The organism is Haloarcula sp. CBA1131 (assembly GCF_008728975.1).
GTDB lineage: Archaea > Halobacteriota > Halobacteria > Halobacteriales > Haloarculaceae > Haloarcula > Haloarcula hispanica.
In genome coordinates this window covers 1-221,114 of the sequence record NZ_RPCY01000001.1, presented here as the reverse complement: position 1 = coordinate 221,114, position 221,114 = coordinate 1, and the positions used below count along the sequence as shown (strand labels likewise).

The 221,114-nt window shown below is 64.0% G+C and carries 229 protein-coding genes, 1 tRNA gene, 1 other RNA gene and 6 pseudogenes (1 of these 237 running past the window's edge); 125 read left to right on the top strand and 112 right to left on the bottom strand.

Translation table 11 applies throughout. From position 1 onward, the window contains the following. Positions 1-1,040, bottom strand: partial view of a signal peptidase I gene (locus tag Har1131_RS01155; RefSeq protein WP_014039248.1) — the 5' portion only. 106 nt of this gene lie to the left of the window's left edge; the window shows 1,040 of its 1,146 coding nt (coding positions 1-1,040); its start codon is at positions 1,038-1,040; the stop codon falls past the left edge of the window. A gap of 175 nt (positions 1,041-1,215) precedes the next feature. Then, the gene (locus tag Har1131_RS01150) at positions 1,216-1,629 is read right to left on the bottom strand and encodes a hypothetical protein (RefSeq protein WP_014039249.1); all 414 of its coding nucleotides are present in this window, start codon (positions 1,627-1,629) and stop codon (positions 1,216-1,218) included. Between the two features lie 79 nt (positions 1,630-1,708). On the opposite strand from Har1131_RS01150, the gene Har1131_RS01145 reads away from it, so the two are divergent. The 4 genes from Har1131_RS01145 to Har1131_RS01130 all read left to right on the top strand — a co-directional run bounded on the left by Har1131_RS01145 (position 1,709) and on the right by Har1131_RS01130 (position 3,671). Beyond that, positions 1,709-2,017 (top strand): hypothetical protein, encoded by a 309-nt coding sequence (locus Har1131_RS01145; protein ID WP_050037417.1) that lies wholly within the window; start codon positions 1,709-1,711, stop codon positions 2,015-2,017. Positions 2,018-2,128: 111 nt separating this feature from the next. Beyond that, a complete protein-coding gene (locus tag Har1131_RS01140; protein ID WP_014039251.1) occupies positions 2,129-2,308 on the top strand; it encodes a hypothetical protein in 180 nt (59 codons plus the stop codon). Between the two features lie 49 nt (positions 2,309-2,357). Next, positions 2,358-2,690, top strand: coding sequence for a hypothetical protein (locus Har1131_RS01135; protein ID WP_014039252.1), 333 nt, complete (start codon positions 2,358-2,360; stop codon positions 2,688-2,690). A gap of 111 nt (positions 2,691-2,801) precedes the next feature. Next, positions 2,802-3,671 carry a hypothetical protein gene (locus tag Har1131_RS01130; RefSeq protein WP_151144693.1) on the top strand — a complete coding sequence of 290 codons (870 nt, stop codon included), beginning with the start codon at positions 2,802-2,804 and terminating at the stop codon, positions 3,669-3,671. A 38-nt stretch (positions 3,672-3,709) separates the two neighbouring features. Here Har1131_RS01130 and Har1131_RS01125 read toward each other — a convergent pair whose 3' ends face one another. From Har1131_RS01125 to Har1131_RS21545, 4 genes are all read right to left on the bottom strand, one after another. Then, positions 3,710-3,937 (bottom strand): hypothetical protein, encoded by a 228-nt coding sequence (locus Har1131_RS01125; protein ID WP_023843081.1) that lies wholly within the window; start codon positions 3,935-3,937, stop codon positions 3,710-3,712. Positions 3,938-4,135: 198 nt separating this feature from the next. Further along, positions 4,136-4,209 (bottom strand) — tRNA-Lys (locus Har1131_RS01120). 34 nt (positions 4,210-4,243) lie between these two features. Continuing rightward, positions 4,244-4,921 carry a hypothetical protein gene (locus Har1131_RS01115; RefSeq protein ID WP_014039255.1) on the bottom strand — a complete coding sequence of 226 codons (678 nt, stop codon included), beginning with the start codon at positions 4,919-4,921 and terminating at the stop codon, positions 4,244-4,246. Positions 4,922-5,049: 128 nt separating this feature from the next. Further along, positions 5,050-5,196: a hypothetical protein gene (locus Har1131_RS21545; protein ID WP_008311379.1), complete on the bottom strand. Its 147-nt coding sequence runs from the start codon at positions 5,194-5,196 to the stop codon at positions 5,050-5,052. 271 nt (positions 5,197-5,467) lie between these two features. On the opposite strand from Har1131_RS21545, the gene Har1131_RS01110 reads away from it, so the two are divergent. The 18 genes from Har1131_RS01110 to Har1131_RS01025 all read left to right on the top strand — a co-directional run bounded on the left by Har1131_RS01110 (position 5,468) and on the right by Har1131_RS01025 (position 22,847). Further along, on the top strand, positions 5,468-5,809 hold the full coding sequence (locus tag Har1131_RS01110) for a hypothetical protein (RefSeq protein ID WP_014039256.1): 342 nt from the start codon (positions 5,468-5,470) through the stop codon (positions 5,807-5,809). Positions 5,810-5,901: 92 nt separating this feature from the next. Beyond that, complete coding sequence (locus Har1131_RS01105; protein WP_151144690.1) at positions 5,902-7,665, top strand: nitrite/sulfite reductase; 1,764 nt, start codon at positions 5,902-5,904, stop codon at positions 7,663-7,665. A gap of 327 nt (positions 7,666-7,992) precedes the next feature. Next, positions 7,993-8,467, top strand: an RNA gene (rnpB, locus tag Har1131_RS01100) — RNase P RNA component. Between the two features lie 61 nt (positions 8,468-8,528). Beyond that, positions 8,529-9,140 (top strand): rubrerythrin family protein, encoded by a 612-nt coding sequence (locus Har1131_RS01095; RefSeq protein ID WP_151144687.1) that lies wholly within the window; start codon positions 8,529-8,531, stop codon positions 9,138-9,140. 49 nt (positions 9,141-9,189) lie between these two features. Beyond that, positions 9,190-11,250, top strand: a complete 2,061-nt coding sequence (gene uvrB, locus Har1131_RS01090) for an excinuclease ABC subunit UvrB (RefSeq protein ID WP_050037421.1) — start codon at positions 9,190-9,192, stop codon at positions 11,248-11,250. Positions 11,251-11,427: 177 nt separating this feature from the next. Continuing rightward, positions 11,428-12,033 carry a precorrin-6Y C5,15-methyltransferase (decarboxylating) subunit CbiT gene (cbiT, locus tag Har1131_RS01085; RefSeq protein ID WP_050037422.1) on the top strand — a complete coding sequence of 202 codons (606 nt, stop codon included), beginning with the start codon at positions 11,428-11,430 and terminating at the stop codon, positions 12,031-12,033. Beyond that, on the top strand, positions 12,030-12,827 hold the full coding sequence (locus tag Har1131_RS01080; protein WP_050037423.1) for a cobalt-factor II C(20)-methyltransferase: 798 nt from the start codon (positions 12,030-12,032) through the stop codon (positions 12,825-12,827). Before cbiT ends, Har1131_RS01080 begins: the two co-directional genes overlap by 4 nt. Next, the gene (locus tag Har1131_RS01075) at positions 12,820-13,713 is read left to right on the top strand and encodes a cobalt-precorrin-4/precorrin-4 C(11)-methyltransferase (protein ID WP_050037424.1); all 894 of its coding nucleotides are present in this window, start codon (positions 12,820-12,822) and stop codon (positions 13,711-13,713) included. The genes Har1131_RS01080 and Har1131_RS01075 overlap by 8 nt, the downstream gene beginning before the upstream one ends. A gap of 363 nt (positions 13,714-14,076) precedes the next feature. Further along, positions 14,077-15,048 carry a cobalt-precorrin 5A hydrolase gene (gene cbiG / locus Har1131_RS01070; RefSeq protein ID WP_129755905.1) on the top strand — a complete coding sequence of 324 codons (972 nt, stop codon included), beginning with the start codon at positions 14,077-14,079 and terminating at the stop codon, positions 15,046-15,048. Positions 15,049-15,205: 157 nt separating this feature from the next. Further along, positions 15,206-15,970: an SDR family oxidoreductase gene (locus tag Har1131_RS01065; RefSeq protein WP_050037425.1), complete on the top strand. Its 765-nt coding sequence runs from the start codon at positions 15,206-15,208 to the stop codon at positions 15,968-15,970. A 222-nt stretch (positions 15,971-16,192) separates the two neighbouring features. Then, positions 16,193-17,119, top strand: a complete 927-nt coding sequence (locus Har1131_RS01060; protein ID WP_050007644.1) for a precorrin-3B C(17)-methyltransferase — start codon at positions 16,193-16,195, stop codon at positions 17,117-17,119. Positions 17,120-17,121: 2 nt separating this feature from the next. Further along, positions 17,122-18,201 (top strand): precorrin-3B C(17)-methyltransferase, encoded by a 1,080-nt coding sequence (gene cobJ / locus Har1131_RS01055; protein ID WP_058990867.1) that lies wholly within the window; start codon positions 17,122-17,124, stop codon positions 18,199-18,201. Further along, entirely contained in the window at positions 18,201-18,476 is a 276-nt protein-coding gene (locus Har1131_RS01050) for a ferredoxin (RefSeq protein WP_050007643.1), read from the top strand. The genes cobJ and Har1131_RS01050 overlap by 1 nt, the downstream gene beginning before the upstream one ends. Beyond that, entirely contained in the window at positions 18,473-19,132 is a 660-nt protein-coding gene (locus Har1131_RS01045) for a cobalamin biosynthesis protein (RefSeq protein ID WP_151144684.1), read from the top strand. Before Har1131_RS01050 ends, Har1131_RS01045 begins: the two co-directional genes overlap by 4 nt. Next, positions 19,129-20,352 (top strand): CbiX/SirB N-terminal domain-containing protein, encoded by a 1,224-nt coding sequence (locus Har1131_RS01040; protein WP_014039268.1) that lies wholly within the window; start codon positions 19,129-19,131, stop codon positions 20,350-20,352. The genes Har1131_RS01045 and Har1131_RS01040 overlap by 4 nt, the downstream gene beginning before the upstream one ends. Before the next feature lie 26 nt (positions 20,353-20,378). Next, positions 20,379-20,750 (top strand): DUF3209 family protein, encoded by a 372-nt coding sequence (locus tag Har1131_RS01035; protein ID WP_014039269.1) that lies wholly within the window; start codon positions 20,379-20,381, stop codon positions 20,748-20,750. Further along, entirely contained in the window at positions 20,743-22,014 is a 1,272-nt protein-coding gene (locus Har1131_RS01030) for a PQQ-binding-like beta-propeller repeat protein (protein ID WP_050037430.1), read from the top strand. Before Har1131_RS01035 ends, Har1131_RS01030 begins: the two co-directional genes overlap by 8 nt. Before the next feature lie 149 nt (positions 22,015-22,163). Continuing rightward, positions 22,164-22,847 (top strand): Rnase Y domain-containing protein, encoded by a 684-nt coding sequence (locus Har1131_RS01025; protein ID WP_050007852.1) that lies wholly within the window; start codon positions 22,164-22,166, stop codon positions 22,845-22,847. A 12-nt stretch (positions 22,848-22,859) separates the two neighbouring features. Here the strand turns inward: Har1131_RS01025 and Har1131_RS01020 are convergent, their stop codons facing one another. The 3 genes from Har1131_RS01020 to Har1131_RS01010 form a co-directional block, all read right to left on the bottom strand. After that, complete coding sequence (locus Har1131_RS01020; protein ID WP_050037432.1) at positions 22,860-23,573, bottom strand: CbtA family protein; 714 nt, start codon at positions 23,571-23,573, stop codon at positions 22,860-22,862. Further along, the gene (locus tag Har1131_RS01015; RefSeq protein ID WP_014039273.1) at positions 23,573-23,779 is read right to left on the bottom strand and encodes a CbtB domain-containing protein; all 207 of its coding nucleotides are present in this window, start codon (positions 23,777-23,779) and stop codon (positions 23,573-23,575) included. The genes Har1131_RS01020 and Har1131_RS01015 overlap by 1 nt, the downstream gene beginning before the upstream one ends. Before the next feature lie 69 nt (positions 23,780-23,848). Then, on the bottom strand, positions 23,849-26,011 hold the full coding sequence (locus tag Har1131_RS01010; RefSeq protein WP_151144680.1) for a VWA domain-containing protein: 2,163 nt from the start codon (positions 26,009-26,011) through the stop codon (positions 23,849-23,851). A 35-nt stretch (positions 26,012-26,046) separates the two neighbouring features. Between Har1131_RS01010 and cobN the strand changes: the two genes are divergently transcribed. Genes cobN through Har1131_RS00995 form a run of 3 tightly spaced genes read left to right on the top strand, consistent with a single transcriptional unit; the run spans position 26,047 to position 31,418 of the window. Next, the gene (cobN, locus tag Har1131_RS01005; RefSeq protein ID WP_151144677.1) at positions 26,047-29,943 is read left to right on the top strand and encodes a cobaltochelatase subunit CobN; all 3,897 of its coding nucleotides are present in this window, start codon (positions 26,047-26,049) and stop codon (positions 29,941-29,943) included. Beyond that, positions 29,933-30,664 (top strand): precorrin-8X methylmutase, encoded by a 732-nt coding sequence (locus Har1131_RS01000; protein WP_151144674.1) that lies wholly within the window; start codon positions 29,933-29,935, stop codon positions 30,662-30,664. Before cobN ends, Har1131_RS01000 begins: the two co-directional genes overlap by 11 nt. After that, positions 30,657-31,418: a cobalt-precorrin-7 (C(5))-methyltransferase gene (locus Har1131_RS00995; protein WP_146418039.1), complete on the top strand. Its 762-nt coding sequence runs from the start codon at positions 30,657-30,659 to the stop codon at positions 31,416-31,418. The genes Har1131_RS01000 and Har1131_RS00995 overlap by 8 nt, the downstream gene beginning before the upstream one ends. Positions 31,419-31,434: 16 nt before the next feature. On the opposite strand, the gene Har1131_RS00990 is transcribed toward Har1131_RS00995, so the two are convergent. Together Har1131_RS00990 and Har1131_RS00985 are read right to left on the bottom strand one after the other, a co-directional pair. Continuing rightward, positions 31,435-31,902, bottom strand: coding sequence for a DUF2062 domain-containing protein (locus tag Har1131_RS00990; RefSeq protein WP_014039278.1), 468 nt, complete (start codon positions 31,900-31,902; stop codon positions 31,435-31,437). A gap of 77 nt (positions 31,903-31,979) precedes the next feature. After that, positions 31,980-32,753, bottom strand: a complete 774-nt coding sequence (locus Har1131_RS00985; protein ID WP_014039279.1) for a CbiX/SirB N-terminal domain-containing protein — start codon at positions 32,751-32,753, stop codon at positions 31,980-31,982. 174 nt (positions 32,754-32,927) lie between these two features. Here Har1131_RS00985 and Har1131_RS00980 point away from each other — a divergent pair, with 174 nt between their 5' ends. Together Har1131_RS00980 and Har1131_RS00975 are read left to right on the top strand one after the other, a co-directional pair. After that, positions 32,928-33,416 carry a cation:proton antiporter regulatory subunit gene (locus Har1131_RS00980; protein WP_014039280.1) on the top strand — a complete coding sequence of 163 codons (489 nt, stop codon included), beginning with the start codon at positions 32,928-32,930 and terminating at the stop codon, positions 33,414-33,416. Positions 33,417-33,454: 38 nt separating this feature from the next. Beyond that, positions 33,455-34,666 (top strand): cation:proton antiporter, encoded by a 1,212-nt coding sequence (locus Har1131_RS00975; protein WP_151144667.1) that lies wholly within the window; start codon positions 33,455-33,457, stop codon positions 34,664-34,666. A gap of 22 nt (positions 34,667-34,688) precedes the next feature. Here the strand turns inward: Har1131_RS00975 and Har1131_RS00970 are convergent, their stop codons facing one another. Then, complete coding sequence (locus Har1131_RS00970; protein ID WP_151144657.1) at positions 34,689-35,729, bottom strand: zinc-binding dehydrogenase; 1,041 nt, start codon at positions 35,727-35,729, stop codon at positions 34,689-34,691. Positions 35,730-36,203: 474 nt separating this feature from the next. On the opposite strand from Har1131_RS00970, the gene Har1131_RS00965 reads away from it, so the two are divergent. Continuing rightward, positions 36,204-36,398, top strand: coding sequence for a XapX domain-containing protein (locus tag Har1131_RS00965; RefSeq protein ID WP_004518274.1), 195 nt, complete (start codon positions 36,204-36,206; stop codon positions 36,396-36,398). 84 nt (positions 36,399-36,482) lie between these two features. On the opposite strand, the gene Har1131_RS00960 is transcribed toward Har1131_RS00965, so the two are convergent. Both Har1131_RS00960 and Har1131_RS00955 read right to left on the bottom strand, forming a co-directional pair. Next, positions 36,483-37,202 carry a hypothetical protein gene (locus Har1131_RS00960; RefSeq protein ID WP_014039283.1) on the bottom strand — a complete coding sequence of 240 codons (720 nt, stop codon included), beginning with the start codon at positions 37,200-37,202 and terminating at the stop codon, positions 36,483-36,485. Between the two features lie 3 nt (positions 37,203-37,205). Further along, entirely contained in the window at positions 37,206-40,661 is a 3,456-nt protein-coding gene (locus Har1131_RS00955) for a CehA/McbA family metallohydrolase (RefSeq protein WP_151144654.1), read from the bottom strand. A 342-nt stretch (positions 40,662-41,003) separates the two neighbouring features. Between Har1131_RS00955 and Har1131_RS00950 the strand changes: the two genes are divergently transcribed. Continuing rightward, positions 41,004-41,930: a nucleoside hydrolase gene (locus tag Har1131_RS00950; protein WP_044951612.1), complete on the top strand. Its 927-nt coding sequence runs from the start codon at positions 41,004-41,006 to the stop codon at positions 41,928-41,930. A 313-nt stretch (positions 41,931-42,243) separates the two neighbouring features. Further along, on the top strand, positions 42,244-43,932 hold the full coding sequence (locus Har1131_RS00945) for a bifunctional UDP-sugar hydrolase/5'-nucleotidase (RefSeq protein ID WP_151144651.1): 1,689 nt from the start codon (positions 42,244-42,246) through the stop codon (positions 43,930-43,932). 293 nt (positions 43,933-44,225) lie between these two features. Here Har1131_RS00945 and Har1131_RS00940 read toward each other — a convergent pair whose 3' ends face one another. The 8 genes and pseudogenes from Har1131_RS00940 to Har1131_RS00905 form a co-directional block, all read right to left on the bottom strand. Beyond that, on the bottom strand, positions 44,226-45,383 hold the full coding sequence (locus tag Har1131_RS00940) for an iron transporter (protein ID WP_225308067.1): 1,158 nt from the start codon (positions 45,381-45,383) through the stop codon (positions 44,226-44,228). An 87-nt stretch (positions 45,384-45,470) separates the two neighbouring features. Next, positions 45,471-46,778, bottom strand: coding sequence for a Tat pathway signal protein (locus Har1131_RS00935; protein ID WP_151144648.1), 1,308 nt, complete (start codon positions 46,776-46,778; stop codon positions 45,471-45,473). Between the two features lie 152 nt (positions 46,779-46,930). Beyond that, a pseudogene (locus Har1131_RS00930) lies at positions 46,931-48,105 on the bottom strand (mandelate racemase family protein). Between the two features lie 102 nt (positions 48,106-48,207). Further along, positions 48,208-49,067 (bottom strand): annotated as a pseudogene (locus Har1131_RS00925) (MBL fold metallo-hydrolase). Between the two features lie 44 nt (positions 49,068-49,111). Then, a complete protein-coding gene (gene gfo6, locus Har1131_RS00920) occupies positions 49,112-50,194 on the bottom strand; it encodes a D-xylose 1-dehydrogenase Gfo6 (protein WP_014039291.1) in 1,083 nt (360 codons plus the stop codon). A 730-nt stretch (positions 50,195-50,924) separates the two neighbouring features. Continuing rightward, complete coding sequence (locus tag Har1131_RS00915) at positions 50,925-52,370, bottom strand: aldehyde dehydrogenase family protein (protein WP_014039292.1); 1,446 nt, start codon at positions 52,368-52,370, stop codon at positions 50,925-50,927. A gap of 734 nt (positions 52,371-53,104) precedes the next feature. Further along, positions 53,105-53,293 (bottom strand): hypothetical protein, encoded by a 189-nt coding sequence (locus tag Har1131_RS00910; RefSeq protein ID WP_014039293.1) that lies wholly within the window; start codon positions 53,291-53,293, stop codon positions 53,105-53,107. A 385-nt stretch (positions 53,294-53,678) separates the two neighbouring features. Then, positions 53,679-54,581 carry a M48 family metallopeptidase gene (locus Har1131_RS00905; protein WP_225308065.1) on the bottom strand — a complete coding sequence of 301 codons (903 nt, stop codon included), beginning with the start codon at positions 54,579-54,581 and terminating at the stop codon, positions 53,679-53,681. 261 nt (positions 54,582-54,842) lie between these two features. On the opposite strand from Har1131_RS00905, the gene Har1131_RS00900 reads away from it, so the two are divergent. Beyond that, the gene (locus Har1131_RS00900) at positions 54,843-55,559 is read left to right on the top strand and encodes a fumarylacetoacetate hydrolase family protein (RefSeq protein WP_151144645.1); all 717 of its coding nucleotides are present in this window, start codon (positions 54,843-54,845) and stop codon (positions 55,557-55,559) included. 109 nt (positions 55,560-55,668) lie between these two features. Here the strand turns inward: Har1131_RS00900 and Har1131_RS00895 are convergent, their stop codons facing one another. After that, the gene (locus tag Har1131_RS00895) at positions 55,669-57,414 is read right to left on the bottom strand and encodes an excinuclease ABC subunit C (RefSeq protein WP_151144642.1); all 1,746 of its coding nucleotides are present in this window, start codon (positions 57,412-57,414) and stop codon (positions 55,669-55,671) included. Positions 57,415-57,447: 33 nt separating this feature from the next. Next, positions 57,448-58,074 (bottom strand): hypothetical protein, encoded by a 627-nt coding sequence (locus tag Har1131_RS00890; RefSeq protein WP_050037444.1) that lies wholly within the window; start codon positions 58,072-58,074, stop codon positions 57,448-57,450. Positions 58,075-58,211: 137 nt separating this feature from the next. Between Har1131_RS00890 and Har1131_RS00885 the strand changes: the two genes are divergently transcribed. Next, the gene (locus Har1131_RS00885; RefSeq protein WP_050007531.1) at positions 58,212-58,685 is read left to right on the top strand and encodes a hypothetical protein; all 474 of its coding nucleotides are present in this window, start codon (positions 58,212-58,214) and stop codon (positions 58,683-58,685) included. Here Har1131_RS00885 and Har1131_RS21540 read toward each other — a convergent pair. Beyond that, a complete protein-coding gene (locus tag Har1131_RS21540; RefSeq protein ID WP_154020793.1) occupies positions 58,651-58,809 on the bottom strand; it encodes a hypothetical protein in 159 nt (52 codons plus the stop codon). The two genes, Har1131_RS00885 and Har1131_RS21540, sit on opposite strands and share 35 nt — an antisense overlap. 172 nt (positions 58,810-58,981) lie before the next feature. Between Har1131_RS21540 and Har1131_RS00880 the strand changes: the two genes are divergently transcribed. The 5 genes from Har1131_RS00880 to ligA all read left to right on the top strand — a co-directional run bounded on the left by Har1131_RS00880 (position 58,982) and on the right by ligA (position 65,197). Beyond that, positions 58,982-60,085, top strand: coding sequence for an alanine--glyoxylate aminotransferase family protein (locus Har1131_RS00880; RefSeq protein ID WP_014039299.1), 1,104 nt, complete (start codon positions 58,982-58,984; stop codon positions 60,083-60,085). Positions 60,086-60,272: 187 nt separating this feature from the next. Further along, positions 60,273-60,542: a HalOD1 output domain-containing protein gene (locus Har1131_RS00875; protein ID WP_008311299.1), complete on the top strand. Its 270-nt coding sequence runs from the start codon at positions 60,273-60,275 to the stop codon at positions 60,540-60,542. A gap of 186 nt (positions 60,543-60,728) precedes the next feature. After that, complete coding sequence (locus Har1131_RS00870; protein ID WP_014039302.1) at positions 60,729-62,330, top strand: methyl-accepting chemotaxis protein; 1,602 nt, start codon at positions 60,729-60,731, stop codon at positions 62,328-62,330. After that, positions 62,323-63,033, top strand: a complete 711-nt coding sequence (locus tag Har1131_RS00865; protein ID WP_050038265.1) for a bacteriorhodopsin — start codon at positions 62,323-62,325, stop codon at positions 63,031-63,033. Before Har1131_RS00870 ends, Har1131_RS00865 begins: the two co-directional genes overlap by 8 nt. A 79-nt stretch (positions 63,034-63,112) precedes the next feature. Beyond that, on the top strand, positions 63,113-65,197 hold the full coding sequence (gene ligA / locus Har1131_RS00860; RefSeq protein ID WP_151144639.1) for an NAD-dependent DNA ligase LigA: 2,085 nt from the start codon (positions 63,113-63,115) through the stop codon (positions 65,195-65,197). On the opposite strand, the gene Har1131_RS00855 is transcribed toward ligA, so the two are convergent. The 4 genes from Har1131_RS00855 to Har1131_RS00840 form a co-directional block, all read right to left on the bottom strand. Then, a complete protein-coding gene (locus Har1131_RS00855) occupies positions 65,192-66,172 on the bottom strand; it encodes an ABC transporter permease (RefSeq protein ID WP_050037446.1) in 981 nt (326 codons plus the stop codon). The genes ligA and Har1131_RS00855 overlap by 6 nt on opposite strands. Further along, entirely contained in the window at positions 66,169-67,104 is a 936-nt protein-coding gene (locus Har1131_RS00850; RefSeq protein WP_050037447.1) for an ABC transporter ATP-binding protein, read from the bottom strand. Before Har1131_RS00850 ends, Har1131_RS00855 begins: the two co-directional genes overlap by 4 nt. Before the next feature lie 94 nt (positions 67,105-67,198). After that, positions 67,199-67,474, bottom strand: coding sequence for a hypothetical protein (locus tag Har1131_RS00845; RefSeq protein ID WP_008311289.1), 276 nt, complete (start codon positions 67,472-67,474; stop codon positions 67,199-67,201). 54 nt (positions 67,475-67,528) lie between these two features. Further along, positions 67,529-68,857 (bottom strand): right-handed parallel beta-helix repeat-containing protein, encoded by a 1,329-nt coding sequence (locus Har1131_RS00840; protein ID WP_151144636.1) that lies wholly within the window; start codon positions 68,855-68,857, stop codon positions 67,529-67,531. A 235-nt stretch (positions 68,858-69,092) separates the two neighbouring features. Here Har1131_RS00840 and Har1131_RS00835 point away from each other — a divergent pair, with 235 nt between their 5' ends. From Har1131_RS00835 to Har1131_RS00815, 5 genes are read left to right on the top strand one after another with little or no spacing between them, the layout of a single operon-like run. Next, entirely contained in the window at positions 69,093-71,879 is a 2,787-nt protein-coding gene (locus Har1131_RS00835) for a transglutaminaseTgpA domain-containing protein (RefSeq protein WP_151144633.1), read from the top strand. Next, positions 71,879-72,478, top strand: a complete 600-nt coding sequence (locus Har1131_RS00830) for a hypothetical protein (RefSeq protein ID WP_151144630.1) — start codon at positions 71,879-71,881, stop codon at positions 72,476-72,478. The genes Har1131_RS00835 and Har1131_RS00830 overlap by 1 nt, the downstream gene beginning before the upstream one ends. A gap of 2 nt (positions 72,479-72,480) precedes the next feature. After that, on the top strand, positions 72,481-73,869 hold the full coding sequence (locus Har1131_RS00825; protein WP_151144627.1) for a DUF58 domain-containing protein: 1,389 nt from the start codon (positions 72,481-72,483) through the stop codon (positions 73,867-73,869). A gap of 2 nt (positions 73,870-73,871) precedes the next feature. Further along, a complete protein-coding gene (locus tag Har1131_RS00820) occupies positions 73,872-75,485 on the top strand; it encodes a hypothetical protein (protein ID WP_151144623.1) in 1,614 nt (537 codons plus the stop codon). A 44-nt stretch (positions 75,486-75,529) separates the two neighbouring features. Then, positions 75,530-75,925, top strand: a complete 396-nt coding sequence (locus tag Har1131_RS00815) for a hypothetical protein (RefSeq protein ID WP_014039314.1) — start codon at positions 75,530-75,532, stop codon at positions 75,923-75,925. A 96-nt stretch (positions 75,926-76,021) separates the two neighbouring features. Here the strand turns inward: Har1131_RS00815 and Har1131_RS00810 are convergent, their stop codons facing one another. After that, positions 76,022-76,354: a multidrug efflux SMR transporter gene (locus Har1131_RS00810; protein WP_050037452.1), complete on the bottom strand. Its 333-nt coding sequence runs from the start codon at positions 76,352-76,354 to the stop codon at positions 76,022-76,024. 196 nt (positions 76,355-76,550) lie between these two features. Between Har1131_RS00810 and Har1131_RS00805 the strand changes: the two genes are divergently transcribed. Next, positions 76,551-77,336, top strand: coding sequence for a TrmB family transcriptional regulator (locus Har1131_RS00805; RefSeq protein ID WP_050037453.1), 786 nt, complete (start codon positions 76,551-76,553; stop codon positions 77,334-77,336). A 27-nt stretch (positions 77,337-77,363) separates the two neighbouring features. Here Har1131_RS00805 and Har1131_RS00800 read toward each other — a convergent pair whose 3' ends face one another. Continuing rightward, positions 77,364-78,323, bottom strand: coding sequence for a MoxR family ATPase (locus Har1131_RS00800; protein WP_050037454.1), 960 nt, complete (start codon positions 78,321-78,323; stop codon positions 77,364-77,366). 143 nt (positions 78,324-78,466) lie between these two features. Between Har1131_RS00800 and Har1131_RS00795 the strand changes: the two genes are divergently transcribed. The 3 genes from Har1131_RS00795 (at position 78,467) to Har1131_RS00785 (ending at position 81,377) form a co-directional block, all read left to right on the top strand. Continuing rightward, positions 78,467-79,753 (top strand): O-acetylhomoserine aminocarboxypropyltransferase/cysteine synthase family protein, encoded by a 1,287-nt coding sequence (locus Har1131_RS00795; protein ID WP_050037455.1) that lies wholly within the window; start codon positions 78,467-78,469, stop codon positions 79,751-79,753. Next, complete coding sequence (gene metX, locus Har1131_RS00790) at positions 79,750-80,958, top strand: homoserine O-acetyltransferase (protein WP_050037456.1); 1,209 nt, start codon at positions 79,750-79,752, stop codon at positions 80,956-80,958. Before Har1131_RS00795 ends, metX begins: the two co-directional genes overlap by 4 nt. A 116-nt stretch (positions 80,959-81,074) precedes the next feature. Continuing rightward, positions 81,075-81,377: a rubredoxin-like domain-containing protein gene (locus tag Har1131_RS00785; RefSeq protein WP_008311270.1), complete on the top strand. Its 303-nt coding sequence runs from the start codon at positions 81,075-81,077 to the stop codon at positions 81,375-81,377. 26 nt (positions 81,378-81,403) lie between these two features. On the opposite strand, the gene Har1131_RS00780 is transcribed toward Har1131_RS00785, so the two are convergent. After that, entirely contained in the window at positions 81,404-81,961 is a 558-nt protein-coding gene (locus Har1131_RS00780) for a hypothetical protein (RefSeq protein ID WP_129755935.1), read from the bottom strand. 88 nt (positions 81,962-82,049) lie between these two features. Here Har1131_RS00780 and Har1131_RS00775 point away from each other — a divergent pair, with 88 nt between their 5' ends. The 3 genes from Har1131_RS00775 to Har1131_RS00765 all read left to right on the top strand — a co-directional run bounded on the left by Har1131_RS00775 (position 82,050) and on the right by Har1131_RS00765 (position 85,035). Beyond that, entirely contained in the window at positions 82,050-82,934 is an 885-nt protein-coding gene (locus tag Har1131_RS00775) for a ketopantoate reductase family protein (RefSeq protein ID WP_151147183.1), read from the top strand. 142 nt (positions 82,935-83,076) lie between these two features. Beyond that, a complete protein-coding gene (dgoD, locus tag Har1131_RS00770; protein WP_151144620.1) occupies positions 83,077-84,252 on the top strand; it encodes a galactonate dehydratase in 1,176 nt (391 codons plus the stop codon). A gap of 123 nt (positions 84,253-84,375) precedes the next feature. Then, positions 84,376-85,035, top strand: coding sequence for a DUF502 domain-containing protein (locus tag Har1131_RS00765; RefSeq protein WP_151144616.1), 660 nt, complete (start codon positions 84,376-84,378; stop codon positions 85,033-85,035). A 20-nt stretch (positions 85,036-85,055) separates the two neighbouring features. Here the strand turns inward: Har1131_RS00765 and Har1131_RS00760 are convergent, their stop codons facing one another. Beyond that, a complete protein-coding gene (locus tag Har1131_RS00760) occupies positions 85,056-85,988 on the bottom strand; it encodes a branched-chain amino acid transaminase (protein ID WP_175055153.1) in 933 nt (310 codons plus the stop codon). 214 nt (positions 85,989-86,202) lie between these two features. Between Har1131_RS00760 and Har1131_RS00755 the strand changes: the two genes are divergently transcribed. After that, the gene (locus Har1131_RS00755) at positions 86,203-86,433 is read left to right on the top strand and encodes a hypothetical protein (protein ID WP_151102828.1); all 231 of its coding nucleotides are present in this window, start codon (positions 86,203-86,205) and stop codon (positions 86,431-86,433) included. A gap of 136 nt (positions 86,434-86,569) precedes the next feature. Here the strand turns inward: Har1131_RS00755 and ribB are convergent, their stop codons facing one another. The 5 genes from ribB to Har1131_RS21535 all read right to left on the bottom strand — a co-directional run bounded on the left by ribB (position 86,570) and on the right by Har1131_RS21535 (position 90,114). Further along, on the bottom strand, positions 86,570-87,244 hold the full coding sequence (gene ribB / locus Har1131_RS00750) for a 3,4-dihydroxy-2-butanone-4-phosphate synthase (RefSeq protein WP_014039325.1): 675 nt from the start codon (positions 87,242-87,244) through the stop codon (positions 86,570-86,572). Continuing rightward, on the bottom strand, positions 87,231-87,929 hold the full coding sequence (locus Har1131_RS00745) for a DUF120 domain-containing protein (protein ID WP_008311261.1): 699 nt from the start codon (positions 87,927-87,929) through the stop codon (positions 87,231-87,233). The genes ribB and Har1131_RS00745 overlap by 14 nt, the downstream gene beginning before the upstream one ends. A 265-nt stretch (positions 87,930-88,194) precedes the next feature. Continuing rightward, positions 88,195-88,599 (bottom strand): hypothetical protein, encoded by a 405-nt coding sequence (locus Har1131_RS00740; protein WP_023843095.1) that lies wholly within the window; start codon positions 88,597-88,599, stop codon positions 88,195-88,197. Positions 88,600-88,913: 314 nt separating this feature from the next. Continuing rightward, positions 88,914-89,894 (bottom strand): 4-demethylwyosine synthase TYW1, encoded by a 981-nt coding sequence (twy1, locus tag Har1131_RS00735; RefSeq protein ID WP_044951627.1) that lies wholly within the window; start codon positions 89,892-89,894, stop codon positions 88,914-88,916. 82 nt (positions 89,895-89,976) lie between these two features. Then, the gene (locus Har1131_RS21535) at positions 89,977-90,114 is read right to left on the bottom strand and encodes a hypothetical protein (protein WP_004964745.1); all 138 of its coding nucleotides are present in this window, start codon (positions 90,112-90,114) and stop codon (positions 89,977-89,979) included. A 144-nt stretch (positions 90,115-90,258) separates the two neighbouring features. On the opposite strand from Har1131_RS21535, the gene Har1131_RS00730 reads away from it, so the two are divergent. Beyond that, positions 90,259-90,426, top strand: a complete 168-nt coding sequence (locus tag Har1131_RS00730; RefSeq protein ID WP_014039328.1) for a zinc ribbon domain-containing protein — start codon at positions 90,259-90,261, stop codon at positions 90,424-90,426. 25 nt (positions 90,427-90,451) lie between these two features. On the opposite strand, the gene Har1131_RS00725 is transcribed toward Har1131_RS00730, so the two are convergent. Next, positions 90,452-91,024, bottom strand: a complete 573-nt coding sequence (locus Har1131_RS00725; RefSeq protein ID WP_014039329.1) for a peroxidase-related enzyme — start codon at positions 91,022-91,024, stop codon at positions 90,452-90,454. Positions 91,025-91,172: 148 nt separating this feature from the next. Here Har1131_RS00725 and Har1131_RS00720 point away from each other — a divergent pair, with 148 nt between their 5' ends. After that, the gene (locus Har1131_RS00720) at positions 91,173-91,646 is read left to right on the top strand and encodes a DUF6789 family protein (RefSeq protein ID WP_014039330.1); all 474 of its coding nucleotides are present in this window, start codon (positions 91,173-91,175) and stop codon (positions 91,644-91,646) included. A gap of 28 nt (positions 91,647-91,674) precedes the next feature. Here the strand turns inward: Har1131_RS00720 and Har1131_RS00715 are convergent, their stop codons facing one another. Further along, positions 91,675-92,199, bottom strand: coding sequence for a helix-turn-helix domain-containing protein (locus Har1131_RS00715; RefSeq protein ID WP_014039331.1), 525 nt, complete (start codon positions 92,197-92,199; stop codon positions 91,675-91,677). Positions 92,200-92,344: 145 nt separating this feature from the next. On the opposite strand from Har1131_RS00715, the gene Har1131_RS00710 reads away from it, so the two are divergent. From Har1131_RS00710 to Har1131_RS00685, 6 genes are all read left to right on the top strand, one after another. Further along, positions 92,345-92,719 carry a NifU family protein gene (locus tag Har1131_RS00710; protein WP_151144613.1) on the top strand — a complete coding sequence of 125 codons (375 nt, stop codon included), beginning with the start codon at positions 92,345-92,347 and terminating at the stop codon, positions 92,717-92,719. A gap of 203 nt (positions 92,720-92,922) precedes the next feature. Continuing rightward, a complete protein-coding gene (locus tag Har1131_RS00705; RefSeq protein WP_151102831.1) occupies positions 92,923-93,468 on the top strand; it encodes a CDP-2,3-bis-(O-geranylgeranyl)-sn-glycerol synthase in 546 nt (181 codons plus the stop codon). A gap of 63 nt (positions 93,469-93,531) precedes the next feature. Next, entirely contained in the window at positions 93,532-93,804 is a 273-nt protein-coding gene (locus tag Har1131_RS00700; RefSeq protein WP_151144610.1) for a hypothetical protein, read from the top strand. Positions 93,805-93,860: 56 nt separating this feature from the next. Then, a complete protein-coding gene (hemC, locus tag Har1131_RS00695) occupies positions 93,861-95,051 on the top strand; it encodes a hydroxymethylbilane synthase (RefSeq protein WP_151144607.1) in 1,191 nt (396 codons plus the stop codon). After that, the gene (gene cobA, locus Har1131_RS00690) at positions 95,048-95,809 is read left to right on the top strand and encodes a uroporphyrinogen-III C-methyltransferase (protein ID WP_014039336.1); all 762 of its coding nucleotides are present in this window, start codon (positions 95,048-95,050) and stop codon (positions 95,807-95,809) included. The genes hemC and cobA overlap by 4 nt, the downstream gene beginning before the upstream one ends. Next, complete coding sequence (locus Har1131_RS00685; protein WP_014039337.1) at positions 95,809-96,597, top strand: uroporphyrinogen-III synthase; 789 nt, start codon at positions 95,809-95,811, stop codon at positions 96,595-96,597. The genes cobA and Har1131_RS00685 overlap by 1 nt, the downstream gene beginning before the upstream one ends. A gap of 36 nt (positions 96,598-96,633) precedes the next feature. Here Har1131_RS00685 and Har1131_RS00680 read toward each other — a convergent pair whose 3' ends face one another. Beyond that, entirely contained in the window at positions 96,634-97,359 is a 726-nt protein-coding gene (locus Har1131_RS00680) for a PspA/IM30 family protein (RefSeq protein WP_050037463.1), read from the bottom strand. Between the two features lie 216 nt (positions 97,360-97,575). On the opposite strand from Har1131_RS00680, the gene Har1131_RS00675 reads away from it, so the two are divergent. From Har1131_RS00675 to Har1131_RS00655, 5 genes are all read left to right on the top strand, one after another. Beyond that, positions 97,576-97,830: a hypothetical protein gene (locus Har1131_RS00675; RefSeq protein ID WP_023843099.1), complete on the top strand. Its 255-nt coding sequence runs from the start codon at positions 97,576-97,578 to the stop codon at positions 97,828-97,830. Between the two features lie 4 nt (positions 97,831-97,834). Then, positions 97,835-98,380 (top strand): hypothetical protein, encoded by a 546-nt coding sequence (locus tag Har1131_RS00670; protein ID WP_014039340.1) that lies wholly within the window; start codon positions 97,835-97,837, stop codon positions 98,378-98,380. 75 nt (positions 98,381-98,455) lie between these two features. Continuing rightward, complete coding sequence (locus Har1131_RS00665; RefSeq protein ID WP_014039341.1) at positions 98,456-99,919, top strand: DHH family phosphoesterase; 1,464 nt, start codon at positions 98,456-98,458, stop codon at positions 99,917-99,919. Between the two features lie 95 nt (positions 99,920-100,014). Beyond that, positions 100,015-100,248, top strand: coding sequence for a hypothetical protein (locus tag Har1131_RS00660; protein WP_014039342.1), 234 nt, complete (start codon positions 100,015-100,017; stop codon positions 100,246-100,248). A 123-nt stretch (positions 100,249-100,371) separates the two neighbouring features. Further along, positions 100,372-100,689: a DUF5783 family protein gene (locus Har1131_RS00655; RefSeq protein WP_014039343.1), complete on the top strand. Its 318-nt coding sequence runs from the start codon at positions 100,372-100,374 to the stop codon at positions 100,687-100,689. A gap of 78 nt (positions 100,690-100,767) precedes the next feature. On the opposite strand, the gene Har1131_RS00650 is transcribed toward Har1131_RS00655, so the two are convergent. Beyond that, positions 100,768-101,844 (bottom strand): DUF4350 domain-containing protein, encoded by a 1,077-nt coding sequence (locus tag Har1131_RS00650; protein WP_050037465.1) that lies wholly within the window; start codon positions 101,842-101,844, stop codon positions 100,768-100,770. Position 101,845: 1 nt separating this feature from the next. Further along, positions 101,846-102,772, bottom strand: a complete 927-nt coding sequence (locus Har1131_RS00645; RefSeq protein ID WP_014039345.1) for a S49 family peptidase — start codon at positions 102,770-102,772, stop codon at positions 101,846-101,848. Between the two features lie 123 nt (positions 102,773-102,895). Between Har1131_RS00645 and Har1131_RS00640 the strand changes: the two are divergent. After that, positions 102,896-104,904: pseudogene (locus tag Har1131_RS00640) on the top strand (heme-binding protein). Positions 104,905-104,923: 19 nt separating this feature from the next. On the opposite strand, the gene Har1131_RS00635 reads toward Har1131_RS00640, so the two are convergent. Then, positions 104,924-105,685, bottom strand: a complete 762-nt coding sequence (locus tag Har1131_RS00635; RefSeq protein WP_050037467.1) for a trans-aconitate 2-methyltransferase — start codon at positions 105,683-105,685, stop codon at positions 104,924-104,926. A 57-nt stretch (positions 105,686-105,742) separates the two neighbouring features. Beyond that, positions 105,743-106,171, bottom strand: coding sequence for an iron-sulfur cluster assembly scaffold protein (locus tag Har1131_RS00630; protein WP_014039348.1), 429 nt, complete (start codon positions 106,169-106,171; stop codon positions 105,743-105,745). A gap of 159 nt (positions 106,172-106,330) precedes the next feature. Between Har1131_RS00630 and Har1131_RS00625 the strand changes: the two genes are divergently transcribed. Then, a complete protein-coding gene (locus Har1131_RS00625) occupies positions 106,331-106,807 on the top strand; it encodes a dual specificity protein phosphatase family protein (protein ID WP_023843100.1) in 477 nt (158 codons plus the stop codon). A gap of 24 nt (positions 106,808-106,831) precedes the next feature. On the opposite strand, the gene Har1131_RS00620 is transcribed toward Har1131_RS00625, so the two are convergent. The 14 genes and pseudogenes from Har1131_RS00620 to Har1131_RS00560 all read right to left on the bottom strand — a co-directional run bounded on the left by Har1131_RS00620 (position 106,832) and on the right by Har1131_RS00560 (position 121,590). After that, a complete protein-coding gene (locus Har1131_RS00620) occupies positions 106,832-107,371 on the bottom strand; it encodes a cupin domain-containing protein (protein ID WP_050037468.1) in 540 nt (179 codons plus the stop codon). A 110-nt stretch (positions 107,372-107,481) separates the two neighbouring features. Continuing rightward, positions 107,482-108,729, bottom strand: a complete 1,248-nt coding sequence (locus Har1131_RS00615; RefSeq protein ID WP_014039351.1) for an aminotransferase class V-fold PLP-dependent enzyme — start codon at positions 108,727-108,729, stop codon at positions 107,482-107,484. A gap of 216 nt (positions 108,730-108,945) precedes the next feature. After that, the gene (locus Har1131_RS00610; RefSeq protein WP_023843101.1) at positions 108,946-110,325 is read right to left on the bottom strand and encodes a nucleotide sugar dehydrogenase; all 1,380 of its coding nucleotides are present in this window, start codon (positions 110,323-110,325) and stop codon (positions 108,946-108,948) included. Further along, positions 110,309-111,301: a Gfo/Idh/MocA family protein gene (locus Har1131_RS00605; RefSeq protein WP_014039353.1), complete on the bottom strand. Its 993-nt coding sequence runs from the start codon at positions 111,299-111,301 to the stop codon at positions 110,309-110,311. The genes Har1131_RS00610 and Har1131_RS00605 overlap by 17 nt, the downstream gene beginning before the upstream one ends. Then, a complete protein-coding gene (locus tag Har1131_RS00600) occupies positions 111,294-112,367 on the bottom strand; it encodes a DegT/DnrJ/EryC1/StrS aminotransferase family protein (RefSeq protein ID WP_014039354.1) in 1,074 nt (357 codons plus the stop codon). Before Har1131_RS00600 ends, Har1131_RS00605 begins: the two co-directional genes overlap by 8 nt. Continuing rightward, complete coding sequence (locus tag Har1131_RS00595; protein ID WP_014039355.1) at positions 112,364-112,948, bottom strand: acyltransferase; 585 nt, start codon at positions 112,946-112,948, stop codon at positions 112,364-112,366. Before Har1131_RS00595 ends, Har1131_RS00600 begins: the two co-directional genes overlap by 4 nt. A gap of 246 nt (positions 112,949-113,194) precedes the next feature. Beyond that, the gene (locus tag Har1131_RS00590; RefSeq protein ID WP_014039356.1) at positions 113,195-114,220 is read right to left on the bottom strand and encodes a GNAT family N-acetyltransferase; all 1,026 of its coding nucleotides are present in this window, start codon (positions 114,218-114,220) and stop codon (positions 113,195-113,197) included. Positions 114,221-114,247: 27 nt separating this feature from the next. Continuing rightward, positions 114,248-115,327, bottom strand: coding sequence for a GNAT family N-acetyltransferase (locus Har1131_RS00585; protein WP_014039357.1), 1,080 nt, complete (start codon positions 115,325-115,327; stop codon positions 114,248-114,250). Beyond that, positions 115,324-116,247, bottom strand: coding sequence for a glycosyltransferase (locus Har1131_RS00580; protein ID WP_050037471.1), 924 nt, complete (start codon positions 116,245-116,247; stop codon positions 115,324-115,326). The genes Har1131_RS00585 and Har1131_RS00580 overlap by 4 nt, the downstream gene beginning before the upstream one ends. A gap of 55 nt (positions 116,248-116,302) precedes the next feature. Further along, positions 116,303-117,295 (bottom strand): glycosyltransferase family 2 protein, encoded by a 993-nt coding sequence (locus tag Har1131_RS00575; RefSeq protein ID WP_044951633.1) that lies wholly within the window; start codon positions 117,293-117,295, stop codon positions 116,303-116,305. A gap of 161 nt (positions 117,296-117,456) precedes the next feature. Beyond that, complete coding sequence (locus tag Har1131_RS22085) at positions 117,457-117,846, bottom strand: hypothetical protein (RefSeq protein ID WP_014039360.1); 390 nt, start codon at positions 117,844-117,846, stop codon at positions 117,457-117,459. Between the two features lie 102 nt (positions 117,847-117,948). Next, positions 117,949-118,290, bottom strand: a pseudogene (locus Har1131_RS22665) (polysaccharide deacetylase family protein); the annotation flags it as partial. Positions 118,291-118,441: 151 nt separating this feature from the next. After that, on the bottom strand, positions 118,442-119,944 hold the full coding sequence (locus Har1131_RS00565; protein WP_023843104.1) for a right-handed parallel beta-helix repeat-containing protein: 1,503 nt from the start codon (positions 119,942-119,944) through the stop codon (positions 118,442-118,444). Between the two features lie 323 nt (positions 119,945-120,267). Continuing rightward, complete coding sequence (locus Har1131_RS00560) at positions 120,268-121,590, bottom strand: twin-arginine translocation signal domain-containing protein (protein WP_014039362.1); 1,323 nt, start codon at positions 121,588-121,590, stop codon at positions 120,268-120,270. Positions 121,591-122,199: 609 nt separating this feature from the next. On the opposite strand from Har1131_RS00560, the gene Har1131_RS00555 reads away from it, so the two are divergent. After that, positions 122,200-123,012, top strand: coding sequence for a glycosyltransferase family 4 protein (locus tag Har1131_RS00555; protein ID WP_369802616.1), 813 nt, complete (start codon positions 122,200-122,202; stop codon positions 123,010-123,012). Here Har1131_RS00555 and Har1131_RS00550 read toward each other — a convergent pair. From Har1131_RS00550 to Har1131_RS00520, 7 genes are all read right to left on the bottom strand, one after another. Next, positions 122,987-124,405 (bottom strand): oligosaccharide flippase family protein, encoded by a 1,419-nt coding sequence (locus Har1131_RS00550; RefSeq protein WP_023843105.1) that lies wholly within the window; start codon positions 124,403-124,405, stop codon positions 122,987-122,989. The two genes, Har1131_RS00555 and Har1131_RS00550, sit on opposite strands and share 26 nt — an antisense overlap. 128 nt (positions 124,406-124,533) lie before the next feature. Further along, positions 124,534-125,589 carry a DUF354 domain-containing protein gene (locus Har1131_RS00545; protein WP_014039365.1) on the bottom strand — a complete coding sequence of 352 codons (1,056 nt, stop codon included), beginning with the start codon at positions 125,587-125,589 and terminating at the stop codon, positions 124,534-124,536. 151 nt (positions 125,590-125,740) lie between these two features. Then, entirely contained in the window at positions 125,741-126,721 is a 981-nt protein-coding gene (locus Har1131_RS00540) for a DUF1616 domain-containing protein (protein ID WP_225308064.1), read from the bottom strand. 6 nt (positions 126,722-126,727) lie between these two features. Further along, the gene (locus Har1131_RS00535) at positions 126,728-128,686 is read right to left on the bottom strand and encodes a hypothetical protein (RefSeq protein WP_014039367.1); all 1,959 of its coding nucleotides are present in this window, start codon (positions 128,684-128,686) and stop codon (positions 126,728-126,730) included. 324 nt (positions 128,687-129,010) lie between these two features. Next, positions 129,011-129,457: a hypothetical protein gene (locus Har1131_RS00530; RefSeq protein ID WP_151144603.1), complete on the bottom strand. Its 447-nt coding sequence runs from the start codon at positions 129,455-129,457 to the stop codon at positions 129,011-129,013. 64 nt (positions 129,458-129,521) lie between these two features. After that, complete coding sequence (locus Har1131_RS00525) at positions 129,522-129,812, bottom strand: DUF424 domain-containing protein (RefSeq protein WP_151144593.1); 291 nt, start codon at positions 129,810-129,812, stop codon at positions 129,522-129,524. Continuing rightward, positions 129,809-130,537, bottom strand: coding sequence for a tetratricopeptide repeat protein (locus Har1131_RS00520; protein WP_014039369.1), 729 nt, complete (start codon positions 130,535-130,537; stop codon positions 129,809-129,811). Before Har1131_RS00520 ends, Har1131_RS00525 begins: the two co-directional genes overlap by 4 nt. Before the next feature lie 84 nt (positions 130,538-130,621). Between Har1131_RS00520 and Har1131_RS00515 the strand changes: the two genes are divergently transcribed. From Har1131_RS00515 to Har1131_RS00505, 3 genes are all read left to right on the top strand, one after another. Then, positions 130,622-131,020: a hypothetical protein gene (locus Har1131_RS00515; protein ID WP_023843107.1), complete on the top strand. Its 399-nt coding sequence runs from the start codon at positions 130,622-130,624 to the stop codon at positions 131,018-131,020. A 43-nt stretch (positions 131,021-131,063) separates the two neighbouring features. Next, a complete protein-coding gene (gene thpR / locus Har1131_RS00510; RefSeq protein ID WP_151144590.1) occupies positions 131,064-131,627 on the top strand; it encodes an RNA 2',3'-cyclic phosphodiesterase in 564 nt (187 codons plus the stop codon). 258 nt (positions 131,628-131,885) lie between these two features. Beyond that, positions 131,886-132,698: a ZIP family metal transporter gene (locus tag Har1131_RS00505; RefSeq protein ID WP_014039371.1), complete on the top strand. Its 813-nt coding sequence runs from the start codon at positions 131,886-131,888 to the stop codon at positions 132,696-132,698. Here the strand turns inward: Har1131_RS00505 and Har1131_RS00500 are convergent. Then, entirely contained in the window at positions 132,695-133,147 is a 453-nt protein-coding gene (locus tag Har1131_RS00500; RefSeq protein ID WP_014039372.1) for a hypothetical protein, read from the bottom strand. The two genes, Har1131_RS00505 and Har1131_RS00500, sit on opposite strands and share 4 nt — an antisense overlap. A gap of 186 nt (positions 133,148-133,333) precedes the next feature. Here Har1131_RS00500 and Har1131_RS00495 point away from each other — a divergent pair, with 186 nt between their 5' ends. From Har1131_RS00495 to Har1131_RS00485, 3 genes are read left to right on the top strand one after another with little or no spacing between them, the layout of a single operon-like run. Then, positions 133,334-133,486: a 50S ribosomal protein L39e gene (locus Har1131_RS00495; protein ID WP_004518346.1), complete on the top strand. Its 153-nt coding sequence runs from the start codon at positions 133,334-133,336 to the stop codon at positions 133,484-133,486. Next, positions 133,486-133,764, top strand: a complete 279-nt coding sequence (locus Har1131_RS00490; protein ID WP_004518347.1) for a 50S ribosomal protein L31e — start codon at positions 133,486-133,488, stop codon at positions 133,762-133,764. Before Har1131_RS00495 ends, Har1131_RS00490 begins: the two co-directional genes overlap by 1 nt. Positions 133,765-133,766: 2 nt before the next feature. Beyond that, entirely contained in the window at positions 133,767-134,432 is a 666-nt protein-coding gene (locus tag Har1131_RS00485) for a translation initiation factor IF-6 (RefSeq protein ID WP_064287345.1), read from the top strand. Positions 134,433-134,456: 24 nt separating this feature from the next. Here the strand turns inward: Har1131_RS00485 and Har1131_RS21530 are convergent, their stop codons facing one another. Continuing rightward, positions 134,457-134,621 carry a hypothetical protein gene (locus Har1131_RS21530; RefSeq protein WP_023843110.1) on the bottom strand — a complete coding sequence of 55 codons (165 nt, stop codon included), beginning with the start codon at positions 134,619-134,621 and terminating at the stop codon, positions 134,457-134,459. 96 nt (positions 134,622-134,717) lie between these two features. Between Har1131_RS21530 and Har1131_RS21525 the strand changes: the two genes are divergently transcribed. The 6 genes from Har1131_RS21525 to Har1131_RS00460 all read left to right on the top strand — a co-directional run bounded on the left by Har1131_RS21525 (position 134,718) and on the right by Har1131_RS00460 (position 138,348). Further along, entirely contained in the window at positions 134,718-134,855 is a 138-nt protein-coding gene (locus Har1131_RS21525; RefSeq protein ID WP_014039374.1) for a hypothetical protein, read from the top strand. Between the two features lie 122 nt (positions 134,856-134,977). Beyond that, complete coding sequence (gene rpl18a, locus Har1131_RS00480; protein WP_004594032.1) at positions 134,978-135,151, top strand: 50S ribosomal protein L18Ae; 174 nt, start codon at positions 134,978-134,980, stop codon at positions 135,149-135,151. Next, positions 135,148-135,609, top strand: a complete 462-nt coding sequence (pfdA, locus tag Har1131_RS00475) for a prefoldin subunit alpha (protein ID WP_014039375.1) — start codon at positions 135,148-135,150, stop codon at positions 135,607-135,609. Before rpl18a ends, pfdA begins: the two co-directional genes overlap by 4 nt. Before the next feature lie 7 nt (positions 135,610-135,616). Continuing rightward, positions 135,617-136,903 carry a signal recognition particle-docking protein FtsY gene (gene ftsY / locus Har1131_RS00470; protein WP_151144587.1) on the top strand — a complete coding sequence of 429 codons (1,287 nt, stop codon included), beginning with the start codon at positions 135,617-135,619 and terminating at the stop codon, positions 136,901-136,903. 309 nt (positions 136,904-137,212) lie between these two features. Next, a complete protein-coding gene (locus tag Har1131_RS00465; protein WP_079980820.1) occupies positions 137,213-137,452 on the top strand; it encodes a hypothetical protein in 240 nt (79 codons plus the stop codon). A gap of 350 nt (positions 137,453-137,802) precedes the next feature. Beyond that, positions 137,803-138,348 carry a hypothetical protein gene (locus Har1131_RS00460; RefSeq protein ID WP_044951645.1) on the top strand — a complete coding sequence of 182 codons (546 nt, stop codon included), beginning with the start codon at positions 137,803-137,805 and terminating at the stop codon, positions 138,346-138,348. Positions 138,349-138,399: 51 nt separating this feature from the next. Here the strand turns inward: Har1131_RS00460 and Har1131_RS00455 are convergent, their stop codons facing one another. From Har1131_RS00455 to Har1131_RS00445, 3 genes are read right to left on the bottom strand one after another with little or no spacing between them, the layout of a single operon-like run. After that, the gene (locus tag Har1131_RS00455; RefSeq protein WP_004964639.1) at positions 138,400-139,050 is read right to left on the bottom strand and encodes a bifunctional 4-hydroxy-2-oxoglutarate aldolase/2-dehydro-3-deoxy-phosphogluconate aldolase; all 651 of its coding nucleotides are present in this window, start codon (positions 139,048-139,050) and stop codon (positions 138,400-138,402) included. 56 nt (positions 139,051-139,106) lie between these two features. Beyond that, positions 139,107-139,481, bottom strand: coding sequence for a cupin domain-containing protein (locus Har1131_RS00450; protein WP_151144583.1), 375 nt, complete (start codon positions 139,479-139,481; stop codon positions 139,107-139,109). 48 nt (positions 139,482-139,529) lie between these two features. Beyond that, the gene (locus Har1131_RS00445) at positions 139,530-140,438 is read right to left on the bottom strand and encodes an AEC family transporter (RefSeq protein ID WP_151144580.1); all 909 of its coding nucleotides are present in this window, start codon (positions 140,436-140,438) and stop codon (positions 139,530-139,532) included. A 262-nt stretch (positions 140,439-140,700) separates the two neighbouring features. Here Har1131_RS00445 and Har1131_RS00440 point away from each other — a divergent pair, with 262 nt between their 5' ends. Together Har1131_RS00440 and Har1131_RS00435 are read left to right on the top strand one after the other, a co-directional pair. Further along, positions 140,701-142,104, top strand: coding sequence for a signal recognition particle protein Srp54 (locus Har1131_RS00440; protein ID WP_151144578.1), 1,404 nt, complete (start codon positions 140,701-140,703; stop codon positions 142,102-142,104). Between the two features lie 109 nt (positions 142,105-142,213). Continuing rightward, positions 142,214-142,612: a universal stress protein gene (locus tag Har1131_RS00435; RefSeq protein ID WP_014039383.1), complete on the top strand. Its 399-nt coding sequence runs from the start codon at positions 142,214-142,216 to the stop codon at positions 142,610-142,612. 8 nt (positions 142,613-142,620) lie between these two features. Here the strand turns inward: Har1131_RS00435 and Har1131_RS00430 are convergent, their stop codons facing one another. From Har1131_RS00430 to Har1131_RS00405, 6 genes are all read right to left on the bottom strand, one after another. Then, the gene (locus Har1131_RS00430) at positions 142,621-143,304 is read right to left on the bottom strand and encodes a co-chaperone YbbN (RefSeq protein ID WP_050037480.1); all 684 of its coding nucleotides are present in this window, start codon (positions 143,302-143,304) and stop codon (positions 142,621-142,623) included. After that, positions 143,305-144,048 carry an ABC transporter ATP-binding protein gene (locus tag Har1131_RS00425; RefSeq protein ID WP_014039385.1) on the bottom strand — a complete coding sequence of 248 codons (744 nt, stop codon included), beginning with the start codon at positions 144,046-144,048 and terminating at the stop codon, positions 143,305-143,307. After that, positions 144,045-144,803, bottom strand: a complete 759-nt coding sequence (locus Har1131_RS00420; RefSeq protein WP_014039386.1) for an ABC transporter ATP-binding protein — start codon at positions 144,801-144,803, stop codon at positions 144,045-144,047. Before Har1131_RS00420 ends, Har1131_RS00425 begins: the two co-directional genes overlap by 4 nt. Then, the gene (locus Har1131_RS00415; protein WP_014039387.1) at positions 144,800-145,891 is read right to left on the bottom strand and encodes a branched-chain amino acid ABC transporter permease; all 1,092 of its coding nucleotides are present in this window, start codon (positions 145,889-145,891) and stop codon (positions 144,800-144,802) included. The genes Har1131_RS00420 and Har1131_RS00415 overlap by 4 nt, the downstream gene beginning before the upstream one ends. Beyond that, positions 145,888-146,826 (bottom strand): branched-chain amino acid ABC transporter permease, encoded by a 939-nt coding sequence (locus tag Har1131_RS00410; protein WP_014039388.1) that lies wholly within the window; start codon positions 146,824-146,826, stop codon positions 145,888-145,890. The genes Har1131_RS00415 and Har1131_RS00410 overlap by 4 nt, the downstream gene beginning before the upstream one ends. Positions 146,827-146,958: 132 nt before the next feature. Then, the gene (locus Har1131_RS00405; protein ID WP_014039389.1) at positions 146,959-148,350 is read right to left on the bottom strand and encodes a substrate-binding protein; all 1,392 of its coding nucleotides are present in this window, start codon (positions 148,348-148,350) and stop codon (positions 146,959-146,961) included. Between the two features lie 131 nt (positions 148,351-148,481). Here Har1131_RS00405 and Har1131_RS00400 point away from each other — a divergent pair, with 131 nt between their 5' ends. The 4 genes from Har1131_RS00400 to Har1131_RS00385 all read left to right on the top strand — a co-directional run bounded on the left by Har1131_RS00400 (position 148,482) and on the right by Har1131_RS00385 (position 151,678). After that, a complete protein-coding gene (locus Har1131_RS00400) occupies positions 148,482-149,330 on the top strand; it encodes a hypothetical protein (protein ID WP_014039390.1) in 849 nt (282 codons plus the stop codon). A 55-nt stretch (positions 149,331-149,385) separates the two neighbouring features. Beyond that, a complete protein-coding gene (locus tag Har1131_RS00395) occupies positions 149,386-149,964 on the top strand; it encodes a magnesium transporter (protein WP_151102852.1) in 579 nt (192 codons plus the stop codon). Then, complete coding sequence (locus Har1131_RS00390; protein WP_008311141.1) at positions 149,965-150,531, top strand: magnesium transporter; 567 nt, start codon at positions 149,965-149,967, stop codon at positions 150,529-150,531. A gap of 100 nt (positions 150,532-150,631) precedes the next feature. Beyond that, positions 150,632-151,678, top strand: a complete 1,047-nt coding sequence (locus Har1131_RS00385; protein WP_151144575.1) for a nucleoside recognition protein — start codon at positions 150,632-150,634, stop codon at positions 151,676-151,678. A 21-nt stretch (positions 151,679-151,699) separates the two neighbouring features. Here the strand turns inward: Har1131_RS00385 and Har1131_RS00380 are convergent, their stop codons facing one another. After that, on the bottom strand, positions 151,700-152,434 hold the full coding sequence (locus Har1131_RS00380; protein WP_050037484.1) for a GNAT family N-acetyltransferase: 735 nt from the start codon (positions 152,432-152,434) through the stop codon (positions 151,700-151,702). A gap of 123 nt (positions 152,435-152,557) precedes the next feature. Next, positions 152,558-153,451, bottom strand: a complete 894-nt coding sequence (locus Har1131_RS00375; protein WP_014039395.1) for a CBS domain-containing protein — start codon at positions 153,449-153,451, stop codon at positions 152,558-152,560. Positions 153,452-153,538: 87 nt separating this feature from the next. Between Har1131_RS00375 and Har1131_RS00370 the strand changes: the two genes are divergently transcribed. From Har1131_RS00370 to Har1131_RS00360, 3 genes are all read left to right on the top strand, one after another. Beyond that, the gene (locus tag Har1131_RS00370) at positions 153,539-154,495 is read left to right on the top strand and encodes a lamin tail domain-containing protein (protein WP_050038268.1); all 957 of its coding nucleotides are present in this window, start codon (positions 153,539-153,541) and stop codon (positions 154,493-154,495) included. Between the two features lie 51 nt (positions 154,496-154,546). Then, positions 154,547-155,602, top strand: a complete 1,056-nt coding sequence (locus Har1131_RS00365) for a molybdopterin-dependent oxidoreductase (protein ID WP_050037485.1) — start codon at positions 154,547-154,549, stop codon at positions 155,600-155,602. Positions 155,603-155,844: 242 nt separating this feature from the next. Further along, positions 155,845-156,189, top strand: a complete 345-nt coding sequence (locus Har1131_RS00360; protein WP_014039398.1) for a hypothetical protein — start codon at positions 155,845-155,847, stop codon at positions 156,187-156,189. A gap of 57 nt (positions 156,190-156,246) precedes the next feature. On the opposite strand, the gene Har1131_RS00355 is transcribed toward Har1131_RS00360, so the two are convergent. From Har1131_RS00355 to Har1131_RS00325, 7 genes are all read right to left on the bottom strand, one after another. Further along, positions 156,247-156,870, bottom strand: a complete 624-nt coding sequence (locus tag Har1131_RS00355) for an HAD family hydrolase (RefSeq protein ID WP_014039399.1) — start codon at positions 156,868-156,870, stop codon at positions 156,247-156,249. Next, complete coding sequence (locus Har1131_RS00350; protein ID WP_014039400.1) at positions 156,867-157,289, bottom strand: RNA-binding domain-containing protein; 423 nt, start codon at positions 157,287-157,289, stop codon at positions 156,867-156,869. The genes Har1131_RS00355 and Har1131_RS00350 overlap by 4 nt, the downstream gene beginning before the upstream one ends. Then, a complete protein-coding gene (locus tag Har1131_RS00345) occupies positions 157,286-157,849 on the bottom strand; it encodes an AAA family ATPase (protein WP_050037486.1) in 564 nt (187 codons plus the stop codon). The genes Har1131_RS00350 and Har1131_RS00345 overlap by 4 nt, the downstream gene beginning before the upstream one ends. Positions 157,850-157,900: 51 nt before the next feature. Then, on the bottom strand, positions 157,901-158,743 hold the full coding sequence (locus Har1131_RS00340) for a polyprenyl synthetase family protein (RefSeq protein ID WP_004594002.1): 843 nt from the start codon (positions 158,741-158,743) through the stop codon (positions 157,901-157,903). Positions 158,744-158,804: 61 nt separating this feature from the next. After that, positions 158,805-159,755, bottom strand: a complete 951-nt coding sequence (locus Har1131_RS00335) for an electron transfer flavoprotein subunit alpha/FixB family protein (RefSeq protein WP_050037487.1) — start codon at positions 159,753-159,755, stop codon at positions 158,805-158,807. Next, the gene (locus tag Har1131_RS00330) at positions 159,755-160,546 is read right to left on the bottom strand and encodes an electron transfer flavoprotein subunit beta/FixA family protein (protein WP_008311121.1); all 792 of its coding nucleotides are present in this window, start codon (positions 160,544-160,546) and stop codon (positions 159,755-159,757) included. Before Har1131_RS00330 ends, Har1131_RS00335 begins: the two co-directional genes overlap by 1 nt. A gap of 85 nt (positions 160,547-160,631) precedes the next feature. Further along, the gene (locus tag Har1131_RS00325) at positions 160,632-161,729 is read right to left on the bottom strand and encodes a hypothetical protein (RefSeq protein ID WP_014039403.1); all 1,098 of its coding nucleotides are present in this window, start codon (positions 161,727-161,729) and stop codon (positions 160,632-160,634) included. 154 nt (positions 161,730-161,883) lie between these two features. On the opposite strand from Har1131_RS00325, the gene Har1131_RS00320 reads away from it, so the two are divergent. Continuing rightward, positions 161,884-163,116: a hypothetical protein gene (locus tag Har1131_RS00320; protein ID WP_050037488.1), complete on the top strand. Its 1,233-nt coding sequence runs from the start codon at positions 161,884-161,886 to the stop codon at positions 163,114-163,116. A gap of 185 nt (positions 163,117-163,301) precedes the next feature. Here Har1131_RS00320 and Har1131_RS00315 read toward each other — a convergent pair whose 3' ends face one another. Further along, the gene (locus Har1131_RS00315) at positions 163,302-163,922 is read right to left on the bottom strand and encodes a methyltransferase domain-containing protein (protein ID WP_008311118.1); all 621 of its coding nucleotides are present in this window, start codon (positions 163,920-163,922) and stop codon (positions 163,302-163,304) included. Between the two features lie 115 nt (positions 163,923-164,037). Here Har1131_RS00315 and ahaH point away from each other — a divergent pair, with 115 nt between their 5' ends. The 11 genes from ahaH to Har1131_RS00260 all read left to right on the top strand — a co-directional run bounded on the left by ahaH (position 164,038) and on the right by Har1131_RS00260 (position 174,368). Further along, the gene (ahaH, locus tag Har1131_RS00310) at positions 164,038-164,370 is read left to right on the top strand and encodes an ATP synthase archaeal subunit H (RefSeq protein ID WP_151144572.1); all 333 of its coding nucleotides are present in this window, start codon (positions 164,038-164,040) and stop codon (positions 164,368-164,370) included. After that, positions 164,357-166,609, top strand: a complete 2,253-nt coding sequence (locus Har1131_RS00305; RefSeq protein WP_151102859.1) for a V-type ATP synthase subunit I — start codon at positions 164,357-164,359, stop codon at positions 166,607-166,609. The genes ahaH and Har1131_RS00305 overlap by 14 nt, the downstream gene beginning before the upstream one ends. Before the next feature lie 218 nt (positions 166,610-166,827). Then, positions 166,828-167,091 (top strand): F0F1 ATP synthase subunit C, encoded by a 264-nt coding sequence (locus Har1131_RS00300; protein ID WP_008311113.1) that lies wholly within the window; start codon positions 166,828-166,830, stop codon positions 167,089-167,091. 22 nt (positions 167,092-167,113) lie between these two features. Then, positions 167,114-167,698, top strand: coding sequence for a V-type ATP synthase subunit E (locus Har1131_RS00295; protein WP_008311110.1), 585 nt, complete (start codon positions 167,114-167,116; stop codon positions 167,696-167,698). Beyond that, positions 167,695-168,768, top strand: a complete 1,074-nt coding sequence (locus tag Har1131_RS00290) for a V-type ATP synthase subunit C (protein WP_014039407.1) — start codon at positions 167,695-167,697, stop codon at positions 168,766-168,768. The genes Har1131_RS00295 and Har1131_RS00290 overlap by 4 nt, the downstream gene beginning before the upstream one ends. Next, entirely contained in the window at positions 168,765-169,088 is a 324-nt protein-coding gene (locus tag Har1131_RS00285) for a V-type ATP synthase subunit F (RefSeq protein ID WP_014039408.1), read from the top strand. Before Har1131_RS00290 ends, Har1131_RS00285 begins: the two co-directional genes overlap by 4 nt. Before the next feature lie 2 nt (positions 169,089-169,090). Continuing rightward, positions 169,091-170,851 carry an ATP synthase subunit A gene (locus tag Har1131_RS00280; protein ID WP_151144569.1) on the top strand — a complete coding sequence of 587 codons (1,761 nt, stop codon included), beginning with the start codon at positions 169,091-169,093 and terminating at the stop codon, positions 170,849-170,851. A gap of 2 nt (positions 170,852-170,853) precedes the next feature. Continuing rightward, entirely contained in the window at positions 170,854-172,272 is a 1,419-nt protein-coding gene (locus Har1131_RS00275; RefSeq protein ID WP_151144566.1) for an ATP synthase subunit B, read from the top strand. Positions 172,273-172,365: 93 nt separating this feature from the next. Next, positions 172,366-173,118, top strand: coding sequence for a bacteriorhodopsin (locus Har1131_RS00270; protein WP_023843114.1), 753 nt, complete (start codon positions 172,366-172,368; stop codon positions 173,116-173,118). A 108-nt stretch (positions 173,119-173,226) separates the two neighbouring features. After that, the gene (locus tag Har1131_RS00265; protein WP_004593983.1) at positions 173,227-173,919 is read left to right on the top strand and encodes a V-type ATP synthase subunit D; all 693 of its coding nucleotides are present in this window, start codon (positions 173,227-173,229) and stop codon (positions 173,917-173,919) included. Positions 173,920-173,975: 56 nt separating this feature from the next. Next, positions 173,976-174,368, top strand: a complete 393-nt coding sequence (locus Har1131_RS00260; protein WP_129755964.1) for a DUF6276 family protein — start codon at positions 173,976-173,978, stop codon at positions 174,366-174,368. 27 nt (positions 174,369-174,395) lie between these two features. Here the strand turns inward: Har1131_RS00260 and prf1 are convergent, their stop codons facing one another. Continuing rightward, positions 174,396-175,652, bottom strand: coding sequence for a peptide chain release factor aRF-1 (prf1, locus tag Har1131_RS00255; RefSeq protein ID WP_151102862.1), 1,257 nt, complete (start codon positions 175,650-175,652; stop codon positions 174,396-174,398). A 405-nt stretch (positions 175,653-176,057) separates the two neighbouring features. Between prf1 and Har1131_RS00250 the strand changes: the two genes are divergently transcribed. Next, on the top strand, positions 176,058-176,876 hold the full coding sequence (locus tag Har1131_RS00250; protein WP_008311088.1) for a cell division ATPase MinD: 819 nt from the start codon (positions 176,058-176,060) through the stop codon (positions 176,874-176,876). A 67-nt stretch (positions 176,877-176,943) separates the two neighbouring features. Here the strand turns inward: Har1131_RS00250 and Har1131_RS00245 are convergent, their stop codons facing one another. Beyond that, on the bottom strand, positions 176,944-177,630 hold the full coding sequence (locus Har1131_RS00245; RefSeq protein ID WP_050007566.1) for a helix-turn-helix domain-containing protein: 687 nt from the start codon (positions 177,628-177,630) through the stop codon (positions 176,944-176,946). A 142-nt stretch (positions 177,631-177,772) separates the two neighbouring features. Between Har1131_RS00245 and Har1131_RS00240 the strand changes: the two genes are divergently transcribed. Then, positions 177,773-178,564: an alpha/beta fold hydrolase gene (locus Har1131_RS00240; RefSeq protein WP_151144563.1), complete on the top strand. Its 792-nt coding sequence runs from the start codon at positions 177,773-177,775 to the stop codon at positions 178,562-178,564. A 65-nt stretch (positions 178,565-178,629) separates the two neighbouring features. Here the strand turns inward: Har1131_RS00240 and argS are convergent, their stop codons facing one another. After that, the gene (gene argS / locus Har1131_RS00235) at positions 178,630-180,369 is read right to left on the bottom strand and encodes an arginine--tRNA ligase (RefSeq protein ID WP_151144560.1); all 1,740 of its coding nucleotides are present in this window, start codon (positions 180,367-180,369) and stop codon (positions 178,630-178,632) included. Between the two features lie 72 nt (positions 180,370-180,441). Then, positions 180,442-182,208 carry a site-2 protease family protein gene (locus tag Har1131_RS00230; protein ID WP_064287371.1) on the bottom strand — a complete coding sequence of 589 codons (1,767 nt, stop codon included), beginning with the start codon at positions 182,206-182,208 and terminating at the stop codon, positions 180,442-180,444. A gap of 96 nt (positions 182,209-182,304) precedes the next feature. On the opposite strand from Har1131_RS00230, the gene Har1131_RS00225 reads away from it, so the two are divergent. After that, a complete protein-coding gene (locus Har1131_RS00225; protein WP_050037497.1) occupies positions 182,305-183,201 on the top strand; it encodes a universal stress protein in 897 nt (298 codons plus the stop codon). A 62-nt stretch (positions 183,202-183,263) separates the two neighbouring features. Next, positions 183,264-183,440: a hypothetical protein gene (locus tag Har1131_RS21520; protein ID WP_008311078.1), complete on the top strand. Its 177-nt coding sequence runs from the start codon at positions 183,264-183,266 to the stop codon at positions 183,438-183,440. Positions 183,441-183,493: 53 nt separating this feature from the next. Here the strand turns inward: Har1131_RS21520 and lysS are convergent, their stop codons facing one another. Both lysS and pyrH read right to left on the bottom strand, forming a co-directional pair. Next, on the bottom strand, positions 183,494-185,131 hold the full coding sequence (lysS, locus tag Har1131_RS00220; protein WP_151144557.1) for a lysine--tRNA ligase: 1,638 nt from the start codon (positions 185,129-185,131) through the stop codon (positions 183,494-183,496). Further along, positions 185,132-185,818: a UMP kinase gene (gene pyrH, locus Har1131_RS00215; protein WP_014039421.1), complete on the bottom strand. Its 687-nt coding sequence runs from the start codon at positions 185,816-185,818 to the stop codon at positions 185,132-185,134. It lies immediately after the preceding gene. A gap of 419 nt (positions 185,819-186,237) precedes the next feature. Here pyrH and Har1131_RS00210 point away from each other — a divergent pair, with 419 nt between their 5' ends. After that, positions 186,238-186,486, top strand: coding sequence for a hypothetical protein (locus Har1131_RS00210; protein WP_004518404.1), 249 nt, complete (start codon positions 186,238-186,240; stop codon positions 186,484-186,486). Between the two features lie 178 nt (positions 186,487-186,664). Further along, positions 186,665-187,912: a site-2 protease family protein gene (locus Har1131_RS00200; RefSeq protein WP_064287372.1), complete on the top strand. Its 1,248-nt coding sequence runs from the start codon at positions 186,665-186,667 to the stop codon at positions 187,910-187,912. Positions 187,913-187,942: 30 nt separating this feature from the next. Here Har1131_RS00200 and thiL read toward each other — a convergent pair whose 3' ends face one another. Continuing rightward, positions 187,943-188,809, bottom strand: coding sequence for a thiamine-phosphate kinase (thiL, locus tag Har1131_RS00195; RefSeq protein ID WP_064287373.1), 867 nt, complete (start codon positions 188,807-188,809; stop codon positions 187,943-187,945). Between the two features lie 95 nt (positions 188,810-188,904). Between thiL and Har1131_RS00190 the strand changes: the two genes are divergently transcribed. From Har1131_RS00190 to Har1131_RS00175, 4 genes and pseudogenes are all read left to right on the top strand, one after another. Further along, positions 188,905-189,936 (top strand): lysylphosphatidylglycerol synthase transmembrane domain-containing protein, encoded by a 1,032-nt coding sequence (locus Har1131_RS00190; RefSeq protein ID WP_151144554.1) that lies wholly within the window; start codon positions 188,905-188,907, stop codon positions 189,934-189,936. 113 nt (positions 189,937-190,049) lie between these two features. Continuing rightward, a pseudogene (locus tag Har1131_RS00185) lies at positions 190,050-190,510 on the top strand (30S ribosomal protein S19e). Positions 190,511-190,597: 87 nt separating this feature from the next. Beyond that, positions 190,598-190,942, top strand: a complete 345-nt coding sequence (locus Har1131_RS00180) for a DNA-binding protein (RefSeq protein ID WP_050037501.1) — start codon at positions 190,598-190,600, stop codon at positions 190,940-190,942. Continuing rightward, on the top strand, positions 190,943-191,560 hold the full coding sequence (locus Har1131_RS00175; protein WP_050037502.1) for a tRNA (5-methylaminomethyl-2-thiouridylate)-methyltransferase: 618 nt from the start codon (positions 190,943-190,945) through the stop codon (positions 191,558-191,560). It begins immediately after the preceding gene. A gap of 38 nt (positions 191,561-191,598) precedes the next feature. Here the strand turns inward: Har1131_RS00175 and Har1131_RS00170 are convergent, their stop codons facing one another. Beyond that, the gene (locus Har1131_RS00170; RefSeq protein WP_050037503.1) at positions 191,599-192,264 is read right to left on the bottom strand and encodes a transcriptional regulator; all 666 of its coding nucleotides are present in this window, start codon (positions 192,262-192,264) and stop codon (positions 191,599-191,601) included. Between the two features lie 246 nt (positions 192,265-192,510). Here Har1131_RS00170 and hisS point away from each other — a divergent pair, with 246 nt between their 5' ends. Continuing rightward, a complete protein-coding gene (gene hisS / locus Har1131_RS00165) occupies positions 192,511-193,818 on the top strand; it encodes a histidine--tRNA ligase (protein WP_014039429.1) in 1,308 nt (435 codons plus the stop codon). A gap of 61 nt (positions 193,819-193,879) precedes the next feature. Further along, on the top strand, positions 193,880-194,302 hold the full coding sequence (locus tag Har1131_RS00160) for an SHOCT domain-containing protein (RefSeq protein WP_151144551.1): 423 nt from the start codon (positions 193,880-193,882) through the stop codon (positions 194,300-194,302). A 62-nt stretch (positions 194,303-194,364) separates the two neighbouring features. Here Har1131_RS00160 and Har1131_RS22445 read toward each other — a convergent pair whose 3' ends face one another. Together Har1131_RS22445 and Har1131_RS00150 are read right to left on the bottom strand one after the other, a co-directional pair. Next, the gene (locus tag Har1131_RS22445) at positions 194,365-194,496 is read right to left on the bottom strand and encodes a hypothetical protein (protein ID WP_255355510.1); all 132 of its coding nucleotides are present in this window, start codon (positions 194,494-194,496) and stop codon (positions 194,365-194,367) included. A 195-nt stretch (positions 194,497-194,691) separates the two neighbouring features. Then, positions 194,692-195,198 (bottom strand): GNAT family N-acetyltransferase, encoded by a 507-nt coding sequence (locus Har1131_RS00150; protein WP_014039432.1) that lies wholly within the window; start codon positions 195,196-195,198, stop codon positions 194,692-194,694. Positions 195,199-195,293: 95 nt separating this feature from the next. On the opposite strand from Har1131_RS00150, the gene truA reads away from it, so the two are divergent. The 6 genes and pseudogenes from truA to Har1131_RS00120 all read left to right on the top strand — a co-directional run bounded on the left by truA (position 195,294) and on the right by Har1131_RS00120 (position 201,758). Next, on the top strand, positions 195,294-196,121 hold the full coding sequence (gene truA, locus Har1131_RS00145) for a tRNA pseudouridine(38-40) synthase TruA (RefSeq protein WP_050037505.1): 828 nt from the start codon (positions 195,294-195,296) through the stop codon (positions 196,119-196,121). A 52-nt stretch (positions 196,122-196,173) separates the two neighbouring features. Beyond that, on the top strand, positions 196,174-197,964 hold the full coding sequence (pepF, locus tag Har1131_RS00140; RefSeq protein WP_151144548.1) for an oligoendopeptidase F: 1,791 nt from the start codon (positions 196,174-196,176) through the stop codon (positions 197,962-197,964). A gap of 148 nt (positions 197,965-198,112) precedes the next feature. After that, on the top strand, positions 198,113-199,333 hold the full coding sequence (locus Har1131_RS00135; protein WP_050037507.1) for a proteasome-activating nucleotidase: 1,221 nt from the start codon (positions 198,113-198,115) through the stop codon (positions 199,331-199,333). Positions 199,334-199,593: 260 nt separating this feature from the next. Continuing rightward, positions 199,594-200,805, top strand: a pseudogene (locus Har1131_RS00130) (PQQ-binding-like beta-propeller repeat protein); the annotation flags it as partial. 45 nt (positions 200,806-200,850) lie between these two features. After that, a complete protein-coding gene (locus Har1131_RS00125) occupies positions 200,851-201,321 on the top strand; it encodes a pyruvoyl-dependent arginine decarboxylase (protein WP_050037509.1) in 471 nt (156 codons plus the stop codon). Positions 201,322-201,404: 83 nt separating this feature from the next. Then, the gene (locus Har1131_RS00120; RefSeq protein WP_004518427.1) at positions 201,405-201,758 is read left to right on the top strand and encodes a DUF5811 family protein; all 354 of its coding nucleotides are present in this window, start codon (positions 201,405-201,407) and stop codon (positions 201,756-201,758) included. A gap of 56 nt (positions 201,759-201,814) precedes the next feature. On the opposite strand, the gene Har1131_RS00115 is transcribed toward Har1131_RS00120, so the two are convergent. The 3 genes from Har1131_RS00115 to Har1131_RS00105 form a co-directional block, all read right to left on the bottom strand. Next, positions 201,815-202,009, bottom strand: a complete 195-nt coding sequence (locus Har1131_RS00115; RefSeq protein WP_050037510.1) for a hypothetical protein — start codon at positions 202,007-202,009, stop codon at positions 201,815-201,817. A gap of 70 nt (positions 202,010-202,079) precedes the next feature. Further along, positions 202,080-203,885, bottom strand: a complete 1,806-nt coding sequence (gene infB / locus Har1131_RS00110; RefSeq protein WP_058990875.1) for a translation initiation factor IF-2 — start codon at positions 203,883-203,885, stop codon at positions 202,080-202,082. A gap of 94 nt (positions 203,886-203,979) precedes the next feature. Beyond that, entirely contained in the window at positions 203,980-204,507 is a 528-nt protein-coding gene (locus tag Har1131_RS00105; RefSeq protein WP_050037511.1) for a plastocyanin/azurin family copper-binding protein, read from the bottom strand. 176 nt (positions 204,508-204,683) lie between these two features. Here Har1131_RS00105 and Har1131_RS00100 point away from each other — a divergent pair, with 176 nt between their 5' ends. Together Har1131_RS00100 and Har1131_RS00095 are read left to right on the top strand one after the other, a co-directional pair. Further along, positions 204,684-204,923, top strand: a complete 240-nt coding sequence (locus tag Har1131_RS00100) for a PRC-barrel domain-containing protein (RefSeq protein ID WP_004518435.1) — start codon at positions 204,684-204,686, stop codon at positions 204,921-204,923. After that, positions 204,924-205,382: an NOB1 family endonuclease gene (locus Har1131_RS00095; protein WP_014039441.1), complete on the top strand. Its 459-nt coding sequence runs from the start codon at positions 204,924-204,926 to the stop codon at positions 205,380-205,382. It abuts the gene before it with no gap. Here the strand turns inward: Har1131_RS00095 and Har1131_RS00090 are convergent. The 3 genes from Har1131_RS00090 to Har1131_RS00080 are packed head-to-tail and all read right to left on the bottom strand — an operon-like array spanning position 205,379 to position 208,058. Continuing rightward, complete coding sequence (locus Har1131_RS00090; protein ID WP_050007795.1) at positions 205,379-205,525, bottom strand: CopG family transcriptional regulator; 147 nt, start codon at positions 205,523-205,525, stop codon at positions 205,379-205,381. The two genes, Har1131_RS00095 and Har1131_RS00090, sit on opposite strands and share 4 nt — an antisense overlap. A gap of 56 nt (positions 205,526-205,581) precedes the next feature. Then, positions 205,582-206,724: a CPBP family intramembrane glutamic endopeptidase gene (locus Har1131_RS00085; RefSeq protein ID WP_050037512.1), complete on the bottom strand. Its 1,143-nt coding sequence runs from the start codon at positions 206,722-206,724 to the stop codon at positions 205,582-205,584. A gap of 23 nt (positions 206,725-206,747) precedes the next feature. After that, positions 206,748-208,058 (bottom strand): hypothetical protein, encoded by a 1,311-nt coding sequence (locus Har1131_RS00080; RefSeq protein ID WP_050037513.1) that lies wholly within the window; start codon positions 208,056-208,058, stop codon positions 206,748-206,750. A gap of 126 nt (positions 208,059-208,184) precedes the next feature. Here Har1131_RS00080 and Har1131_RS00075 point away from each other — a divergent pair, with 126 nt between their 5' ends. Then, on the top strand, positions 208,185-208,733 hold the full coding sequence (locus Har1131_RS00075; RefSeq protein WP_151144544.1) for a hypothetical protein: 549 nt from the start codon (positions 208,185-208,187) through the stop codon (positions 208,731-208,733). Between the two features lie 94 nt (positions 208,734-208,827). After that, on the top strand, positions 208,828-209,295 hold the full coding sequence (locus tag Har1131_RS00070; RefSeq protein WP_064287503.1) for a DUF5812 family protein: 468 nt from the start codon (positions 208,828-208,830) through the stop codon (positions 209,293-209,295). Between the two features lie 26 nt (positions 209,296-209,321). Here the strand turns inward: Har1131_RS00070 and Har1131_RS00065 are convergent, their stop codons facing one another. Beyond that, positions 209,322-209,636: a hypothetical protein gene (locus tag Har1131_RS00065; protein ID WP_129755984.1), complete on the bottom strand. Its 315-nt coding sequence runs from the start codon at positions 209,634-209,636 to the stop codon at positions 209,322-209,324. A 101-nt stretch (positions 209,637-209,737) separates the two neighbouring features. Between Har1131_RS00065 and secF the strand changes: the two genes are divergently transcribed. Together secF and Har1131_RS00055 are read left to right on the top strand one after the other, a co-directional pair. Continuing rightward, positions 209,738-210,625 (top strand): protein translocase subunit SecF, encoded by an 888-nt coding sequence (gene secF, locus Har1131_RS00060; RefSeq protein WP_014039448.1) that lies wholly within the window; start codon positions 209,738-209,740, stop codon positions 210,623-210,625. Further along, a complete protein-coding gene (locus tag Har1131_RS00055; RefSeq protein ID WP_014039449.1) occupies positions 210,622-212,256 on the top strand; it encodes a preprotein translocase subunit SecD in 1,635 nt (544 codons plus the stop codon). Before secF ends, Har1131_RS00055 begins: the two co-directional genes overlap by 4 nt. A gap of 55 nt (positions 212,257-212,311) precedes the next feature. On the opposite strand, the gene rnhB is transcribed toward Har1131_RS00055, so the two are convergent. From rnhB to Har1131_RS00040, 3 genes are all read right to left on the bottom strand, one after another. After that, on the bottom strand, positions 212,312-212,947 hold the full coding sequence (rnhB, locus tag Har1131_RS00050) for a ribonuclease HII (RefSeq protein WP_151144541.1): 636 nt from the start codon (positions 212,945-212,947) through the stop codon (positions 212,312-212,314). A gap of 58 nt (positions 212,948-213,005) precedes the next feature. Further along, positions 213,006-214,283 (bottom strand): tRNA pseudouridine(54/55) synthase Pus10, encoded by a 1,278-nt coding sequence (locus Har1131_RS00045; protein ID WP_151144538.1) that lies wholly within the window; start codon positions 214,281-214,283, stop codon positions 213,006-213,008. Between the two features lie 84 nt (positions 214,284-214,367). Next, positions 214,368-215,483, bottom strand: a complete 1,116-nt coding sequence (locus Har1131_RS00040; protein ID WP_050037517.1) for a mechanosensitive ion channel family protein — start codon at positions 215,481-215,483, stop codon at positions 214,368-214,370. A gap of 89 nt (positions 215,484-215,572) precedes the next feature. On the opposite strand from Har1131_RS00040, the gene Har1131_RS00035 reads away from it, so the two are divergent. Beyond that, on the top strand, positions 215,573-216,385 hold the full coding sequence (locus tag Har1131_RS00035; RefSeq protein ID WP_151144535.1) for an undecaprenyl-diphosphate phosphatase: 813 nt from the start codon (positions 215,573-215,575) through the stop codon (positions 216,383-216,385). Between the two features lie 15 nt (positions 216,386-216,400). Here the strand turns inward: Har1131_RS00035 and Har1131_RS00030 are convergent, their stop codons facing one another. After that, the gene (locus Har1131_RS00030; protein ID WP_014039454.1) at positions 216,401-217,006 is read right to left on the bottom strand and encodes a DUF4382 domain-containing protein; all 606 of its coding nucleotides are present in this window, start codon (positions 217,004-217,006) and stop codon (positions 216,401-216,403) included. Between the two features lie 190 nt (positions 217,007-217,196). Between Har1131_RS00030 and Har1131_RS00025 the strand changes: the two genes are divergently transcribed. After that, entirely contained in the window at positions 217,197-218,063 is an 867-nt protein-coding gene (locus tag Har1131_RS00025) for a CheF family chemotaxis protein (RefSeq protein ID WP_008311015.1), read from the top strand. 192 nt (positions 218,064-218,255) lie between these two features. Here the strand turns inward: Har1131_RS00025 and Har1131_RS00020 are convergent, their stop codons facing one another. The 4 genes from Har1131_RS00020 to Har1131_RS00005 form a co-directional block, all read right to left on the bottom strand. Continuing rightward, a complete protein-coding gene (locus Har1131_RS00020; protein ID WP_008311012.1) occupies positions 218,256-218,480 on the bottom strand; it encodes a hypothetical protein in 225 nt (74 codons plus the stop codon). 215 nt (positions 218,481-218,695) lie between these two features. Further along, positions 218,696-218,911 carry a hypothetical protein gene (locus tag Har1131_RS00015; RefSeq protein ID WP_008311011.1) on the bottom strand — a complete coding sequence of 72 codons (216 nt, stop codon included), beginning with the start codon at positions 218,909-218,911 and terminating at the stop codon, positions 218,696-218,698. A 54-nt stretch (positions 218,912-218,965) separates the two neighbouring features. Then, complete coding sequence (locus Har1131_RS00010; RefSeq protein WP_151144532.1) at positions 218,966-219,439, bottom strand: universal stress protein; 474 nt, start codon at positions 219,437-219,439, stop codon at positions 218,966-218,968. Positions 219,440-219,443: 4 nt separating this feature from the next. After that, the gene (locus tag Har1131_RS00005; protein WP_151144529.1) at positions 219,444-221,114 is read right to left on the bottom strand and encodes a cation acetate symporter; all 1,671 of its coding nucleotides are present in this window, start codon (positions 221,112-221,114) and stop codon (positions 219,444-219,446) included.

Sequence of the window (221,114 nt, the reverse complement as noted above, 5' to 3'; positions counted from 1 at the left end):
GTGAGGCTTCCTAACACCAGGAGATTGAACGCCCCGATTGCCACCAGCGGGTGGACTCGGTGCAGTCCCGCGATGACGCCCGGCGGTGCTAGCAGGAAGTATCGATGCTCTTCGACGGTCACGACCGCCTGTTCGCCCGGTGGTGGGGCGGGCACCGACAGCGTTGCCGTCGCGGACCCGCCGCGCTGGACGACAAGCCGGTTACGGTCCATCGCCGCGTCCGGGTGCGATGATTCGAGGATAATGAGCATCGTTACCAGTCCGCCGTTTTCGGCAGTGAACTCGCTTTCGACGGTCTCCCCGGGCGTGACATCCTCGCTAGTGCTGTCGATGGTGACGCTGTGAGTGCCGCTCGGAGCGACCATCGCCGCGTTGGCTGGGACGAGAATCAACACTGCCAGTGCGAGTATAACCGTCCAGCCATTGATGGCGTCCCCGTCGCGCGAACGAGTCCGTTCTCTGGTCCGCTCCTCGCTGGCCCGGAAGCTGTCGACGAAGACGAGCAGAAACAGTCCGAGCCCGATAGAGATGAACAGTCCACTGAGTCCCTGTCCGCTCGTCAGGTCGCTGTTGCCCGGCCCGCCAATCAATACCAAGCCGCTTTCTGCCGCCGTTCGAGCGGAGCTGATGGCGGTGCCGAGACCGGGGAGCCGGACGACCTGTCCGTTGATCTGGAGTGCTGTCGCGACGACTCGGTCGTCCGTGACAACCGGCTCACCTCCGCTCTGGTCTCTGAAGGGGTTGTTGTCCCCTTTCGTGATGTAGCCGCCGTCGGTCTCCGCGACGACCCGGTGTGTCGTCAGTCCGCCGCCCTGTAGCTCGACCGCTTCGAACACGATGACGTCCCCCGGCTCAATCTCGCCAGCGACGGGTGCAGGAACGGCGACGAACGCGTCGCCCGTGTTCAGCGTCGGCGACATACTCCCTGAGGTCACGTACCCCAGCAGGATCGGCTGCCCGAGGAGTTGCCCGATAACGAGGGAGAGAACGACGAGGACAGCAAGCAGGGTGAACGCGTCCTCGACGGCCTGCCGCAGCATACCTGCAGTAGCCGGTCACAGGTTTTCAACCCTCCGAACAGCGGAGCAGTCGACGCAGTCGCTCATTATCCGAAGCGTACGAAATCGGCGCGTGGGGTCTCTGCGCGCGACGCACTGTCGTATGGTGACCGCGTGGCAGGCCAGTTCTGGTCGACCATATCACTGACCGTCTCGATCACTCTGTTTCGACAGGGATCGTGTGGACCTGCCGGAGCGGCGCGATGTGTGCTTTCGCCGCCTCGTCCAGTGGAAAGGTCCCGTGGATGTCGGCCGGGACCTGGCCGTGGACGACACGCCCGAACGGCGCGGCGGCGGTGGGATACACCTGCTCGGCCAACCGGGCGACAGGGGCCGCGACATCGAGGCCTTCCAGCGCTTCCTTCACAGCCGCTTCGCCGACGTGAACGGACTCGCCTTCAATCAGGATGAACGCAAACGGCAGGTCGTCGAACTGTGCCTGGAGAAACGCCTGAATCGCGTCGGACTCCCAGGGGACCGGCGTGATGTCCGTGGCACAGCGGGTTACCGTCTCGGCAGCGCGCCGGAACAGGTCGGTACTGCCGTCGTAGACGAGAAGCGACTGAGTCACACCCCATGTACGGGTTTGGGCCGTTTGAACGTTGTGTAGTGTCACAACGGCTTATGCTTCTGTCCCTCTACGTTTCTGTATGGACGCACGGGACGAACCGATGACCAGACTCGCCCGGCGACTCGAAACAGTACTGGAGAGCGCGCTTGCCGATAGCGTGTCGTGGACGGTCACTACTGACGGCCCAGTCGTCGCTCGACTGCCCGACCGCGAGTTCGCGTTCGAGCGGAACGATAGCCCGGATGGGTACCGGTGGACAGTCGTGTTACGCGCGGACGGGGCGGTCGTGAGCAAGTTCGGACCGTTCGAGACGGTCGACGGCGTCGTCGAGCAGGTCGAATCGCTCGTTCACTCAGAGGTTCGGTACACGGTTTGCTGTAACGGCTAACTGTCCCAGCGCCAGCACTACCCATCACGCGAATTCAGCGGCCGCGTTTCGGTCAGCGACACGTCGCTCGTGGGTAATCTCTATACGAACCCCGCACCAACGGATAGGTGTATGAGTTTGCTCAAGAGCAAGCACCTCCTCAACGGGATCGTCTCACTGGTCGTCAGCGTCGGTATCACTGTCTGGCTGGCCGACGACGAGGACGCGCCGTGGAGCCTGACTGACATGGCCATGGCCGTCGCTATTTCGTCGTTCCTGTCCGGCTTTTTCACCAGCTACTTCGCCGACTAACCGGGGAAAACGGGGGAACACCGATGCCGTTCCGGCCCGTCCGACTGGTATGGACAAACCAGAACCCGTCGACGACTGGCCCCACCGCCCATTCTCGCCGACGGAAGCCAGTGCCTTGCTGGAAGACATCGATGGCGCTGTCGCGGTCTGGGTGATGCACCACGACAACGACGTTCGGTCGGCCGTCGTTCTCGATGACGCCCCCGAGGACGCAGTCATCGACATTGTCGTCGAGACCGAGGCTGCCTTCGAAATGTACAGTTACACGAGCGGCGTGTGGATGGACTACGGTACGCAGCGGAAAGACGATCCGGATGCCCCGTCGATGGCAGGGACGCTCGACAGCTACGACGTTCTCGCTGGCGAGTCCGATATAGCCTGATCGATGCGATACATCGACACCGCCGTTACTGGGGCGAGACGCCCCTACCACCCGTCTATCAAGACACTCGAAAAGTAATCATTAAACGGCGCGGCGACTGACCCTCCTGATATGCAACGACGAGCCGCGGCGGCGTACTTCGCGTTCTTCCTCGTTATCAGTGTTGCTGCGTACGCCTACATCGGCGTCGCGGAGAGTCAGCGGCCGGCGGTGTCGCTCGACGCTGACGCCGAACTGACCAACGAGAGTACGTTCACTGTCGACGGAACGGAATACACAGCCACGAACATCCACATGTCCGGCGGCGGCGGTGGCGGCCACGGCGGCGGTGGCGGTGGCAGCATTGCAGCTGACCTCTCTTGGACGAACGAATCGTCACGGTATACAGCGACGCTAGAGCACAACGCCACGACGACCTACCAGAACGATACCTACCGCGTGCACACTGACAGCAACGAGAGTACGGTGACCCTCGAAGAAGAACTCAACGTCAGTGCGCTCCTCGCCGAGGACACCTCGGTCAAGAACACGCTGGCGACCCAGAACGGGACCGAGTACGTAGTCTACCGGTCGAACAACACGCAAGTCCCGCTGAGTGAATGGCTCCCAGAGCCGGAGACGGTGTCGTTCACCACCGGCGATACCTACCCGCACGCGACCGATAGCGGCACCCAGGAGACCACGATCTCCGAAGTGACCGACGACGGCGCGACCCTCGAATGGTTCGCACCGCGCGAGAACACAATCGAACTTTCGGAGGGTGGGAACGTCACGCTGAACGAGCAGCAGTTCTTCACGCACTTCCCAGACCATAGCACCGTCCAGATCGTCCCGATTCAGCAGTACGACCAGTACCAGACGACGCTCGACCAGCAGGACTACTTCCACGAGCGCAAGAACGGCATCTGGGGCGTCTCGATACTCTCGGGCATCGCTGCCGTGCTGATGCTAGGGATGGCGTATATGCCCGTCCGCGGATAACAAGACGTCTGTTTTCGGCTCTGTTCTCGGCGACTGACTTACGCGTCGGCTGCCCAGCTGATGTACGCCAGTCCGACACCGATCAACCCCATCACGACCGCTGCCGCCAGTTGTATAATTACCGCGCCCATCGACGCGTACGTCTGCCACGGCGTGCTGGCAATCGCAGCGAGCGTGGCGACGACGAGCAGTACGCCCACAGTCACGCCCAACGGGCGCAGCGGTTGCGCGAGTGCGCGCTGAATTGTACCGGTATTTCCGTCCATACTGGTGCCATCCGCCGTCTCGGTGGTAAATGAACCGGTCTCGAACTCTGTCCTGTCGCGCTGCTTCTTGTACACAGAACAGCGGGCCGGGCAGGAGTTGAACCACCTGCACTTCGCTCACTACGTTCGCTCGTGCCGTAGTTCAACTCCTTCCTGCCGGTTCACTCACCGACTCGCGGTGCTTGTCGGTTCGTTGCACGGGCCGGGAGGGAGTTGAACCCCCGACCATCTGGTTAAAAGCCAGACGCTCTGCCTAACTGAGCTACCGGCCCTCGCTATTCGCTCGGGGGAGCGGCGATTAAGACCTTACGGTCCGTCGTCGAAGTACGATTCGATAGCCTCGCTGATGACTTCTCCGGGGGAGGCCCCATCGAGTGCGGCCTGCCGGCGGAGTCGACAGTAGGCGTCGCGGCCGAGTTGTGTCCGCAACTCGCCCAGCGCGTACCCGTTTCTGGCGAGCGCCGCGTCCACGGACGCGCCGTCGTTGACACTGCTGGCAACGGACCGGATCTGGCGGACGGTGAGGTTGTGGTCGAGGGCGGCCCACGCCAGCAGGAGGCGGGACTCGCCGGAGACTCTGGCGATGTGTTTGGCCGCCGTCGGCGCAATTTCCCCCTTGGCGACGTGAATCCGGACGGACCGGGGGAGGTCGTGCACGCGGGACCACTTCCGGATGAACGAGACCGAGGCTTCGCCACCGGCCCGTTCGGCAGCGGCCTTGTAGGACCCCTCACCACGGACCAGGGCTGCACACGCGGCTGCGCCGCGCAGAATGAACACGTTGTCATCGGCGCCGGCGGTGTTCTCGGAGAACTTCTCGACCGTTCTGGCGGCGAGCTCGAGGCTCTCGGAGTCGTCGGGATCGAACTCGATGGCCTCCTCGGGCCGCTGGCCAGTGAGTGCCGGGTCCCCGCGGATGACCGGTTTACCGACCGGTGATTCACGGTCGGTCGATGGAACGTAATTGTCGGGCCCCTCAGGCATCGATACGTGCTTGGGGAGCACCGCACAAAAGTATCCCGTACAGGGGTGTCATACAGGCTATTGTAAGTCATTCCGGGATTTCGCCGACCCGGGCCGGCGCAATTAATACGCAGTCACAACAGTCTGTATCAGTCGTCAGAGGCGCTCTCGCGCTCTTCGCTCATGTGCTCCCAGATTTCTGTGCAACCGCAGCCATCCTCGACGTTGTCGAGGTGGTCTGTGGTCGGCTCTTCGCGTTCGGCGTCGTCGTCGTGGGTCTGTTGTGCGTTCGTCATCGTTTCTGTCACAGCAGCGACCTGCGTGGCCGCCGCGTGGTGTCGTACTCCTTCGTAACGCCCCCACTATCTTAAACACGGACTCTCCTGTAAGCTTGGCCCGCACTGCGACTTACAGGCAACATATGTTTGTATCTCGTACAGATCCCACCAAATAGTGGGTCATTATGTTCTGATACACTCACCGCATGACTGCGGTGGATTCGACCCGATCCGGTGATACTTGTGACCGCCGATGCTCTCAGGTATCTCTGGAATCTAATGATATGTAATGACGACCGACGTTCACCAGCTCGACGACGGGGCCTGGATTTCCGTCAACGACTCGCGGGAAGTGAACGTCTCGGACCTGTGGTTGTTGGCTCGAAGCGACTTCTGTGGGTGTGAGACGACGGATTTCCTCGCCGAGGGGTTCGTAAAAGTGGGCGTGGATTACCCGGATATTCAGGCGCGAATAGCCGGTCAGTGTATCGCCTGCGGTGAAAGCGGTGTTACCGACTGGCTGACGGTCGGCCGCGTCGTAGACCCCGATTCCGGCGAATTCTACGGTGTCGTCCACGAGAGCGTCCATTTTCCGGAGAAGCGAACCCGGCTTGCCCGTCCCGATGAATAGGCAACAATTTCTTGTTTCGGGGAGTGGTGGCGACGGTTGACGGCAAAGTGTGTTGTATAAGTCTGTGAGACTTGTGGAAGAACACATTAGCTATGCCCAGTAAAGTCGAGAAATGGAAGGACGAGGTCTACGGTAACGAGATTCGAGAGCATCTGATGGAGTTCGCAGAGAAGGGCTGGGACGCCATTCCGGAAGACGAGCACGACGCCTGGTTCGAGCGCTTCAAATGGTGGGGGCTGTACCACCAGCGTTCCGGCCAGGAGTCGTATTTCATGATGCGCATCGGGACGCCAAACGGCGTCATCAAGCCCGGCCAGCTCGAAGTCATCGGCGAAGTCGCGAAGGAGTACGCGACCGGCCCCGTCGATAACCCCGAGTTCGGCGAGGCCTACTGTGACTGGACGACCCGCCAGAGCATCCAGCTCCACTGGATCAAACTGGAGGACATCCCGGAGATCTTCGAGAAGCTCGAAGCCGTCGGTTTGGGCACCCAGCAGGCCTGCGGTGACTCCTGGCGGAACATCGTCGGCTGTCCCGTCGCCGGCAAGGACAAACACGAGCACGTCGACGCCTGGCCCGTCGCCGAGGACCTCCACGAGACGTTCAAGGGCAACGACGACTACTCGAACCTCCCGCGCAAGTGGAAGGTCGCCATCGCCGGCTGTGACGAAGGCTGTGGCCAGGGCGACATCAACGACCTCGCCTTCGAGCCCGCCGAGAAGGACGGCGAACTCGGCTTCAACGTCCGTATCGGCGGGGGCCTCTCCCGCAAGGAACCGCGCCTCGCCCGCGATATCGACGTGTGGGTGCCGCCGGAGCAGGCCGCCGACGTGGCCCACGGCATGTCCGCGCTCTTCCGCGACCACGGCGACCGCGAGGACCGCTTCAACGCCCGCATCAAGTTCCTCATGGACGAGTGGGGGCCGGAAAAGATGCGCTCGGTCCTCCAGGACGACTACGTCGACTTCGAACTGCCGACCGCCGGCGAGGACATGCGCGACCAGTACAGCTACAACACCGGGTCCCAGGACGGGCACAACGACCACGTCGGGATTCACGAACAGAAGGACGGCAACTACTACGTCGGCCTGAACGTCCTGGTCGGCCGCATGGGCGCCGACGACGTGCTCGAACTCGCCGAACTCGCCGACGAGTACGGCTCCGGCGAGGTCCGACTGACCCAGCGCCAGAACATCATCGTTACCGACGTGCCCGAGGAGAACCTCGACGAGTTCACCAGCGAACCCCTCCTTGAGAACTACTCCCCGGACCCGTCGCCGTTCATGCGCGGTTCTATCGCCTGCACGGGCACGGAGTACTGCTCGCTCTCTATCGTCGAGACGAAGAACCGCCAGGTCCGCTACGCCCGCTGGCTCAAGGACAACGTCGAACTGCCCGAGGACCACAAGGACTTCCACATCCACCTCTCTGGCTGTACGGCCTCCTGTGCCCAGCCCCAGATCGCCGACGTGTCCCTGCGCGGGATGAAGACCCGCAAGGACGGCGAACCGGTCGAAGCGCTCGATATCGGTCTCGGCGGCGGCCTCGGCGACGACCCGCGCTTCGCCGACTGGGTGGAGATGCGCGTCCCGGCCGACGAAGTCCCCGGCGCGATCAAGAACCTCGTCAACAACTTCAAGAACGCCCGCGAGGGCGGCGAGACCTTCCGTGACTTCGTGGAGGACCGCGACGAGGAAACGCTGGCCGAGATGGTCGAGCCCGAAGAGACGGACTACCACGACCCGTACATGCACAACACGAAGATGACGTGGTACCCCTACGCAGAGGACGACGACATGCAGTCCTCGCCTGCGCCGACCGATGGTGCCGGCGAGCCGCTCCCCTCTGACGACTAAGTCACACTGCTGGGCATTCGCGTCTCGACTGTTGTCGAATTGCGCTGTGACCCGCCTTTCTCACACAGTTTCTCCCGACGCTGTGGCCGGGAGCGCGCTCTGTCGCGCGACCCGGGGGAGGGCAGGTCTGCCTGAGGATGAGACACAATTTAAGTCACCGTGAACATACCGCAAGCGAAGCGAGCGGTTTCCCCGGACTCGCCGCGGTGTGGCGAGTCCGGCCTTTTTCGTCGACGTTTTTCAAGGAGTGGTTCGCGCTTCGCGCGAACCCGACGCAGAAAAAGGTCGTTGGTAAGCCTTATTCGCGGCACTGGCGTATCTATATATGGCAGCGGGAGGCCGGCTCCCGTGGCGCAAGCCATGAGGAAAGTCCCCCCACCTGTCGGACAGGTGACCGGGCGCAAGCCCGGGGCGGGAGACCGTCGGCTCTGGAACAGCAACGACACGTCGTTGCCGGACCGATGAGGTGTGCGAATCCCGAGCGAGGCTGGTCGTGCCCCACCAGACGGTGTGGCACGCGGCCAAAGCGAGGGAGAGTTAACCCACCGAGGGCAGTCGCGACCCGGTGACTCCGGGGCGCGCAGTTGTGGACCACATCCGTGCTCCACCCGTGGGCCGCAGACGCCCCACGCATTCCGTGGGCCGCAAACGCCCCACGCTTCCGGCGACGGACCGATGGAACGGCGAAACCTCACCGGTGCAAGGCCGCGTCGACAGGTAGTCCGACGCCGCGCGCAAGCGCTGGACGTGGCCGCTCAGCCGAATGCTGGCCCGAACAGAAGGGGGCTTACTCCCCGCAGCCATACGAGCCTTCGAGCGGCGGGTCCGATGGTTACAAGCCCGCGCCGGCCACAGGCCAGAGTATGACCGCAGCCGACCTTATCGACGCAGTTCGTGACGACCAGCAGACGGAACTCTCCCGACTGGGCTCCTCGAAGACGCTCTATGCTGACACCCGCGGCGAGATGGAACCGGACGTAGTGCTTTCGGCGGCCGCCGCCCGCGAGCAGGCAGCTCACGACACGTTCGACGCCTGGAGCGACGACGGCCACGACGACGCGGCGGTGCTGTTCGCCGATGCGGCGGGCGAGACGGCTGAGCGCCGCGATAGCATCGACGCCGATCCGGTCGACCGGACGCCGGCAATGCACGGCGTGCTCGCTGACCTCGATGGGACCGTCGAACGCCTCGGCGGCTTCGTCGGCTGGTCGCTCGTCGACAAGAAGGTCAAAGAGCAGTACACCGGCTTCTTCACCGGCCAAGCGGACCCACAGACGGCGAGTACGTTCCGCAGCGCCGGCAGCGACGTGGTGGACCTCCGCGACGAGGCCGCCGAACTGCTCGATGCGGTGTGTGGGAGCGACGACGACTGGGACGCCGCGGAGGCTGCTGCTATCGATGTCATCTCGACGGCTTACGACGAATACTTCGAGACGCTCGAAGATCTCGGCGTGAACCCGAAGCCGGTCTGCTAACGCTTCACGAACCACGCGGCTCAAGTCCGTCCAGCCCGATGTGTGGGTAATGAGCGACACCGGCGGCCCACTCTCTATCGACCGACCAGATGTCGACCGCGAGTTCCGTGTCGACGCCCCGTTCGAGCCGGCGGGCGACCAGCCCGAGGCTATCGAAGGGCTCGCGTCGGGCTATCGCCAGGGGATGGACCGGCAGACCCTGCTCGGTGTGACTGGCTCCGGGAAGACAAACACCGTTTCCTGGGTCGTCGAGGAGATTCAGCAACCGACCCTCGTTATCGCCCACAACAAGACCCTCGCGGCCCAGCTGTACGAGGAGTTCCGCGAGCTGTTCCCGGATAACGCCGTCGAGTACTTCGTCTCCTACTACGACTACTACCAGCCCGAGGCCTACGTCGAGCAGACGGACACCTTCATCGACAAGGACGCCTCCATCAACGACGAGATCGACCGGCTGCGCCACTCCGCGACGCGCTCACTGCTCACCCGGGACGACGTCATCGTCGTCGCGTCGGTGTCGGCCATCTACGGCCTCGGTGACCCGCGAAACTACATCGACATGTCCCTCTCGCTCGAGGTGGGCCAGGAGATCGAGCGCGACGACCTGCTCGGTCGGCTGGTCGACCTGAACTACGAGCGCAACGACGTGGACTTCACACAGGGGACCTTCCGCGTGCGCGGGGACACGCTGGAGATCTACCCGATGTATGCCCGCTACGCCCTCCGAGTGGAGTTCTGGGGCGACGAGATCGACCGGATGCTGAAGGTCGACCCGCTGGAGGGCGAGGTCAAAAGCGAGGAACCGGCCGCCCTGCTCCACCCGGCGGAACACTACTCGATTCCCGAACAGCGGCTCCAGCGGGCCATCGACGAAATCAAGGAACTGCTGGACCAGCGTATCAGCTACTTCGAGCGACAGGGCGACCACGTCGCCGCCCAGCGAATCGAGGAGCGGACCACGTTCGACATCGAGATGATGCAGGAGACGGGCTACTGTTCGGGTATCGAGAACTACTCGGTCCACCTCTCGGACCGCGAGACGGGTGAAGCCCCTTACACCCTGCTGGATTACTTCCCCGATGACTTCCTCACGGTCGTCGACGAGTCCCACCAGACGCTCCCCCAGATCCGCGGCCAGTTCGAGGGCGACAAGAGCCGCAAGGAGAGCCTCGTCGAGAACGGCTTCCGCCTGCCGACGGCCTTCGACAACCGCCCGCTCACTTTCGAGGAGTTCGAGGAGAAGACCGACCAGACGCTGTACGTGAGCGCGACGCCGGGTGACTACGAGCGCGAACACAGCGACCAGGTGGTCGAGCAGATCGTCCGACCGACCCACCTCGTGGACCCGGCCGTCGAGATCGCGTCGGCGACGGGCCAGGTTGAGGACCTGTTGGAGCGCATCGACGAACGTGTCGAGCGCGACGAACGGGTGCTCGTCACGACGCTGACCAAGCGGATGGCCGAGGACCTCACGGAGTACCTGGAGGAGTCCGGCGTGAACGTCGCCTATATGCACGACGAGACGGACACGCTGGAACGGCACGAACTCATCCGGTCGCTCCGGCTTGGCGACATCGACGTGCTGGTCGGCATCAATCTCCTCCGGGAGGGGCTGGACATCCCCGAGGTGTCGCTCGTTGCGATTCTGGACGCCGACCAGGAGGGGTTCCTCCGGTCGGAGACGACGCTGGTACAGACGATGGGCCGGGCCGCCCGGAACGTCAACGGCGAGGTCGTGCTGTACGCCGACGAGCGCAGCAACGCCATGCAGTCGGCCATCCAGGAGACCCAGCGCCGCCGGCGCATCCAGCAGCAGTACAACGAGGAACACGGCTTCGAGCCGACGACTATCGAGAAGGAAGTCGGCGAAACGAACCTGCCGGGGAGCAAGACCGACACCGGCGGCATTTCCAGCGACGGCGCGAGCGACGCCGACGAGGCCGCCCGCCAGATAGAGCAACTGGAAGAACGGATGCAGGAGGCCGCGGACAACCTGGAGTTCGAACTGGCCGCGGACATCAGAGACCGCATCCGCGAACTGCGCGAGGAGTTCGATCTGGACGGCGGCGACGACAGCGACGGCGTGCCGGCACCCGGTCCGGAGTTCTGACCCGGAATCTAGACTCTGGTCTGACCCGGCTTCTGGGCACCGCTCTGATACTGCCCGCTCGCGCTGCTGTCAATCGGCCCGCTGACTCGCCCCTGTCCGGCACCGATGCCGCTGTCATCTCGACTTGGATTAATACAACCAAAATTGTTTTACGCGCTACTGCAGTTGTATAGCGTGATGTCCCGCGTCTCGCTCCCACACGATGCGAAGGCCGGTCCCACCAAGCCGGAGGTCCGGGCCGTTCTCGCTAGCAAACTCGCTCTCACCGGGTCCGACCACTTCGCGGAGGTCGGCTCCTGTACCGGTGCCGTCACCATCACGGCGGCGCGCCGGGCCGGGCGGGTCACTGCGCTCGAACGCAAGGGGAACCGACTCGACGTGACTCGCAAGAACCTCGCCGCTAACGACGTCGACGCCGATGTCGAACTGCGTGAGGCCGAGGCCCCGGAGGGCTTGCCGGACGACGCCGACGCCCTCTTCCTCGGCGGGTCGCGCAACTACGAGGCCATCCTCGACCACGCGGTCGAGACCGGTGTCGACCGAATCGTGATGAACGTCTCGCGGCTCGAAGTCGCTGGCGCGGCGACGGAGGCCTTCCGCGAGCGCGACATTCTGGAGGAGGTCGTCCAGTTCCAGGTGAGCCACGGCTACGAACTCGCCGGCGCGACGAGTTTCAACTCGGAGAACCCGGTGTACATGCTCGTCGGCAGCGCCAGTGAGGACGTTGCTGCCGACGGCGGGTCGCCGGCCGAATCTGCGGCGCAGGACGGAGGCGACCGATGACGCTCTACGGCATCGGCCTCGGTCCCGGCCAGCCCGACCTGGTGACCGTCCGCGGGAAGCGCGCCCTCGAATCCGCCGACGTGGTGTACTCGCCGGGGCGGCTATCGCGCTCGGTCGCGACCGAACACGTCCCCGAGGAGCGCATCGGCGACCTCGACTTCCCGATGACACGCGACGAGGAGAAACTCCGGGCGGCCTGGAAGGACGCCGCCGCCGAAATCGCGCCGACGGCCCGCGACGGCGACGCCGCTTTCGTCACGCTCGGGGACCCGAACGTCTACTCGACCTTTGGCCATCTCCGGCGGACGCTGGCGGCGTTCCACCCCGAGGTCGACCTCGAAGTGGTACCCGGCGTCAGCGCCATGTCGGCGTTCGCGACGGCGCTCGGCGTCGAAATCACCGCGGGGTCAAGCTTAGCGCTGCGTGAGGCCGACCGCGGCGCGTCGCCGACCGGCCCCGATCGGATGATCCTGTTCAAGGTGACCGACGCGCCGGCGACCCACGAGGGGCTGGTCGAGGCCGGCTACGACGTTGTGTACGGCCGCCGGCTGTTCATGGAACAGGGCGAGACAGTTGTCACGGACGACCCAAGCGAGATCGACGAGCGAGACTACTACACGCTGGCCTACGCCGAGAAGCCCGAGACCCGCGTCGAGCAGGCGACCGACGCCTTCCTCGAAGCGGCCGACGAGAGCGGCGTCGTGACCGACGGCGGCGAAAACGGGTCTGGGGCGGTAGTGCGACAGGAGCGCTCCGAAGCCGCCCTCTGTGGCGACGAGGTGAAGCATGACTGAGGACGCTACCGAGGCCGGCGAGACGGATCCACAGACTGCTATCGACTCTGTCGCCGGCAACCGAGACGACCGCGTCTACGAGCACAACGCCGGCGACGAGCAGGAGGGCATCCCATTCGTCGGGGCCGGCCCGGGCAACCCCCGGCTGCTGACCGTCGCCGGCCGCGAACTGCTGGCCGACGCCGACCTCGTGGTCCACGCCGGCTCGCTCGTCAACAGCGAACTGCTGGAGGAGTACTGCGACGACGCCGAGACGGTCTCCTCTATCGGCAAGGACTTGGAGGAGCTGATTCCGCTGATGCGCGACGCCTACGAGGCCGGCGACACCGTCGTCCGGCTCCACAGCGGCGACCCCGCGATTTATGGAGCCGCGCTGGAGCAGATGGACGCGCTCGAACACGAGGGGGTCCCGACCTACATCGTTCCCGGCGTCACCTCGGCGTTCGCCGCCAGCGCGACGATGCGCACGCAGTTGACGCTGAACGAGGTCGCCAACCACGTCGCCTTCACCCGCCCGCAGGGCAAGACACTGGACGAGGACGAGGATCACATCTCCGAGTTCGTCGGCATGGGCGACGTGACGACCTGTATCTATCTGGGAACCCACGCCGTCAGCGAGACGATGGACCGTCTGCTCGAAGACGGCCACGACCCAGAGACGCCTGTTGCGGCGATTTATCACGCTTCCTGGCCCGACGAGGACGTCATCGAAGGCACGATTGCGACCATTGGCGAGAAACTGGAAGACGCGGGGTATCGCGCCTCCGCGATGGTCGTGATTGGGGACGCTGTTGGTGGTGAGGACTACGAGCGCTCCTTCCTCTATGGCGACTGGGCGAACCGTGGAAGTGACTCGACTGACGGAACGCAGGAAGCCGACGACTAGGATGACTCGTCAAATTGGTCAAGCACAATTCGAAAGCCCCCGGTCGCTCCGGTCGAGGGCCTCGCTGTGCGCGCTCGCTTCGCTCGCGTGCTTGCTTCGGCCGTCTTTCCGGAGCGACCGGCCCCTTTCAGTCCACCCGACAGCACCGCGCTGCACCGCGAGCCACACGCCTCCCCAACCGACTCACTCCCGACTGCCGTCGGTCGTTCGTCCCTCGCACAGTTCTGGCGCGCCATCCGAGCGCGCCAGCGCGCGCCGACAGCAGTTTCGCGTCACCTCGCAGTCGAGTATTGACTCACAGACATCACCCACGCGGCTGCCCGGCCGGTCGCCTGGGGCAGTTTCACCGGCCGGACGTAATTCATGAGTACTGACACCGACAGCGATTCGAGTTCGAACAGTTGCAAAGCGCCCGACTCGGACGGCGAGGTAGCCGAAGACATCGCCATCGTCGCGTTCGAGCGGAAGATGGACACCGCCGAGGACATCGTCGACGGCATCGGCGACCGCTACGAGTCCATCGACATCCTCGAATACCACGGCGACGTGTTCGAGGAGCACTGGGGCGAGTACGACTGCTTCATCGGCCTGATGGCGAGTGGCATCGCGATGCGCAAGACGGCCCACTTGCTCGACGACAAGTGGGACGACCCCGCAATCTGTGTCGTCGACGAGGAACTCACGTGGGCCATCCCCATCACCGGCGGCCACCACGGCGCGAACCAGGTCGCCGACGACCTCGCGTCGATGGGTGCGGTGCCGGCGATGACCACCGCCTCGGAAGCCGCGGACAAGCAGGGCGTCGAGAAGCAGGCGAAAGCGCTCGACGCCCACGTCGTCAACGGCGATTCGACCGTGGCGACGAACCTCGCCGTGCTGGACGACGAACTCGGTCCCATCGAGCGCCTCGACGGGCCGAAGGCCGTGCTGGTCGACGACGACGTGACCGTCCTGAAGCGGAACAAGGACGACGGCGTCGTGCTCGGTTGTGGCAGCGTCGCCGGCGCGGATGTCGAGCAGTTCCACGCGGCCTGGGAACAGGCGCTGGACGAGGCTGACCTCGACCGTGACGACGTGGAGTTCATCGCGACTGGCACCCGAAAAGCCGACGAGGAAGGCATGCTCGCCGCTGCTGAGGAGTGGGGGCTGGGTGTCATTGCCTTCGAGAAGGAGACGTTGGAGGAGTTCGAGGGACCGACCCCCTCGCGGTCGAAGGAACTCATCGGCTGGCCGGGCATCGCGGAGGCGTCGGCCATCGCCGCCGGTAGCGAGCACGATCTGCTGGCCGAGAAGACCCGCTATGACGAAGCTGTGACCGTCGCTATCGGGCGCTAATCTCGCTTTTTCTCAGGCATTGGGTTTTGGTTCCAGCTTTTCGCAACCGAGCAGCTACTGAACCATCTCTGGCCGCGACTCCACAACTGTTCCGAGTTCTTGCCACTGTACAACTCTAAACTTATTTATTATGTGGGCCTGTGGTGACAAATGGCGCATGACAACACTACTCGAAGACAAGACGGCGGTCGTTACGGGCGGCGCGAGCGGGTTCGGCCGGGCCATCTGCCGACGGTACGCGGAGCACGGCGCAGACGTTATCATTGCGGACCGACAGCAGGACCCCCGCGAGGGCGGCAAACCGACCCACGAACTGGTCGAAGCCGAGACAGACCAAACAGCACACTTCGTCGAGTGTGACGTGACCAACCCCGACGACCTGGAGGTGGCTGTCACCGCGGCCGAGGAACTGGGTGGCATCGACATCATGGTCAACAACGCCGGCATCTCCGAGATAGCTGATTTCTACGAGACGACTGAGGAGGACTACGACCGGCTGATGGACGTGAACACGAAGGGAGTGTTTTTCGGCGCGCAGGTCGCGACAGAGGCGATGCGGGAGAACGGCGGTGGCACTGTCATCAATATGTCCAGCTCCGGCGGCATCCGCGGCACCGGCCTGCTGGTCAACTACTGCACTTCGAAGGGCGCAGTCCGACTGTTCACGTACGCGCTTGCGGATCGCCTGAGCAACTACGACATCCGGGTCAATGCCATCCATCCGGGCTACAGCAAGACCCAGATGTTCGAGGACGAGCGCATCGACGACACGACGAAAATGATGCTGAAGGAACTCATCCCCTCCGGCCGCTTCGGCGAACCGGAGGAAATCGCCGACGTGGCGACGTTCCTCGCCAGCGACATGGCCTCCTACGTCAACGGCGAGAGCGTTGTAGTCGACGGAGGACTGACGAACACCTGACCGAAGCAGCTATTACACTGTTTGCGCTGCGATTCGTCGACGTGAGTACGGTTGCACAGCCACCGCTCTCGACTCTTCCCCGAGCTCGTATACAACCAAACTACCCCTTCCCAACACCTTCGGTTGGACTAGTACAAGCACAATTGTTTTATGCGAAAGCGGCGTTGTACTCACCATGCGCCACAGTATCGAGATTCGACCGGCGGCCCTCGGAGACCGAGGATGAGTAGCGACGGACGCCAGTCGACAGCGGCCGCGGCTGAGGCGACGCGTCCAGCCGACTACGGGACGCTGTACGTGGTCGGTATCGGGCCGGGGCTCCCCCACGACATGACCCAGCGGGCGAAAGACGTTATCCAGACCGCTGACTGTATCATCGCCTCGAACCTCTATCAGGAGTTCCTCCGGAAGGACGGCACGCTCCCGCCCCAATCGGCTGAACTCGACGGCGAAACCGATGACGGCGAAATCGCTGGCGAAGAAGGGGCCGTACTGGAGCGGCCCGACGGCAGTCAGCAGACGCTCATCCGGTCGTCGATGGGCAAACAGGTCGAACTCGCCCGCGAGGCCTTCGAGCGGGTCCGCGCCGGTGAGGACATCGCCCACGTCTCCGGCGGCGACCCGAACGTCTACGGGAAGTCCGACCTGCTGTTTACGATGGCCGACGCCGACGACGCCGACGATGTCCCCATCGAAATCGTCCCCGGTGTGACCGCGGCGCTGTCGGGCGCGGCGAACCTCGGCGCGCCGCTGTCGAACGATTTCTGTACGATTTCGCTGTCGGACAAATGGCGCGGCTGGGACGAAATCGAGGAGAAGCTCCGGGCGGCCGCGATCAGCGGCTTCGTCGTCGTCCTCTACAACTGCTGGCGCGACTACGAGCGAGCCGTCGATGTTCTGCGGGAGGAACGAGCGGACGACGTGCCCGCCGCTATCGTCAACGACTCCGGCCGCGGGGAAGCCGGCCGGAACCTCGACGACGAGACGGAGACGATCACGACGCTTGGCGAACTGTCCGAACACGACGACAAGGTCGGCGGCATGGGTTCGTCCATTGTCGTCGGCACTCACGAGACCGAAGTCTGGCGCAACGATTATCAGGAGTTCCTCGTCACCCCGCGTGGCGGGCGTGACGTCGACGATTTCTAACAATGAGCACTGACAACACTACTGACGCAAGTACCGAGACAGAATCGAAATGCGGGGCGAGCGAGGCGGGAAGCGCCTCCGAGAGCGCGAGCGAAGTAGAGACCGATACCACCTCGAAATGCGGTGCGAGCGCGAGTTCGTCGACAGAGACGAGTCCGGACACGGGCGACGACACCGCCTCGAAGTGCGGGGCCTCGTCGTCGTCCGAATCGTCGTCCTCGTCCAGTAGTCGCTCCTGTGGCGCGTCCTCGTCGTCCGGTTCCTCGGACGAGGAGGAGGTCGGCGCGACGGTCGACGACTTCGACGCCGAACCGGGCCGGCTCATCGCCGTCGGCCTCGGCCCCGGCCAGCCTGAAGGAATGACCGCTCGCGCCCGCTCCGCCCTCATGGACGCCGAGCACATCGTCGGCTACACGACCTACGTCGAACTGCTGCCCGACGAGATTACTGAGGGAGCCGACGACATCTACAACACGCCGATGTGTGGCGAAGTGTCCAGAACGGAGGAGGCCATCGACCGCGCGCTGGCGGGCAACGACGTGGCCATCATCGGCAGCGGCGACCCGAACGTGTATGCGCTGGCCGGCCTCGCGCTGGAGATCATCGAGTCCAAGGGCGCGACGGCGACGATGCTCGACTTCGACGTGGTTCCGGGCGTCCCGGCAGCTCAGTCCTGTGCCGCCCGCGTCGGCGCGCCGCTGGTCAACGACACCGTCTCCATCTCGCTGTCGGACCACCTCACAGACATGCCGACCATCGAGTCGCGGCTCCACGCCGCCGCCAAGGAGGGCTTTACCATCACCATCTACAACCCCTGGAGCCGCAAGCGCCGGGACAACTACGAGAAGTGCTGTGAGATCTTGCTGGAACACCGCGACCCCGAGACGCCCGTTGGCGTCGTCCACGCCGCTGGCCGCGAGGACGAACAGGTCGAAATCGTCGAACTCGGCGAATTGCCGGAACTCGGCGAAACTGACCTCGTGGACATGACCACCACCCTCCTCGTGGGCAACGAGGACACCTACGTCTGGGACGACCGGATGGTGACCCCGCGGGGCTACGAGACCAAGTACGACTACTAATGTACCGAATCACTATCGACCGTGAGGCCTGCGACGGTATCTTCGCCTGTCTCGTCCGCGACGACCGCTTCGTTGAGGATAGCGAGGGACTGGCGGCTATCGAGACGGACGACCAGACGGCAATCGAGGCCACTTTCGACGACGACCGGCGAGACGACGCCGAGCAGGCCGCTGCGGCCTGCCCGCTCGATGCGATTCACGTGGAATCCGTCGAGGAGGACGTCGGGGCCGCCGATACACCTGCCGGCACCGACCACGAGGAGGTCCAGCCATGAGCGTCGAAACGGGTGCGCCAAACGATATGCTCGCAGCCCACCCCGAGACGGCGTACTTCTGGGGTCGGGTCACCGGCGACGGCGAGTGCGAGGACAGCTGTATCACCGTCCGGACGAACGACGAGACGGCCGCTCGGCGGCTCGCCTCCATCGCCGGTGCGGAGCGGGCCGACCGCCGCATCGTCGAGCGGGCGTATGCCCACGACACCTCCATCACCCGCCAGGAGGAGGAGTTCACGGTGCAGGTCGTCGGCAGCCTCGCTGACCGTGCCAGCGCCGCGCTTGGCCTCCCGTTCGACGGCGAGTCGGGCGGCTACCGCTTCGACGCGCTGGCCGACTACGACCGCCAGCTCCTCCGGGGGCTGCTCGAAAGCTGTGGCACGGTGTGTTTCAAGTCCGACGACAACGCCGTCGGCATCTCGTTCGTTCACGAAGACGAGCGACTCCTCCGGACGATACAGACGCTGCTCGACCGCTGTCCGGTCGACGCGCCGTACGACGAGCTCTCGGAGACCTCGTCGGGCTACTGGTTCGGCGTGGCCGACGACGCGGCACCTGTCCTCGGTGACTGGCTGTACGAGGGCAGCGAAGAGACGGGGCTGTTCGCGCCGAGCCGCCGGCGCAAGCTCCAGAAAAGCATTGAACGAGTCCGATGAGTGAAGCTATCACCGCGCCGGAGACGCTGGACGACGAAGCGGTGCTGCTGGTCGGCCACGGCTCCCGGCGCGAGAAGTCGAACGAACAGGTCCGCGACCTTGCGGTCGAACTGGAGGGCCGACTCGGCATCCCGGTCGACGCGGCCTTTCTCGAACTGGCCGAGCCGGCTATCGACGAGGCCATCGCGGGGCTGGCCAGAGCCGTCTCGCAGGTATCGGTGGTCCACCTCTCCCTGTTTGCCGCCAGTCACGTCAAAAACGACGTGCCCCTGGCCGTCGAGCAGGCCCGCGAGGCCCACCCGGAACTGACCATCAACAACGGCGCGCACCTGGGCGTCCACCCGGCGCTGCTGGACCTGCTGGACGACCGCGCGGCGGCCGTCGAGGCCGAACTGGGCGTCGACCGGGAGGAGGACGACGTGGCCGCCGTCGTCTGTGCCCGCGGGTCCAGCGACCCGGACGCAAACGCCGACGTGCACAAGCTCGCTCGCCTGCTGTACGAGGGCCGCGAGTTCTCGCGGGTCGAAGCGTCGTTCATCGGCGTTACAGAGCCGCTGCTCGACGACACCCTGCACGACATCGCCAAGACCCGGCCCGACGCCGTCGTCGTCATCCCGTACATGCTCGGCGACGGCGTGCTGACCGGCCGTATCAAGGACGGCGCACGCGAGTTCGACGAGGAGTATCCCTACGTCGACGCCGCTCCCGGCGAACCGCTGGGGACCGACACGCGCCTGCTGGACGTGCTTGGCGACCGCTGGCAGGAAGCCCGCACGGGAAGCGTCGAGATGTCCTGTGACACCTGCAAGTACAAGGTCGAACTCGACGGCTACGAGGAGGATCAGGGCGGCGCTCGCGCGATGCTCCGGGCGCTGACCCATCAGGCCGAACACGCCGACCGCGAGAACGTCGACGACGACCCGCACGTCCACGACGCCCCCGAGAAACACGTCGCGGTCTGCACGAACCAGACCTGCGCGCAGGACGGCGCACCAGCGGTCCTCGAACGGCTCCGCCAAGCCGCCCGCGACAGCGACCAGTGCGACGCCCGCATCACGCGGTCGTCGTGTCTCGGCCGCTGCGGCGAGGGGCCGATGGTCGCCGTCTACCCGGACGGTGTCTGGTACGGCGGCGTCGAAGACGAGGACGCCGCCGACATCGTCTCCTCGCATCTTGACCGCGACCGCATCGTGAGCGAACTCGTCGACCAGACGCTTTGAGAGTACACCCTTACAACACTACAACCATGAGCTGCTACGAAATCGAGGCCCTCCGACTGGGCCTCATGAACGTTCTCGGTACCGAAGACGACCACGCCCGCCAGCACGCCGAACAGGAGCTGGAGGGTCACATGACCGGCCCCATTGAGGCCCTCGCCGGCGCGGAGACGCTGGCCGCCATCGAGCGCCACCTCGACGCCGCGCTCGTGGACCTCGAAGAGGAGATCGCCGCGACCCCCGAAGACGACCCCGAGTACGACTACCTCCGGGGGCGACTCGTGGCGGTCCGCGACGCCGAGCGGGCGGTGTCGCGCATCACCATGCAGGGCGAGGACGTCCTCGACGGGCTGGGTGAGGCCCACGACGTCCTCCACGAGGCGTTCCCGGTCGATGAGTAGCCAGCGCGCCCCGACCGCTGACCTCGGGGACGTGGCCCCGGCTCGCTCGCGCCATCAGGGCCGTCGCTCGGCGGTCACGCTGACCGACGGGCTCGCGGTCGTCGGCACCGCCGACGGGGACCTCCGGGCGTTCGACGTCTCGGCGGACTCCGGCCCCCCACGTCCGTGCTGGCAGTACGACACGGACGGGGAACCCAGCGTCGTCGCGGCGGTGTCCTTCGACGGCGGTGTCGTCGTCGGGGAGCGCAGCGCTCGCGGGCAAATCCGCTGTCACGACGCCGACGGGGACCTGCGCTGGCGGTACGAAACCCGCGGGGACCTCGGCGAGGCCCAGCAGGAGACCAGATTTCTGTTGCCGTTCGTCGCCAGCCTCGCAACCGACGGCGGCCGGCTCTATGCCGCCGCCAGACGGTACGAGCGACGGACTGACGCCGACGGGAACGACCTCCGCCACTTCGAGAGCGTCGTCTACGCGTTCGCGCCCGACGGCACCGTCGACTGGACGTACCGGACCGACGGTTCGCCGATATCCCTCGACGCCGACGATGGCCGTGTCGCAATCGCCTACAACCGCTGTCCTGGCGACCACCAGCACGGCCTCGTCGTCCTCGATGCCGCCGACGGTGACCCGCGCTGGATGTGGGACCCCGGCACCGACGGCCAGCGGCGTGTCGGTGACGTGGCCCTGCTGGACGACGGCGCTGTCGTCTCCAGCCACGGCGACTACTGTGGCTACCGGCTCGACAGCGGCGGCCGGGAGCGCTGGCGTGTCCCGCTGGCGACGCCGACCGACGTGGACGGCGACATCGTCTACGCGTACCCGAATCACGTTCACGCGACAGAGGTGGGCGCGGTGTTTGTGACCGGCAACACCTACCCCGAGGAGGGCCGCGAGACAGAGGCACGGCATCCGACCGAGCACACTGCCGTTGGCGTCTCGCCCGATGGCGACCGTCGCTGGGACGCGCCCGTCGGCGGCTTCGCCAGCGGGCTTGGCACCGATGGCTCGCTGCTGGCCGTCCCCGGTGCACAGAACTTCCGGGACCGCGATGCCGACGACCACGCGCTTCGGCTGTTCGGTGTTGCAGACGGCCCCATCGACACATTGGACACCGACGGCGTCGTGACGGCGGCCGCAGTTGCGGACGGGACCGCTGTCGCCGTCGAGGAGCCGGTCGTCTACCACGACGAGGGCCGCGAGCGCGGAGCGTACCGGCTGCATCTGGTTGAGGTGGAGAACGAGACGGCCCGTTCGCGCCACTGACGCGTCGACGTAGCGATTTGGGCCGGTAACGGCCCGTTCGGACGACTTTTCGCTCAGACGTGATATCCCTGGTTTGGCTCTGATTACTGTGTTATGTGGTGTCAAACTAACCATTCGACAGTCGTAGCGTCTCGGTATGGGTGCCCAGCATGGCCGATAACACAGACCCGGACCACGAGGAGACACAGTCGGAGGCAGACGCCAAAGCTGACGACGACAGCGCCGCTGCCGATCACCCTACAGAGCGTGAGCGGGAGTTCGCGCAGATGCAGCGACGGCTCAACGAGCGGGAGATGGGTCTCGACCAGCGGAGCGCGGAACTCGATCGGCGCGAAGAGAAGAATGACGCCCGCGAGGAGGAGCTTGACCGGCGAGAGGCGGAACTGGACGAGCGGGAGTACCGACTTGATGAACGCGAAGCCGCTCTCGACGACCGGGAGACGGCCCTCGACGAGCGCGAGGCCGAACTGACGGAGTACGATGCGCAGTTGTCAGAACGTGCCACGGAACTCGACGAGCACGAGAAGACGCTGCACACCTACCTTTCGGGGCAGATGACGGACGTAGAGGAATCGGTCACGGAGACGATGCACGACGCGCTCGACCAGTACGAGGCGAGCCGGTCGACCGGTCGGTTCGGTCCGACCGGCACGATGCTTGTCGGGCTGACCGGTGTCGCGCTCGTCGTTGCCGGGATCGGGTTCGGCGCGCTGGTCTCGGCCGGTACGGCGTCGTTCGGCGTCGGCGGGACGACGACGAACCTCGCTATCGCCGCCGTCGTCGCTATCGTCGGCCTGGCGCTGAATCTCGGAACGGTTGCCGGAAAAATCTGAGCCGCGTCGTCGTTAGTCCGCGGTCGCGGGATAGTCCAGGTCGTCCGCGGCTGGGGTATCACTGTCACCGAGCCAGGCGTGAACCCCTGCGATTGTGGCCCACAGCACTAGCTGGCCGAACACGACCGTCCAGCGGTAGGCCGCGACGAGCGCGGCAGGCACGTCACCGTGGACCGGGTTTGCCGGTGCGAGCGCGACCGGAACTGCGAGCAGTGCGAGCGGCAGCGCCATGGCTCCGAGTCGAATGGCGGTGTGGTGGCGCGCTGTCCGCTGATACGCGAGCCCGGCGAGCACTGCGACCAGCGCCCCCAGTGCCATCAGGCCGGCGTACCAGGCGAGGCGCGTCTCTGTCCCAAGCGCCTGCTCGACGCCCGGCGGCTGTGGCGGCAGGACGAGCCACGGCGCGCCGGAGACGGTGAGAAAGCCGGCTCCCGCAAGCGCCAGTCGCTTCGTCGCGCCCGAGCCGGGGATTGCAGGTTCGAGGAAGAAATACGCCATCCCGAACACTGCGACGCCGAACAGCAGGCCCCAGAGGACGCCGCCGCCGATGCTCGCGACGGCCGTCGTGAGCCCGGAGACGACGGGGCCGCCGCCGTGGCCGTGCCCGTGTTCGAACGTCTCCAGTCCGGCAGTGAAGCTGTTCCCGACTGTCGCGACGAACAGGCCGTAGACCAGCCCGCCGGCCACGCCGGCCACTGCGCCGCGTTCGAGGTAGTCAGTCGCCATCAGTGGCAGGTGATCCCGGCGCTGTGTCGGAAGTTGTGCAGCGAGTCGTGCAGCATCGGGTCCTGCACGAACAGCAGCGTGAAGCCGAGCGCCGCCACCAGCGCGACGGCAATGGCGATCTGCGGGCCGGTCAGCGACGCTCTGGCGCGTTCGATACGGTCATGCACGCTGTCCGTAGCGCGTGCGGTGTCAGTGTCGTCCTGCATTGAAATCTCGTTTGTCTTAAGAACAAGTAAGATTGTAAAACTTCCGCCTGAGACAGCTCCGGCCGGGGGTTATCGCTTGCTGGCGACGGCGTCGACGCGCTCGGCGGTCAGCGCGTCCAGCGGGACGACCGACGCGTCCGTTTCGTCAGCAACGAGGTCGAGCAGACCGGCGCGACTCCCTTCGCCCGCATCCACGACGACGGTGCGGTCGGCTGCTTCGCCGAGCGTCCGCGCCGCGTTTCTGGTCGCTGCGACCGGACTCCCGTCGGCGGTGTTCGCCCGCCCGTCGGTTACGACGATGACGACGCCGGCATCCGGGTCCGCCCGGTCGAGCACTTCGCAGGCGGCCGTCAGCCCGTCCGGCAGTGGTGTCCGGTCGCCTGTGGGGAGGTCTTTCAGGTGGCGTGCCGCCAGCGAGACGCTCTCGGTCGGCGGGAGGACCACGTCCGCGCCCTCGCCGGCGAAGGTGACAAAGGCGACTTCGTCGCGGGCCTGATAGGCGTCTTTCAGCAGTTCCAGTACTGTGCCTTTTGCGGCTTTCATCGCCGGGCGCATCGACGCGCTCGCGTCGACGGCGAACACCACCAGCGTCTCGGCGTCGCCTGCACGAACGGACTTCCGAAGGTCACGTGACTCGACATGGCCGCTCCCGCGACTGGCCGCCGCCCGGACCGACGCTGCGGCGTCGACCTCATCGTCCCGGCCGGCGCGCTCGGTTCGGACCGTTGCACCGCGTTTCGTCCCTGTCGCGCTCGCACGGCCGCTTGCGCTCCCACCGTCGGTGTCGACCGACGGGGCATCCACGTCGGGTGCGCCGCTGTCGCCGACTGTGGCGCGGGACTGGCCCGGCAGCAGCGGGGTGGCGTTTTCCGGGTCGTCGGACTGGTTGGACTCTCCCTCCCCACCGTCGTCTCCGGCCGCTCCTTCGCCGTCGCCGGCCTCTGCTTCCTGCCGCTCGCCGTCGCTGTCGGCCGAGGTGGGCGTTGGCTGCTCGCCGCGCTCGCCTGACTCGTCGTCGCCGCCCTCGCCGGCGTCACCGCTGTCGTCCGGCCGCTGTTCTTGCTGTTCGCTTCCGTCCTCACCGCCTTCGGAATCGGCTCCGTCGTTTACTGACTCGTCGCCGGCCCCCGCTTCCTCTCCATCGTCTTCCGCGTCACCTTCCTCGTCACCGTTTTCTCCGTCGTCGTCGGACTGCTCCTCGGATTCGTCCTCGCCGTCCTCGAAATGGTCGTCGAGCACGTCGTCCACGTCCGGCGCGTCCTCGAAGGGCCGGGAGGTGAGCCGGTGGGGGAGCGCGAACTCGGCGGCGCGCTCGATGTCTGATTCAAGAACCGTCGTCCGCCCGTCGAGCGCGGCGAACGTCCGGGCCGCCCGCGCGGTGGCGATGTCGCCGCGGTGACCGTCGAGGCCGGCGTCCCGACAGAGTTCGGCGATCTGCTCGCGGAACTCGCGGGCGAGGGCGACCTCGGGCAGCAGTTCGCGGGCGGTCCGCAGGCGCTCGCCCGGGTCGCGGTCGGGTTCGCTCTGCATCTCCTCGTCGCCGTCCTCTCCCAGTGCTTGGTCGATGATAGCGACACGGTCATCGAGGTTCTCGCAGGCCGACACCTCGGTCTGCAGGGCGAATCGGTCCCGCAACTGCGGGCGGAGGTCGCCCTCCTCGGGGTTCATCGTCCCGACGAGGGTGAACTCGGCGGGGTGGGAAACGGTGACGCCGTCGCGCTCGACCCGGTTCTGGCCGCTCGCAGCAGCGTCGAGCAGCACGTCGACGAGGTGGTCGTCCAGCAGGTTCACCTCGTCCACGTAGAGGATGCCGCGGTTCGCGCGGGCCAGCAAGCCGGGGTCGAACTCGTGGTCGCCGTCGAGCGCGTCGGCCACCGACAGCGTCCCGACGACGCGGTCCCGGGTCGCGCCCAGCGGGAGCGTGACGAGTGGCACCGACCGCGTCTCGACGGGTGGGTCCGCCCGCGTCCGGCAGTCGTCACACTGGGCCTCCGGCCTGTCCGGTGGACAGCCGTAGGGACAGTCCGCGACCGCGCGCTGCTCGGGCAGCAGGTCGGCGAGGGCGCGCACGGCCGTCGATTTCGCCGTCCCCTTCTCGCCGCGGACCAGCAGGCCGTCGAGGTCGTCGTCTGTCGCGACGGCCAGCAACCCGTCTTTGAGGTCCCGCTGGCCCACCACGGCTGCGAAGGAGGCCTCCTGCGAAGCTTTTTTGCCGTCGCCGAGTACAACCATACTTGTATTAGTGCAAACGGAGATTTAATAACGTTATGCCACAGCTAGGACTCTACACCGCGACGGAGAACGAACTCGGGGCCGTCCAGCGGGCCGCGGACGAGGTCGACGCCGACCTCGTCGTGCGCTCGGAGAGCGACCTCGACGACGAGCCAGCGGTCGAGGCGTTCGTCGACGAACTGACAGACGCCGACGCCGTAATCCTGTGGCTCCACGGAGCCGAGGACAGCATGCCCGGCTACGAGATGGCCGTCGAGCGGTTGCGCGAGGCCGGCGTCCCGCTCGTGGTGAAAGCGACGGGCGACGCCTTCGCCTTCGAGGACACGTCGGTTCCTGACGAGCACCGCGAGACAGTCTACGACTACCTCGAGAAGGGCGGGGCGAGCAACGTCGCCAACTGCGTGCGCTACCTGGTGGCGCAGTACGGGCACGCCGACCCATCCTACGACGACCCGGTGACGCTGCCGACGGAGGGCGTCTACCATCCCGACCATCCGGGCGCGAGCATCGACGACCTGCGGGCGACGTTCGACCCGGCGAAACCGACCGTCGCCGTCTGGTTCTACGAGTCCCACTGGACCCACGAGAACACCCGCTACGTCGACGCGCAGGTCCGGGCCATTGAGGCCCAAGGGGCGAACGCGCTCCCGATATTCTGTGAACCGGCGACCGACGCCGAGGGCCAGTGGAACGCCGAACAGGTCACTGAGGAGTGGCTCCTCAATGCCGACGGCAACCCGCTGGTCGATGCAGTCTGCTCGTCGTTCATGTTCTCGCTGTCGATGGACGAACGCGGCCGCAGCGCCGACGACGAAGGCCAGAGCGCCGAGGACGTGTTCCTCGACAAACTCGGCGTCCCGGTCATCCAGACCGTGACGACGATGCGGTCCCGGTCCCGGTACGACAGCAGCGACACGGGCGTGATGGGCTTCGAACTCGCGCTCTCGGTCGCGCTGCCGGAGTTCGACGGCAACGTCATCACGCACCCCATCTCGGGCAAGGAGCGGACCGACGACGACGCCGGCATCGGTAGCGCGCCGAAACAGCACTTCCCCATCGACGACCGCATCGACCACGTCGCGCGGCTGGCGGTCAACTGGGCCGAACTGCGCCACACCCCGAACGACGAGAAGCAGGTCGCCGTCGTCCTCCACAACTACCCGCCCAGCGACGACGGCATCGGGACCGCTTTCGGGCTGGATTCGCCCGAGAGCACGGTGAATCTGCTGGAAGAGCTGGACAGTCGGGGCTATGACCTGGGCGACACGATGCCCGACAGCGGCCAGTCCCTCGTCGAACGCCTCACCGCCCAACTGACCCTCGACGACCGCTGGGTTGCGGCCGAAGACGTGCGCGAGCTGAGCGTCGACACCGTCTCGCCGACCCAGTACGGCGAGTGGTTCGAGATGCTTGACGACGACTTCCGTGAGAACGTCGTCGAGGAGTGGGGCGACCCGCCCGAGCGCCCGTTCGCAATTCCCGGCGTGGAGTTCGGAAACGTGCTCGTGACAGTCCAGCCGCCACGGGGCTTCGGCATGGACCCCTCGAAGGTGTACCACGACTCCGACCTCCAGCCGCCACACGACTACGTCGCCTTCTACCGCTGGCTCCGCAACAGCTACGAGACGGACGCTGTCGTTCACCTCGGGACCCACGGCAGTCTGGAGTGGCTGCCGGGCAAGACTGTCGGGCTGGACGGCGAGAGCGCACCGGACCAGCTCATTGACGACATCCCGAACGTCTACCCCTACATCGTCAACAACCCCGGCGAGGGGACCCAGGCGAAGCGGCGCTCCTACGCCGCCATTGTCGACTACCTGACCCCGGTGATGGCCAATGCCGGGACCTACGACGACTTGGCCGACCTGGAAGAACTGGCCGACCGCTACCGCGAGGCCGGCATGGAAGACGCTCGGACCGACGACGGCGAGCACCTCGCCGAGCAGCTCCGCCAGACCGTCGACGAACTGGACCTCGCTGTGGGGCTGGGCATCGCTGGTGAGATTGACGAGAAGGCCGACGTACGTGGCCCTGACGAAGCCGGGTCGACGCTCGCTGAGGGTGACGTGGCTGGCGACGACCTCGACATTGACGCCCTCGTCGAACGGGTCCACGAGTACCTCACCGACGTGAAGACGACGCAGATCCGGAAGGGGCTGCACACGATGGGCGAGCCGCCGGCCGACGACCGACTGGTCGACTACCTGGTCGCGCTCACGCGCCTCGAGAACCCCGGCGCGCCGTCCCTGCGCGAGAGCGTCGCTGGCGTGCTCGGCGTCGATTACGACAAACTGCGCAACGCCCCCGGCGAGTACGACGAGGCGCTGGGGATGACCTACGCCGAGGCCGCCGACCACGTCCACGAGACCAGCAAAGACCTCGTCCGGACGCTGGCCGAGCACGACTTCGACGTGCCCGAGAGCGAACTCGAAGACAACACCTCGGAGGTGAATATGAACCTTCTCGTGGTCGACATCGAACCGCTCGGGGATGCCCGCGTGCGGTCTGGCGCACACGAGGACCTCCGCGAGGCGCTGGCCTACATCTGCGAGGAGGCGGCCCCCCGGGTGGCCGGCGCAGCCGACGAGATTCCCCGCACCGCCGATGCTCTGGCTGGCGAGTACGTCCCGCCCGGCGGGTCCGGCGCGCCGACCCGTGGCGGTGTCGACCTGCTCCCCACAGCCAGGAACTTCTACACACTGGACCCGCGGAAGGTCCCGGCCAAGACGGCGTGGGACGTGGGCAGCGAGGTCGCCGACGGTGTACTGGAGCGCCATGAAACGGACGAAGGCGAGTACCCCGAGGAAATCGGCGTCGTCGTCTGGGGCACGCCGACGGTTCGGACCCGCGGCGAGACAATCGCGCAGGTGCTCGCGCTGATGGGCGTCGAACCGGTCTGGTCCGACGCTGGCCGCGTCGAGGACGTGGAGCCGATTCCGCTCGACGAACTCGGCCGCCCGCGAATCGACGTGACGACGCGCGTCTCCGGCCTGTTCCGCGATGCGTTCCCGGCGGCAGCGGGAGTCGTCCACGACGCCGTCGACGCCGTCGTCGACCTCGACGAACCGCACGAGATGAACTACGTGAAGAAACACGTCGAGGAGGAGACCAACGACCTTGTCGCCGACGGCATGGACGAGGGCGACGCCGAGAGCGCGGCGAAACACCGCGTGTTCACCACTCGCCCCGGCGGCTACGGTGCCGGGACCAACAAGGCCGTCGACGAGGGCAACTGGGACGACCGCTCGGACCTCGCCGACGTGTACGTCCAGTGGGGCGGCTACGCGATGGGGTCCCGGGGCCGGGTCAGCGACGCCCACGACGCCTTCGAGCGCCGCCTGTCCTCGGTCGACGCGACGGTCAAAATCGAGGACACCGCCGAACAGGACGAGTTCGACTCCTCGGACTGGTACGCCTTCCACGGCGGTTTCATCTCCGCAGTCACGGAAATCGCCGGCGAGGAGCCGAACTCCTACGTCGGGGACTCCTCGGATCCGGACAACGTCGACGTCTACACCAACGAGGAAAAGGTCCGGAAGGCGATGCGCGCCCGCGTGCTCAACCCCTCGTGGCTCGACTCGATGGAGGAACACGGCTACAAAGGAGCCGGGGACCTCTCGACGACGGTTGACGTGGTGCTGGGCTGGGACGCGACGACCGACGTGGTCAGCGACACGCTGTGGGAGGACGTGGCCGAACGCTACGCCTTCGACGCGGACCGTCAGGAGTGGCTCCGGGACGTGAACCCCTGGGCGCTGGATTCGATCACCGACACGCTACTCGAAGCTATCGACCGCGGGCTCTGGGACGCCGACGACGAGACGCGGGACCGCCTGCGGGATCTGAACCTGGAGGTGGACGGTGATTTGGAGGCCCGTGCCGGGGCTGGCTCCAGCAACGATTCGACAGAGGTGACCTCAGATGACGACTAACACAGACGACGCGACAGACGGCGACACGAACAGCGAGGACGACTTCGAGGAGTACGCCGACCTCGGCGCGACCACCTCGAACGCGATGGATATCGCGGAGACGTCGATGGACCGCGTCCGCGAACTCGTTTCGGACGAGACGCTGGCCGACCGCATCCGCCAGAAGTCCGTCCACGCGACCGGCGACCCAGAGTTCCAGCACCTGTTGCGGTTCACCGGGACGGACGACGACGAACCGGTCCGTGCGGGGGCTCGCGCTGTCCTCGATGAACAGCCCATCGTCACCGACATCACGATGGTCAAGGCCGGCATCACCGGTCGCGGTCACGACTGTCCGGTCCAGAAGGCCATCGGTAACGGCGCGGAACTGGCCGCCGAAACCGGGATGACTCGCACGGCGGCGTCGGTCCTCGAACTCGACAAGCAGGGCGTCTACGACGGGGCGATTGCCGTCGTCGGGAACGCGCCGACCGCCGCGCTCGCGCTGGCGGACTGCATTGAGGACGGCACGCGCCCGGCGGTCGTCGTCGCCACGCCCGTCGGCTTCGTCAAGGCCGCCGAGAGCCGAGAGCGGCTCCGCGAGGTCGCCGCCGAGCACGGCGTGCCGACCATCACGAACGTCGGCCGCCGCGGCGGGAGCGGACTGGCCGCCGGGCTGACGAACGAACTGGTGCACGTAGCCTCAGACGTACGAGACGGGGAACTCACGCTCGATGAGTAGCGACGACTACGACCTCGATAGCGGGCCGGACCCAGCGGCCATCGCGGCGAGCGCGCCCGAGGACCCCGACGCCGACCGGCCGGTCCACGCTGTCGGCATCGGCCCGGGGAACCTCGATTTCCTGACGCCGCGCGGTGAGCAGGCGATTCGCGAAGCTGACGTAGTCGTCGGCTTCGAAACCGTCGTCGACTTCGTCGCCGACCGGACCGACGCGGACCTGCTGACCTGTGGCTACCGGGACGAACTCGACACGCTGGAGACTTTCGCCGAACGCGTGGCCGACGGCGAGCGTGGGACTGCGGTGGCGATGGGTGACCCGAACCATTCGGGCTACCAGTTCGTCGGGAAGGTCCAGCGCGCCGTCGACCGGCCGGTTCGTATCGTGCCGGGCATCTCCTCGCTGCAACTGGCTGCCAGTCGCGCCCGGACGCCAATGGAGGACACGACCTTTGTGACGCTCCACAAGAGCGGCGACCTCTCCACCGACCTCGACCGGCTCCGGAGCGACGTGGGCGACCGACACCTGCTCGTGTTGCCGCGCCCCTTCGACCTGATGCCCGAAGACGTCGCAGCCGAACTGCTGGACGCTGGCGGCAACCCCGAGCTGCCGGTGCTGGTCTACGAGCGACTGACCCACGACGACGAGGACCGGACCGCGACGACGCTCGGCGATCTTGCCAAAGATGCTGGCGGTGGCGGCAGGGACGACACGCGGTTCTCGGACCTGTCGGTGTTCGTCGTGCGGCGAGACTGAGGCCGTTTTACTGCGGTCAGCTAACTGCGGCGGGCTCTTGCTGCCGCCGCCTGTATTCGTTTATCAGACGGAACGCCAGCACGTACCCGATAGCAGCGAACACGATGGCCAGGATAATGTTCCCCGTCCACAGTCGGACCAGCACGTCGCCGCCCATCGACATCGACACACCGTCGAATGACAGCCCGGGTATCGGCCCCAGAATCCGGTTGCCGAGCCAGAAGCTCGACGCGTACACGCCCCACTTGACTGGCGGATTGAGTATCAGCACCGAGGCAAACAGCGCGACCTTGCTGAGCTGTCTGAACAGGTACGCGAGGACGAGAAAGGCGATGAACCCAGTGCCAAGCGTCGGTAGCGCGGTGAGGAACACACCGACGCTGAAGCTCATCGCGACCTCTCGCGGAGAGTGGTCCTCTATCAGCGCGGTCACCAGCTTCTCTTTGACCTGTTCCCGCGTCTGCGCTACTCGTCGGCGAACCATCTACGTGCCAGAATGTACCGTGGGTACAAATCGCTTCCTCTCGTCGACGGGAGCTCGGCACTGCCGCCGCGACAGCCCTAATCGCCCTCGCCGTCGGTCGCCATCGGCCGGTTTGTGGCGGCCAGCGTCGCCTCGAACGTCTGTGGCGTGCGCGTGTCGGCCATCGTCCGTGCCGTCTCGACGGCGGTTGCGACGGCCTCGGTGACGAGCGGATGGTCGCCCAGCGTGTCAGTGTAGGCGAGCCCGCCTCTGTCGAGGTCGAGCTTGGCGGGAATCTGCGTCTCAGTTGCGTCGGTCGGCGCGAGAAAGAGCGGCACGGCGACGGCGTGGTCGTGGGTGAGGTTGTACCTGACACATTCGACGGCGGGGTTTTGCAGCAGATAGCACGGTTCGACCTCGCCGAAGGCCGACCGCTCGCGCAGGCGCTCGGCGTGGTACTCCGTCACCTGCCGCTGATACGGCTTGCCGCTGGAGCCGAAGGCAACGAGTGCGACGGACGAATCGGCAGCTTCCGGTACCGCAGCGGCGGCACGATCACGGAGCGCTTCGGTCAGCAGTGGGCTTCGCCCAACCGGTTCGCAGTAATGCGTCTCGGCGTCGACCTCCTCGAGCGCCGCCGGAACGTCCGTGACTGTCGTGTGGTCGTGAGCGACGGTCATCGGGAGCGCAAACACCCGGTCCGCATCGATGGCTACCAGTTCGTCGCGTAACTCCCGACGGGGTTCGTGGTCGTAGGTCAGCACCCTCACGTCGGTGGCTACCCCGCGCTCGCGCAGACGGCGAGCGTGTGTCTCGTAGGGCGTAGCGCGTGACGTGTCCCGACCGATGAGCAGGAGTGTGTCGTGTGGCATTGGTAGCTCCTAACGCTAAAACAAGCTGAGTTGTTTTAGCGAAAGTTGGCTTGCCTGAACGTTGGCAGGAACCCACTAATACCTTTGGGTCCCCCGTCGTACCGGCTATCGACGACCGTCTGTGCAGCGCAGCGGGCACCGGGTCTTATGGATGCTGGACCGCAATCTCGGGCTATGGACGTGACCGAGAGTGACCTGCCCGGCGTGGGAAAGAAACACGAGGTGGACATCGGCGGTGGCCAACAACTGGTCGTCGTGACCCACAACACGGGCACTCGCGAACTGTATCTGAGAGAGAGCGAGGACGCCGACTCTGTGAAGTTGCTCGAACTCTCTGACCGGATGGCTCGGATAGTCGGCACGATACTCGAAGGCGCGTACTTCCAGCCGGTCGAATCCAATCATGTCGAGACGATGCTGTCGGAGGGCACACTGCTCGAGTGGTACGCAGTCGAGGACGACTCGCCGCTAGTCGGTGAGACGCTGGCCGGCGCTGATGTCGGTCAGCGAACTGGCGTCACTGTCGTCGCGATACAGCGCGACGACGACGTCATCGCCGCCCCCGCGTCCACCGCCGAAATCGAGGCCGGCGACACAATCGTCGTCATCGGCGAACGCGACAACTGTGAGCGGTTCGAGCAGCTCCTTGGCGGAGAGCTGTAGACAGATGCCTGTAGCCGGCTCGTTGGGGGGCTACCGCCGTGGCTGACCTGCTCGGTATCGGCGTGTTGTTCGCCGCCGTCGCGGTCGCTACCCTCGTCGCCGTGTGGCTGAACAAGTCGGTGATTCCGTTCTACATCATCATCGGGATGGTGCTGTCGCCGTCGGTTGCGGGGCAATTCTCCGTCGCCGGCTACGGCCTCCCCGTCGTCGAGTCCTCCGAGTTCATCGAACTCGGCGCGGAGCTCGGTATCGTCTTCCTGCTGTTTTTCCTCGGGCTTGAGTTCAATCTCGACCGGCTGCTGGACCGCTGGGAGCGCATCACCAGAGCGGGGACCATCGACCTCGCCATCAACTTCGGTGCCGGTCTCCTGCTCGGGTTCGCGCTGTTTCGCGACCCGCTCGCGGCCTTTCTGGTCGCCGGCATCGTCTACATCTCCTCGTCGGCCATCATCACGAAGTCGCTCATCGACCTCGGCTGGATCGCCAACGACGAGGCCGACCCGTTGCTCGGGACGCTCGTGTTCGAGGACCTGGTCATCGCTGTGTATCTCACGATAGCCGCCGCTCTCGTCGCCGGCGGGTCCGACGTGGGGGCCGCCGTGACCTCCGTCGGCGTCGCGCTCTCGTTCATCGTCGCGCTCCTGCTCCTGGCCCGCTACGGGACGCCGTGGTTCGAGCGGGCCCTGCAGACGAACTCGAATGAGTTCACAGTGATACGAGCCGTCGGCATCACGGTTCTCGTCTCCGGCATCGCCCTCGCTATCGGCGTCAGCGAAGCTGTCGCTGCCTTTTTCGTCGGGATGGCCTTCGCCTCGACCACCCACACACATAAACTGGAGAACCTGTTGGAGCCTGTCCGCGACACGTTTGCGGCGGTGTTTTTCTTCTGGATCGGCGTCGAGACCGACCCCCGATTGTTCGCAAGCGTCGCGGGGCTGGTCGCCGCCGCTGTCGTCGTCACCACGCCGACGAAAATCCTGTCGGGCTATCTGGGCGGCCGCGCGTACGACCTCGACCCCCGTCGGTCGATACGCGTCGGCCTCGGCATGGTCACTCGCGGCGAGTTCTCTCTGATCATCGCCGCCGTCGCACTGACCGGCGCAGGCACGTCGCTGTCGTCCGAGCTAGCCAACGCCGTCTACTCCTTTACTGTCGCCTACGTGCTCGTGATGAGTATTCTCGGGACGATGCTGATGCAGTACTCTGCTCCCTTCGAGGACTTTGCAACGGCCCGCTTCGGGGCGGAGTAACGAGAAAAATGTGGGGGCGGCCCTACAGTTCGCTGTCGGGAACGACGACGACCTTCCCGAAGCCTTCGCGGTCCTCGATTATCTCGTGTGCCCGAGCGATCTCGCTCATCGGCAGCGTCTCGCGGACTCGCGGCTCCATCTCTCCTTGCCAGACCAGATCAAGCACTTCGTCGGCCTGCCCCGGGGTGGCCATCGTCGAGCCGATGACCTGCAACTGGTTCCAGAAGATGCGGTTGATGTCCGTCTCCGGGTTGCCGCCGGTGGTCGCGCCGCAGGTGACGACCCGGCCGCCCTTGACGAGGCTTTTGAGCGAGTCCTGCCATGTCTGTGCGCCGATGTGATCGACAACCATGTCGACGCCGCGGCCGTCGGTCAGGTCCCGAATCTCGCTCGCGAAGTCCGCCTCCTCGTAGTTGATGGTGTGGTCCGCGCCCAGTTCTTCGGCGTAGTCGAGCTTTTCCTGGCTGCTGGCAGTGGCGAACACCTCAGCGCCGGCGTGGTCGGCTATCTGGACGGCCGCGTGGCCGACACCGCCGGAGGCACCGAGAACGAGAACGGACTCGCCGGCCTTCAGGTCGCCGCGGTCACGGAGCATCCGCCAGGCGGTCTGGAACACCAGTGGCGACGCGGCGGCCGTCTCCCAGTCGACGCCCTCCGGGACTGGCGTGAGATTCTCCGCTGGCACGGCGGCGTACTCGCTGTGGACACCCCGGACGTGCTCGCCGATGATGTGGAAATCAGGCGCGAGCGTCGGGTCGCCCTTCCGCGTGAACTCGTCGCCACCGCCGCTCTTGCCGGCGAGGACGGTGACGCGGTCGCCCGGCTCGAACCGCGAAACGCCGTCGCCCACCTCGTCGACGACCCCGGCGGCGTCACTCCCCGGGATGTGTGGCATATCGAGGTCGATGCCGGGGAGCCCGCGACGGGTCCAGATGTCGAGGTGGTTCAGTGCGGCCGCCTTCACGTCGATGACGACCTCGTCGCGGCCCGGTTCGGGGTCGGGAAACTCGCCATACTCGAGCACATCACGATCGCCGTGACTGTCGAACTGAACGGCTTGCATCGTCATCACTTCCCGTGGCTCGCTTATAAACGCCAGCCTCCCGGAGGCTATTCTGGTTGTCGTCGCCAGTGTTCGGTCTACCAGCGCCGCTCAATCTGTGTCTATTGCTTATTCTATTCTGTCTATGCACTGTATGGTTACAGAATACACATCTTCTCTCTATCTAGCCGACTTCTATTATTATCTATCGTATATGCGGCCATATCAGCCTGAGATACTGTGGATATCTGGAGATAAAAACACAAAAGACGCTAATTCAGATATCTGAGCGTCCTTCTCGGCCTTGCAACACTGTCCGGGCTTGGTGTGTGCTACTACTCACCACTGCTGGCTCGATGAGGAGCATACTTATCGCTCGAACCCGTTCTCTACGGCACCAATGACACACACATCAAACACACCCACTGGTCGCTCTCGGGCCGTTCCGACACGCGACTGCGTGGCTCCTCGCTGTGGGACAGCGGTGACCGACCGATGAATCTCTCGCTCGTTATCGTCGCGACGATGACTGGCGTCGCAACCGGCGTCGTGTTCGGACTGCTTGACGTTCCCATTCCGGCCCCACCGAATCTCGCCGGTGTCATGGGTATCCTCGGAATCCTCGTCGGCTATCGCCTCATCGAGTACTTCGACGTCGGCGTCAGCCTGCTGTCGTTGCTGAAGGTCTGACGACGATAGAGCGCTTTTCGGACCTGAGCGTCCTAGCTTCTCGCTACCAGAACGACAGTGACGGCAGTGACGACACTGCCGCCGTCAGTGGTCCGCGTGCTCGGTTCCGTTGTGGTGCTGGTGAGTGCTTTCGTTCTCGCCGTGGTCGGTTCCAGCCTCCCCGTGATCGTGATCGCGAGTGAGGCGGCCGTGGTACGTGTCGAGCGTCCGTTCGAGGAGCGCGGTCCGCGTCTCGTGGCCCTCGACGACCGGTTCGACCCACCGCGATTCGGTTCGCCAGTAGCCCATCACGTCGCCGGACGGCTCGATCACCTCCGCGTCGAGGCCCTCGACCCCCCAGTCGTCCGTGTACGCCTGGATGAACGAGACGACGACCGTCTCGATGCCGGCCGCGAGTTCGTGGCCGCGCGTGCTCTTCGTGACGTACGTCAGCCTGACGCGGCTGTCTTCGACGGCGAGCGAGTCGATGTCGACGAACCACTTCCGCAGGTTGGACTCGAACGCGGCCAGTTCGGTGTCGGCAGTACCGTCGGCTTCGTCGTCGCTACCTGCGTGTTCGTTGCCGTGGCTGTGTCCCTCGCCATGGTCGTGACTGCCGTCTGTGTGCGTGTGGCCGTGCGCCTCGTCGTGATGTGGCCCATCGTCTCCCTGCGCGGGCGTTGGCGTCGAGCCGCCGGCCCCGATGTCGTCCGACTGGCTGTTCTGCGTCCCGCCGAGGCTGCTACAGCCTGCGCTGGTCGCCGCAGCCAGCGCGAGGGTTCCGAGGAACCCACGCCGACTCCGTCGCTGGCTGGTGTCCCGCATGAATCAGGTCCTCCGTCGTGTTGCGAGCAGCGCCGCGCCGACGAGCGCGAACAGTGTGACGACGGCGGTGAACCCGGGTCCGGACGCGGCGGTCGTCTCCGACTCCGCGGTTGCAGTGTCATCCGCTGCTGTTGCCGCTGACTCGCCCTCGGTGTCCGCCGGCGTTGCAGTCCCCGTAGTGCCGCCGGATTCGCCGTTGCCGTCAGTCCCGGATTCGGCCTGCTGGTCGGTCGAAATCCAGACCGGGCTGGTCAGCGCTCGGTCGCCGTCCTCGTCGACGACGCGGAAGGCGACCCAGGCGTTCCCGTCGATGTCCACGTCAGTGCTCATGGTGTCGTTCGTCCCGTCGAGCGTGACGTTCGAGACCGTCGTGCCGTTCCGGATGACCTCGGCGTAGGCCAGTTCGTCGAGGTTCCGGACCGTTGCGGACGCCTCTACGGACGACCCGGCGGTCGTGTTCACGGTCTCGCCAGGCATCCTGTCGTCGACGGTGAACTCGACGGCGGGACCGTACGTCGCGTACGTATGTCCGTCTTTCACGGACTGGGCCCACTTCTCAGGCGTGACGGGTCCCTCAACGTATGCCCGCGTGCGGGCGGTGCCGTATTTCGCCGGGAAGCACTGCGAACAGTGGTCGTCGCTGACACCGGTCGCCGTGATCTCGTAGCCCTCGTTCCAGAGGGTGAACAGCCCCTGAACGCTGGCAGCGTCGGATTCGCCGTACGGACCGTTGTACGCCTCGATGGCGTCGACCATCGGAAGGTACTCCTCGTGTTGGCCGGGCGCACTGTCGAGGCTGACAAAGCGGTCACCCGGATGGTTGATCTGGAACACCGTTGCGTTGTGTCGGTTCCGGGACTCCTCGATGAACTCCACGAGGTTCCCGTCGGAGTCGACCATCTCCTCGCCGTGCATCGGGTAGGGGTTGAAGTGCCCGAGGTCACCGGTGGTTATCTCTTCGCTCCGGATGAACATGATGTCGCGCTCTGCGGCCTGTGACTCCATCGAGCCCCAGCCGCCGATGGCGTTGTGGTCGGAAATGAACACCGCGTCGACGCCCGCCGATTTCTGGATGGCGACGAAGTTGTCGATGGGCGTCTTGCCGTCGAAGCTGACGCTGCTGTGGGCGTGGGGATCGATGCCGACCCAGTTGCGTTCGCTGGGGTCCAGCTCCTCGGTGAACGTCGCGTTGACGCTGACTTTCTCGCCGGGCGTCACCGAGATGTTCTTCTCGACTGGTTCGGCGATGTAGCCGGTCCCGTGGTTGAACACCAGCGTGTAGTTGCCGGGCGGAAGCTGGAACGAGGCCGTGCCGGCCGGCGTCGTCCGGGTGTAGACGGTCTGGACCGCGGTGCCGCCGTCGAGCACCGTAATCCGGGCATCGGCGGGACTGACCTCGCCCTCGTCGTCTATCGTTGCGGTGACGTTGACGGGAGCCGGTCCTTCTAGCGAGTCGAAGTCGGCGGTTGTCGTTTCGCCGCCGCTGACGGTGACGGACTTGGGCTCTGATGCTGCGAACCCGCTGGCATCGGCCGTCAGCGTGTACTCACCGGCGGGGAGTTCGAGTTCGTACGTTCCGGTCTCCGACCCGACGGTGTAGGTGAACGCGCGGTCGCCCTTCGAGGCGGTGACTGTGGCCTGTGAGACGGACTCGTTGTCCGTGCTTTCGATACTGCCAGTCACCGTCCCTGTCTCGGTTCCCTGCTGCTTGTTGTAGTACTCGCTGGTCGCGCTACTTGAACCGTCCTCGCCGACAAAGAGAGCGAACTCCGCTGACCGCGTTTCGCCGGGGTCGAGACGGTGTTCGAGCCACGGGTCAATCCAGGTTGTGGAACCCGTGTACGAGGTAAAGGAGTCGTTCCCGCCCCAGACGCCGTAGCTCACGCGGTCACCAGTGAGCGCGGCCCAGGGCTGGTCGAGTGTGTCGGCACTCACTGGCGGCGAGCGCGTCTCCTCGATTCTCCCCGAACCGGGGAGCCAGGTCGACTGCCCCTCGGAACTCAGTGCTGCCCCGCTCTGGAGACGCTCGGAATCATTGACCGGAAGGCGCTGGTCGCCGCCGTTCTCCATCGTGGTGTTGATCCAGATGTGGCTGGAATTGGCCGGCAGCGTGTACGTCGTCGTGACTGAAACGTTCGGGTTCGTACTGACGTGGCCGGTCGCGGTGACGACTGCTGCGTCGTTCGGACCGGTTGCGTTCTGGCGCTCGAAGGACTCGTAGTTCGGCCACGTTCCGAAGTTGTTGAACGCGAACTCGGCGACGCCGATCTGGTCGGTCGTCAGCCCGTACGCGTTGGCGTCGTAGATACCGCCCGGCAACGTGCCGAAAGGACCGTTAGTTTCAGTGCCGATAGCGGCGGCGACTTCGCTGTTTTTCAGGACGATGGTCTCGTTCGCCGGCGTCTCGCCGCCCTTGATTTGCTCGCCGGTGACGGCGACCGGCCTGTCCGGTCGCTCGACGTGGCCCGACGAGGCCAGCCACTTCACCGTTCGGAAGAGGAACGGCCGCGTATCGGTCTGCTGGTGTTCGGCCTGCCACTCGTCGGTGAGATACGTCGTGAGCGACTTCTGGCTGCCGAAGGCGACGACGCGGCCGTTGTCACCGATGTCCCACGTCGCGGCCGCACCGACGATGCGCTCGCCGCGGGGGTACTCTTTCTCTGTCGTGGAGTAGGTGTACTCGTAGGTATCGCTGTCACCGTACAGCAGCGGGGCCTGCGTCCCGTTTTCCGTGTCGGTGACGTTGAGACTGACCCCGTCGTACTCTACGGTGTCGACGTTGTTCATTATCGGATGGCGGCCCGTGTTGTGCAGGATGACCCGCCACTCGTAGTCCTCGACGGTCTTGTTGGTCGGATCTTGAACGTTCCGGAGCCACTTGTCGCTCTCGCCGTTGAAGTGGAGGCCGTACGGGTCGGTGATGTCGTTGAGCTTGCCGGCGTGGCCCTGTAGTGGTGAGGTCCAGTCCCCGACGACGAACAGGCTGCCGCCGTTTCTGACGTACTCGTCGATTGCATCCTGCTCGGCCTCGCTATAGGCCGTCTGGGGGACGGGAATGATGACCACGTCGTAGTCCGACAGCCCGCTCGCGGCCGAACTGTTCCACGAGGTCAGCCCGCCGGTCGTCGACCGTTTCGTGTCGACATCGTACCCGCGTTCGCTGAGTCGGTTCGCGAACTTCGTGAATGTCGAGCCCTGATGACTCCCGTCGATCAACACGTCGACGCCGGCACCGCTGTTGTTGAGATCGACGGAATCATCAGGAACCGGACAGCTCCCGTCGAGCTGACAGGTCGCCCCACCAGCCGAAGCCGTCTGTGTTGCTGTCTGACTGTTCGCCGTTGCTAGCTCGTTTTGTTCGCTCGGTGCAGCAGCGGCGCTTCCGAGGAAGCCGGTGCTGACAACCGACAAAACGAGTAGTACGCTGAGTAGTACTGGCCGTATGTGATTTCTATCCATCACTTCCTGTACAGTATTGTGACTATATAGTTAAAATTTATGATAGACGCACTGTTGCCGGATACTGACTGTTCTCCGTAACGAATGATCGACTTTCCCCCTGAGCTGTGGCCCGGACTTCGGGGATGGATGAACCCTCAGCTGTCCCCCAGTATCGCACCGCTTGGGCAGTATAAGACGGCTTTGGCGGACACACCTGGTCTGTCGGCCACACATTCCGACACACGGATTGTGGTAGCGACGACGGCCCGACAGATCGCCCACAGGTCTGTCTCCGGCGGTGTCCGTGTCACAACCGGTACGTACCAGCTTTTAAGACCCGATGGGCGGAACTTCGGAGGTATGTCACGCAAAGTCTTCTTTGATACGGACCCTGGCTGCGACGACGCGGTCATGCTGGCGATGGCGCTCGGTCACGATGCAATCGACGTTGTCGGTCTCTCGACTGTCTGCGGGAACACGACTATCGAGAACACGACGCGAAACGCCCACGCGATACTGGGCCTCGGTGGCTACGACGTTCCGGTGTCCCGGGGCTGTGGGCGTCCGCTCGTCGACGATCTCACGACCGCCGAGTGGATTCACGGCGAGAACGGGCTCCACGGCGACATCCCCGACGCCGACGGCGACACGCGGGACATCCACGGGGCCGACGCAATCGTCGAAGCCGCCCACGAGTACGGGGACGAACTGACGATCGCAGCCGTCGGTCCGCTTCCGAATCTGGCGATCGCACTGGCCAAGGAGCCCCGGTTACCCGACCTCGTCGAGGACATCTATCTCATGGGTGGGGCGGCGATGACGACCGGGAACGTGACGCCGATGGCCGAGGCCAACTTCCACAACGACCCCGCGGCGGCCAGCCGCGTCCTGCAGGACGCCAACACGCGGATGGTCGGCCTGGACGTGACCAACCGCGCCACCGTCTCCCCCGAGTTCATCGAGGAGTTCCGCACGGCCGACGGCGTCCGCGGAACCATCGCCGAGTGGCTCGACTACCGACCCGACTCCGGGACCTACCCGCTCGCCGACGCACCGGCTATCCACGACGCCGCCGTCGTCGCCGATCTCATCGACGAATCGGTACTCACCTTCGAGGAGTACCACATTGAGGTAGACACGACCGGCGGTCCCTGCCACGGGGCCGTCATCTGTGACGAGCACGGCACGACCGACAACGACCCCAACAATCGTGTCGCTGTCGACATCGACGTCGACCGATACCGGGACATCCTTGAGACGGGCCTCCAAGCCTACGCGACGCAGTAGCGACCGCTTGCTGTGTCGGTTCTGCTATTACAACGCCCTGATAACACCCGTGAAACTGTCTTCGGGGCGAAAATCCGATGAGCCGACAGCCTGAAGCCACGGAAACCAGACCACTGAGGCGCGGACTGCTCCACCGCTGCAGCACGAGTGTGTCCGAACTTGCGCTACTGTGCTATTGCCGACCGAATGCCAATATGGCACAAGTCTGTGATTCACTTTGTGCAATATTACCACACCAGCGTCTGTGTGGATTATTTGTTGTAGTTCCGTCAAATTAGCACCCAGCAAACATTTTATATAAACGTTCAATCTAATGTATGCTGTGTCACGAAGCAACAAAGAAGACCTAGAAGCCGCTTCAGCGGACCGATCGGAGAACGATACGACGAACACACCAGTCGACCGGCGGAAGTTCCTCTCGGCTACTGCTGCACTCGGCGTTGCGGGAATCGCCGGCTGTGCTTCCAGTTCCGACAACGGCACCGAGCAGACCGACGAAGCATCTACAGATGCTGAGGAGACCACGACCTCATCTGGCACGGCCGAGAGCACATCTGAACCTGCAACGGGCGAGGTGACGCTCGTCCACGACACCCACGTCCACGGCAGTTATGGCGACCTCGAAGAGGCGGCGAACATCGCTACCTACTTCGACCTGATGAATCAGATCGCGGACAACAACGACCACTCAATAAAGGTCGGATCCGGCGACGACCTGGCCACCTCTATTCTCTCCGCACAGTTCGACGGCAAACACATCGTCGACGCGTTCAATGAGGGCGGGCTGGAGTTCGACACGTTCGGGAACCACGACTTCGACAGAGGGCCGGACGTGTTGCGGGACCGCATTTCCGACAGCGAGTTCCAGTGGGTGAGCGCGAACGCCCGCAACGCACAAACGGGCGACGTGTTCGGCGCTGAACAGGGAGCGAGCCAGTACGAACTCGTTTCGGCCGGCGATGTGACTGTCGGGCTCACGGGCATAATCAACGTCGAAGCGCCGACGATCACCACCATGGGCGAGACGACGGAGGTCCCGGGCCTCGAAGCCCCGGTCGAGGAAGTCGTGACCGAAATGCGGGACGACGGCGCTGATCTTGTCGTCGTGCTGTCCCACGTGGCAAGCCCGGCCGCCGTCGAGCTCGCGGAGTCTGTCGACGGTATCGACGCCATCGTCGGCGACCACGCCGCGACGTTCTCCGAGGAGCCCCAAGTCGTGAACGACACGGTGCTTTCCTTTGTTGACGACGAGTACGACTACCTCGGCGAACTGACGCTCACTGTCGAAGACGGGGAGCGAACCGACCACAGCCTGACGGTGTACGACACCGCTGCCGCGGTTGATGAGGGCCGCGTCGAACCGCACCCAGGTGTGTTCGAAGTCGCGGAAAGCTACGAAAGCAAGCTCAGCGACGAGCTCGACGTCGTCATCGGAGAGACAACCGTCCCACTCGATGCCCGCGAGGACACTGTGCGTTCCGAGGAGTCAAACTTCGGGAATTACATCGCCGATGCGCTCCGCAGCCACGGCAACGCGGACGTCGCAATCCAGAACGGTGGGGGTATCCGGACCGACGAACTCTACCCCGAAGGGGACATCACGAGACGAATGGTCTACAGCGTCCTCCCGTTCGGGAACAACCAGGTGACCATCGAGGTCACCGGTGAAACGCTGGTCGAGGCACTGGAGCTCAGTTCGACCGGCGGGGGCGGATTCCTGCAGGTGAGCGGTATGCGCTACACATACGACCCGGACAAATCGAAGGGCGACCGCGTCACGGAGGTAACAGTCGGTGGTGAGCCACTCGACACCGAAGCGACCTACACCGTCGCAACGAACGGCTTCACCGCCACAGGCGGCGACAGCTACACGATGTTCCAGGACGCCCCGAGGATTATCGACGCGAAAGAGGGCGAACTGCTGTCGGTCATCGTCGAGGACGCAATCGAGGAGGACGGGACGATTTCGCCGTCGGTCGAAGGCCGAATCAAGACAGAGTAGCTACGAACATGGATTCGCTTGGCCGACCATGATTGTCTCGCCGCTGTGTGCGGCGTGTCCTACACTGGGCCGCATCGCCGTCGTGCGCTCTCTCGGCGTCGGTCGTCTGGCATCCCAGCGCCCGCCTTCCGTGCGATGGTTGTAGCCGGGTTCCGTCGTCTCGGCGGTAGCAGATTCTCTCCCGATGTGGCACTCTGGCCCGGAGTTGCATCTCGATCGTAGCTGACAGTACACGGCCAGGCCATGTCTGGCGTGAGAACTGTCATCTCCTCGCTGTGTCCCCGAGTAGCCCCCTACGTCCCGTCTCCGAGCGTGAGCGTCGTGTCGTCGAACTCCAGAAACGCAGTCTGGTAGCCGCGATGTCGCGCGACCTGTGGCGGGGCCCCGACCGAAAGCGTCACCTCGTCACCCATCGCGATAGCAGGGAACGGGGCACCGTAATGATACCCCAGCTCGGGGTGAACGGCTGCCTTCAGTGGCTCGCGGACCTCCTCGCCGGCGTTGGCCACAGTTGCTCGGAGACCCATGAACGGGAGGGGATACTGGTTGTACGGCGTTCGAGCGGACACGGCGAGATACGGACCAGAGCTGTCGATTCCGGCCGGAGCCCTACGCAGCACCTGCACCACAAATTCCGCAGCACCACTTTCGATGATCCCGCCGTGTTCACCCGGTAGCGACGCTGCATCCGCCAGCCTTCCGTCGGGCTGCATATCCGTCTCCATCGGTTCGAGCGCCCCCGCTTGTCCCACCTCGTCGACGAACCGCTCGCGAATGTTGTTCGTGATGTCGGTTCTGAACAGCAGGTCGAACTCGGCGTCCACCGCGTCGGTGAACCGCCCGTGATACTCCCCTAACTGCCGCGCTGAGACCGGGTCAAACGAGAGTTGCACCGTGTACTCTCCCTCCTCCGGAAACGCGACGTTGTCCCCGAAGTGTGGGCCCATCTGCTGGGACAGCATCGGCCACAGCGACTTTTCGGTCACACTGTCGCCGCTCGCGGCATCTCGAACCTCGACAGGCGGGCTACCCAGCGGGATGCGCTGGTTGTACTCCGGGTCCCACACGGTTGCCATGAGATGCAGTCCCTGCCCGTCCTCGATCTGTACGTAACTCTTCTCCTTGCCAGTTAGTATCCAGAAGTCGTGAAGCAGTGTATAGGACATCGCCACCATATACGGTCCTACCTCCGCCATACCGACCATCCGCATCCCGTCTTGATGTGCCGGGATGTGCACTAATGGCCGTTCCTGGGCAGACGCTGTCGGGAGCTCATTTCCCCGTCCCTGTTCGGTTCCCTCGGGCGTCGATTCGGTACCGCCAGGTGCAGCCTCGGACGGGGTCTCGTCCGCGGCGTCATCCCCCGTTGCACAGCCGGCGACACTCACCCCAAGTGCTACCCCGCTCGTAGCGATGAAGTCCCGGCGCGTCGGGTTTCTCCTGGGCGACATGGTATCCCTCTGCTCTCGGAAAGGATAAAAAACCTTGTCAGGGATAGACCGTCGCCGTCGTTCGGGCGGACTGTGGGGCCGGCTGGGTCACGACGGACGGGGGAACGAGCGTTTCGAGCGGGGCGGGAGCAAGTAGTTCCCGCGTCGAACCGTCGTAACGTATTGCAGTATCCCGTTGTTGTTCTTCGTACCGACGCCGCCGACATTCGCAACGTCGTCGCCGTTCATGGCGTTCCGGGTCCGGATAAAGTCCGTTATGCCCTCCTGAAGACTGAGGAAGTGTACTCCGGTTTGGCCATCGTCTACCGTCGCGAAATCGCGCCGGAGGAGCCGTGGGTCACCGCCCTCATCTCGTGCACGCGCGAGTTTCTGTGCGTGCCCGACCACTCCCTTCTCAAATGCGTCGTCCTCGACTCGGTCAGCGACGCCAGTCTCCGCTACGAGCGACGAATCACCGAGGTTGTCGCCCACGCCCTCGACCAGGTTCTTCGCTGCGTGCGTCGCCGAGAACATCTTGGCGACGCGCTGTTCCCGGGAGTCTTGGTTGTACCACTGTTCCAGTTCCGTGTGTAGCATTGAGAGGTGTTGCGTGGTCCCGCCCGCGAACGGCCCCTCCGCGATCGTTACGCTGTCTTCCGTCGCCTGATTCTGTCGAAACCCCGATTTGAAACCCATGAACAGCGGTGCATCTTCGGGGACCGCGCCGTCCGGAACGCCATCCACGTCGTCGTGTTCCGCCGGGAGCCCCGCACCGATAAACCCTGTCCGTCGGTCGATCAACTCGACCGTCCCGTCTATGGTTTCGGTGACTTCGCTCCCGTTTGCGGTCTCCAGCTCACCGAACAGCGCTTGCTTGGCCTCCAGCACCGCCGAAGCGTGGTCGCTTGCCAGATGAACGAGGAGATCCGGGGTATCGAACGACGGGTCCTCGAAAGGGGCCAGCGCCGCTGGCTGTGGCAGGTCGACCAACTCGGAGAGCGGTTCGTCATACCGGTCGAAGTACGCTGGGGAGTAGCCGACAGTAAACAGAAGCCCGTCAGACCCCCACCGATACGTCTCCTCTAGCTCGCGAAACGCGTTCTCCGCTTGTGTCCGGTCGCCATCATTGACCGGTCCGTCGCCAACATAGTCGGCCAGCAACAACACATGGTGCCGAGCCGGCACCGGATTCCCGTGCTCGTCGGTTCGAGAGAACTCGTTCCACGCGTGCTGTCGACTCGGTAGTTCAGCCTCCGATTCGGTGCCAGCCGGCCGGTCGGTACCGCGGTCTGTCCCTCCCGCCTCCGTTGGCTGCCCCTCCAGGTCGAGGCAGGCTGCGAGCCCTGTCGACCCTCCGAGGGCGACGGCTGCGCGGAGCGTTTCCCGGCGGGTCAGGGTCCTGTCTCCGTCTGTCATCAACTACTATCCGTTCGGACGATTCCGGCATAAGTATTCGCCTGGGACCCAACAGGACGACGCTCGGCGGCCTGTCCCCGCGAACGACGAGACGGCTCGCTACTGCGGCAGTCAAAACGGACGGAGTGCGCTTACCGGGAAAAACAGTGCCGCTATTCGTAGATGTGGACGCTCCCGGTGGTGTTGTCCTCGATGTAGTCCCAGTCGTACTCCACGCCCAGGCCGGGGCCGTCGGGGACGCTGACTGTCCCGTCGTCGTCGACGGCGTCCATCAGGTCGGAGTAGCCGCCCTCGTACACTGGCGGCTGGGTGTTCTGGCAGTCCGGGTGGACCAGCGCCATCTCGTAGTAGTTCGAGTTCCGGCAGGCGGCGATGCAGTGGCGCTGGGCGGGGCCGGGTGCGTGGAACTCCACGTCGAGGCCGTACGCTTCGGCCATGCGAGCCACCTTGATCGCGCCGGTGATGCCTGCATCGTACTCGGGGTCGGCTCGGAGGAAGTCAGTCGCCTCGCTTGCGGCGAAGTCGGATTTGATTTCCAGTCCGCGGATGTGTTCAGTCTGGAGGATCGGCGTGTCGAGTTTCTGTGCCAGCTTCTTGTGGGCGTGCTGTGAGATACCGCCGTCGCGGAACGGGTCCTCGTACCAGAAGAAGCCCTGTTCATCGAGCGCCCGGCCCAGCTCCAGCGCGTCGGCGAACGTCTCCAGTTCGCAGGCAGGGTCGTGCATCAGGTCCATCTCGTCGCCAACCGCTTCGCCGACGGCGTGGACTGCCTCGACTTCGCGGTCGAGACTTCGGGCGTCGTCGCCGCCGCCCCAGCCGTGAATCTTGAAGCCGCCGAAGCCCTCGTCGCGGCACTCCTCGGCGAAGTCGGCGAAGGCCTCGGGCGAGTCCAGCCCGCCCGCGTCGTCGCCGTGGTACGTCGACGCGTAGGTGGGGATACGCTCGCGGTAGGTCCCCAGCAGTTCGTGAATCGGTGCGTCGTAGTACTTGCCGGCGAAGTCCCACAGCGCGATGTCGATTGGGCCGATGCCCATCCGGTCGTACTTCCGGAGCGCGCGCTTGCATTCGGACCAGTGCTTCTCGCGTTTCAGCGGGTCCTTGCCGATGAGGTACTTCGCGATGATGTTGTACTGGGCGGCTGCCGGCGAGTTCCCGCCGACGTACTCGCCCGTGATTCCCTCGTCAGTGTGAATCTGTACGCCGAACAGTTTCCGCGTGGTTGTCTCGCCCGGCGCATAGACCAGATTGAAGCCGTGCTTGTCGGTCCCGACGTCATTAAGGGGTACTCGAACTCTCGGCTTTCGATCCTCGTTATCGTTGGCGACATTTGCCGGACATACTGTGGTGGGGATATTAAAGCTACCCCGCGACAGATACGCCGTCTCTGTTTGAGCGGCCGGCACAGCAGCGACCGGAACCACGGTCTCACTCAGTCCAGCGCGTCAATACGGCGAATACCGGCCTCACCCAGCCGAACCGAACAGCCGATGTACAGCGGCTCGATGACTCGGGGTAGTCGAACGACACCGCGTGCTCGTGGAGCACCTTCGGGTCGCCGGCTTCGCCCTGCCACATATCGTGATGTGAGGGGAGCAACCGGGATAGCTGGAGCTGATTTGCGGCCTCGATAATCTCGTTTTCGTCCATGTACCACTTCGTTCTGACACCGCAGTCCGGCTCGGGCTCGTAGATAGAGCCGACGGTGCCAAACGCCAGCGCGCCCACGTCGATGTCGAACTGTTCGCCGACGTCGGCAAACGCCTCGGCAGGCCGGCTATCGCCGGCGTGGAAGAACGTCCCGGCGTCGTGCTTGATGACGTACCCCACCGGTTCGATGGCGTCGGGGTCGTTGGTGCCAGTAACGTGAACGGTGAAATCGCCGACAGCGAACTCGTCGCCGACGGTGATTTCGTTGCGCTTCTCGTCGGGCACCCGCATCTCACCGTCGTAGTCCGGAGAGTCGTACGACGCCGACGGCGCATACAGGTCCGCTCCGAGGTCCTCGACCAGCGGGCCGTACGACGGCGGGTGCATGTGGTCGATGTGTTCATGTGTGACGAGCGTGGCATCACACTGGGTCGCGTCGGCGGGGTCCATCGGTACCGGAATCATGCGGATGAGGTTCGGCGGGTCGCCAGTCCCGAAGTAGGGGTCGATGTACAGCGTCGTCGACTGCGACCGGAGTACGAAGCCGTTACAGCCGAGATACCAGATTACGACGCCATCGCCGGGGTCTGTCGCCTCTATCTCGTCGTGGACGAACCAGTCGTCCCACGTTGACTGAACCATGCGCCGAACTACGCCTGGCCGGGTCAAAAAATCTCGTACCGCATTCAGTCGAGTGTGACTGTCGACTCCGTCTCGGAGGCCTCGTAGATTGCCTTGATCGTGTTGATGTCGACGAGGCCGTGTTCACCGTCGGCGTAGGGCTCAGTGTCGGTCAGCAGACAGTGGGCGAAGTACTCGAACTCTTCTTCCATCTGATCGATCTGTTCGAAGTCGATGTCGACCGTCGTTCCCTCGTGAGAAAGCTGGAGCGCGCGGTCGTCCCAGGGATAGAAGGCCGGTTCGACGCGGACCTTGCCCTCGGTTCCGAGTACGGAGATGTGACTGTCGAGATGGGCGTTCTGGCTGGCTGTACACATCGCGTACATGTGGCCGGGGAAATCTAACTGGAACGCGCCGTGTTCGTCTGGCACGTCGGCGAACTCTTCCTGTACCGATGCGACAGTCCCCCGGACGGCCACGGGGTCGGCATCCAGCAGGAATCGGCTCGTGTTCAGCGGATAGAGGCCGATATCCATCACGGCACAGCCGCCGGAAAGCTCCCCGTCCAGCCGCCACTGGTCGGGGTCGGGGACGAGTTCGAGGATGGGCTCGGTCATATTCCCGTGGACGAACAGCGGTTCGCCGATGTACCCTTCGTCGATGAGGTCTTTCGCCCGCCGGACGGCTGGCTCGGTGTGCATCCGGTAGGCGATCATCAGCGTCGCGTCGTGTTCGTCACAGACCTCGACCATTCGCTCGGCGCGCTCGATGGTGGCCTCCATCGGCTTCTCACAGAGGATTGCCTTCCCCAGTTCTGCCGCCGTCTCGACGTAGGGGAGGTGGAGCGCGTTCGGGGTGACAATGTAGACGGCGTCGTACGCGTCGCTCGCAGCCCCGTCGTGGAACTCCTCGTAGGTGATCGCGTGTTCGACTGTCTCCGAATCAGCGGCCACATCGGCCGCCTTCTCGCGGTCACTGCTGACCAGCACAGTCGTTTCACAGAGGTCCCCCGCGTCGACGGCGGGCATCGCCTGTTCGGTGGTCCACCAGCCGACGCCGATCATCGCGAACCGTACTGGATCGTTGGTCTCTGTCTGTTCCTGCCAGTCTCGACGGTCGAATCCTCCCGTGAGCGCGTCAACGTTCATGCCACTGCCATCGACTGGCTGGATATTATCTTTTGTGTTGGCACGCCCGTGTCAGCTCCCGCTGTTCCAGAGTAGCGAATGGTAGTTCGTCTGTTGAGTAAACTAGTCCCAGCAGATGACATAGATGTTTGGTATTATGGAACGATATGACAGTCTCACCCGCAGATATTCTACAGCGACCCGTCGATAATCCGGGCGGAAAATACTGTTTCACGGGCCGTCTGTGGACTGTCTTCGTCTACGCTCTCCGGTTTCCGTATCGAGAATAACGACAGTACAACCGTTACGGGAACATTCCATAATACTGAACGGACTGTCGAGGGCGGAGCGCCACGGTTCGTTTGACAAGGGGGCCGCTTCGAAGCTCCGCCCCGCTCGCTGTGTTCACACGGGGTGTCTACAATGACTGCCAACGACAGAACGGCGCTGCGCCCAATCGGATACCGGTCCCGTTTCTCGCCGTATTCTGACCGGGCCGGCTAGTGGCACTTCGCGGTAGTGAAACTTGCTTCGGATGCCGGGGCGCTAACAACGAGAGTGGAACGTCTGTACGGGACAGACAGTGTCGATGCTGGGACCGTTCCACCATCGTCGGCCGGTTGGGCTACGACCATGACTTTGTACGCTCGCTCTTGCGGTGGACAAGAGCAACAGGATATTAAGAATAATACTATATAACTTTATTGTAACAGAAACTACACTCCACCGTCAGCGACGGTGGCCGCCTCGATTAGCTGTTGCGGTACACCGTCTTGATGTAGCTGAAGAACTCCAGTCCGGCGTCACCCTGCTCGCGGTAGGTGTTCGTCGAGGAGCGCTTGAGGCCGCCGAAGGGAACGTGCAGTTCCAGTCCGGTCGTCTTCTCGTTGACCTTGACCACACCAGACTCGGAGCGCTCGATGAACTCGTTTTCCTCCTCGATTCGGTCGGTCACGATGCTGGCCGAGAGCCCGTAGTCGATGTCGTTGGCGACCTCGACACCTTCGTCGAAGTCGGAGACAGGAATCACGGCGAGCACCGGCCCGAACACCTCTTCCTGTGCGATGCGCATGTCAGGTTCGACGTCGGAGAAGACGGCCGGCGAGATGAAGTTCCCGGCGTCGTACTCGCCACCAGCGAGCTCTTCGCCGCCCGTTTCGAGGGTTGCTCCCTCCGACTGTGCGATGTCGATGTACTCCAGGCTCCCCGCGAGCTCGTCCTCACTGACGTGGGGACCCATGCCGGCCCGGTCGAGGCCGTTTCCGATCTCGAGCGACTCTGCATAGTCGACGACGGCGTCGAGGAACTCGTCGTACACGTCCTCGTGGACGATGGCCCGGGACGTGGCCGTACAGGCCTGGCCCGTGCCGCCGAAGGCCCCTGCTCCGACGATGTCGGCCGCTTTGTCCACGTCGGCGCTCGGCATGACAACGGTCGGGTTCTTCCCGCCCATCTCTGCCTGCGCGCGCTTCCCGTTGCTTGTCGCCTGTTCGTAGACGTGCTCGCCGACGGCCGCGCTGCCGGTGAACGACACTACGTCGACATCCTCGTGGGTGGTCAGTCGCTCGCCGACCTCGCTACCGGGGCCACAGACGAGATTGATAGCGCCGTCCGGAATCCCGGCCTCGTCCAGCGCCTCGACGATCATCGCGCCGACGGTCGGCGCCTGCATCGCGGGCTTGATGACGACGGTGTTGCCGACCGCAAGCGCCGGGGCGATCTTCCAGGCCGGAATCGCGATGGGGTAGTTCCACGGCGTGATAAGCGCCGCGACGCCCATCGGCTCTTTTTTCGTCTGCAGACCGGCGCGGCCGCCGCTTGGCTGTTTGACAGTGCCGCCGAAGTCGCGGGCCTTCTCCGCGTAGTAATAGAAGATATCAATCGCACGCTGTACCTCGCCCTCGGCTTCGCCGAGCGGTTTCCCCTCTTCGCGGGTCAGCGTCTCCGCAAGCTCGTCTTTCCGGGACTTCAGGATTTCACCGGTCTCACGCAGGAGCACGCCGCGCTCCGGGCCAGACATTCCGCCCCATTCGTCTGTTGCTTCCGCCGCGGCCGCGACCGCTTCGTCGGCGTCCGCCGCCGAGGCCACCGGAACCGTGCTGACGACGTCAGTCTCGTCTGCCGGGTTCGTGACGTCCTGTGTCTCTCCGCTCCCGGTCCACTCACCGCCGATATAGTTCTCATACGTCTGCGTCATACGTTTGATTCATCTCATTCCCAATACTTACGCGTTTCCCATCCTTCGCTGTGCCGCGTCGTTCGACGGTATGGAACGACCGGTGGGTCACGGGGGAATGCTGGATAACAGGCACCGTAGCCAGTGTACCCAGCGTCGCCGGTCCAACCCCGAATTCGCGATGCCCGACTCACAGCGGAACCGCAATTGAAGGCACTAAAATAGCTACCGCTGTCAAACAGCACGACAATACGATCTGTGTGTTGCCAGATCTGTCACAACGTCAGCGTGGCCGCGTTGCGGTATCTGCGTTGCTTGGAAATTACTATTCGTCGGTCCGTACCGGTCTCCCTGAGCTATTCGCATTCTGTTGCCGTGTCGCTACGACTGATCGCTGCTGCGCCTCCTCCTAGTATATAAATCCATCTCATAGTATAACATGTGTATGTATGTTATTGATCCGCTGCTGGTAGTTGCTGGACTGGCCGCCGCCCGAGCCGCTCTCCCGACATTTGATATAGCGGTATTTAATTTATAGCGATAAACAGCACCGACGAAAAAATATCAGCCAATGCGCTGTAGTACGCCCAAAGGCTCTTGAACCGGGTCGAATCTACCACACGAACGGTGCCGGTGTTACCCTCAGATTTCAGAATATGGGTAACAAGTGGACAAGTGTGAACACAAATACTGTACTACTCTCTCCAGAATTAACTATTTAGTACTACCAGATGATACTGACGCCCGTACCGAAATTAAACCCGGGCCAACTCGTCGCTGTCCACTCTTTCGAGAAGGGCGTCAACAAGTGCGCTCTTCCGGTGTGAGACCAGCAGATGGCAGTAAATGTCGTCTTCGCTGTCCGCACCACAGTTACACAGCGGGCATCCGTATGTGTGGCTCTTTGCCCCCTCGGTCGCTCGCTGCGGGATGCTGGCTTGCATATGCGGATGTAAGGGCCTTGCCGAACATAGCGGTTTCTAGGACCGCTATGTTGCTCTCAATGTGCATATAGAGACTCTCCCCGTGTCAGCCTCAGACGCGACACATCCGGCTGCTCACTCACCTCGACGAGATTGGTGTACAATGTTCGTATCCCTCTCACGCCTCAAACGAGACTGTCGTTGGTCAGACACGCCAAAACCGACGTGTTTCGACCGGTATCTACCACGAAGAATACCGATTCTTAGTCATATATCTCCTATATGTTTACTGAAATGCAAGATATATCTCTAAAAGAGCTAGTGTGCATATACTACGGCGCTACCGACCGTCGCTGAACGACGCAGCTACCGACGGCTGCCTGACGACTCACTCACCCTCGCGGAACTACCGTGCTGCGATCTCCTGTAGCCGCTGTATCCGTTCGTCTATCGGCGGGTGCGTCGATAGGAGACGTGACAGCTCGCTGTGAACGTATAACTGTCGCAGGAGACCGGTCTCCGGCTTCGACGCCTGCTCGATTTTCGTGAGGGCTCGGGCGAGTCCAACGGGATTCCCCGTTATCTCGATCGCGCGGTCGTCGGCTGCCAACTCTCGACGCCTGGAGTAGCCGAGTATCAGCAGCGTTACCGCGAACCCGAGACCAGCAACGACCTGTAGCGCGTACTGCTGTGCCCGCCCGAGCCAGGAACGCGACCACGACGACGGGTCGCCGCGAAGCAACGCGAGCGAACGGGCGATACCGCCGGTTAGCACCACGGTGGGGAACACCACGAGGCCAGCGAGCCCGACAAACGTCTGGACGAGGCTGTACGCGACAGTCTGAACGAGCGCGTCGCGGGTCTCTAAGTGTGCGAGTTCGTGTGCCAGCAGCGCCTCGAACTCCGTCACGGATAACAGTTGGAACAGCCGCCGGTCGACGACGATGACCCCAGCGCCGCCGCCGATGGCGAACGCGTTCGGGATCGGCAGCTCCGCCAGTAGCAACGTCGGCGTCTCGACGTCCATCTGATCGACGAGCGTGTCGAGGCGGCGGTAGACCTCCGGCACACGCGCCCGCGAGAGTTCGACTGCGTCGAGAGACCGCTTGAGCCGCGCCGTAGCAGCCCAGTAGTTCACGATGCCGAAAACAATTGCCGTCCCGATAACGACCAGAGCGGCTGTCAGTGGTGACGGACGGCTGTCCCACACTGGTAGAAGCAGCGCGTACCCCACGTATGCCGCCGAGAGATAGACCAGCAACGACAACACTCCGACGACGGCCATGAGGAGCCGTCGGGTCACAGCCATGTTCGTCGGTACGCCGCTGTGCGAAAAAATCGCTTCGGTGGCGTCACCACTGTTCCGTCCTTCGAATACTGCGATGCCAGTTTCGCGGCCATCGAGGATTTGATATAGCGATATCGAATTTACTTCGGCTCCAAAAACGGAATACCTACTTCGCCGGACCGGCGACAAATCAGCGTTTCAGGCCTTGCTGCCGGTGATAGATACGAAGCAGCGCACACTGTAGCCGACACGCCTTTTTCACCGCCACACGGACCACTCAGTATGCGAACCGCACGACTTCTGACCGAGGATGGACCGCTCACCGGCGAATACGTCGATGGCGTCGTCCACGCTGACGACGGCCAGTACGTGGTCGGTCGCGATGGACGACTGCTCCCGCCGTGTGAACCGACCGCGCTGTACTGCGTCGGCCGGAACTACGCTGCGACCAACGACCAGATGGATTACGACCGGCCCGAGGAGCCTGACTTCTTCATCAAGCCGCCGACGTCACTGCTCGCCCACGAGCAGGACATCTCCTACCCGCCGTTTACTGACGAGTTGACCTACGCCGGTGAGCTTGCCGCGGTCATCGGCGAGCGGTGCCACGATATCGACCCAGCTGATGTTCCGGACGCAGTCGCGGGATACACGATCCTGAACGACGTCGACGCGCTGGACCAGCAGGGCCGAACCGCACGCAAGGCCTTCGACGGGTCCGGGCCCCTGGGGCCATGGATCGAGACTGATGTCGACCCCACCGGTATCGACATGTACACCGATATCAACGACGAGCGCCGGCAGTCTGCCAACACCAGCGAAATGCTGTTCGGTCCCCATGAAGTGGTCGCGTACCTCTCGGAGCGGTTCACGTTCCGCCCTGGCGACGTTGTTGCGTTCGGCAGTCCGGCCAACCCGGGGACGGTCGCGCCCGGTGACACAATCGAGATAACCTACGAGGGTGTCGGGACGCTCCGGAACTCGGTCGTTTCGCTATAACGGCATTAAGACGCTGGAATAGCCATATAGCGGCCTTCTTTAGCCTCTTCTCGACAGATTAGTGAATCTGAGCGCTATGGCTCGATAAACCACTAAACGCTATACAAAATCACTGCAGCCGGGACCGAATCGTCTCCGCGGTTTGCTCGCCGATACCGTCGATAGCCGTCAGTTCTTCATCAGAGGCTGTCCTGACGTTGTCCACACTGCCAAAGCGCCGGAGCAGTCGCTTCCGCGTCTCGGGGCCGATGCCGGGCACGTCGTCAAGGGTCGTCGACACTTCGTCCCGTAGCGTCTGGTGGTACTGGACGGCAAAGCGGTGGGCCTCGTCGCGAATCCGCTGGAGCAGGTGGAGCTGCGGGGCGTCGCTGTCCCAGTCGTACACGCGGTCGGGCGCGATGACCAGTTCCTCGTCCTTCGCCAGCGCGATGGCCGGCACGTCCCAGCCGGTCTCGGCGAGGGCGTCGCGGGCCGCCCCGAGCTGGCCGTCGCCGCCATCGATGAGTAGCAGGTCCGGGTCCGGCCGGTCGTCCCGGCCTTCGACGGCGCGTGCGGCCCGCCAGCGGAGGAGTTCGCGCATGTTCGCGTAGTCGTCGTTCTGTTCGGTGAGCTTTTTCCGCCGGTAGTCGCTCTTCTCGGGCGTCTCGTCGACGAAGGTGACGTTCGAACCGACGGCTGACCGACCCTGTGCGTGGCTCACGTCGAAGCCCTCGATACGGCCCGGACGGTCGATGCCAAGGGCGTCGGCCAGCCGTCCGGTCTCGTCGTCGGTCCCGCCGCGCTGGCGGGCGTTTTTTAGTGCGAGGTCGACCAGCGTCGCCTCCCGTCCGGCACCCGGCACACCAAGCGTGACGCCTTCGTTCTCCAGCCACGCTTCGAGGTCCGGATCGGCGGGGGCCTCGGCACAGAGAATCCGGTCGGGTAGCTCCCGCTCGGCGTAGTACTGCGGGATGAACGCCCGATACACGCCAGCGGTCCCTTCACCGTCAGGTGCGTCGAGCGTGTGTCGGTCCCGCTCGACGAGCTTGCCGCCCTCGGCGTGGAGTCGAGCGACGATGGCGCGCTCGCCTTCGACGGCGGCCCCGAGTACGTCCGTCGTCTGGTATCCCCCGGAGTCGCTGACGGCAGTGTCGCCCTCGCCGTGGAGCGCCTCGACGGCCCCGAGCTTGTCCCGGAGGTTTGCGGCGCGTTCGAACTCTTGGTTCTGTGCAGCGGCCTCCATCTCGCGGCGCAACGGGTCCGCCAGAACACCGGTTTCACCCTCGAAGTACCGCGTGACGGCTTCGACGTCCTCGGCGTACTCGCCCTCGCTGATTTCGCCGGTGCAGGGTGCGGTACAGATGCCCATCTCGTAGTCGAGACAGGGCCGGTCCCGGTTGCTGTACTTGTGGTCGGAACACCCCCGGAGCCCGTACGTCTCCCGCAGTGCCTTCACCACCGTCTCGACCCGCCCCTTGTCGGTGAACGGCCCGTAGACGGTTGCGCCGTCCGCGGGGTCACGGGTCACCTCGATTCGGGGGACGGCATGGTCGGTCAACTGGACCAGCGGGTAGGACTTGTCGTCTTTCAGCCGGACGTTGTACGGCGGCCGGTGGCGCTTGATGAGGTTCGCTTCGAGGAGCAGCGCCTGTGTCTCGGTGTCGGTGACGGCGAAGTCGATGGTTTCGGCTCGCTCGACCATCTTGGCGATGCGCTCGCTCCGCGGGTCGGCGTACGAGCGCACGCGGTCCCGCAGGTCGACAGCCTTCCCGACGTAGAGGACCCGGCGTTTGTCGTCCCGGCCCTGTTCGAACAGGTACACGCCGGGCTCCCGTGGCAACGACCCCGCGCGCTCTCGAACCTCGTCGGCGTCCATTAGCACAGGGTTGGCGCTCGGCGGGGTTGAACGTCACGGGAGCGGGTCGTCTGGCGCCGACTGGGCCGCACTGCCGGCATCGGCAGGCGGAGCCTCCGGAACGATGGCAGCTTCGATCCGGTCGACGACGCTCTCGTCGTCCGGTGCAGTCAGCTCGATATCGTCGTCGCCGGCGACGCGCACGACGAGCAGTCGGTCGCGGCTCCAGAGGTAGACACCGAGGACGACGGCGGCAAAGGCCAGTGCGAGACCGCCGAACAGTCGCATCAGGTCGTCCAGTTGCGCCATCAGCGTCAGCATCGTCTGGAGCATTCCAAGCATGCCCCCGATACCGACGGCGCTCGCGGCACCGCCGCTGTCCAGCGAGACGTTGCCCACGAGGCTGTCGAGGCTCACGGTCATCCCGGCGGCCACAAGCACGACACCGACGACCAGCGCCTTCACGCCGAGTTCGAGGAACGACCAGTCGCCGCTGGTGGTGACGTCGACGCCCTCGACGTTGGGGCGGTCGACCTGTCGGTAGTTCGACCCCTCGCGGTCCGGCGTGAACACGAGGACGCGGTGACTCGTCACGACGACCCCGCCACGGTCCAGCCAGACGTCCGCTTCGATCACCTCGCCGTCGTACAGGAGGCTCTCGGCCCGTGCGACCCAATCCATACACCCCGTTTACCGCGGACACCTGTATATTCTCCCCCCGTAACCGCTAACTGTGCGCCCTCGAACATGACAGTATGACCGCCGACCCCCGCTGCCCTCACTGCTCGGAGAAGGTCAGTGCGACCGCGACGTGGTGTATGCACTGTGGCCGGGACTTCGAGAGCCCGGTCGACGCCGGAACCGGAACGACGGTTCTCGATGCCGGCGGCAGCCAGACCACGTCAGACCTCGAAGCGGCGCTGAACGCCGGCGACGTCGACGGTATCCAGAACGCTCTCGCACAGAGCGACAACGGGCCGACACTCGTCGGTGTCGTACTTGCCGGTATCGCGCTGTTTACCCTCCCACTCGTCTCGCCCCCGGGCGCTGCACTGTATCTCCTCGTCGTCGCCGGTGTCGGGGCAATTGCCGCGACACAGTCGACGTTCGACGCGGCGCTCAGAACCGGCGGGAAGGCACTCGCACTCGCTCCCTTCCTGCTGGTGTTTCTCGACGTGTTCCTCGGATATCTGTTCAGCGGAGCGGTAGCGACCAGTGCCACAGTTCTGTTCGGCCCGGCAATTTACGCCGGTCTGGTCATGTACGGCGTCCGCTGGTATCGTCGTCGCTGAGCGGTCTGCGGTGACCCGAACCCGAGTTGGCGTGCATCTCGACCAGCGTGTCGGCGACTTGCTTGACCGCTCTATCCGCGACGGCCGCTCGCTGGGCATCCGTGAGCGGGGTGTGGCGGCCCATGGACGAATGTGGTTATTCAACTGATAAATACTTCGTGGAAGGTACAACCGCCATCTGTGTCTTTTCCTCGTGAGCGGTCCGCTCTTCTCAGGCCGCACGCCGGTTCGCTTCGCCCGGTATCAAAACTACCATGCCTCCCGGATTCGAGTGGTCATCTACTACAGGTGGTTCTGTGACCGAAAAACGCGAATACAAAGACGACTATCAGGACAAGACGCTGTATCTCCCGGGGCCGACCGAGGTGCGCGAGGACGTTATCGAGGCGATGGCCGAACCGATGTTCGGCCACCGGATGGACCGGATGACGGACCTCTACACCACCATCGTCGAGGACACGAAGGAGTTCCTCGGCACCGACAACGACGTCATCGTGCTCACGGCGTCGGGCACGGAGTTCTGGGAGTCGACGACGCTCAACCTGGTTGAGGACAGCATGCTCGTGCCGACCTCCGGCGCGTTCAGCGAGCGCCAGGCCAACGTCGCAGAGCGCCTCGGCAAGGACGTCGACCGCATCGAGTACGACTGGGGCACGGCGGTCAAGCCCGGCGACATCCGTGACGCGCTCGAATCCGGTGACTACGACGCCGTCGGGGCCGTGATGAACGAGACCTCGACCGGCGTCCGGAACCCTATCGAGGAGATCGGCGACGTGGTCGCGGAGTACCCGGACACCTACTTCATCGTCGACGCCATCTCCTGTCTCGGCGGCGACCAGATCGACATCGAGGCACACGGCATCGACGCCATCTTCACGTCCACGCAGAAGGCCTTCGCCATGCCGCCGGGGCTCGCGGTCTGTGCCGTCAGCGACGCGGCCTACGAGCGGGAACTGGAGAAAGACTCGGCGTCGTGGTACGGCGGCTTCCAGCGCTGTCTGGACTACTACGACCGGAAGGGCCAGACCCACTCCACGCCGGCGATTCCGCTCATGCTCGCGTACCGCAAGCAGATGAAACACATGCTTGATGAGAGCCACGACGCCCGCGACCAGCGCCATCAGGAGATGGCCGAGTACACGCGCGAGTGGGCGCGCGAACACTTCGACCTCTACCCCGAGGAGGGCTACGAGTCCCAGACGGTGACCTGCATCGAGAACACGCAGGACATCAACGTCGCCGAGACGGTCGAGACCGTCTCCGAAGAATACGACATGGTGTTCTCCAGCGGCTACGGCGACATCAGCGAGGAGAGTTTCCGCATCGGGCACATGGGCGAACACACCGTCGAGAGTATCAAAGAACTAACCGACGCAATCGAGGACGTCGCCGATCTGTAAATTGAGAAATAATCGACTGAGGCCGGGGCTATAGGCCGTTCTGGGGCGGTTCGCTTCTACCACTTGGCGTTTTCACAGTTTGATAATGCTGGGAAGACTATATTACTGCCGACTACTTTGATGTAGATAGACGAACCATATGAGTAAAAGCAACAGGCGGAGTAGGGACAGCGACTCCTCAACACCGATGAACGTGACCAGAAAACAGTTCGACTGGAGCGAGACGCGACCGAGCGCGGCAGTGACTGAGTACATCTCCGCCATGACCGGCCGGGAACAAACTGACTTCGCACCGCTGTACGAGACTGTCGACCCCGAAGCGCTCGACTCACTCGTCGACTCCTCGAAGCGCTCGACGCCTGTCAGTATCTCGTTTGAATATGCCGGTCACTCGGTCACTGTCCGAAGCGACGGGGAACTCGTTATCAAGGCACCAAGCGCCAGTATTGGCCGATAACTTTCGGTTTGCGGAGTTTTTGCTCCTCCTCTCCTGTTTTCCCCCTGATAGCGATTGTGCTTGTGCAGGATCGAAACGCCAGTTCCGAATATCTATAAAAAACCGTTTTTAGGCCTCGACACCCCAATTATCAGTGTTTGAATTCGAAAAGGTAGGCATAAGTCAGGAGGTCAGAAATTCGTACGTATGACTGGGACGAACGTGCGAGCGAGGGTTGTGACCCACTACAGCCGACGAATCGGGGTCGCAATCGGTGTGACGCTCGCAGTCACGCTCGCGTTCGGGGCTGTGTTTGCCGCGCACGCGGCAAATCAGGGGGCTGGACTCGCGGCCATTTCTGGGACGCTGTTCGTGGTAACGCTCAATCTCGGACTGCTCGCGATTGTTCTGGCCGGGAACGCGGCGGTCGAACTCCGGCGCCTGACCGACGCCGCGACAGCTATCGAGGACGGCGACCTTGAGACTAGTCCGGACGTCGACCGCGCGGACGAGTTCGGTCGCCTCGCATCGGCTTTTGACAGTATGCGCCGCTCTCTCAGCGACGCGTTCGACGAGTCCGAAACCGCACGTAAGGAGGCCGAACAGGCCAAGCAAGACGCACAGGCGGCGCGACAGGAGGCCGAGGAGTTCAACGAAACGCTCCTTGATCATGCGACGGACATCGGTGACGCAATGACGGCCGCGGCTGACGGCGATTTCACCCGAAGTCTCGACACAGACACCGGTGTCGATGCCGTCGAACGGATCTCGGTCGCCTACGAGGAGATGGCCGACGGCCTCTCGGAAACTGTCGTCGATATCCGGCAGTTCGCAACTGATGTTGAGGAAGCAAGCACGGCCGTCGCTGCCGACGCGACAGAGGTCGAGGAACTCAATCAGTCTCTTGCCGTCGATATCCGGGAACTGGCCGGCGATATCGAAGCACAGGCAACCCAGCTCGAAACGGCCATCGAAGAGACGAACGACCTGTCCGCGACCGTCGAAGAAGTCGCCTCGACGACTGACGAAGTCGCTCGACAGGCCGGGGAAGCCGCGAACGTAGGCGCGACCGGGACAGACCGTACGGCAGAGGCCATTGAGGCCATCGAAGGAATCGAAACCGCTGTGACCCACCTCGACGAGTTGGTGACTGACTTGGATGACCGCATGGACGACGTCGCGGCCACGACCGGGCTGATAGATGATATCGCCGAGCAGACGAATATGCTCGCACTGAACGCCAACATCGAGGCCTCACACGCCGGTGACGGCGGTGACGGGTTCGCTGTCGTCGCCGAGGAAGTCAAGACGCTCGCGGAGGAAACCCAGGCGGCGATCGACGAGATCGAGAGTATCGTTGAGGGGGCTCGCGGGGAAGTCGACGAGGTGGCCGACGAGATGGACCACACCAGAGAGCGCATCGACGCGGGCGTTACCACGGTCAATCAGGTCGGTGACGCCGTCGAGCGGTTGACTGACACTGTCGACGATGTCGACGCTGCGATGGCCGAGATCTCACGGGCGACCGACGACGGTGCCAGCGCGACCGAGGAACTGGCTGCGACTATCGACACCGTCGGCGAGGTCGCCAGCGACGTCGCCGAACAGTCCCACGACCTGGCCGATACGGCCCAGGAAACCGCCGAAACGATGAGTGCCGTCCGGCAGCGGGCAGAGGACCTCTCGACACGGACCCGAGAACTCATCGATCGACTCGATGCGTTCGAGACGCGGGCAGTCGGTCACGGTGGAACGGACGGGGCGACACCGACCGCCGGACAACAGCGCGTCGGGGGCGACGATGATTAGCGGGTCGGCCGTCTACGAGATCGCCGCGGTCCTGCTGGCCGTCGCGGCCGTCGTGCTCTCTGGGTGGCTCAGGCGCATTCCGTCGTCCCACCGACACTACTGCTACCCGGTGGTGGCCGTCGTCGGGATTTCGGCCGTGACGACCGCGCTGACGGCGGCCGGCGTCCTGCCAGTGCCCGGGTCCCAGCTCACTGTCCCGAACATCGTCGACGACTTCGTCGCGTACACGGTGCTGTGGACGCTCACGGTCGCGATAGCCGGGGCGTCCCGCCGAACGTTGGCTGTCGCCGCCGCCATCCCGGCGGTACAGGTCATCGCTTTCAACGGCGGGACGATCGTCGGCGGCGCTATCGGACTCGTCGGCTTTGGCGTCCTCGTTATCGGCCAGCTCCTGCTTGCGTACCTGTTACTCGGCCCAGTCTGGCGTCGTGCGGCCGACCTGCCCGACGACCAGCGGCTCCTGCACTGGAAGTCCCGGAACCTCCTGTTGTTCCTCATCGGGATGCTCATCGCCTACTCGTTGCTTGCGGTTGCGGACGTGTTCGACCCGTTCGTGTTGACCGTCATCAGCGAGTACATGGGGCTCCTGATCCGCGTCGGCTTCGCCGGGTTCCTGTTTGCCAACGTCGATGCTATCGCGGTCGACCGGACCGGCTTTGCCGACGTAGCATCGGAGTCGGCTGGCGCTCAGCGCGCTGATTGACGAGGGCCGCTGTTGTTGGTATAACACTCTGCAATCCCAGACGGAGTTGCTTAGTGGTCGGCACCCAGAACAGACTGTAATGGCTGTAGCCGACGACGCTGATCTCGCGGACAACCCCTATGTCGAGGGACCCCCGACCGAGTTCGAGGACACAACGACTCTCGACGAAGCGACGGCCCGCGAGCAAGCCGACCAGTTGCGCGAGGCGCTCCGCTATCACGACTACTGCTACTACGTCGAGAACGACCCGGTCATCGGCGACCGGGCCTACGACGCGCTGTTTGCCCGGCTCCAGCGACTCGAATCGGCGTTCGACCTCGACACCGACGGCAGTCCGACCCAGCGCGTCGGTGGCGAGCCACTGGACGAACTCCCCGACGTCGAACACGTCGCCCGGATGGGCTCTATCGACCAGGGCGGCGAGGAAGCGGACGTACGGGAGTTCGACGAGCGGGTTCGCGACGGGCTGGGAACCGACGCCGTTCAGTACTTCTGCGAGCCGAAGTTCGACGGCCTCTCTATCGAGATCGTCTACGAGGACGGCGTCTATCAGCGCGCTGCGACCCGCGGCGACGGCGAGGTCGGCGAGGACGTGACCGAGAACGTCCGGACCATCTCCAGTGTCCCCCAGCGGCTCCGCGGTGACTACCCCGACTTCCTGGCCGTCCGCGGCGAGGTGTACATCCCGCGGGACGCCTTCACGGCGTTCAACCGCGAGCGCGTCGAGCGCGGCGAGGACCCCTTCGCGAACCCCCGCAACGCCGCCGCCGGGACGCTCCGCCAGCTCGACCCGGCGGTGACCGCAGAACGCCCGCTGTCGGTGTTCTTCTTCGGCGTCCTTGACGCTTCGGTCAGATTCGAGAGCCACAGCGAGATACACGAGCGGTTCCCCGAGTGGGGCCTCCGGGTGTGCCAGCGGACCGCTGTCGTCGACGACATCGACGCCGCCATCGACTACCGGACCGACCAGCAGCAGGCCCGCGACGACCTCGATTACGAGATCGACGGCGTCGTCATCAAAGTCGACGACATGGACGCCTGCGACGAACTCGGCTCGACCTCGCGCGCCCCGCGGTGGGCCTTCGCCTACAAGTTCCCGGCCCGCAAGGAGGAGACGACGGTGCGGGACATCGTCGTGCAGGTCGGCCGGACCGGCCGGCTCACCCCCGTCGCGCTGATGGACCCCGTCGAGGTCGGCGGCGTCACCGTCTCCCGCGCCTCGCTGCACAACCCCTCGCTCATCGCCGACCTCGGCGTCGACGTGGGCGACCGTGTCCGCATCAAGCGGGCCGGCGACGTCATCCCGGACGTCGTCGAAGTGCTCGATGACAACGGCGACGGCCACTTCGAGTTCCCGGACACCTGCCCAGCCTGTGACAGCCCGGTCGAGCGCGATGGCCCGATGGCGTTCTGCACCGGCGGCCTCACCTGCCCCGCCCAGCGCGAGCGCAGCGTCGAACATTACGCCAGCCGCGACGCGCTGGACATCGAGGGCCTGGGCGAGAAGGCCGTCCAGCAACTGCTGGACGCCGACCTCGTCTCGGACCCCGCGGACCTGTACGAACTCACCGTCGAGGACCTCACTGACCTGGAGGGCTGGGGCGAGACCAGCGCCCGGAACCTCGTCGAAGGGATGGACGACGCCCGCGAGCCGCCGCTTGCGAACTTCCTCGTCGCGCTGGGTATCCCCGAAGTGGGCACCGTCACCGCACGAAACCTCGCTCAGGAGTTCGGCACGTTCGAGGCGATACTGGACGCCGCTGACGACGGCAACACCGACGCGTTCGAGGCCGTCCCCGACGTAGGTTCGACCGTCGCGCGCTCAATCGTGGAGTTCTTCGAGGGCGAGGGCAACCGCGCCGTCATCGACCGCCTGCTCGACCACGTCGACCCGCAGGCCGCCGAAGAAACGGGCGGTGATGCACTGTCGGGCCAGACGTTCGTCTTCACCGGCTCGCTCGACGGCTACACCCGCAGCGACGCACAGGACCTAATCGAGCGCAACGGCGGGTCAGCGACGAGCAGTGTCTCCGGCAACACGGACTATCTGGTGCTTGGCGACAATCCCGGCCAGCGAAAACGCGATGACGCGGAAGAACACGACGTGGAAACGCTGAGCGAGCGAGCGTTTGAAGAGCTGTTGGAACAGCAGAACGTACTATAAATCAGCCCCATTGAATAGCTGGTAGCCAATAGCGAGCGGGACAATACACCAGGCTAAGAGTATAACGAATGCAAACGGATCAGAAAGATACCACGGGACAGCCCCTTCAAGGATATTGAATGCTTGTTGCTCCCTTCCTGCTGAAAGGATTCCGCCGCTTACCATTTGTGCACGCACTTGTGCAACTGTGGCCTCGGAGTTGGTAGTTGACTGAACTAACACCTGATACGCTCTCGTCGGGTTGAGAAGTTTCAGGAATAGCTCGATTTTTATGCTAGTCGCGGATGCAACATTTGCATGCTCTTGAAGAAGGCTTCCAGTACCCCTTGCAGCCCTTCCCCAGAGCGCAAAGAGATATAAGAAGATTCCCGCTGCTACCATAAGCGACCGTTTTGCGGTTGCGGTCGCGGCTGAGGCACCGAGAGAGAAACCGATGAATGTCAGGGCCAGCACTAGGGTTAATCCGTAGAGCTTACTATAGAACCCCAATGCAATATCACTGCCAGCCTCTGGAAGGAAAACGAGTATCTGCAACACAAATATGACTACCAGCGTCGTCGCAATTGAAAGGTACCTCCCAATCAACTTCCCTATAATTACATCTTTACGAGTATATGGGAGCGACATGAGGATCTTTAACGAACCGCGTTCGCGTTCTCCTGAAATCGCAGTGTAAGTAAACCCAATAGCGGCAATTGGGATGATAACAGAGAGAACTCGGGGAGACGTAACTACCAGATTAAGCACTCCAGAGGCTGCTTTAGCGTTACTCCCTAATGGGCTGTAGAGGGCAATAATCGGGAACAGTACGAGACCTGTAAGGAAAATTATGGCTAATACGAGTACTGCCCGCGTGCGAATCATGTCTGCGAACTCTTTTTTCACGATTGGGTACCAATCGGCGAATTCTGAGTTCTTGATGCTCGTATCGACGTCGCTTATGAAGCGCTTGACGGGGTTCTGCTCGGGACTCATGCGTCCACCTCCTGCTGACTCTGTTCTGTCTCGGTGTATGCGGCGAACACTTCGTCGAGTGATGCCTCCTCTGTGTCGAAGTTGGCGACCTCGTGGCCGTTCTTCTCGACGGCGTTGAGGACCGCCATCTTCGCGTCGCCGTCGCAGGTGACTGAGAGCGTATTTCCGTCCGCGGTCACCCCCGACACCGCATCGATTCCCTCGATTGCTGCAATCACGTCGTCAGTGCCATCGCCGTCGGCCAGCGTCACACGGAGGACGGTGTCCCCGGCGGCGGCCTCGCGCAGCCCGGCGACGCTGTCTTTCGCGATGAGGCGGCCGTTCTGGAGGATACCGACCGTGTCACAGACGGCCTCGACCTGGCCGAGGATGTGACTGGAGAAGAAGACAGTCGCGCCGCGCTCGTTCTCCTCGCGGATGATCTCACGCATCAGCCGTGCGCCGTTCGGGTCGAGCCCAGTCGTCGGCTCGTCGAGGATGAGGAGGTCGGGCTCGCCGACGATGGCCATTGCGAGCACAAGCCGCTGTTGCATCCCCTTGGAGTAGCCGCCGGCCTTGCGGTCGATGGCGTCGGCGATGCCGACCCGTTCGGCCAGTTCGTCGGCGTCGGCGTCGGCGTCTTTCGATTCGATGACAAAGGAGAGGTGCTGGCGACCGGTGAGCCGGTCGTACACGTCGTAGCCTTCGGGGAGGACTCCAGTGCGGGCACGGATTCGCTTCGGTTCTTCGTGGATGTCGTGGCCGAGCACCGTCGCCGACCCGTCGGTCGCGCGGACGAAATCCAGGAGGATGTTGATCGTCGTCGACTTCCCGGCCCCGTTCGGGCCGAGGAAGCCGAAGATTTCGCCCTCCTCGACGGTGAGATCGACCCCTTGCAGTGCGGTGAGGCTCCCGAACTGCTTGGTGACGCCATCCAGTTCTATCGCTGCCATACGGCCGGTTTGTGACGGCCGCCTGTATAGTCTTTCGTGTTCCAGTTATCACGCAAGAAAGTCAGAACGCGGCTACACACCGTCTCAGGGCCGGTTATACCTCAGCGTCGGGGTCGTGGCGCTCGGCCATCCGCTGGGCCTCCGTGGCGTAGCGCTCCCGCGTCTCCTCGTCGGTTACGGGTTCGAGCTTGTCGACCTCGACATCCGTCGCTGCCGTAATCCGTTTCCGTCTGAGCAGGTTCGGCGAGAGCTGCTTGGTCAGGTGGCGGTCGCCCTCTGGGGGCGCGTAGATGAGCGTCACCATCCGCTCGTCGCCGAAACTGGAGCGTTCGACCAGCCAGCACTGGACCGTCTCCTCGTCGTCGGTCATTGCTGTGTCGTTTGCGGGCCGGCGGTTTATATCTTACAACGCTCCAGACCGCCGTCACCGGGTCACGTTCAGCCCTTGCTCAATGTCCGCGGTGAACTCCTCGTCGATGTCGACCGCAGTCCCGGCGTTCCGGACCGTATTCGTCGCGACCACGCCCGCGTTGCCCGACCGGAGTCGGATGCCGGCCGCTGAGGCGTTGCTGACCGTGTTGCCCGTGATGGTGAAACTGTACGGTCGCTCTGCACTCCGTGCGTCGGTGTTGTCCGCATCCGCTGGGACCGTTCGCACAAGGATGCCAACCGGACAGTTGTCGACCTGATTACCCGAAATAGTGATGTCGGACGACCGGGCTTTGGGGGTCCCGGCTACCTCGTCCCGGAGGTGGGTCTCCTTGTACTCGATTTCGATGCCCGCCTCGCCGCCAGGGTCGGGTGCGAACTCCGTCAGGTCCTGACAGACGTTCCCGACAATGGTTCCGCGCTGGGCCGGCGAGCAGGCGATGAGGCTGTGGCCGCCGTCGACGGTGACGTTACCGATGACGGCGAAGTTCGCGACGTTGTACGGCGCGATGTTATTGAACTTCACGCCGACGACGCGGTTCCCGGCGATGACCACATCGCTGGACTGCCGGAGGTCGCGGTCGCTGCCGGTCGGTGCGGCCCGGCTGGTGATACCGTACCAGTTCGGATTGACGGCCTCGTTGTGCTCGACCGTCACGCCGGTACACCGCGTGAACGACAGCGCCATCTGGAAACCGTTCACTGTGCGGTTGCGAGCGATGTAGACGCCGTCGCACTGATCGGCCTGAATGGCTTGGTTGTTCAGCTGTGTCCCGTTGGCGTCGAACTCGATGTCGGTGACTGCGACGTTGTCACCGCGCACGCGAACGAGGTCGTGGCCGGCCGGCAGCGGGTTCGACTGGGACTCGGACGGTGCGGGGTCCTCGCCCGTTCCCGTCTGTGACGCAACGAACCGGGTTCCCTGCTGTCCGGTCAGTGTGGTGTTGTCGCCCATCGTCGCCGGCTCGCCAAATCGGAAAGTATCGGCGCTCGCGATAACGGCCCCGCCGCTGTCCGGCACGTTGTCGAAGGCATACTGGAACGCCTCATCGGCAGTACCGCCGGTCGAGAACGCGACGCTGCCGCTGCCGTCAAGCACCAGATACTCCGTACCGTTGCCGTTCCCGTTCGACTGGCCGGTTCCCGTCGTGACGACGTACACTGCCCCTGTCCCCGATAGTCCAGCGCCCGTCTGTGCCTGCCCGGTTCCGCTGAACAGTCCGATGCCCGCTACGGCACCGATACTCGACAGAACGGACCGTCGTGACGCGCCCCAGTCCGACTGTCGCGACCCAGTACTAGCTCCATTTGTGTCAGCAGTCATTCAAGTATGGCTGCCCGGCCGTTCGCAATAACCGCTTATAATAGCGGTCTGAACCATACGTACCCGTCAATACCTGAACTGTCCGGGCCGACTGACGCCGACTAGTGAATCTCTGGGGTGCCAATTTGTTGGCGACGTGGCACTCCAGACGACAGAACGCGACACCCGGGCTCACTATCCCCACCGTTGACAGCAGATTTATGCCGACAGCGACGGGACAGTACGACAATCCGACGTGGGCTCCGACGACTCGCCGTTCGACGACGTGTCGGCTGACCGGGACTACCTTCGGGTCCTGCTCACTGCCGTCTGTGTCGTCGCCGTGGTGCTGGCGACGGCGACGCTCCCGATTCTGGCCCCTGGTGGGACACAGAGCCCGATGGAGTCCCTTATTCCCCTCCCACAGGAGAACCCGTTCGGGGAGGCTGGGGGGACCTCGACTGGCGGCAGCGGCGGGCAACTCGGTGCGCTGAACCCGGGAAGCCAGACTGATGTTGGCGGCTCGCTCGATAGTGGCGACAGCGGCGACAGCCCGTACCAGTCACAGGACACGGAGCCACATTTCACCGTCACGAGTTCGGAACCGGCGTACTGGCGGACCGGCGCGTACGAAACCTACACCGGCACGGGGTGGGACGGGCGTGCGGAACCGCAGGCCTACGAGGGGCCGATGGCGGTCGACGGGATGTCCGACACGACAGTCGACTACGAGGTGCGACTGGCCAAGCCCGCCACGTCGCTGCCGACCGTCTGGCGGCCGAAATCCGTCTCGCGCGACGACGTAATGGTTACCGAGTACGGCGCGGTCACCTCCGAGCGACCGCTGCCTGCCGGGACGACCTACAGCGCGACCAGCGTCACGCCGCCCGACGACCCGGAAGTGCTGCGGACGAGTGGCCGCGACTACCCTGCGGACATCGAATCACGCTACACGGGCGTGCCGGCGTCAACCTCGGCGCAGGTGGGGCCGTTCACCGACCGGCTGACCGAGGACAGCGACTCGCCCTACGAGACGGCCACGACCGTCGAACAGTGGCTTGAGGCGAACAAGAACTACTCGCTAAACGTCAGTCAGCCGCCCGAAGACGACGTGGCCTCGGAGTTCATCTTCCAGATGGACGAGGGGTACTGTGAGTACTTCGCCACCTCGATGGTGGTGATGCTGCGGAGCCAGGACATCCCGGCGCGCTACGTCGTCGGCTACTCGACCGGCGAGCGGACCGGTCAGAACCAGTACACCGTTCGCGGGATGAACGCCCACGCGTGGGTCGAGGTGTACTTCGAGGGCGTTGGCTGGGTGCAGTTCGACCCGACGCCGGGCCAGGAGCGCCTAGAATCAGAGCAGCAGGCGATGCAGAACAGTAGCCAGGAGTACAGCGCCGCCGAGTCCGGGAGCCCAGACGAGGAGTTCGCCGTCGGGACGCCGGCGGACGAGACACAGACCGAGGCCCCGACCGACGGAGGTGGACAGGAGTCTGGCGGTGACGAAACCGAGGGCACCGAGACCGGTGCAGACGGGACCGGTGACAGCGACGGAACTGGCGACTCGGGCGACGGACAGACGGTCTCGCAGTCCGGTGAGTTCATCGTCGAACTCAATCGGACGGCGACGCCGGGCGCGGCGGTGGCCGCGACGGTGACTCGTGACGGCGCACCGGTCGAAGGCGCGACGGTCTCGTTCAACGGTGAGCCGGTCGGAACGACGGGGCCGGCCGGCACCGTTTCCGGGACGGTCCCCTACGAAGCCGAACTGACGATTACTGTCGATGTAGCCAGCGATGCGGACCCACTCATCGCTCCGTCGGTCCCGCGTGACAGCGCTCGTTCCTTCGCTATTACTGGCCCACAGGCCCAGCAGTCGACGAACGCGAGCTACGAACTGAACACGACTGCGTCGGTGAGCATCACCGGCCAACAGGTCACTGGCGGCGAGGTGACTGTCACTGCGACCGTCGACGGCGTCCCGGTGCGGGACGGCGACGTGCTGCTCGACGGTGAGCAGGTGGCGACGACGGACCGGCGGGGGCGGGCAACCGTCGCGCTCCCGACCAAGCCCGGAAACGTCTCTGTTGCCGTCGAGCGGGACGCTGTCAGCGGGAACACGACTGTGGTGCTCGAACAGCTCTCCGTGGCAACGTCGCCGTCGCTCCCGCTGGCCTTGCCCGTCGCTGGCCAGACGGTGAACGCGACGATGGGCGGGGACCCGGTCACGAACGCGACAGTTGCCGTCGGCGGAGAGCCGACAGCACGGACCGGTGCGGCCGGTCAGGCGACGGTCGGTCTGCCGTTCGCGGCCAGCGCCGAAATTTCCGTTTCGAAGTACGGCCAGACGGCCACGACGACGGTCGGTGGCTTGCTCGTCAATGCCGCGGGCGTCGTGCTCGCTCTCGGTGTTCTCGTCGCTGGGACGGTCGTCGGTGCTCGTCGGCGAAACGTCACGCCGGGGACGGTATGGGGCTGGGTTCGGGCCGCACGCGAACTCGCCGTCGGGGCGCTCGTCGGCGTCGCGGTGGTGGCCGATGACCTGCTGGGCCGCCTCCGAACGCGACTCGAACGCACTGTCACGGCGCTCCGGGACCTGCTCGCCGGCCGCCGGTCCCCTTCGGCATTGCTCGACGCGTTGCGAGTGTGGGTCAACGAACGCCTTTCAGCGGCCGAAGAGGCAGCCAGCGATGCGGTGGCGGTCGTCTCCGCGACTGACTCGAACGGGGACGACGGAACGCCCGCGGCCCGCGTCACCATCCGCGAGGCGTGGACGCGTTTTCTGACCCACGTCTCGCTCCGTCGGTACTGGATGCGGACGCCCGGTGAAATCGCGACCCACGCCATCGAACGGGACGGCCTTCCGCCGGCCGCGGTTCGGACGGTCCGGGACGCGTTCCGGGCGGTCGAGTACGGTCAGCGAGACCCACAGGAGCACGTCGCGGCCGTCGAGGACGCGATCCGGACTATCGAGGCGGCCGCCGGGCAGCAGTCCAGCGCGACCGACGACACTGACGACGCGACGGAGGGGCGGCCCTGATGCGCTTGCGAACGGTCGTCTTCGGGACTGTGGGGCTGCTGGCGACCGCCGTCGCGGCCGCCCTCATCTTTGCGCCGACGGCCGCCGGCGAGTCCCTGGCCGCCGTGTTCGGCAGTGTTGCCCCGACGACCGCCCTCCTCGCCGGGAGCCTGACCGTCGGGCTCTGTGCGGTCCTTGCCGGCTGGCTCGGTGGGCTCCTCGGCGGTGGCTCGGCGACCGCCTTCGACGTGGCTATCGACACCCCACCGGAAGACGTGACGGCCACGGAGAGTCGGCTGTTCGCCGCCGACATCGACGCGGCCATCGACGACGCGGTTGCGGGCGACGACGAGGCGATGGACACGGTCACCGAGCGACTCGCCGCGGCGGCGACGACGGCCTACGCTGTCGGCAGCAGTGTCTCGCAGGCGTCCGCCCACCAGGCAGTACGCGCAGGGACGTGGACCGACGACGCCGTCGCGGCGGCACTCCTTTCCCCGACAGAGCCGCAGTCGCTGCTGGCCCGACTCCGGCTGTGGCTCGACCCGGAGAGCGAGCGCCGCCGCCGCATCCGCCGGACGGTCGACGCTATCGAGCGGGTGTCGGGAGGTGAGCGCTGACGATGCATCGCCGCGTGCGGCGCTGGAGCGGCGGCCTCGCGGCCGCGCTGTTTCTCGTCAGCGTCTCGCTTTTGACAGCCGAGCCGCTGTTGCTCGCGGCGACCGCGATTCCGCTCATCTACGTCGCCTACGGCTCGTTGTCCCGGGTGCCGGCGGGAACCGACTTGCAGGCGGCACGGTCCGTCTCCGACGCCCAGCCGACGCCCGGCGAACCGGTCGAGGTCGAACTCACCGTGACCAATACGGGCAGCAGTTCGCTGACCGACGTGCGGGTCATCGACGGCGTGCCCGAGGAACTGGCTGTCGTCGAGGGGTCGCCGCGGCTCTGTACGTCACTGCGGCCAAACGAGAGCGCCACGCTGTCGTACGCCGTGATGGCAAAGCGCGGGACCTACACGTTCGACGCCGCCGCGGTGCGGGTACGGACGCTGTCGGCCAGCGATGAAGTGACCGTCGACCTGCCCGTCGCCGGCGACGGGACGCTGACGTGCTCGAACACCGTCTCCGAAGTGCCGATGGCCGACGCCACGCTCCCGCGGGCGGGGACGCTTCCGACCGACTCCGGCGGGAGCGGCCTCGAGTTCCACTCCACGCGGAGCTACCAGCCCGGTGACCCGGTCAACCGAATCGACTGGCGGCGCTACGCCAAGACCGACGAGCTGACGACCATCGACTACCGGGAAGAACAGGCTGTCAGGACGGTGCTGGTCGTCGATGCGCGGCCGCCGGCCCGCGTGACACCGGAGCCTGGGTTCCCGACCGGAGCCGAACTGTCGGCCTACGCCGCCGAGCGCCTGTTCGATGCCCTCTCCCGGACCAGCGTCGTCGCGAGTGTCTGTGCTGTCGGGTTGGCTCCGGAGGACGTTCCCGGCGGGCTCGGCCCCGACGGACTGGCGTGGGTCGACGCCTCGGGCGGCCACGCGGCCGCCCACGCGAGACAGATATTCGATAGCGTGGGCCGCGCCGCGGCCCGACAGTCGGACACCGACGCGGCTGGTGACGCTGGCGCGTCCGAGGACGAGTCCCCACAGCAGCCTCACAGGGGCGACGCGCAGGTGACGACGGCCGACGGCGGGACCATCGAGGACCCGGGCCTGCTCGCCGTACTCGCTCGGCTCCCGCCGACCGCACAGGTGGTCGTGTTCTCGCCGGCCGCCGACGACTGGCCCGTCTCGCTGGTGTCGTCGCTCGCGGTCCGTGACTATCCGACGACCCTGGTAAGTCCGTCACTGGCCCGCGGGGACTCGCTCGGCGCGGCCGTCGCCGGCACCGAACGCACCGCTCGGCTCCAGCGGGCCGAACTGTCCGGCGCGACCGTCATCGACTGGGACCTCGACAGCCCCATCGACGTGGCGCTCCGTGCCTCGCTCGCGGACCTGTTCAGCGTGTAACTATGGACGACACGATCTCGCTCCCGACCCGGATGCCCTGGACCAGCCTCGTGACCGTCGTCGGCGTGACGGCGCTGCTGGTCGCGGGACTGCTGGGAACCGTCTCCGCCGACCGGGCCGCGCTCGTCGGCGTGGCCACTGGCGTTTTGCTGGCGCTGTCGCTGTGGCTGAGCGGCTGGGACCGCTGGCAGGCGGTCGGGACGGCTCTGGCCAGCGCCCTCGCGCTGCCGGTCGCTGTCGGGCTCATGGTCGCCACCGGCGGCACGGTCGCCTCGCTCGGCGCCGAACTGTTTCCCGTCACCTCGCAGACTGGCGTCCGACCGGCGGTCGTCACACTGCTGTCGCAGGTGGTCGTCGTCCTCGGCTGCCTGACCGCCGTCTTCGGTGCGACCGCGGCCACCCGCGGTGTCGTCGACACCGAGCGGGTGGGGACCTACGGCGGCGTCGTCGTACGGACGACCGTCGTTCCGTTCGTCGCCGCCCTCGCACTGTTTACCCGGGGTGCCGTCGCCTTCCTGCAGTCCAACACTGGGACGCCGGGCGTCCAGCAACTGCTGGGCGAGGTTCTCACTCGGGTGCTGGGACCGATTTTCGACCCGGTTCCGGGGCGAACGCATATCGCTATCTTCAGCCTGCTGCTCGCCCTCGCCGCGGCGGCGCTGGCTCACGGGCTCGACGCCTTGCCGCTTTCCGAACTCGTCCCGGAAACGAGCGACGCACCCGATATCGACAGGGCCGTCGCCGCCGCCGAGCGAACGCTCCGGTGGACGGGCCGACTCGCCCTGCTGGTCGCGCCGGTCGCCGGCCTGTTCGAACTGGGCCTCGGCCAGGAATCCATGGCCGAACTGCTCCCTGTCGGGCTGTACGACCTCATTGTCGCAGTCACGGCCGCCCCGGGCCTCCGCGGGCTCCTCTGGTGGCTGTTCCTCACTGGGACGGCCGTCTCGGTGGCTGTCTGGTTCCTCCGGCGGACGGTCCAGAGTTCGGCTGACCGCGTCGGGACCGTTCTCGCACCGTACGTCGGCGGCGGCGTCATCACGCTCGCCGCGGTGGGAGTCGCGGGGCCGGCAGTCGATGCCATCGAAACGGCGCTCCGGGCGACGCCGGCCGCGGCGGCCGTCGAACAGTTCTTCGTTCCGATACTGGACGTGTACGGCCCCGAGACCGTCACGCTGTCACTGGCCGTCGTGGCGCTGTTTACCGTCGTCGGCGCAATTGGACAGCTGTGGCTGGCGCTGGCGACGAATTATCTGCGTGAGCGGACGGCCGGTGTCACGCTCGCCGCGGCCGGCCTGTTCGGTGCGAGCGCGTTCGCCGCGACGCTTGACACCTCGACGTGGCTGGTGCTTGCGGGGCTGGTCGGTGCGGTCGTCGTCTGGGATGCCGGTTCCTTCGGGACGACGCTGGGACACGAGGTCGGCACCGGGGCCGCGACGCGCCGCACCGAACTCGTCCACACCGGCGGAACTGTCGCGGTCGGCGGCGTCGGCGCGGCGGCGACGCTGGGTCTGGCCGGCGTCGCCCGGGGTTCCGTCGCTGTCGAGCCGTCGGTCGCCGTGGCTGGTCTCGTGGTCTGTCTCGTCGCCGTGCTGGCACTCGTGGCTGCGATACGGTAGGGCGCACCGAACAATCCATTGTGGTGTGGTGACAAGCAAGCAGTATGACCGACCGGTCCCCGCTGGAGCGAGCCAGAGACAACGTGACGGAACTCGCCTCTCTGGCGGTCACCGGGTTCTGGCTCGTTGCTCTCCTCACCGGGCAGGAGTGGTGGCTCGTGGCGCTGCTCGTCGGTTACGTCGTGGTCGTTCCGCTGACCGAACTGCTGTACGGCGATGCGGACGAGGAGGTGGAAGATATCGAGGAAGCGGACCCAGCACCGTCGAGCGATACTGGCGACGAAACACCGCTGGAGCGTCTGCGCTGCCGGTACGCCGAGGGGAAGCTGACCGACGAGCAGTTCGAGCGGAAACTGGAGCGGCTGCTGGAGACGGAGACGCTGGAGGACGTCGAGGACGCGACTCGGGACGAGCGGGAACGGGAGTTCGAGCGGAGCTGAGTGTGAGTAGCGTCGCCGGTCGGTGTCGTTCTCACGCCGAGCGGGTGCCGGGCATCGACTTCCTCGGCGAAAGCTATGGGTTCCGCCGCCTATGAGTCAGTGGGCGGCCATCGAGGACAGGACGTTGAGGCAGTACACGCCGGCGACGATGAGCGCGATTCCGACGACGCCGACGGGGTCGACTGGTTCGTCGAACACGACGGTTCCGATGGCCGCGACACCGACGATACCCAGGGCGGCCCACGTCCCGTAGACGACGCCGATGGGGAGCTCCTCCAGGGTCAGCGAGACGAGGTAGAACGCCACACCGTAGCCAAGGACGACGCCGAGGCTGGGAACGGGCTTCGAGAACCCCTCCGAGAGCTTGAGCGCGGTCGTTCCGAGCAGTTCCGAGGCGATTGCGGCCCCGAGTAACACGTACGGATTCATAGTGAGAACGCCGGCCGGCGGTGGGATGAACGTACTGAAACGCCCCGCCACTTTCGGTGTGTTTCGGCCGCTCGGCGGCCCTGGCGGCGCTTCCGGTGGCAGGGAACCCACACGTCGGGGGCGCTCCTCGCGCCGGCCGCACCCGCGTCGAGTCCGGTCCTGTGGACCTTTGTACCGGCCGCTCGACCACCCGACGATGACCGAACTGGCCGAACTCGGGCTCTCGAACTACGAGGAGACGGCGTATCGGACGCTGCTAGTGACCGGTGCGGTGTCCGCGAGCGACCTCTCCGACGCGAGCGGCGTCCCCCGGGGGCGGATCTACGACGTGCTCAACGGCCTCGAAGCCCGCGGGATAGTCCGGACCCAGTCGACTGACCCGACGCGGTACACCCCCGTCGACCCGGAGACGGTCGTCGACAGGCTGCTCTCGGAGCGGACCCGCGAACTGGCATCGGAGTTCGATCGGTACCGGTCCGTCGCCGCGTCCGTCAGGGCGGACCTCCTGCCCGCGCCGCCCGTCGACAGCAGTTTCTGGCTCGGATCGCTCGGAAGCGAGGAGATGCGGGCGGCGATGAGCCGGCACGTCAGGACCGCCCGAGAGCACGTCCGGGCGACCGTCGGTCCGCCGTACGAGCGCGCGTCGTGGGAGACGCTCCAGACCGAGGTCGACGCGTTCCTCGACGGTGTGGGCGAGGACGTGCGGGTCGACCTGCTCTGTAGCGAGGCGGTACTCGACGTGCTTCCCGAGTCGCTCCCCGACCTGCTCGCCGACCGCAACGCGGCGGTCCGGGCGGTGCCGACGGTCGGGGTCTCCTTCGACGTGATCGACGCCGCGGCGGTGACGGTCGACGTTCCGGACCCGCTCTCGCCCGCCGACAGGCTCGGCGTGGTCGGGATCACCGATTCGGAGGTCGCGGCGGCGTTCGAGGCCCGCTTCGACCGACTGTGGGTCGAGGCGGAGCCGTTGCTGGGGCGGTAATCCGGAACCGACTGACGGCCCCCCGTCTCAGCGGCCGGGGCTGACTGCGGGCACCTCGACGCGGTCCAGCACATCATCGACGACCGTCGCCGGGTCGACGCCGCGGACGCCCGCGTCGGCGGTCAGGACGAGTCGGTGGGCGAACGCCTCCCCGACGACGCTTTTCACGTCGTCCGGAACGGCGTAGTCGCGGCCGTCGAGGACCGCGGCGGCGCGAGTCGCCTCGAACAGTCGCTGAATACCACGCGGGGAGACGCCGACGTCCACGCGGTCGTCCTCGCGGGTGGCCCGGCCGAGTTCGACGACGTAGTCCCGGAGCGTGCCGTCGACGGTGACTGATTCGACAGTCCGCTGGAGCGCCGGCAGGCGCTCGCCGTCGATGACGCTGGTGACGCTCGGGGCCTGTGCCGTCCGGTCGGCCCGCCGGTCGATGAGTTCCCGCTCGCCGCCGAAGTCGGGATAGCCCATCGACGTCTTGACGATGAAGCGGTCCCGCTGGGCCTCGGGCAGGCCGAAGGTCCCCTCCTGTTCGACGGGGTTCTGCGTGGCGATGACGAAGAACGGCTCGGGGAGGTCGTGGGTCACGCCGTCGACGGTCACCTGCTTCTCGCCCATCGCTTCGAGCAGCGCGGCCTGCGTCTTGGGCGGTGCGCGGTTGATTTCGTCGGCCAGCACGACGTTGGCGAAGACGGGGCCAGGCTGGAAGTCGAACTCGCCGGTGGCCTCGTTGAACACGTTCGAGCCGGTGATGTCGGACGGCAGCAGGTCCGGCGTGAACTGCACCCGCTTGAAGGAGAGATCGAGCGCCGTCGCGAACGACTGGGCGGTGAGCGTCTTCCCCGTGCCCGGCACGTCTTCCAGCAGGACGTGGCCCCGGGCGAGAACCCCGGTCATGACGGTTTCGAGGAAGTGGTCGTCAGCGATAACGGCACTGCCGACGGCGTCGAGAATCTGTCGGCTGGTTCGTCCGGCAGTGTCGTGGTCCATACCGGCGTGTAGACAGCCACCGACAAATACCCTCTCCCTCGGGTCCACCGGTCGGCGTACCGATACCATGCCATCCTATCACAATAAGAGAGTATTGCCGTAACTCTGAGTTATAGATAGCTAGAGATATATGCATACTGCACATGACCAACGACTACGGATTCGGGACGCGCTGTGTCCACGCCGGCCAGGAGGAGCCGGACCCGGCGACTGGGGCTCGCGCGCCGCCCATCTATCAGACCTCGTCGTACGTCTTCGAGGACGCCGACACCGCGGCCGACCGGTACGCCCTGGAGGACGACGGCAACGTTTACTCGCGGTTCGACAACCCTACTGTCCGGATGCTCGAAAACCGCATCGCCTCCCTCGAAAACGCCGTCGACGCCGTCGCGACGGGGTCGGGGATGGCCGCGCTCGACGCCGGGACGTTCGTCCTCGCGGCCAACGGCGACAACATCGTGACGGCCTCCTCTATCTATGGCGGCACGCATTCGTACTTCTCGAAGGCCGCCAGCCGGCGGGGCATCGAGACGCGGTTCGTCGACACGCTCGACCCGGACGCCTACGCCGCGGCCATCGACGAGGACACGGCCTACGTCCACTTCGAGACCATCGGGAACCCCTCGCTCGTGGTCCCGCCGATGGAAGACATCGCTGAGGTGGCTCACGACCACGGCGTGCCCGTCTTCGTCGACAACACGTTCGGGACGCCGGCGCTCTGTAACCCGCTTGACCACGGCGTGGACCTCCTCTGGGAGTCGACGACGAAGTGGATTCACGGCTCCGGGACGACCGTCGGCGGCGTCCTCGTCGACGGCGGCTCGTTCCCCTGGGACGAGTACCCCGAGAAGTTCCCGGAACTGGGCGGCGAGAACAAGGCCTTCGGGAAGAACTTCACCGAGGCATTCGGCGACCGCGCCTTCTCCGTCGCCGCCCGCCAGCGCGCCCTCCGGTCGCTGGGCGACGGCCAGAAACCGTTCGACGCCTGGGCGACGCTTCAGGGGGTCGAGACGCTCTCCCTGCGGATGGAGCGCCACTGCGAGAACGCGATGACCGTCGCACAGCACCTCGACGACCACCCCGATGTCGCCTGGGTCACCTATCCCGGACTGGAGAGTCACGAGACCCACGACCTGGCACAGCAGTACCTCTCCGGCGGGTTCGGCGGCATCGTCACCTTCGGACTGGAGGGCGGCTACGATGCCGGCCGACGGTTCTGCGAGGAGACCGAACTCGCGCAGTTCCTCGCCAACATCGGCGACGCGAAGACGCTGGTCATTCACCCGGCCTCGACCACCCACGCCCAGCTCAGTGAGGAAGAGCAACGCGCCAGCGGCGTGACGCCGGACCTCCTCCGGTTCAGCGTCGGCATCGAAGACCCCGAAGACATCATCGCGGACATCGACGACACAATCGAGCGAATCACATGAACGTCGAACACAACACAGTCTCGCTGGGCGAGTTCGAGTTCGACTGCGGCGAGACGATTCCGGATCTCGAAATCACCTACGAGGCCTACGGGGAGTTCGACGGCGACAACGCGGTGCTGGTCTGTCACGCCCTGACCGGCAGCGCCCACGTCGCCGGCCGCGACCGGGTCGACAGCGCCGACCAGGCCCGCGCCTGGTGGGACGACATCGTCGGCCCGGGCAAGGCCATCGATACCACGGAGTACTACGTCGTCTGTGCGAACGTGCCCGGCTCGTGCTACGGGTCGACGGGGCCAAAAAGCGAGAACCCGGAGACGGGCGAGCCCTACGGCACCGACTTCCCGCCGGTCACTGTCACGGACTGGACTGAGGCCCAGCGCGCGCTGCTCGACGAACTCGGGATTCCCCACCTCCACGCGGTCGTCGGCGGCAGCGTCGGCGGCATGAACGTCATCGAGTGGGCCAAGCGCCACCCGGACCACGTCGACCGCATCGTTCCCATCGCCGCGGCCGCGCGACTGGACACACAGTGCCTCTCGCTCGACGCCATCGCCCGACGGGCCATCACGACCGACCCGAACTGGAACCAGGGCCACTACTACGGCGAGGACCAGGACCCGCCCAGCGACGGGCTGGCGCTGGCCCGCCAACTGGGCCATGTGATGTACCTCTCGAAGGCGTCGATGGAGCGCCGCTTCGGCCGCCGCGCCGCCGGCCGGGACGCCGTCCGCACGTTCCCCACCGACGCCGCGGGCGCGTTCTTCCCGTACCGCGACGTGGAGTCGTACCTCGATTACAACGCCGAGAAGTTCACCGAGCGCTTCGACGCCAACAGCTACCTCTATCTGACACGGGCGATGGACAACTACGACCTCGCCGCCGGGTTCGAGTCCGATGCGGACGCGCTGGCGGCCTTCGACGGCGACGCGCTGGTGATGTCTTTCACCGCCGACTGGCACTTCACCACCCAGCAGGCGGAGGCGCTGGCCGACTCGCTCCGGGCGGCCGACGCGAACGTCGCCCACCACGTCATCGACTCCGACCACGGCCACGACGCGTTCCTCGTCGAACCGGACAACGTCGGGCCGCCGCTCGGGGACTTCCTCGACGACGGCGTCGCGGGCAAGGCCGTCACCGACTCGGTGGTCGAGGACAGCCAGGAGAGTGACTTCGCACCCGTCCACAACAGCCTGTTCTCGCAGTAGCGACGCGAGTGCCGTTCGCCGACAGGCGGGTTCGCTGGCCCCGATTCGGCTCGTCAATCATGCATATTCTGTCTTACGGTAGCATTTAACATATTTCGGAACGACTAGCTCTATGTATGGCTGACATGACCACGAACATCGAAAGCGAGGAGTATTCGTTCGGCCAGACGGTGTACGACGAGGACGGGGACGCACTCGGGACCATCCGCGGGTTCGACGAACACGGCTTCTACGTCACGGTCGAGGACGGCATCGAGTCGCTGTCGAGCGAGCATCTCAGCGCCGGGGCCGCGGGCGAGGCCGAACTGATGTGGCGCTGCTGGGAATGCGGCGAGATGGGCCAGATAGAGGACATCCCCGACGAATGCCCGTCCTGTAACGCGCCCAAGGAAGACATCTACTACTGGCAGGAGGACTGAGGCGACGCCCGCGTGACAGGCCGGGCTTACGCCCGCTCGAATCGCTCGGCGACGGCCGGTCCGACTGACTCCCGCACGGTCTCGACGGCCGACGGCGGAAGCGAGAACCGAAGTGTCGTCCAGTCGAGTTCGAGAACCGCGTGCCCGTCCGCATCACCGATGACTACGTACACCAGCGTCCCCCCGTAGACGCGCGCCAGCGCGTCGAACGTTTCTGCCGTCATCGGCACCGTTCCGGTCGTGTGGGTGTCGGTAGCCGACACGTCGGTGTGGCCCGCGAGCGTCTCGACAGCGAACCGTTCGTGCTGGGGGGTGTCTCGTCGGCCGACACCGAGGTGGACAAAGGCCTTTTCGGGGGACCGCGGTGACGCGTCCAGCACCGCCGCGAGCACGTCCAGCCCGACCGCTTCGTCCGGGTCGGACAGTTCGAACCGACGCCTGGTTTCGTCTTCCGGCCAGGTCGGTCCCGGTTCGACGCCGCCGCCGATGCCCTCCCACGCCGTGACGATTGTCTCGGTCAGCCGGTCGATGCCGATTTCGTCGATCGCCCGAACTACCGCCTCGGCGTCGTCGGAGTCGCCCATGGCCGCTCGTTCGTCGCTCGCGGCAAAGTGCGTGCTGATTCCGACCGCCGGTGATGGGTTTTTGTTCGGGCCGTCCCTGCTCGTCGGTATGGATATCGTCGTCGTCGGGGCCGGAAGCCTCGGCAGCCTCGTCGGTGGCTTGCTCGCCCGCGAACACGACGTGACGCTCGTGGGCCGCGAGCCACACGCCGGCAGCGTTAGCGAGAACGGTCTGTCGGTGGTGGGAACCGAGGAGTTCCGGGTCCGTCCGGGCGCACAGACGACGATTCCACAGCGTGCCGACCTCGCGCTGGTGACGGTCAAGGCCTACGACACCGCCGCCGTTGCAGCGGACCTCGCGGACTGCACGCTCGACGCTTGCCTCTCGCTCCAGAATGGGATGGGCAACGAGGAGCGGTTAGCCGCCGAACTCGACTGTCCGGTGCTGGCTGGGACGTGTTCCTACGGCGCGCGGCTCAGGGAACCGGGCACCGTGGCGTTCACCGGCCGCGGCGACATCGTACTCGGGGACCGCAACGGCGGCCGGTCCGCAACCGCCGACGACGTCGGGGCGGCGTTCCGTGCGGCCGGTATCGAGACAACCGTCGTAGCGGATATGCCGACCCGCCTCTGGGAGAAACTCGCGGTCAACGCCGGTATCAACGCTGTGACCGCGCTCGCCCGCGTGGCGAACGGCGCGCTGGCCGACTCGCCGGCCGACAACATCGCGGCGGACGCTGTACGGGAAACGGCCGCCGTCGCCCGCGAGCAGGGGATCGACCTCTCGGACGAGCGTGCGGTATCGCTCGTCGAACGTGTCGTCGACGACACCGCCGCCAACCACTCGTCGATGTACCAGGACATCTCGGACGGCCGCCAAACGGAAATCGACGCCATCAACGGCTACGTCGCGGCGACTGCGACGGCACCAGTCCCGGTCAACGAGACGCTTGCCGGGCTCGTCCGTACGTGGGAGCGACACCGCGAGCGGTAGGTTCTGGAATCACACAACGACTATATACACGTCTCCTATGTGTGTCTCACATGACTCCACAGACCGACGGAGCGCGGCTCGACGCGCCGCGTAGTGCTCCCAGCAGGACTGCTTCGTGTACTACAGCGAGGGGACCACTGGTATGACAGCGGACGACGCGGCCGGGAACCGCATCGTCGACTACGAACTGTTCGAGGTCCCGCCGCGCTGGCTCTTCCTTCGGCTAGAGACGGCCGACGGTACCGTCGGCTGGGGCGAACCCGTCGTCGAGGGTCGAGCACATACCGTGCGTGCGGCTGTCGAGGAACTGCTCGACAGCTATCTCGTCGGCGAAAACCCTGAGAACATTCAGGACCACTGGCAGGCAATGTACCGCGGCGGCTTCTACCGCGGCGGCCCGGTCCTGATGTCTGCCATCGCCGGCATCGACCAGGCGCTGTGGGACATCAAGGGCAAGCAACTCGGCGCGCCGGTCCACCAGCTACTGGGCGGGCAGGCCCGAGACCGGATTCGGGTGTACCAGTGGATCGGCGGCGACGAGCCCTCGGACGTGGCCAGCGCCGCCCGGGCGCAGGTCGATGCCGGGTTCACGGCGCTGAAGATGAACGCGACGCCGGAAATCGAGCGCGTCGACAACCCGGCCGCGGTCGAGGCCGCCGCGACCCGCCTCCGGGAGGTCAGAGAGGCCGTCGGCCCCGAGGTGGACATCGGCGTCGACTTCCACGGCCGCGTGACGAAACCGATGGTCAAACGGCTCGCGTCCGCGCTGGAGCCCTACGAGCCGATGTTCATCGAGGAGCCAGTGCTGCCCGAACACAACGACGCGCTGCCGGCGCTCGCGGCTCACACCGACATTCCGATTGCGACCGGTGAGCGGATGTACTCGCGCTGGGACTACAAGGCGGTGTTCGAGGACGGGGCCGTCGACGTAATCCAGCCGGACCTCTCCCACGCCGGCGGCATCACCGAGGTGTACAAGATAGCGTCGATGGCCGAGGCCTACGACGTGGCGATGGCCCCCCACTGCCCGCTGGGCCCGGTCGCCCTGGCGTCCTGTGTCCAGGTCGACGCCTGCTCGCCCAACGCTCTCATCCAGGAGCAGAGCATCGACATCCACTACAACGAAACCACCGACGTGCTGGACTACCTTGCCGACCCGTCGGTGTTCGACTACGAGGACGGGTTCGTCACTGTCCCCACCGACCCCGGACTGGGTATCGACATCGACGAGGCGTTCCTCCGGGAGCAGTCCCAGCAGGACGTCGACTGGCACAACCCGGTCTGGCGACACGACGACGGCAGCGTCGCCGAGTGGTAGCCCGGCGGCTCCCCCTCGGCAACTGGCTATCCTCTCGCACTCTTCACCGGACAACTGTGAGACCGGCAGCACGGACACGCACCAAAGGAAAGGGCTCATATTCCGCGCCCGATACGTACCTGTATGGCCTCCTCAACGTCGTGGAAGCGCGATTTTGCGAGCGGCCTTATTATCCTGTTGCCGCTGCTGGTGACGGTTTACGTTATCATCTATCTCTACTCTATCCTCGCGTCCGCGGCGGTCATCCCGGCGATTGACGGCGAACTGCTAGCGACGCTCGGACTCCCCTCGGGAACGTCGTCTGTCGAACTCGCACGGGTGTTCACGACGCTGATTATCTTCATCCTCATCGTGTTCTCTATCGGCTATCTGATGCGGACGGCCTTCGGCGACATCGTCGAACGCGCAATCGACGACGCGATGAACCACGTCCCCGGGCTCCGGGTGGTGTACAACGCCTCGAAGATGGCGGTCGAGACGGCTGTCGGTGGAACCGAAGAACTTCAGGCACCGGTGAAACTCGAAGTGTGGGACGGGATGCGGATGACCGCGTTCAAAACGGGCCAGACGACCGAGGACGGCCGCGAGGTGCTCTTCTTGCCGACAGCGCCGAACATCACGACCGGCTACGTCGTCGAGGTCGAACCACACCGCTACGAGGAAATCGACGAGCGCGTCGAGGAAGCGTTGACGCGCATTCTCAGCGCCGGGTTCGGCGACACGGACCGGAGTACCGCCACGCCGATTCCGGTCGCCGACGAGGAAGACCTCGCGGACGATTAACCGCGCGGTTCAGTTCTCGCTCAGACGTAGTGGAACCACTCTTCGCGGTCGCCGCTCTCGATGACGTCGAAGAAGGCCGACTGGAGTTCGTCGGTGACCGGCCCCTTGGTCCCTTCGCCGATCTCGTTGTCGTCGACGCTTCGGATGGGCGTGACCTCCGCCGCCGTGCCGGTGAAGAACAGCTCGTCGGCGGTGTACAGCTCTCCGCGGGAGATGGTCGCTTCCTCGTGGACGGTGTAGCCCATCTCCTCGGCGAGCGTGATTGCGGTGTTGCGGGTGATGCCTTCGAGGATGCTCTCGGCCAGTCCGGGCGTGTAGATTTCGCCGTCTCGGACCATGAAGATGTTCTCACCCGGGCCTTCGGCGACGTTGCCTTCCTTGTTCAGGACGATAGCCTCGGTGTAGCCATTGCGGCGGGCCTCCTCGCCGGCGAGCATGCTGTTGACGTACAGCCCCGTCGTCTTGATGTTGGTTGGAATCTGGCTGGAGGCGTGCTTGCGCCAGGACGACACCATCACGTCGACGCCCTCTTCCAGCGCTTCCTCGCCCAGATACGCGCCCCACGGCCACGCGGCGATGGTGGTCTTCGTCGGGCAGTCCTTCGGGCTCACGCCCAGCGAATCGAAGCCGTAGTAGACGATGGGGCGGATGTAACACGACGCGAACCCTTCCGTTTCGATGAGTTCCGTCGTCGCCTCGGTGAGTTCGTCCTTGCTGAACTCGATGTCGAGGTCGTAGGGTTTCGCGGACTTGTACAGGCGGTCGAGGTGTTCTTCCCAGCGGAAGATGGCCGGCCCCTGTTCGGTGTCGTAACAGCGAACGCCCTCGAAAACGCCGGTCCCGTAGTGCAGCGCGTGCGTGAGGACGTGGGTCTGTGCGTCCTCGAAGTCGACGAACTCGCCGTCCATCCAGATGCGGTCGGTCCCCTCGAACATCTCTGGACGGTCGCTCATCGAACGACCCCTCCGGTGAGTTGACAGTCGCGATGCCCGCGGGTGATGCCTCCTGCTGTCTCGTTGTGTGTCATATCTACCCCATTGATTCCCTTGGTTAAGAGTGTTGACGATACCCCCGCGGGTCAGGGTCGCGTTGTCTCGTACGGCCAGTACGGAGCACTGCCCCGGCGAGCACAAACGCTTTAGTGGAATCTGGCCGTCTGCACCGCACATGTCCTCCCTGAAGCGGTCGCTCCACCGCAGCGTCGCTGTCCTGTTGCTTCCGCTGGGCCTGCTCCTGATTCAGGCCGAGGTCATCACGCGCAATCTCTCTGGTGTCGTCGAATCACCGGTGCCCGGGCTCTCTCGGGCCGTGGGTATCGATTTGTTCACTGGAGCGACGCTGTACCTCGTCGCCAGCGGCCTCAGACAACTTGCAGTGGCGGCGGATACACCCTTCTGACTCGTAAACCGGTCCAGTCCTGTGATTGCTGGGAATAAACACTGGCTGTCTGCTTCCCACACTGTTGGACGTTGGTCTCTCAATAATCCTGCGGCACGGAGTGTCGACTACTCTGTCTCAGCTACAGCCACCAGTATCAGTCGAACCGCTCTAGCAGACTGGCCCCTTCGACGTACACGAGGCCCTCGCGGTCGGCGTAGGCCCGTGCCGCCGCCGGGGGTAACGCCGCGCCGGTCTCGTCGTCCAGCATCTCACAGACGACGGCGGCCTCGGGCTGGTCGGCCGCGGCCGCGAGCGCGAGCGCGAGTTCGGTGTGCCCTTCGCGGTCGGCCAGGCCGTCCGGGGCCGCCCGGAGCAGGTGGACGTGGCCCGGTGACCGGAAGGCATCGCTGAACGCGTCCGGGGCCGGGTCCGCCGCGACGGCGGCCAGTTCCCGAATCGTCAGCGAGCGGTCGTCGTCGGTGATCCCGGTGAACGTATCGCGGTGGTTCACCGTCAGCGAAAACGAGGAGCGCTCGTCGTAGGCGAGGTCGTGGTCGGCCGCCGTCGGATGGTCGAGGACCTCCTGCATGAACGGCAGTTCCAGCGCCTCGGCGACGCGGTCCGAGAGCGCGACGCAGACGAGGCCCCCGGCGTCGTTGCGCATCCGGGCGACGGCGTCGGGGCTGACGGCCCCGGCCGGGTAGACGAGGTCGGTCTCACCTTCGCGGTCGGCGGCGTCGTGGATCAGCACCGGCTCGCCGCGGGCGAAGGCGGCGACGGCGTCGGCCACGCTGTCGGCGTCAACGGCGGTTTCCTCACTCCGAGACATGCACGATCACCTCGTCACCGTCGGCCAGTTCCAGCACCTCGCGGAGCTTCTCGGGCGCGATTACTTCGAGTTGCTCCTCGCCGTGGTGGGTCCGCTCGGGGGCGATGACGTGGGCCGGCTCGTACTCGCCATCGCTCCCTTCTATCGAGGCGGGGTAGCAGTACGCGGGACCGTACGTCCGCTCGTCGTCTTCCCACCCCTCGATGGTGACCGGTTCGATGGCGCTCATCCGCGCTCGCTTGCGGACGCTCTCGGCCGTGAGTTCGAGGTTGAGCGTGCCCGCGAACGGCTCGTACCCCAGTCGCTCGATGAACTGCTCCATGTAGCCCGGCAGCGTGATGTAGTGTCGTCCCTCTCCCATCCCCGAGGTGACGACGCCGGTCAGGTCGACGCTGGCGTCGGACTCGAAGATCCGCCGGTAGTCGGCGTACTCCGACTGGAGGCGGCGTTCACCGTCCCCGGTCAGTTCGACCTCTTGCCCGTCGCTGACGATGTCCCGGGCCAGTAGCCCGGCGTCTTCGAGCCGCTGGAGCCGCCGCGAGGCGGTCTGGTTCGAGGCGTCCAGCCGTTCCGCGAGATCGGCACAGGACACCTTTGCCGACTCATCGAGCGCACCGTCGAGGGCGAGCAGTTTCAGCGTCGCCAGTTCGTCCCGACCGACGCCCTGTCCCGTTGATTCAGCCATGCATTGCAGTAGGGATTCCCGCCGGATAAGCATACCGAAGGTGGAATGCATTCCACTTTTGGAACGGAGAAAAACTGGTACGGGGTTGGTAGCAGAAGCGCGTCTTACCGTTTCTACTGGATACAATTCAAGCCGCTGCCTAACACGTTCGGCCCTATCACACTGCTGTGATAGATGATAAGACGCGGCTGGGAGACACTGGTCGAAAATGCATCATGAGACCGCGAAACCGGGTATCGGCCCCGATTCGTTTCGATTGGGCTATTCAGAGGCTGCCTTCGAGCAACGAGACAATGGACTCTGTCCGTTTGTCGACTTTGTCCATGTTGGTGCATGGCTCTTTATCAACCGTGAGGACTCCATCGCTGTAGTTGATCTCACCAGTCATCCCTGCGACGTTCTTGAACACGACCGACTCCAGCTCTGCTTCAAGCGCTTCCCGCCCCAATTTGTCGCTACAGATTGCCTCGAAGGCACTGATTGTCGGTAGAAAATAGACTTTCGTCCACCCTTCGAACCAGAGCTCTTCGTTGACTCTCTCGTCGATAAGTGATTCCCACTGGATATCGAGATCGACCTCAAAACCCGCTGCGTCGTCAATTGAGTCCTTTAGCGACGGCATTTCTTCTTCCTGAAACTCCTTTACTTTTCGCTTACTTTTTAGATCCATTAATATTCACGCGATTGAAAATACGCCCCCTTATGTATTTAATACTATTCTTTCGGACTACGATCTTTCACTACGAGTGGCACTCCTGAGTGGTGTCTGGCCAGTTCTTTCCACTCCTACGCAAACTCGAAAAGAGCGCTCTCGATAGGACAGAATCAAACCCACCGGTTCCATTCCTCTGGATCTGTAAGAACAAGCGGATTAACCGCTATTCAACGGAGCAGGCGAAAAAGCGACTGCCTTCGCTCACGGTTTCGCTGTTCGCATTGTGGTCCCACTCCGCTCGACTTGCGTCCCGATGTCGTACATGGCACTCAGTACTCGACGAGCGAATCCTGCTCCCAGAACTCGCTCGACTTCTCCAGTTTCGGAACCCATGTGTTCTCGTCCTCGGCGAGCATCGCCACGCGGGAGTCTTCGACCTCCTTCAGCACGTCGTGGTCGGGGAGGTACTCGCCCATCTCTCGTGTGAACTCCCGGACCTCGCTGTGGTCGGGCATCGAGTCGCGGTCGAGACGGCCCCGCGAGTGGCCGACGTGCATGTACGCCTTCATCTCGACGAAGTCCGCATCGGCCCGGTCACACATCGCCGCGTACCACTCGGGGTGGTGCATGTTGTGGCCTTTGACCAGCGTCGTCCGGATGACGGTGCGGGTGTCGTCTTTCTCGGCCAGTACGTCCAGCGTGTCGATGAGCGAGTCCCAGGCGTCGTCCTCCATCGCCTGCACCGTCGAGTCGAACGTCTGGCGGTCGGCGGCGTCGACGGAGACGTACAGTTGCGTGGGGTCACACCGCTCCAGCATCTCCGTGTTGGTCCCGTTGGAGACGAGGAAGGTGGTGATGTCGCGGTCGTGGAACTCCTCGATGAGTTCCGGCAGGTGCGGGTAGAGCGTGGGTTCGCCGTCCAGCGAGATGGCGACGTGGCGCGGTTCCATCGCCTGGTCGAACACCTCGCGCGGGACTTCATCGTTGCCCCCGAAGCCCGACAACAGTTTCCGCTGGAGTTCCACGGAGGCGTCGGCGACCGCCGCGGGGTCGTCCCACTCCACGTCGCCGAGTTCGTAGGCGTGGCCGGCGTGGTCCCGCCAGCAGAACACGCACCGCTCGTTGCATTTCACGACCGGCGTCATCTGGATGCAGCGGTGGGACTCGATACCGTAGAAGATGTACTTGTAACACTTCCCTTCGCCGCGAAGGGCGTTTTTCGTCCAGCCGCAGGTCTGGGCGGCCGTGTGGTTCTCGCTGTGGTAGGCCGGGTCCGAGACCTGCTTCGGACCGCCGTCGGCGTCACTCATTGCTGTCGGCTTCAACAGCCAGCGGCAAAAACTCCCGGATGTTGCGCGTCAGTCACGATACGCTCGGACCGCGTGTGGCAACTTACGTCAGCTTGACGATGGGGTTGCTCATGTGGTGGCCGACGACGTTGCCGTTCTCCATGATCCGGTCGTAGCCATCGTCGTCAACTTCGATTCGGGTTTCGCTGTCCTTCTGCATCAGATAGAGTGTTTTGTTCATACACCTGTGGATGCCCCTGATAGGCAAGACCAGAACTACTAGGTGTATAGATACGCGCTGTGATGTATGCTATATGTATCAAATCCCGGCGGAGATGTATCTCAGCCGGAAGATTTTGGGGGCTCCGGATAGTGAGTACATAGTATGGGTGTGCTTGACACGGTCTCCGAGCTGTTCGGCTCCGGGGACCAGCACTACCGGTTCCGCTGTGACGACTGCGGGACCGAGTTCGCACAGCGCGTGGCGACAGTCGAGGACCTGACCTGTCCGGAGTGTGGCGCTGGGGCGGTGCGGCCGGCCGAAGCAGCGTGAGGTTGGGGTGCCACTAAGCCCCGAGTCAGCGGCCCAGATCGTAGAACTCGTCGTTCGGACGGATGTCGGCGAGCTGTGCCAGCCGGTTCGAGAGGTTGAAGAAGGCGGCGACGCTGCCGATGTCCCAGATCGCGCGGCGGCTGTAGCCGTGGTCCTCCAGCCGTTCGAGGTCTGCGTCCTCGATACGGGCGGGCGATTCTGTCAGCTTCACCGCGAAATCCAGCATCGCCTTGTGCGTCTCGTTGATGTCCGCAGTTCGGTGGTTCGCGGCGACCTGTTCGGCGAGCTTGGGTGCGTCGGCGTAAATACGCAGCAGCGCACCGTGGGCGACGATACAGTAGAGGCAGTCGTTGACGCCGCTGACGGCGACGATTATCATCTCGACTTCCTCGCGTTCCAGCGCCGTCTGCTCGACCAGCGCGTCGTGGTACGCGAAAAAGGCCCGGAAGTGCGAGGGACGATAGGCCATCGCCGGGAAGATGTTCGGCGTGAAGCCGGCGCGTTCGGTCTCCTCTTCGATGCGTTCCTGCAGGTCTTCGGGGAGGTCGTCGATGTCGGGGGTTTCGAACCGAGCCATCACTGTGTCGGAGTCTGCCATACCACACGTCCGTCCGGCCGCGGCTTGAAAGTTAGCTGCCTGTCTGGCCATGGCTGGCGAGAGCTGCTGTATAGTTCTTCCGGGGACGTGGCACGAGGTCGAACAGCCACGCCGGCTCTTTTGCTAGGCGGCGCGACCGTTCGTATGCATGTCAACGACGACAGAGACGACACAGACGTACGACGTCAGTACCGGCAACTGGAAAGCCGGCGTGCTCGGCGGTATCGCCGGGAGCGCCGTGATGGGTGCCTTGATTCTCGTGATGAACACCGCGACGCTCGCCGTCGCAATCCCGTCCCTGTACGGGCTCGCGCCGCCGCCGAGCCCAGCGGCTGGCCTCGTCGTCCACCTCTCCCATGGGGCCGTGATGGGCGTGATGTTCGCCGGGCTGGCGAGGGTCCTCAATCTGGAATCGTCCGGCAAACTGCTTGGGCTCGGCGTCGGCTGGGGCGTCGCCACCTGGGTGCTCTTTGCCGCGCTTCTGATGCCAGTCTGGCTCGGTGCGGTCGGCTCGCCGGCCTCCCCGCCGTTCCCGAACTTCGCGCCGCCGTCGCTGCTGTGGCACGTCGTCTACGGGGGCGTCCTCGCGGTCGTTTACGCCGCGACCGTGGACCGCATCTGAGACCCAACCTGAGCCGTCGCGGTCGCCGCTACTGCTCCTGAAACACGGTCCACTGTCGCTCGTCGGTTCTGGCGTCGGCTATCGCCTCGACCTTCTCGCGCTGCAGGTCGTCCAACTGCGCAGTCGCCAGCCGAATCCACGACAGGAACTCCCCGCGGAGCCGCTCACGCACTACTTCAGGCGGCTGTGGCGTGTAGACGTACACATGCCCGCCCTCCGGCCTGATTCGCCGGCGCTTCTCGACGACGCCGAACTCCGCGAGATGGTTGAGATGGCGCGCGACGACGCTCCGGTCGTAACCGATCTGTTCGGCCAGTGCTGCCACGGTCAACTCACCGCCCTCCATCACGCAGAGACAGACGTCCAGCTCGGTACCGGACATCTCGAAGACGGTCTGCAGCAGGGTTTCGAGCGACGGCTCGCTGACCGCCGCGTCCGTCGCCTCGGTCGCCGCCATCGGCTGGCCACAGCACTCCGGCCGGTTCTCGCCGATACCGATGCCGCCGCAGGTCGCACACTCGAACAGTCGCGGTTCGTCGGCGGAGGGTGTCATACGACGGGCTACTCACCCCGCCGGTAGAAGCTTCAGGTATGGTCGGAGTAACTACGGGCGGGTGCCGGCGGGTCGCGGTTTCTCGCCCGTCATATAGATGTTAGTCCAAAGGTCTAAGCCCTCCCGGGACCGAATACAATTCACTATGAGCACTGACACAGAGGACGCCAACGACCTGCGCGAGCGAATCACGAACTTCCTGCGCCGCAACTTCCCGCAGATCCAAATGCACGGCGGGAGCGCGGCCATCGAGGAAATCGACCGCGAGGAAGGCAGCGTCACGATCCGCCTCGGCGGCGCCTGTTCCGGCTGTGGCATCTCGCCGATGACCATTCAGGCCATCAAGACGCGTATGACCAAGGAGATCCCGGAGATCAACGAGGTCACCGCCCGAACTGGGATGGACCAGCAGGAAGGGATGTCCGGCGGCAGCGGCGGCATGAGCCCCTCGTTCCCCGGCGAGTCCCGCGGCGGCGACGTCGGCGGCGACGAAGACGAAGGCCCCGAAGCGCCGTTCTGAGGCCAGCTCTCGATCTTTTTTAGATTCGTGGCTAGCCGCAGGTGTGGAAGCGTCTCTGTGAGTCGCCGTCTCTGTGCTCAACAGCCAGAAAGCCCCGACTGGCTCGGGAGCTTTCTGGCTCGTCGCATCCGAACCAACGCAAGCAACCATCACTGCAGCAGCGAGTCACACAGATTAAGACGACGGGGCCAGACGGCGGGGATATGGAGACGGTCGATACGGTCGTCTGGGCGCTGTGGGCGATGTTGCCGGCGTATATCCCGAACAACGCCGCGGTACTCGCTGGCGGTGGCAGACCGATAGACGGCGGTCGGACCTGGGGCGGGCGGCGGGTGCTCGGCGACGGCAAGACCTGGCGCGGGACACTGATCGGAACCGCCGCCGGGACGCTGCTCGCGCTCGGACTGACACAGGCCGCGCCCAGCGTGAGCGCTGCCCTGGGAACCGACCTCCCGACGTTTCCGCTCCGTGCGGGGCTTGGACTCGCCTTCGGCGCGATGCTCGGGGACATCGGCGCGTCATTCCTCAAACGCCGGACTGGCCGCGAGCGCGGGGCGGCGTTCCCCGGGCTGGACCAGTTGGATTTCGTCGTCGGAGCGTTGCTCTGTGCGCTTGTGGCCGCGCCGTCGTGGTTCACCGAGACGTTCACGCTCCCGGTGCTGGTCGTCGTTGTCGTCGCGACGCCGGTGTTACACGTCGTCACCAACGGTCTCGCCTACCTGCTCGGGCTGAAAAACGAGCCGTGGTAACAGTTGTAGCGGCCCGTGGCGTTTTCCAATAGAACTACTTCTATCGCCCACAACGCACACTCGATGGCCCTGGCCACCTCCCTCCCGGTCGGTAGACGTGCCCCGCCGATCATTAGACGTGCGACGGCTGCTGGCGTGCTCTGTACGGCGGTCTTTCTGCCGGTCATGTACGTGCTCCTGCACGCGTACGTAGTCCTCACGGTAAGCGTCGGTCCCGTCGACACGCTCAACAGACTGATTGACTTCGCTCTCGTCGCCGGCGGCCTGACGACGTTCGTTGCGGGGTTCGTTTCGCAGCTCCTGACCGAGACGTTCCTCGCCAAGCGGCCTGCATAACGACATCGAACCGACGAAGAAGTGCGCTTTTACGCACTGACCGAGGAGTGTCGGGTATGACAACACGCGGGGAGACACTGCAACTGGCGACGCGGGGGTCGGACCTCGCGTTACGCCAGGCGGAGACGGTCCGGGACACGCTGTCGAGCCGCCGGCTGACGGTCGAACTCGTCGAGGTGGAGACGACGGGCGACCAGATCCGGGACGAACTCATCCACCGGCTGGGCAAGACCGGCGCGTTCGTCCGGAGCCTCGACGAGAAGGTGCTCGACGGCGAACTCGACGCGGCGGTCCACTCGATGAAGGACATGCCGACCGAACGGCCCGACCGCCTCGTCGTCGCGGGGGTCCCCGAGCGGGCCGCCGCCGAGGACGTGCTGGTGACGCCGGACGGCCGCTCGCTCGATGAACTGCCGGAAGGCGCGACCGTCGGCACGTCGAGCCTGCGACGCAAGGCACAGTTGCTCGCCGAGCGCGACGACCTCACCGTCGAACCGCTCCGGGGCAACGTCGACACGCGCATCGCGAAGCTGCTGGCCCCGTCGCTCCAGCAGGAACATCAGGAGCGCCACGAGGCCGAACAGGAGCGGAAGGGTAACGCCGGCGACCCCGACGCCGACGAGGCGGACGAACACGCCGAGGACACAGACACTGACGAAGCGGACGAACATCCCTACGACCGCACGGTCGAGGAGTGGTTCGACGACCTCACCGAGTTCGAGCGTCGAGCGATGGAGCGGGACCCGGACGTAGAGTACGACGCCATCGTGCTGGCGAAGGCGGGCCTCCACCGGGCCGGGCTCACGCGCTACGTCGGCATGTCCGACCTCGACCCCGACCGGTTTGTGCCGGCCCCAGGGCAGGGCGCGCTTGCGGTGACCGCCGTCGACGGCGACCTCGCGCTGGACATCAAGGACCGACTGGACGACCCACAGACCCGCGTCGAGACGACCGTTGAGCGGACGATTCTCGAAGAACTCGGCGGCGGCTGCGTCGCGCCGATCGGCGTCCATGCTCACCTGGAAGGCGGCGTCGTCCACACGCGGGTGCGCGTACTCTCACAGGACGGCACCGAGGAGGTCTCGGTCGGCCGCGACATCCCGGCCGAGTACCACATTGACGCGGCACAGGACCTCGCAGCGGAACTCGCCGAACAGGGCGCTGACGACCTCATCGCCGAGGCCAAGCGGGACTCGACGGAGGCAGACGACGACGCTTCGACGGCGCGGGAGGAAGACGAGGAATGACGGACGCTGCACCCGGCAAGGTGTATCTGGTCGGCTCCGGTCCCGGCGACCCGGACCTGCTGACAGTCAAGGCAAAGCGCCTGCTGGAGGAGGCCGACGTGGTGTTGCACGACAAGCTCCCCGGCCCCGAAATCATCGGGATGATTCCCGAGGAGAAACGCGAAGACGTGGGCAAACGCGCCGGCGGCGAGTGGACGCCCCAGGAGTACACTAACGCCCGACTGGTCGAACTCGCCGAGGAGGGTAACACCGTTGTCCGACTGAAAGGCGGCGACTCGATGGTGTTTGGCCGCGGCGGCGAAGAACTGGCCCATCTCGCGGAGAACGGAATTCCCGTCGAGATCGTTCCGGGAATTACGAGCGCTATCGCCGGCCCCGAAGCCGCCGGGATTCCGGTCACGCACCGTGATTACACGTCTTCAGTCTCCTTTGTCACCGGCCACGAGGACCCGACGAAGGACGAATCGGCCGTCGACTGGGAGGCCCTGGCCGCGACCGGCGGCACGCTCGTCGTCCTGATGGGCGTCGGCAAACTGCCGCAGTACACCGAGGCCCTGCGCGAGACGGGGATGGACCCCGATACGCCGGTCGCCCTCGTCGAACGTGCCACTTGGCCGGACCAGCAAGTCGCTACCGGGACGCTCGACAGTATCGTCTCGGTCCGCGATGAGGCCGATATCGAACCCCCCGCGATCACCGTCATCGGCGAGGTGGCCGGCGAGCGCGAGCGGGTGGTGGAGTTCCTGGAGGGGTACTGATGCGCGAGGAACCGCGCCTCCGCGTGGCTGCCTTCAGGCCTGCCGACGACCGCCTCGATAGCGCGGTCGAACTGCTGGAATCGCTCGGCGCCGACCCGGTCCCGGACCCGATGCTGGCGGTCGAACCAGCGGCGGCCGGCGACACCGACGGTGACGGCGACGACGGCCCGGTCACGCCGCGCACCGACGCCGACTACGTCGTCCTGACCAGCAAGACCGGCGTCGAACTCGCCGCCGAAGCCGGCTGGGACCCCGGCGAGGCGACGGTGTGTGCCATCGGCCAGTCGACCGCCGAGGCGCTTCACGAGGCCGGCTACGGCGTCGACATCATCCCCGCGGAGTACTCTTCGACGGGACTCGTCGAAACGCTGTCCGGGGCGGTGGCCGGCACAAGAGTCGAAGTCGCCCGGTCGGACCACGGCTCTGCGGTGCTGACTGACGGGCTGGAGGCTGCCGGCGCGTACGTCCACGAAACCGTGCTGTACCGGCTGGTCCGGCCAGCGGGATCGGGCGAGTCCGCGGACTTGGCGGCCACCGGGGACCTCGACGCGGCGCTGTTTACCTCCTCGCTCACGGTCGAGCACTTCCTCGATGCGGCCGCGGAGCGCGGCGTCCGCGAGGCCGCCATCGACGGGCTGAACGAGGCTACCGTCGGCGCGATCGGCGAGCCGACGCGGGAGACGGCCGAAAACGCCGGCATCTCGGTCGACGTCGTCCCCGACCAGGCCGACTTCGAGGCGCTGGCCTGCGAGGCCGTCGAGGCGGCGGCCCCGACACACTACGAGTAACGAGACTCGGACGGCGGTTTCGGCGTTTCTTCGGAGCTATTCTGCGGCCTCTTCGACGGCCTCGCGCTCGTCCATCTCGGCCCGCAGCGTCGCCAGTTCGTTCTCGACGGCCCGCTCGCTGGAGAGCCGGTCGAGTTCCTGGTCGATGGAGTCACCGTCGTCGAGTACCGATTCGAGCTGGCCGCTTTCTTCGAGTTCTTCGAGCGCGGCCGCGCGCGCCTCCATCTGCTCCGTGCGCTCAGTCGCCCGCTCGATGGAGCGGTGCACGTCGGCCATCGTGTCGCCAGCGCCGGTAAACGCCTCCGAAACCCGCGCCGACGCCTCGGCGGCCTGATAGCGGGCTTTCATCGTCTCTTTTTTCGTCCGGAACTGCTCTATCTGGCTGCTCAGTTCGGCCCGCTTGCCGACCAGTCGGTCCTGTGTCTCCTGTAAATCGTCTATCTGACCCGTCAGCTCCGTTATCTGGCTGACGTTCACCTGCTTCTTCTCAAGCGCCCGGCGCGCGAGGTCGTCGCGCCCCTCCTGCAGGGCGGCCCGGGCCTGTGTGTCGTGTTTCTCGACGTTCGACCGCAACCGGGTTCGGTGTATCTCCAGCCGTTTCTTCTGGGTCGTCACGTCGGCGATACCGCGGGTCACGTCCTGCAGTTCGTCCCGCATCTGTTCGTATGAGTAGTCAAGTTCCGCCGCCGGGTCCGAAGTCCGACTGAGCAGGGCGTTGAGCTTGGCGCGGATGGCGAACGCGAACCGTTGGAGCAGACTCATCGGGATTGCTCCGGTCGGACAGGAACTCGAAGCGATACCGACTGCGGCTCGGTCGTGACAACACTCATGTCACCTCGTATGACTGTAGCCATTATAATAACAGGGTATTACTCGATTTAATACGGGGTTAATCGGCTAAAACGACGGAAATCCGCGGTTATTCGAGCTTACCGTCTGACTACTTGATGGGGTGCCGGAATCAATCGATGGACGACGATGACACGAACCCTACTGCGCACGGTCGGCACGCTGGTGCTCGCGCTGACACTCTTCACAGCGGCGGCCGCGGCTGCGCCCGCGGTGGACGGTGACGACGGGACGAACGCCGTCGGCCCGCCCGGCGGTCTCCCGGATCAGGTCCCTGACTTTGTGACAACGATCATCGAAGCGATTCAGGAGTTCCTCGCCGGTGGGAGCGACGACAGCCCCGGCTCGGACGTGAGTGGGGCGGCGACAGGGGCCGGGACGTAGACCGATGAACGGAAAGCTGCTCGCCGTCGGCGGCGCTGTCGTGCTCCTGCTCGCGGGTGTCGGCGGCGCGTTCGTCGCCGGCCTCGGCCCGTTCCAGGCGGAAAGCAGCGGGCAGGACCTCTCGGAGTTCCCGACGGAGACGCCTGATAGCGATACCGCCAGCACTGAGGACGGAACCAATGCTGACGGCGGCGCGGCCAGTACCCCGCCGTTTGCGTTCACCGTCGATTCCATCGAGGAGTGTGGCCAGACCTGTCGTGACGTGACTTCCACGCTGACGAATCAGCAGAACAGTACGGCGGCGGAAATCACCGTCTACACGCGGATTTACGCCGGGAACTCCACCGACGACGGTGACGTGGTCTGGGAGGGCTCCGAGGACGTGGGGACGCTCGAAGCTGACGAGTCCTACACCACGACCCGGCGCGTCGACCTGTCGTTCCGCGACGCCTACGCTATCGAACAGGCGGACGGCTGGATAACCATCCGGACGACTGTCGAGACGGCCGACCGGACCGTCACGCTCAGCGACCAGCGGAAGGTCGCCTGACGGGGCAGGCCGCTCCGGGACGACTGACTGCGCGTCTGAACGTTTTTATGCCGGAGCGCACCTATCCCCGGTACGATGACTACGACCGGCCCCGTTCCAGCGCTCGCCGACCGCGCGGCCGCCTGCGCCGACCGACTCCGGGCGGCCGACCGCGTGTTGCTGGCCTCCCACATCGACGCCGACGGGCTGACCAGCGCCGCCATCGCCACCGCGGCGCTGTCGCGGGCCGGCATCCCCGTCGAGACCGTGTTCAAGAAGCAACTCGACGCCGCTGAGATCGAGAGCATCGCGGCTCGGGAGTACGACACCGTGCTGTTCACGGACTTCGGGTCCGGCCAGCTCGACGTGATCTCCGAACACGTCGCCGCGGGCAACTTTGAGGCGATCATTGCCGACCATCACCAGCCGTCGGCCCCGGACGACTGCCACTCCGACGCGGTCGTCGACACCGACGGCTACGCCGACTTCGAGACGCATCTCAATCCGCTACTCGAAGGTATCAACGGCGCGTCGGAGCTCTCGGGTGCAGGCGCAGCGTACGTCCTTGCCCGCGCGCTCTCGACCGGGGAGACTGACAACCGCGACCTCGCCGCGCTGGCGGTCGTCGGCGCAGTCGGGGACATGCAGGCCGTCGGCGGGGAACTCGTCGGAGCCAACGCCGGTCTCGTCGAGGAGGGCATCGCCGCCGACGTGCTGGAGGAGGGCACCGACCTCTCGCTGTATGGCAAACAGACCCGACCGCTGCCGAAGCTACTTGAGTACGCCACGGAAGTTCCGATTCCAGGGATTTCGAACGATCAGGCCGGCGCGACGCGGTTCCTCGAAGGCCTCGGTCTGGACCTGAAAGCCGATGGAGACTGGCGGACGTGGGCGGACCTCTCCGACGACGAGCGCCAGACCGTCGCCAGCGGGCTGGTCCAGCGTGCCGTCGAGCGCGGCGTCCCGGCGGACAAGATCGAGACGCTCATCGGCACGACCTACACGCTGACTGCGGAACCGCGCGGCACGGAACTCCGGGATGCGAGCGAGTTCTCGACGCTCCTGAACGCCACGGCCCGCTACGAACGAGCGGACGTGGGACTGGCGGTCTGTCTCGGCGAGCGCGACGCACCGCTGGAGCGGGCGCGGACACTGCTGTCGAACCACCGCCGGAACCTCTCGGAGGGACTCACGCTCGTCAAGGAGCGCGGCGTCACCCAGGCCGGGACCGTCCAGTGGTTCGACGCCGGTGACGCCATCCGCGAGACCATCGTCGGCATCGTCGCCGGGATGGCGCTGGGGACCGACGGCGTCGATTCGGACAAGCCAATCATCGCCTTTGCCAGCACCGACGAGGACGAGACGAAAGTGTCCTCGCGGGCGACCGGCCCGCTGGTCGGCCGAGGCGTGGACCTCTCGGTCGTGATGCGCGACGCCGCCCAGGCCGTCGGTGGCGATGGCGGCGGGCACGACATCGCAGCGGGCGCGACTATCCCGACCGGCGAGGAATCGGCGTTCATCGAGGCGGCCGACGAGATTATCAGCGAGCAAGTCTCGTAACCAAGCCGTCACAAACAGCGCGGTAGGGTGACTGACGACGCTGCCACCAGTATCAGCAATAAAAGCTATACGTCCGCTTCTCCGAACACCCCACGATGGACTCTCGGGGCCTGTTCGATATCGCGCTCGTCGTCGTCGCCGGCCTGTTAGCCTACACTGAGACGTTCGGCTTCGCGAATCCGCGGACGACGCTGCAAGAGATTATCGCAGCTATCGCCAGGCTGGACATCCGTGTCTTTCTCGTCCTGGGTGGCATCTTCGGCATCTGCTTCGTCGCGTATCTCACGATGTATCTCCCCCAGAAGGACGCACGCACGATACAACGGTGATACTGTCGGCCGTAACTATGTCTGGATAGTCGCCACCCCTGGGAGGCGAAATTCGTCACAGACGTACAGCCGACAGTATGAACATCGGGCCATCTTTATCCCCAGCCCTGTACCGTTCTGACAATGACAGAGTTCGACCCCGAGAAGTTCGAGGACAAGTACGCGAACTACTTCCCGGAGCTCCAGAAGGCCTACAAGAACGCCTTCGAGCGGATGAACGACGCGTACGACTCAGAACTGGTCCACGCGATCGACCAGCAGGTCCTCAACGAGTCGGAGCCGTTCTACGAGGACGGCGAGTTCAGTGTCGAACTGCCGGAGAACCCGACCGAGCGGCTCTCGGCGATCATCGTCGACGACGAGAAACTCGACGCCGTGCTCTCCGAATACGTCGACGAGATCGAGCGCGAACTGCGCCGCGTCTTCGACATCGACGACTGACTGCACTCGCCGCGGTTCGGCAATTGCTGCGTTATTCCTGTTCTGCCGGTATCTCCGACGAGAGCGGGCGGTGACGCCCTACTGGTCGGCCCTCATGGTCTCGTTCGGTTCGGGCGCTGGGGTTGAATCCGGCTCGGACGGCAGTGCGCCGCCACCGCCCGTTCCGGCACCGGGGAGCGAGCCGCCAGGTCCGGACTCGCCGGAGTCTGCGGGCTGTGGTGCGTCTGCGGGTGATTTCTCGCCTGTAACGAGGAAGTCAAGCAGATTCCCGACTAACTGTTCGTTATCGGCCCGGTAGAGGAACTCCTGTGTGAATACGTTCGTGTCACCGACGGTGACGACGTTCCCCGAGCGGGCAACGACGCCGTACGTGTCCTGTCGCCGGGTCTTCGAGAGCGTTGTCTGTTCCGTCGTAGTGACCACGGTGTCGCCACCCTGAACGGGGAGTGCGGCGTAGAAGACCGTTCGGTCGACGCCCTCTGTGAGTTCCGTATCGCCCGTCGGCGTCGCGTAGACGTTCTGGTAGTTGGTGTCGTACTCGTGCATGTTGTACAGGTAGCCGTTCCCGTACGAGAGGCCGTACTGACTCGCCAGTGGGGCCATCGGCATGGTCACGCTATCGGAGCGAACCGGGCCGAACAGCCCCAGGCCGGCGGGACTCGCCTGTGACGGCTCGTTCAGCAAGAGCACGCGACCGCCTGCGTCGCTGAACGCGGTCAGACCGTTCATCTCACTCTCGGTGTAGCGCTGTTCCGCGCCGAGAACGACGAAGGCGTCAGCCGAACGCAGTGACTCGTTGAGCGGGCTTCCGCTCTGTCGCTCACCGACGTGGTAGCGTACCGTCGCTCCGTTCTCGGTCAGGGTCGATACGAGCGGTGTGAGCGCTTCTCGGTCGATGTCGCCGGCGTGAGCGACGTCGATAACGACGACCTTCCCGGACGCGTCAGCCGACATCGAGAGGTCACCGCTCTCGGCTGCCGGCGTCGCGACGGACTCGTCGCTGTTGAACGACGGGGCGTTCACCTGGGTTACATCGGGGGCCGCCTGACTGCCACCACCACCGCCGATTGCTACGGTGCCGACGACCGCCGAGAGGATGAGGATACCGACGAAGAATCCTGCTCGAACGACCGTACTTGAGCTATTGGCTGCCATTTCAGGCACCTCCCTGTGCGCTGCTGTTGTAGACGACTTGCTGATTTTCCGGCGTGCCGTATATCATGAGGAAGTGGACTGTGTCGACGCCCTGGAACGTGTACGGTGCGCCTTCGGCGGCGACGGTAGCGTTCCCACCGGCTTCACTCCCGCCACTGAGCAGGAACAGCCCCCGTGGGTCCGCGGGGTTGCGGTACACGACCTGATACTCCGAGAGGTCGGCGGCTTCGGCCGCGCCGGCTATCGCGGCTTCGAGTCCACCGACTTCGTCCGCATAGCCGGTCTGGACCGCGCGACCGCCCTGATAGGCTGACGCTTCAGCGACAGTCTCGCGGGACACGTTGAGCCTGTCACCGCGTTCGGTCATGACTGCCCCGACGAAGGCCCGCTTCATTGATTCGAGACTGGCGTAGTATTGGTCGCGCGTCATACCTCGATGGGCTTTGTCGGGTCCAGTGGTGGCGGCGGAGCTCAGACCGTCGCTCGGCGCGGTTCCGATGACGCCGACGTGGCCGACGAGACTGGCCGGCGTCACGTAGATGCGGTCGCTCGGGACCGCGGTGTAGTACGCGCCGGAAGCGGCGTACTGGTTCACACTCGTATACACCGGTTTTTCGGCCGAGAGCCGCTTGACCGCCAGATACATCGATTCACTGGCGGCGGCGCTTCCCCCTGGACTCGATACCCGGAGGACGACCGCTTCGACCGACTCGTTGCTGCGGAGTTCGCGGAGCTCCTGTATCGTGTCCTGTGAACTAGAGCCGGAGATTGTTTCGTCGATGTTCACTACAGCGACGTACTGTTCGTCACCCTCGGCGACCGACGCCGCATACGGCACGACGGCGGCACCAATGAGAATGGCGATAACCGCAAGTACCGTATATGATTGGAGGGCAGTTGCGACCCGTCTATCGATTGGGTTGTTCATGCGACAACATAGATTCGCTGTCACGTTAGCCTAATAAAAGCATAGCCTGAACTGCTGGGTCAGAAGTCGCCGGACCGGAACGACATGAGAAGTTTCCTTACTGTCGACCTGCAACTGATATCTATGGATCAACGAAAGCCGCCAGCCACGGAAGAGGGCTGGTACGCGCTGCACGATTGCCGGAGTATCGACTGGGACGCCTGGCGCGAGGCCCCCAGCGAGTCCGCGACCGTGCGCTCTCGGAGGGGATCGGCTTCCTCGACGCGTACGAAGCCGTCGAAGACGCCGAGGAGGGACAGACGGCAGTGTACACCGTCATGGGTCACAAGGCGGACATCATGATCCTCCACCTGCGGCCGACGATGGGCGACCTCGACGCGGCCGAACGGCACTTCGAGCAGACGGAGTTCGCCGCCTTCACCGAACAGGAGTTCTCGTACGTCTCCGTGACGGAGGCCTCAGGCTACACCGAGAAGTCCCGTGAGTACTTCGAGGGCGAGGTCGACGACGACTCCGGGCTGGCCCAGTACATCCAGGCCCGGCTCCACCCCGATGTGCCCGACGACGAGTTCGTCTGCTTCTACCCGATGAGCAAGCGCCGCCAGCCCGACCAGAACTGGTACGACACGTCCTTCGAGGAGCGGGCGGCCCACATCAAACGCCACGGCGATATCGGCCGCACCTACGGCGGCGACGTGAACCAGATGATCGCCGGCTCCATCGGCTTCGACGACTGGGAGTGGGGCATCACGCTCTGGAGCGACGACATGCGCCACATCAAGGAGCTGCTGACCGAGATGCGCTTTGACCCCTCGACCTCGCAGTTCGCCGAGTTCGGCCCCTTCTACGTCGGCCGGCGGTTCGATCCCTCGGAGTTGCCGGCCGTGCTGGCCGGCCAGCGGGTGCCGACCGACGACGAGTCGGTTCCGGAGACGCCGGCGGACGTTGCGGAACACGAGCACGCTCCGACTGATGCCGGCGCGAGCCACAGCCACGCAGAAGAGCCGACGGCGAGCGACGCACAGGCCGGAGCACATGCCGGCGGGGACACCGATAGTCACGGCGGTGCCCACCCCGGCAGCGCCAGCGAGGGTGACCATCCGCATTCGGAGGAGTCCTCCGACGGGGATGACTCGGGATCGTCGAGCAGTTCGGGCGGCCGGCCGGACGTCTCGGCCGATTTCGAGGAGGTCGACGACGCCGCACAGCGGCTCGGTCGGCTGGGACTGCACGAAGGTGAGGCGTACGACGCCGGGGACTACGCGCTGGTGTTTCACTCCTCGGCGGATGCGGAGGACATCGTCGACGACGTGTCCGACCTCGAGAGCAGTTTCGACCACTACGACCGCCACGTCCGGACGGCCGTGCGCGCCGACAGTGGCCAGACCTACGTCGTCAGCATCTGGACGGCGAAAGACGCCGCCGAGACGGCGGCCGGGTTCCTGTCCGATATCGACGGCGTCGAGGAGCAACTCGGCGGCCCGCTCGGCGAGGGTGCCGAGAGTAGCGAGACCGAGGCCAACAGCGACGCCCAGACCGCCGAGTCGTCGCAGTCCATCCGCGAGTCGCTCGAGTCGGCGGGCGTCTACGCCGGGCAACCGCACGGTGAGGACGTGTACGCACTGGTCGTATACTCCGAAGCTGACGCCGAAACGCTCGACGAGGAAGTCGCAGACCTCCGGAGCGCGTTCGACCGCTACGACACCCACGTCCAGACGACGGTGTACGGCGACACCGACGGCGATGTCGCGGCTGTCGCGTCGCTGTGGGACACCGAAGACGCCGCCCAGACCGCCAGCGACTACCTCACCGACCTGCCCGGTGTCGTCGGCCGCCACGGCGAGGGCGACGGGTTCGGGACGATGGGGATGTTCTACACGGTCAAGCCTGAGTACCACGACGACTTCGTCGAGAAGTTCGACACTGTCGGCGGCCTGCTCGAAGAGATGGACGGCCACCGCGAGACCTCGCTGCTGTTCAACCACGACGACGCGAACGACATGTTCATCGCGAGCCAGTGGGACTCACAGGAGGATGCGATGGCGTTCTTCCGCTCGGACGACTTCTCGGAGACGGTCGACTGGGGTCGCGACGTACTGGCTGACCGACCGCGGCACGTCTTCCTGGCCTGAATCAGAGGCCAACTGTTCGTTAGTGACTGGCGACGAACCGCAGCCGCCGGTAGTCGACGGTCCACGTCTCAGTCTCGGTGTCGTATAACGTCGGTCGCAGCCGGTCCTCGATACTGTCCAGAACGGCTCCGTGGTCGCGTTCGGGGACCGGAGCCAGCACCGAATCGCCGAACATTTCGAGCCATTCTCTCAAGCCCGCGCTACCGCCTTCAAGCGGTGTCGGACGGTCAAACAGCCACGCTGCGGTGACCTCCAGTCCGTGCGCTTCGAGACGCGACGTGTACTCGCCGAGGCTCGGGAAATACCACGGGTTCCCGGTCTCGTAGCCCCGTTCAGCGAGTACCGAACGGACCGCTGTTTCGACCTGTGAGACGTTCCCCTGGCCGCCAAGTTCCGCGACGAAGCGACCGCCTTCGTCCAAGGCCTCGGCGACCATCGACAACACGGCGTCGTGGTCGTCGCTGGGTATCCAGTGCAGTGCGGCGTTCGAGAAGACAGCGTCGAACGTGCCGGGGTCGTAGTCCCGGGCGTCGGCGACCTCGAACGTCAGGTCGGGGTACTGCTCGCGAGCCTGAGCGACCATCTCTTCGGCGGCGTCGATGCCGACCACAGCCGCACCCCGGTCGGCGATTTCGGCCGTCAGGTGGCCCGTGCCACAGCCGATATCGAGGACGCGCTCGCTCGGCTGCGCGTCCAGCAACTCGACCACGTCCGCTCCGTACTCGGCGACAAAGCTGTGTCCCCCGTCGTAGTCGTCGGGGTCCCACTCGTTTTCCGGCATTGACTGGGCTATCGCCCGAGTGGAATGAAAAGCGTACTGTCGGTGTGTGATTCCGTCTCAGTCGTCGTCTTCGGTCGTCGTCCGGTCGATGTCCTTCTCGCCGAAGTAGATCTCCGCTCCGTCCTGGGCCACCTTCTCGGCGAGGACGGCACATTTCACCCGCATCGGCGAGATGTCGACGCCGAGCATCTCTGTGATGTCGTCACGGTCCATCGCTTCCAGGTCCTCGACCGCCATCCCAGCTAGCTCCTGTGAAAGCATCGACGCCGAAGCCTGAGAGATGGCACAGCCGTCGCCCTGGAAGGCGACCCGCTCGATGGTCTCCTCGCTCTCGTCGAGGACGACATCCATCCGTATCTCGTCGCCGCACATCGGGTTCTCGCCGATGTGGGTAAACGTCGGGTCCTCGATCTCCCCGTAGTTCCGCGGGTTCTTGTAGTGATCGAGGATCTGCTGCCGGTACATGTCCGAGCCACCGATACCCATAATTGAACTATGATACGGCTGTCAGTCGGAAAAGCGTTCCGAGGTATCGGTTCGCATGTATTTTCCTTCGCCAGGGACCGCCCCGACGGTCTGTGAGCACTGACCGACGCTCTCCCGTCAGTAGGCAGTATTTACTATCGCAGCTCGTTCTGTCAACACATGGGGCAGAACGACGCTTCGGCTTCTACCGACTGTGCTGTCCGACCCGTGGGGTTCGTCAGCGATGCGCCGGTAATCCGACAGATTGGCGACCGGTCGCTGTATCTCGGAAACAAACACGCGGCACGACCCGAGACACACGACCAGTCCTTCGATTACGTGCTTTCAGCGACGAGCGAGGCGTACCCGCTCACGACCGCCCACCATCCGCTCACTGACGGCCCGGGGAACGAGTGGGCGGCGTTCGAGGCGGCCGTCGATACCGCCCGGCGCTTCGTCCGAGCGGACGGTCCGGCACTGATTCACTGCAAGGCTGGCGTCTCCCGGAGTTCGACGCTGCTTGCGACGGCCATCGCCGCCGAGGAGGACCGCCCGCTCTCGAACGCGCTGGCGGCTGTACAGGAGGCCCGGCCGATTGCGACGCCGAACCCCGCTCTCTATGAGCTAGCTGTCATTTACCTCGCTGCGGACCCGTGATTTCCCGATACGTACCTATTGGACCTACTCCGTGACGGCGTTCTCGTCTTTCGTGACGACTTCGTCGCGGACTTGGTCGACCCACAGCGCAACCGGCCAGTCCTCTGTCTGGTACGGCTCATTCCCTTCGAGCAATTCGAGGCGTCCGACCGAGTCCGACGGCATTGCGACCAGTCCCTCGTGACTGGTTTCTCCCACAGATTCTATCTTGTGTCGTGCCCCACCGGGTAGATAGACGAACTCGCGTCGTTCAGCCCGGATTACTTGCTCGCTTCCGTCTTCGCGTTTCAGCGTGTATCTGGCGGCACCATCGAGGCACAGACACACCTCGTCGAAACTGGGTGCGTGCGTGTGCCAGTCAATGACCGCGCCAGGGTCCATCTCGAAGTACAGCAACTTGAATTCGTTCGTGATACACACCGGGTACGTCCGGATGTCGTCCCCACCCTGCTCGAAGTGGCTGGCGTCGTCGAGCGACACCTTGTACATCGTTTGATCGGGAAGGTGCGTGTAATCGAGGGCTTCCGGCGTCAGCGGCCGCTCCGCTTCATCGGTATCAGTCATTGTTCCGCCGAAAGTTATCGGCGGTGTGTCATATAGGTGGCGTGCACCGCGGTAATGTAAAAAATTGCCAATAAATCACTCCGCAACTCCGACGGAGACTGCGAGTGGGATTACGCGAACAGCTGGCGGGCGTCGTCGATAGCTGAAACGAGCTTGTCCACTTCTTCACGCGTGTTATAGATGTAGAACGAGGCTCGTGCGGAGGCGGGGACGCCCATCTTGTCGTGGAGGGGCTGGGTGCAGTGGTCGCCGGCGCGGATGGCGACGGCGGAGTCGTTGAGGATCGAGGAGAGGTCGTGGGCGTGGACCGAATCGAGGTTGAACGCGACCAGACCGCCTCGTTCCGTTCCCGCGGACGGGCCGTACGTCTCCACGTCGCCTTCGTCCCGGAGTTGTTCAAGCGCGTACTGGGCGAGTTGTTCCTCGTGGCGCTGGATTCGTTCCATACCGATGTCGTCGAGGTAGTCACAGGCCTCCGCCAGCGCGATGCCCTGGCAGATGACGGGCGTGCCGGCCTCGAACTTCCAGGGGAGGTCGTTCCAGGTAGCGTCCTCGAAGGTGACCTTCTTGATCATCTCGCCGCCGTAGAGGTACGGCTCCATCTCCTCAAGCAGGTGCTTCTTGCCGTAGAGGACGCCGATACCGGTCGGACCGGCCATCTTGTGGCCCGAGAAGGCCAGGAAGTCAGCGTCGATGGCTTCCACGTCGACTGGGCGGTTCGGGACCGACTGCGCGCCGTCGACGAAGATGTACGACCCGTGGTCGTGGGCGATGTCCGCCAGCTCCGAGACCGGATTGACCGTGCCGAGCGTGTTCGAGACGTGGACGACGCTGACCATCGCGGTATCGTCGGTGATGATCTCGCGGGCGTGGTCCATGTCGAGCGTGCCGTCCTCGTCGACGCTGATGTACCGACACGTCGCGCCGGTCTTCTTGGCGATCTGCTGCCAGGTGACCAGCGAGGCGTGGTGTTCCATCTCCGTGAGGACGACCTCGTCTTCTGGCCCGAGTTCGTTCAGGCCCCAGGCGTAGGCGACGAGGTTCTCACTCTCCGTCGTGTTCTTCGTAAAGACGATTTCCTCGCGCTCGCCCGACGCGCCGATGAACTCGGCGACGCGGTCGTGGGCCTTCTCGTAGGCGACGCTGGCCTCCTGGCTGAGTTGGTGGAGGCCGCGGTGGACGTTGGCGTTCGTCGTCCGGTAGTAGTCAGCGATGGTCTCGACGACCGGCTCGGGCGTCTGCGTTGTGGCCGCGTTGTCGAGGTACACCACCTGCTCGCCGTCGAATTCGCGCTGGAGGATGGGGAAGTCCTCGCGGATACGCTCCACGTCCAGTAGTTCAGATTCAGCGTGTCCCATTACCTCTATACAGGGACTCGACAGGCAACATTCCTTCGGTCGCAGGTATTACGGAACGGTTCGACGAGAGTGCGGCCAGTCAATGTGACAGCCTGCAGACGGGCCAGTAAACGAGCGCTCAGCACCACCGCAGCCGCGTTGACGATTAGTGGCGTTCCGGAGCGCGAACCGGCGGGGTTTCCTGACAGGCGGGACAACTGACTGGCGTATCTCCGTCTACTCTACGGGTCCGCGCCCGACGGTGTAGACGCGATGACTGGTGTCAGACAGGGTCAGTGTGTCCCGTCCGTCGATGACGACTGAGCCCGCTGGTCGGCCTATCGAGTCCCAGTCTAGCGCCCCGAACTCGTCGTGCGGTGTGACCATGACGATAGCGTCGTAGTCCCGCTCTGACGCCCGAGAAAGTGGTAGCTGCTCCAGGTCGAACTCGGCGGTATCGTCGAGAAGCGGGTCGATCCCGTCGACGTCGGCCCCGGCCGCTGACAGCCTCTCTGCGATTGGACGGGCCGGCGATGTCTGCGTTTCCTCCACACCGGGTCGATAGGTCAGCCCGAGCACAAGGACGCTGGCCGCGGCCAGTTCCACGCCGTCGGCGGCCAGTTCCTCGCGGAGTGTCTCGACTGTAAACACCGGCATCGAATCGTTGACCTCGCGTGCGGTTTCGAGCAACGGCGCCTCGGTGTCAAACGGTTCGATGAGGAAGTGGGGGTAGACCGGGATACAGTGGCCACCAACTCCGGGTCCAGGATCGTGGATGTCACAGAACGGTTGCGTGTTGGCAGCCTCGATTGCTGCCCGAACGTCGACGTCAAGCTCGTCGGTGAACGTCGCTAGCTCGTTTGCCAGCGCGATGTTGACATCACGGTACAACCCTTCAAACAGCTTGACACATTCGGCAGTGGTTGCGTCGGCGACAGCGATAACACCGCTGTCGTTGATACTGGCGTAGATGCACTCTGCCAGTCGGGTGCTCTCATCGTCGACACCGCCAACGACCTTCGGGTACGCGCCGCGGATGTCCTGAATAGCGCGTCCACTCGCGGTCCGCTCGGGACAGAATGCGACACCGAACGCATCGGTCTCTAAGCCGGCTGCCGCAGCGATGCCGGGCCGGACGTGGTCAGCAGTCGTCCGTGGTGGAACGGTGCACTCAACGAGGACGAGGTCGCCGGGCGCGACGCCCTCCGCAATCCCGTCGATAGCAGCGTCAAGCATGGAGAGATCGGGCTCAGACGTGTCCGTAAGTGGTGTTGGTACGATGACGACGTGAACGGTCGCTGCAGCCGCCGCAGCGGCCGGGTCAGACGTCGCGCGAAGTTCCCCGGCGGCGACACAGTCTGCCACTAAATCGGGCAGTCCCGGTTCGCGCTGGACGTGGCAGTTGCCAGCATTGACACTTTCAACGACTGCCGGATCGATGTCGACACCGATGACAGCGCCACAGACGTCGGCAAACACAGCAGCCAGAGGGAGCCCCATCTTGCCGAGTCCGTACACTGCCACCGGAAGGGTTCCGTTTTCAAACGCGGTTTGAACCTGCTCGGCAGTGGCGTCGTTCCCGTAAACGCCACCTACTGACTCAGTCTGTCTGTGCATTGGTGGTGAACTCCCTTTCCGAAGACCCCGCGTCGAACGCTTTTCGGTCAATTGTCTGTGCTAACTCGACGGCTCGGATCCCGTCCTCACCTGTGACACGCGGTTGGCTGTTCGTCTGTACAGCATCGAGGAAGGACTCGAGTTCGCGTTTGAGTGGTTCCCCGGTGCGTACTGCCGGCTTCTCGACGATACTCTCATGGCGGTACCGGACCTCGTTGTCCGTCGCAACGTACTCCGGAACTGACTGGCGATGGACTTCTAGTGACTGATCAATGAAGTCAGCAGTCACGTAACAGGAATCCGCGGTGATTTTGAACTGGCGGATCTTCTTTTCTGTGACCCTGCTCGCCGTCAGTGAGCCGATGACTCCGGAGGAGAACTCTAACGTTGCTGTCGCGTATCGGCCCTGTGCAGCGCCGCTGACCTGAATATCTGATACTGCGGACGGCAGGAGATGACAGATCAGATCGATGTCGTGTATCATGAGGTCGGTGACTGCCGAGTCCTCAACGGTGCGATCGACTGACGGCCCTAGCCGTTTGGCCGACACAGAAATAACATCGATATCTGCGAGGATCTCCTCTAAGACCTCTGTCACAGGGTTGAACCGCTCTATATGGCCTACCTGAAGGGTCACGTCCACGGCATCCGCAGCGTCGATGAGGTCGCGTCCGGTCGCAGTCTTCACGACCAACGGCTTTTCGATCAACATCCCAGTCCCAGCGTCAATACACTGTCGAGCAACCTCGGCGTGGTACCGCGTCGGGACGGCGATTGAGACCGCATCGGCTTGCTTGCACAGGTCCGCGCTGTCACAGGCCCGGACCTCATTTTTGTCAGCGATCTGCTTTGCTCGGTCCGCGTTGGCGTCGGCCACACCGATCAGCGTCGCACCGGACAGTTCGTTGTAGACACGGGCGTGGTGTCGACCCATTGCTCCGACGCCAACAACTCCGACATCGAGCGTCTCACCCATACGTCTGGACCACCTCCCCAACTCGCTCGATCTCACGCTGCTCCAGCGCCGGATGTACCGGAAGTGAGCATACTTCCGCAGCTGCGCGCTTCGCTTCGGGCGTGTCGGCAGTAACACCGCTGTACGCCTCTTGTTCGTTGATCGGGGTCGGGTAATAAACACCGCATCCGATATCGTGTGCGGTGAGATGGTCGATCAATCCATCTCGGTCCCGACAGCGAACAGTGTACTGATTGTAGGCGTGCCGGCGGTCGGACGGTTCGACAGGAGTCGTTAGGTCAGTTGCCGAGAGTGCGTCAGTTAGTATCGTCGCGTACTCTCGCCGGGTCGCGACGTACTCTGGAAGGCATTCTAGTTGTGCCAGGCCGATAGCGGCGGCGATACTCGTCATCCGGAAATTATGCCCTACGTCGGTGTATCCCTCGTCGCCACGACCGTGGTTGACGAACCGCTCGGTCCGACCCGCGACCACAGGATCGTCGGTGACAACCATCCCACCCTCGCCAGTAGTCATGTTCTTTGTTGGATAAAAGGAGAAACAGGCCACATCGCCGAGACTACCGACCGGCTCGCCGCTGACGGCCGCTCCATGGGCCTGTGCCGCGTCCTCCACCAGCGGGATGTCATGCTCGTCAGCGATCCTTCGCAATCTGGTCATGTCGGCAGGTAATCCGTAGAGATGAACAGCGATGATAGCGTCGACGGCCCCATCGTGGGCCGCAATAGTCCGTTCAACGCTGTCGGGGTCTAAGGTGTACGTTGCCGGAGCGATGTCGGCAAATATCGGCTCCGCCCCGGCGAGGCGAACTGCGTTCGCGCTCGCGATGAACGAGAACGTCGTCGTCAGGACACGGTCGCCACTTCCGATGCCAAGTCCTTTCAGCGCGGCGTGGAGGGCTGTGGTCCCGTTAGCGGTAGCAACGGCGTGGGACACCCCACAGTGCGTGGCGAACTCGGTTTCGAACTTTCGCACCTGCGGGCCATCCGCCAGCTGTCCGCTATCGAGCACTGCTTGCACCCGCTCGCGCTCCGCATCCCCGATGTCGGGTGTGGCAAGGTTGATCATTGCTCTAGCCTGTTTCGTGTATCTAGTTCAGGCGGTAGTGGTTCGTGGCTGGCCGGGACGCCGACTGCCAAGCTATTCGGCGGAACATCCGTCGTGACGACTGCCCCTGCAGCAACAAAGCTGTGCTCGCCGATGGTCACATCGGGTAACACCGTGGCGTTCGCCCCGACAGTGACTCCGTCCTCAATAGTTGGCCCCGCCAGTCCACCGTCGCTACGCACTGGATATCTGTCGTTTGTCAGGACTGCATGTGGGCCGAGGAAGACGTTGTCCCCGATGGTTGTCTGAGACGGGACGTACACCCCTGTCTGAAGGCTAACATGAGAGCCAATGTCCGTCTTCCCATCGATAACAGCGTTCGTTCCGAGTACGACATCGTCACTGATGGTTGTATGCTCCCGCACCAGTGCGTTGTGTCCCGTGACAAACGATGCTCCAACGGCGACGTCACAGTAGATTACTGTCCCGGCACGTACTGTTGCCGCTGTGCCGAGGACTGTCGGTGAGACATCGTCATTGTACTCGTAGCCCACCGTCGCCTGTGGCGAAATAGTTGCGCTCTCACCCACCTCAGCTTGCATAGAATTCGATACCTCCGCTCACCCTGTTGCTCGTAAATACGTTGTTCAGCAGGAAAGGAACCAGCGTGTTACTGGCCGAGTACTGCTCTCCATACCACCAACAAGCCCTATGGTTAGAAGGCATGTCCAAGCGGCTATTTTTACTATACAGGTTTTATTATAAAGTATATATTCTATATAATACTACCATACCTATCAGTAAGTTATTCTTTTCAACGAATAATTATATGCACAGTACCTGTAAAATCAGGAGTACTGTACAAACCACCGATACAGTTGCAGTAGTGAATCGATACCGGCTCCGCTCCGCTCCATAGAGTAGAACCCGGTTAGCTCGGGCCCGAAATGGAGTTTATACCTGTTTAGACGGGGGTCACCTGCACCCACCAGTTCATAGGCTGTTCGCCCCCGCTCGATCGCATCAGTAATCCCTCGCCAGATGAGCAACTCATTGACCGGGAGGTCCACATGATCGGGGGGCTTGACGTTCCCGAGCCAGCCCGAAATTGTGTCTCCGTCGTCGTAATAAATGTGCCCGCCGACGACATCGCCATCCACTCGGAGAACGTAGGGGCGGATTTGCCCCGGTTGAAGCGCTTCGTAGAGCCGCCCGGGGAACCCAGTGGGAACGGGGAACGGCTCGCCCTGCTCGTTGTACCGGCTTTCAACGTGGTGCATCACCGTCTCAGTCGCGTCGAGTCCTTCCTCAGAGATCGTGTACTCGGACTCCGACTCCTGCCCGATACGGAGCCGCCGACGCGCCTCGCTGGTAAACCGGTCTCGAACGGCGTCTTTTCCACCAGAGAGGTCGGTGACATACGTATACTCCGGCCGAACTGTACAGTCATTCCACTTGAATTGCCGGACGTCATCGAGCCCGGTTGGCGACCGCACTCGGAGGTACTTCGGATCAATCGTGTCTTCGATATACTCGAATGCCGCATCGATGAATCCCTGCCGACGTCGCTCCCGCTTGCGTTGTTTGGGGTCCCCTCGAACGACGAACGCCGGACCAAGTCGGGGAATCCAGAGGTTCGGTGGCGGGGAAAAAACAGCACTGAACGGCCCCTTGCGAAGCTCGAAGATCGGCAAGACACCGATCGGTTCCTGTCCCTTGAACCCCATCAGCCGGTGGAGTTCCGTCCCTGACTCGGCTGCCAGTTGCTCTAGAGCCGCACACCGGTGAAAGACAGTAGCGTGTGGCGAATGTTCAAGAGCGCTATCCCACTCTTCATGTCGGTCTGTCCCGACGCACTCAATCTCGATACTCATTGTCGTGGTTTGGTTCCAATTGTCATCTCAGTAGTTCTGTCCGCGATAGAGCCGGCGCCCGAATTTGAACGCACGCCAGGCGACCGCCGAAAGCCCTCTGTCCCACTGGACGATCGGGCGGACCGCTGGTCCGTACTGTGACTTGTACGAAAACAATCCGTCTCTGAAGTCCGCACCTGTCGTGCCGAAGTCGTAGCTCTCGAAGCCAGCGTCAATGGCCCACTGAATGGCCGCGCCATGGAGCTGTTCCGATGTCCCGTATTCGTAGGCTGACGTCTCCGGAACTGCCGAAAAGTAGTATCTGAGGGCTGACTGCTCCTCATCTACGATGCAGATGTGTCGGCCGAGGGTATCGCCCTCGCGGCGAGCAGTAAACACCTCGACTCGTTCGTCCATGTGTTCGGCAAGCGCCTCAAAGAAGGCCATTGGAAAGCTATCCGCTCCGATTCGCTCCATGTTCTGGACGTAGTCAGCATGGATCGAGGCCAGCATCGAGCCATCGAAGTCAGTCCGTTCGACGGTGACTGCGTCGTTGCGTAGTTCCGTCCGTCGTGTCCGGTCCATTCCGGACTCGATACGGTCCCACCCGGGCGTGAGGTCAAGTACGAGTCGGCAGGAAGTGACCGTCGATTCATACCCCTGACCGATGAGATACTTACTGTATCTGTTCTGTGCCTGGCTCCCCGTCCGGATTTTGTGCGAAAGCGCCTGCCGTGGCGCTGCTGTTATGAGTGCCGACAGCATCGCATCGAGACACGCCTCGTGGTCTGTGGCGATTACTGGACCGCCAGTGCCGGGATGGAGCGACACTAGACGCTCAGTTGGCAGGTGGCAAGCCGTCGCTTCCACAACCCGATCGGGGCCCGGTAGATCCGCTGGGTCGGGGGTTGCAACCGGTACCAGGACGGTCGGAAGCACGGCAACCGGGTTCGATCCTTTCGTCACGACCGCATGATAGGCCGGCCGATCCAGACCTGCTTCGACTGCCCGGAGCCATTCGTACCGGTGGAACACCGTTCCGAGGTCCGACTGTGTGACGAGATTGTTCCACTGGTTCGCGTTGACGGCTCTAACTGTACTGTGGATCGTCGTCTCGTGAGCAGTCATGCACACCTCCGGTCGATAGCTGATCGGTATACTGCGGTCAGACGCTCTGCCATCCGATTCAGACGTAGCGGCTCGACAGCAACCCGTCCGTGGACAGCCTCTGACGACTGGAGGGTCGCTGTAAGTGCCGTCGTGAGTTCTTCGTCGTCCGCGCAGACGGCAGACCGAGCGGCCCCATCGATCAGACTCGCGACGTCACCGACATCTACCGAGACCACTGGTGTATTACACGCCAGCGCCTCTTTGACCGCGTTCGGTGACCCCTCGTGGGTCGAGGTCAGTATGAGCGCATCTGCGGCGTTCATGTATGTCGGGACCCGGTCGTGGGTGACCCCATGGACGACCTCAAGCGAGACCGGCGTGTCGAGACGCTCGTTGACCGCATCTATGACACGGACGGCTCGGGGATGGTCCTTTTCGGCACGGTCGGGGTCGTAAGGAAACAGCACATGATACCTGCTGTCATCCCAGCCCAACGTCTCTTTGGCAGTTTCGGTCGGGACTGGCTCGAACTGCTCGAAATCGACGGCATGAGGGATCACATGACACGCTTCTCCAAGCGCATCAGCCATGGCCGAAGACATTACGACGACTTCGTCAGCGAGCGTGGCACACTGGCGACTCAGCCGGTCGTACTGGCCGAAAATGTCCGATCCCCATAACGACAGGACGACCGGACGGGTCGGCTGTGCCAGTGCCATCGGCGCAGTCAATCCATAGTTAGCGTGGACGAGGTCGTATTGCCACGGGGCGGCACTGAGCGATTCCGTGTAGAACCGGAGATACGCCATCGGTGACCGAGTAGCTTCGTCGCCACCGGGCACCTCCAGAACCGTACAGTTGATGCCGTGACGCTCCAGCGCTTCGACTTGCTTGTGAAAAAACGGCCGCCGGGTTGTCACAAGCTGAAGAACGTCCATCGGGATTTACTCCCTCTTTGTGGCAGGAGTGGTCGCTGGGTCCTGCCAGAGACACTCAGTCACGCACATCCACCTCTGTCCCAGAACTCTTCCGGTGGTCGAGGACCACTCCGAGCGAAAAGACGAGGACGCCAAACAGGTTTGCGAGCGCCGCCGCTGTAAGTCCAGTGTCTTGTGCCAGCCCCAGTACGCCGGCGACCAGTCCGACGCAGATCGCACTGAAACCAGCGACGTAACACAGTACGAGCGGGTAGACTCCCTCTCGGACGTATGCTCGATCCAGTCGTGAACAGAAGTTCCGCACCAACAGCCACGAGACCTTTGGAATGTACTCCCGGTAGCGAATACTCGACTCGGCTTCATCGTACTTCGCTGGCATCGGAACATCTGCAACCCGCATCTCACTGACGCTGAGTTCCACAAGCAGATCGTTGCAGTACCCGTAGTACTCGTACATCTCGTCAAGGTCGATCGCCAACAGCGCCTGCCGTGATATGGCTGTATACCCGTTCTGGGGGTCTGTTATCCTCCAATAGCCCGACGCGACCCTTGTCAACGCTGTGAGGATCGCATTGCCGACAAGCCGGGCACGGGGCATCGATTCACGATACGCCGGTCTGTGGAGACGGTTACCCTTCGTGTAGTCCGCCTCGCCGTCGATGATGGGATCGAGGAATGAGTCGAGAATACTCGGGTCCATCTGCCCATCACCGCCCATCACGGCAGTTACGTCAATGTGGTCCCGCAACGCATGGCGGTAGCCTGTTTTGATCGCGCCACCGACGCCGCGATTGGTTTCGTGGCGTATCGGGCAGACTCGCTGTTCAAACCCACCATCTGTTTGCACGGATTGCTCCGGATTGGATGGGGCATCCGCCTGGTCCAGTCTTGCGTGTGCCTGAATTTCTGTCCATGTGTCGTCCATCGAGCAGTCGTCGATAGCGTAAATCCGGTCGACGTATTCCGGAATTGTATCGATGACAGTACCGACAAGTCCTGCTTCGTTGTACGCTGGGACAACCACACCAACAGTGTGCCCTCTATACATCCTCACCCATCAGGCTGAGACAGTCAACTGGCCCCACCAAGGCCTCGCTCGATCGCCTAGCACATATGTATAGTATCATATCTCTCTGCTAACTCCACAGATAGTGTGGCGATGGCTGACTCTCAGTTAATTATAAGTTCATTATCGGTAGAAGGATATCCTTACCAGGTCTGCTGCGGGGCCGAGCCGACAGTCCGCTGTGCGACTGTCTCCATGGTCCGGACCGCGAGACCCGGCCCACGCTTTTGATCGATATATGATAATACCGACTCCATCCGCTTGATCCCCGCGTCGTTGATGAGATTGTTTGGATGAAGCCAGAGGTGGAAGATTCCATCACCACCGTCGACCTGATCGACCCCTCGCTGGACCATTTTGACAACGGGGTCAGCCCACAGTGTCTCTGTTATCTGGCGAGCCCATCCTTCGAAGCAAAACAGTAACAGCGACGCCGGGATCTCAACGAGTCCATGCTCGTCGACACGAGGATGGACAATGGGCGGCGTAATTCCTAGCGGCGAGCCACTGACGGCCCGAACCAGTGGCGTCAATCGATTGTCGGTGTGCCAGCACGGTGGTTGCCGCCCACGGTAACAACGAAAACCCGATCTCGCAAGGACATCGCGATGTGCAACACGGTTACGTGGGAACACGAAACTGGACAACTCAATTCCGCAACGGTCGGCGAGCTTGTGACACCGCCCCAATTCGGCCGCCGCAACAGACTTCGAGGCCCTGCTAGACTGGAAATTAACGTGCGAAAAGGAATGACAAGCGATTTCGTGGTCGACTGTCGCGTCGGCAACTGTGTCAATGAGATCCGGCGCGCACCACAGTTCCTCATGCTCTGAGGGCCGTTCTCTGTCAAACCACGCCGCATTGAGCGGGTGGTTCGGGTGTCGACCATCACAGTCTTCAAGGAACAAGTGGCCAACGACCGCCCAAGTGGCGGGAAGATCATACTTTTCAAACAGGTCCAACAACTCTAGCCACATCTCTCGGGCGCGCGCGAGTCGTCGCTCTGGTAAGACCGGGAAATCGACAAACCCCCATGCGAGTTCGGCGTCCAGCGAAATGACGACGGTCCCCATCGATTGGGTGTCTTCAGGATCTAGGGTGTTAGTAACGTTCTCCTTAGAGTACTTTTTAGCGCCGTGGACACCCCACATCGCCGTCAGGAATGTTCTGTCCGTAGTGGTTGTTCCCGAAATGAAGGTTTGTTAATGATTCGACATGTGGCTGGATGACTGCTTCGTTACCCCGACCCGCCGATGGCTGCTTTGGGTTGTAAAACCAGTTGTGGTGGATCTCACCACGGTCTTCGGGGACGCCACGGATGCTGACGTGCGTTCCCGGTTCCTCAGGATGTTGACCAACGTGTCGGAGGGGCGTGAAGGTGTTATGATGGATCAGCAGCGTCGTTCCACCCGGCTGATGTGTTCCGACCTGGTAGGATGGTGTTTCGGTGCCGCCAAAGTGATTGTATCGGACCTCGTATCCGGCCTCCCCGGTCCCACTCGCAACAGAATGGCGATTAAAGTTGAATCTGTTGTACTCTATAAGCGTATTGTCCCCGTCTAAACATTGGATACCGTAGCCCAGTCCGCCCATGGGGTTGTCGTGGATATGGCAGTGATGGATATGTGTCGACGTTCGGAGTTTGAGTGCTGCGTGGTTGAAACCCCATAGCTCGGTGTTGTCGATTTCACAGCCTGCTCCCTCAACGGTGACGCCACTGGATACCGGGGTACCGTACTCGCGATATCCGGTTTCGGGTCCACTGATCCGGAGTCCGGTCAATCGGACATCCTCGCTCAGGCCCATGAGGTGTTCATAATCGATGACGCCAGTGGAGATCTGGCCACCCGACGCGCCGTCGATACCACGGTTAGAAGCGAGGGTTACTCCGGTAGGCACAGTTAGCCGGTCACTTCCGGTAACTGGTGAGGCATCAATGGTAGCGTCGCCAGCAACGTAGACAGTATCGCCGCGGCCGGCAGCATCCAGTGCAGTAAGCAACTCGGAGAGTGTCTCGACTACGTAGTTGGCATCTGACTCAGGAACCGTGTTGGCATACCCGCTGCCACCGCCGATCTCTGTAGCCGGATCTGGAGACCGCTCAAACGGCGAGAGGTCGATCTGCTTCCCATCAACGTATACCGCAGCGAACGGCTCAACGGGCCCGAAGTCGACAATCTCGCCGGAAAAGTAGTACTGGTCGCCGTAGCCGTTACCAGTATATCCGTCGATCGTCCAGGTGTCGTCGTCGTTACGGACGATGCTGTCATTGTCGTCAGCGGCGTTTTCCGTATCACCAGTACACGGAATCGGCTCACCCGTCGTCGTCAGTTCGTAATCGAGTTCAGAAGGGTCTTCCGTGGTCTGTATCTCAACGACGTGGTCAGCAGGCGCAACTACCTCCGAGACTGTCACTACCGCTCCGTCCAGCCGGATTTCGTAGTTCCCACTGGCATTGAAACCGGTAACGATACCGTTGATCTCGTAGCTATCGCCGAATCCATTGCCTGTCCGCCCAATTGCAGTCCACGTTTCGTCGTCGTTTTTCGCCACGCTATCGTTGGCCTCTGCTGCGTTCTCGCCGTCATTTACCGGGACGATCTCGCCTGTTGTAGTGAACTCGTAGCGCACGTCAAGGGAGCCAGTCTCGCTTTGCTGATCCGTTGAAATTATTTCGAGAGTACGAGAAGATGGCATTCCAAGTCCATTCGGAATCATCGGTACTGTACTTGCAGCCAGTATGCCTCCCAGTAGCTGCCTTCGTGTCAGTAGTGACCGTCCCTCTTTGGTGGAGTCCGCACTAGAACTGGCCCCATCATAACTGTGGGGTAGTATGTAATCCTTTTCGACCATTCAGGAGTACATTACTAATAATGGAATAAAGCGTAATTACGACTACCGCATCTTTCGAGGCCAAGTAACTACCAGTTACGATTCAGTTGGCAGGAACAGATTCAGACAGTAAGCCGAACCTTCCGCACGGATGAGTCGATAAGAGACAGCGGCTCGCCGGGAACCTGAATGGTTGAGTCGGTTATTAGGCACTCGTCTGCACTGGTGAACCTAACTCCATCGCGCCCCGCTCCCGACTGCTTGATTACGCAGTCCCGCAGTACTGTTCTGTCTCGATCAGCGATAACAACGGCAGCACCGTCGGCTGCGTCGCCAGTCACACTAACGTTCTGGAGAGTAAGTGGTGCCCCGGTGCCGCCACTGTCCCCACTGATGGCCCTGACCGCATTGTACTCGTCTTTGTCGACGTGGATCGTCGTGTTGCGAAGGGTTGCAGAGTCGTGGTCGGGGTGATAGACGATAGCACCGAATCCGGGGCCTGCGTCACTAGTGATAGTGATATCACAGTCGCTGATGAACTGCCCGGACTGGGCACGTAGCCTGATGCCGCGGACGTTTAGCTTCTCCAGTGACGGGTACGGTGGTACCGAATCGACGCGAACCGTGACTCCGTAAGCCGTCGATCCGGTCGATCCCAGCCGAACGTTAGCGATGTTGTTATTTGCGTACAGACCCCCTCTGACGTGTACAACGCCGTCCCGACCCGTATAGTTCCGACTGCTTCGGCCCGGTGCGGAGGCGTAGAGTCCGTTATTGGGGAAGTTAGCGACAGTGCAGTTCTCGAACCGAAGTGTCCCGGCGTGGTTTTTACCGACGAAGACACCAACACCGTTCCCCCCTTGATGTCCACCGTCGGGGGCAGAGACATCTCTCACAACCCCTGTCGAATCCGGGTCGCGCACGTCAAACCGGAACCCGACATGTGGTGTCGTCCGGTCCTGATCCGGCAATTGACCACGGATTCTGAGGTCCTGAGCCAGAAAGTCACCATTAGCAATCACCCTCAGGGTGTTTCCGAATCCCGGCCGTGAAAAGTCAAATGTCAGTCCTTTTAAAAGAAGGTCTTCGATACCCTCGAACGTAATGAGTGAGCGCTGATCGCTGGCTGGTGTCGCGGGCTCAAACAAGACCTGCGCCTCGGGCTTCGCTCGTAGACCCAAGTTACGAACAGGGCCGACGTCGAGGGAGCCAAGACGGTACCTTCCCGCGGGGAACTCGATGAGTGTATCATCATCGATGTACCCCTCGAGGACGTTGTCGATCCGTTCCGACCCATCGGGGTCTGCACCCGCTGCAATGGCGTTGACGACAGTGTCGAATCGCGACTGGGTCGTGACAGTCCCGGGGTAGCTAATACCGACTGTCAAGGCCGTAGCGGCGATCCCCTTAATAAATCTCCGCCGCGTCCGCTGACCTCCATTCATTGCTGCCTGTAGCCGTCTGAGGTATTATATAATACACCCCTTACCATCGATAGGTCGGGTGGCTCTCGCTGCCTTCCCGTGCGGTCTCCGGGTTGTGTGCGCATAACTCCCCTTTACTTATGACCGTAACCGTAGACTTTCGGTGCAAATGATAGCAGGAACAATCACACGAGGCACTCGACCCGTACCGGTGGGTCTGTAACCCCTGAGCCGATGGCACAGCGTCGCTCTCTCCTATTGATTCATCACCGCGATGTTAGGTCACCGTTCAGCGCGACTGTCCCACACTACATCTCGACAAAGCTTGCAGCTACACACACTGTTCATGTCATCTGTAGCGCCGACAAAGACCACGATGCAGGCGGTACTGGTAACACGTCAGTCGTTTACCATCCGATCCGAACCGGCAATACCCGCCTCGTTTCGACGATAGCGTTCTTCATCATCGCCACACTGTACGCGACCGTACTCGGGGCTCGGCATCGGTTCGATGCCACCTATGGCTTCCAGAGAACCCTCGTTCAGGCATGGGTTGGCGCTATTGCTGGTGACTCGCGCTTTGTCGCTGGTCTTCAGGTGGTTCCGGTCCGACAGAAGCGTGACTTTGTCATGTCTAGACAGGCAGATATGTCGCCCGCGGAGCGCCTCTCCGTCATGATCTGGGCAGGGTACGCCGCCGCAGTCAAAGTGGCTTTGCAGCGGTGTGATCAGGTCACCTGTTTGACTGAGGGGATCCGTCAAGTCACCGAACAGGAGTACGGGCTGGACCTCTCGTCGGCGACAGTCATCGGAATGGGCGTTGATACTGAGACGTTCGAGCCCGCTGACGGACGACAGACTGGTGACTCCTTCTCTAGACCACTGACCGTGACATACGTTGGATCGCTCGGCGCAGCCAGGGGGCTCCCACACGTTATTGAAGCGCTCGCAGAGTGTGGCGAGACGTTTGAGTTCCATATCGCGGGTGATGGCCAATCCGGTTACATCGATGCAATGCAGGCAAAGGCTGCGAAGTTGGGAGTGGCTGACCAGATCGTCTGGTACGGACGAGTGCCCCACAGTGACGTCCCAGGGCTGTTGACCCGGACTGACGTGGCCATTTCTCCGCTAGAGGATATCGAGTCGTATCGAATCAGTTACCCGGCGAAACTGCTCGAATACATGGCAGCCGGCGCAGTCGTCATGGCAACAGATATTCCGCCACACCAGCGCCTGATTACGGACGGAGACAATGGGCTCCTGTACGATGGAACAGCAACGGGGCTTTGCTCGGCGATCGAGCAGTGTCTCGATGACCCGGCTCTTGCCGGTCAAATCGAGCGCACGGCCAGAGAAACTGCTGAGGCGCATGACTGGGACACTGTTGTCGACAAACACGCCGTAGCGCTGTTCCCAACTACGCCCAACCAAGCGACCCCATAGCCTGCCGCAACTGGATTCGGATACCGGAGTTAGCCAACAACAGCCCGGCGTAACTCAACACGCCGACTCCGAGGCCAACGCTGAGACGAAGCCAGCCGGGATCGAAGGGACGAATCACCAGCGCAACCGTACCAGCCATCAGTGTCGCCGCGATAGCGCTCCAAACGATTCGTTTACGGGGGAGTGGAATGCGGACGAACTGCCGCACGTAATAGATTGACACCACGGCGGCCGCCGCCGCGCTCAGAGTCGTTGCGACCGCTGCTCCACGGATACCGAAAGACGGAATGAGCGCGAGATTAAGAACAACGTTCGCACTGATAGCGACGACACTGCCCCGGTAGCCCAGTTGCGGCGCATCCATTGCGTACAGTGCCGGACCGATAACAAGCTGTACTGACCGGAGGATCTTCTCTAGCATAAACACAACCAGCACAGGATAGCCCGCGGCAGCCGCGCTTCCGAAGATAGTAGTCAAAAGATCGGGGCCAAGGACGACTGCACCGGCGAACGCTGGAATAGTCGCGTACAGCGACAGCTGAACCCAGGTTCGGAAGGCGTCTTCAATGCGTTCAAACCGGTCCCGGTCGTGCCATCTTGAGATCTGTGGGAACAACGATGTGCGGATAGCGTTGGTCAACAGCAGCGCGACAGCGGCAACCCGCCAGGCGATTTCGTACACACCGACCAGTGATACCGGGACGAACAGACGGAGGATCGCCACGTCGATCCACTCGTAGACGATTCCGCTGACACTCCCGACGAACAGGTACCGCCCGAATCCAACGAGTGCGTGCGCCCGGTCCAGTCGAGGCCAGCCCACTCTGATATCGAGCCGTGCCATGGCTCCGAGCGCGGCCGCGAGGTCGCCCAGCACGAACCCGAGAACGAGGCCACTTGCACCCATTCCATTTACCACGAAAACGGCACCCGTTCCAACCCAGGTCAGCTTCCCGAATACTTTCACCGCTGCGTTACGCTCAACCTGGAATTCCCCCGCGAGCAGGCGCAGCGAAAGCTCTCGGACCTGTCTGATGACGAGGCCGGTGACCAGAATGGGTACAACGCCCGGAATGCCGATATACTGCTCAACATAGGAGGCAAATGCCACTAGACCGGCCAGCCACGGCAGCACCAGCAGTGTCTTGACGACGAGTGCCGTCCCGAGAACCTCGCCCATCGGGGCAGCAGCCGAAAGCTGTTTTTCAACCGCCTTCGAGATGCCCAGATCAGCGGGGATATTGAGCATCCCAATGACTGCCTGAAAAAGAAAGAACGACCCGATAGCCCCAGTGCCCATGGCTCGAGTGAACCCGGCAACCGCTGCAAACTCGATGATCGCGAGTGCGATATTTCCGGAGAATAACTTCAGGACGGCCGTTCTAACTTCCATATAGCAACACCAGTACCTCGTGGACTGCGCTGGTATCCATTTGTTAGCAGGGGATTATCTAGCTATAGCAAGGCGTACCGCGATTGAAACCGATGCATACCGACGGGATAGACGGTGCCTGTATCGGTTCAATCGTTACCACCAGTTCGGATAAGCTCGACCATGTGCTCCGTTACGTCACGCTGCTGTGCCAGGAGCCGCTTACGTTCGCGCTCCCAGCGCTCCGCGTCGTCGTCAGACAGCAGAGAGTCGGCCCGGTCGATGGCCGCTGTCCCATCTGTATACGAGTACAACAGCTCCCGCTCCTCCAGTTCGAGGAAATTGTGCATATCGTTGTCTCCGACGACGGAATTTATTCGGATAGCTGGTGTCCCCAGCAGGGCAGCCTCAGTTGGCATCGTCTGTGAATCACCGATATAGAGGTCGGCAAAGTAGAGGAGGTCATGGACCAGATGCGGCGGGACAGCGAGCTGATGCCGGTCGTACTCTGTCGGCAAGTCCCCCTCACAGGTAATATACACCTCGCCCCGATCACATAGCTGCTCAACGAGCTGTGACCTGGCGTCCGTGTCGAGTCCCTTTTCACCGATATCGTGGTACGCATCCCAGCCCGCCAGTCTGACCACGGTGTAGGTCGCATCTGGGTTGACACCGTGGGCTCGTAGACGCTCTGGGTCCGGCTTGAACCGGTCGGGGTGGAGGTACGCTAGCTCCTGGAACCCGACCGTGTGTGACTGTCCAAAGGGAACGTGAAAGTCCATCCCCGGTGGCGAACAGATATCGTCGACGAATGGGAGCGTGAGTCCGTGATACAGCAGCCGAACCGTCCGCGGGCGAAGGACTGTGTCCATGTACACAAGGTTCCGACAGCCAAGCGCAGTGGCGACGTGGACCGCTGGCGGGGCCAACCGCGCGACGATTACGGAGGGATCAAACTCACGGGCCAAGTTGTAGAGCCGCCGCTCTCGCTTCGCAAGCTCGGCTGTCAGCTCCACTAGCCCGTCGCTTTCGGTGGTAAGTGTGACGTAGTCCAGTCCCTCGGCCGAGAGCAGGTCAACCGTCATCTCCTTCTCGCGAGCAGCCACGAGCGTCTCGAAGCCCTCTGCTTCGAGCTCCCGGGCGGCATATTTGAAAAGATGGACCTGTGCGGGATGATTGACGCTGAACAGGACTCGTTCACTCATCGGCTGTCTCTCGTCGACGTTGCAGTTTCAGAACTGGGTCCCTCGTGGGCCAGTATCCATCGGTGCATAAGATCTAGTATTCCTGCAAGCGATGGCCAGTAATTTATACTCGAATTAGCTGTCGAGAGTCCGAGGCTATACGCGGATGGGGTCATGGTAATCGTACCTCGACAGGGACAGACACCACTCTGAGTGCATTGTCCCGCGTGGGTGTTTCCGGGGCTTGTCCCTCATACAGGAGCACGACGACGGTGCCGTTGCCCGACGGTCCATCGAGTTGCACGCTCACGTCGTCCGTTACCGGGATCGACGGTCGAGCGGTAACAGACGTCCGCTGCCTGACTGACCAGGAACCGGAGCCGTTCCCCGACTGGCGCTCAAATCCGACAACGTACGTGTACTCTTGGGACGTATCGCCGTGGTGTTCGATTTGGACTGTGTAGTTACCCGTATCACCCGGGAAATAGACGCCCTGGTAGCCTTCGATGGTCACATTTCCTGCAGCGTTCTCAGTTCCGATTGCGAGTTCGGCGTTCGCCGTTGCTCCGTTTCCATCGAGAACCACTACGCCAGCGACGGTGACCAGTACCACTGCAACGACGGCGGCCAAAACCGGTAACACGTCGATACGTGACTCGATGCCGAGCACTTCGCGTCCAATCCCGCCGTCCACCGGCGGCTCCCAGCCTGTAACAGTCCGCCGGCCCACAGCGACGGCACAGCACCCAACTGTCACGGTAGCGGCGACAGCACAGATCAGTGAGAGGCGAATCCGAGTCACCATCGAGAGGCCGTACAACACCATCGGGAGTCCCGATGCGCTTGCGACAACTGCGAGTGTCACACGTTCGACCGGGACAAGCCCGTTTAGTCGGTTACGAGGTCGCGTAGGCGGGGCTCGGCTATCGCTTGTGACTGATTCGACAGTCAAGCTCGGGAAGATCGCAGTGACCAGAGCATATCCCGGCGCGAACAGCAACACTGGCAGGGCAACGGGGATCCGTGCCGTCGGTCCCAGCCATCCCGGAGACTGCAACACCGAAGCCACCACGGTCGTATAGCTGGCGACGAGTAGCAAATCGGCGTACGGCCCCGTCCGGTGTAGCAGCCGGTTACACAGTGAGTGAATCATCGGTAGCTACCCTGACACCTCGAAAGTACGGCAGTACTGGACCGCCCCATTGTTATAAACTACGGCCGAATCGGACGGACAGACGAGTTCCCTGTCAAGCTGTACTTTTTTGAACCGACCGTTAGCAGTGATGATTGGCGACCCAGTGGACTGATAGCGCCGGTACACCCGGTCTCTGCTCTCAAAGCCACCGCTATCGGTGTCGTACTCTAACGGCCGCGACGACTGGTTTTGCCAGAGTGGAAACACCATCCGGTAAGGGTGATCGGTCACGACTGTACTCCGATCCTGTGGCCGGAGCGCTGAGATCGATTCCACCGCGGCCAGCTCAGATTCCGTGTGTGAGTACCGCGGGTATGCTTCCTCAAAGGCAGGGTTCTCGAGCGTCGCCTTACGTGAGACGAAGACTGACCCGGGGAACACAAGCGCGAGAATCAGCATACAGGCGACGACAGTACGGGTCCCAAACTGTTGTGTGACGTATCGCAGGCCAAATACGCCAACGATTGCCATCAGGACATAGAGGAACGCGAACCATCGATCCGGAATGAAGACGTTGATGCCAAACAATGGGAGCCCCAGTGTGAATACAAGCATAATCCCCGCGCCGACAACAAATATCGCGGAGAGTTGGGTGAGGCGGTGTCGCTGAAGCAACACCAGTAGTCCCAGCACTAGCAGACACAGCAGGATCGAGAACCCCATTGCGTCAACGAGAGTCACTGCAGTGGGGACATCTTGCACGATTGAGGCGGGCAGTTTTTCACTGGCGGCGTTACTGCTGCGCAGGTTGAGGAAGCCGGCACCTGAGAGGTCGCTGCTGAGCAGTACAATCATCCGGCCGATGAATGACTGGTCTCCATAGGGCGTAACCGACCAGAACCCCATTGCCAGTACCGTCGTCGTACCGAACAGTCCAATCGTGTTTACCGTTGGAATCTCCGAGGGGACGCGGTCCGCGACGCCACTGAGATAGTCCGTATGGTCTGTGACGAACTTGGCGACGACACCGGCACCAAGCAGTGTAAGCACGATGAACGTCGACACCTGATGGACCAGCACGACCGACAGACAGCAGTACAGCGTAAGCGCATACAGTGGGCGTCGGGTGTCGGTGTAGAACAGCTTCGTTAGTCCGAACAGGACGGCGGCGAAATAAACGAGCCCAAGACTGTTCGGGATAACGTCGATACTCCAGCGCAACATATAATCGCTCATCGTGAACAACGCTGCAGCGAGAAGCGAGCCCCGTACTGCCAGCATATACCGGGCTGTACTGTATACTAGTAGTGGCGTCATCGGAATGACGAGTGCGACGCTCGCAAACATGGCTGTCCGGAGACTGGATCCGAACAGCGCCGCACCGCTGACGACGAGTATGTGATACACCGGCGCCACCGAGTACTTCGACTCGGAGATAGCAGCGGTTGTTCCGGCGGACTGTATGTCCGCGATGAACTGGGTTACGTGAACCCATGTGTCGACGCCAATGAATCCTGGAGTGGTCAGCAGGGCAGTGTACTGGATCACGAGCAGGAGCCCGAGCAGTTCTGCGAGCACGACCCGGGGGCGCAATGCCGATGTCTCAGCGAAAACGATCTGCGCAATGATTGCCGTGCCAATGACGCCGCTCACGAGATGGAACTGAATCGTCCGGCCGTTCTGGAGAGCCCCAAGCAACGCCAGGGATCCAATTCCAACGATGACAGCCGTCTCTACGACCCGTACCGCGTTCTTTCCCACGAACGCTGTCGTGTGCGTGCGTGCTTCGTCGGTTCGTAGCCACCCCGCCAGATATGTCAGGCCAGCAACCCCACCACATAACGGGACTATGAGAACAAATATCTCTGTTGTGAACAGCACCAGTGGCGCGAGCAGTACTGTGGCAACTATTCCGACACAGGCGATAACAACGTCTCTCGGAACGGACTTGCGACTGATTTTCGGGACCGACGGCAGATTCATGTTTGGCCGTCAGCTGTCCTCCACCAGATCATGGTCCCCCCTTGCGTGATACGATACTTTGTTAACCAGATCTTTCGGCGTAACCAGCCTGAAAACGGCTACTTTCCGCGAATGAATGTGTAATAATACCACGGCACACAGGCGTGGTGAGCAAAGTCCGCAATCTCTCGCTAGTCAGACATTTCGGGATATGTTGTGTACCGCCTAAGAGGTGCTCTACTCTCTAAAAAACCGGTAATGAGGCGTTATTAGACTGATGAGGCTTCTTTCGGGGCACCCTGTACACTGGCTGTCGTCCGCTATCGATAGCGGGAACATATGGACCTACTCGGAGTCAGACTCAGCAGCCATCATGTGCTGTTCCCGGTAGGTATCAAGCAGGTAGTTGTCCCAGACGAGGTCTCCGAGGACGTGGGCGTACAGGACGAGGGCGGTAAACAGCGATAGCGGCTCGGAGACGAGCCAGAGGCCGACCACGACCACGCCGCCGATGAGGTGATGGCTGAGGAGCCGCTGGAGCGGCCAGAGGTCCTGCGGGTCGAATATCTCGTCCTGGTCGAGCACCACTATCTCGGGGTTCCGGAGACAACGGCGGAGGGCGGCCCAGTCGCCGGTCTCCAGTCTGGCCACGGCGAAGTGGTCGAAGTCGATGGCGACGCCGACGACGACCGCGTAGCCGACGGCGGCCCACCAGGGGAGTGGGACCGGCAGAACGACGACACCGGTAGCCCCGACGGCTGTAGAGACGATAGCGTGGTCTCGGGAATACATACGTGTCCCCCTCGATGGGCGTTCGCAAAGACTGTCGGGGTCGGGCTGCCAGTCGCGACCGCAGTTACATCCAGAGCAGTTGTGCGTGGCGCGTCTCGCCCAGATCGAGGACGTTCTCCTCGTCGACGAAGCCGTGTTCGACGGCGACGGTGACGGCGTCGTCGCCGACGATGTTGGCGACCGAACAGCGTGCGAGACTGTCGACGATTTCGTCTTCGGTAGCCGTTTCGCCGCCGTAGAACTCCTCGTTGACCGTGAGCGATACGGGGCCGTTCTCGAACGTTTCGCCCATGATGTCAGGGTCACAGACGGAGACGAGCAACCCCTCGTCGGTGTCGCGTTCGTTGAGTATCATTCAAGCAACTGCTGTTCGGCCTCCTCGCGCATCTCGTCGACCTCCTCGGCCAGTTCCTCGGCGCGGTCGAACTCGCCGACCTCTTCGAGGGCGCGGGCCTTTTCTTCGAGCACGTCGGCGTTGCGGAAGCCGAGGCGGACCGCGTTATCGAACGCGTCGATGGCCTCGTCGGCCAGGCCGCGTTCCAGCAGGAAGAAGCCGCGGTTGTACCAGCCCTCGCCGAAGCGCGGGTCGATTTCGACGGCGCGCTCGGCGTGTTCGAGTGCCTGCTCGGAGCGGCCGGACTTCCAGAGCGCGTACGCGAGGTTCGTCTCCGCTGTGGCGGCGTGGTCGGACTCCTCGTCGAAGTTGAGTGCTTCCTTGTACGCGCCGATGGCGGCATCCCACTCTTCGAGTTCCGCGTGGGCTGCGCCCTTGTTCGTCCAGGCCTCCTGTTTGAGCCGGTCGTCGTCCGTGTACTGGGCGACGCGCTCGAACGTCTCGGCGGCCTGTTCGTGGCGGTTGATGTGCATGTACTCCAGGCCGACATCGAGCAGTTGCTCTGGGTCGACGGCGTCAGAGGAGACGTTCCGCTGGTCCAGCAGGTCGGTGACGACACGCGAGTCGACGGGGTCGACCTTGTCCGGGTCCACCTCAAACTCCGGCGGTTCGAGATCGAACCCTTCGTAGGGGTCGTCGAACCCCTGGCCCTCGGAGAAGGCGTGGTCGTCGTCGTGGTCTGTCATGCCTCCTGATTGACGGCCAATCCGGTTAAGGGCTACGTCCACGGCTCGTGAAGATTTAGGTGTCCTGCGGTCGGATTCCCGGATATGCGGGACCCACTGGCAGTAGACGCGTTGCTCGTCTTCTTCGGGGGTGTGTTCGCAGTCGTTAGCTGGGCTGCTCTCACCTCAAACCAGACCTCGCTGTCGCTGTCCGCCGCTGGAGCGGGCGTTGCAGGAACGGTCGTTCTGGCGGTTCTCGTCGGACGCTACTACGCGCAGCTACCGGCGTTCGGGCGCTGGGTATCCAGTCCGGCAGAGACGCCCCGGGCACGAGCGCGTGTAGCCCTCCTGATTGTGGCGGCCATTCTCGTCCGGCTATCTCTCGGTCTCCTTCCCGACACCGCCATCCCCGCTCTCTTCGGCGTCGCGGTCGCAATGGTCGCTCTGGGACTCGGACATAGTCTCTGGCGGTGGCATACAGCCCCAGATCACAGCAGTCACTGACCCCGTCGTAGCTTTCTTGCGGACACGACCGGAACCGCTAGCTATGGCCAACCGCCTGTTCGTCAGCGTCGATCTGGACGGGCTCGAAGACGCTATCGAGAGCGTACAGGAACGCTTCGACGGCGTCTCTGGGCTTCGGCTGACCGACCCCGCACAGGCCCACATCACGCTGAAGTTCCTCGGCGACACCGACCCGGACCGCGTTGACGACATCGTCACTGCTCTCGAAGGGGCGGTCGAAGACAGCGGCGTCGAGCCGTTCGAAGCCGAGTTCGGCGGTCTCGGCGTGTTCCCGGCGCTGTCCTACATCAGTGTCGTCTGGGTCGGTGTCCGCGACGGACAGGGTGGCGCGGAACTGACCGCGTTGCACGAAGCCGTCGAGGCCCGGACCGTCGCGATGGGGTTCGACCCGGAGGACCACGAGTTCACGGCGCACGCAACCATCGCCAGGATGGACCACGCCGGCGGCAAAGAGACGGTACAGGACACCGTCAAGAACGAGGACCCGGATGTCGGTCGCCTGCGTGTCGAGGAAATCCGGCTGAAAGAGAGTGAGCTGGGACCTGACGGCCCGACGTACCGGACCGTCGAGTCAGTGTCATTATGAGTGTGTGCCGTCTCGGCCAGCGGGGTTGCTGTCGGTGCGTGTTCTACACGGACACTGTTGGCGTGCATTTGTTGTCATATATCTGTTAGAATGCGTGTTGTGGCGTCGGGACTATCGTAGCACTGGCCTATAACCGAGTGAGGGGCGTCAATTAGCCGCTTGAGAACCTATTTACAGCGTGCCAGCAGACTGTTTAGGCCGACCAAAACAAATCAGGTTAGTGACAATTTTTATTGGTCCGAGCGGCGTAGCACCGATATGGTCGCCGTTGAGAACGTTGCCTTTGTGTTCGTCGCGGGGTTGCTCACGGCACTCGCCACCGGCCTCGGTGCGATTCCGTTCTTTCTCGTCGATGAGTTCTCCGACCGGTGGAACGTGTTGCTGTGGGGGCTGGCCTCGGGAATCATGGTCGCCGCATCGCTCTTCGGACTCGTCCGGGAGGGGCTGGCATACGGGTCGCCGCTGCTGATGATTCCCGGCATTCTCGCTGGCGTCCTGCTCGTCGTCGTTGCCCACGAACTTCTGGATGACTTCGACCAGTCACCCGAGCAGTTCGAGCGGGCCGACTTCAAGAAGCTTCTGCTGATTCTGGGCATTCTGACTGTCCATAGCTTCCCGGAGGGCGTCGCCGTCGGCGTCTCCTTCGCGGAACTCGGGCTGGAGTCGGCCACGCCCGAATCCGCTGTGGGTATCCTCGGCGTCTCCGTCCCGCTGCTGGCTGTGTTCATGACTGTCGCCATCTCCATCCACAACGTCCCTGAGGGGACTGCTATCGCCATCCCGCTCCGTTCGCTGGGTGTCAGCGAGTGGAAGATGGTCTGGTGGGCGGTGTTCTCCTCGCTGCCACAGCCGGTCGGGGCCGTTATCGCGTACTACTTCGTCACGCTGGCGAAGGCATTTCTCCCGTTCGGCTTCGGCTTCGCCGCCGGGGCGATGGTGTATCTCGTGCTCACGGAGTTCGTCCCCGAAGCGCTGGAGTACGGCGACGGCTTGCCGGGTGGCGGTAAACGCGAACTAACTGCCGGCGTCGCCGTCGGGGTGCTGGCGATGGTACCGCTGGCGTTCGTTTAGAAGGGCAGTTTGCTTCGGATGACGGTGAGGTCGACGAAGGCCTTCAACGGATCGTCGTAGTCATCGACGCGTGTTTCCATCCGGTAGTTCGAGTGGTCGACGGCGAAGAAGTACGGCCCGGGTTCGTCCAGTGACTCCCGTGCGCCGCCGTCGTCCGTGGACGCCTGATAAATATCCGACCCCGCCGGCTGGACCGCTGTCTGGCTGAACTTGGGGTTCCCCGGCGGTGTTTCGTCGGGCTCCCGACCCTTGATGAACGTGTCGTACTGCTCGAACTGCTCGCGGTCAGTAAAAAAGTACACGTTGAACGGGATGTCCGCTTTGACGATATACCGTAGCTCACCGCCGGGGTCAGACACGTCAGGGATCTCCTCCTTGATCCACGCCTTGTGCGGGTTGACTCTGACGTCCTGTTGCACGCTGACGACGACCTCACCGCCCCCACCCATGCAACCAGAGCCGACGGCTGTCGCACTGACACCCATTGTCTGGAGGAATCTCCGGCGCTTCATCCATTGATAATCAGGGCCACGGACTACTTAGTTCTACGTCCGCAGTTATAGCCGCTGATAACGGGCCGCGACCGGCTCGAAAAGGAAGGAATTTAAACCACGGCGCGGAACAAGCACCATACCATGGGTAAGAAATCGAAGGCTACGAAGAAGCGACTGGCCAAACTCGACAACCAGAACAGTCGAGTCCCGGCCTGGGTCATGCTCAAGACGGACCGCGAGGTCCAGCGCAACCACAAACGACGCCACTGGCGGCGCAACGACACTGACGAATAATGAGCGCCAGTGACTTCGAGGAGCGTGTCGTCACCGTCCCGCTCCGAGACGCGCGAGCCGAACCGAACCACAAGCGCGCAGACAAGGCGATGATCCTCATCCGCGAGCACCTCGCCAAGCACTTCTCTGTCGACGAGGACGCCGTCCGCCTCGACCCCTCGATCAACGAGGCGGCCTGGGCCCGCGGCCGCGCCAACACGCCGAGCAAGATCCGTGTTCGCGCCGCCCGCTTCGAGGAAGAGGGCGAAGCCATCGTCGAAGCAGAGACCGCAGAGTAACGTTGCTCCGCGCGGCTTTCTCCGGGTCGTCGTACGTGGGTGTGTTCGCCCGTGCGACCGACGACTGCGTGCTGGTTCGCCCAGACTTAGACGAATCGCTGCTCGACGACCTGAGCGACGAACTCGACGTTCCGGCCGTGCCGACGACCGTCGGCCGCTCCGGGACCGTCGGCGCGCTCGCGACCGGCAACGAGAACGGGCTGGTCGTCTCCGAACGCGTCCGTGAGACCGAAATCGAACGGATTCAGGACGTCGTCGACGTGCCCATCACCAGAATGCCCGGCCGGATCAACGCCGCCGGAAACGTCGTCTGCTGTAACGACTACGGGGCGTACGTCCACCCCGACCTCTCTCGGGATGCCGTGCAAGCGGTCAAGGATGGGCTGGACGTACCCGTCGAACGCGGCGTCATCGCCGGTGTCACGACCGTCGGGACCGCCGCCGTCGCCACCAACAAGGGCGTGCTCTGTCATCCGAAGGCCACGGACGGCGAACTCGACGCCCTCGAGGACATCCTCGACGTGCCGGCCGACATCGGGACCATCAACTACGGTGGTCCGCTCGTCGGCTCCGGGTTGCTCGCCAACGACCACGGCTACGTCTGTGGCTCGGACACCTCCGGGCCGGAACTGGGCCGTATCGACGCGGCGCTCGGCTACATCGACTGACGCGGTTTTCATTCTGCCGCCCGCTCAGGACGGATGCTGGTGGCTGAGTTTTTCTGCCACCACGCTTGGAACGGGCAGTCCGCAGTCCCCACACGCCCAGGCCCGACTGGTTCCGCCCCGCTCCAGCGTCAGGTCCTGCCTGAATCGCAGGGCCGCACCGCACTCGCACTGGTAAGTCGTCTCGCTCATAGCTGGCTGTACGTATTGCCCCGGGAAATCCATCGGGGCCGGCAACCATGACAGCTCGTGTCAAAGAATAATATAGTGCGTCCCCAAACGTCACGTATGGTCCAGCGAACACCGCCCGCGGAAGACCAGAACCGCCTCGTCTGCCGGAAGTGTGACTACTCGACAGGTGTACTTCGCCCGTCCTGTCCCGAGTGTGGCGGCGATATGGTGTACGCCCCGGCGTCCGAGGAGTAGGCCCGTCGCTCGTTTTCCAGCCGTGTGGCCGTCGCAGTCGCTGGGTAGCGGCGGCTACTCTTGTGGATGGTGGGACGGACGGAAGGGGAAGATACTTCCCTGCCCTGCCCGCACCTGCGTGTATGAGCACGTACACTGTTCGCGGTAGTTTCCCGGCCCGAGACGGCCCACAGCAGTTCGAGAAGGAGGTCGACGCGCCAAACGAGAACGTCGCTGAGGAGCGCGTTTACAGCGACTTCGGCTCCCAGCACAACCTCAAGCGCACGCAGATCACAATCGAGGAGGTGGCAGCATGATGGGCGGTGGCGGCGGTGGCGGCGGCGGTCAGATGCAGCAGGTCGCACAGGAGATCGAGCAGATGGAGCAGGAAGTCGACGCTATCGACGAGGAAATCGAGCGCCTCCGCGACAAGCAGACTGACATCGACGAGGCAATCGAGGCCATCGAGACGCTCGACTCCGGCTCCACGGTGCAGGTCCCGCTCGGCGGCGACGCCTACATCCGCGCGACTATCGAGGACATCGACGAGGTCGTCGTCTCCCTCGGTGGCGGCTACTCCGCGGAGCGCGAGCAGGACGGCGCTGTCAGCACGCTGGAAACCAAGAAGGAGACGCTGGACGACCACATCAGCGACCTGCAGGAAGAGAAGGCCGAAGTCGAGACCGAGATGGAAGAGCTCGAACAGCAGGCCCAGCAGATGCAACAGCAGCAGATGCAGCAGATGATGCAACAGCAAGAGCAGGAAGACGAGTAAGGCCGCCATGTTCGACGGACTGAAGGACAAACTCAGCGGGTTCACGAGTGACGTCGAGGAGGACGTCGACGACGACGCACTCGAAGCGGAGGACGAACCGGACGCCGACGGGGCTGACGGGGAAGCAACTGCCGACCAGGCGGCCGACGCTGAGCCCGCAACGGACTCGCAGCCGTCCGAAGACGACACGCAGGCGGCTGCGGTCGAGAGCGACCAGCCACAGACTGGTTCTGAACCGCCGGCCGCTGACTCCGACGCGATAGACGAGCCAGCCACAGCGTCGTCTACGGCAGTCGAAGACACAGACGCGATCCAGGATGAAGTTTCCCAGTCTGACGACGCCACAGAGGTAGAGGACGACTCGGCATCCGACACCGATTCGGAGTCCGAAGAAGACGACGACGGCGGCCGCGGCCTCGCCGCGAAGGCGAAGCTCATGGCCACCGGGAAGACGGTCATCGAGGAGGAGGACTTACAGAGCCACCTCGACGACCTCGAACTGGCGCTGCTGTCGAGCGACGTGGAGATGAGCGTCGCCAACGAGATCCTCGACGGTGTCAAGGAGAACCTCACGGGTCAGACCCGCCGACGGCTCTCCAGCACGGGGAACCTCGTCCGGGACGCGCTCCGGGAGTCGCTGTACGACGTTATCAACGTCGGCCAGTTCGACTTCGACGAGCGCGTCCAGCAGGCAGACAAGCCGGTAACCATCGTGTTCACCGGGGTCAACGGCGTCGGCAAGACGACCTCGATAGCGAAACTCGCCCAGTACTTCGAGGACCGTGGACTCTCGACGGTGCTCGCCAACGGCGACACCTACCGCGCTGGCGCAAACGAGCAACTGGAGAAACACGCCGAGAACCTCGACAAGAAGATCATCACCCACGAGCAGGGGTCGGACCCGACGGCGGTCGTCTACGACGCCGTCGAGTACGCCAAGGCCAACGACATCGACGTGGTGCTGGGCGATACGGCCGGCCGACTCCACACCTCGGACGACCTGATGGCCCAGTTGGAGAAGATCGACCGCAACATCGACCCGGACATGACGCTGTTCGTGGACGAGGCGGTCGCGGGTCAGGACGCCGTCAACCGGGCGCGCGAGTTCAACGATGCGGCCGAGATCGACGGGGCGATTCTGACGAAAGCCGACGCCGACCCGCAGGGCGGCGCGGCCATCTCCGTCGCGCACGTCACCGGCAAGCCGATCCTCTTCCTGGGGACCGGCCAGGGCTACGGCGACCTCGAACCGTTCGACCCCGAGGAAATCGTCGACAGCCTCATCGGCGAGTAGGCCTCGGACTTCGCGGTTACTTTTGCTGCTACCTGCGGCACATGAGCGGCCATTGTCGACCCTGTTTGTGTAGAACCCGGCGAGTTCGCGCTCTTCCGACGGGAACGCACCGCGTGCGATGCGGAAAATACTGCCACTCCATCGCAGGTGTGGTCGTTTTCGCCGACAGGGGCGCGTTGAAGTCGTTTGCTGTTCATGACTGGTCCACACAGTATCGTAGCGTGATACCAATGCAGACAATCGAACGACGCGACGTTTCCGGCGATGTGAGGAATGGGGCTGACAGTGGTCCGGCAGAGGGAGCCACCGATGTCTGATGGACGCTACTGCCGGCAGGTCGCGCCGGCTGATGTCGCACCCGAACTCATCGTGCTGTCGTCGGGTGACCGTGGTCTCCCTGTTGACGAGACACGGCTCGTAACTGACGGAGGCGGACCGATACCCGGTGTTCCAGACGACGGCGGCGACAATTACGGCTACGGGAGTTCCCGCGGGCATGGGGATGCTGCCCACTGCGTCCAGGTTATGACGTTGCTAAACGGCGACTGAGCGATTTTGACAGCTAAAACGGCTGTCTGACTAACAACGCAGGGCCTGATATCGTGACCCGGGGACGAAGATACCTATGCGCTCGATAACCGCTCGGGAACAGTACGGATAGTTGTAACTCGGGTCTCGAACCACACCGCAACAGGCCGATGTTCGGCTATCGAGGTGTAGAACCACCCGTGAACTGGCCGAAATACCGGACTCGAACCATTCATGATCTGAAACAGATCGTTTATGTTTGCTTTGCGAACCGGCCCACCTTCGGGTGTTGCTAAGCCGTTCTGTCGGCTCTCCGTCAGACGCTTAGCAGGTCATTCATAAACTGTCCGGCTTCTCTTCGGGCAAACGCTATGGGACGACCCACATCTCGACGGAACGTTATCAAAATCGCAGGCGGCGCACTCGTGGCGCTGGCTGGCTGTAGTGACACTGGCGGCAGCGGTACGGAGACTGGCGGTGGCGGCGGTGCCGAAGCTCCGGGCACATCTACGGCAGCAGAGACTGACGCGATGACGGAAGCCGGTACGGAATCGCAGACGGAAACTGAAGCCCAGACCGAAGAAGGAACCGGGATGGATACCGAGACGGAACTGGGCGAGAACGAAACCGATGCTCTCGGAAACGAGACGGAGATGTCGGATACTGAAACAGATCTGCCCGGCAATGAGACCGGAGTACCGGGGAACGAAACTGAAATGCCTGGCAACGGGACCGAGGCTCCAGGCAACCAAACAGGCGTGCCCGGTAACGAAACGGAAAGACCAGAGAACGAAACTGGGACGGCCGGAAACGAGACTGCGGTTCCGGGCAACGAAACTGACCTGCCCGGTAATGAGACTGGAACGGCTGGGAACGAGACAGGCAACGAGACGACCGAGAACGACACCGGAACGTAAGCCGCTGCCGCCGTGCCGGGCCTCGTTCTGCTCGGCCGGGTGAGATTGTTGCTACTCTCGGGCGGCCTCGACGGCGTCGACGAACGCCGCGGCCTGTTCGCGGACGCCGTCCATGTCGTCATTCTCGATTGCCTCGTAGTTGACCAGCGCCGAGCCCGCGCCGACAGCGACCGCGCCGGCATCAAAGAACTCGTCGACGTTGTCGGTCGAGACGCCGCCGGTCGGCATAATCGGGACGTCGCCGAGCGGACCCTGCAGCGCGCCGATGTGTGCCGGGCCGACCGTTTTCGCCGGGAACATCTTCAGGATGTCCGCACCCGCCTCCATCGCGTCGGCGGCCTCCGTCGGCGTCATGACGCCGGGGATGGCGAGGACGCCCTCACGATTGCACACGTCGATGACGTCCTCGTTGAGGTTCGGTGCGAGGACGAACTCCGCGCCGGCCTCGATGACGTTGCGGGCGGCGGCGGCGTCCATGACTGTGCCGGCCCCGATGATGGCGTCGGTGTCGTCCAGAGCCTTGTCGACCGCGGCAATCATGTCCGAGCAGCGCTTCGCGTCGGCCGTCAGTTCCAGCGCCGTGACGCCGCCTTCGTGGACGGCTGTCGCCACGTCGACCATCTTTTCCTCGGGAATCCCGCGCAGGACTGCCGTGACGCCGCTGTCGACCAGTTCCTGTTGTACCGCCTGTTTGCTCGTCATGGGCGCAACTGTGATGGGGGGGCTGAAAAGCGTGTCTGAACCGCCGAGCCCGCTCGCTACGCGTCGGGGTCGTACGGGCGCGCGATGTCGGTCGGCGGTGCGCCGACGCCGAGGACCGTGACTGGCTTGTCGGCGTCGGCGGGGTTGTGCGCGCGGTGTGGGCTCTCCGGCTCGGCGACGAACACCTCGTCGGCGGCGACCACGAACTCCCCGTCGGGCGTTTCGACGTGAAGCGTGCCGTTGAGCACGTAGAATAGTTCCTCGCGCGTCTCGTGGTAGTGGTAGGCCCGCGAGAGGTCTTCGCCGGGTGCCATCTCGTAGGTGGCCGCGTGGAGCGCGTGGAGTTCGGCGGCGTCGGAGACGCCGCGCCGGTCACAGGGGTAGTCCGCAGTTTCCGACAGGTCCTCGGGGTTGATCTGGTGATAGCCCATATCGTCGGTGGGGGCGTCGGCGGGCAAAAGCGTGACCACGGCAGGGCGTCAGGCGAACAGCCAGATCAGCACGGAGAGCGTTCCGATTGAGACCACTGTCGAGGTGAAGACGTTCAGCGAGGCGAACGCGGCGTCGCCGCCGAGTTCCGTCGTGTAGACGTACGTCGACACCGCTGTCGGGGTGCCGAGCATCACGACCGCTGCGCCCAGCGCCGTCGCGTCCATCGCTAGCGAGGAGTACACCAGCCACGCCAGCGCCGGCATCCACAGCACCTTCAGCCCGACGACGCTGACGGTCTTCTGCAGGTCCGCCACCGGGAGGTCCGTGTCGAGCGTCGCACCGATACACAGCAGGGCGACCGGGAGCGCCAGTTCGGCCGGCGGACCGAGCGCACCGACGAGTGGCTCCGGAACGGACAGCGACAGGACCGAGGCCGTGATGCCGGCCGCCAGCGCGATGAGCACCGGGTTCGTCACGAGTTTCCTGCACTCGCCCAGCAGCGAGGCGTCGCTGCCGTTGATGCGGACCAGCAGGAACACCGTCACCGGGACGTGGGTCACCGCGCCGATACCGAGGATGACGCTGGCGACGGCCGTCGCTTCGCTGCCCATCGTCGCTGCCACGAGCGGCAGCCCGAGAAACCCCATGTTGCTGTGATACGACTGGACGACGGAGACGCTGCGGCGGTCGGGGGATTCCAGCCGCCGGTGGACGAGCCAGCCCAGCGTTATCGTCAGCGCGATGACGGCCCAGAAGCCCCCGAGTAATGCCGGCGAGATAATCTCCCGCAGCGGGCGGTTGTACGTGGACCGGAATATGAGCGCCGGCAGGGCGACAGTAAAGACGAGTGTGGTGAGGATATCCGTCCGCCGGTCGGTCAACAGCCCGAAGTGGCCGGCGGCGACGCCGGCCGAAAGAAAGGCGACCATGAATCCGAGCTGCCCGAGAACGCCCATATTGTCGACCAGTCGGTTCGACCTCTTCACCCTTTCGCCACCGGTAGACGTGGAATTAATCATGCAGATGCTGTCGCACACAGATAACACGTCTCGCCCGAAGATGGCCGGAAACGTGAGATGGACCTGCCGGTCGGCCTCGCTCCGATAGCAATGAGCGAATCAGCCTCAACCGAACGGATACGGCAGTCATCCCAGCGGTTAGCGGGCGACAGCATGACAACAAGCCTTTACCCGCGCCGTCGCGTATCTCGCGCTAACAATGGTACTCGACGATCTTGGGAGTTCGCTCCGGGGGACACTTGATGACCTCCGGGGGAAATCCCGGCTCTCTGAAGAAGACATCGAGGACATCGTCAAGGAGATTCAGCGGTCGCTGTTGCAGGCCGACGTGGACGTCGGGCTCGTACAGGACCTCTCCAGCAGCATCGAGACGCGCGCGCTGGAGGAGGAACCGCCGGCGGGGACGACCCCACGCGATTGGGTCCTTCGGATCGTCTACGAGGAACTGGTCGACCTCGTTGGCGAGTCGACCGAACTACCGCTAGAAGAGCAGACCATCATGCTCGCCGGCCTGTACGGGTCGGGGAAGACGACCACGGCCGCGAAGATGGCGTGGTGGTTCTCGACGAAAGGGCTCCGGCCGGCTATCATCCAGACCGACACGGACCGGCCCGGCGCGTACGACCAGTCCAAGGAGATGGCCGAGCGCGCCGAGGTCGACTTCTACGGCGACCCCGACGAGGACGACCCCGTGAAGATCGCCCGGGACGGGCTGGAAGCGACGGCGAACGCGGACGTTCGCATCGTGGACACGGCGGGCCGTGACGGCCTGAACGAGGAACTCATCGAACAGATCGAACGCATCGAACAGGAGGTCCAGCCCGACCGGGACCTGCTCGTACTGGACGCGGCGATGGGCCAGAGCGCCAAGAGCCAGGCCGCCGACTTCGAGGCGGCGATTGGCATCGACGGCGTCGTCATAACGAAACTCGACGGGACGGCGAAAGGTGGCGGCGCGCTCGCCGCCGTCAACGAGACTGACTCCACCATCGCCTTCCTCGGCTCTGGGGAGACGGTCAAGGACATCGAGCGGTTCGAGCCCTCCGGGTTCATCTCGCGCCTGCTCGGGATGGGCGACCTCAAACAGCTCACCGAGCGCGTCGAGCGCGCGATGGAGGAAACCCAGGAAGGCGACGAGGAGGACTGGGACCCCGAGGACATGCTGGAGGGGCAGTTCACCCTCAAGGACATGCGAAAGCAGATGCAGACGATGAACAACATGGGGCCGCTGGACCAGGTGATGGACATGATTCCCGGGCTGGGCGGCGGGCTGATGGACCAGCTCCCCGACGACGCGATGGACGTGACCCAGGAGCGGATGCGGGACTTCGACGTCATCATGGACTCGATGACCGAGGAGGAACTGGAGAACCCCCGCGTCGTCGGCCAGTCCCGGACCAGGCGCATCTGTCGGGGCTCGGGCAAGCCCGAGGAGCGGGTGCGTGAACTCCTCCAGCAGCACAAGCAGATGGAGCAGATGCTCAAGCAGTTCCAGGGCATGGGCGACGGCGACATGGAGCGGATGATGAAACAGATGCAACAGGGCGGCGGAGGCGGCGGTGGCGGCATGGGTGGCGGCGGTATGGGGCCGTTCGGCGACTGACGCCACTTTCTCGGTCCGCGCGACGTGAGACGCGACGGTATTTTTGATGATCTATGCTCGAAATCCGGGCCAGAACTAAGGGTTGGCCCGTCCTACGGATGAAGCGAGCATGTACGAAATTGTCGCTGGGATAGACAAAAGTGAGGCTCGTGGGACCGCCATCGCGGAAGCGATAACCGAAGTTCCGATGGACACCAGCCAGGTCCGTGTTACGCTGCTACACGACTTCGAGGAGAACCCCGAAGGCGCGTCCGTCGATCAGGTGGCCTCCGTGCGCCGGGCCCGGGAAGTCCTCGAGGAGGCAGGCGTCGAGGTGGCGCTGGAAGAGTCAAGCGGCGAACCGGCCGACGCGATCCTCCGCCTGGCTGACGAGCAGGACGCCGACATGATTGTCGTCGCCGGACGCAAGCGGACGCCGACGGGCAAGGTGCTGTTCGGCAGTGTCACGCAGAGCGTGATTCTCGGCACGGATCGCTCCGTGCTGGTCTGCAGCGGCGAAGAGGAGTAACGCCGCAGTCAGACGCCGTACACTTCCTCGACCCGTTCAGCGAGCGGCGACGGGTCCGTCCGGCCAGTGATCCGCTCGACGGGCTCGCCGTCCTCGAACAGCACGACGGCGGGTGCCGCGTTGACACCGACCGACCGACAGAACTCCGGGGACCGCTCGCCGGCGACGCCGCCGACCGGGACGCCGTCCGGGAACGCGGCCAGCACGTCGTCTAACTGTTCTTTCATGGCTTCACAGGGGTCACAGAACAGTTTCCACACTGTAACGACACACCGGTCGTGGGCGTCGACGAAGGCCGCGTAGCTGTCGTCGTCGAGGTGTTCGACCGCGTCGGGGACCGGCGTCTCCGGACCTAGCTCGGTCGCCATCTGTGCCATCGTCGTCAGTTCCACGGTGGTGTACGAGTCGTCGACGTTCGACCGCAGGGTCAGGAACGTGGCGAACTCCTCGCGCGACACGTCGAGTTCGTCGACCCGCTCGGCCGCTTCGGCGGCCGAATCGAGGCCGAACACGTCGGCGACGGACTCGTGGAACTCCGTGTCGCCCATCGTCACGTAGGTGTCGTAGTACACCTCGCGGTCGGCCTCGAACGCTTCCGTCGTGCTGACTTCGTCCGTTTCCTCGTCGATGACGACGACACCTTCCGATTGCAGTGCGTCGAGTAACGCTTCGGGGGACTGTGTTTGGGACATTTAGACACCTAGGTACTTGTCGCGGGTCTCTTGGTCGTTCTGCAGTTCCTCGGCCGGTCCCTCGAAGACCACTTGCCCGCGGTCCAGCACGTAACACCGGTCGGCGATTTTCATCGCCGCCACGGCGTTTTGTTCGACCAGCAGTATCGTCGTACCGTCTTCGCTGATGCGTTCGATGGCATTCTCGACGGACTGGATGATCTGCGGAGCAAGCCCCTCATATGGCTCATCGAGCATCAACAGGTCGGTGCTCTGATGGAGCGCGCGGGCGATTGCGAGCATCTGCTGTTCGCCGCCCGAGAGTGTTCCGGCTTTCTGGGAGCGTCGTTCGTCGAGTCTCGGGAAGTACTCGTAGATTTCCGCCGTCGACATCCCTTCGTCGCGGAAATCGAGCTTCCGCCGCCAGGTGTTCGTCTTGTTGCGGACGGTGTCCGCGAGGTGCAGGTTCTCCGCGACAGTGAGATCGGTGAACACGCGCCGTTCTTCCGGGACCAGCGAGATGCCGCGGACGGCGATGTCCTCTGGCGGGTCGTTGGTGATGTTCGTTCCGTCGAACTGGATCGTGCCGCTCCGGACGTCGGGCGGCGTCGCCCCGGAGATACACCGGAGCGTCGAGGTCTTCCCCGCTCCGTTGCGGCCCAGCAGGGCCGTGATCTCGCCGTCGTCGACGTTCATCGATACGTCCTGAATGATGTGGCTCTCGCCGTAGTAGCCGTTGATGTTGTCCACGTCGAGCAGCGTCATTCTTCGACACCTCCGAGGTACGCTTCCTGCACAGCGGGGTCGTCCTGCACTTGGTCGGGGGTCCCCTTCGCGATGACTGACCCGCGGTTGAGGACGATGATACGGTCGGAGATGTCGAAGACGATCTCCATGTCGTGTTCGACCAGCAGGAAGGTCAGGTCGAGTTCATCCTTGACTCGCTTGATCAGGTCGACGGTCGATTTCGTCTCCTCGGGGCTCATCCCGGCGGTCGGCTCGTCCATCAGCAGCATATCCGGTTCGGCGGCCAGCGCAATGCCGAGTTCGAGCCGGCGCTTGTTCCCGTAGTCGAGGCTATCAGCCTGGTTCTCGCGCTCGTCGTACAGCCCGACTGATTCGAGGACCTCGTTCGCCAGTTCGTCGACCGCCGGATAGCTGTTCTGGTTCCGGAAGAAGTTGAACCGGAACGAGCCGTGCTCGGCCGCCAGCGCCGCGATAGTCGCGTTCTCCTTGACGGTCAGTTCGGGGAAGATAGAGGCCGTCTGGAAGGACTTGCTCATCCCCCGCTGGACGACCTCGTGTGGGTCCATTCCGATGATGGAATCCCCTTGGAATGCGATCTCGCCGTAGCTCGGTTCGAGCCGTCTGGTGACGAGGTTGATGAACGTCGATTTCCCCGCGCCGTTGGGGCCGATGAGGCTCACGCCTTCACCCTGTTCTATTTCCAGGTCCACCTCGTCGACGGCCGTGAGGCCGCCGAACTGCTTGGTGAGCCGCTCCGTTTTGAGGACTGTCATTCGTCCTCACCTCCGACGACCATGTCACGAACGTAGTCGATACCGCCCCAGATTCCGTTCGGGAAGAGGACGACGGCGACGACGAACACGATGCCGAGAATGAGGTGCCAGAACGGGCCGAGCGTCTCGAACCCGCTGACGATATTCTCGATGTACAGGTACAGGCCAGCACCGAACAGCGGCCCGAACAGTGACCCGACGCCGCCGAGCACAGTCATGATGACGATGCGCCCGGACTCGGTCCAGTACAGCGACTGCAGGGGGACGTAGTTCCCCTCGATGGTGAACAGGCTCCCGGCGATGCCGGCGAAGGCCGCCGAGATGATGAACGCCATGAGCTTGTACCGCCAGACGTCCAGCCCGACGAACTCCGCTCGGCGCTCGTTCTCCCGAATCGCGCGGAACACGGTCCCGTACGGCGAGTGCAGGATGCGGTTTGCCATCGCGACCGACAGCACAGTCATGACGGCGACGAACACGTACAGCATGTTGTCGACCAGCATCGACAGCGGGAACGGCACCCCGCCGTGGATGTCGATGACGCCCAGCAGGTGGCCGATATCCACGGAGGTGAACCCGTTCTCACCGTTCGTGAGGAACGCCAGCGGCGACGCCGCCAGATAGAAGGACATTTGGCCGAACGTCAGCGTCAGGATGGCGAAGTAAATCCCGCCGCGGCGCAGCGACAGGAAACCGACGATCCACGCCATCAACACTGCAAACACCGTGCCGGCGAGCAACACTAGCAGCGGCGAGCTGCTCACGCTCGCGCTGAAGATACCGGCGGCGTAGGCCGCGCCGCCGAAGAAGACGGCGTGGCCGAACGACAGCAGGCCGGTGTACCCCAGCAAGATGTCGAATCCGACGGCGAAGATGCCGTAGATGAGTATTAGCGTCGCCAGCTGCGTGTAGCCGTTGAGGAAGTTGTTGAACAGGAACGGGAAGACGGCCACACCCACGACCGTGAGCAGCACCGTCGATATCTCCCGGTCGCGGAAGCTGGCCCAGCGGTCACCGAGACCGCCGGTGACCTCCGCCTCGGCGTCGGCCGCCGCCGTGGCAGTCGCGTCGCGCGGTTCGTCGCTCACGAGACATCAACCTCCGAGCCCAGCAGCCCCTGTGGACGCACCAGCAGGATTATCGCCGCGAGCGCGTAGATGCCGACCTGGCTCCAGGCGGCGTAGCCGGTCTGGATTAAGAGTACCTGCAGCGTCCCGAGCATCAGCCCGGCCACGACGGCCCCTTCTATCTTCCCGACGCCGCCGATAACGACGGTCAGGAACGCCGGCACCAACTGTTCAGTGCCGATGTTGGGGTTGACGTTGGCGAGCGGGCCGCCGACGACGCCGGCCACGCCGGCGAGGGCGGCACCGATGCCGAAGACGACGAGGTACGGCCGGCTCAGTTTAATTCCCAGGAGGCGAACCATCTCGTCGTCAAGGGTACCGGCCTGAACGATGAGGCCGAAGTCAGTGTACTCGACGAGGGCGTACACGCCCAGAACGAGGACTGCCGTAATCGCGATGACGCCGAGTCGCCAGCGCGGGAAGTTCCCGACGACAGGCAGCGCGATGGGACCGGATGCCCACGAGGGCTGTGGGAACGGCTGGCTGTTCCCGCCGAGCATCGCTCTGAGCAGTTCCTGGACGATGATTGCGAGTCCGAACGTGACGAGAATCTGGTCGGTGTCGGGGCGGTCGTAGAACGCCTGTGCAAGGAAGCGCTCCATCAGGAGGCCGATAACGAACACGACAATCGGCACGATGACCAGTGCAGCAATGAATCCCAGTCCGATGCCGTATGACTGGATGCCCCATTCTACCAGTTGGCCGTCATTCAATGGAACACTTCCAGTTATGAACAGCCCCAGATACGCACCGACGAGGTACAGTGCCCCGTGCGCGAAGTTAACGAATTTTAGCGTCCCGAGGATAATCGACAGTCCGACCGCGAGCAGGACGTAAATCGCGCCCTGTTGCAACCCATTCAATAAGATGGTGAGGATGTCCGCGAGTAGCGTCACGCCGGATCCCCCCCACCGCACTCTTCTCGTACTCTCTGCGTATTCCTAATCATGCTAGTTTTTGTGTATCAAGTAAGGCAACCTCATGCACTATAAATCATGAGGGGTACGGTCCCCTGCCCGGATTCTGCCCTATTCGTCGCCGTACTCGCCGAGTTCACACTCCGCGGCCGGTCCGGAATCGCACCCGTATCCGACGTCGTCTCGGGACGTGATCTCGACAATCTCGATGAAGTTCCCGTCGCCTTGCTCGCTCTCCGGCAGCCCTTGTGCGACCGGAATGTCACGCTGGGCCTGGTGGTCGCAGGCACGCATCGTCTCCTGACCCATGCCGATGTTGCTGTACTCGTAGTCCTCCAGTTGGCGGATGACCTCCGGCGGGTAGAACGTGCCCGCTCGTTCGGCGGCGGCCGCGTACTGGAGCGTCTGGGCGTAGGCGAGCTGGGCCGGACCGGACGGGACGCGGTCGTACTCGTCCTGGAAGGCCTGCGTGAACGCGTTCGACGCCTCGTTGTCGATCTGGGAGTCCCAGGCGATCGTTCCGTAGATGCCTTCGATGGAGCCACCGGCGGCCTGTGCCATCGGGCGGTTGTACAACGGGACGACGAGCTCCATGTCCTCGTCGATACCGGCATCGACGGCCTGCGAGACGGAGTTCGCGCCGTCCAGCCCGTAGTGGTTCAGGACGAGCACGTCCGCGCCGCTGTTTGCGGCCTCCGAGAGATACGAGGAGAAGTCGCTGGTCCCGAGCGGCGTCGGCACGCTGTCGACCTCTTCCCAGCCGATCTCCGAGAGGAACTGGTTCATCGAGTCCTGTTGGGTCTGGCCCCAGGAGTAGTCGGCGTACAGCTGGTAGAACTCGTTGTCCGAGCCGTACTCGCTTTCAAGCACCGGCGCGAGTGCCTGTCCGGTCATGTACGCGTTGAACATCTCCCGGAACCCGTACCGGGCGCAGTCTTTGCCGGTCGTGTCGTTCGAGTGGGTCAGACAGGCCATGAACATGACGTTCTGCGACTGACAGAGGCCCTGCACGGCGATGGCCACTGCGCTGGAAGAGCCGCCCGAGATCATCACCACGTCGTCCCGGTTTATCATCCGCGAGGCGGCCTGTCGAGCGGTATCGGCGTCGGTCGCCGTGTCGCCGTTCACCGAATCGACCGTGTACCCGAGGACGCCGTCGCCGCTGAGGTCCTCGAAGCTGTCCACCCAGCCACCCCCGTTGTTGAGGTGCTTCTGGGCGAGTTCGTACGCCCGTAGTTCGTCCTGGCCCTCTGAGGAGTAGGGCCCGGACTGTGGAACGTTGAACCCGAACGTGACCGTGTCGCCCTCGACCGGGAAGTTCCCGAGCGACGGGTAGTCGTCGCCACCGTCGCCGCCACCGTCGCCACCATCGCCGCCATCGCCGCCACCATCGCCACCGTCGCCACCGGAACAACCGGCCAGTCCCGTCAGCCCTGCCACACCTGCAACGCCCGTACTCTTCAGCAACTGTCGTCGGTTGACCGTACTGCCATTAGTTGGCATGTTCCATACGGTGGTTCAATCTATCATAATAGTTTCGGTAGGTTAACCAACGGTTTCACATCCATGCACTGACAGATATCGGCTAAATGGCGATCCGTAGACTTATTCCGATCTGGTTGGTTTGCTAGAGCATGGCGAGGAATCTGCGTCGGCAGTTACTCGTCTTCATCGTCGTCGTTACCGCGGGCTGTGGGGGGTTCGGGTTCAGCGGCGGCGACGACTCGGCGACGCCGGTGACGCCCGCCCCGGTGCCGACCGACTCCGCGACCACGTATCCGGCCGGCGTCGGGGCGACGGGCGTCACCAGCCCATCTCTGCTCGGTTCCGCACACGGTGACCGTCTCAACGGAACCGGGTACACGCTGACGATGAACCGGACCGTCAGATATGCAAACGGGTCGTTGCGATCCCACCTCCGAGTCCAGGTCGTGCTGGACGCGAACCGGACACACCTCGCCAACGTCACTGTCCGCGGCCCTGCCGCCCCGGTGCTCCTCGGTCGGCCGCCGGCGACCGCGTCGTTCTGGTCCGACGGCGATACGTATCTCCGCCGACTCGTGCGCGACAACCAGACGATCTACAACGAGTACGACCCGCCGGACAGCTACGCCGGAACGTGGCGGTACTGGGTTCACGCCGCCGCGTTGAACGGCCGTCCGGCCGCCGACGTCACTCGGACCGTTGCCCCGTTCCACACCCGGACCTTGCAGCCCCAGCAGTCAGACGGGACCACCTACGTCATCAGAGGGGACCGGCTACGGGAGAACACCTCGTCGACAGCGTGGGCGTCCCGGGAGAACGCGACGCTCGTCGCCCACGTCACGCAGTCGGGCCTTGTCCGGCACTACCGGACCGAGTATACGACGCTCACGGACGGCGACGAACCAGTCACTGTAACCAGAACTGTCAGGTTTACCGCGGTCGGCAACACGACGGTCGGACCGCCGCCGTGGCGTGACAGGGCGCAGTCGACCGGTTGAGGGCACGCCAGCGCTATCAGGGGGCTTTTTTTCGCTCGCCGCCCTTCGCCCTGCAATGACTGTCCGCGAGGTGGCACTCGAAGCCTACCGGGAATCGCTCCCGGTGCTGGCACTCAGTGCGGTCGGTGGCCTCTTCGCGGGCGTCGTCCTCGGCGGTATGGACGCGGAGCTACAGGACGTCGCCGGGCTGCTCGTGCTCGTGCCGGCGCTGCTCGCCACTCGGGGGAACGTATACGGCTCGCTCGGCGCACGCCTGGGGTCGGCACTCCATCAGGGGCTTATCGACCCTCGGTTTTCCTTCGACGACGACCGCATCAACGCCGCCGTCGCGGCGGCACTGGCAAACGGCGTGCTCATCAGCGGCGTCGCTGCAGTGATGGCTGTCGCCCTGCTCACGCTGGTCGGTCGACCGTCGGCCCCGCTCACGACCCTCGTCGCCATCGCGCTCATCGCGGGCTTCGTCTCCGGACTGCTGTTGACCATCGCCGTCGTCTCGGTCGTGTTCGTCGGTTACCGCCGCGGACTCAATCCCGATACGCTCGCCGGTCCGGTCGTGACGACGACGGGCGACGTGGTCGGTATCGCGACGCTGCTGGGCGCGACCCGGCTCGTCCTCGCACTGGGGGGTGGCTGAGTGGCGGAGTTCGCGTCCCAGTGGTCGGTTTCGGGTATCGTCCGGACGATGTTCCCCATCCTTGTCGTGCTCACTGCTATCGAACTCGGGAGCGGTCTCGTACTCGATACCTTCGAGGGAACACTGCTGCAGTACCCGTCGTTGCTCGTGCTCGTCCCGGTGACCATCGGGATGGCGGGCAACCTCGGCAGCATCCTCGCGGCGCGGTTCTCGACGGCGTTTCACCTCGGCCTTTTGTCATTCGCGGCGACCGATGACCGGCTTGCCGGCAACGCAATCGCCACCGTTGCCCTCGCGGTGACGCTGTTCCCGCTCGTCGGTGCCGGTGCGTGGCTCCTCCAGGCCGTCATCGGCGGCACTGCGCTCCCGCTCCGGACGGTCGTTCTGGTCGCGCTCGTCAGCGGGAGCCTGCTGGCGGTGCTGGCCATCGTCGTGACGACGGTGACGACCTACGCCGCCTACCGGTTCGAACTGGACCCCGACGACGTGGTCATTCCCGTCGTCACGAACGTCTGTGACGTGCTGGGCGTGGTGGTGCTGTTCGGCGCTGTGCGGGTGTTCGTGTGATCTGGTGAAGTGGCTGTGCTAGCCACAGACGCGATTGCTCGCTCAGCGCGATTCTGTCGCTACCGATGGGCATTTGCCAGCTAGACCACTACTTTCAGACGTGCAGTCGCTCGTCGCCGCCGTGCTTGGCCACCCCATAGTCGCTGTCCTCGGAGAGGTCGCTATCAGGGTCCTCCGTATCACGTTCTTTCTCTCGTTTGGCGTGTTCCTCGCGGAACTGGCGGTCGCGTTCGGACTGGTCGAGAAAATCGCCGTTGTCTCGCGCTATCTCACGTCGCCGGCGAACCTCCCGGACGAGGTTGGCACCGCTATCCTGACGACGACGGCGTCGACAACCGCCGGCTACGGGATGCTCGCCGACTTCCGCGAGTCCGGCGTGCTGTCCGACCGCGCGACGATAATTGCCGTCACCATCAACACGTTCTTCGGCTTCGCCCAGCACATCATCACGTTCTACGCCCCGATACTCATCCCGATCCTGGGCTTTCGGGTGGGGGTGCTGTACGTCGCCACGCGGGGGCTCATCGCGCTGGCGATTACGCTGACCGGCATCGCCGCCGGTGCGGTCCTGCTGGACGCGTCCAACGTCGGTCGGTCGACCGCAAATACGGACCCGGCCCCTGACGACGGGACGGCCGACGACGCGGGCGACGTGTTCGACGAGCGTCCGGAGAGCCGCCGGGCAGCGGTCAGGACGGCGTTCGACGCGACGGCCGAGAAGGTCCGGGACATCCTGCCCCGACTGGCGGCCATCTACGCTGTCGTCTCACTGCTCGTCGCCTACGGCGACGAACTACTGGTGCTGGCTGGCAGCGACGGGGCCTCCGTCACCGCCGCTGCCGACGGGTTCGCTGGGCTGCTCGGCTTGCCCGGCGCGGCCATCCCAGTCATCGCCGCCTACGCCCTCGATACGACCTCGGGGGCGACGGTCATCGCGCCGCTCATCCGGAACGGAACCTTCACTGCCCGGACCGCCGTGGCGACGATGCTCGTCGGCGGCATCATCTCCTTTGCCGTCTCGACGTTCAAGCGCTCGATTCCCTTCCAGTTCGGCATCTGGGGCCGGGAGTTCGGCTCGAAAGTCATCGTCGTCAACACGGGGCTGAAAATCGTCTGGATCGCGCTGGCGCTGGCCGTCCTGCTGTAGTGAGAAACCGGTGGTCCGCCGTCAGTCGAACGTGTAGGCCATCATCACCTCGTCGACCTGCTCGCCGTCGATGCTGTAGTGGTTCCGGCGGATACCCTCGGTGTTCCAGCCGTGGTCTTCGAGGAACACCATCGCGTTCTCCGTGATCGCCGGCACGCTGTTGTACAGCTTCCGGTAGCCGTTGGCCTTCGCCCAGTCCAGCCCGCGTTGCATGAGCTGGCTGCCGATGCCCTGGCCACGCTGCTCTTCCCTGACGCCGACGGTGAGCTGGGCCGTCTCGCGGAGCTTGTCCAGTTGCGGGATATCGAGGTGACACCAGCCGACGACCTCCCCGTCGACTGTGGCGACGAAGAACACCCGCGATTCGACCGTGTTGTGTCGCGTGACGGCGTCCTCGTACAGCAACTGCTCGGCGACGCTCTCGGCGACGACGTACGTGCCGTCGCTGGACACGTTCCGAATGGTCTGGACGAGTCCCTCGAAATCGTCGTTGTGGGCCGGCCGAATCGTGTACGTCAGCCCGTTCGTGGTGTGTTGCTCGACCGAGCCGACATCGAGCGCCAGCGTCAGGGTCCCGCCGTCGTCCTCGATGTACCCCTTCGACAGGAGGTGTGTCAGTGCCTCCTCGAACGCCTCCGGCGAGAGGTCAACCATCTCACGGACTCTGTGCCGTGCCGCCGTCCCGTGTCGCTCGACGTGCTGATACACCTCCATCGCCGCGCTGGTCTCGAAAGTCGGCCGTTCGACAGCGTCCATAACAGACACATCTACTAGCAGATTATTAACAATTGTTATTTGGTAACACAAAACATGAAACGCGGTGGGAGTTCTGTCCGAGCAGCCCTGTTCGAACGTGACAGGATGCGCCCGACTGTCGGCTCAGGCTGTGTCCGGAATCGGGTCGGAGATGACGACGGCGTCGCCCTCGATGACGCAGTTCCCCTCTGAATCGTCAACGGCCGTGGCCAGGCGGAACCGGTTGTCCTTGATGCGCTCGACGACTTCGCAGTGGGCCGTGACTTCCTCGTCGATGTCGACGGGCCCCTGATAGCTCAGTTCCTGGGAGAGGTAGATTGTCAGCCCGGGGAGTCGCGCCAGGGCTGCACTGATAATTCCGGAAACGAGCGTTCCGTGGGCGATCCGGCGGCCGAAGCGCGTCCCCTCGGCGAACGCCGCGTCGAGGTGGAGTCTGTTCGTGTCGCCGCTCGCCTCGGCGAAGGCCTCCACATCGGCCTTGGATATCGTCTTGCTGAACTGGACGTGGTCACCCACGTCGATACCGTCGGCGGTCCCGTAGCTCTCGAACGTCCAGTCCTCGTTCTCGTACAGCGTGTCCGGCCGGGTGAACCGCTTTCGCTGGGTCTGGTCGTCGAACGCTCCCCTTGCCCGCGAGAGGTGCGGGATATAGTCCGAGAGGTCGGTCGTCGTGACGATGCCGACGAGAGACCCGTCCTCGACGACGGGCAGTTTCTTGATGTTGTTCGTCCGCAGCCGATCCACGGCCGTTTCGATGTCCGCGTCGGGCGTGACCGTCAACAGCGTCTCGGTCATTACGTCGCTGACCGACAGCGCTCTGGTATCTCCCTCGGCTGCGGTGACGGCGACGATGTCGCTCTCCGTGATGATGCCGACACAGCCGCCATCGTCCTCGACGACGAGTGAACCGATATCCTCGTCGCGGAGGCGTTGAGCCGCCTCGATGACCGGAGCGTCGGGGCTGATCGTTTTGACCGGCGTCCGCATGATATCTCTGACTGGTAGCGGGACGAGCATCCTACCGGAACCCAGACATGGCAGACGTATAACAGTCCGCCCGACGACACCGGCACCCTTGTGTCGCCGGCCACCGACATCTCGACAATGCGTCGGCTCGCGTTCGGTCTCGTCGTCGTCCTCGTGGTCGCTGCCGGCTGCAGCGGCTTCACTACTTCTCCGTCTCAGCCCGCGGGGACCGCCGTTGACAGCCAGTCAGCAGTCGACGTTCCGGAGCCCGCTGTCACCGTGACCGTCACGGCTGTCGTCGACGGCGATACGATACAGGTCGCCTACGAGAACGGGACTGGTGACACGGTCCGACTGGTCGGTGTCGACACGCCCGAAGTCCACACAGAGAACGACCCCGCGGAGTTCGAGGGCGTCCCCGAGACCGACGCCGGTGCGTCCTGCCTCCGCAGGGCCGGCACAAACGCGTCGTCGCTCGCCAAGCAACAACTGCTGGGCGAGACAGTCGGGCTCGCGTTCGACCAGAATCTGGACCGCCGCGGCTACTACGACCGACTGCTGGCCTACGTCGTCCTCGACGGGACGCTGTTCAACTACCGACTCGTCGAGACTGGTCATGCGAGGGTATACGACAGTGAATTCTCCCGCACCGACCGATTCTACGCGGCCGAGGACGCTGCCCGCTCCGACCGGCGCGGGCTCTGGCGCTGTACGGACCCGGACGCAGTGACCCACACGGCTATCGCCGACGGCGGGACCGAGAGTGCCAGCGGCGTCGAAATCGCGGAAATCCATCCCGATGCGACGGGCAACGACAACGAGAACCTGAACGACGAGTACGTCACGCTCACGAACACCGGTGACGCGGCTCTCGACCTTTCCGGGTGGACAGTCAGCGACGAAGCCGGCCACCAGTACGCGTTCACGGACCTGACCCTCGACCCGAACGCGTCGGTGACCCTCTACACCGGAAGCGGAACCGACACTGACACGGAACGGTACTGGGGCCGGAACGGGGCGGTCTGGAACAACGACGGCGACACTGTCGTCGTCCGGAACGCCAGCGGCGAGACGGTCCTGCGGCAGTCGTACTGACGCCGCCACGCTGCCACGGCAGTATAAGCCGCTCCAGTGCTAACCGCTGTCATGGCCATCCGCCGGCTGACGCCCACGCCACGGGCGGTCGACTGGGGGCTGTTCGCGGCGGTGGCGACGCTCCTTGTCTCCGGTGTCGCCACCATCTTCGCAGGCATCCCCAGCAGCGCGTGGATTATCGACATCCACGCACTCTCCGGCGTCGTGCTGATCCTCCTCCTGCCGGTGAAGCTCCACCGCGTTTCCACCCGCGTCGCTCCGTCGCGGCTGACCGGGACTCGCGTCCTCTCGGTCGTCCTGGCGGCAGTCGCGCTGGGCGCGCTCGGCACCGGCGTCTGGTGGATATTCGGCGGCACGCTCGACCTCGGGCCGTGGGGGCTGTTTCACCTGCACGTCGCGCTCGGCCTGCTGGTCCCGCCACTGCTACTGGTGCATCTCCGTGCTCGGTTCTACTCTCCAAGACAGGCCACCCGTGGCGGCCGCCGGGACATCCTCCGGTACGCCGGGCTGGTGACTGCCGGTGCGCTCCTCTGGCGAGTTCAGGGGCCAGTCAACGACGCGCTCGACTCGGCCGGCGCGGACCGCCGGTACACCGGTTCGCGGGAGGAAGGAACCGACGACGGCAACCGGTTCCCCGTCACCAGTTGGGTCGCCGACGATCCGGACCCGGTCGACGCCGCCGACTGGTCGCTGTCGGTCGCCGGTCGGGTCGCTCGGGAGCGCAGTTACGCCGCAGACGAGCTCTCTCCGGATGCGACCGAATCCGCGATTCTGGACTGCACGAGCGGCTGGTACTCCGGCCACGAGTGGCAGGGCGTTCGCGTCGGGGACCTGCTCGACGCCGTTGACCCCGACGACGCGGCGGCGTGGGTCCAGTTCCGCTCGGTGACCGGCTACCGGTGGAGCCTCCCGCTGTCGGAGGCCCGCGATGCCGTGCTGGCCACCCACGTCGACGGCGAGCGCCTGGCCCACGGGCACGGCTACCCGCTCCGACTCGTCGCACCGGGCCGCCGTGGCTTCCAGTGGGTGAAGTGGGTCGAGTCGGTCCGGGTCAGCAAGCGCCGCGAACTCGGTGAGTGGCTCGCGATATTCGTGAGCGGGCTCTGAATTTGTCCATGTGCTCCCAGCGGTAGCGCGGTCGCTGTTCCTTCAGGAAATCCCGTTTGGAAAGAGGAGATTACCCGCAGTATCTGCTCACTTCGGACGGGAACACCCCGACGCACTGTCTCTCTACGCTGACTCGGCGCTCAGCACAGTACGACAGGCCCAGCGGTCGAAAGAGCAGCTTACCACTGTAGTTGTCATTGAAGCTACCACTAACGAAGTGCTGTGGAGCAGTAGCGGGGGCTATGAACTGGCGGCAGCCCGCCCGACTCACCGGCCCGTCGAACACCGCCGTCGCCCTGTGGGTGGTTGCCGTCGCCTTCTTCGGCGTCGGCGACCTCGTCACGACGCTCGTCGGCTACAGCATTACCGGCGTGACAGAGCTCAGTCCGGTCGTCAAGCTACTGCTGGAACAGCACGCACTGCTGGTGCTGACTGGCCTGAAAGCCGCCGTGTTCGTGGGCTTTTTCGCCATCTGGAAGTACGTCTCCTGGCCGTACTCCATCGGTGTCCCGCTCGGACTGGCGCTGCTGGGCGTCGTGGTGACGGCGTGGAACACCGGCATCATCCTCACCGCCCTTCTGGCCTGAAACCGCCGGCTGACCGCCTCTGATACCCACGGCGTTCTGTGCCGGCAGTTGTATGTGCTACACCAGCGCGTCGATAGAATCCCAGAGGTCCGGTCCGCCGTCCTCACCCGACTCGTAGTGAATCGGCACGAAGCCGGCGTTGCGGGCCCCTTCCACGTCGGTTTCGTACTCGTTGCCGACCATCACGTACTCGTCGGCCGGCAGTTCCTCTCGGACCCGGTCGAACGGTGCGCTGTCCGGCTTGTGTGCGCCAACCTCGTAGGAGGCGACGAAGCGGTCGAACAGGTCGGTCAGCCCGTGGTGGTCGAGCTTGCCGAGCTGGCGCTCCCGGATGCCGTTGGTGACAATCGCGAGCTGGTTGTCGGCAGCGAGTGCGGTCAGGCTATCCCGGGCCGCCTCGGGCACGGTCGTCGATGCGTATTCGGTCTCTCTGAGCGTCTCGACCAGTGCATCGAGGTCCACGTCTGCCCCGGCCGCTTCGACGACGGCGGCCATCGACTGCCGGTACGGCTCCGGCTCCAGCGCCTCAAAGGCCGTGTAAAACACGTCCTTGCTAACGGCCCGTAGCTCGTCCGTGTACTCGATACCGTGGGCCTCGACCGTCCGGCGGATGATGTTCTTGTACGGCTCCGGGTAGTGGACGACCGTGTCGTCGAGGTCGAAACAGATGGTCGTCGTCATGTCTCCTCGTCGTAGACCGGCTGGCCGTCCTCGGTCGGCGGCGCGACGTAGTCGATGTACTCCTCGGCCGTCGGTTCGTGGACGGTCACGTTCACATGGATGTCGCCCAGTTCAGAGGGGTCACCGACCGCGAAGTTGATTCGGCCTTCGAACGCCGCTTGCTTCTTCACGTCGAACGCGAAGGTGTCGCCCTCTAGATTATCGAAGAAGACCGACCGGGCTGTATCCAGGATTTCCCGCCGGTGGAGCAGCTCGGAAAACCCGTCCATCGTGTGGACTTCGGCGACGAGTGCACCCTGCTGGTGAGTCGGGTCAGCCTCAGGGAAGAGATTCCGGACCGCGTCAGCGACCCGGTCGGTCACTTCAGTGTCGTTGACGGGGACTTCGATTCGGATGTCGACGGAGTAGACGGCGCTCATTGGTCGAGTGCCTCCGGACCGTCCCGAATCAGTGTACGAACAGTCCGCTGGAACGCGGCCAGCGTCTCCGTGTTCTCGATGGTCAGGTCGGCCATCTCCATGGCCTCGCCCATTCCGAAGCCGAGTTCGCGAGCGTCGCGGTCCTCGAGCGATTCGCCGCCGTCCTCCGCCGAGGTGTCCCGTCCACGGAGGTCGAGGCGGTCGGCCCGCAGTTCGAACGGAGCGTCTACCTCGACGAGTAGGAACGTGTCGCCGAACGCCGATTCGAACGCTTCGACCTCTACGTCCGACCGGATACCGTCGACGAGGACGGTGTCGTTCGATTCGAGTTCTGCCTCGATCATCGGTAGCGAGCGCTCGGCGATAGCGGCGGGGCCGTTCTCCTCTCGGAGCGCCTTCGCGACCGTCCCGTGGTCTGTCGCGGGGTCAAGCCCGCGGTCGCGGCACTCCTCGCGGATGACGTCGCCCATCGTCACGACCGGCACGCCCATCTCGGCGGCGACGTTCGCTGCCTCGCTTTTCCCGCTGCCCGGCAGCCCGACGATACCGATAACTGTCATTGCCGGGCGTAATCGAGCAGCGGGCAAAAGCCCTCCCGTTCGGATCGGTCCTCACCGCTCGCGGACAACGACGAACTCCGCGAGGTCCCGCAGGTACTCCATCGACTGGGACTCCGGGGCGTCGATGGTCGACAGCGACTCCAGCGCGGCGTCGGACTCGGCCCGCGCTCGCTCGTTTGCCTCCTCGGTCGTCAGTTCCGTCACTTCCACCAGCGACGGCCGCTCCATCTCCGCGTCGGTCCCGGCCGGCTTGCCCAGCGTTTCGGCGTCGGCCGTCGCATCGAGTACGTCGTCACGCATCTGGAAGGCGACGCCGACCCGTTCGGCGTACTGGCCGACCGCCTCGACCGTGTACGGATCCGAGTCGGCGGCGATAGCTCCAAGTTCCGCCGCAGCGCGGAACAGCGCCCCGGTTTTCCGGCGAGCCAGTTCCATGTACTCCTTCTCGTTGGAGGGCTCCGCGACCAGTTCCATCGCCTCGCCCTCGCCCAGTTCGACCATCGACTCGGAGACGGTCTGCATGGCGCGCTCGTCCGTCGAAAAGAGATTGAACGCTTCGCCGAGTAGGCCATCGGAGGCGATGATGGCCGGGCCGTGGCCGAAGGCTTCCCAGGCAGCCGGGGACCCCCGCCGGAGTTCTGACTCGTCGATGATGTCGTCGATGACCAGCGAGGCGTTGTGGACGAGCTCGATGCCGACCGCGAAATCGACGGCATCGGCCGGCTCCCCGCCCAGCGCCTCACACACCAGCACTGTCACCGTCGGCCGCACCCGCTTCCCCCCGGAAAGCGCCACATGACGCACTTCGTCTGCGAGTTCGTCCGGCTCCACGCTGTCGAGGACAGCCTCCAACCGCTCCTCGACCCGGTCCCGCCGGCGCTCGAGATACTCCATTACCGCTCCCTTAGGACTACCATAAAAAGTACCTTGTCACCCGCGATTCAGTGTATCGTGGCTACTGGAACTGCTCGATAAGTGCCGGGACGACCTCGAATAAGTCGTCCTGAATGCCGTAGTCGGCGATATCGAAGATCGGTGCGTTCGGGTCGGTGTTGATGGCGACAATCGTGTCCGAGCCCTTCATCCCGGCGACGTGCTGGACGGCTCCGGAGATGCCGATAGCGATGTACACGTCTGGTGTGACGACCTTCCCGCTCTGGCCGACCTGGCGGTCCTTCGCCAGCCAGCCGTTATCGATGAGCGGCCGCGAACCCGACACCGTCGCGTCCAGCGCCTCAGCGAGGTCGTGGATGATATCCAGGTTCTCTTCTTCTTCGATACCGCGGCCGACGGACACCAGCACGTCCGCGTCCGTGATGTCGATATCGCCACCGCCGACCTCCTCGAAGCCTTTCACGGTCGACCTGATGGCACTCTCGTCGATGGTCGCGTCGAACGCCTCGATGGCAGCATCCCCGTCCGCTTCGATGGTCGGCCACTCAGCCGGACGGATGGTCACGGCCGCCTGGTCGGCGTGGACGTCGATTGTCGTTTCGGCTTTCGAGCCGTACAGTTCTCTGGTTGCAGTGAGGCCGTCCTCGGCGTCGATGTCGACTACGTCGGTCACGAGCGGCCGGTCCAGCCGGTTGGCGACTGCCGGCGCGTAATCGAGGCCGTTGACGCTGTTGGGCATCAGGAGGACGGTCGGGTCCAGCTCCGTGGCCAGTTGGGTGACGACCTGCGTGTACACGTCGTGGTTGAACTCCTCGCCGATATCGACGGTGTGGACGGTGTCGACGCCCTCGCGGTTCAGCTCTGCCCCGAACGCCTCGACGTCACCGCCGATGACGGCGGTGTGTAGCTCGCCGCCGAGTTCGTCGGCGAGATCGCGACCGGCTGCTAACTGTTCTAAGCTCACCGGTCGGAGCTCCCCACGCCGGTGTTCGGCGATAGCGAGGACCGACATTAGCTGGTCACCCCCTTCTCCGCGAGCAGTTCAGCCAACTCGGTCGCCGTCTCTTCGGGACTCCCCTCGAACACCGTCGCCTCGCCCTCGGTTTCAGGCTCGTATAGCGAGGTCTGTTCCAGCGGGCTCTCGATCCCGGCCGCGTCGAGGCCGATATCCGCCAGGCTGTACTCCGCGAGCTCCTTGCTCTGGGCCTGCCGGATGCCCCGAAGGCTCGCGTAGCGTGGGTCGTTGATCCCGGTCTGTATCGTCAGGACGGCCGGAATCTCGATGTCGGTGAGTTCCTCGACGCCGCCTTCCAGTTCCCGGTGGACGCTCGCGACACCTGCCTCCAGATCGAGGTCGAGGTCGTTGACGACAGCGCCCCACTCCATGTCGAGTTTGTCGGCCAGCGTGACGCCGGTCGCCCCGAACCCGTCGTCGGCGGACTGGACGCCGGTCAGCACCAGATCGGGGTCTTCCTCGGCAGCGACGGCGGCCAGCACTTGGGCCTTCGTTTCGGGGTCCAGCAGGCCGGCGTCATCGAGTGCGTCGTCCCAGACACGGATCGCCCGGTCGGCCCCTTTCGCCAGCGCTTGCCGGATCGTTTCGTCCGTCTCGGACGGGCCGATAGTGGCGGTGACGACCTCGACGTCGTCGTGGGCCTCCTTTATCTGGACGGCCGCTTCGACAGCGTACTCGTCCCACTCGTTGAGGTCGGCTGTGACGTACCGGTCGTCGATAGCGAGTCCGTCGATCTCGAACTCGTCGTCGACGGCTGCCACCTCCTTCACCGTGACAAGGATTTTCATGCTGAGACGTCCGACCGGACAGCGAATAAACGTTTTCGAACCAGAAACCACGCCCGGCTCGTTTACAGTCAAATAGTCCGGACAGTTACTCGTCGAAGTCGGTGATCTCTTCGTCCGGGAACGAAATGAGGTTCTCCCGACCGATACGGAGTTTGTCGATGCGGCCCTCCTCGTCCATCGCTGAGAGCAACTGCGACACCTTCGCGTTCGACCACCCGGTCTCGGAGACGATGCGAGCCTGCTTCATCCGTCCGCCGTTTTCTTCCAGGAGCCGTTCGACGCGTTCCTCGTCGCTCAGCAGTTCGACGTCGACGTCGTCCGAGGCTGTGGTGTCGCTCACCGGGGCTGCCGTCCCGGTACTGTCGTCTCCGTCGTCGTCGGTCCCGGCAGCAACCGATGGCAGCGCGTCAGTGTATCCGGTCTTGAACATGTAACCGACGGCCCCGACGAGCAGCACCATCAGCACGACCCCGCCGATCCAGGTCGAGTCGACGCCGCCGAACATCGATCCAGGGGTTTCTGCCGGCGTCTGGGTATCCGGTTGTTCGCCAGTGTACACGACGGACAGGTACCCCGGCTCGAACGTCCGCCGTCCTTCGAAAACCAGCTTTCCGTCGTCGACGGCGCTCGGGGCGCTCTCCACCCCGTACTCAGGCGGTGGCGAGATAACGAGTCGCTGGTCCGCAGTTAGCGTCCCGAACCACGTACCGTCCGTTGAATTGAACGCGTCCCCGACGACGATGTTCTCGCCGGTGACGACTGCGAAGTTCGTCCACGTAAACTCGAGGATCAGTTGCCCCTTGCGGTCTGACACCTCGTACCGACGGTCGACGTCGGTAATCTCCATCTCGCGGCCGGTGACGGCACTGGCCTCGTCGCTCGCTTCCCGGAACGACGGCAGCCACACTGCCTCGGTGTCCTCGCTGGCGAACTGCTCACCGGTGTTCCTAAACCACTCAGTTTCGGATTCGTCGAGCGCGTAGGTGTCTGTTATCGTCCACTTGGCATCGCCGTTCGATTGGATCTGGAGAGCGAACGTCGTGTTCTCCGCGACCGGTGTCGGCGTCCCGGTCGTCTGCTGGGCGGGGACGGTATCTGTTGCCGCCGCTGTCGCAAGCGGCGGGGTCGCCAACAGGGCAAACAGGACAAGGAGGAGGAGGGCACCTGATACCCGCGGGGTCATTCTCGTTCACCGATGAACGTTCTGGGGGCAAAACCCTTTCCATCCGAGAATAAAACGTCAGCGGACGCTTTGAAAGGTCTCGTGGCTTCTCAGGTCATTATTGATACATGGAGAATGGGGAGATTTTTGTACGGTGGGCGAGTATTCGATGCTGATGCGTCCCCTCCCCGCAGTCGGTGTGATCCTCCTCATGGTCGTCTCCGTGGCTGCCCCAGTGACTGGGTTCGCCTCGCCGGCCCAGACCGCTGACGGCAGCGATCAGTTGCCACAGATCACGGTTGTCGACAACACGACGAACCATCTCACTATCCCGGCCAGCGACGTCAGGTCGACGACGTACAACCAATCGTCGATCGATGTCGGCGTCGCGGTTGCAGCCGGATCCAGTGACCTGCGGAGCGACTACGCGACGACGACGTTCGAACGGAAGTTCTTCCAGCAGGACAGCGAGGCCGCCCGCGACCGCCTCGTCGACGAGACATTGACCAATATCGAAAGCAAGCGAACGAGTCTGGAACAACGGAATCAGATCGCGATCCAGCAGTACGCAAACGGTGCGATAACCGCTAGGGAGTTCCTGCGACAGCGGGCGCTGCTCGACGCAGAGTCACGTCAACTGGCCACCCGACTCGACCGGATTCGGGCGACCGCTGGTACCGCACCGGACTACTCACTGTCACCGAACCAGCGCTTCCGGCTGGAAAACAACAGGGGCGTGCTCAAGACGTCCCGTGGCCCGATTAGTCAGCGTATCAGCGCTGAAACCGCCGGTAATACCGAGCCGAACACGGTATACGTCGAGGTTTCGTCCGAGGGGTACATGCTGTCGACGGTCGCAGGCGGTCGGTACACGCGTGAGACGTATCTCGGACAGGACCGCGAACAGACGGCAATCGACCAGTTCGCCCGGACCAACGACTCCCTCCGTGCGGTCAACACGCGGGCGGAGACTCTCTACCCGTGGCTCTACAGCGAGCAGTACCCGTCCGTCCAGACGTACGGCCGGAGTGCCATCTACCAGATTCAGGCCGATCACTCGAACGGACAGCTAACGGCCTATCTCGACGGCGGCACGACGAATGTCTTCTACGAAACCCAGCACCTCGAACTGACGACAGTCGACCGGTCGGAAGTAGCGACGAACGTGAACCAGTCAGTTCGCGTCCGAGTCGAGCAGTCCTTCGAGTCCGGACCGCTGCTCGTCACGGTCAGCGACAACAGTACGGGATCCACGGCGGATTCGACTGTCAGGATAAACGGTAAACGGATCGGGACGACCGGTACAGACGGCTCTCTCTGGACTGTCGAACCCCGTGGAGAGTACACGGTTACCGTCACCACACAGGACGGCGACCGAGTACGGGTTCCCGTCAGTGGATCGGCGTAGCACGGAAGAAAGCGGCTCTATGGTCGCTGTTACTCTGGTACTTCTGCAATCGTCGTAATCGCTCGCGGACTACCTGGTCGGGACTGCCGGACCACCTTTTTCCGGCTCGGGTAACCTCCGGTTACCGCTCACCGCAAAAACGTGGGCGAAAAAGCGGCTACTCGCTTTGCTCGTGGCTGAAGGGCTTACTCGGGTACTTCTGCAATCGTCGTAATCGCTCGCGGACTACCTGGTCGGGACTGCTGGATGTGGTGTTCGAACTCCTCGAATCCGGCCTCAGTGAACATCCGGTCGGCTTCCTCTTCGTCGTAAAACAGCATGATGGCGTCGGCCATCTTCTGGAAGACAGTCGAGTTCGGGTAGTCGGGGCCGACGATGAGGACCTTGCCACCGGGTTTGGTCAGTCGGCGACACTCCGCAAGCGCGTCGACGGGGTTGGGCCAGTACTCGATGGACCCCGAGGACCACACCGCATCGAAACTGTCGTCCTTGAACGGGAGTCGCTCGGCGTCACCGAGATGATAGCGCACGTCGCCGAACTTGCCGAACTTCTCGAACGCTTTCGAGAGCTGGTGGGGGCTCTGGTCGAGCCCGTACACCGTATCGACGTGTTCGAGCAGCCCCTCGGTGGCGAAGCCGGTGCCACAGCCGACATCGAGGACCTTGTCGTCGGGCGAAAGATCGAGCATCGCAATCGCCTCGTCGCGCATCCGCTCGTCCCAGATGAAGGGGTTGATCTGGTCGTACACCTTCGAGAGATACTTGTAGAACGTCCGCGCGCGGGCCTTGTTCTCGAGGACTCCCATTACTGCCAGCTTAGGACTTGGCGGTCATAATTCCCCGGATTTTGGCCGCTCTATCACACGGGGAAACTTCGCAACTACCAAATAGCCGCTCTGGCAACGCTCACATGATTAGAGAATGCCACGGCCAGAAGTTCTTGACAGGATACAGGAGGCCGAGCAGGAGGCCGACGAGATCGTCGCAGAGGCCGAACAAGACCGCGAAGACCGCATCGCGGAGGCCCGCGAGGAGGCCGAGGAGATCCGCGAATCCGCGCGGGAAGAGGCCGAGGCGGCCGCCGAAGACCGTCTCGAAGCGGCTCGCGAAGAGATCGAGGCCGAGCGCGAGCAGATCATCGAAGACGGTGAGAGCGCTCGCGACGACCTCGAACAGCAGGCCAGTGAACAGATCGACGAGGTAGTCGAATACGTCACAGACCTGTTCGAGGAGGCGGTGCATGCTCAGACCTGAGAAGATGTGCCGCGTCTCGGTGACGGGGTCGAAACGCGCGATGGAGCAGACTATTGAGGCCGTCCACGACCTCGATATGCTCCACGTCACCGAGTATGACGGCTCCTGGGACGGATTCGAACCCGGGAACTCGCTCGACGGAACCAACGAGGTCTCGGACAAGCTCGTCACGGTTCGCTCGCTGCAGTCCATTCTCGGTGTCAGCGATGAGGACGCCGGTCCGACGCGGGTCGTCACAGACGACGCGATCGAGGACCAACTCGAAACAGTCCGAACCGAGGTCAACGAACTCGACGACCGACGCGACGAGGTCCGTGACGAACTCCGGGCCGTCGAGGACCGTATCAACACGATGGCGCCGTTCGTCACGCTCGGCATCGACCTCGACCTGCTCCGTGGCTACGACTCGCTGTCCGTCGTTGTCGGCGAGGGCGACAGCGACGAGATCGAGGCTGTCCTCGCAGACAGCGACGTCGGGACGTTCGAACTGTTCACCGAGGACGGCATCGTCGCCGTGTTCGCACAGGCCGACGAAGACGCCCTGCAGGACGCGCTCGTCGGGGCGACGTTCTCCCGACTCGAAATCCCCGACGGCGACGGCGATCCGACGGCGTATCTCGAAGAGCTGGAACACGAGAAACAGCAGCTCGAATCGAAGCTCTCGACCGTCGAGGACGAACTCAACGAACTCCGACTCGACCACGCCGGGTTCCTGCTCGCGGCCGAGGAGAAACTGGCTATCGAGGCCCAGAAGGGCGAAGCGCCGCTCACCTTCGCAACGACGGAAAACGCCTTCATCGCCGAGGGCTGGATTCCGAACGAGCGCTACGAGGAGTTCGAGCGGGCCCTTTCGAGTACTGTCGGCGACGCTGTCGACATCGACAGGATCGAAATCGCCGAGTACGACAGCGAGGGGCACGCAGAGTCCCACGAAGAAGTCGAGCGGGAAGGCGGCAACGGCGGCGAACCCGTCGGAAGCTCCGTCGATGCTCCCGAACCGGAGAGCGAGCGCCAACCGCAGGAAACCGTCGCTGACGGTGGCGTCATCACGATGGGTGACGACGCGCCGCCAGTCATTCAGGACAACCCGAAAGGCGTCAAGCCGTTCGAGGACCTCGTCGAGGTCGTCAACCGGCCGAAGTACGGCGAGTTCGACCCGACGGTCGCCTTCTTCCTGACGTTCCCGGCCTTCTTCGGGTTCATGATCGGTGACGTCGGGTATGGACTGCTGTACCTCGCGCTCGGCTACGGGCTGTACTCAGCGGTTGACAGCGATGTGCTGAAAAGCCTCGGGGGTGTCGGAATGTGGGCCGGTGGATTCACGATGCTGTTTGGCCTGCTGTACGGCGAGATCTTCGGCCTGCACACAATCTCGAACGTCGTGTGGCCTGCCCTCGGGTTCGAAGGGGCGCCGTTCCACAAGGGACTGCAGCCGGCGTACGGTGAGTACGCGATCGGGTGGCTGACGCTGAGCCTGCTGGCCGGGATGCTCCACCTCGCTGTGGGGTGGACGTTCGACTTCATCGAGAACCTGAACCACGGCCTCTGGGACGCCGTCACCGAGAGCGGCTCCTGGCTCCTGATGCTGTTTGGCCTCTGGGCCTGGGTGTTCTCCGGCGCAGCGGGCTCGGCACCGGACTTCCTCTACACCGCTGAGGAAGGCATCTTTGCCGGGAACCCGTTCCCGCTCGGCTTCGCCGGGCTCCCGGCTATCGACCTGTTCAGTGTCGGTGGGTTCCCGATATCAGCGTGGTTGCTGGTGTTTTTCGCTGGCCTCGTGTTGCTGGCGCTCGCTGACCCCATCGAAGTCGTCGAGTTCCTCAACGTGTTCGTGAACGTGCTGTCGTACACGCGACTGGCAGCAGTACTCCTGGCGAAGGCCGGGATGGCCTTCGTGGTCAATCTGCTGTTCTTCGGTGTGTTCGTCACGGACGACGGAGCGTGGCACTTCGGTATCAGTCACGCACCGAGCTACTACCTCGAGGAAGGCGTCTACCACGGCCACGAAGTCACAGAGGTCATGTTCGGAGGCCTGATGCACTCGGGCATCGCTGGTCTCGTCGGTGGACTGCTCGTCCTTGTGCTGGGGCACCTCCTCGTCCTCGTACTGGGTATCACCAGTGCCGGACTACAGGGTGTGCGTCTCGAATACGTGGAGTTCTTCGGCAAGTTCTTCGAGGGCGGCGGCAAGCGGTACAACCCGTTCGGCTACGAGCGGACCTACACCACTGACGACTGACCGCTATCGACCTTACTTCCGATATTTGTCGGTACTCCGGTAGCTACTGCCCTACCGTCGCGTACTCGGGGGCTGGTACCAGATGACAACCGTGGTTGAGAGCGCGGCTAAACCCACGGAACAGCATCTTGACGAAGTGTTTTGGGAAGCTTTATGAAGTCCGTGGAGTCACATACGCCTGTTCGGACACGAGCAACCTCAGAGAGGATCTCAACAACATGATAGAAACTATCGCACTCGTTGTCAACGCTGTACTGCAAGAAGGTGGCGCCGCTGCTCCGGCTATCCCGGGAGAAGCTGCTGCAGCCCTCGCTGTCGGGCTGGCTGCGCTCGGTTCGGGATACGCGGAACGTGGGATCGGGGCCGCCGCCGTCGGCGCAATCGCAGAAGACGAGAGCATGTTCGGCCGTGGGCTCATCCTGACAGTCCTGCCGGAAACGCTCGTCATTCTCGCGCTGGTCGTCGTCTTCATCCTCGGTTAACCACTCTCTCCCTTTTCCAATAATGAGCCTTCAAACAGTCGTAGAGGATATCCGCGACGAGGCCCGCGCGCGTGCTCAGGAGATTAGCGACGCGGCCGACGAACGTGCCGAGGAGATTATCGCCGACGCCGAGGCCGACGCCGAGCAGATCCACGAGGAACGCGAGGCCGAGGTCGAGCGGACCATCGAGCAGGAGCGAGAGCAGCGACTCTCCTCCGCGAAGCTCGAGGCCAAACAGGCTCGACTCAACGCCCGGCGTGACATCCTCGAAGACGTTCACGGCGACGTAGAGGACGCGCTTGCGGCCCTCGAAGGGGACCGACGAGAGGAACTGACACGCGCACTGCTTGACGCCGCCGTCGATGAATTCGACGACAGCGACGAGCTGTCGGTGTACGGCCGTGCGTCGGACCAGTCGCTTCTCGAGGATGTACTCGATGACTACGACGGCGCGACGTACGCCGGTGAGCGGGACTGCCTCGGCGGCGTCGTCGTCGAGAGCGGTGAGTCGCGAGTCCGTGTGAACAACACGTTCGATTCCATCCTTGAGGACGTCTGGGAGGACAACCTGAAAGCAATCAGCGACCGCCTGTTCGAAGACCAATGAGTTCGCGAACGGGAACGAGCGGCCAGGGAAGCAACTACGAGTACGTCATCGCACGGGTTCGTGCCCGCAGCGCGTCCCTGTTCGACGATGACGACTACCGGAAACTGGTCCGCATGGGGACGGGCGAAATCGCCCGCTTCATGGAGGAAACGGAGTACGAGACCGAAATGAACGCGCTCGGCTCCCGGTACGACGGCGTCGACCTCGTCGAGTACGCGCTGAACCGCAACCTCGCGAAACACTTCGACGACCTGCTTCGCTGGTCTGAGGGCGCGCTGTACGACTACATTGCCCGTTACCTGCGGAAATTCGACGTGTGGAACGTCAAGACCGTCATTCGCGGGCTCTACTCGGACGCGGAGCGGACCGAGGTCGAGGACGACCTCATCCGGGCCGGCGAGTTCACCGACCGGCGTATCGAGGACCTGCTGAACGCCGGTTCTATCGAGGAGGTCGTCGAGCAGCTCGACGACACTATCTTCGGTGACACGATGGCCGAGGCGTTCGACGTGTACGAGGAAAGCGGCGTCCTCGTGCCCCTGGAGAACGCGCTCGACCGCGCCTTCTACGAAACACTGCTGTCCGGCTTGCCGGATAATCCGGAGATCGACAGCCCGACCGGGCTGTACGTCGAGTTCCTGGAGACGGAAGTCGACTTCCGCAACCTCCGGAACGCGCTCCGGCTGGCCCGCAGTGGCGCGGACCTCGACCCCTCGGAGTACTTCATCGAGGGCGGCCAGCTGTTCGACGCACAGGAGGTCGCACAGCTGTCGACGAATCTCGACCAACTGGTCAGTGCCGTTCGCGAGAGCAAGTACGGCGACGACCTCGATCAGGCGCTGTCGGCGCTTGAGGAGGCCGACAACCTCATCGACTTCGAGCGGGCGCTGGACGCGGCGCTGCTCGAATACGCCGACCGGCTCTCGAACCGCTATCCGCTGTCGGTCTGTCCGGTGTTGTCGTACATCCTCAAAAAGGAGCGCGAGGTCGACAACATCCGGGCCATCGCCCGCGGTCGCGAGGCCGGCCTCGGCCCCGACGAGATCGAACAGGAGCTGGTGATACTATGAGCCAGGAGATAGCTGTCATCGGAAGCCCGGAGTTCACGACGGGCTTTCGGCTGGCTGGCGTCCGCAAGTTCGCGGACGTGCCTGCTGACGAGAAAGACGAGCAGCTCGACGACGCCGTCGAGGAGATGCTCGACGACGACGACGTCGGTATCGTCGTGATGCACGACGACGACCTGTCGCATCTCTCACGCGGTGTCAGGCAGGACGCGGAGACGAGTGTCGAGCCGGTGATGGTCACGCTCGGCGGCGGCACTGGGAGCGGCGGACTGCGTGAACAGATCAAGCGAGCCATCGGTATCGACCTGATGGACGAGGACTAACCATGAGTCAAGCAACAGACACAGACGTCCGCGAGGACGGCATTATCGAAAGCGTCTCGGGACCGGTCGTAACGGCTCGGGACCTCGACGCCCGGATGAACGACGTCGTTTACGTCGGCTCGGAAGGGCTGATGGGCGAGGTCATCGAGATCGAAGGAAACATCACCACGATTCAGGTGTACGAGGAGACCTCCGGTGTCTCCCCCGGCGAACCCGTCGAAGGGACGGGCTCGCCCCTCTCCGTGGACCTCGGGCCGGGCATGCTCGACGCCATCTACGATGGTGTCCAGCGCCCGCTCGACGTGCTCGAAGAGAAGATGGGGTCGGCGTTCCTCGACCGCGGTGTCGACGCGCCGGGTATCGACCTGGAAAAGACCTGGGAGTTCACCCCTGAAGTCGAGGAAGGCGACGAGGTCGAGGCCGGCGACATCGTCGGCACCGTCCCCGAGACGCCGAGTATCGACCACAAGGTGATGGTCCCGCCCGACTCCGAGGGTGGCGAGGTCGTCGCCATCGAATCGGGCAACTTCAACGTCGAAGAGACGGTCGTCGAACTGGACAGCGGCGAGGAGATCCAGATGCACCAGGAGTGGCCGGTGCGCCAGCAGCGCCCGACCGTCGACAAGGAGACCCCGACGGAACCGCTCATCTCGGGCCAGCGCGTACTCGACGGCCTGTTCCCGATTGCGAAGGGCGGAACGGCCGCCATTCCCGGTCCGTTCGGGTCCGGGAAGACGGTCACCCAGCACCAGCTCGCCAAGTGGGCCGACGCGGACATCGTCGTCTACGTCGGCTGTGGTGAGCGTGGCAACGAGATGACTGAGGTTATTGAGGACTTCCCGGAACTCGAGGACCCGACCACCGGCAACGCGCTGATGGACCGGACCTGCCTCATCGCCAACACGTCGAATATGCCCGTCGCGGCACGCGAATCCTGCGTGTACACGGGGATTACCATCGCGGAGTACTTCCGCGACATGGGGTACGACGTGGCGCTGATGGCCGACTCCACCTCACGGTGGGCCGAGGCCATGCGTGAGATTTCGTCCCGACTCGAGGAGATGCCGGGCGAGGAGGGGTACCCCGCGTACCTTTCCGCTCGCCTGAGCGAGTTCTACGAACGTGCCGGGTACTTCGAGAACATCAACGGGACCGAGGGCTCTGTCTCAGTCATCGGGGCCGTCTCGCCGCCTGGCGGGGACTTCTCCGAGCCGGTCACCCAGAACACGCTGCGTATCGTCAAGACGTTCTGGGCGCTCGACGCTGACCTGGCCGAACGCCGGCACTTCCCCTCTATCAACTGGAACGAGTCGTACTCGCTGTATCGCGACCAGCTCGACCCGTGGTTCGAGGATAACGTCCGGGCCGACTGGCCGGAGACGCGCCAGTGGGCCATCGACACGCTGGACGAGGAAGCGGAACTGCAGGAGATTGTCCAGCTCGTCGGGAAGGACGCGCTGCCCGAGGACCAGCAGCTGACGCTTGAGATCGCCCGCTACCTGCGCGAGGCGTGGCTCCAGCAGAACGCCTTCCACGACGTGGACACGTTCTGTGAGCCCGAGAAGACCTACCGCATCATGGACGCTGCCAAGACGTACAACGATGCGGCCTTCGAGGCGCTGGATGCTGGTGTCCCCGTCGAGGAGATTACCGACATCGACGCCGCGCCGCGGCTCAACCGTATCGGCGTCCAAGAGGACTGGAACGAGTACATCGACGACCTCGAAGACGACATCGAGTCTCAACTGCGGGAGCTGTACTAACAATGAAAGAGTATCAGACAATCACGGAGATCAGCGGACCGCTGGTGTTCGTCGAGACCGACGAGCCGGTCGGCTACGACGACATCGTCGAAATCGAGCTCAGCGACGGCGAAACCCGCCGTGGCCAGGTGCTCGAATCCGCCAGCGACTACGTCGCTATTCAGGTGTTCGAGGGCACCGAAGGTATCGACCGCGATGCCTCGGTTCGCTTCCTCGGCGAGACGATGAAGATGCCCGTCACCGAGGACCTCCTCGGGCGGGTCATGGACGGGACCGGCCAGCCGATCGACGGCGGCCCGGAAATCGTGCCCGACGAGCGCCTCGATATCGTCGGCGAGGCGATCAACCCCTACTCCCGGGAGTACCCCGAGGAGTTCATCCAGACCGGTGTCTCGGCCATCGACGGCATGAACACGCTCGTCCGTGGCCAGAAACTGCCGATCTTCTCCGCCTCCGGCCTGCCACACAACGACCTGGCGCTGCAGATCGCGCGACAGGCCACAGTGCCGGAAGAGGAGGAAGGCGGCGACGACGAAGGCTCCGAGTTCGCTGTCATCTTCGGCGCGATGGGTATCACGGCCGAAGAGGCAAACGAGTTCATGGACGACTTCGAGCGCACCGGCGCGCTGGAACGCTCCGTCGTCTTCATGAACCTCGCGGACGACCCGGCCGTCGAGCGGACGATTACGCCGCGGCTGGCGCTGACCACCGCCGAGTACCTTGCCTTCGAGAAGGACTACCACGTCCTGGTCATCCTGACGGACATGACCAACTACTGCGAGGCACTGCGCGAGATCGGTGCCGCGCGTGAGGAGGTCCCGGGCCGGCGTGGCTACCCCGGATACATGTACACTGACCTGGCACAGCTCTACGAGCGTGCCGGTCGGATCGAGGGTCGCGAGGGGTCCGTGACTCAGCTCCCGATCCTGACGATGCCGGGCGACGACGATACGCACCCGATTCCGGACCTGACCGGGTACATTACCGAAGGCCAGATCTACATCGACCGCGACCTCAACAGCCAGGGCATCCAGCCGCCGATCAACGTCCTGCCCAGCCTGTCGCGGCTGATGGACGACGGTATCGGCGAGGGGTTGACTCGCGCCGACCACGCCGACGTGAAAGACCAGATCTTCGCCGCATACGCGGAAGGTGAGGACCTGCGCGACCTCGTGAACATCGTCGGTCGCGAGGCGCTGTCGGAACTGGACAACAAGTACCTGGACTTCGCCGACCGCTTCGAGGAGGAGTTCGTCGACCAGGGGACCGACACGGCCCGCAGTATCGACGAGACGCTCGAACTCGGCTGGGACCTGCTCTCGATGCTCCCGAAGGATGCGCTGAACCGCATCGACGAGGACCTCATCGAGGAGCACTACCGCGAAGACGAGGCCGCCGAAACTGTCGAAGCCGAAGCCTGACAACGGCCCTATATCTCACGGCCGTTCGCAATTTTTACCACATATTTTGGGTACGCGACTGTTTAGCGTTGACCTCCTATACTAGCGTGCACTATGCCAGAACCAGGGAGTGAAGCGATATGGCTGTGGTTAGGTACAGCGGGCATGTTCCTCGGCATGCTATACTTCATCGCGCGTGGCTGGGGTGAAACCGACAGCCGACGCCAGAAGTTCTACATCGCGACAATACTGATCACGGCAATCGCGTTCGTGAATTACCTCGCGATGGCACTCGGGTTCGGCCTGACGTTCATCGAGTTCGGCGGGTCGGAACACCCCATCTACTGGGCGCGATACACCGACTGGCTGTTCACGACGCCGTTACTGCTGTATGACCTCGGACTGCTTGCAGGGGCAGACCGCAACACCATCGCCTCGCTCGTCAGCCTCGACGTGCTGATGATCGGTACCGGTGTGGTCGCGACGCTAAGCGCAGGGAGCGGCGTGCTGTCGGCCGGCGCGGAACGGCTGGTCTGGTGGGGTATCAGCACCGCCTTCCTGCTGGTCCTGCTGTACTTCCTGTTCGCCTCGCTGTCCGGCCGGGTCGCAGACCTGCCCAGCGACACGCGGAGCACGTTCAAGACGCTGCGCAACCTCGTGACGGTCGTGTGGCTGGTCTACCCGGTCTGGTGGCTCGTCGGCAGTGAAGGACTCGGCCTCGTCGGTATCGGGATCGAGACGGCCGGCTTCATGGTCATCGACCTCGTCGCCAAGGTCGGCTTCGGTATCATCCTGCTCCGTAGCCACGGCGTGCTTGACGGTGCTGCGGAGTCGACCAGCACCGGCGCAACGCCTGCAGACGACTAACGACTGCCGTTCGCCGACTTCGTTTTTTGGGTGTCGATCCGGAAGCGGCGGCGCTCGAACCGAAATAACTGGAAACCGTTAACTGCCTACGTCGAAAAAAGACCCGTAATGGCTAAGGACGTCAAACCCACGCGCAAGAATCTGATGCAGATCGAGGACCGCATCGAGCTGTCCGAGCGTGGGCACGACACGCTGGAGAAGAAGCGTGACGGCCTCATCATGGAGTTCATGGACATTCTGGACCAGGCTCAGGACGTCCGTGAAGACCTCGACGGTTCCTACGAACGGGCCCAGCGCGCGATCAACATGGCCCGGGCGATGGAAGGCGACGTGGCCGTCCGCGGGGCCGCCGCAGCACTGAAAGAACACCCGGAACTGACGACCCAGTCGAAAAACATCATGGGCGTCGTCGTCCCGCAGATCGAGTCCAGCAAGGTCCGGAAGTCACTGGACGAACGCGGCTACGGCGTCATGGGGACCTCGGCCCGCATCGACGAGGCCGCCGAGGCCTACGAGGAACTGCTCGAGAACATCATCCTCGCCGCCGAAGTCGAGACGGCGATGAAGAAGATGCTCGAAGAGATCGAGACGACGAAACGGCGTGTCAACGCCCTCGAATTCAAACTCCTGCCCGATCTCTACGACAACCAGGAGTACATCGAGCAGAAACTCGAAGAGCAGGAGCGCGAAGAGATCTTCCGCATGAAGAAGATCAAAGCCAAGAAAGAAGAGGAAGAGGACGCGCTCGCGGCCGAAGAGGAAGCACAAGAAGAGCCCGAAGCGGTCACTGCTGACGACTGATCGGGGAGTCCGTCCTGACCGGTATCGTTTTTGCGCTTTCAGGTTCGTGCTTGAGTATGTCCTGTCCCGACTGCGGTGGCGACCTCGTTTCGTTCCCAGTCCCGTCTGATCTCCAGCAATATCTCCCCGGAGACGCACCGGGTGCCAGCGTCTGTCAGTCCTGTTTAGCTCTCCAACCAGAGACGGAGCCACCCACTGCTGTCCCGGACTTTACTGGTCTCGATAGTTCCATCCCCGATAACGACGACGCAGCGGTCCCGCTGGTGTTGCTCGTCGGGCTACTCGATTCGCTGGCGATGCACCGGGCGGAGATCACTGCGTTGCTGGAACGAATCGAGCGCGAGGGCGTCGACCCGCTACTGGTACTGGACCGCCTCGACGCCAGCTACGGGGAGGCGGCCCACGTCGACCTCGGCCGTCGTCGTCGGCAACTGGAACAGTTGTTATAACAGAACTGAAAGTGCGAACGACGGTCGTTAGACGCCCGTCGAATAGCGCAGCAGGCCGGCGACGCCGCCGAAAGCAGTCAGCAACTGTTCGCCCTTCTCGAAGTCCGTCGAGATGAACACCGTCTCGGTGCCGCGCTGGTCGGCCAGTTCCATCAGGTGGTCGATGGCGTCTTCGCGCTCGCCGTCCTCGGCGTCGACGGTGGCGCCACAGCGGGAACAGTCGTGGTCGTCGGTGCTCGCGTTGCTGTTGATGAGTTCGTATTCGTCGTGGCCGTTCTCGCAGGTGTAGGCGACCACGTCCTTCCGGAGGTCCTCGGAGATGAGCAGCTGTTCGACCGCGCCCATGTTGAGGTTCTGGCGCGTCTGGTCGAACCCGTAGGTGGCTTTGTCCCCGTTGTGGAGCTGCTTGAAGAAGTCCTCCATGAGCTCTTTGTCACGGAGCATCTCGTGTTCGGCCAGCACGTCATCGGCCGCGTCCACGAGGTCGTACAGCCCCGACTCGTCGGTGTAGGCCACGTCGAACTTCCCCAGTACCATGTCCTGGAGTTCGTGGTGGAGGTAGTCGCCGTCGAGGAACTCGTCTTTCGTCGGTGAGGGGCCGCCGACGAGGATGCCGTCCAGTTCGTGGCGGTCGGCGACGAACAGATCGTTGGCCATGCCGGCGACTTCCTGATAGAAGTTGTCGATGGCTTCGAGACGGAGGCGGGCGAAACGCTGGGCGGACTGACCACCTTTTCGCTGTTTGCCCGGGACCAGCGAGGAGGCGGATTTGACGGGTTCGACCCGTTTGCCCTTCAGCCAGCCAACGTTGGCCTCGCGCCGGTCGAGCACGATGAGGCCGAACAGCCCTTTGTCGGCCAGCATGTGCTCCAGGGGCTCGGTGAGGAACTCCGAGTCACAGTGATAACGGAACGACTCGATGGGGTCCGGCGGGGATTCGAGTACCTTCGTTACCATGTCGGTCCGACCGCCGCCGGTGTCGAATGCACCCGAGAACACGACTAGCCCGTTGTCAGGAGGTCGCACGTCGTAGTACCGGAGGCGGTCCTTGATTGAAGTGAGTGCGTCCTGCACCGCCGTCCGGGTGTCCTTCGATTTGATGTTCGAGGCTTCGGAGTGCTCCTGGGTGACGTGAGCGACGACATCGCTGATCAGCTTGTCCTCGGGCACGTAGATAGAGACGAGTTGGGTTCCCGAGCCCTGGTACCCTTTGAGTTCCTCTATGACCTTCCGGAACTCGTATTTCTGCTTGTCAGATTGTTCCTGTTCCTGCTGCTCGCTCATTACTCTATGTTGGCCGAGGTGGCGTAAGAACCTGTTGACAGCGAGGGGCGCGAACGAAGTGAGCGGCCCTCGTACCGGAGCGGCGACCGAAGAGAGCCGCGGAGGAAGCCAGTGCGATTCGAGCGAAGCGAGAATCGCAGGACGGGCGAGCGGGGAGGGACGACCCGTGAGCAGCGAAGGGCGCGAACGAAGTGAGCGGCCCTCGCACCGGAACGGCGACCATCGGGAGCCGTGGAGGGAGGGAGCGAAGCGGCAAAGCCGTGAGGCCGATACGACAGACGTGACAACCGAGATACCTGACTGGCCGTGAAACCACCTATTCTGAACGTCGCCTGGCCCGTCACGATCCAACAAATGACAGTCGCATTTATATGACTGCCTGCATTGTACCCAAGCAATCAGACTATGGCGGGGTATGTGTGTACGATTGCGGGCGGCAAGGGCGGCGTCGGAAAGACGACGACCGCGGTAAATCTCGGGGCTGTGCTTCAGGAGATGGGCTACGATGTCGCCGTCGTCGACGCGGATCTGGGGATGGCGAACCTCGGCTCGATGCTCTCTGTAGAGCCCGAAAAGAGCCTCCACGAGATTCTGGCCGGTGAGGCTGCCGTGAGTGAGGCTTTGACTGATGCGCCGGGTGGACTCACGGTGATTCCGGGTGAACAGTCGCTGGAGGCGTTCGCGGACGCTGATCCCGCAAAGCTCAGGAAAGTCATCAAGACGCTCCGAAATGCCTACGATGTGGTGTTGATCGATACCGGGGCTGGACTGAGCCACGAAGTCGCCGTGCCGCTTGGGCTGGCCGACGGAATCGTCCTCGTCACGACCCCCGACGACGTTGCGGTGGGCGATACGGTCAAAACGGCCCAGCTAGCGAACCGAATCGACGGGACCGTTCTCGGTTCGATCATCAACCGCGCGACCCGCCACACTGACGTCGCGGCCATCGCCGAGCAGATGGAGTTCCCGCTGCTTGCGGTCATTCCGGACGACCCGCAGGCGACGACAGAGGAACCGCTCGTGCTCAACGCCCCCGAGAGCACGGCTGCCGACGCCTATCAGCGGCTGACCGAGGCGCTGGAGGGTGTGTTCTTCCGCGGCGAGAGCCCCGAAACGGATATCGAGACGATACTCGACGACGAGTGGTTCCTCGACGACACCGAGGATCACTCCGATGTCGACGACGACGAGGACTCCGGCGGTGTGTTCGGCCTCTTCAACTGACGGCTCTGTACCCGCCAGCCGGTCCGGTTTCAGCCTGCCGCTCCGACCGCATCTCGCTGTCTCTGACTCATTCCGGAAGCGGCGGCCACAGCGTCGCGACCGTTTCCTGAATGAGTTGAGTCTGTGCCCGGCGCAGTCGCTCCGAGAGCGACGACGCAGAGATGTCCAGTTCCTGGGCCACGGCGTCCAGCGACGTGCGCCGCGGAATCTCGAAATACCCCATCTCGTACGCCGTCCGTAGCGCTTCCAGTTGTCGGTCAGTGAGCCCGTTGCCGGGCGACTTCGGCTCCGCATCCCGGGTCAGCCGCTCAAGTCCGAAGTCCGCGTTTCGCTGCCAGAACGAGGCGAACTCGGTGAACGCCGCTCGGTCGGCGAACCATCCCAGTTGCTCCCACCCGTCTGCGGTCACGGTTATCCGTTCGATGATGGCGTCTGCCGTGGCGAGTGCTTCGAGTCCGTCCAAGTCGTCGATTTGGCCACCGAGTTGCTCCTCGAAGCTCAGTGCCGGCACTGCCTGATACCGACGGGTGTCGCCGGCCGTCCCGATGCGTGTCCACTCCTCGATATCGTGGGCATCAGTGAACGCCCGCTCGATGGCCTGCTCGGAGCCACCCGTCACGGTCCCAATAAACAGCGGGCGACGACCGTGGTTGTACTGCAGTGAGAGGGTGATCGTCGCTTCGGGTACCGCAGCCGCGACCGACACGAGCGGCAATGAGTCGCAATCGATCTGAAATTCTGCGATAAGCCCCATACGGCATCGCTCGCTGCCAGTGCTGAAGCGCCTGTCGAAACAGAGCATCGGCGTGGCTGTCGGTCCTGCTCTTGACACCCTACTTAAACGGCCCAATCACTGAGAGAACGGCTTAGCCCGACTGCGTTCGACCGTATGTTGTATGCAGCCGACACAATCCGCCGACGAGACCGAAGTCGAGTTCGAGCGCTACGGCGATGGCCAGCCACTTCTCCTCCTGCACGGCGGGATGGCTCCCACGGAGTACTGGAACCCAGTCATCGCACGGTTCGAGGAATACGGCGCTGTCGTCCCGCAGCGTCCGGGGTTCGGGACCTGTCTCGACTCCCCGGCGGAAACAAACGCCGACGAGGTGCTGGATCGTGAGGTCCGATATGTCCGGGCGCTTGCCGACGCTGTCGACGGCGACCCAATCCTGTTCGGCCACTCGTACGGCGCACTCACCGCTATCGAGGCCGCGGCGGGTACGTCGGTCGAGGCAGTTATCGCGTACGAACCGGCGGTACTTCCCGCCGAGTACCGGGCCGACGCTGACCTCGCTGACCGAATGGCATCGCTCGTACAGGATGGAAAGCGAGAGGAAGCGGTGAAACGCTACATCGAACAGGTCCTTCACCCAGACGGTATCGAGGACCTCGACGCCTGGCTTGCGGAGTGGCCTGTCTGGCCCGACTGCGTGGCCCTCGCCGAGGAGGTCGTTCGGATGAACCGGTCCGTCGAGCAGTACCGGCTCCCCGACCACTTCGATGTCGACGCTCCAACGCTCGTTCTGTCCGGCACCGACGGGCCGGATTTCCTCCGGCAGAGTGCCCGGGCCGTTCACGACGCACTCCCGCACAGCCGATTCGTCGAGTTCGACGGGGTCAGCCACAGCGGCCCCGCCGAGGCACCTGCACTAATCGCGGCGGAAGTCGACGCGTTCCTGCAGAATTAGGCCGGCTCGACGGACTTTTCGCGGCAATCGCGCCTGTCACATCGGATTCCCGACGCAGACCGCTCCTACATCGAGGTCGGCGCTTCGACGCCCAGCGCGTCGAGGGCGTTCGCAATCGTGGTCCGGGTCCCGTCGACGAGGGCCAGCCGTGCGGCGCGGGTCTCGCCGTCGGCGTCGAGAACCGGACACTCCCGGTAGAAGGCGTTGAACGTTTCGGCGAGGTCGCGGGTGTAGGTGGCGACGGTGTGCGGCGTCAGGTCGTCCGCGGCCGCCTCGATGACGGCGGGGAACCGGGCCAGTTCGCGGAGCAGGTCCCTCTCTTCCGGTTCCGACAGTGGATCGAGGTCGGGTTCGGCTGGGATGTCAGCCTCCACGTCGCCGAGGATGCCACAGCAGCGCGCGTGGACGTACTGGACGTACGGCGCGGACTGGGCCTCGAAGTCCAGCGCGCGGTCCCACTCGAAGGTGATGCCCTTCGTCGGCTGTTTCGAGACGATGTCGTAGCGCACCGCGCCGATGCCGACCTGACGAGCGATACGGTCGATATCGTCCGCGTCGAGGTCGCCGCGGGTCCGGTCGTCCAGTCGGGACTCAACCTCTTCGCGCGCGCGGTCAATAGCTTCATCGAGCAGGTCGTCGAGGTCGATGCCGGTCCCCTCCCGCGTGCTCATCCCGCCTTCGGGAAGGTTCACCCAGGAGTAAAACACCTGTCGGAGCTGGTCGGTGTCGTTGTCCAGCAGTTCCAGGGCCGCCGAGAGCTGGTCGGCCTGGAGCTTGTGGTCCTCACCCAGCACCGTGACGGCGCGGTCGTAGGTATCGAACTTCCACTCGTGGTGGGCCAGGTCGCGGGTGGTGTACAACGATGTGCCGTCGGAACGCAGGAACACGAGGTTCTTTTCGAAGTCGGGCAGGTCGAGCTGCCAGGCGTCCTCCTCGTAGACGGCGCAGTCGAGGTCCTTCAGCCGGTCGACCAGGTCGTCCGTGTCGCCGTTGCGCATGAACCGCGTCTCTTTGACGAACTCGTCAAACTCCGCAGGGAGGCGACCGAGCGTGTTCTGCATTCCGCCCAGCACAGTGTCGACGACCTCGGCGACGCGTTCGTACGTCTCTTCGTCGCCGTCTTCGAGGCCCTGCAAAATCGACTGGACCTCGGCCTCCGCTGCCTCGACTTCGTCGGGGTCGCCCTCTTCGAGGACAGTATTGCCCTTGCGGTAGTACCGAACCATCTCGTACTCCGGGGACTCTCGCTCGGGCTCGGGCAGGTCGGACTCGTCGAACGTCTCGTAGGCCCAGGTGAACACGGCAATTTGGCGGCCCGCGTCGTTGACGTAGTAGTGGCGGTCGACGTCGTAGCCGGCGTAATCGAGCACCCGAGCGACGGCGTCACCGATGATAGGGTTTCGTGCTCGCCCGACGTGGACCGGGCCAGTCGGATTCGCGGAGGTGTGCTCGACGACGACGCTGGTGTCGCGGTCGGGAAGCCGCCCGAACTCGCTCTCCGTGACTGACTGCAGGGTCTCGGCGAAGTACGCCTCGCTCGGGAGGAAATTGACGTACGGCCCTTGTGTCGTCACAGCACTGACGTAGGTGAGGTCGTCCGTGTCAATCGCCTCGGCGATGTCGCCGGCGACGTTCGGTGGCGCAGTACCGACCTCGCCGGCCAGCCGGAAGGCGACGCTCGACGCCAGCACGGCGTCGACGTCCTCCGGTGGTTCCTCGATACCGAGGTCCTCGGCCGGCAGGTCGAGGGCTGTGAGTGCGTCGGCGAGGGCGTCCTCGACCTCCGCACGGAGCTGCAGGAACATACGCCGGGCTTTCGCGGCGGGGAGTAAATGGGTAACGAAACCCCAGCCACGTTAGACCGATTCCTGTCTGTCTCAGGTCAGGAGCCGCGGGCCGAACACCATCAACAGGAGGCCGCCGATCATCGACACCGTGATCGCGATGGAGACGGCCGTCGTCACCCGCCGCCCGTCCGAGACGGGGAGCCGCGAGACGAACGACTCGGTCGATGCCCGCAGGATGTGGCCGCCGTCGAGCGGGAACGTCGGGATGAGGTTGAACTGGCCGATGACGAGATTGATCCAGCCAGTCCAGAACAGGACGTTCGCGAGCAGGAACACCGGCGTCGTTCCGAGCGCTCCGAGCGGTCCCTGGACGGTGTAGAAGTTCGTCGCGATGCCGGTGAAGCCGGCGAAGTTGTAGCCGAAGCCGCCGGCGACGCCGATAAAGGGGAGCAAGAGCGTGCTGAAAATCCGCTGGGCGAACGAGAACTCGGAGACTGACGTGGGGGTGTCAGGCGATCCGCCGAGGAATTCCAGGAACGCGGCGGCGGGATAGGCGTCGATGCCGAAGTCACTGACCTGGATGCCGCTGATACCCTGCTGGATGCTGACGCCGATGATACCGTTGTCGACCTGCTCACTCTCGGCCATCGTCACCTCGTAGGTCTCGCGTGCACCGTCGACGTAGCCGGTGACCGACACCCGGTCACCGGGTTCGCCGCCCTCGAGGGCCTGCATTAGCGCTGCCCCGCTGTGTGTTCGCTCCCCGTTGACCTCGGTGATTATCATGCCTTCGCCGCTCGGTGCCCCTTCCCCGGCGAGCGGGCCGTCCTCGGCGACCAGGACGTATGCGCCGAGCGGGGTCGTGACCGTCTCCCCGGACTCGGTTTCGACTGTTGCAACGGGATTGTTTCGAGCCGCCTGTTCGAACTCACTGCTGGTAGCCACGGCAGTCCCGTTGACCGAGACAATCGTCTCACCGGTTCCAAGCGGCGCGCTCTGGAGGGCCGCCGAGACGACGACGGACCGCTCGACGGTGACTGTTTCGGAATCCTTACGGGCCACTTCGACAGTCTGTGCGTCGTTTTCGGCGAGCACCGATTCGAGTTCCTGCTGGCTCTCGACCGACTGGCCGTCGACGGCCGTAATAACGTCGCCTGACTCGATACCCGCATCAGCGGCGGGGGTTCCGTTGATCGGACTTCCGACCGGCACGCCGTCGACGACAGCGACAGCGCCGGCGACTGGCCCGAACAGCAACAGAAGCGTGATGATCGCGAGCGCGAAGTTGTTGGTCACGCCGGCCGTGTACATCCGGGCCTGCGCACCGCGGTCGGACCGCAGGAGTTCGTCTTCGTCGGGTTCGACGAACGCGCCGATGGGGATGATCGCCAGCAAGGCCAGCCCCATCGACTCGATGTCGATGTCCTCGACGCGACAGAAGAGCCCGTGGCCGCCCTCGTGGACGACGAGGCCGAGCAACAACCCGAGCACGATCTCGGGTGCGACCGACAGCGGGAGGAAGTCGTTGACGCCGGGAATCGCCAGCGCGTTCCGCGGCTCGTTCAGTGCGGAGGGCTGTGGGTTGACGAGCGCCTGGTAGGCCCCGAGCGCAACGAGGAGGAAGGAGCCGACCATCACCACGAGTCCGAACCCGACGCCGAGGTTCCCCCAGGCCCGCCAGAACCGCTTTGGCCGTGCAAGCCAGTCGAGGACAGCTTTGCCCTTCTGCGTGTGAATCGTCGTAATCGGGCCGCTAAAACGAATATACTCGGGGACAACGCCGCGGGTCCGCAACGCCATCGCGAGGAGGGTGTAAGCGACAAGGCCCGCAAGGACCCACGTCAGCGTACTCACCATTTACCCGAAACTAGGTTTAGCCAAGCAAGAGGGTTTGGTTTGGGACACACCGCCAGCAGCCAACGGTGAAGTGACCGCGCTGCAAACGACCACACAATGTACGACCACGTTCTCATTCCCGTCGACGGGAGCGACGAATCCACGGCAGCCGCACGGCGCGGCCTCGCACTGGCCAAGGACTTCGACGCGACTGCCGAGGCGGTTCACGTCGTCGACCAGCGAGCACGCAGGCTCACGCGAACGGATCGCGAGAGCGGACGCCTCCACGAACACGGCGAGTCCGTCCTCGCTGACATCGAGTCGCTCGCCGCCGATATCGGCCAGCCCGTCACGACGGAGCTTCTGGAGGGGAAACCGAGCGTGCAGATCGACGAGTACGCCCGCGAAACCGACGCAGGACTCATCGTCCTCGGTCGACAGGGACTGACCGGTCTCGGGAAGCGACTCCTCGGTGGCGTCACCGAACAGCTCCTGCATCGAACTGCGGTGCCCGTGCTCGTCGTTTCGGGGGAGAAACAGGCGGAAAGGCGCGAATTCGACTACTCACGAGTCCTCGTCACAACTGACGGGAGCGAGAACGCAAACACGGCGACGCGACACGGCGCGGCGGTAGCAGACCGGTACGACGCGACAGTACACGTCCTCAACGTCGTCGATATCCAGGCCGCCGGCGGAGCGTTCAACGCTGGCGGACTGAACGAGGCGTTCATCGAACGACTGGAAGCGGACGGGCATGACGCCGTCGCAGCAACCGCCGACGACCTCGAAACGGCGGCTTCGGACGTGTCGGTAGAAACCGCCGTGGAACGGTCGGACTCGCTCGATGGCGTCGCCGCTGGCATCTGCGAGTACGTCTCCGATCGGGACATCGACCTCGTCGTGATGGCGTCACACGGACGCTCGAACCTGAAGCGCCAACTGCTCGGTAGCGTCACGTCGCAACTGCTCCGAACTGTCGATGTCCCCGTGCTAGTGACGCCCCGTTCGACCTGAGCGGATGGACGAACCACCCGTTCTATGTATCGTGGGAACATATCGCAAGACGGTGCCGGACAATGCCAGAAACCTGCGGTATCTGTGGTGAGACGGTCCCCTTCGATGCTACCGTCCACGCGATGATTCACACGCACAGCGAGACGGGCGTCATCGACGCGTACGTCTGTCAGGACTGCTACGACGAGCGTCTCGGACCGATGTTCGAACGGGTCGACACGCAGGAACAGTCGCCCTGAAGTCGCCGTTTCAATAGCCTGTTACGGGTGGGTAGGACCCGCCTACCCCGGGACTACTCGTTCCGGCGGAACCGTTCCACAACGAACTCCTGGTCCAGTTTCGCGATGAACGTCCCGAGCTGTGGGCCTTCGGTGTCGTCGAACAGGAGCTGGTAGCCGGCCGAGAAGAACTCGCCGATATCGATGTCGTTTCGCTTCGCCGTCTCGTATATCTCCGACTGAATCGCTTCTCCGTCGTGGCCTTCGTCAATGAAATCGGCCAGCTCGTCCAGCGCGGCCGCCGTCTCGTCGTCGAATGACACGTCGGGCATCTCGGCGCGCTTGAGTTCGTAGTTGAACTCGTTGTCAGTGCGGCTGGCCCACTCTTGGGCGCGCTCGACGCGGGCGAGCGCTTGTTCGACGGCCCACTCCGGCGCATCGTCCGGGATGTGGCCCTCTTTCCGGGCGATCTGCTCCCGCTGTTCCGGGTCGTCGGTCATCCCGAGGACGGCGGCGAACGTGTAGGGGATTCGAACCCGCTGTTCACGCGGTTCGTCCACGACCATCGGATAGGCTTGCTCCGCAAGTTCGGCGTCGTCCTCACTGGCCTCGGCCTCTCCGAAGTACCGCCGCTCGAACCGGTCGAACTCGTCGACGAGCTGGTCGACGTTCTCGACGGAGAAGTCCCGCTGCTTCCGCGGGTCCTTCACGAAGAAGTATTTGAACACCTCGGGTTCGAGGATATCCAGCACCTCGTCGACGGTGATGACGTTGCCCGAGGACGAGGAGAGCGGCTCGCCGTCGAGCGTAAACCACTCGTACACCATCGGGACCGGCGGCTGGATGTCCAGCACGTTCTCGGCGACGTCTTCGCCGGAGGGCCAGGAGCCCTCGGCGTGGTCCTTGCCGAACGGCTCGAAGTCGACGCCCAGAATCTCCCACTGGGCGGGCCACTCGAACCGCCACGGGAGCTTCCCGTCCCGGAGCGTCGCCGTTCCCTCGTGACCACAGCCCTCGATGGTCTGGTCGCCGGCTTCGACGTCCTCACAGACGTATTCGACTTCGCCGGCGTCGAGGTCGACATCGGTGACGCCCTCGGTGAGCTTGCCGCACTCCTCGCACTGGGGCAGGAACGGGACGTAGTCGTCGCCGACCTTGTTCTGGTATTCGGCGAGCACGTCGCGGGCCCGGTCGGCGCGTTCGAGTACGCGGCGGGTCACGGGTTCGAACTCGCCGTCGGCGTACAGCTCGGTGTTCGAGACGAACTCCACGCCCACCCCGACCAGCTCGGCGCTTTTTCGCAGGAGCGTCGTGAAGTGGGCGCCGTAGGAGTCACAGCAGCCGAATGGGTCCGGGATATCGGTGTACGGTTTCCCGAGGTTCCGCCCGAGCGCGCCGGCGTCGACCTCGCCGAGGCCGACGACGTTCCAGTTGAGGTCGGCGAGCTGGCGGGGCACCGCCCGAAGCCGGTCTTTGTCGTCGGCGGTGAACACCTGCCGGACCTCGTGGCCGCGGTTCCGCAGGGCCTCGGCGACGTAGTAGCCCCGCATGATCTCGTTGAAGTGGCCGATGTGAGGAACACCCGACGGGGAGACGCCGCCCTTGATGACGATTGGGTCGTCGGGGTCGCGCGCTTCGATAGCGTCGGCGACGGAGTCGGCCCAGAACGCCCGGCCGCCGCCGCGGCCAACCTCGTAGGGGTCTTCCGCCATCTATGCCTCCGGGAGAATCTCGGACCCGTCGAACTCACCATCTTCGACCGCGCGCACGACGTGTTCGGGGTCGGTACCGTCGAGCACTATCGTCCGGATGCCGGACCGCTGGATGATTTTCGCGGCCAGCAGGTCGACGGGTGCGCTGCTGCCAGCGTCCATCTCGATGTCGGCAATCACGTCGACGAGTTCGCTCGCGCCGAGTTCGTCGAACCGCGTCGCGTCGTCGTCTTCGTTCGGGTCGGCGTCGTAGACGCCCGGGACAGACGTCGCGTACACGAGCAGGTCCGCGCCCACGTACTCCGCGAAGGCGGCCGCCACGGCGTCGGTGGTCTGTGCGGCGACGATGCCCCCGAGGACAGGGATGTCCCCGCGACGGATGGCTTCCCGGCCCTCGTCGTAGCTCTCGGCGGGTGTCGGCGCGGCGCGGTCGTCCAGGGCGGCGATCAGTAGCCGGCCGTTCAGCCGCGTGACGGCGATACCGAGCTGGTCGAGCTCGATTTCGTTTGCGCCGAGGTCGCGGGCGGTGCCGATGTAATCGCGTGCGGTCGGTCCGCCGCCGACGACGGTCCCGAGCGTGTGTCCCTGTGCATCGAGCGATTGGATGGCGCCGGCGTAGTCGGCGACCCGTTCCGCGTCGAGGTCCGGGGCCAGTACGCTTCCGCCAATGGAGACGACGACTTTCATTAGCCCGCCGTAACCGCGATGCACTCTTAAGGGTTGTCAAGGCCACTGACTGCTGTCTCTCTAGTCGGCCCTTTCTGGTACCCACTGCGATCGCTGTCGGTCGCGTCCCCGCGAGAATGTCCGTCTGACGCGTGCCCGACGTGCTGACGCGTGTCTGACGCTTCTGGAAAACTAACGGTGAAATGCGCCGCTTGTTGGCGCTACAGATGGTGATATCTCTCTTTCACAGACCGCTCAAAACACCACGAAACTTGCATCGATTTACGGTCTAAGAAGGCTTTGTGAAATGTCTAAAAGAATCTGAACTGGTTGTAAAAAATGCGTTTTAGCTCGATTTGTCCTGAAAGTGACCGAAGTGACCTGAAGGTTCCTTCCTTTATATACTCCCGGCGGGGTTACGAAGAAGTGAGGTGACAAAGATGAGCGCTACCGCAACGCCCTCCGGCGAGGAAGAGCCCTCCAAAGAAGAGCGACTGAAGTCGTTCCTCGCAGAGAAGGCAAGTGACGGCGAGATGTATTTCAAGAGCAAGTTCATCGCTGATGAAGTCGGTCTCTCCCCGAAAGAGATCGGTGCCCTGATGGTCAAGCTCAAGGACAGCGCGTCCGAGATCAACGTCGAGAAGTGGTCGTACACGAGCGCGACCACCTGGCGTATCGAGCCAGCGTAGACGACCGGTCCCCGCGTACAGTTCTCGGACGATAGTACCTGCTATAGTAACAATTGAAACGATTTATACACTGATCGCACTGCCATCGTGCGATCAGGTGTGCATTGATTTTCAACGGCTACTATAGCTGTGTGATCGTTCGCGGAGTATTTGTGCCCGCATCGTTTACGAGCAGTTGATGAGTGGCTCCGCGGACCCGCCGTCGCCTGACCGACTGGCCGGCGTGTTCTCCGTCTCGTCAATGCGGCGGACGGATGGATCTGTCCAGTATCTCGGCGACCCGATAGTGCCACCAGCCGCCGCTGTCGAGCAACTCAGACCGCTGTTTCGACAGCGGGGCTACGACGTTCGGCTCGAAGAACTCGGCCCGGAATCCGGCGATACAGCAGCCACTACGAGCAACGGTGGCACTACTGTCGTCGGCGGTCCGACGGTCGATGACTCGATGACCGCCACCGGTGGTGCGTTGAACGCGCGCCCGAACCAGTACGCACTGATCGCGGAGCCCGCCGACACGGACACTGGCGGTATCCCGTGGCTCAACATCGGGCTCCTGTTCGCGACTATCGCGTCGACCCTCTACGTCGGCGCGAGCGCCTGGTACTACATCCCGGTCGCGGAGGACCCGCTTCGGATTTTCGAGGCCTGGCCGTTCGTGGTCGCGATGCTCGGCGTGCTCGGTATCCACGAACTGGGCCACTACGCCGCGGCCCGATACCACGGTGTCGACGTGACGCTCCCGTATTTCATCCCGTTTCCGTCGTTTCTCGGAACGATGGGGGCGGTCATCAACATTCGCGGACGCATCCCCGACCGGACGGCGCTGTTCGATATCGGTGTCGCTGGCCCGCTCGCTGGGCTCGTCGCGACGACCATCGTCACGGTCATCGGCCTCTCGATAGACCCAATTACGGTGCCGGAACGCGTGGCAAACAGCGACACCGGCGTCATCATCACGTTCAATTATCCGCTGCTGTTCCAGGCGCTGGAGGCCCTGGTGAACACGCTGGGACTCGGGACCGAGGTCGGCCCCGGCGAATCGGTCCACCCGATCGTGTTCGCCGGCTGGGCCGGGATGTTCTTTACGTTCCTGAACCTGCTCCCGGTTGGGCAACTCGACGGCGGCCACATCGTTCGGTCAATCGTCGGGCAGCGCCAGGAGACGGTCGCCGCCGCCGTTCCCGGAGCGCTGTTCGCACTCGCCGGCTACCTGTATTTCACCCGCGACCCGCCGCCGGTCGGTTTCGGCGTCTGGGGCCTGTGGGTGTTCTGGGGCCTGTTCGCCACCGGACTCGCGTACGCCGGTCCGGCCCGCCCGACCGTGGATACGACGCTGGACCGACGGCGGGCGCTGCTCGGCCTGTTTACGTTCCTACTGGGGCTGGCCTGTTTCACGCCGGTTCCGTTCGAGATAAGTGCGATTTGACCGTTAGCTCGCGTCGCGGTCTGGCCGTTCTCAGTGTGAGTACCCGCGGTCCGGAAGCGTCTCCCCGTTGAGCGTGACGCCGTGTTCGGTGACCGTTCCGATCCGGTGGAGCGGGCACGGCACGGCCTGTCTTGCCTCGGGAACATCCGCCTCGGGCAGCGTACAGACCAGTTCGAAGTCCTCGCCGAAGAACACGCCCAGCTCTCTCCGCTCCTGCTCAGTCTCCGCGAGCGCGTCGACTTGCGCGTCTATCGGGAGCGGCTCTTCGACAGCAAAGCCACAGCCGTTGGCCTCGGCTAACTGGTGCAGCGAGCGGGCCAGCCCGTCGCTCGAATCCATCATCGCCGTCGCGTGCGCTCGGAGTGCGACGCCTGCACGCACGCGGGGTTCGAACTGAAACAGCTCGTTCGCCCGGCCAGTGTCGCCCCGGTCGAACAGTTCGAGGGCGGCGGCTGACCGGCCCAGCGTTCCGGTGACACAGACCGCGTCGCCGGGCGACGCGCCCGAGCGCCGGATCGGGTCCGCGGCCGCCCCGATGGCCGTCGTCGCGACGGTGAACTCGTCGTGGCTGTCCAGGTCACCGCCGACGTACTCCGCGCCGACCGCGTGACACACGTCCTGTGCGCCGTCGACGAACGCCGCGAGTTCGTCCGGTTCGAACGACGGCGCGCCGTACGCGGCCACCGCGGCTGTCGCGTCGGCCCCCATCGCGGCCACATCCGACAGCGAGGCGGCGACGGCCCGCCAGCCCGCCGTGTAGCGGGTCGTCCCCGTCGGGAAGTCCGTCCGCTCGTGGAGCATATCCGTCGTGATGACCTGGCCGTCCACGACGGCGCAGTCGTCGCCCGCGTCGGGAAGTCGGTCGGCGAGGTCGGCGAGTGCAGCCCGCTCGTCCATACCCGGTCGTCGGTGTCCCGGGGCAAAACCCTCGGGGTATCGGTCGGCGGGACAGGGTCGGTGGGTTGAAACCGGAGACTGCCAATCCCATCCACATGGATGGGAACCGGATGGCGACGGTCGTCGGGTTCGCGGCAGCACTGGCCGTCCTTGGGGGGCTGGTGTGGTTTGTCGGCATCGACGAGACGCTGGATGCGCTCACCACGGCGGACCCGTGGGCGCTTCTCGCTGTCGCGGGCATCGCCATGCTCTGGCTCGTCTCGTGGGGGCTGGCGCTGTGGACGGTCCTCCGAGCGCTTGACGCACCGGTTGCGCCACACACAGCCGTTCTCGTGTTCGTCGCCGCCGTGTTCTCGAACAACGTCACGCCCTTCGGCCAGGCCGGCGGCGAGCCCGTGAGCGCGCTGTTGATATCGACAGCCGCCGACACCGAGTACGAGACCGGGCTGGCGGCTATTGCTACCGTCGACACGGTCCACTTCCTGCCGTCGTTCGGGTATGCCATCGTCGGCTTCACGTTCGTCGCCGCTGGAGCGGTCCAGTTGACCCGAAACCTGGCGTTTGCCGCCGGTGCTGTCGCGGTGCTCGCGGTCGGCATCCCCATCGCCGCCGTCCTGGGCTGGCGACACCGGGACCGCATTCAGGCGGCGGTCGTTCGCGGTGTCGCACCCGCCCTCGCCGCGGTGTCGAAGGTCGTTCCCCGGTGGTCCCCGCCGTCCGCCGAAAACATCGAGACACGAATCGAGGGGTTCTTTTCGGCCATCGAACGCATCGCGACGGACCGGCGGACAGTCCTCCAGACCTTCGGGCTCTCGGCCTTTGGCTGGCTCTGCCTGTCGGCGTCGCTGTGGACGTCGCTGTACGCCGTTGGGGCACCAGTTCCGGTCGAAGTCGTCCTGCTTGTCGTTCCCGTCGGGAGCATCGCCAGCGTCGTCCCGCTTCCCGGTGGGTCGGGCGCTATCGAGACGGTACTCGTGACGCTGCTGGTCTCGACGGCCCCGATTTCGGCCGCCCTCGCCACCTCTGCGGTGCTGATCCACCGCGTCGGGAGCTACCTGCTGCCGACGGTTATCGGCGGCGGCGTCGCTGCCGCCCTCAGTGTCGACCGGGCCGCGTCCGAGGAGTGACACTCACAGTTCCTGACGGGAGAGAGCATCGCTGCCCTATGGGCGAGTGAACGGTTCACGCCCGCCGACTGCGAACGACGCGTTTAAATGACGGCGACGGAAAGAAATCTGCAATGGCTACACTCTACGACGTTCCCCCGAGGAACTCATCGAGGCACTTACGGAGACGCTCGCAGACGAAGACGACATCGAAGCGCCGGACTGGGCCGAGTACACCAAGACCGGCGTCGACCGCGAACTCCCACCCGAGCAGGAGGACTTCTGGGCGCGCCGCGCCGCCAGCCTCCTCCGGAAGGTCGCTGTCGACGGTCCCGTCGGCGTCAACGCCCTCCGCTCCGAGTACGGCACCTCGAAGCAGGGGACGACCCGCTACCGCGTCCGGCCCCACCGGAAGACCAAGGGCTCGGGCAACATCATCCGAACGGCGCTCCAGCAGCTCGAAGACGCCGGCTACGTCGAGACCAGTGAGAACGACGGCCGCCGTGTCACCGGCGAAGGCCGCAGTCTCCTCGACGACACCGCAGGCGACCTCCTGACGGAACTCGACCGTCCGGAACTCGAACGCTACGCGTAACTGACGCCTTTCTCGCTGTTTTTCAGTCGGTCCGTAGCCCCTGCTCCGAAATCGTTTTCCGACCGACTCCAGTACTTTCATACAACTATGAGTGGCGACCCCAGCGAGGAGGAACTCGAAGAACTCCGGAAAAAGAAGATGGAGCAGCTCAAGGAACAGCAGGGAGACGAGGGCGAGGCGCAGGAGGCGGCCAAGCAGCAGGCCGACGCCCAGAAGCAGGCAGTCCTCAAGCAGAACCTCACCGACGGCGCACGCAAGCGGCTCAACACGGTCAAGATGTCGAAACCGCAGGTCGGGGAGCAGATCGAACAGCAGGTCGTCGCGCTGGCCCAGAGCGGCCGCGTGCAGGGCCGGATCGACGAGGACCAGATGAAGGAGCTCCTCTCGGAGCTGACGCCCGACTCCAAGAGCTTCGACATTAAGCGCCGGTAGATGCGCTGTGCCCTGTTGTACAGCGGGGGCAAGGACTCGACGCTGGCGGCGCTCTTGCTCGACCCCTTTTACAACGTAACGCTCGTCAGCGGCTCCTTCGGCGTCCGTGACACCGACCCCGCTCGGGAGAGCGCGTCGGCTGTCGGCTTCGACCACGCGACGGTCGATCTAGACCCGGACGTGGCCCACGACGCCGTCGAGCAGATGCACGACGACGGCTACCCGCGTAACGGCATCCAGCAGGTCCACGAACACGCCGTCGAAACCGTCGCCCGGGGCGACTGGGTCGCCGAGGCTGACGACATCGACACACTCGATGCCGTTGCCGACGGCACCCGTCGCGACGACCGGGTACCGACCATCGAGCGCCCGCTCGCCCAGAGCGTCGAGGACCGCTTCGGCGTGGACTACCTCGCGCCGCTTGCGGGTATCGGCCGCGGCGCTATCGACGCGATGGCTGCAAACCGACTCGTGGTCGAGAGCGGCCCCAGCGCCGAGATTCCGAAGGCCGACTACGAGGTCGAACTCCGCGCGCTCCTGCGGGAGCGCTACGGCGAGGGTGCCGTGACCGACGTGTTCCCCGAGCACACGCAGTCCCGCGTGCAGGGCCTGCGGTAGCCGTCGGCGGTTCGAGTCCTGCGCGTGCGTTCGTCAGATTAGGCGATGTCCCGGCTGGTGTCCACGTTGATCCGGTCGGTGAGGTCGAGGAATATCGGTTCTGTGAGCGCTCGGCCCCCGCGGAACTTCGGGACGAAGAGCCTGTTTTCGATGGCGTCGTCGTTTCGCTTCGTTTCGAGATCGAACACGATGTCGCTCGTGTACTCTGTCCGGTGGCGCTGTGGCGGCGTGGCGCTGTGTTTGAGCGCGTACAGGACCGCGACGCTGTCAGTCTGTGCGAGTCTGGCCTGCAGTGTTTCGAGGAAGGCCCGAAACTCCCCCGTATCGGCGCGCTCAAGCGGTTCGACCGGGCCGACGACGAGGAGCGACTCTTCGGTGAGCCCCTCGACGTGGGCGAGTACATCGCTGACCGGGGCCTCCCGATCCAGTTGGCTGACTGCGAGATCGTCGTAGGTCCCCCGCTGGGACCGCAGTGCCGACGTGACCGTCGTCGGTGCCTGTTCGCCGGAGAGATACACCGTCTCCTGCCGGGCGACGAACTCGGAGAGAAACAGCTCCGCCTGGCTTGCCGGTTCGGCGAGCAGCGTGACGAGGCTCCCAGTCGGAATGCCGCCGTCGAGCTTCCGGTCGAGTGCTCGAACCCCCGTCTCGAATCGCTGTGTCACTGTCTCACCCCGCGCGGCGTCCACCGATGCCTTGCCCATCCCATAGCGCCACCCTCGATAGACCGCGTCTTTGTTGTCCCCTCTCTAACACGGACCGTTCCCCGTGTAGCCGGCCACTACCCTTTTGACGCCAGCGCGTGCCGGCCACGCCCGTCTGTCACGGACGGACTACTGGCGAAAGCAGCAGCGAGCCCCTGTCGTAGTGAGTCTCTACTGGGCGCGATTTGGTGGTCACGGCCAGCGTGAACGAACAGGTTCAAGCGCGCCCTCGCTGTAGACGCGGACATGTACGACTCCGTCAAGGGCTTTCGTGATTTCTACCCCGAGGAGATGCAGGCTCGGCGGTGGGCCATGGACACGCTGGAAGACGTCGCACAGCGCTACGGCTTCCGGGAGATCGGCACGCCGGCCTTGGAGCCGACCGAGATGTACGTCGACAAGAGCGGCGAGGAGATCGTCGAGGAGCTGTACAGCTTCGAGGACAAGGGCGGGCGCGAGGTCGCGCTCACGCCGGAGCTGACGCCGACCGTCGCACGGATGTTCGTCGCCAAGCAACAGGAACTCTCGAAGCCAATCAAGTGGGTGTCGACGCGGCCGTTCTGGCGCTACGAGGAGCCCCAACAGGGCCGGTTCCGGGAGTTCTACCAGACCAACGTCGACATCTTCGGGTCGGCGGAGCCGACGGCCGACGCCGAGATTCTGGCCGTCGCCGTGGACATGCTCACCGACCTCGGGCTCACCGCCGAGGATTTCGAAATCCGCGTCTCCCACCGGGACATCCTCGCGGGCGTGCTGGAGTCCTTCGGGGCCGACGTGGACGTGCCCGAAGCGATTCGCGCAGTCGACAAGCGGGCGAAAGTCGACCACGACGACTACCTTGACGCGCTCGTCGAGGCGGGGCTCAACTACGGGCAGGCCGACAAATTCGACGAGATGCTGCAGATCGATGCCGAGGAAATCGAAACGCTCGCGGACCTCACCGGCTCCGAGGACGTCCGCGCGGCGACTGACAATCTTCAGGCGGTGCTCGACGCCGCCGAGGACTTCGGCGTCCGCGAGCACCTCACCGTCTCGTTGACGACCGCGCGCGGGCTGGACTACTACACCGGCGTCGTCTTCGAGTGCTTCGATTCGACGGGCGAGGTGTCCCGCTCGGTGTTTGGCGGCGGCCGCTACGACGATCTCATCGAGGGCTTCGGCGGCCAGCCGACGCCGGCCGTCGGCTTCGCGCCCGGCCATGCCACGCTCCAACTCCTCTGCCAGCGCGCCGGCGTCTGGCCCGCCGAGGAGCTATCGACGGACTACTACGTCCTGCAGGTCGGCGACACGCGCCCGACCGCGGCCCGCATCGCTCGCGACCTGCGCGAGCGCGGCCACGTCGTCGAGAGCGACGTCGCCGACCGCTCCTTTGGCGCGCAGATGGGCTACGCAGACGGCATCAACGCCGAGACGGTCGTCATCGTCGGCGAGCAGGACCTCGAAAACGACGAGGTGACGCTCAAGGAGATGGACGACGGCGAGCAGATCAGCGTCCCGCTCTCGGCGTTCCCGGGCGACCACGACCGGCCGACGTTCGAGGACTTTGCGGAGTAGCGCGGCCGAGCCATCGGTCCGCGACAGTAGCTTTTTGCGACCACCGTGTCGAGTAGTCGACATGCAGCTCCCCTCCATCGCCCTCCCGAGGTGGAAGCTCGTCGCGACCATTGCGATACTCTCGCTGGGTATCGCCATGCTTGCAGGCGTGGCCGGCTTCGGCGGGCCGATTGCATCGATGTCGATCATCCTCGGCTGGTTCATTCTGGCCCCGCTCGTCGCCCTTCTGGGATCGAAACTACCGATGATTGAATCACCGGCGGCCGAGCCGGACTCGGATGAAACCGAGATGACCACGGCTTCGGAACCGACGGTAGATCCGGTCGACCAGCTCCGGGAGCGGTACGCCCGTGGTGAACTGACAGACAGCGAGTTCGAGCGGCGACTGGACCGATTGCTGGAAACCGAAGCCCTCTCAGCGAACAGCGAGGCAGAGAATACAGCCGGTGAGACCGACAGAGAAGTCAGCCTCGAAACCGAGTGAGTCGCCGGCCATCGTATTCGAGCCGTGCCACAGGCGGATGTGCAGTCAAGGCACTCGCGGCCTCATTCCTTCGCGCTGACGACCTCGATACCGCTGTCAGTTAGGCGAACGTACAGAAGTACATCGTCCGGTCCCGGGTCGACCACGTCGGCGAGTTCGGGCGCACAGCCCGTTTCCGATGTCGTTGAAGCCATAGGCGCCACAGATCACCGCGTCGACCAGCCGGTGATAAGTGCCGTCCCGCTCGGTCGCCAGCAGGTAGCCCACGCCCTCGATTGCCGTGTCACACGCCGTGCAGGTCAGCGTCTCTGGATGCGAGGGGGGTCCATAACTCCGCCTTCGCGTAGCCGCTACTTATCGCTGTGTGCGGCTGTTCGTGAATTTCCCGGTCAGAGCGCCCGTTCCATCTCCATTTCCACGCGCTCTTTGGCGATCGTCTCGAAGCCGACCGACTCGTACAGCGCTCGTGCGACGTGGTTGGTGTTCGAGACGGAGAGCCAGACCCGTTCGAGGCCGTTCTCCTGGCCGTAGCCAAGCAGCACGCGGATGAGTTGTGAGCCGATCCCGGCGTGCTGGTAGTCCGGATGGACGAAAATCGCCAGTTCCGAGGTGTCCTGATAGGGGACGAGGACGGCGTGGCCGACGGATTGCTCCTCGTGCCAAGCGACGACGTTCAGGCCGTCTTCGACGAGATTCGGCAGCCAGTCGCGGATGTCCGCTTCCGTCCGGGGTGGGACGCCCTGTGACCGGGAGTCGGGCCCGAAGTCAACATACATCTCCACCAGCGGGTCGATGGCGCCGTCATAGGCCTCGATTGTCACCGTCCGCCCGTCGTTGTCGGTGAACGTTTCGGGCGGGCGGGGGAAGTCGTGATCCGCCGCGGCGGCGTTGGACATACTCCCACCTTTGTTCTCAGCATGCCTAAGTTCGTCTATCCTTCCCAGCGACTGAGATTCGGGTGAGACAAGTGGCTCGCAGTCGACAAATCGGTATGCGCGCCTATCGCGTGGCCTACGACGGCCGACCGTATCACGGGTTCCAGCGCCAGCCCGACGTCGACACTGTCGAGGGGCGACTGCGCTCGGCGCTCGTCCGCCTCGGCGTCTGCGAGCGCGGCGACGGCTTGCCCGAGTGCTACGCGGCCGCTGGTCGGACTGACGCCGGTGTGTCCGCGCGGGCACAGACAGTCGCCTTCGACGCGCCGGCGTGGCTCTCACCGGCGGCATTCAACGGCGAACTTCCGGACGACATCCGTGTGTGGGCCAGTGTCGATGTCTCCGAGGGCTTCCATGCGACCCACGACGCCACCGAACGCACCTACACCTACTACCTGTACGCGCCGACGGACGCAGACCGACTCGGACGCGAACCGGTCAACGACGAGCGGTGGGGCGAGGCCGTCGACGCACTCGCCGGGAGCCACGACTTCCACAATCTCACGTCCGACGACACCGGCACCGAGCGAACCGTCGACATCGACTGGGCGCGGGAGGGCCGGTTCCTCGTCGTTCGGCTCACGGCCGGCGGGTTCTGCCGCCAGCTGGTTCGTCGGCTCGTCTCGCTCGCGGCGACTGTCGCGGACGGCTCCGCCCAGCTGTCGAAGGTTGACCGTATCCTCTCGCCGGAGTCCGTCAGTGGCCCCGACGGCGTCCCGCCGGCCCCGCCCGAACCGCTGGTGCTGACCGACGTTCGTTACCCGGACGTTGCCTTCAGTCGGGACGAGGACGCCGCTGCGGACGCACGGACGGTCTTCGAGCACCGACGCGCGAACGCCCACACGACAGCGCGGGTTGCCGACCACATAACCGACGGGCTGTAGTTCCCCGTCGCTGAAACGAAGGCTTACTTCGGCCCCGTCCCAAGAGCGGGCTATGAGTTCGGTACCCGCACGGAGCGACATCGACGAGGCGTACAAGTGGGACCTCGATTCTCTCTACGCCAGCGACGAGGACTGGGAAGCCGCCTACGAGGAGGCGGAGGAACTGATCGAGGACCTGTCCGCCTACGAGGGGCGCGCCACCGAGGACGCTGCGACGCTGTTAGAAACTCTGGAGACCTACGAGGAACTGATGCGGACGGTGTCGAACGTCGCCGCCTACGCCCGGATGCGCCGGGACGAGGACACGACCGACGACACGTACCAGGCGCTGACAGCCCGCTCGCAGTCTCTCTCGTCGGAGGCCAGTTCGGCCGCCTCGTTCCTCGACCCGGAACTGCAGGATTTGGAATACGACGACATCGAGGCGATGATCGACGCGGAGCCGGGGCTGGAGCCCTACGAGCACTACTTCGACGACGTGCTCCGGATGAAAGACCACACCCGCTCGGCCGAGGTCGAGAATCTCCTTGCGGAACTCGGTGAGGTCACCGGTGCGCCCGGCGAGGTGTACAACATGCTGGCCAACGCCGACATGGCGTTCCCGACCGTCGAGGACCCCGACGGCGACCAGCAGCCCATCACGCTCAACAACTTCACGACGCTGCAGAAACACCCCGACCGAGAGTTCCGCCAGCGCGTCTACGAGGCGTTCTACGACGAGTGGGACACCGTCCGCAACGCCGTCGGCACGGCCTACAAGAACGCCGTCAAGACGGACGTGAAGATGGCGAACGCACGGGACTACGACACCGCCCGCGAGGCCGCGCTGGACGGTCCGAACGTCCCCGTCGAGGTGTACGACACGCTCGTCGACACCGTCCACGACAACCTCGACACGCTCCACCGCCACGCCGACCTCAAGCGCCAGTCAATCGGGGCCGACGAACTCCGGATGTGGGACCTCTACGTCCCGCTTGTGCAGGAGGAATCGCCCGAAATCGAGTACGAACAGGCCTGCGAATACGTCACCGAAGCCGTCGCACCGCTGGGCGATGACTACCAGTCCCGGCTCGCCGACGGGCTGGACTCGCGGTGGGTCGACGTCTACGAGACCGAGCACAAGCAGTCCGGCGCGTACTCCGGCGGGACCTACGACTCCCAGCCGTTCATCCTGATGAACTACCAGGACGACGTGGAGTCGATGTACACGCTGGCCCACGAACTCGGCCACTCGATGCACTCGGAGTACACCAGCGAGGAACAGCCCTACGTCTACTCCGGCTACGAGATATTCGTCGCCGAGGTCGCGAGCACCGTCAACGAGACGTTGCTGACCCACCATCTGCTGGATACCGTCGAGGACGAACGCCTGCGCCGACATATCCTCAACGAGTACCTCGAACGGTTCCGGTCGACGCTGTACCGCCAGACGATGTTCGCCGAGTTCGAGCACCGCACCCACGAGATGTCTGAGGCCGGTGAGCCGCTGACGCCCGACCGGCTTGACGACCTTTACCGGGAGCTGAAAGGCGACTACTACGAGCCGGCGGTGCTCGACGACCGCATCGCCCGCGAGTGGATGCGCATCCCGCACTTCTACCGGGCGTTCTACGTCTACCAGTACGCGACCGGGATTTCGGCGGCCGTCGCGCTCGTCGACGGTATCCTCGATAAAGGCGAGCCAGCCGCACAGCGGTACATCGACTTCCTCCGGAGCGGGTCGCGGCAGTACCCGCTGGAGCTGCTTCGCGACGCCGGCGTCGACATGGCCAGTCCGGACCCCGTCGAGTCCGCCCTCTCGACGTACGGCGAGTACCTCGACGAGTTCGCCGAGCTGCTGTAGGGCGGCCAGTAGCTATCCGGTGCCTGTCTGGCTGTTCGAGCCACCGGTCTAACCGAACGCTACAGCCCCGTCTCGACACGGATAACTGTTTCACCCCCTGTGACCCGAAGGCACTTTGTGTCTCAACCGTATAGTACCGACCATCCAAATGTCGCGCAGTCCCTCGCTTCCGGAACGACCACGGTTGGAACTTGATCCCGATATGACGCCTGACGAGCGTCTGGAGGCACTCCGGGAACATTTCAAAGAGATAGTACAGGTCAACGAACAGCTGACTGAGCAACTGGACGCCGCCCGTGACCGGCAGCACGATCTCACGGACGAGGTCGACCAGCTTGAACGGGAAAACGAGACGCTCAAGACGTCTTCGCTGTACATCGCCACAGCCGAGGAGCTGACCGACGACGGCGTGGTCGTCAAACAGCACGGCAACAACCAGGAGGTGCTGACCGAAGTCTCGCCATCCATCCGTGACGGCCTGGAGGCCGGCGACCGCGTCGCCATCAACGACTCCTTCGGCGTCAAGCAGATCCTCGACCCCGAGACCGACGCCCGCGCACAGGCGATGCAGGTCGACGGTTCGCCGGACGTCTCCTACTCGGATATCGGCGGCCTCGAAGAACAGATCCGCGAGGTCCGGGAAGCCGTCGAGGAGCCGCTTGTCAACGCCGAACAGTTCCGCGAGGTCGGTATCGAACCGCCGAGCGGCGTCCTGCTGCACGGCCCGCCCGGCACCGGGAAGACGATGTTGGCGAAGGCCGTCGCCAACGAGACCGACGCGACGTTCATCAAGATGGCCGGCTCCGAACTGGTCCGGAAGTTCATCGGCGAGGGAGCGCGACTGGTCCGGGACCTGTTCGAGCTCGCCGCCGAGCGCGAACCGGCTATCATCTTCATCGACGAGATCGACGCCATCGCGGCCAAGCGGACGGAGTCGAAGACCTCCGGCGACGCCGAGGTCCAGCGGACGATGATGCAACTGCTTTCGGAGATGGACGGCTTCGACGAGCGCGGCGAGATCCGCATCATCGCCGCGACGAACCGCTTCGACATGCTCGACCGGGCCATCCTCCGCCCCGGCCGCTTCGACCGCCTCATCGAAGTCCCGAACCCCGACGTCGAGGGCCGCGAGCGCATCCTCGAGATCCACACCCAGGAAATGAACCTCGATGACGACGTGGACCTTGGCGCGTTTGCCACCGAGACCGACGGCCTCTCCGGCGCGGAACTGGCATCGCTGGCGACCGAGGCCGGGATGTTCGCCATCCGTGACGGCCGGACGACGGTCCAGCAGTCCGACCTCCACGACGCCCTAGAGAAGATCGAAGCCGACGACGACGCCAGCAGTGTCCCCGTCGCGTTCGCCTAACCACCCACCTTTTTTAGCGTCGCCTTTCCTCGCGCGCTCGTAGAGCGCGCTGTGGAAGGCTCCTTGAAAAACGTGGGGGAAAAAGCCGGCCGCTCACGCTGCTCGCGGCCGGGGAAACCGCGGCCATTCGGCCGCGGTATGCTAACCGCACCGATTCTCATTGTCTATTCTGCGATAACTGTGTTCGGTCGTTTCCGTTCTTATCGTGACTGCCTCCCGTCCCCACGCGATTTAAGCCACCCCGCCCGGTATCAGCGCCCGTGACAGAGCGCGGACGGACGCGGCGGGCGTTTCTGGGGACGCTCGCGGCGACGATGGTCGGGTCAGTTGCGGGGTGTCAATCACAGTTCGATCCGCTCGCATCGACGGCGCTTGACGAACACGCCGCCACACAGTTCCGGCAGGGGCTCCTGAACCAGGGGTATCAGGACGTATCGGTTCCGGACGCTGTCGAGCGGGCCTGGGAACTCCCGGCCAACCGCGGGGACCACACCGCGGCAAAGGGGAGTCCCGCGCTGGCACCGACTGGCGACCTGATTCTGGCCGACGATACCGGCCGCGTGCGGGCCATCGCACCTGATGGCGAGGTCCAGTGGGCGACGACCATCACGCAGGCGACGCGCGGGAGCCACGGCACGCCGGCCATCGCCAACGACACCGTCTACATCGGGGCCTACGACGGCGCGCTGTCGGCGCTGGACCTCGAAACCGGAAAGCGGCGCTGGCGGACGGAACTCGGTGATGCCATCGGCGCAAGTCCGACCTACTACAACGGGTCGCTGTACGTCGCCGTCGAACACGCCGCACCGAGCGGGAGCGTCGTCGCGGTGAACGCCGCGACCGGCGACGTGCAGTGGCGGGACAGTCGGCCGACCGACCATCCGCACTCGACGGTGGCGCTGGACCGCGAACACGGTCGTCTGCTGTTTGGCTCGAACGACGGCTACTGCTACGCGTGGTCGTTCCCGGGCCTGGAACAGGTGTGGCGGTACGACACCGGCGGCGACGTGAAAGCCCCTCTCGCCGTCGCTGACGGGACAGCCATCGTGCCGTCGTGGGCCGAGACGGTCACCGCCGTCGACGTGACCGACGGCTCGGAGCAGTGGACCTTCGAGGCCGACGCCGACGTGATGTGTGCGCCGGCGGTCCACGACGGCACCGTCTACGTCGGCAGCCACGACGACCGGGTGTACGCGCTCGACCTCGAAAGCGGCGAGGAGCAGTGGCGCTACGACACTGGCGGGTGGATTATCGGGAGCGTTGTCGCCACCCGAGACCACGTCCTCGTCGGGTCCTACGACGGGCGACTGTACGCGCTGGAGCGGGACACCGGTGCAGTGGCCTGGACCACCGACAACCGCGGCCATGTGACGAGTGCTCCGCTGGTGACCGCCGACGCCATCTACTACGCGGAGCGTGCGGCCGAGGGCGACCCGAACCGACCGGGAATGTGCTACAGACTCGTTCCGGCAAAACGAAGCGAAACCCCTTACCCCGCGGACCGTCGAGAATCGCCTATGAGTACCATCCGGGTCGTGTGGGGGACTGCGACCGGCCCGACCGCACTGGCCGCGTACGACGCGGCACTCGCCGAGGCGGGCGTCCACAACTACAACCTCATCTCGCTCTCGTCGGTCATTCCTACCGAGCCGGCTATCGAGGTGACAGGGACGGCACCGGATCTGGGGCCGCCCGGCGAAGCGCTAGAGGTCGTCCAGTCCTCGGCGACAGCCGAGCCTGGTGAGAGCGTGGCCGCTGGTATCGGCTGGGCCCGCAGCGAGGACGGGCCGGGCATCTTCTACGAGGTCGACGGGGGCAGCGAGGACGCGGTCCGGATGGAAATCCGCGAAGGACTGGCCGCCGGCCGGGACCTCCGGGACTGGGAGTTCGTCGAGGAGAACGTGTACGTCGAGTCGGCGACTGACGATGCCCAATACGCCAGCGCCGTCGTGCTCGCCACCTACGGCGAGAGCCACCCCGTCGTGTAAGCGGCGTTGCACCGACGGTTCCGGTCAGAACTGTGTTCGACCCTGGGTTTTTAGTCTTCCCCCCATAGAGACAGAGAACGTTCATGTACGGTAATACGTCGTTTGGTGGGGAGACGGAAGAAGTGACGCTGACCGCGGAACAGCGCGAGGAGCTCCGCCGGGACCTCTCGAGCGTCGCCGCACGGACCCGCGAACTCCTGCCCGGCGAGTTCGTCGTCGGCTCGGAGATCAGCAACAGCACGACTGGACCGCGGGCCACAATCGCGGTCCAGCCGCCCGTCGGATCGGTCGTCAGCGCCGACTACACGCCCGAGGACCCGGAGAGTGCGAGCATCTCCGACGCCGAACGCGACGACCTCGCTCAGGGCATCGCCGCCTCTGCGGCCCTGCAGGTCAAGCAAGTGATGGGCGACGACACCTCGCCGACGGCGCAGTAACAGTCGCTGCTCTCAGTTTTCTGCAGCACAGTCGTGGTGACGCGTAGTCGCTGATATCAAGCCCGACCGCCGCTGGTGACCGGCGGGTCATAAAACAGCGCGTAGCCGATGGAGCCGGTCGCTGGGAGGCTGCCGGCACTCAGCGCCGTGACGAAACTAAGCGAGGTGACGACGGCACCGAGCGACGCCAGTAGCATCGAGAGGGCGATGCTGGCAAGCACGAGGTCAGGCATCGACAGGGACCCAGGCATTCGTGTCTGTATGGAGACACGCCTCCTAATTAAATATTATTACTCGCGCAAACAGCGCACCGAGTACCGCCTATTTGCCCCAGAAGGGGTCGCGATTCCGGTGTTTCTCCAGATACATCGACAGCGCCTCGCGCTCGTCGACGGAGATGTCTTCCTTGAGTTCCTGTTCGAGAATCTTTGCGTGCTTTTCGGGGATTTCGACCCAGAGGTCGTCGCCTTCCTCGACCTGGCGGCCGACGGTCGGCCCCTGAATGGAGACGGCCATGCGCTCGCCGGCGCGGGCCGAGTCGACGTCTTCGCCCTCGTCCTGAATCGTTTTGAGGGTCCCGACGCGGTTTGCCTCGCCGTTCTCCCATCTGACGACGTTGACGTTCCGGCGGAGTTCACCGGAGAGGATTTCGACGCCGACGACGGCGGGGTCTGACTGGCGGAACGTGTGGTCCTGCAGAATCCGGAACTTCGCCGGGCGGGTGATGTTCTCCAGAATCTGCTCCTGCTGGGCCTCCTCGATGGCGGTGACGTGGTCGTCGTAGGACTCGACGAGCTGGTAGATGACGTCGTCCTCGAACAGCTCCACGTCCTCCTGTTCGGCGAGGTCCCGAGCGTCGTCGAGCACTTCGACGCTGAAGGCCAGAATCGCCTGATTGGTCGGCTCGCCGGCCGTTTCGGCGACTCGCACGTCCCGCGGTGCGACCGCGCCGACCTCGGCGCGCATGACGGGGATCTCTTCCTCTTCGAGGGTGCTTGAAAGCGCCTCCAGCGAGCCCAGCGTGTCGGCCTTGATGACGACCCCTTCTTCTTGGGTCGTCACCTCGATCTCGGCGAGTTCCTCCTCCACCTCGGCGATGACCTCGCTGCGGTCGCGGTCGCGGATGACGCGGATCGGCGCACCGGCCATCGCGTCGCCGAGGTCCGGCGCGGCGATCTTGACGCCGTCGGCGGCGGCGACCTGCTCGACCTGTTCGAACTCCTGTTCGGTCCGGATCTCTTCGAGCGGGCGTGGCCGGAGCAGCGCGCGGACGTCAGTGACAATTGGCCCTTGAAGGCCGCCGACCACGATGGTGTCGTCGTTGCGGATGGTCCCGTCGTAGATGATGGCGTCGAGCGTCGTCCCGAAGCCCTGGGTGTCTTTCACTTCGAGGACGGTCCCGACACCGGGACCGCTGGTGTCGATCTCCATCTCCTCTTTCATGTACCGCTGGGACAGCCCCATCATCACCGTCAGCAGGTCGGGGATGCCCTCGCTGGTTTCGGCCGAGACCGGCACGACGCCGATGTTAGCCTGGAAGTTCTGGACCCGCCAGTACATATCCGCGGAGAAGCCGTTGTCCGAGAGTTCGCCGATGATCTCGTACAGCTTCTCGTTGAGGTCGGACTGGACGCGGTCGGACTGGGCGTCCATCGTCTGCTGGACCGGCTGTCCCTCGTTGGGGTTCCAGCCGGGGACGGTGTCAATCTTGTTCGCGGCGACGATAAACGGCGTCTGGGTTCGCTTGAGGATGTCGATGGCCTCCAGCGTCTGTGGCTGGAAGCCGTCGTTGACGTCGACGACGAGGATGGCAATGTCGGCGAGCGCGCCGCCCCGGGAGCGAAGCGTCGAGAAGGAGTGGTGGCCCGGTGTGTCGATGAACAGCAGGCCGGGCAGGTCGAAGTCAGTCGGGTCGACCAGGTCACCGGCGATTTCGGAAATCACGTCCAGTGGGACGGCTGTCGCGCCGATGTGCTGCGTAATCGCGCCCGATTCGCCGGCGGTGACGGCCGAACCGCGGATCTTGTCGAGCAGGCTCGTCTTCCCGTGGTCGACGTGGCCCAAAACGGCGACGATGGGCGTCCGCAGGGTGTCGTCGGTGGCTGTGGTGGGGTCCGTGTCAGACATAGATGGCTCCAGAAGTTGTCAGAACCGAGTCGTCGGTGGCAGTTAAGTTCGTCGTCATCAGACGCGCGCGACCGAACGTAGGGCTAAGCGGGCGTCACTCGGTTACAGTGAACGACCCCGTCATGCCGACGCTCTGGTGGGGGACGCAGTGGTACTCGTACTCGCCGGGGACCTCGAACCGATAGGCGTACTCGTAGCCCGAACTGTACGTCGTCCCATCGTCGCCGGGCGTCCCCGACCAGTCGCTGTCTTCCGGCGTCGCGGTCGGTTTGACGTTGTGGCCGCCGGCCTTCCAGACCCACAGAACGGTGCTACCGGCCGGGACCTCGAAGGTTTCCGGATCGAAACTGAAGCTTCCCGGCGCGACGGCGACTTCCTGGTCGGCGTCCACCGGCGTTCCGGTCGGCGTGGGCGTCGCTGTCTCGGTCGGGGCGGCCGTAGCAGTCGGTGTCGGCGACTCAGTCGGAGTCGGTGTCGCCGTTTCAGTTGCCGTCGCAGTTCGAGTCGGCACTTCTGTGGCGGTGGCTGTCGGTGACGGTGTTCCGTCGCCACTACAGCCTGCCACGGTACCGATGACGGCGGCCGCGAGGCCCCCGAGAAACTGCCGCCTGTTACTGTCCATACGTCCCCATCGGCCGCCTCTCGCATAGGGTTGTGGCTCGCTGTAGATGTTCCGGGGCGTGGGACGGTCGAGGACGGCACCATGGCCGCCGATACTGGTATCCATCCGTCCCCATCGCCGCTCACCTGTCGGACATCCCCGTGGCGTTTATGTAACCTCGTTCGGAACAAGGGGGTATGGCTGCAATACTCGCAGAAAACCTGTCGGGGAAAGACGTGATGGGGACTGACGGCGCGGAGATCGGCAGTCTCTACAACATCACGATGGACTTTTCGTCGGGCGCGCTGCACAACCTCGTTATCGACCCTGCGGAGTCGCTCCGCAACACGAACTTCGAGTACAGTGACCAGGGCCGCCTGCTTGTCCCGGTTGAGCGGGTCAAGGCGGTGAAAGACCACATGATCGTCAAACGCTAGATGTACGTTCTTGACTCCTCGGCATTTATCAACGAGTATCACACCGACGAGCAGATCGCAACGATTCCGCTCGTCAGAGAGGAACTGGAAGACGAGGCCGCCTATCGCTTCGACGCCCTCGAAGGCTCGGGCATGCACCTCCACATTCCCGAGGACAACACCGTCGAGCGCATCGAGCGCGCTGCCAGCGAAACCGGTGACCTCGCGGAACTCTCGGAAACCGACATCCGGCTGATCGCGGCCGCGTTCGAACTCGACAGTCGACTCGTCACAGACGACTACGCGATGCAGAACGTCGCGGAGAAACTCGACGTGAGCGTCGAGGTAATCGCCCGCGACGGTATCACCGAACAGCGGGACTGGCTGTTCCAGTGTGCCGGCTGCGGCCGTGAGTTCGACGAGAACCGCGACCGCTGTCCCATCTGTGGCAGCTCACTATCGCGGAAGAACCCGGCTTAGACGGTCTGTTCGTCCCGGGCTTCGAGTCCGAGCTCGACCAACTGTGAAAGCACTTCCTCCTCTGTGATGCCGTAGCGCCGCGCAAGCGTTTCGATGATCCGCGCTTGGTCGTCATCACAGACGATGGTGAACCGCCGAGCCATGCCATCGCCTACAACGGTAGTTCGCATAAATACCCGTCAGACAGCAGTCAGACGGCTCAAACTGCCGGATTTCCTGTAATCTCGATGTACAATGTGAGAAACTGGATGGCGTTGAACGCCCCGTGGATGAAGATCGGGACGAGCAGGTTCTCGGTCTTGAGATAGCTGAGGCCCAGCAGCGTCGACAGGACGAACACCAGTAACAGCGAGAGGGCGGTCTGTGTCGGCGTGCCAGCGGCGTACTGTCCGAAGTGGACGACGCCGAAGACGGCGCTCGTGAGTATAATCGCCTGCAGATCACTGAAATCGTCGTAGAGGTACTTCTGGATGATGTTTCGGTAGATGAACTCCTCGCTCGGCGCGATAGTGAGAAACGCCAGCGGCACCATCACAAGCAGGAACGACGGGTCTCTGTTGGCTAGCTCTTCGACGCTGCTCCGAGCCGCTTCGAGTCCGAGCGCCTGAATGAGGTAACTGAAGCCAAACAGCGCGACCATGAGGACGACGACGCCGCCGACGCCGTAGCCAACGTCGCGGAGACTGGGTCGCCGCAAATCGAGATCAGCCCAGGTCCGGTCTAGCCGGTTGGCGACGGCCGCCCCGAAACCAACGAAACCGACGCCGATACCGATAGTGAGCGTGATGTACACTGGGCCGGTGACGGTTCCGCCGTCGAGCGCCGCGGCGCTGACAAGCCCTGCGGCCGCGGCTCCGAGCACGACGAACTGGGCGAACAGCGTGCCCACGAGGAAGCCGGCCAGCCCGATTCCTGTCGCGACCGAGAGCGCTCTGGCGACCGTGTACAGCCGGTCGTTCGGCACGTCGGACGCCAGCGCCCAACCCAGCGCAATCGTCACGCAGCCGGCCAGCACCGTGAGATACACGGCGATTCCGACGGTCGCTTCGACGCCGGTACGGAACTCCGGTCCGAAGAAGGCGACGAGCGTCGCGAGCGTTGCGACGACGCTTGCGCCCGTCGCGCCCAGGCCCGCCTGTCGGCGGTCGAGTGCGCCGTGACGGACGAGTGAGAAGGCGAGCGCCGCGACGACGAAGCCGGCGACGGCTATCTGTCGGGCGGTGACCGGGCCGACCGTCGTCGCCGGTGTCATCCAGCTAACGACGCCGGTTTCCGTGGCGACGAGTACGACGAGACCGAGGCCAGCGGCGAGAACACCCCAGTTCGCGGCAGTGTCGTCCATTATCGGCAGTCCGTTGCGCCGGCCTAAAGGGACTCCGTTTCGCCGATCCGCAGCCGCTCGCGCTCGTCGATAACCGCCGTCTCGTCCGTCGTTTCGCCGCGGATGAGCGCCCGCGTGGCGTTTTTGCCCCACTCGACGGCCGGCTGGGTGAATGTCTCCACGTCCGCGAGTTCGCCGACGAGGACGCAGGCCGCCTCCATCGCGTACAGCAGTTCGCCGACGCTCTCTGCGTCGAGTCGGTCGATCTCTACTTCCAGCGCCGGCCGGTCAGCCGCCGGCAGGCTCGCCACCGTCGCTTCGTACTCGGCGTCGATGAGGCCGCCGAGGTCGGTTCCGGCGAGATACGAGAGGTCATCGTGGTCCGGGTCGGGAATCGCCACGTCGGCGCGCTCGCGCGGTCGGACGAACGTGACGACCTTGTCGCGGTGGCCGGCGCGGTACAGCTGGAGCTGGGAGTGCTGGTCGGTCGCGCCCAGCGCCCGCGCCGGCGTCTGGCCCCGCCCGTCCTTGCCCAGGCTCTCGGCCCAGAGCTGTGCGAACCACTCGCCGAAGGACTCCAGCCGCTCGGCGTAGGGCATGAATGCGTTGACTTTCGCGCCCTCCTCTTCGAGTGCGTAGGCCATCGCGCCGTAGGCGTAGGCCGGCGAGTCATACAGCGACGGCGCGAGGTCGTCAGCCGCCTGCTGACCGCCGGCAAGCAGCCCCTCGATGTCGATGCCGAGGATGGCTGGCGGGACGAGCCCGACCGCCGAGAGCGCGCTGAAGCGGCCGGGGACGCCCTCGGGGACCGGCAGCGTCGGCAGGTCGTGCTGGTCAGCGAGCGCCCGGAGCGGGCCGGACTCGCCCGTGGTCACGACGATGCGCTCGGTCCAGTCGACGCCCCGGTCCTCGTAGGCCTCGCGGACGACGAGGAAGTTCGCCAGCGTCTCCGCCGTCGTCCCAGAACGCGAGACGACGTTGATGGCTGTGTCGGCGAGGGAGAGGCCGTCGAGCGTCCGCCGGACGTGCTCCGGGTCGACGTTGTCCAGCACGACGTGACTGCCCGGGTCCTCTGCCAGTGCCTCCGTGATGGTTTTCGCCCCCAGCGCGGAGCCACCGATACCGACGGTGATGACTGACTCGGCGTCGGCGACTGGCGCGACGGCGTCGCGGATGGTCTCGGCGTCGGTTGCTTCGGGGAGGTTCAGCGACGCGTAGCCGAACTCGCCCTCCTCCCGTCCCTGCTCGATTCGCTCGTGGGCCGCGGCCACCCGCTCGTCCAGGTCGTCAAGTGTCGCCCGCTCGACGCCCGGGTCGGCGGCACTGGCAAGCGCGGCTCCGATATCGACGTGCATACTCGGGGTGTCGACGGGCGGGTACAAACAACTCCCGAAGGAGGCGGTGGGTAGCGGACGCGGGTCCGCTCTCACCGCCGGTCGGACAACACCGCGCTTAACCACGCGCTCGCCTAACCCATCGGCATGACAGACGCGACGGCAGAGCAGTCCGTCACAGCCGACGCCGACGACGACCGGCCCGAACCGTACAACGGCCTGCCGGGTGCGTTCCCATACGCGTTCCGGGCCAGCGACTCGCTGCTGTTCAAAGCCTACGTTCCGGTCGCGTTGTTGCTGTCCGTGGCGATTACGCTCGTGTTCTCGTTCGGGCTGATAACGCAACTCGCCGAAACCGGCAGCGTCCGCGGCGGGACGTTCACCTTCTCCCGGAGCTTCTTCCTGTTCGTCGGGCTGTTGCTCGTCGCGCCGCTGCTGGCTCCAGTGCTCTCCGTCGCGCGCCGCCATCGACGGACCGCATCCTCGGTCGCCTACGACCGCGCCCTCGCGCTCTCGGCGTTCCTGTTCATCGGGTCGATATACCTCGCGCTGTTGACCTCAGCGCCGGCGGAACTTCGCGAGCCGACACAGAGCGCCGTCGTCGGGTTCTTCTACTCGCTGCCCCCGCTTGCGGGCCTGGCCCCGCCGCTGCTCGCGACGCTGGTGATCTATCTGACCCACCGGCTGCTGAAGTAGCGCTGCCGGCCCACAGCACCCACTCCTCCGAAGTGATACGACACACCGTCCCCGGGTCGAAACGGGCAAGAACGCCCGTGCCGAACGTATCTCTATGACAGCCATTGAAGGGACATTTCTGGTCACGAATGCTGATGACGCGTCGGCGACGCTTCGGAACGTCGCGGACTCGCAAGTGCTGACACTGTCGGACAACCCCGGCGTCGAGGCCGGCGAGGTCGTGGAGGGGACAGTCGAGCCGGAGCCGCCGATGGAGGTCACGTACACCGTCACTGAAGTCGCCGAGCGGCGACGCATTCCCGTCGAGACGGTCGACCTCGCGCCGACGGCGCAGACGACCGAAATCGCGGCCGAACAGGCCCCCGGCGAGCTAACGACGGTCGAACGCGCCGGCGAGGGCGAGGTTCACGTCCTGACGGTTCCGGACGACGAGACGGACGAGGCGGCGGCGGATGTCGTCGACGACGAGGCCACCCTCTCGCGGGCGGCCAGGCTTGGCGTCGACCGCGTCGAGGTTCGGACGGCAGAGGGCGTCGTCAGCGTGCGTTACCTGCCGGACTGACGCGTTCTCTCGTCCGCTCCAGTTTCCTATTCGGTCGGTCCGGCGGCGCTCTGGACCTGCCAGCCGCCGGCGATTCCGCAGGCCTCGCGCTCGGTGTAGACGAACGCGGTGTCTTCGGTCACCGCGGAGCCGCCGTCGACGGATTCGACCTGGAGCGGGAAGTCCAGCGTGTCGCCACAGCAGCCAACGCCGACAAACTCTGTCCACACGTCGCCCGGTGTGGCGGTGTTGTGTGTCTTCCGGAGGTACGCGCGGAACGGCGACCCGTCTATTTTGTCGCGACCCCAGCCGCTGAGGTCCGCCGGATAGGAGAGTTCGACCCTGGTTGCGCTCTCGGGCATAGTCGGATATACGTGATAAACTGCCATAGATGTACGGCACGGCGGATGTCAGCGGCAGTGATTGAGAAGGCTTATTCGCCCCCGTCTCACACCGTTCCGTCATGTTCGAGTTCGAGGTCCCGGAAGTCGATTACACCCAGTATTCGAACCGCCAGCTGGTGGCGGTTCCGCTGGTGGTGCTTGCGCTCTCGCTCGCGGTCATCGGTGGCTGGTGGGCTGTCACCGGGGCACCAGTCGACCGGGGCATCGACTTTACTGGCGGGACGGAATTAACGATAGGGACAAACGCGACGCTCACAAACGAAGACATCAAAGCCACATTCGATGAGCCGGTTGTTTCGGTGCAGGGTATCACGACGACTTCGGAATCCACCTACGAGAATCAATATGTCGTCACGTTCGATAATTCGGCCAACGTGTCTTCGGTTCGGTCCGCTGCCCAGTCGGCAGAGGAACTGACGCTGTTGGGGAGCGGAACGACATCGCCGCTGTTTGGCGGGCAAAACCAGCGTCTCGCAGTCATCGGTGTCGGAGTTGCGTTCCTCGGGATGAGCCTGCTCGCCTTCGCCTTCTTCCGTACATTCGTCCCGAGTATCGCCATTGTTATTTCGGCGTTTTCCGACATCATGATTCCGCTCGCGATAATGAACCTCCTTGGAATCAAGCTTTCACTGGGAATCGTCGCAGCGTTCCTCATGCTGATCGGGTACTCTGTCGACTCGGATATTCTGTTGAATAACCATGTTCTCAGACGTTCAGGCGGGTTTTACGAATCGACGTACCGTGCGATGCGAACCGGTGTGACGATGACATTAACGTCTATTGCAGCGATGACCGTGATGGCGGTCACAGCGACACTATTCGGGATTGGCCTGATGGCCGATATCGGTCTGATACTGGTTCTCGGACTGACGGCAGACCTAATGAATACGTATTTACTCAACGTTACGCTGCTTCGCTGGTACAAATATGAGGGGGTAAACCGATGAGTACTCTTCGAGAAAATTGGCGAGTCGCTCTACTGGTCGTGCTTCTCCTGACCAGTGCTATCGCGCTATTCGTTCCCGGTGTCCCGCCGGGAACGAGTGCCGATGGACCGACCGACGAATCTGCCCCAGAAGCGGGCGAGGCCGAACAGTTGACAAACCTCAACTACGGTATTCAGCTCAGTGGCGGAACCCGACTTCGCGCCCCTATCGTCGGCATCACTGCCGAGAACGTCAACGTGACACAGGCGGATTCGACACAGCTTGAGCAAACAGTGGCCGACGAACTTGACCTCGACACGGTAGACGTCCGAGTCCGACCTATCACCTCCGAGCGAAGCACGGGGGCTGTGGAGGTCGTTACAAAGAACGTCACGCATCAAGAACTCCGAACGGCACTCGAGAACAACGGGTATCAGCCGACTACCGTACGTGACGGCGTGACCCCGGAGACGCGTCAACAGATGGTCGAAGCTGTTGACGAGAAACTCCGGACCTCAGCGCTCAGCGGTGCGTCAGTCCAGATCGTCAACGTTCCCGGTGGCCAACACTTCGTCAGTATTACTGCCCCAGACCGGGACCGAGAAGAGCTCGTCGACCTGCTGAACGAGCGCGGGACCGTCAAAATATACGCCGTGTATCCCGGCGGTGAAAACGGGACCTTCGTCCGCGAAGAAGTGCTCAAGCGGTCTCAGATGAGTGATATCTCGGCTGCGGACAGGGAAGGCGTCGGTTGGGCTGTGTACATCACAGTCAGCCCGGATGCCGCCGACGAGTTCTCACAACGAATGGTCGATGCCGGGTTCGGCGACGGGGCTCCGTGTGGAAACTACAACCATTCGGATATTCAGCAAACGACTGCCGGTGGGTCGGCAGACCCAGCACTCGCAAACGACGAACCTGGCTGTCTGGTCCATACGTTAAACGGTGAGGTTGTCACAGCCCGGGGTGTGACGCCGGGCCTCGGCGAGAGCTTCGCCAGTGGCGAGTTCGCCAACGACCCTGTGTACGTGATGCAAACTGGAAGCTCGGAAAACCCCGCTGAGACGGCCAATAAAATCGAGCTGAACCTTCGTGCTGGACAGCTTCCGGCGCCGCTCGACCTCTCTGAAGACTCCGGCTCGTCGCTCGACCCGGCGCTTGCAGAGCGGTTCAAGCAGAATTCGCTGTTGACCGGATTGCTGGCTGTCCTCGCAGTCAGTCTCGTGGTCTACGTGCGATACAAACGGGTTGAGGTCGTCGTCCCGATGGTCGTCACGGCGCTGTCGGAGGTGTTCATCCTCCTCGGGTTCGTCGCCTTCGTCCAGTATCCGCTGAACCTCTCGCATCTGGCCGGGTTCATTGCGGTTATCGGCACGGGGGTGGACGACCTCATTATTATCGCTGACGAGATTCTCCAGCAGGGAGAGGTCGAGACGGGACGCGTGTTCCAGAGCCGCTTCCGCAAGGCGTTCTGGGTCATCGGCGCGGCCGCGGCGACGACCATCATGGCGATGAGTCCGCTGATGGTCCTACCACTCGGGGACCTTTCCGGGTTCGCCATTATCACCATCGTGGGCGTCCTCATCGGCGTACTCGTGACGCGCCCGGCCTACGGTGATATCCTGCGAAACCTCGTGCTGGACGAGGACTGAGCGGCTCTTGCTTTCTGACTGACACACCCCACGTTCGCTGTCGAACTGTACCCGTTCAAAAGTCGCCCAGCGACGCCTGTTCTGCCGCCGCCAGCACGTCGTCACACGTCGACCACGAGCGGCGAGCACACGCCGGTAGCTCGCCGTGGCGGTCGACGTAGTCCGCCAGGAACGCCCGCGTCGTCGGGTCGCTGGGGTAGCCCGACCCCACATCGCCGTACTCCTCGGCTAGGTCCGCGACGTGTGCGTCGCGGGCGACCTTCGCGACAATCGAGGCGGCACCGACCAGTGGGTCCGTCTCGTCTGCGCCGTGTTCCGCGGTCACCGCCACGTCAGTATCGACCGCGTCCGCGACCCGGCGACCGAACCGCGCCGCGTCGGTGTCGCCGGCGTCGACTGTGCCCGATAGACCGTCTCGGGCTACTGCCGATAGCGCCTCTGCCTGCCCGTCGACGGTCAGCGTGTTCATGTCCGTCCCGTCCGCGTCGATGCGTTCGACCGGAATCTCGGCGATACCGACAGCGTCGGCCGACTCGCGGATGTCGCCGGCCAGTCGCTCGCGGCGCTCCGGCCTGATGTCCTTCGAGTCGCCGACACCATCGGGTAGAGCCGCCGGGTCGGCCCGGACAGCGGCGGCGAACATCGACCCCAGAACCGGCCCTTTCCCGGCCTCATCGACGCCAAATCGCATGACTATCCTCTGGACGGCGCTGCAAAAACAGCTTCCGATTGGACGGCGGCCCAGCGCGTTACTCTCTGAGGAACTCGTCTTTCGCGAACGGTTCGTCCTCGCCCTGCACGTCGATTACGTCGAGCGCCGTCACCACGGCGTTGGTCTCAAGCAGGCCGGCCAGGCTCGGCTCCGTGCGCCCCTCGTCGCTGGAGACGAGTTCCTTCACGTACAGGCCGCCCTCGCCGTGGATGCGGAGTTCGGCGTGGCGGTCGTCGGTCAGTTCGCCCTCGGCGTCGTACACCGTCCGCGTCCGGGTGATGTCGGCCCGGCGGTGGGTGACCCGCTGGGGCGTCTCCTGCTGGATGGTCGCACCGTCCAGTTCCACCAGTGCGTCCTGTAGGGCCTCGGCGTCGACCGCATCGCCGAACTCCACGTCCATCCGGTAGGTCTTCGAGGCGTCCAGTTCCTTGACGCGCTCGACCATCTCGTGGGTCGCCGGGTGGAGGTCCGTCACCTCGACCTTCCCATCGGCGAAGGCGTTGATGTCGGCTTCGAGTTCGTCGGCGTCCACGTCGCGCTTGCGGGGTTCCATCACCTCGATGACGAACGGGCGGCCCGAATCGAGCATCCGGGCGTCGACGTCCTCGCGGCCGGCGCCGTGGAACACGGCCTCCTCGCCGTCCATCGCCTCGCGGACGACGGGCGCGGACAGTTGCTCGACGCTCTCGTCGTAGCGGTAGCCGCTGCCGCCACAGCCGTCGCAGGGCTCGCCCTGCCACAGTCCGGTCCCGTTGCAGTCGTTGCAGGGCCACTTCGTCTGGGGAATATCGCGTTCGAGCTTGCGGTAGCGGCCGTAGATGAACGCCGAGTTGACGTGGGTCTCCACCTCATCTGTCGCGAGGTCGAGCGTAAGCTGGACCGCCGGACGGCCGAACTCGACCTCCGCACCGGTCAGGTCGCCGATCCGTTTTCCGACCTCGCGGTTGAGTTCGGTCTTCAGCGCTTCGCCGGCGTCGGGGTCTAGCCCGATGTCTTCCCGGAGCAGTTCGTCGTTCTCTTCGAGTAGTGGCGGCACCTTCGTCCCGACCTGGTAGGTGTCGAACTCGTAGCCGCGGACGGCGCTCGCGGCCTGTTCGGCCCACCAGTCGAAGCGGTCGCATTCGTTTTCACAGACCCAGCAGTCCTCGCCCGCCTCGAAGGGGTCGTCGTCTGCGAGCGCAACCGTCACCCGCAGGGCGTGGCCCCGTTCGGCGTTGGCCAGCCCGAAACTCCGGTCGGCGAAGAGTCGGCCGAGACAGGAATCACACAGCGGCCCGGTGGCAAGCGCCGCACGGGCGTCCTCAAGTATGCTCATTGCCTGAGCCGACGCGTCGCCACCGTAACTGCGTTTCGACCTCTCGGTCACCCGAGTCGGTCAGCCCTGCGACCTTGCCTGCGCTCACTTGCCAGCCATGCCGCCGTCGTCTGTGGCTTTGCCTTCCGACTGTGCTTGGTCGAACAGTTCGCCCGGAACCTCCTCGGCCGAGATGGAGATGGACCGCTGGGGGAACGGAATTCCGATGTCCTCAGCCTGGAACCGCTTGTAGATCGCGCTGTTGAGCTCGTGGGTCGCACGGGCTGTCAGGGCCGGGTTGCTGACCCAGCACAGGAGCTCGAAGTTCAGCGCGGAGTCGCCGAACTCCCGGAATCGGACCCGCGGATTCGGCCGTTCCTGCACGAGGTCTTCGGCCTCGGCTAGTTCCAGGAGAATCTCCTCGACGTGGTCGATATCCGTCCCGTAGGCGACGCCGACAGGCACGCGAATCCGGCGCTTGCGTCTCGGCGTCGACTCGTTGATGATGGCGGCATTGTTGAGCTTCGAGTTCGGCACAGTAACGAGGATGTCGTCGCGAGTACGGATGACTGTCGAGCGGACAGAGATGTCCTCGACGCGACCGCGCTCGCCGGTCTCCAGAACGACGAAATCGCCGACCGCGTACGTCCCGTCGAGATACAGCGACAGCGAGCCGAAGAAGTTCGCCAGCGTGTCTCGGGCCGCCAGCCCGACAATGATGCCCATAATCCCCGCCGAGGCAAGCAGTGGCGTCACGTCGATGTCCCAGAGGACCAGTAGGAGGAGGACGCCGCCGCCGGAGATGAGCGCGCTCCAGACGTTCTGGAGGATAGGGACCATCTGGCGGTCGATGTACGCCGAATCCGTCGCGATGGTTGATGCCTGGCGGCCGATACGCAGCAGAATCACCATCCAGACGATGACGACCAGCGAGAGCGTCCCGGCTTCCAGCGAGACGGCGACCGCCGGCCGGATGTCATAAATCTGTGCGCCAGCGTACGCGCCGCCGAGGCCGACTGTGACGTACACGGCGGTGTGGATTCCACGGAAGACGATGTCGTCGACGTCGCCCTCGATATGGGGTGTGACCCGTCTGAGCAGTCGGTCGCCGAGGACGCGGATGACCAGCGCGAGCGCGACTCCGCTGCCGACGAGCACGAGAAACCCCTGCCAGGCCGGTAGTCCCGACAGCAGGTCTACCACCCCGCTTCCCAGTTGCATACCCCCGTTTGGACACCAGCGCTATATATACTGCCACGTCGACGGCCCGAACCGAACGGCCTTTGTCCCGCGGCGTCCGCTCCGTGGGTATGAACCCGATTCTCGTCGCTATTCTGCTGGGCCTGCTGCAAGGGATACTGGAGTGGATTCCGGTCTCCAGCGAGGGCGGCGTCGCCCTCGCGTCGACGGTGGCCACTGGCGTCTCCCCGGCCGCCGCGACCCGTCTCGCGCTCTTTCTCCACGCCGGGACAGCGGTCGCGGCGACGGCCTACTACCGCACCGAAGTTCGAACCATCCTGCGTTCGATCCGAGAACTCTCCCGTCGCCCGTTCGCCGACGAGACGGCGGACCTCTCGTTTATCGTCATCGCGACGGCGGCGACCGCCGTCACCGGTCTTCCCGCGTATCTGGTGCTCGACGCGGCTGTCTCAAATCTTGAGGGCGGGCTCTTTCTGGCGCTGGTCGGCGGCCTGCTCGTCGTCACCGGTCTGCTCCAGCGGTTCGCCGCGGCGCTATCGCTTGGTGAGCGCGAGATTCCGGACGGGGTCGACGCCGTGCTGGTGGGCGTCCTGCAGGGCCTGGCTATCCTTCCCGGTGTCTCCCGGTCCGGGACGACGGTGAGTGCCCTGCTGCTCCGAGGCCACGAAGGCGAGTCGTCGCTTCGGCTCTCGTTTCTGCTGTCGATTCCGGCCGCGCTCGCCGCGAACGTACTGGTCCTCGTTGACGACGGCGTGCCGGCAATCGACCCGCTGCCGGCCGTTGTCGCCCTCGCTGTGAGTGCCGTGGTCGGCTACCTCGCCGTCGATGCGCTGGTCCGCCTGGTGCGACAGGTCCCGTTCTGGGCGGTCTGTACGGTGTTTGGCGGGCTGGGCGTCGTCGGCGGGCTGCTCGTCGCGCTGTAGCGACCAGAGGGCGGCCTACTCCTCGTACTCGACTTCGGTGCCGCTGGCGACCGGCTGAAGGATGTACTCGCCTGTCTGGCCACGCTTGACCGGGGTGAAGTCGGCCGTGAACACGGTGCGGGTATCCGCGCGGATTTCGTACTCCTGCGTGAACTGTAGCGGCGCGTCGCCGGGCGTATCGACCGTCGCGTCACCGCCCTCTGCGAGCGTCCCGTCGACGCCTGTCACGTCGAGCTGGAGGAACTCGTAGGTGTCAACCTCGAGTTCGGTCTCGTCGACGAGCGAGGTGTTGCCGTCCTGCAACTGGACCAGGTCGGCTTCCTGGGCCTCGTCGAACTCGTGGTACTCGCGGGCGTCGCTCGTGTCCGCTGTCGTCGATTCTTCGGTCGCTGTGTCCTCCTCTGAGACTGGCTTTACCCAGATACCGGCCATCGTGATGACACACGATTCGAAATCAGCGATGTCGCCCGGCTGGTCGGTCACCTGTGTCGCGAGCGTGCCTGTTTCGGTACCGCTCCCGGAACAGCCGGCGAGGCCGACCGTGCTCGCTGCCGCGAGGCCGCCGGCGGCTTTCAGATAGTCGCGTCGAGACGTCGTTCCTGACTGCTGTGGATCGTGCATACACTGTTCTACAGCCGTCCCAGGGTAAAGGAGCCGGCAGATAGTCAGGCCGATTTCAGCCGAGTTTCGCCCGATTTGCCGGCAGTGAACGGTTTCTGGGTGACACAGACCGGGTGGTATCGACCAGTGCCGTGCTGGCGACGATGGAAGTTATTTATCCCTTGGCATCAAATCTGTAGTACCAGCGGCCATGAGTGGTGACGAACGCAAACTAGTCGACACATCGGGGGACTTCCAGTACGTCGTCCGCGATGGCGACACGGTGACCGACCCGAAGTGGCGTTCCTGTCGACTCATCGTCACCAACAAGCGACTCATTCTGGCGACGAACGGCTCGAAACAGCCTATTCCACACTCCAACATCACCCTCCCGTCGAACCCCGACGATCTGGTCCCCGACGGCGGGACCGGCGGTGCAACCGCGCTGGAGGTCGGCAACAACGTTCTGCTCGTCGACACGCCGAACCTGGACGACTTCGAGACGGAGTACGTCCGCGCCACGCTACAGGGCGAGGTCATCCTCGCGCGACAGCAGGCGGTCGTCGGCGGCGTCGTTCAGGAGGACGCCGAGTGGAGCAAGGCACGGTTTCAACTGGACGATGACATCATCCGCCTCCAGTTCCCCGGCGGCAAGAGTATGTCCTTCGAAATAGAGGACGTCGGAACCATCGAAACCGGGACCAGTACCGTGATGGGCCAGGAGCGGGAGGTCATCGAGGTCGAACACACTGACGACCAGGACCGCAGCGTCGAGACCCACATCTCGGGGATGGACCACCACACGCGGGCGCTGAAGACGCTGTTCACCCGCGTTATCGAGGACCGTGAGGACGATTACGAACTCTCGGAGATGGAGAGCCAGGTGTTGATGGCGCTGTACTCCGGTGTCTCTCCCTTCGAGATGTCTGATTTCGTCGGAACGACGCCCGACGAGGTCGAGGAAATCTATCAGAAACTGCTTGATATTGGGGCGGTTGACGAGGTCCGGGTTCGGACCGAGGTCGCGTTGAACGCGCAGGGGCGGAATATGGCGAGTGAGGCGATGAGTGAGAAATAGCGAGGGGCCGACCGGAGGGAGGGCCCTCGGATAGCGAACGAGGAACGCAGTGACTCGTGAGCAGTAGAGAGGCGCTACGCCCCTCTGAACGAGCGGTACGGTAATGTGACCCGCAGTGGCGGTTTCCCTGCCGGTCTTGCTGTGGCACAGGCAGCCCAGACGGACCCGTGGCCTGCCCCGGTCTTGCCGTTTTCACTCACCCAGGTATTCGACGTCTTCAGCCTCTGTCACCGATACTCCATCCGGAAGGTCGGACTCCGGGACCGGCGTCAGGGTGAGGACGTCACCCGCCTCGGTCTGTACCCACTCCTGTCCAGTCGCTTGACTCCAATCGTGTGGTTCCCAGAACCCCGACTCGAAGCGCATCCAGATGTCGAGACCACTGTAGTACTCTCCCGTCGAACTTTCGTATATCATTGCTGAACTCCACAGCGTCTGCTGCCGTCGAAAGAGTCAATGCACCTACATGGTCTTATTAGTACCGGCGAGACCGAAATTCTACGGCCTTGAGAATAGAGGGGTGCTTGGATGGCCCGGGTACGGAGGTGATTCAGCCACTATACGTGTCTGTTTCACAAACCCCTCGTGAATTGGCTGTGAATCCGTCGCCACCGTGAAAAACGGAGCCCGACCTACTGCTGTTCCATCGCCAGCTCAAGCGACCAGAAGAAACCGTAGTACGCGACGACGCCGCCGGCGAGCGTCAGGTAGTAGACCCACTGCGGAGCCGACAGCAGGTCGAAGATGACGCTCACGGCAGTCACCCAGGCGATAGCGAACACGAGGTCGACGAACATTCCTCGCTTGTGGTCGCGGACGTGGTTGCGGAGGGTGTCGACGACGCTCATCGGCGGCCTCGCGTGGTCCGCAGCGATTGGAGTCGATTCAGTGCCATGGTACTGTCAGTCTTCAACGTCCGTCTCGCCGTGGACGTCGACGACGAGCACCGGCAGTCGCGTCCGGCGGAGCACTTTCTCCGTGACGCTGCCGAGGATGACGCGCTTCAATCCCGAGCGGCCGTGGGACCCCATCACGACGAGGTCGATGTCGTTGTCCTCGACGAACTTCCGGATCGCGCGCGCGGGCTCGCCGGCGGTGATGTGCTCTTCCACTTCGACGCCGTGTTCGGCGGCGCGGTCGCGGACGTAGCCGGTGGCTTCGTCGGCGTCTTCCTTTATGTCGGTCATCTCCGCCAGGTTCCCCTGGCGGATGCGGTCGACCTGCTCTGTCCCCAGTGAGTAGCTGGTGGCGTCGACGTCGACGACGTACAGCGCGTGGACCGTTGCGCCGTACTTAGAGGCGATATCGACTGCCTGGTCGACCGCGTTTTCCGCGGTTTCGCTGCCGTCAGTCGGAACGAGAATGTTGTCGTACATGGGTTTAGTCGTCTGCGGGGGTGCCGCCGCTGGTGCTGTCGCCGACGACGTCTGCGGCGGTCTCCTGTTGCCCCATCGGCTCGGGGCTGTGACACTGTCGAACCATCTGCTTCGTCTCCAGGGGCGGCTCGGGCGTCGCCAGCGAGACGGCGATGGTGACGATGAACACGACCGGCGTCCCGATCAGCGCAGCGCCGATGGGCGGGACGTACTGGGCGTATATCGGGACGAGTGCTCCGCTCTCGCCAGCGGCTGCGCCGAGCGCGCCGATGTAGTTCGGCAGGACGCTGTTGATAATCGAGGTGATCCAGATGAGCAGGCCGAGCACCATCCCCGCCAGTGCGCCCTGACGGTTTGTGTTCTCCCACCAGAGGCCGAGGAAGAACATCGGGAACAGGACGACGCCGGCCAGCGAGAACGCGTAGGCGACCAGTTCGCCGATGAGCGCCGGTGGGTTGAACGCGGTCACCGTCACCAGCGCGCCCATGCCGATGATCGTCCCGCGACCGATGAGCACCTGCTGGCGCTGGGTCGCGTCGGGGTTGATCAGTTCGGTGTAGATGTCGTGTGCGACCGCTGAGGAGGCCGTGATGAACAGCCCGGCAGTCGTCGCGATAGCGGCGGCCATCGCACCGGCCGCGACGAGGCCGACGAACCACGTCGGGAGGTTCGCGAACTGCGCGGCGAGGACGACGATCACGTCACCCTCAGCGCCGGACATGCCGCCTTCTGCGGCGTAGGCGCTCGCACCGGTCGTCGCCTGGAAGAGGTCGACGCCGAAGGCCGCCATCGCGGGCGAGGCCCAGTAGAGCAGGAGGATGAAGAACAGCCCCCACACGCACGACCAGCGGGCGACGCGCTCGCTTCTGACCGTGTAGAACCGGACGAGGACGTGCGGGAGGCCGCAGGTCCCGACGATCAGCGAGAACGCCGTCGCGATCCAGAGGTAGAACGGCTGGTTCACGAACGGTGCGGAGAACTCGCGACCGAGGTCGGCGATCAGCGCGCCGTACTCGATCTGTGGAAGTATGGTCGAGTAGCCCTGCGAGAAGCCGACCACGTACACGCCCGCGAGGAACGCGACGATGAGGATGGTGTACTGGACGGCCATATTTTTCGTCGCCCCCAGCATCCCCGAGAGCGCGAGATAGCCGACGGTGATGGTCATCATCACGACGATCATCGGGATGATGTCGAGGCCGAAGACGTACTGACCGACCAGCCCCATGCCGCGGGCCTGGCCGACGGAGTAGACGTACGCGATGAGTAGCGTGGTGAACGCGGCCAGCGCGCGGGCGGTCGGCGAATTGAACCGGTCGCCGACGAAGTCCGGCGCGGTGTACTTCCCGAACCGGCGCATCTGCGCGGCCAGGAAGATGAGCAGGATGAAGTAGCCGGTCGTCCAGCCGACGATGAACGCCAGGCCGTAGAAGCCCGAGAGCGCGACCAGCCCGGCCAGTCCGAGGTACGAGGCGGCGGACATCCAGTTCGCGCCGATGGCCATCCCGTTCTCGATGTTCCCGATGCCGCGGCCGGCCACCCACATCCCCTCGGTGTCGGCCACCTTGAAGACGTAGCCGATGACGAGGAACGAGGCCATCATCAAGAAGACGATGATCGCCGGAACGAGTTTGAACGAGATATCCAGCGCTTCCGCCTGTAACGGGACCGTCAC

What these genes read in the sequence shown, in the direction of transcription:
- Har1131_RS00455 (WP_004964639.1), bottom strand. Translation starts at nt 139,050, where the DNA reads ATGACGAGCAAACAGGCGGTACAACAGGAACTGGTCGACAGCGGCGTC.
- Har1131_RS00375 (WP_014039395.1), bottom strand. Translation starts at nt 153,451, where the DNA reads ATGCTCGTCCCGCTACCAGTCAGAGATATCATGCGGACGCCGGTCAAA.
- Har1131_RS00815 (WP_014039314.1), top strand. Translation starts at nt 75,530, where the DNA reads ATGACCGACCGGTCCCCGCTGGAGCGAGCCAGAGACAACGTGACGGAA.
- rnhB (WP_151144541.1), bottom strand. Translation starts at nt 212,947, where the DNA reads ATGCGATTTGGCGTCGATGAGGCCGGGAAAGGGCCGGTTCTGGGGTCG.
- cobA (WP_014039336.1), top strand. Translation starts at nt 95,048, where the DNA reads ATGACGGACGCTGCACCCGGCAAGGTGTATCTGGTCGGCTCCGGTCCC.
- Har1131_RS00445 (WP_151144580.1), bottom strand. Translation starts at nt 140,438, where the DNA reads ATGGGCGTTCTCGGGCAGCTCGGATTCATGGTCGCCTTTCTTTCGGCC.
- Har1131_RS00745 (WP_008311261.1), bottom strand. Translation starts at nt 87,929, where the DNA reads ATGGCTGAATCAACGGGACAGGGCGTCGGTCGGGACGAACTGGCGACG.
- Har1131_RS00905 (WP_225308065.1), bottom strand. Translation starts at nt 54,581, where the DNA reads ATGGCTGTGACCCGACGGCTCCTCATGGCCGTCGTCGGAGTGTTGTCG.
- Har1131_RS00715 (WP_014039331.1), bottom strand. Translation starts at nt 92,199, where the DNA reads ATGACACCCTCCGCCGACGAACCGCGACTGTTCGAGTGTGCGACCTGC.
- Har1131_RS00160 (WP_151144551.1), top strand. Translation starts at nt 193,880, where the DNA reads ATGCAGCTCCCCTCCATCGCCCTCCCGAGGTGGAAGCTCGTCGCGACC.
- Har1131_RS21520 (WP_008311078.1), top strand. Translation starts at nt 183,264, where the DNA reads ATGCCAGAAACCTGCGGTATCTGTGGTGAGACGGTCCCCTTCGATGCT.
- Har1131_RS00125 (WP_050037509.1), top strand. Translation starts at nt 200,851, where the DNA reads ATGAGTACCATCCGGGTCGTGTGGGGGACTGCGACCGGCCCGACCGCA.
- pepF (WP_151144548.1), top strand. Translation starts at nt 196,174, where the DNA reads ATGAGTTCGGTACCCGCACGGAGCGACATCGACGAGGCGTACAAGTGG.
- Har1131_RS00120 (WP_004518427.1), top strand. Translation starts at nt 201,405, where the DNA reads ATGTACGGTAATACGTCGTTTGGTGGGGAGACGGAAGAAGTGACGCTG.
- Har1131_RS00890 (WP_050037444.1), bottom strand. Translation starts at nt 58,074, where the DNA reads ATGGATTGGGTCGCACGGGCCGAGAGCCTCCTGTACGACGGCGAGGTG.
- Har1131_RS00465 (WP_079980820.1), top strand. Translation starts at nt 137,213, where the DNA reads ATGTCTGATGGACGCTACTGCCGGCAGGTCGCGCCGGCTGATGTCGCA.
- Har1131_RS00275 (WP_151144566.1), top strand. Translation starts at nt 170,854, where the DNA reads ATGAAAGAGTATCAGACAATCACGGAGATCAGCGGACCGCTGGTGTTC.
- Har1131_RS00680 (WP_050037463.1), bottom strand. Translation starts at nt 97,359, where the DNA reads ATGAGTCTGCTCCAACGGTTCGCGTTCGCCATCCGCGCCAAGCTCAAC.
- Har1131_RS00535 (WP_014039367.1), bottom strand. Translation starts at nt 128,686, where the DNA reads ATGAATCTGCCGTCGGTCCCGAAAATCAGTCGCAAGTCCGTTCCGAGA.
- Har1131_RS00025 (WP_008311015.1), top strand. Translation starts at nt 217,197, where the DNA reads ATGAGTGGTGACGAACGCAAACTAGTCGACACATCGGGGGACTTCCAG.
- Har1131_RS00430 (WP_050037480.1), bottom strand. Translation starts at nt 143,304, where the DNA reads ATGTCCCAAACACAGTCCCCCGAAGCGTTACTCGACGCACTGCAATCG.
- Har1131_RS00055 (WP_014039449.1), top strand. Translation starts at nt 210,622, where the DNA reads ATGAGTACTCTTCGAGAAAATTGGCGAGTCGCTCTACTGGTCGTGCTT.
- prf1 (WP_151102862.1), bottom strand. Translation starts at nt 175,652, where the DNA reads ATGAGCGAGCAGCAGGAACAGGAACAATCTGACAAGCAGAAATACGAG.
- Har1131_RS00585 (WP_014039357.1), bottom strand. Translation starts at nt 115,327, where the DNA reads ATGACTGCTCACGAGACGACGATCCACAGTACAGTTAGAGCCGTCAAC.
- Har1131_RS00540 (WP_225308064.1), bottom strand. Translation starts at nt 126,721, where the DNA reads ATGATTCACTCACTGTGTAACCGGCTGCTACACCGGACGGGGCCGTAC.
- truA (WP_050037505.1), top strand. Translation starts at nt 195,294, where the DNA reads ATGCGCGCCTATCGCGTGGCCTACGACGGCCGACCGTATCACGGGTTC.
- Har1131_RS00070 (WP_064287503.1), top strand. Translation starts at nt 208,828, where the DNA reads ATGACAGCCATTGAAGGGACATTTCTGGTCACGAATGCTGATGACGCG.
- Har1131_RS00665 (WP_014039341.1), top strand. Translation starts at nt 98,456, where the DNA reads ATGACTACGACCGGCCCCGTTCCAGCGCTCGCCGACCGCGCGGCCGCC.
- Har1131_RS00705 (WP_151102831.1), top strand. Translation starts at nt 92,923, where the DNA reads ATGGAGACGGTCGATACGGTCGTCTGGGCGCTGTGGGCGATGTTGCCG.
- Har1131_RS00225 (WP_050037497.1), top strand. Translation starts at nt 182,305, where the DNA reads ATGTACGACCACGTTCTCATTCCCGTCGACGGGAGCGACGAATCCACG.
- Har1131_RS00035 (WP_151144535.1), top strand. Translation starts at nt 215,573, where the DNA reads ATGAACCCGATTCTCGTCGCTATTCTGCTGGGCCTGCTGCAAGGGATA.
- Har1131_RS00085 (WP_050037512.1), bottom strand. Translation starts at nt 206,724, where the DNA reads ATGGACGACACTGCCGCGAACTGGGGTGTTCTCGCCGCTGGCCTCGGT.
- Har1131_RS00330 (WP_008311121.1), bottom strand. Translation starts at nt 160,546, where the DNA reads ATGAAAATCCTTGTCACGGTGAAGGAGGTGGCAGCCGTCGACGACGAG.
- Har1131_RS00950 (WP_044951612.1), top strand. Translation starts at nt 41,004, where the DNA reads ATGTCACGCAAAGTCTTCTTTGATACGGACCCTGGCTGCGACGACGCG.
- Har1131_RS00250 (WP_008311088.1), top strand. Translation starts at nt 176,058, where the DNA reads ATGGCGGGGTATGTGTGTACGATTGCGGGCGGCAAGGGCGGCGTCGGA.
- Har1131_RS00210 (WP_004518404.1), top strand. Translation starts at nt 186,238, where the DNA reads ATGAGCGCTACCGCAACGCCCTCCGGCGAGGAAGAGCCCTCCAAAGAA.
- Har1131_RS00635 (WP_050037467.1), bottom strand. Translation starts at nt 105,685, where the DNA reads ATGCCGGAAAACGAGTGGGACCCCGACGACTACGACGGGGGACACAGC.
- Har1131_RS00685 (WP_014039337.1), top strand. Translation starts at nt 95,809, where the DNA reads ATGCGCGAGGAACCGCGCCTCCGCGTGGCTGCCTTCAGGCCTGCCGAC.
- Har1131_RS00355 (WP_014039399.1), bottom strand. Translation starts at nt 156,870, where the DNA reads ATGACGACGACCATCTGTTTCGACCTCGACGACACGGTCGTCCACTAC.
- Har1131_RS00525 (WP_151144593.1), bottom strand. Translation starts at nt 129,812, where the DNA reads ATGATACTCAACGAACGCGACACCGACGAGGGGTTGCTCGTCTCCGTC.
- Har1131_RS00655 (WP_014039343.1), top strand. Translation starts at nt 100,372, where the DNA reads ATGACAGAGTTCGACCCCGAGAAGTTCGAGGACAAGTACGCGAACTAC.
- Har1131_RS00995 (WP_146418039.1), top strand. Translation starts at nt 30,657, where the DNA reads ATGAGTAGCGACGACTACGACCTCGATAGCGGGCCGGACCCAGCGGCC.
- Har1131_RS00095 (WP_014039441.1), top strand. Translation starts at nt 204,924, where the DNA reads ATGTACGTTCTTGACTCCTCGGCATTTATCAACGAGTATCACACCGAC.
- Har1131_RS00105 (WP_050037511.1), bottom strand. Translation starts at nt 204,507, where the DNA reads ATGGACAGTAACAGGCGGCAGTTTCTCGGGGGCCTCGCGGCCGCCGTC.
- Har1131_RS00875 (WP_008311299.1), top strand. Translation starts at nt 60,273, where the DNA reads ATGAACGTGACCAGAAAACAGTTCGACTGGAGCGAGACGCGACCGAGC.
- Har1131_RS00295 (WP_008311110.1), top strand. Translation starts at nt 167,114, where the DNA reads ATGAGCCTTCAAACAGTCGTAGAGGATATCCGCGACGAGGCCCGCGCG.
- Har1131_RS00780 (WP_129755935.1), bottom strand. Translation starts at nt 81,961, where the DNA reads ATGGGCGACTCCGACGACGCCGAGGCGGTAGTTCGGGCGATCGACGAA.
- Har1131_RS00335 (WP_050037487.1), bottom strand. Translation starts at nt 159,755, where the DNA reads ATGTCGGTCCTCGCTATCGCCGAACACCGGCGTGGGGAGCTCCGACCG.
- Har1131_RS00040 (WP_050037517.1), bottom strand. Translation starts at nt 215,483, where the DNA reads ATGCAACTGGGAAGCGGGGTGGTAGACCTGCTGTCGGGACTACCGGCC.
- Har1131_RS00940 (WP_225308067.1), bottom strand. Translation starts at nt 45,383, where the DNA reads ATGTCGCCCAGGAGAAACCCGACGCGCCGGGACTTCATCGCTACGAGC.
- Har1131_RS00985 (WP_014039279.1), bottom strand. Translation starts at nt 32,753, where the DNA reads ATGCCACACGACACACTCCTGCTCATCGGTCGGGACACGTCACGCGCT.
- Har1131_RS00240 (WP_151144563.1), top strand. Translation starts at nt 177,773, where the DNA reads ATGCAGCCGACACAATCCGCCGACGAGACCGAAGTCGAGTTCGAGCGC.
- infB (WP_058990875.1), bottom strand. Translation starts at nt 203,885, where the DNA reads ATGTCTGACACGGACCCCACCACAGCCACCGACGACACCCTGCGGACG.
- Har1131_RS01010 (WP_151144680.1), bottom strand. Translation starts at nt 26,011, where the DNA reads ATGGTTGTACTCGGCGACGGCAAAAAAGCTTCGCAGGAGGCCTCCTTC.
- secF (WP_014039448.1), top strand. Translation starts at nt 209,738, where the DNA reads ATGTTCGAGTTCGAGGTCCCGGAAGTCGATTACACCCAGTATTCGAAC.
- Har1131_RS00760 (WP_175055153.1), bottom strand. Translation starts at nt 85,988, where the DNA reads ATGAGCGACCGTCCAGAGATGTTCGAGGGGACCGACCGCATCTGGATG.
- Har1131_RS00840 (WP_151144636.1), bottom strand. Translation starts at nt 68,857, where the DNA reads ATGACTGCTGACACAAATGGAGCTAGTACTGGGTCGCGACAGTCGGAC.
- Har1131_RS00755 (WP_151102828.1), top strand. Translation starts at nt 86,203, where the DNA reads ATGTCCTCCCTGAAGCGGTCGCTCCACCGCAGCGTCGCTGTCCTGTTG.
- Har1131_RS00065 (WP_129755984.1), bottom strand. Translation starts at nt 209,636, where the DNA reads ATGCCCGAGAGCGCAACCAGGGTCGAACTCTCCTATCCGGCGGACCTC.
- Har1131_RS22445 (WP_255355510.1), bottom strand. Translation starts at nt 194,496, where the DNA reads ATGGCTTCAACGACATCGGAAACGGGCTGTGCGCCCGAACTCGCCGAC.
- Har1131_RS01125 (WP_023843081.1), bottom strand. Translation starts at nt 3,937, where the DNA reads ATGGACGGAAATACCGGTACAATTCAGCGCGCACTCGCGCAACCGCTG.
- pfdA (WP_014039375.1), top strand. Translation starts at nt 135,148, where the DNA reads ATGATGGGCGGTGGCGGCGGTGGCGGCGGCGGTCAGATGCAGCAGGTC.
- ftsY (WP_151144587.1), top strand. Translation starts at nt 135,617, where the DNA reads ATGTTCGACGGACTGAAGGACAAACTCAGCGGGTTCACGAGTGACGTC.
- Har1131_RS00800 (WP_050037454.1), bottom strand. Translation starts at nt 78,323, where the DNA reads ATGGACCACGACACTGCCGGACGAACCAGCCGACAGATTCTCGACGCC.
- Har1131_RS00810 (WP_050037452.1), bottom strand. Translation starts at nt 76,354, where the DNA reads ATGAATCCGTACGTGTTACTCGGGGCCGCAATCGCCTCGGAACTGCTC.
- Har1131_RS00175 (WP_050037502.1), top strand. Translation starts at nt 190,943, where the DNA reads ATGCGCTGTGCCCTGTTGTACAGCGGGGGCAAGGACTCGACGCTGGCG.
- Har1131_RS21530 (WP_023843110.1), bottom strand. Translation starts at nt 134,621, where the DNA reads ATGAGCGAGACGACTTACCAGTGCGAGTGCGGTGCGGCCCTGCGATTC.
- Har1131_RS00625 (WP_023843100.1), top strand. Translation starts at nt 106,331, where the DNA reads ATGGGGCAGAACGACGCTTCGGCTTCTACCGACTGTGCTGTCCGACCC.
- Har1131_RS00650 (WP_050037465.1), bottom strand. Translation starts at nt 101,844, where the DNA reads ATGGCAGCCAATAGCTCAAGTACGGTCGTTCGAGCAGGATTCTTCGTC.
- lysS (WP_151144557.1), bottom strand. Translation starts at nt 185,131, where the DNA reads ATGGCGGAAGACCCCTACGAGGTTGGCCGCGGCGGCGGCCGGGCGTTC.
- Har1131_RS00700 (WP_151144610.1), top strand. Translation starts at nt 93,532, where the DNA reads ATGGCCCTGGCCACCTCCCTCCCGGTCGGTAGACGTGCCCCGCCGATC.
- Har1131_RS00365 (WP_050037485.1), top strand. Translation starts at nt 154,547, where the DNA reads ATGGCCATCCGCCGGCTGACGCCCACGCCACGGGCGGTCGACTGGGGG.
- Har1131_RS00605 (WP_014039353.1), bottom strand. Translation starts at nt 111,301, where the DNA reads ATGGGTGAGACGCTCGATGTCGGAGTTGTTGGCGTCGGAGCAATGGGT.
- thpR (WP_151144590.1), top strand. Translation starts at nt 131,064, where the DNA reads ATGGCCAACCGCCTGTTCGTCAGCGTCGATCTGGACGGGCTCGAAGAC.
- Har1131_RS00435 (WP_014039383.1), top strand. Translation starts at nt 142,214, where the DNA reads ATGTACGAAATTGTCGCTGGGATAGACAAAAGTGAGGCTCGTGGGACC.
- Har1131_RS00270 (WP_023843114.1), top strand. Translation starts at nt 172,366, where the DNA reads ATGCCAGAACCAGGGAGTGAAGCGATATGGCTGTGGTTAGGTACAGCG.
- Har1131_RS00740 (WP_023843095.1), bottom strand. Translation starts at nt 88,599, where the DNA reads ATGGATCTAAAAAGTAAGCGAAAAGTAAAGGAGTTTCAGGAAGAAGAA.
- Har1131_RS01000 (WP_151144674.1), top strand. Translation starts at nt 29,933, where the DNA reads ATGACGACTAACACAGACGACGCGACAGACGGCGACACGAACAGCGAG.
- Har1131_RS00265 (WP_004593983.1), top strand. Translation starts at nt 173,227, where the DNA reads ATGGCTAAGGACGTCAAACCCACGCGCAAGAATCTGATGCAGATCGAG.
- Har1131_RS00170 (WP_050037503.1), bottom strand. Translation starts at nt 192,264, where the DNA reads ATGGGCAAGGCATCGGTGGACGCCGCGCGGGGTGAGACAGTGACACAG.
- Har1131_RS00530 (WP_151144603.1), bottom strand. Translation starts at nt 129,457, where the DNA reads ATGTATTCCCGAGACCACGCTATCGTCTCTACAGCCGTCGGGGCTACC.
- thiL (WP_064287373.1), bottom strand. Translation starts at nt 188,809, where the DNA reads ATGGACGAGCGGGCTGCACTCGCCGACCTCGCCGACCGACTTCCCGAC.
- Har1131_RS00280 (WP_151144569.1), top strand. Translation starts at nt 169,091, where the DNA reads ATGAGTCAAGCAACAGACACAGACGTCCGCGAGGACGGCATTATCGAA.
- Har1131_RS01030 (WP_050037430.1), top strand. Translation starts at nt 20,743, where the DNA reads ATGAGTAGCCAGCGCGCCCCGACCGCTGACCTCGGGGACGTGGCCCCG.
- Har1131_RS00360 (WP_014039398.1), top strand. Translation starts at nt 155,845, where the DNA reads ATGAACTGGCGGCAGCCCGCCCGACTCACCGGCCCGTCGAACACCGCC.
- Har1131_RS01035 (WP_014039269.1), top strand. Translation starts at nt 20,379, where the DNA reads ATGAGCTGCTACGAAATCGAGGCCCTCCGACTGGGCCTCATGAACGTT.
- Har1131_RS00990 (WP_014039278.1), bottom strand. Translation starts at nt 31,902, where the DNA reads ATGGTTCGCCGACGAGTAGCGCAGACGCGGGAACAGGTCAAAGAGAAG.
- Har1131_RS01110 (WP_014039256.1), top strand. Translation starts at nt 5,468, where the DNA reads ATGACGACCGACGTTCACCAGCTCGACGACGGGGCCTGGATTTCCGTC.
- Har1131_RS01145 (WP_050037417.1), top strand. Translation starts at nt 1,709, where the DNA reads ATGGACGCACGGGACGAACCGATGACCAGACTCGCCCGGCGACTCGAA.
- Har1131_RS00830 (WP_151144630.1), top strand. Translation starts at nt 71,879, where the DNA reads ATGCGCTTGCGAACGGTCGTCTTCGGGACTGTGGGGCTGCTGGCGACC.
- Har1131_RS00150 (WP_014039432.1), bottom strand. Translation starts at nt 195,198, where the DNA reads ATGTCCAACGCCGCCGCGGCGGATCACGACTTCCCCCGCCCGCCCGAA.
- hemC (WP_151144607.1), top strand. Translation starts at nt 93,861, where the DNA reads ATGACAACACGCGGGGAGACACTGCAACTGGCGACGCGGGGGTCGGAC.
- Har1131_RS00960 (WP_014039283.1), bottom strand. Translation starts at nt 37,202, where the DNA reads ATGCGGGACACCAGCCAGCGACGGAGTCGGCGTGGGTTCCTCGGAACC.
- Har1131_RS00765 (WP_151144616.1), top strand. Translation starts at nt 84,376, where the DNA reads ATGGCCTCCTCAACGTCGTGGAAGCGCGATTTTGCGAGCGGCCTTATT.
- Har1131_RS00550 (WP_023843105.1), bottom strand. Translation starts at nt 124,405, where the DNA reads ATGGAAGTTAGAACGGCCGTCCTGAAGTTATTCTCCGGAAATATCGCA.
- Har1131_RS00870 (WP_014039302.1), top strand. Translation starts at nt 60,729, where the DNA reads ATGACTGGGACGAACGTGCGAGCGAGGGTTGTGACCCACTACAGCCGA.
- Har1131_RS00290 (WP_014039407.1), top strand. Translation starts at nt 167,695, where the DNA reads ATGAGTTCGCGAACGGGAACGAGCGGCCAGGGAAGCAACTACGAGTAC.
- Har1131_RS00080 (WP_050037513.1), bottom strand. Translation starts at nt 208,058, where the DNA reads ATGCACGTCGATATCGGAGCCGCGCTTGCCAGTGCCGCCGACCCGGGC.
- Har1131_RS01015 (WP_014039273.1), bottom strand. Translation starts at nt 23,779, where the DNA reads ATGCAGGACGACACTGACACCGCACGCGCTACGGACAGCGTGCATGAC.
- Har1131_RS00190 (WP_151144554.1), top strand. Translation starts at nt 188,905, where the DNA reads ATGGATGGGAACCGGATGGCGACGGTCGTCGGGTTCGCGGCAGCACTG.
- Har1131_RS00030 (WP_014039454.1), bottom strand. Translation starts at nt 217,006, where the DNA reads ATGCACGATCCACAGCAGTCAGGAACGACGTCTCGACGCGACTATCTG.
- Har1131_RS00895 (WP_151144642.1), bottom strand. Translation starts at nt 57,414, where the DNA reads ATGGACGCCGACGAGGTTCGAGAGCGCGCGGGGTCGTTGCCACGGGAG.
- Har1131_RS00325 (WP_014039403.1), bottom strand. Translation starts at nt 161,729, where the DNA reads ATGACCCCGCGGGTATCAGGTGCCCTCCTCCTCCTTGTCCTGTTTGCC.
- Har1131_RS01115 (WP_014039255.1), bottom strand. Translation starts at nt 4,921, where the DNA reads ATGCCTGAGGGGCCCGACAATTACGTTCCATCGACCGACCGTGAATCA.
- Har1131_RS01045 (WP_151144684.1), top strand. Translation starts at nt 18,473, where the DNA reads ATGAGCGTCGAAACGGGTGCGCCAAACGATATGCTCGCAGCCCACCCC.
- twy1 (WP_044951627.1), bottom strand. Translation starts at nt 89,894, where the DNA reads ATGAGTGACGCCGACGGCGGTCCGAAGCAGGTCTCGGACCCGGCCTAC.
- ligA (WP_151144639.1), top strand. Translation starts at nt 63,113, where the DNA reads ATGGCTGTAGCCGACGACGCTGATCTCGCGGACAACCCCTATGTCGAG.
- Har1131_RS00300 (WP_008311113.1), top strand. Translation starts at nt 166,828, where the DNA reads ATGATAGAAACTATCGCACTCGTTGTCAACGCTGTACTGCAAGAAGGT.
- Har1131_RS01130 (WP_151144693.1), top strand. Translation starts at nt 2,802, where the DNA reads ATGCAACGACGAGCCGCGGCGGCGTACTTCGCGTTCTTCCTCGTTATC.
- Har1131_RS00495 (WP_004518346.1), top strand. Translation starts at nt 133,334, where the DNA reads ATGGGTAAGAAATCGAAGGCTACGAAGAAGCGACTGGCCAAACTCGAC.
- Har1131_RS00400 (WP_014039390.1), top strand. Translation starts at nt 148,482, where the DNA reads ATGGCGAGGAATCTGCGTCGGCAGTTACTCGTCTTCATCGTCGTCGTT.
- dgoD (WP_151144620.1), top strand. Translation starts at nt 83,077, where the DNA reads ATGACAGCGGACGACGCGGCCGGGAACCGCATCGTCGACTACGAACTG.
- Har1131_RS00935 (WP_151144648.1), bottom strand. Translation starts at nt 46,778, where the DNA reads ATGACAGACGGAGACAGGACCCTGACCCGCCGGGAAACGCTCCGCGCA.
- Har1131_RS00135 (WP_050037507.1), top strand. Translation starts at nt 198,113, where the DNA reads ATGTCGCGCAGTCCCTCGCTTCCGGAACGACCACGGTTGGAACTTGAT.
- Har1131_RS00675 (WP_023843099.1), top strand. Translation starts at nt 97,576, where the DNA reads ATGACACGAACCCTACTGCGCACGGTCGGCACGCTGGTGCTCGCGCTG.
- Har1131_RS00115 (WP_050037510.1), bottom strand. Translation starts at nt 202,009, where the DNA reads ATGCCTGGGTCCCTGTCGATGCCTGACCTCGTGCTTGCCAGCATCGCC.
- Har1131_RS00405 (WP_014039389.1), bottom strand. Translation starts at nt 148,350, where the DNA reads ATGCCAACTAATGGCAGTACGGTCAACCGACGACAGTTGCTGAAGAGT.
- Har1131_RS21540 (WP_154020793.1), bottom strand. Translation starts at nt 58,809, where the DNA reads ATGGGCCGCCACACCCCGCTCACGGATGCCCAGCGAGCGGCCGTCGCG.
- uvrB (WP_050037421.1), top strand. Translation starts at nt 9,190, where the DNA reads ATGAGCGACACCGGCGGCCCACTCTCTATCGACCGACCAGATGTCGAC.
- Har1131_RS00615 (WP_014039351.1), bottom strand. Translation starts at nt 108,729, where the DNA reads ATGGGACACGCTGAATCTGAACTACTGGACGTGGAGCGTATCCGCGAG.
- Har1131_RS00595 (WP_014039355.1), bottom strand. Translation starts at nt 112,948, where the DNA reads ATGCAAGCTGAGGTGGGTGAGAGCGCAACTATTTCGCCACAGGCGACG.
- Har1131_RS00900 (WP_151144645.1), top strand. Translation starts at nt 54,843, where the DNA reads ATGCGAACCGCACGACTTCTGACCGAGGATGGACCGCTCACCGGCGAA.
- Har1131_RS01025 (WP_050007852.1), top strand. Translation starts at nt 22,164, where the DNA reads ATGGCCGATAACACAGACCCGGACCACGAGGAGACACAGTCGGAGGCA.
- Har1131_RS00010 (WP_151144532.1), bottom strand. Translation starts at nt 219,439, where the DNA reads ATGTACGACAACATTCTCGTTCCGACTGACGGCAGCGAAACCGCGGAA.
- Har1131_RS00505 (WP_014039371.1), top strand. Translation starts at nt 131,886, where the DNA reads ATGGTCGCCGTTGAGAACGTTGCCTTTGTGTTCGTCGCGGGGTTGCTC.
- Har1131_RS00560 (WP_014039362.1), bottom strand. Translation starts at nt 121,590, where the DNA reads ATGAATGGAGGTCAGCGGACGCGGCGGAGATTTATTAAGGGGATCGCC.
- Har1131_RS00460 (WP_044951645.1), top strand. Translation starts at nt 137,803, where the DNA reads ATGGGACGACCCACATCTCGACGGAACGTTATCAAAATCGCAGGCGGC.
- Har1131_RS00555 (WP_369802616.1), top strand. Translation starts at nt 122,200, where the DNA reads ATGTCTAGACAGGCAGATATGTCGCCCGCGGAGCGCCTCTCCGTCATG.
- Har1131_RS00350 (WP_014039400.1), bottom strand. Translation starts at nt 157,289, where the DNA reads ATGAGCGCCGTCTACTCCGTCGACATCCGAATCGAAGTCCCCGTCAAC.
- Har1131_RS00575 (WP_044951633.1), bottom strand. Translation starts at nt 117,295, where the DNA reads ATGTATAGAGGGCACACTGTTGGTGTGGTTGTCCCAGCGTACAACGAA.
- Har1131_RS00670 (WP_014039340.1), top strand. Translation starts at nt 97,835, where the DNA reads ATGAACGGAAAGCTGCTCGCCGTCGGCGGCGCTGTCGTGCTCCTGCTC.
- Har1131_RS00045 (WP_151144538.1), bottom strand. Translation starts at nt 214,283, where the DNA reads ATGAGCATACTTGAGGACGCCCGTGCGGCGCTTGCCACCGGGCCGCTG.
- Har1131_RS00630 (WP_014039348.1), bottom strand. Translation starts at nt 106,171, where the DNA reads ATGGGTATCGGTGGCTCGGACATGTACCGGCAGCAGATCCTCGATCAC.
- gfo6 (WP_014039291.1), bottom strand. Translation starts at nt 50,194, where the DNA reads ATGAACGTTGACGCGCTCACGGGAGGATTCGACCGTCGAGACTGGCAG.
- metX (WP_050037456.1), top strand. Translation starts at nt 79,750, where the DNA reads ATGAACGTCGAACACAACACAGTCTCGCTGGGCGAGTTCGAGTTCGAC.
- Har1131_RS00610 (WP_023843101.1), bottom strand. Translation starts at nt 110,325, where the DNA reads ATGCACAGACAGACTGAGTCAGTAGGTGGCGTTTACGGGAACGACGCC.
- Har1131_RS00340 (WP_004594002.1), bottom strand. Translation starts at nt 158,743, where the DNA reads ATGGAGTATCTCGAGCGCCGGCGGGACCGGGTCGAGGAGCGGTTGGAG.
- Har1131_RS01060 (WP_050007644.1), top strand. Translation starts at nt 16,193, where the DNA reads ATGAGTAGCGACGGACGCCAGTCGACAGCGGCCGCGGCTGAGGCGACG.
- Har1131_RS00845 (WP_008311289.1), bottom strand. Translation starts at nt 67,474, where the DNA reads ATGACCGACGACGAGGAGACGGTCCAGTGCTGGCTGGTCGAACGCTCC.
- Har1131_RS00965 (WP_004518274.1), top strand. Translation starts at nt 36,204, where the DNA reads ATGAATCTCTCGCTCGTTATCGTCGCGACGATGACTGGCGTCGCAACC.
- Har1131_RS00015 (WP_008311011.1), bottom strand. Translation starts at nt 218,911, where the DNA reads ATGAGCGTCGTCGACACCCTCCGCAACCACGTCCGCGACCACAAGCGA.
- Har1131_RS00590 (WP_014039356.1), bottom strand. Translation starts at nt 114,220, where the DNA reads ATGAGTATCGAGATTGAGTGCGTCGGGACAGACCGACATGAAGAGTGG.
- cobN (WP_151144677.1), top strand. Translation starts at nt 26,047, where the DNA reads ATGCCACAGCTAGGACTCTACACCGCGACGGAGAACGAACTCGGGGCC.
- Har1131_RS00970 (WP_151144657.1), bottom strand. Translation starts at nt 35,729, where the DNA reads ATGCAAGCCGTTCAGTTCGACAGTCACGGCGATCGTGATGTGCTCGAG.
- Har1131_RS00500 (WP_014039372.1), bottom strand. Translation starts at nt 133,147, where the DNA reads ATGGGTGGGGGCGGTGAGGTCGTCGTCAGCGTGCAACAGGACGTCAGA.
- Har1131_RS00370 (WP_050038268.1), top strand. Translation starts at nt 153,539, where the DNA reads ATGCGTCGGCTCGCGTTCGGTCTCGTCGTCGTCCTCGTGGTCGCTGCC.
- Har1131_RS00545 (WP_014039365.1), bottom strand. Translation starts at nt 125,589, where the DNA reads ATGAGTGAACGAGTCCTGTTCAGCGTCAATCATCCCGCACAGGTCCAT.
- cobJ (WP_058990867.1), top strand. Translation starts at nt 17,122, where the DNA reads ATGAGCACTGACAACACTACTGACGCAAGTACCGAGACAGAATCGAAA.
- Har1131_RS00865 (WP_050038265.1), top strand. Translation starts at nt 62,323, where the DNA reads ATGATTAGCGGGTCGGCCGTCTACGAGATCGCCGCGGTCCTGCTGGCC.
- Har1131_RS00395 (WP_151102852.1), top strand. Translation starts at nt 149,386, where the DNA reads ATGACTGTCCGCGAGGTGGCACTCGAAGCCTACCGGGAATCGCTCCCG.
- Har1131_RS00660 (WP_014039342.1), top strand. Translation starts at nt 100,015, where the DNA reads ATGGACTCTCGGGGCCTGTTCGATATCGCGCTCGTCGTCGTCGCCGGC.
- Har1131_RS00020 (WP_008311012.1), bottom strand. Translation starts at nt 218,480, where the DNA reads ATGATATACGAAAGTTCGACGGGAGAGTACTACAGTGGTCTCGACATC.
- Har1131_RS01135 (WP_014039252.1), top strand. Translation starts at nt 2,358, where the DNA reads ATGGACAAACCAGAACCCGTCGACGACTGGCCCCACCGCCCATTCTCG.
- Har1131_RS00090 (WP_050007795.1), bottom strand. Translation starts at nt 205,525, where the DNA reads ATGGCTCGGCGGTTCACCATCGTCTGTGATGACGACCAAGCGCGGATC.
- ahaH (WP_151144572.1), top strand. Translation starts at nt 164,038, where the DNA reads ATGCCACGGCCAGAAGTTCTTGACAGGATACAGGAGGCCGAGCAGGAG.
- Har1131_RS00710 (WP_151144613.1), top strand. Translation starts at nt 92,345, where the DNA reads ATGAGCACTGACACAGAGGACGCCAACGACCTGCGCGAGCGAATCACG.
- Har1131_RS01080 (WP_050037423.1), top strand. Translation starts at nt 12,030, where the DNA reads ATGACGCTCTACGGCATCGGCCTCGGTCCCGGCCAGCCCGACCTGGTG.
- pyrH (WP_014039421.1), bottom strand. Translation starts at nt 185,818, where the DNA reads ATGAAAGTCGTCGTCTCCATTGGCGGAAGCGTACTGGCCCCGGACCTC.
- Har1131_RS00440 (WP_151144578.1), top strand. Translation starts at nt 140,701, where the DNA reads ATGGTACTCGACGATCTTGGGAGTTCGCTCCGGGGGACACTTGATGAC.
- rpl18a (WP_004594032.1), top strand. Translation starts at nt 134,978, where the DNA reads ATGAGCACGTACACTGTTCGCGGTAGTTTCCCGGCCCGAGACGGCCCA.
- Har1131_RS01050 (WP_050007643.1), top strand. Translation starts at nt 18,201, where the DNA reads ATGTACCGAATCACTATCGACCGTGAGGCCTGCGACGGTATCTTCGCC.
- Har1131_RS00315 (WP_008311118.1), bottom strand. Translation starts at nt 163,922, where the DNA reads ATGGGAGTCCTCGAGAACAAGGCCCGCGCGCGGACGTTCTACAAGTAT.
- Har1131_RS00795 (WP_050037455.1), top strand. Translation starts at nt 78,467, where the DNA reads ATGACCAACGACTACGGATTCGGGACGCGCTGTGTCCACGCCGGCCAG.
- Har1131_RS00320 (WP_050037488.1), top strand. Translation starts at nt 161,884, where the DNA reads ATGCGTCCCCTCCCCGCAGTCGGTGTGATCCTCCTCATGGTCGTCTCC.
- Har1131_RS21535 (WP_004964745.1), bottom strand. Translation starts at nt 90,114, where the DNA reads ATGAACAAAACACTCTATCTGATGCAGAAGGACAGCGAAACCCGAATC.
- Har1131_RS00230 (WP_064287371.1), bottom strand. Translation starts at nt 182,208, where the DNA reads ATGGTGAGTACGCTGACGTGGGTCCTTGCGGGCCTTGTCGCTTACACC.
- cbiT (WP_050037422.1), top strand. Translation starts at nt 11,428, where the DNA reads ATGTCCCGCGTCTCGCTCCCACACGATGCGAAGGCCGGTCCCACCAAG.
- Har1131_RS00200 (WP_064287372.1), top strand. Translation starts at nt 186,665, where the DNA reads ATGAGTGGCTCCGCGGACCCGCCGTCGCCTGACCGACTGGCCGGCGTG.
- Har1131_RS01065 (WP_050037425.1), top strand. Translation starts at nt 15,206, where the DNA reads ATGACAACACTACTCGAAGACAAGACGGCGGTCGTTACGGGCGGCGCG.
- Har1131_RS00855 (WP_050037446.1), bottom strand. Translation starts at nt 66,172, where the DNA reads ATGAGTCCCGAGCAGAACCCCGTCAAGCGCTTCATAAGCGACGTCGAT.
- Har1131_RS00725 (WP_014039329.1), bottom strand. Translation starts at nt 91,024, where the DNA reads ATGGCAGACTCCGACACAGTGATGGCTCGGTTCGAAACCCCCGACATC.
- argS (WP_151144560.1), bottom strand. Translation starts at nt 180,369, where the DNA reads ATGTTCCTGCAGCTCCGTGCGGAGGTCGAGGACGCCCTCGCCGACGCA.
- Har1131_RS00825 (WP_151144627.1), top strand. Translation starts at nt 72,481, where the DNA reads ATGCATCGCCGCGTGCGGCGCTGGAGCGGCGGCCTCGCGGCCGCGCTG.
- Har1131_RS00450 (WP_151144583.1), bottom strand. Translation starts at nt 139,481, where the DNA reads ATGGGCTATCACCAGATCAACCCCGAGGACCTGTCGGAAACTGCGGAC.
- Har1131_RS00850 (WP_050037447.1), bottom strand. Translation starts at nt 67,104, where the DNA reads ATGGCAGCGATAGAACTGGATGGCGTCACCAAGCAGTTCGGGAGCCTC.
- Har1131_RS00910 (WP_014039293.1), bottom strand. Translation starts at nt 53,293, where the DNA reads ATGCAAGCCAGCATCCCGCAGCGAGCGACCGAGGGGGCAAAGAGCCAC.
- Har1131_RS00180 (WP_050037501.1), top strand. Translation starts at nt 190,598, where the DNA reads ATGAGTGGCGACCCCAGCGAGGAGGAACTCGAAGAACTCCGGAAAAAG.
- Har1131_RS00100 (WP_004518435.1), top strand. Translation starts at nt 204,684, where the DNA reads ATGGCTGCAATACTCGCAGAAAACCTGTCGGGGAAAGACGTGATGGGG.
- Har1131_RS00805 (WP_050037453.1), top strand. Translation starts at nt 76,551, where the DNA reads ATGACCGAACTGGCCGAACTCGGGCTCTCGAACTACGAGGAGACGGCG.
- Har1131_RS00305 (WP_151102859.1), top strand. Translation starts at nt 164,357, where the DNA reads ATGCTCAGACCTGAGAAGATGTGCCGCGTCTCGGTGACGGGGTCGAAA.
- Har1131_RS21545 (WP_008311379.1), bottom strand. Translation starts at nt 5,196, where the DNA reads ATGACGAACGCACAACAGACCCACGACGACGACGCCGAACGCGAAGAG.
- Har1131_RS00820 (WP_151144623.1), top strand. Translation starts at nt 73,872, where the DNA reads ATGGACGACACGATCTCGCTCCCGACCCGGATGCCCTGGACCAGCCTC.
- Har1131_RS00260 (WP_129755964.1), top strand. Translation starts at nt 173,976, where the DNA reads ATGTCCTGTCCCGACTGCGGTGGCGACCTCGTTTCGTTCCCAGTCCCG.
- Har1131_RS00620 (WP_050037468.1), bottom strand. Translation starts at nt 107,371, where the DNA reads ATGACTGATACCGATGAAGCGGAGCGGCCGCTGACGCCGGAAGCCCTC.
- Har1131_RS00775 (WP_151147183.1), top strand. Translation starts at nt 82,050, where the DNA reads ATGGATATCGTCGTCGTCGGGGCCGGAAGCCTCGGCAGCCTCGTCGGT.
- ribB (WP_014039325.1), bottom strand. Translation starts at nt 87,244, where the DNA reads ATGTCTCGGAGTGAGGAAACCGCCGTTGACGCCGACAGCGTGGCCGAC.
- Har1131_RS00580 (WP_050037471.1), bottom strand. Translation starts at nt 116,247, where the DNA reads ATGGACGTTCTTCAGCTTGTGACAACCCGGCGGCCGTTTTTTCACAAG.
- Har1131_RS00600 (WP_014039354.1), bottom strand. Translation starts at nt 112,367, where the DNA reads ATGATCAACCTTGCCACACCCGACATCGGGGATGCGGAGCGCGAGCGG.
- Har1131_RS21525 (WP_014039374.1), top strand. Translation starts at nt 134,718, where the DNA reads ATGGTCCAGCGAACACCGCCCGCGGAAGACCAGAACCGCCTCGTCTGC.
- Har1131_RS00645 (WP_014039345.1), bottom strand. Translation starts at nt 102,772, where the DNA reads ATGAACAACCCAATCGATAGACGGGTCGCAACTGCCCTCCAATCATAT.
- cbiG (WP_129755905.1), top strand. Translation starts at nt 14,077, where the DNA reads ATGAGTACTGACACCGACAGCGATTCGAGTTCGAACAGTTGCAAAGCG.
- Har1131_RS01095 (WP_151144687.1), top strand. Translation starts at nt 8,529, where the DNA reads ATGACCGCAGCCGACCTTATCGACGCAGTTCGTGACGACCAGCAGACG.
- Har1131_RS01140 (WP_014039251.1), top strand. Translation starts at nt 2,129, where the DNA reads ATGAGTTTGCTCAAGAGCAAGCACCTCCTCAACGGGATCGTCTCACTG.
- Har1131_RS01105 (WP_151144690.1), top strand. Translation starts at nt 5,902, where the DNA reads ATGCCCAGTAAAGTCGAGAAATGGAAGGACGAGGTCTACGGTAACGAG.
- Har1131_RS00720 (WP_014039330.1), top strand. Translation starts at nt 91,173, where the DNA reads ATGTCAACGACGACAGAGACGACACAGACGTACGACGTCAGTACCGGC.
- hisS (WP_014039429.1), top strand. Translation starts at nt 192,511, where the DNA reads ATGTACGACTCCGTCAAGGGCTTTCGTGATTTCTACCCCGAGGAGATG.
- Har1131_RS00420 (WP_014039386.1), bottom strand. Translation starts at nt 144,803, where the DNA reads ATGACAGTCCTCAAAACGGAGCGGCTCACCAAGCAGTTCGGCGGCCTC.
- Har1131_RS01020 (WP_050037432.1), bottom strand. Translation starts at nt 23,573, where the DNA reads ATGGCGACTGACTACCTCGAACGCGGCGCAGTGGCCGGCGTGGCCGGC.
- Har1131_RS00245 (WP_050007566.1), bottom strand. Translation starts at nt 177,630, where the DNA reads ATGGGGCTTATCGCAGAATTTCAGATCGATTGCGACTCATTGCCGCTC.
- Har1131_RS00885 (WP_050007531.1), top strand. Translation starts at nt 58,212, where the DNA reads ATGCACTGTGGCCGGGACTTCGAGAGCCCGGTCGACGCCGGAACCGGA.
- Har1131_RS00490 (WP_004518347.1), top strand. Translation starts at nt 133,486, where the DNA reads ATGAGCGCCAGTGACTTCGAGGAGCGTGTCGTCACCGTCCCGCTCCGA.
- Har1131_RS00520 (WP_014039369.1), bottom strand. Translation starts at nt 130,537, where the DNA reads ATGACAGACCACGACGACGACCACGCCTTCTCCGAGGGCCAGGGGTTC.
- Har1131_RS00955 (WP_151144654.1), bottom strand. Translation starts at nt 40,661, where the DNA reads ATGGATAGAAATCACATACGGCCAGTACTACTCAGCGTACTACTCGTT.
- Har1131_RS00075 (WP_151144544.1), top strand. Translation starts at nt 208,185, where the DNA reads ATGACAGACGCGACGGCAGAGCAGTCCGTCACAGCCGACGCCGACGAC.
- Har1131_RS00785 (WP_008311270.1), top strand. Translation starts at nt 81,075, where the DNA reads ATGGCTGACATGACCACGAACATCGAAAGCGAGGAGTATTCGTTCGGC.
- Har1131_RS01075 (WP_050037424.1), top strand. Translation starts at nt 12,820, where the DNA reads ATGACTGAGGACGCTACCGAGGCCGGCGAGACGGATCCACAGACTGCT.
- Har1131_RS00915 (WP_014039292.1), bottom strand. Translation starts at nt 52,370, where the DNA reads ATGACGCAGACGTATGAGAACTATATCGGCGGTGAGTGGACCGGGAGC.
- Har1131_RS00285 (WP_014039408.1), top strand. Translation starts at nt 168,765, where the DNA reads ATGAGCCAGGAGATAGCTGTCATCGGAAGCCCGGAGTTCACGACGGGC.
- Har1131_RS00730 (WP_014039328.1), top strand. Translation starts at nt 90,259, where the DNA reads ATGGGTGTGCTTGACACGGTCTCCGAGCTGTTCGGCTCCGGGGACCAG.
- Har1131_RS00380 (WP_050037484.1), bottom strand. Translation starts at nt 152,434, where the DNA reads ATGGACGCTGTCGAACGGCCGACTTTCGAGACCAGCGCGGCGATGGAG.
- Har1131_RS00425 (WP_014039385.1), bottom strand. Translation starts at nt 144,048, where the DNA reads ATGACGCTGCTCGACGTGGACAACATCAACGGCTACTACGGCGAGAGC.
- Har1131_RS00945 (WP_151144651.1), top strand. Translation starts at nt 42,244, where the DNA reads ATGTATGCTGTGTCACGAAGCAACAAAGAAGACCTAGAAGCCGCTTCA.
- Har1131_RS00515 (WP_023843107.1), top strand. Translation starts at nt 130,622, where the DNA reads ATGCGGGACCCACTGGCAGTAGACGCGTTGCTCGTCTTCTTCGGGGGT.
- Har1131_RS01040 (WP_014039268.1), top strand. Translation starts at nt 19,129, where the DNA reads ATGAGTGAAGCTATCACCGCGCCGGAGACGCTGGACGACGAAGCGGTG.
- Har1131_RS00345 (WP_050037486.1), bottom strand. Translation starts at nt 157,849, where the DNA reads ATGACAGTTATCGGTATCGTCGGGCTGCCGGGCAGCGGGAAAAGCGAG.
- Har1131_RS00980 (WP_014039280.1), top strand. Translation starts at nt 32,928, where the DNA reads ATGGACGTGACCGAGAGTGACCTGCCCGGCGTGGGAAAGAAACACGAG.